We start from the raw sequence: 212941 nt of genomic DNA on the forward strand, positions 1-212941 counted from the left end.
GTAGAGTTGTGCAGGTCAGCAGGCGCCGCTAGCTCAGTTGGTTAGAGCAGCTGACTCTTAATCAGCGGGTCCGGGGTTCGAGTCCCTGGCGGCGCACAGACGGCCGAAGGCCCCTCGTAGCACACGGGGGGCCTTCCGCGTACCCGGCCTCCGGGCATCTTGCGATCATGGCGAACACCGTAGAACCCTGGTCCGGTTGGGGGCCCGGATGCCGAGGGGGGCATCATGCAACCGGGGGTCGCTGTTCCATGTCTATATAAGGTGTGGATGCCGTGGTGACAGCAACCCACCACAGTTACGTCCGTGACGGTCGAGGGGGACCCGAGTGGGCGATGGAAGCGACGAAACACGCGTGATGCGCGTGTGGGGGGATGACTCATGACGTCGACGCCGACGGGCGCCGGGCAGGACCACGACCCGTCCCAGACCACGCAGCTGAGAGTGCCTGCGCATCGGACCTGGAACACGGGCTCCTTCCGCCGGATAAGGAAGGCGCTGCCGAGGTACGACTACGAGCACTACAGCCGGCTCGCGGGCCCCCTCACCCAGCCGGACCCGCACAAGCCGTACAAGGTGCAGTACCGCTCGCTGATCTCGCAGGAGCCGCACCGCATCCGGGTCGCCCTGATGCTGGCCGCGGCCCCGCTGCTGTCGGTGGTGCTGCTGGTCTGGCTGCTGCAGCCCACGCACTGGACCGAGCGCGACTACGTGGCCTTCGACTGGCTGCCCGCGCTCGACATCGTGATGCTCGTCTCGATCGGCCTGATCGAGCTGTTCCGCTGCCTGAACGTGCTGTCGAACGCGCACGCCACCCTGGTCGCCCGGGACCCGATCCCGGTGGTGCCGGAGACCGGCACCCGGGTCGCCTTCCTCACCTCCTTCGTGCCCGGCAAGGAGCCGCTGGAGATGGTGACGAAGACCCTGGAGGCGGCCGTGAAGATCCGCCACCGCGGTCTGATGCACGTCTGGCTCCTCGACGAGGGCGACGACCCCGAGGTGAAGGCGGTCTGCGAGCGCCTCGGCGTGCACCACTTCTCCCGCAAGGGCGTCGCGAAGTGGAACATGCCCAAGGGCCCGCACCGCGCCAAGACCAAGCACGGCAACTACAACGCCTGGCTGGACGCGCACGGCGGCGACTACGACTTCTTCGCCTCGGTCGACACCGACCACGTGCCGCTGCCCAACTACCTGGAGCGGATGCTCGGCTTCTTCCGCGACCCGGACGTCGGCTTCGTCATCGGCCCGCAGGTCTACGGCAACTACGACAACCCGATCACCAAGGCCGCCGAGTCGCAGCAGTTCCTCTTCCACGCGCTGATCCAGCGCGCGGGCAACCGGTACGGCTCCCCCATGTTCGTGGGCACCTCGAACGCGGTCCGCATCAGCGCGCTCAAGCAGATCGGTGGTCTGTACGACTCGATCACCGAGGACATGGCGACCGGCTTCGAGATCCACCGCCACAAGAACCCGGCCACGGGCCGCAAGTGGCGCTCGGTCTACACCCCGGACGTGCTCGCGGTGGGCGAGGGCCCGAACGCCTGGACGGACTTCTTCACCCAGCAGATGCGCTGGTCGCGAGGGACGTACGAGACGATCCTCAAGCAGTACTGGAAGGGCTGGTACTCGCTCCCGCCGAGCAAGCTCTTCAACTACACGATGATGATCATCTTCTACCCGATGTCGGCCCTGAACTGGATCCTGGCGGCGATGAGCTGCTGCCTGTTCCTGGGCCTGGGCGCCTCGGGCGTCAACATCGACCCCGCCGTCTGGCTGATGCTCTACGGCAACGCCTCCGCGCTCCAGATCGGCCTGTACGTCTGGAACCGCCGCCACAACGTCTCGCCGCACGAGCCGGAGGGCTCCGGCGGTGTGGCCGGCATGGTGATGTCCGCGCTGTCGGCGCCGCTGTACGCGAAGGCGCTCATCGACTCCGTGCTGCGCCGCAAGAGCAAGTTCGTGGTGACGCCCAAGGGCGACTCGGCCAGCCCGGACACGCTGTTCGGCACCTTCCGGTACCACTGGTACTTCATCGTGATCTTCGGCGGCTCGATCGCCGCGGGCTTCGTCTACGGACACGCGCACCCCGCGATGATCATCTGGGCGACGTTCGCGCTGCTGATCACCGCGTCGCCGATGTTCGCCTGGCGCCACGAACTGCGGAAGGCGAAGAAGCAACCGCCGGCCGTGGCGGCGGAGCCCGAGTCACGGGCCCCGTCGCAGCAGCGGTTCGCAGCCGCGGACGCGGCACCCGGGCAGGCGCACGCGCCGCACACACCGCAGCAGAAACCCAGCTGGGCCGCCTCCGACGGAGGCGACGACCAGACCATGCAGATCGCCCTTGGTGGACTTGGGGGACGTAAGGAATGAAAGACCGTGCCGGCCGCCGCCGCGCCCGTCGCTTCGCGATAGGTACGGCGGTGGTAGTCGCGCTGGCCGGGATGAACGGGCCGTGGCTCTACCGCTTCGGAACCGAGAAATACCACCAGTACAAGATCAACAAGCCGGAGTACAAGGCCGCCAACGGCAAGTGGGAGATCATCGAGTTTCCCGAGGAGTACCGGCAGAACACCATCCACGCGGCGCTGCTGCGCACCGGCAAGGTGCTGCTCGTCGCGGGGTCGGGCAACAACCAGGACAACTTCGACGCGAAGCAGTACGACACCCGGATCTGGGACCCGGTCAAGGGGTCCATCAAGAAGGTGCCGACGCCCACCGACCTGTTCTGCACCGGCCACACCCAGCTCGCCAACGGCAACCTGCTGATCGCGGGCGGCACCAAGCGGTACGAGAAGCTCCAGGGCGACGTCACCAAGGCCGGCGGCCTGATGATCGTCCACAACGAGAACCCGGACAAGCCGATCACCCTGCCGGCGGGCACCAAGTTCACCGGCAAGGAGAACGACAAGACCTTCGTCTCCAAGGACCCGGTGCTGGTGCCCCGTGCCGAGAAGGTCTTCGACAAGGCGACCGGCAGGTTCCTGCGCAACGACCCGGGCATCGGCCGGATCTACGTCGAGGCGGAGAAGAGCGGCCAGAAGTACCAGACGGGTACCCAGGACAACTACAGCGTCCAGGGCCTGTCGGGCGCGGACGCGAAGAACACGTACGGCATCGCGGAGAAGCTCGCCCTCGACAAGAAGGACTTCCAGGGCATCCGGGACGCCTTCGAGTTCGACCCGATCGCCGAGAAGTACATCAAGGTCGACCCGATGAACGAGGCCCGCTGGTACCCGACGCTCACCACCCTGAGCGACGGCAGGATCCTCAGCGTCTCCGGCCTCGACGACATCGGCCAGATCGTCCCGGGCAAGAGCGAGGTCTACGACCCGGAGACCAAGGAGTGGGAGTACACCGGCAAGATCCGCCAGTTCCCGACGTACCCGGCGCTGTTCCTGATGCAGAACGGCAAGATCTTCTACTCGGGTGCGAACGCCGGCTACGGCCCCGCCGACGTGGGCCGCGACCCGGGCGTCTGGGACCTGGAGGACAACAAGTTCACCAAGGTCCCCGGCCTGAGCGACCCGGACATGCTGGAGACCGCGAACTCCGTGCTGCTGCCGCCGGCCCAGGACGAGAAGTACATGGTGATCGGCGGCGGCGGGGTCGGCGAGTCCAAGAAGTCCAGCGAGAAGACCCGGATCGTCGACCTGAAGGCCGACGACCCGAAGTTCGTGGACGGGCCGTCGCTGGGCACGGGCACCCGCTATCCGCAGGCGTCGATCCTGCCCGACGACAGCGTGCTGGTCTCCGGCGGCTCGGAGGACTACCGGGGCCGCAGCGACTCCAACATCCTGGAGGCCCGGCTCTACCAGCCGGAGACGAACGAGTTCGAGCAGGTCGCCGACCCGCTGGTCGGCAGGAACTACCACTCCGGTTCGATCCTGCTGCCCGACGGGCGTCTGATGTTCTTCGGGTCGGACTCGCTCTACGCCGACAAGGCCAACACCAAGCCCGGCAAGTTCGAGCAGCGCATCGAGATCTACACGCCGCCGTACCTGTACCGGGACTCGCGGCCCGACCTGTCGAGCGGTCCGGAGACGATCGAGCGCGGTGAGTCCGGCACGTTCACCTCGCGGGCGGCCTCGACGATCAAGAAAGTGCGGCTGATCCGGCCGAGCGCCTCGACGCACGTCACGGACGTCGACCAGCGGTCGATCGCGCTGGACTTCAAGGCGGACGGGGACAAGCTGACGGTGACGGTGCCGGAGAACAAGAACCTGGTCCAGTCGGGGTGGTACATGATGTTCGTGACCGACGGGGAGGGCACGCCGAGCAAGGCGGAGTGGGTGCACGTGCCGTAGCGCCGCGCGGCGTCGCCGCGTACGCCGGAGCCCCGCGCCCCTCCCGGGTGCGGGGCTCCGTGCGCTACTCGGAGGCCGCGGCCAGCTTCTGCGCGTACTCCGGCCACCACTCGCCCGCCTTCGGGCCGCCCTTGCACTCGCCGTCCGACTCTCCCGGCCGCTTGACCCACAGGTAGGCGTCCACCAGCGGGTCGGCCGTCTTCGTCGTCGGGGTCTCGCCGAGGGCCCGGCCCGGCGGGTTGCACCAGCGTTCGCCCGGGTCGCCCTCGGTGTAGGGGCCGTTGCCGTTGCGGCTGGTGTCGATGACGAAGTGCTTGCCGTCGACCTTGGCGGAGAGCTGCTTGCCGTAGGCGATGGAGTCCTCGGTCGTGTAGAAGTTCGAGACGTTGACCGAGAAGCCGTCGGCCTGGTCGATGCCCGCCCACTTCAGCGGCTCGAAGATCTGGTCGGGGTTGCCCCAGCCGGCGTTGCCCGCGTCCAGGTAGACCTTGGTGTTCTTCAACGCGGTGAGCTTGGCGATGGCGCCCTTGAGGAGGTCGTAGCGCTCCTCGTGGAACTGCTCCGGGGTGCAGCCGTCCACCAGGTGGAGCACCGCGTCCGGTTCCAGGATGACGGTGGCGGGGCGGTCGCCGATGCCCTTGGCCACGCCGTCGACGAAGGCACGGTAGGCGTCGCCGTCGGCGGCGCCGCCGCCCGAGTACTGGCCGCAGTCGCGGTGCGGGATGTTGTACAGGACGAGCAGCGCGGTGCGTCCGGCCTCGTCGGCGGCCTCGGTGAAGCCGCGGGCCTGCTCCTCGGGGTTCTCCGGCCGGATCCACTCGCTGGTCGGCTGCTCGGCGATCTTGCGGATCTGCGCGGCCTGGTCCTTCTTGTCGGACTTCTCCAGGGCCGCCAGCTGCTGGGCCGCGTTGCCGTCGGGATTGACCCAGAACGGACCGGCGTCCTTCGGCTGCTGCGTTATCCCGGCACCCGCGTTCTTGTCCTTGTCCTTGTCCTTGTCCTCGCCGTCCGAGGACGAGGAGCAGCCCGCGAGCAGCAGTGCCGCCCCCAGCGCCACCGCGGACGCTCGCCTCGTGGACAAAGCTCCGGCCCCCCTGCTGCCGTACATCCAACCCCCCTGGGTGCACTGTTCCAAGGGTCAATCGTGACATACGCCTGTGGCACCCACGAGGGCCCCGGGTACCGGTCCGCGGGTTACCGGGAGCCGGTGCCCGTGAGGTACGCCGAGACGACGACGTTGGCCGTGTAGCCGCCGGTGGCGCGGTCGAAGGTGCCGCCGCAGGTGATCAGGCGGAGTTCGGCGCGGCCCGTGCGGTGCGGCCCGTAGGCCTGCTGGGCGTCGAAGCCGTCGCGGGTGTGGACCTGGACGTCGTCGACGGTGAACTCGGCGACTTCGGTGTCGTCGCGGGCCACCCGGATCGTCTCGCCGGGTTCCAGGGTGCTGAGCTCGTGGAAGACGGCGGGCCGGGTCTCGGTGTCGACGTGGCCGACCATCAGCGCGGTCCCCGCCGCGCCCGGGGTCACCCCGGCCGCGTACCAGCCGACGGAGCCGGGCCGGTCGAAGGGCGGTGGTTCGATGGCGCCCTTGGCGTCGAGGCCGCGGGCCACGACCGGGGCGCGGACGCCGAGTGCGGGGATGTCGAGCCGCTGCGGCAGGGCGTCGCCGAGGGGGTCGTGGGCAGGGGGCAGCGGTACGTCGGGCGGGCGGCCGGCCGCCGCCATGTCGCCGGTGGCCGGCCGGGACACGCCCTCGCGGACGTCGGTGGCCTCGCGGCCCCACAGCCACAGTCCGAGGAGCAGCACCACCCAGGCGATGCCGGTCACCAGGCGGGGGGCGCCGACGGCGTGTCGGGGGTCCTGTCCGGACATGGTCGGTCAGTCCGTCCCACGGCTCCGGCCGCGGACGCCGCGCAGCGCGACGGCGACGGCTGCGATGCCCGCGAGGACCAGACCGGTCACGGTGTGCGCCGTGCCGGGAGGCTCCGGGCGGGCCTCGTCCCGGGAGTCGGCGGCGGCCAGGTGCCGCGCTGTGCCGCCGCCGCCCGCGTCGACGGGGGCGACGGGCGAGGCGGGGGCGGTGGGGGCGGTGCGTGCGGTGGGGGCGGTGCGTGCGGTGGGGCTGTCCGGGTGCCGTCGGTCGACGTCGCCGCCGGGCGTGGGCGTGGACGGCGCGGACGGTGCGGGCGGTGCGGGCGTGGGCGGTGCCTCCGAGGTGCCCGGGCCGTCCACCTCGTACGCGGCCGGCGTGCTCGTCCCGGCCGCCCCCACCACGGCCGCCTCGGCCGCCCCGACCGGTGCGAGCGCCGCGGTGAGCGCGGCCGCGGCACAGAGAGTGACCTTCATCGAGCCCATCGTGTACCTCCAGTTACCTGGAGACTCCCCCGCGAACCGGGCCCCCGCATCCCGCGCGGGGCCCGGCTGCTCCGAACGGGTGACACCGCGGGAGCGCGGGTTTACGTGGGCCTACCTGTTTCACACGGTGCTGTCACGCGCTGCTTTCACGCGGCTGCACGGCCTTCAGATCCGCTCGACGAGGTCGGCGATGGAGTCGACTACCTTGGACGGGCGGTACGGGAAGTCCTCGACCTGCTCCGGCCGGGTCAGGCCGGTGAGGACGAGGAAGGTCTGCATCCCGGCCTCCATCCCGGCCAGCACGTCGGTGTCCATGCGGTCACCGATCATCGCGCTGGTCTCGGAGTGGGCGCCGATCGCGTTGAGCCCGGTGCGCATCATCAGCGGGTTGGGCTTGCCGGCGAAGTACGGCTGCTTGCCGGTCGCCTTGGTGATCAGCGCGGCCACCGCGCCGGTCGCCGGCAGCGGCCCCTCGGTGGAGGGGCCGGTCTCGTCGGGGTTGGTGCAGATGAACCGGGCGCCCGCGTTGATCAGCCGTACCGCCTTCGTCATGGCCTCGAAGGAGTACGTGCGGGTCTCGCCCAGGACCACGTAGTCGGGTTCGTGGTCGGTGAGGATGTAGCCGATGTCGTGCAGGGCGGTGGTCAGGCCGGCCTCGCCGATGACGTACGCCGAGCCGCCGGGCCGCTGGTCGTCCAGGAACTTGGCGGTGGCCAGCGCCGAGGTCCAGATGGACTCGATCGGCACCTCCAGCCCCATGCGGCGCAGCCGGGCGTGCAGGTCGCGCGGGGTGTAGATCGAGTTGTTGGTGAGGACCAGGAAGGGCTTGCCGGATTCGCGGAGCCTCTTGATGAAGGAGTCGGCGCCGGGGATCGGCACGCCCTCGTGGATGAGGACCCCGTCCATGTCGGTGAGCCACGACTCGATGGGCCTGCGTTCTGCCATGTGCGGGATCTCCTGCCGTACGCGGTCCTGCGTGCGCCCCAGCCTAAACGGCGGCCCGATCACGGGGAACGGTCAGTCCACAGGTCGGTTCCCGGGCCCGTGCGCGGGTCGGTTCCCGGGCCCGTGCGCGGGTCGGTTCCCGGGCCCGTGCGCGGGTCAGTTCCCGGTCGCCTCCTTCCAGGCGTCCACGTACGACGTGAGGTTCTCCTCGATGTCGTCCCAGTCGGGCTCGAAGACGTCGACGCCGTCCATCAGCCGGGTGAGCGCGATGGCGTTGGCGTCGGTGGCCTTGACGTCCTGGCGGGCCGCGAAGCCGCCGCCGATCTCGCTGACCTGCTGCTGCGCCTTCTGGCTCAGCATGTGGTCGAGGAGCTTCTTCCCGTTCTCGCTGTGCGGGGCCTTGGTGACCAGGCCGGCCGCGTAGGGCAGGGCGAAGGTGGTGGGCTTTCCGCCCTCGCGGGCCGGGAACCAGATGCCGAGGTTCGGCATGGACTTCGACTGGGCGTAGTTCATCTGGACGTCGCCGTTGGCGACGAGGAGTTCGCCCTTGTCGACCTTGGGGGCGAGTTTCCCGGTGGAGGCGGACGGGCCGACGTTGTTGGCCTGGAGCTTCTTCAGGTACTCCATGGCCTGCTTCTCGCCGCCGAAGTCGTGCATGGCCTTGATGAGGACGGCGGTGCCGTCGCCGGCGACGCCGGGGGTGGAGTACTGGAGCTTGTTCTCGTACGAGCCGTCGAGCAGTTCCTCCCACGTGGTGGGGGCCTGCTTCAGTTCCTTCTTGTTGTGGATGAAGCCGAAGTAGTTGTTGACGACGGCGGTCCAGGTGCCGTTCGCGGCCTTGTCGGCGCCGCTGACCTGCTCGACGCCCTTGGGGGCGTACTTCTGGAGCAGGCCCTTGGTGTCGGCCTGCTGGATGAACGGCGGGAGGGTGACGAGGACGTCGGCCTGCGGGTTGCGCTTCTCGCGGACGGCGCGCTGCACCATCTCTCCGGAGCCGCCCTCGACGTACTCGACCTTGATGCCGGTCTCCTTCTCGAAGTCGTCGAAGACCTGGTCGTACCAGCCGTCGCCGTTCTCGCCCTTGAGGCCGTCGGCGCTGTAGACGGTGACGACGTTCTCGTCGGAGGCGGCGGTGCCGGTGCCGCAGGCGGTGAGCGGGAGGGCGAGGACGCAGAGGGCGGCGAGCGGCTTGACGGCGTTCTGGGGCATGGCGAGGTGGACTCCTTGCGCGCGGGTGGGGAAGGGGGTCAGCGGTACGAGGCTCTGGTGCGGATCCGGGAGACCGCGAGGAGGACCAGCACGGTGGCCGCCATGAGGACCACGGCGATCGCCGAGCCGGTGAACAGGGCACCCCGGTCGGTGGACGCGTAGATCAGGACGGGCAGCGGGGTCCAGTCGGGCGGGTAGAGCATCATCGTGGCGCTCAGCTCGCCCATGGACAGGGCGAAGCAGAGTCCGGCGGCGGCGGTCAGGGACGGCAGCAGCAGCGGCAGTCTCACCCGCCACAGGACGTACGCCGGGGAAGCGCCGAGGGAGGCGGCGGCCTGCTCGTAGGCCGGGTCGAGGCGGGTGATCGCGGCGGAGACGGACTGGTGGGCGAAGGCGGTGACCAGGACCGTGTGGGCGATGATCACGATCCACCGGGTGCCGTTGAGCAGCATCGGCGGCTGGGAGAAGGCGACGAGGGTCGCGAGGCCGACGACGACGGAGGGCACGGCGAGGGGCAGCACGAACAGGGCGTCGAGCACCTTGCGGTGCCGCTTCTTCAGCGCCGCCGCGGCGAGGGCGGCCCAGGTGCCGGTGGCGAGGGCGAGCAGGCTGGCGGTGACGGCGGTGACCAGGCTGGTGGTGAGCGCCTGGAGGGCCTCGCCGCGGGTGGCCGCCTGGTAGTTGGCGGTCGTCATCCCGGAGGGCAGGACGCTGGACCAGTTGGTGGCGAAGGAGGCGCCGAGGACCACGAGCAGCGGCAGGGCGAACAGGGGCAGGAAGAGGAGGAGGAAGACCGCCCACACGGCCCACCTCGCCCCGCGGCTATGCACCAGCACGGCGGCTCACCACCCGGTAGAGGCTGTAGAGGCCCACGGAGATCAGGACGTTGACGACGGCGACCACGCAGGCGCCCGGGTAGTCGGACTCCAGGATCGCCTTGCCGTAGACGAGCGTCGGCAGGGTCGTGACGCCCTTGGCGCCGGTGAAGAGCACGATGCCGAACTCGTTGAGGCACAGGACGAGGACCAGGCTGCCGCCGGCCGCGAGGGCGGGCAGCGCCTCGGGCAGGATGATCCGCCGGATGATGCGCGGCGCGCGGGCGCCCAGCGAACTGGCGGCCTCCAGCTGGCCGGTGTCCAGCTGCGAGAAGGCGGCGAGCAGCGGGCGCATCACGAACGGCGTGAAGTACGTGATCTCCGCGAGCAGCACACCCCACGGCGTGGTCAGGAACTGGAACGGCCCCTCCGCGGCGCCCGTGGCGTCGGTCCACGCGCCGTTGGCCATGCCGACCGTGCCGTAGATGAAGAGCAGGGCGAGCGTGATCAGGAAGGACGGGAAGGAAAGGAAGACGTCGATGAACCGCGCCACCGCCTTCGCCCCGGGGAACGGCACGAACGCGATGACCAGCGCGAGGACGAACCCGAGCACCAGGCACCCGACGGTGGCGGCCACCGCCAGCCACACGGTGGTCCACAGAGCTTCCCGGAACGCCCCCGAGGCGAAGACGTCGGCGTAGGGCTGGAGCGAGGTGCCGCCTGCGTCGGGCTGGAAGGACTGCTGGACGACGAGGGCGAGGGGGTAGAGGAAGAAGAGGGCGAGGAGGGCGACGGGGGGCAGGGCCCAGACCCAGGCCGGGACCGCGGCACGGGTCCGTTCCTTCGTGACCGGTGTGCTGATCGTCGTACTAGCCATGGCCGCCCACCTCGGCCGGAAGCAGCACCGCGTCGTCGGGGGCGAAGTGCAGGGTGACCTTGTCCCCGTGCGCGGGCGGGTCCCGCAGTTCACGGAGGTCGGCCATGACCCGGTGCCCGGCGACGTCGACGTAGAGGCGGTGTGTCGCACCCCGCCACTGGATCTCCGCCACCGTCCCGGTGAGCCGGTTGGGGCCGCCGTCCTCGCCGAGTCCGACGAGGTGGGGGCGTACGCACAGGGTGGCCGACGCGCCCCGCGCGACACCGCCCGTGTCCACCTCGATGTCGGTGCCGGCAAAGGACACTCCGCCCGCGCCCACCGTCACCGGCAGCAGGTTCGCGTTGCCCACGAAGGACGCCGTGAACTCGTTGGCGGGCGCCCGGTACAGCTCCCGGGGGGTGCCGCAGGCCTGGAGGCGGGCCCTGTCCATCACGGCGATCCGGTCGGCGAGGGTGAGGGCCTCCACCTGGTCGTGGGTGACGTAGAGGATCGACACGTCGGGCAGCTCGCGGTGCAGGCGGGCCAGTTCGGCGAGCATGCCGGAGCGCAGCTGGGCGTCGAGCGCGGACAGCGGTTCGTCGAGGAGCAGGACGTCGGGCCGGATGGCGAGCGCGCGGGCGATGGCGACGCGCTGCTGCTGGCCGCCGGACAGCTCGCGGGGGTAGCGGCGGGCGTAGGCGCCCATGCCGGTCATGTCCAGCGCCTCGGAGACACGGGTGCGGATCTCGGCCCTGGCGACCTTGCGGGCCTTCAGGCCGAAGGCGACGTTGTCCTCCACCCGCATGTGCGGGAACAGGGCGTACTGCTGGACGACCATGCCGATGCCGCGCCGGTGCGGGGGCAGGTCGGTGACGTCGCGGTCGCCGAGCAGGACCCGCCCCGAGGCGGGCCGTACGAACCCGGCGACCGCTCGCAGCGCGGTGGTCTTGCCGGATCCGGACGGCCCGAGGAGCGCCATGACCTCGCCGGGTTCGACGGTGAGGTCCAGGGCGTCGAGCACGACGTTGCCGTCGTAGGCGACGGTCACCTTGTCGAAGCGGATGCCGCTGGTAGTGACGGTGCGGGCGGCGCTGGCGTTGGTGGCGGCGGCGGTGGTGGTGGCGCCCATCAGCCGGCTCCCCGCAGGAGGGCGGGCAGGTCGGCGACGGAGTCGAGGACGTGGCTCGCGCCCGCCTCGCGGAAGGCGTCGTCGCCGTGGGCTCCGGTGCGCACACCGGCGACGAGTCCCGCGCCGGCCCGTACGCCGCTGATCACGTCGTACGAGGTGTCGCCGACGACGGCGACCTGGCGTACGGCGTCGGCGGCCCCGGTGCGCAGGAAGGCCGCCAGCACCATGTCCGGGTACGGCCGTCCGCGCCCGCCCGCGTCGGCCGGGCACAGGGTGAGCGGCACCAGGTCGCGCCAGCCCAGGGCGCCGAGGATGGCGTCCTGGGTGACCCGGGCGAAGCCGGTGGTCAGGACGACGGTGCGGCCGTCGGCCGTCAGCTCCTCGACGGCCTCGCGGGCGCCGGGGACGGGCGCGATCAGGCCGCCGTCGACGAGTTCGCCGTACGCCTTCTCGAAGGCCGCGTTGGCGTGCTGGGCGCGGTCCTCGTCGCCGAACAGGTGCCGGAAGACGGAGATCTTGGACTCGCCCATGGTGGCGCGGACGTAGTCGAGCTTCTCGGTGTGGTCGGGGGTGCCGGGCTCGACGCCCAGCTCGCGGGCGGCGGCGTCGAAGGCGCGCTCGACGAGGCCGCCGTCGGCGACGGTGGTGCCGGCCATGTCGAGGACGACGAGGCGGATGTCCGTCGTGGTCGCGGCCCCGGTCGTGGTCGTGGTCATAGGGGTGTTCACCAGCCCAGTTCGTTCGCGGTGGTCTCGGCTATCGCGGGTGAGCAGGTCATGCCGCGCCCGCCGGGCCCGGTGACCAGCCACACCCCGTCGCGGACCTGCTGCCGGTGCACGACCCGGCTCTTGTCGGTGCACTGCGCGTACACCCCGGCCCAGCGGCGGCGGACCTTCGGCAGCGGACGGCCGAGGAGGGACTCGACGACACCGGTGAGGTGCTCGTAGGGGTCCTCGACGGTGTCGAAGGCGAAGGGGTGCTCGTACTCGTGGGTGTCGCCGATGGTCAGACCGCCGTCCGCGCGCTGCACCATCAGCAGCTGCATCTTGTGCTCCGCGGCCGTGGCCGGCTGCGGAGCGCGCGCGTTCAGCTCGTCCAGGGCGGGCGAGCCGTAGGCGGGGTAGTAGCGGAAGCTGTCGGCGTCGGCGACCGAGGTGGTCAGCGGTTCGCCGAGGGGGTCGGTCTGCATCATCTGGAGGCGGACCCGGCGCACGGGCAGGTCGGGCCCGGCCAGCTCGCGGACCAGGCCCCCGAGCCAGGCGCCGGTGCACAGGACGACGACGTCGCCGGTGTGCGTGTCGCCGTGGTCGTCGCGGACGGCGTTCTCGCCGATGACGTCGCGGACCTCGCGGCCGGGCAGGAAGGTGTACTTCGGTGACTTGAGCAGTTCGGCGCGCAGGGCGAGCTGGGCGGTGCGCGGTTCGACCGCCGCGTCGCGCTCGCAGTACAGCGCGGCGTCGAAGTCACCGCGCAGGGCGGGGTTCAGGGCGCGGGCCTCACCTGGGGTGAGGAGCTTGTGGCCGCGGGCGGCGGCGTCCGGGCGGGCGACGGCCGCCTCGGCGACCGCGCGTTCCAGGTCGCCGCGGACGGGGGTCAGGGAGCCGTTCGGGCGGAAGCCCAGCGCCGGGACGCGGCCGCCGATCTCCTCCCACAGCTCCCGCGCCCGCAGCGCGGTCTCCAGCTCCTCTCCACCCGCGCGGCCACTGACCCAGATCTGGCCGAAATTGCGCAGTGAGGCGCCGCGGGCCTCGGTCTCGCGCTCGATCTGTACGACCTCGTGGCCGCGGTTCACTGCGTGCCAGGCGTGCATGGTGCCCACCACGCCGGCTCCGACGACTATCACTCTCACGACCGCAACGCTCCTCGCCATCAGGGAACCGGAGGAATCCGGCTGACAACGAGAGCGTGAACTGGTCGCCACGTTTGGGCTAGACCCGTTATCTTTCCGTTATGTGAATTCGGGGTGCGGTGGTGTGGCGAGGGGCGGTTTTCAGCCGCGCAGATGGGCCGTGAAGGAGAAGCGGTCGCCCCGGTACAGCGTCCGTACGCGTTCCAGCGGGCGGCCCTCCGTGTCCCGCGAGACCCGGTGGATGAGCAGCATCGGGAGGGCCGGCGGGGTGCCGATGAGCAGGGCCTCGCGCGGGGTGGCGAGCACGGTCTCGATGCGTTCGTCGGCGTCACCGAAGGCGATGCCCTGCTCGGCGAGGTGGGCGTAGAAGGAGGAGTCGGGGTCGAACGCGGTGTCCAGGTCGGGGATGCGGGCCACGGCGACGTAGGTGCTCTCCAGGCCGACCCGCTCGTCGTCCGCGAGCAGCACGCGCTCCAGGTGCCAGACGGGCTCCCCGCGCCTGAGGCCGGTCTCGGCGGCGAGCGCCTCGGGGCAGGGGAAACGGTCGAGGGTGACGAGCGCGCGGCCGGGGGTGCGGCCCTGGCGCCGGACGCCCTCGGTGTAGCTGGCCAGCGACAGCGGCTGCGCCAGTTTGGGGCCCGCGACCACCGTGCCGCGTCCCTGCCGGCGCAGCTTGCCCTCCAGCACGAGTTCACGCAGCGCCTGCCGGACGGTCTCGCGGGCGACCTCGTACCGCTCGGAGAGGTCCCGTTCGGTGGGGATGGCGCTGCCCTCCCCCAGTTCGCCGACCAGACGGTCGATCCGCGCCTTGACGGCGTAGTACTTCGGCACGCGGCCGTGTTCCGGGATTCCGGAGCGTACGGGGGCGCCCGGGGCCTGGTCGTTCGGGTAGTCCACGCAGGGATGGTCGCAGACGGGGTGGCGGGGGTCGCGGGGTGTCCCGGCTTCAGCGTCCTCGCCCGCCCCTGCGTCCGGTGCGCGGCTGCGGCGTCGTGACGTCAGGGGCGTCTCTGCGGCTGCGGCGGCGCGGCGGCTGCGGCGTCAGCGGCGGCTGCGGCGTCAGCGGCGTCTGCGGGCCAGCAGTACGGCCGCGCCGCCGGCGGCGACGAGCAGGACGGTGGCGCCCAGGGCCGCGTCCGCCCGTCCCAGACCGGTGCCGGCGAGTTCGTCGGCGAACGGGAGGCCGGTGCCCTGGTCGTCCGGGGTTGCGGCGGCGGAGGGCGCGGCGGGGTCGGTGGGGGCGGCGGAATCGGTGGGACGGGCGGGGTCGGTGGGACGGGCGGGGCCGGTGGGACGGGCGGGGCCGGTGCTCGTCGCGGCGGCCGACTCGCCGGTCCCGACCCGGAAGCGGTAGTCGTTCGACTGGCCGATCCACTCGCCGTCGCCGCCACGGCGCTGGACCACGGCCGCGTTGGCGGTGACCTGGTTGGGGGCGGTGTCCGAGGTGAGCGCGAGCCGCACCTTGACGGTGAGGGTCTCGCCGGGGCCGACGGTGAAGCCGGGGAACCCGTCGGCACCTTCACCCTCGGCACCTTCACCCTCGACGCCGTCGCCGTCGCCCTCGCCCTCGACGCCGTCGCCCTCACCGAACGCGCCGATCAGCTCGTCCCGGTCGGTCGTCTCGAAGTCGACGGGGTGCGGGCGGGAGCCGTCGTAGAACTCCAGGCGGGGCTGCGACGGCTCCAGTGCCCGCTTCTCGTCGACGAGGACGACGACCGGGTGGATGCCCTCGCAGGTGCGGGAGGTGGTGTTGGTGAGGTCCAGATACCAGGTGCCGTGGCCACCGCCCGCCTCGTAGCCGGCGGGGCCGCCGTGGATGCGGGTGGTGAGGGGGAAGGTGTGGTCGTCCGGGGCCGTGCAGGCGGGAAGCGGCTCATCGGGGCCCGCGTGCGCGGGGACGGCGGGCGCGAGGGCGGCGGACGCGGAGGCGGCGAGGAGGGCGGCTGCCGCCGCCGGGCGGGGGGACGCGGGCGTGAACAGTCGCATAAACACATGAGCGTGCCGGTGGATCGCGGTTTCGGGCACCGCCAATCGGGCCACGACACCCGGACGGAGCACGAGCGCCCCTCGATCGGCACTGTTTCTCGCCAGACGGCGTGAAAGTGGCGCGATCACGCGTTGCCGCTCCGCCCCGTGAGCCGCAGCCTGAATGCGGGAGCGCTCCCAAACACCTTCCACCCCACTCCTGACGGCATGCGGAAAGAAGGACTCATGGACACAGTTGGTTGTCATATACATGCCCACCACTTATGGCGTCGCCTGTCGCTTGCCCTGACCGCTCTCGCCGCTGCTCTCCTGCTGATCACCCTGATCCCCGCGCCCCCCGCCACAGCCGCAGCCGCAGCCGAGGCCGCAGCCGGGGCCGGGGCCGGGGCCGCAGCCGGGGAGTCCTCCCCCGTCCCCCTCCCGTCGCTCAGCGCCACCACCACCCAGGTCGCCTCCGGGCTGAGACGGCCCACCGCCATCGCCGCCCCCGACGACGGCACGGACCGGCTGTTCATCACCGAGAAGAGCGGCACCGTCCGCGTCTACCACCCGGACACCGGCCTGGCCGGGACCCCGCTGATCGACATCACCTCGTCCGTGGACGAGTCGGGCAACGAGCGCGGCCTGCTCGGCCTCGCCCTGCCGCCGGACTTCGCCGAAAGCCAGGACCTGTACCTGGCGTACACGGCGCTGCCCGACGGCGCGGTCACCCTCGCCCGTTACCGGCTCGACGAGTCCCGCCTGGAGGTCCTGCTCTCCCAGGAGCACGCCGAGTACAGCAACCACAACGGCGGCCAGCTCGCGTTCGGCCCCGACGGCCACCTGTACTGGAGCATCGGCGACGGCGGCGGCTCCGGCGACCCCTTCGACTCCGGGCAGCGGCTCGACACCCTGCTGGGCAAGATCATGCGCGTCGACGTGAGCCGCGCCTGCGCCCCGCTCGCGTACTGCGTCCCCGCCGACAACCCCTTCGTGGGCACCCCCGGCGCCCGTGCGGAGATCTGGCTGTACGGGCTGCGCAACCCGTGGCGGTTCTCCTTCGACGCCGTCGACGGCTCGCTGTGGATCGGCGACGTCGGCCAGGGCCACTGGGAGGAGATCGACCACATCGCCGCCGGACAGGGCGGACTGAACCTCGGCTGGTCCTGCTACGAGGGGCTGGAGAAGTTCGCCGACGGGGACTGCGTGCCCGGCGAGGAGTACACCGAGCCGGTCTTCACCTACTCCCCCTACACCGGCGGCTGCTCGGTCATCGGCGGCCACGTCTACCGGGGCGAGCGGTACGCCGACCTGGTGGGCGGCACCTACATCGCCACCGACTACTGCTCGTCCACCGTCTGGGCGCTGCGCCCCGACGGCCGGGGCGGCTACGAGGAGGCCGAGATCGGCCGGATGCCCACCCAGGTGACGAACATCGGCACGACGGTGGACGGCGAGTTCTACGTGGTGAACGACCTGCCCGGCGGCCTGCACCGGGTGTCGTTCGCACAGGAGGAGCCCACCTGCCGGGTGGACCGCACGGTGACGTCCTGGGGCACCGGCTCGACGGTGGACCTCACCATCACCAACACCGGTGACGCCCCGGTGAACGGCTGGACGCTCGAGTTCACGCTGGCCCCGGGGCAGACCGTCGTCTCCGACTGGAACACGGATCTGACCCAGTTGAGCAACACGGTCGAGGCGCGCGGCGCCACGCACAACGCCACGATCGCGCCGGGCGCGAGCGTCACGATGGGCTACCTCATCAGCCACACCGGTGACGCGTCGCCGCCGCCGCGGTTCATGCTCAACCAGGACGCGTGCGCGATGGGCAGCTGAGCGACGGTACGCGGTGCCGGTGCCCGGCTCCGGTAGCGGTGCCCGGCTCGGTGGCGGTGCCCGGCTCGGTGGCGGTGGCGGTATGCCGTCCGCGCGCCGGGAGTACGGTCCCGAAGGCTCTCGGCGGGAGAACCGGGCCGGGTCCGGGGGGCGCCCTCGTCAGGCGTCCCCCCGCCCGAACAGCGGGGCGAGCAGCAGCTGCGCGGCGCCCTCCGCGACCCCGCGCGTCCCGCCGGGCGCGATCCGCACCGGTACGGCGCCGTCGTGTCCGCCCTCGCGCCGGGCGCGGGCGTCGAGGACGGCGCCGACGCCGTGGACGAAGGCCTCGGGCGCGGCGGCGACGGTACGGCCGCCGAGCAGCACCAGGTCGATGTCCAGCAGTCCTACGAGGTTCGCGGCGCCCGCGCCCAGCACCCGCGCCGCCTCCGCGAGGTCGCCGCGGGCGACGGCCCCGAGGCACAGCGCCTCTATGCAGCCGCGGGCGCCGCAGGTACAGGGCGGCCCGTCCAGCTGGACGACCTGGTGCCCGAACTCACCGGCGCCGGTCCGGGCGCCCCGGTGCACGCCGCCGCCGAAGACGAGGCCGGCGCCGAGCCCCGTACCGAGGTGCAGGTAGGCGAAGGAGCCACCCGAGCCACCACCCTCTTCGCGACCGCCCTCTTCGCGGCCTTCGCCACCTCCGCGACCGCCCTCACCGCCGACCGCGAGGCCGAGCGCTGCCGCGTTGGTGTCCTTGTCGACGACGACCGGCACCCCGAGCCGCCTCGCCAACGCGTCCCGCAACGGAAACCCGTCCCACTCCGGGAACCCGGTGACCCGGTGCAGCACCCCCCGGACATGGTCGAGCGGCCCCGGCAGGGCGACGCCGAGGCCGAGGAGGGTGGGCGCGGTGGAGAGGGCACTCCCCGGCGGGGTCAGAGTGCCGGCGACCAGCTCCCGGGCCGCCCGCGCCACCGCCTCCAGCACGGCCTCCGCGCCCGCGCCCAGGTCCAGCGGGGAGCGCCGCTCCGCCACCACGGCGCCGTCGAGGTCGACCAGCACCGCCCGCAACTCGTCCCGGTCCAGGTGGACGCCGACCGCGTGGCCCGCACCCGGCTTCAGGCGCAGTACCGTGCGTGGCTTGCCGCCCGTGGACGCGCGGCGTCCCGCCTCGGCGGCGAGGCCCTCGTCCCGGAGCCGGGCGGTGATCTTGCTGACCGCCTGCGGGGTGAGCCCGGTCCGCTCGGCGAGTTCGAGCCGGCTGATGCCCCGGGCACCGGCGGTGCGCAGCAGGTCGAGTACCAGGGCGGTGTTGTGGCTGCGCAGGGCGAGCAGGTTGGCGCCACCCGCCGCACCCCGCATACCGCCGCCCCTCACAGAGCCCGCACCGGTACCGGCCCCCGCATCCGTACCCGTACCCGGTCCTCCGCCGTTCGTCCTGTTCACACCCCCATTGTCTCCGGCGCTTGCACTTTGGCAACACCGTTGCGAAAGTAGGGCGTATGACTGCTACTCCCCCCGGCAACGCCCCTGGTAACGCCCCGGGCGGCCCGCTGCGCGTCGGCCTCGTCGGCTACGGCCTCGCGGGCTCCGTCTTCCACGCCCCGCTGATCGCCGCCACCGAGGGCCTGACCCTGGACACGGTGGTCACCTCGAACCCGGAGCGGCAGCAGCAGGCCCGCGCCGAGTTCCCGGACGTCCGGACCGTCGCCGGCCCGGACGAGCTCTTCGACCGGGCCGCCGAGCTGGACCTGATCGTCATCGCGTCCCCGAACAAGACGCACGTACCGCTCGCGACGAGGGCCCTGCGGGCCGGTCTGCCGGTCGTGGTGGACAAGCCGGTCGCGGGCACGGCGGCCGAGGCGCGGGAGCTGGCGGCACTGGCGGAGGAGCGCGGCCTGCTGCTCTCCGTCTTCCAGAACCGCCGCTGGGACAACGACTTCCTCACTCTCCGCAAGCTGCTCGCCGAGGGCGCGCTGGGCGACGTATGGCGCTTCGAGTCGCGCTTCGAGCGCTGGCGGCCGAAGCCGAAGGGCGGCTGGCGCGAGTCCGGCGACCCGGCAGAGATCGGAGGTCTCCTCTACGACCTCGGGAGCCACGTCGTCGACCAGGCGCTCGTCCTCTTCGGCCCGGCCACGCGGGTGTACGCCGAGTCGGTCGTCCGGCGCGCGGGCGCGGAGGCGGACGACGACACGTTCATCGCGATCACGCACGCGAACGGCGTCCGCTCCCACCTCTACGTCTCCTCCACCGCCGCCCAGCTCGGCCCCCGTTTCCGGGTCCTGGGCTCGAAGGCCGGGTACGTCAAGCACGGCCTGGACCCGCAGGAGGCGGCGCTGCGCGAGGGCAAGCGGCCCGGCCCCGGCTGGGGCGAGGAGGACGAGTCGCTGTGGGGCCGCGTGGGTTCCGGGGAGTCCCCGCTGACCGGCGGCGGACACGTGGAGGCGACCGTGGCGGGCGACTACCCCGCCTACTACGCGGCGGTGGCGAAGGCCCTGCTGGAGGGCGGCCCGAACCCGGTCGGCGCCCGGGAGGCGGCCGACGCCCTGGACGTACTGGAGGCGGCCCGCCGGTCCGCCCACGACGGAATGGTGGTCACCCTGTGAGCCCCTCTCCCGACTCCCCCGGCACAGCCGTCCCGACCGTGGAGGAACTGGAGGCGCAGGAACGCCGCCTGGTCTTCCGCCGGTTCACGAACGACGACGCGTGGGCGCTCGGCTCCCTCCTGGTCGAGCTGGCCCGGGAGCGCCGGGCGCCGGTCGCCATCGACATCCACCGCGCCGGCCAGCAGCTCTTCCACGCGGCCCTGCCCGGCTCGACCCCGGACAACGACGCCTGGATCGCCCGCAAACGCCGGGTCGTGGAGCGGTACGGCTCCGCGTCGTACCTGGTGGGCTCCCGTTTCCGGGCGAAGGGCACGACGTTCGAGGAGTCCTCGCGGCTCGACGCCGACATGTACGCGGCGCACGGCGGTTCGTTCCCGGTCACCGTCGCGGACGTCGGTGTGATCGGCTCGGTGACGGTGTCCGGGCTGCCGCAGGTGGAGGACCACCGGCTCGTGGTGGAGGCCCTGGAGCGGTTCCTGGGCGAGTAGCCCGACTGGCCCCGGACGGCGTGATCGGGGAATCACCGGTGGGTACCCGTGGTTGGCAGGCAGGTACGCAGGATGATCACGGCGCCCACCGGAGGGATCACAACCGATGAACGACGCGACGGCTTCTCTGAAGGAATCGGTCGGACGGTACGGCGTCTGGAGCGCGCAGCTGCGCTCCGTGGACCGGGACGGCGCCGACGAGCGGGCCGAGGCCGTCGCCGAGTTGGAGCGGCTCGGTTTCGGCGCCGTGTGGCTGGGCGGCAACACCTCCGCCCAGCACGCCGCCCCGCTGATCGAGGCGACCTCGCGCATCGTGGTCGGCACCAGCATCCAGAGCATCTGGGAGCACGAGGCCTCCGCCACCGCCGCGGCCTTCGCCGAGCTGGAGGTGGCCCACCCCGGCCGCTTCGTGCTCGGCCTCGGCGTGAGCCACGGCCCGATGGTGGGAGGGTACGAGCGCCCGTACTCGACGATGGTCGGCTACCTCGACGACCTCGACAAGGCGGGGATGCGGGCCGACCACCGGGTTCTGGCCGCGCTCGGCCCGAAGATGCTGGAGCTGTCCCGGGACCGGGCGGCGGGCGCGATCCCGTACCTGGTCACCCCGGAGCACACCGCCGAGGCCCGTGAGAGGCTCGGCGAGGGCTCGCTGCTGGCCCCGGAGTTCAAGGTCGTCCTCGACTCCGACCCGGCCCGCGCCCGCGCGACGGCCCGCGCCTACCTCGCCGGGTATCTGGAGCTCCCGAACTACACCAAGAACTTCCTCAACATCGGCTTCACCGACGCCGATGTCGCCGACGGCGGCAGCGACCGCCTGATCGACGCGGTCTTCGCCTGGGGCGACGACGACACGATCCGCACCCGCGTCGACGCCTTCCACGACGCGGGCGCGGACCACGTGGCCCTCCAACTGGTGGAGGACGACATGGCCCCCCTGCCCAGGGACGGCTGGCGCCGCCTCGCTTCACTACTGGCGTGAGCTGAGGCGCCCCCGAAGGGGCGCGGGGCTGTGACATGTGCGGCTCCGCCGCGTGGGCGCGACCAGCCACGACCCACCCGCGGCCAACAACGCACCGCGGTCCCCCGCCCCCCAGCGGAGCGCCTACGCGTCCTTGAGTTCCTGCCGCTGCCGTCCGAGCCCCTCGATCTCCAGCTCCACGACATCCCCGGCCCGCAGGTACGGCTTCGGCTCGGGCTGCCCCATCGCCACCCCCGCCGGCGTCCCGGTGTTGATGACGTCACCGGGGCGCAGCACCATGAACTGACTGACGTACCGCACGACCTCCCCCACGGAGAAGATCTGCTCCGCGGTCGTCCCGTCCTGCTTCAGCTCGCCGTTCACCCACAGCCGCAGCGACAGCCGCTGCGGGTCGGGGACCTCGTCGGCGGTCACCAGCCACGGCCCCAGCGGGTTGAACGTCTCGCAGTTCTTGCCCTTGTCCCAGGTCCCGCCCCGCTCGATCTGGAACTCCCGCTCGGACACGTCGTGCGCGACCGCGTACCCGGCGACGCAGGCGAGGCCTTCCTCGGCCGACTCCAGGTAGCGGGCCGTACGCCCGATCACGACCGCCAGCTCCACCTCCCAGTCGGTCTTGGCGGAGCCGCGCGGTACGAGCACCGTGTCGTCCGGCCCGACGACCGTGTCCGGCGCCTTGAAGAAGACGACGGGCTCGGCGGGCGGCTCGGCCCCGGTCTCCCGGGCGTGGTCGTGGTAGTTCAGCCCGATGCACACGATCTTGCCGATGCGCCCCACGGGCGGTCCGACGCGCAGCCCGGTGCCGTCCAGGGCGGGCAGTTCAGCGGCCTCGGCGGCGGCCCGTATCCGGCCGAGCGCGGTCTCGTCGGCGAGCAGCGCCCCGTCGATGTCCGGCACGACGCTCGACAGGTCTCGCAGGGTCCCGTCGGCGTCGAGCAGTGCGGGTCGCTCCGACCCCGCCGTACCGACTCGCAACAGCTTCATGATCCCCAACTCCTCGGTCTCGGGCAGCCCGCCCGATGAGGTGCGACCTGGATGCGGCAGTGCGCAGCCATCGGAGGACTGGTCGATCGTCCAAGGTCGGGGTCCACTCCGCAATACCCCGTTCACGTACTGGACCGTAGCCAGGGGCTCGTCCCTCCCTGCTGCAGCCGGCGATACCCGCACGTTGTGACCGGCTCGCGCACCTGAGCCGGTCGCCTTCGGCAGAGCCTCTGGCCTGCGGGGACCTCACCTCCGTCACCTCTCGGCAGTACGGTGTCACCCATGCGCCCCGACACGCCTGCCGAAAACGTCGACCACGCCGCCGAGGCGGCACGCCTGGAGCGGACCGCCGGCCTCTACCCCGAGGACGCCGAGGCCCTGCTCCTGCGCGCCGCGGCCCACCTGGAACTGTCCGGCGACCGCCCTGCCGCGACGAAGCTCTACGACCGCCTGCTGTCGCCCTCCGAGACCGGCCCCTCCGGTCTGGAGAACCCGTCCCTGGTCCGTGCCCTCAAGGCCTCGAACCTGTGGGAGTACGACCACGAGGCGGAGGCCAGGGCGATCATCGACGGCGTCCGTGCGGCGGCGCCGCGCGACCCGGCCCCGTGGGTGATCGTGGCGGAGGCCCTGGAGGCCCACGACGAGCTGGAGGCGGCGCACGAGTCGTTCACGGAGGGCGCCCGCCTGCTCCTGACGGACGTGGCGGAACCCCCGTACTCGACGCATCCCCTCCTCTACGGCCGTCACCGTGTCCGCAGGATGCTGGGCCTGCCCCACGACGACTGGGACGCCCTCGCCGACACCCTGCACTCCATGCCGGTCACCCTGGACGAGCTGCACGATCCGAAGCGCGTCTGGTCCCTGGGCTCGGACAATCCGGCGGACCTGGAGGCGGAGATCTCCCGCCTGCGCGCCGAACTGGGCGCCTACCGCGAGGCCCTGTCCCGCCCCTTCCCGGTGGCCATGCTCCACTGGCCGGCCGGCGAACTGACGGAACTCCTCGAGGCGTATCCGCCCCTCGCCGCCGAGTACCCGTCCTACGAGGAGCACCTGGCGACGATAGAGGCGGCCCTGCGGGAGCTGGCGTCGTCCGGCACCCCGAATCTGGGCGTGGTCCGGGGCACGGTCCCGTCGTACGAGGCGTTCGCGGCCTCGGAGAGCGCGTCCCCGGCCGATCCGGCCCTGCTCCCCCAGTACGCGACGACGCTCGCGGCACGGGGGCGCGCGGTGGCGTGGCCGCCGCAGCGGGGCGCGGCCTGCTGGTGCGGCTCGGGCCGGCCGTACGGGGAGTGCCACGGAACCGGGGCGTGACGGGGCGCGTCTTCCCGCTCACCTGACGCGGGTGCCGAACCCGGACGATGCTCGGGGATGACTGTCGTGCGCTTCGGGGGAGCCTGCCGTGTCACAGCCCTGGTTGACCGTCGCCCTGCTTTTCGCCGCCGGCTGGACGGCCTTCGGTATCCGCGTCGTCCATCGCGCCCTTCGCGGCCGGCGAGGCCTGCGTCTCCTCGGCGTCCGGGGCGTCCGCACGGAGGGCGACGTCGCCCGCGGCCCCCGCCGCGAGGGCGCGGACCTCCACCCGGCCCAGGTCCGCTACCAGGCGGGCCCGCACCACCAGACGTACCGCCGCGCTCCTCTCAACTCCGGCCTCCACACGCTCCGTACCGGTCACACGGTCGTGGTGCGCTACGACCCGGCGGACCCGCGCCGCGTGGTCGTGGTCCGGACGCGGACGACGTTCACTCCGATGACGAACCTGGTGTGGGGGGTGCTGTTGTGTCTGTTCGGGGTGGGGCTGGGGGTTTGGGCGGTCGTCTGAGGCGGCCCGCCGAGAACTCCTCGGCGCGCGTCCTAGCCCTGCGTCGGGTTGCCGTGCAGTTTGCGCCGTTCCCGGCGGTTGGGGTGGCGGATGACCACTCCCGCGAGGCCTCCGGATCCGGTGAGCCGGATCAACGGGGTTCCCGGGAGCCGGTCGGGAGTGGTCTTGTCCCTCAGGCCGCCGAGTGCGGGATCCATGCCGCTGGTGTCCGCGGCCCAGCCGTCGGGGATGATGATCGTGACACCGGATGTCTCTCCGTACGCCTCCACCGCGACCTCCGGGAGGCGGCACTCGACCCGGGTGAAGTCGATGCTCACCCCTCCCACGCCCCCGTGAGCGATCACGTGCCCGGGAACCTCCCAGCGCCCGGGGCCTCGAGACGCGCCGTACATGCCGCCTTTGAGTACCAGCGGCGGCCGGCTCTCGGAGGAACGCGGCCTCGGCAGGTCGGCGGTCAGGACGGCCAGCTCCGCGTGGGTCTTCGACGTCAGCGCCTGCTCCAGGCGCGAGTCCAGCTCGTCGAAATCGATGCGCCCCTCGGCTGCCGCGTCGCGCAGCTGCTCCACCACTGCTTCCCGGTCGTCGTGAGAGGCGCGAAGTTCTCCTGATGAGGCAGGGCGCGGAGACGACTCCGGAGGCTGGGTGGTCATGGCCGCAAGGATAAGCCGCCGGTGAGTCGAGCGGACTGCGAGGGCTGGGACCGCACATCCCAAAAGCGCTGCTCGGAACAGCAGTTGGCGAGCTCTCCGCCGATGCCGCGCCAGCCGTCCGCATTCCACCCGCCGCTGCCGTCGGGCGAGAGCTGCCGCCCGCATCGATTCCCCGGTCCCCAGCGCGGGCGTGGAGACCGAGCCGGACCTGGCGACGCCGGAGGCGGCCCTGCGGGAGCCGACGCCATCCGGCACCTCGAACCGGGGTGGTCCGTGGGACTGCCCCGTCGTAGGAGGCCTTCGCGGCCTCGGAGAGCACGTCCCCGTCCGCCCCGGCCCTCCTCGCCCAGTGTGCGACGACGCTCGCGGCGCGGGGACCCGCGGTGCCACGGCCCGGAAAGACCCGCCGCGACGGACCGATGAGTTTCCGCGCCGACGGCCGTCTACAAATGCGACGGTCTTACGGAGAACGCAAGGCGTCGAGCCAAGTCAACCGACTCAAGGAGACAGGACGACATGAGCACCGAGCAGACCACCGAGGCGGCGAACGGCTTCTCCTACACCCTGACCCGCACCCTGGACGCCTCCGCGGCCCGGGTCTGGCAGGCCTGGACCACCCCCGACGAGTACGCCCAGTGGGCCCACGCCGCCCCCGGATCCGTCGAACTGGACGTACGCCCGGGCGGCGCCTGGAAGGCCACCATGCTCACCCCCGACGGCGCCGCGTTCCCCCTGACCGGCACCTACCAGCAGGTCACCGAGAACCGCCACCTGACCCTGGGCATGGACATCCCCGGCCGCCCCGACCCCACGACGATGACCATGGAACTCACCGAAGAAGGCCCTCGCAACACCGTGATCACCCTCCGCCAGACCTGCGACACGGCGGAGGAACGCGACATGGCGGAACAGGGCAGCGGCATGCTCCTGGACGGCCTGACGGCGTTCCTGGCGGACGGAGCGAAGGCCTGAGCCCTCGCGACGGGACCGGGCCCGTGGTCATGAAGAGCGTGAACTCTGCCGCCAGATCGTTCACGCCCTGCTCAGATGAGCGCGATTGCGGGAGAGCCCGCGAGCGGATCACCCGTCATCCCCTCTCGCCGAACCCATCGGCGGCGAGGAGGACCTCCGCACGACCGGCGGCGCCCGTGGACTGGGTGCGGACGTTCGCGTACGAGTGATGCGTCCGCGTGACGCACGGCGCCGTCGCGTCGTCAGGCCTGCGGGTACAGATCCCTGACCTCTTCGACGAAGAGCTGGAACAGCATCTGCGTCGCCTCGGACTTTCCCACGCTCAGGCTGAAGGGCCCCTTCTTTTCCTGCTTCACGCCGATGTACCCGGCGAGCCCCCCTTCACCGCCGGCTGACGTCGGGAGCTCTTTGCCCTGCTTCTTGAAATATCCGCGCATGTCGCCGACAGCGCCGCTGTCCCCGCGCGCGGCCGCGTGAGCCGGGCTGAACAGGTGCGTGTGGGCGCCTTCCTTGAGCGTGAACTCAAGCGTCGTCTTCGGTTTCAAGCTCTTCTTCTTGTAGTAGATGTCGGCCTGCTCCCAGTCGCCGACGTGATTCTTCACGGGCATGGTGCCGACGGTCGCGTCGTCCTTCCCCGTCTCGGCGTGGTACTCCTTCGACACGTCCGGGTCCGGCGACCCGTCCGATTTCTTACGGTCTCGCTGCTGCTCCACCCACTTCTCCGTCGCTTCTCTCTTGCCACGCCAGGCGAGAATCGCGTCGGCTTCGTCTCTGTCCATGGTCCGGTAGAGCTTCAGCCGCCCGGTCTCCTCCGTCTTGGCTAGTTCCTCCAGGAGTTCGGGACCTATTTTCACCAGGATTTCATCGAGGCTTCTCTCAGCTCCGGTGGACGGGTTGTCTCCCTTCATCGCGGTGGGTCCCACTCCGGCTTTCTGTGCTTTCTCTCGCCAGTGACTGGCGCCCAGGACGGCCTGTGTCTCCTGGTCGCGCTGGGGCGCCGCTGCCTCCAGCTCCGCCTTCTCGGCCGCTTCACGCTCCCTCTTCTGCTTCTGCGTGAGCTTCTTCGCGCGTTGCAGCACCAGGGTCGACGCCGCGTTGCCGGCGCTGCGTTGCAGGGTCAGCAACTGCTGCGGGGCCATCGCCTCGTGGTCGAGGTCGCCGGAGGACGGGACGTGCGCGGCGTGCGGCACGTGCGGCGAGCGAGGTGTCGGGCGCTGAACCGGAACCTGACGTCCGCGAAGCTCGGGCTTCCTGCCGATGTCTTGGGCGGGCATGGAGCGGCACCTTTCGCCTACGGTCACGATGGTCCTGCGTTACGGATATCCACCGCTCGGTGCGGCGGACAAGGGACGACAGGGCAGTCCCCGCTGCCCTTTCGCGCCGCAGACGCGCCTTTGACGCATGACACGGCCCAACGCGCCCGAACCGCTCGCACGATCTTCCCCATGAACACCGACCGCCGCCCAGCTCCCGGACACGGGGGCGTAAGCGTAGGTACACGGCCACCCGCGCTCCGGATCCACAGATCCGCTGCCCCTCGGCCTCCTACGCCCACGCAGACGCAGGCACCGACACGGCCACCGGATCCAGGACCACGTCCCCGGCCGCCCTGACCCCACGACGATGACCATGGAACTCACCGAGGAGGGCCCCCGCAACACCATGATCACCCTCCGCCAGACCTGCGACACGGCGGAGGAACGCGACATGGCGGAACAGGGCAGCGGCATGCTCCTGGACGGCCTGACGGCGTTCCTGGCGGACGGAGCGAAGGCCTGAGCCCTCGCGACGGGACCGGGCCATCGTGGGCCGGAGCCTTCCGCCGGGGGTGCAGTGCTGGAAGGCGTGAACGTTCCGACCGAACTGTTCACGCGCCGCTCAGATGAGCGCGAGAACAGGCCTGAAAAGCAGCCAGCTCCTCCGGGGCGGGCAGCCGTCCCGCATGGCGCACAGGAAAACGCGACTACGGCTACACGCCGATCCGTCCGGCTCCATCCCCGGCGGCTCGCTCAGGGTCTGCGACACCACCTCCGACGGCTTCGGCGTCGAAGCGGAGGTGCTGAACTCGAACTACGACACCGTCGCACGACATCGGCAGCGGGCGTCAACGCCCGGTACAGCGTCTCGTGGAAGAGCGGCAACCTGACCGAGAGGGAAGTGTCTCTACAGGGTCCTGCCCCGGGTTCCGCACCGTGACTCGCCCCCGGCGGGACGGTGGGTCCCAGTGAGTCGTCACGGCTGGCCCCCTTGTCGCGCAAGCGTCGTCCGTGGCGACTGGTCGCCGGCCGGTCCGTTTCCCCGCGGTCGACTCGAGCCGGCAGGATGCGGTGCTCACCGACCGATACGACACAGTCCTGAGGCGCGACAGTATTGGACAACGTGAGGCCCTCCTCTCCTACCGTCTCGGCACGCATGTCCCGCCAAGCGAGCAAGGACACGGGTGCCGAGCTCGCCGTTCGGCGTCTTCTGCACGCGGCAGGACTGCGCTACCGCGTGGAGTACCCGGTACCGGGCATGGCGCGGCGGCGCATCGACGTGGCGTTCACGCGCGCCAAGGTGGCCGTTCTGATCGACGGATGTTTCTGGCACGGGTGCCCCCGGCACGCGACGCACCCGAAGTCCAACGCCGAGTGGTGGCGCAACAAGCTGGACCGGAACATGGCCCGCGACCGGGAGACGACGGAGCATCTGACCGCTCTGGGGTGGACGGTGCTGCGCTTCTGGGAGCATGAGGATCCGGCAGAGGTGGCCACTCGAGTGAGAGCGGCTGTGGTGCGGCGCCTGGGGGAACGGGCGGGAAAGAGGGAGACGTGGGGGGACTGACCTTCGTGGACGTGTGCTCGGGGGCGGGCGGGCTCACCCTCGGCTTGGAGCAGGCAGGGTTCGAACCGCGGCTGCTCCTGGACGACGACGATGACGCCGTCGCGACCTTGCGGGCCAATCGGCCGCGCTGGAACGTGCTCAGCACCGACCTGCTCGACTTCGACCCGGCCGAGCACCCCGAGAGCTACGACGTGGATCTTCTCTCGGCGGGCTTGCCGCGGGTGAAGTCGAGCGCGACCGCCCGACGGACCGAATCCGGACTGGAGGAGCGCCTGTTGGAGGCCACGGTCTACCTGGCCCACGCCATCAGGCCGCGCGCCGTGATCATCGAGAACGTCCCCGATCTCGCCCACTCGGACAGGTACCAGCGCTTCCGCGACTTCGCACGCGCCGAACTGGCTCACCTGGGGTACGAGTTCAGCTGGTTCGTCGTGAACGCCGTCGACTTCGGGGTGCCGCAGAACCGCAAGCAGGGCGTGCTGGTGGCGGTCGAGCGGCGCTGGGCCGGGGCTTTCCGGCCGCCGACACCCACGGTGTCGGAACCGCGGACGGTCGGTGCCGTCCTGGCGCGGTCCATGGCGGCACGCGGTTGGCCGGGTGCCGCCCGGTGGGCCGCCCAGGCCGACCAGCCGGCTCCGACGTTGGTCGGAGGCTCGAAGAACCGCGGTGGCGCCGACCTCGGGCCGACCGGAGCAAAACGGAAGTGGGCGACGATGGGCGTCAACGCCCACACGGTGGGCAACGAGGTTCCCGGCCCCGACTTCGTGTGGGACCCCGAACTCGGCAGGGACAACATGGTGAAAATCACAGTGGAGCAGGCGGCGCTCCTCCAGGGGTTCCCCGGGTCGTGGGAGGTCACGGGCCTGAAGACCGCCCGGTACCGCCAGATCGGGCACGCGACGCCACCGCCCGTCGGCCGGGCGCTGGGTCGGGCCGTTGCCGATGCTCTGCGCGGGGAGCCAGATACCCCCGCTGCCGGCTAGACTTCCGCCACATGACCAGCACGCCGCCCCACCAGTCCATCCTCGACAAGCCCTTTGTCCTGGACCTCTTCGCAGGGCCCGGTGGGCTGGACGTCGCTGGTCACCGGCTGGGTGTCCCGAGTCTCGGGATCGAGTGGGACAAGAGCGCGTGCCTGACCCGTTACGCGGCCGGCCTGGACACCCTCCACGCCGACGTGAGCGCGGTCCGCAGGGAGTCTTTCGAGTCGCTCCCACCGGAGATCAACGTGCTCGCCGGCGGGCCTCCGTGCCAGACGTACTCGGTGGCCGGCAAGGGCGCAGGGCGGAAGGCTCTGGAGGAGGTCAAGGAGTTCATCGCGCGGCTCATGGCGGGCGTGCCCGACAAGAAGATCGACGAGGACCTGGAGAACCTCAGCGATCCGCGTACCGCCTTGGTGCTCGAACCCCTCCGGTACGCGATCCAGGCGACCCGGAGTCCGAACCGGGGGCATCGACCGTACGACGTCATCGTCCTGGAACAGGTCCCGGCGGTGCGGGCGCTCTGGGACCGTTACGCAGAGGTGCTGCAGGAGATCGGTCTCCCCGACGGCACCAAGTACAAGGTCGTCGTCGACGTGCTGGCCACCGAGACCTACGGCGTGCCGCAGACCAGGTCCCGCGCCGTGCTGATCGCCCGTCGTGAAGGACTCGGCGCTCCCTCGCTGCCCGAGGCCACCCACCGCGCCTACGAGGCAAGGGGGTGGAATCGCAGGAACGGCGACGTCGCGGCCCCGACGATTCAGCCGACCCTCTACGACGCGGAGGTCCCCGAACCGGTAGAGGGCCCCACGGAGGACGACGGTCTGGAGCACTGGACTTCGATGGGCGACGCCCTCGCCGATCCGGTCGGCACGCACCCGGGGCGCAGGACGCCCTTCCTGGTCCGGTCGAACTACGGTAGCTCCGGGATTTCGGGACGCCGCGGAGTGCGGACCGACGTGCAGCCCGCCACCACCGTCACCGGACGTATCTCGCGTTTCGTGGTCTTCGAACCCGTCGGCGACCACCACCCCCACGTCGTGTGTGAGGGTCCGAGGTTCAGCATGAACGAGGCGGGGATGCTGCAGAGTTTCCCTCCGGACTACCCGTGGTCAGGGACGGCCCAGGCCCAGCAGGTGGGCAACGCCGTACCGCCACTCTTCGGGGCCCACCTCCTGAGCGCCGCGCTCGGCCTTCCCGCACCGACCCCCGCGACGATGCGGAAACCGTGGGAGCCGGCCACCGAGGAACAGCGGGCCAAGCTGCGGAGCCACGGCTGCGGAACAGCGGACGACTGCACCGCCCGCTGCCCGCGTCCCGAGTAGCTCGACGCCGCTATCAGTCCTCGATCTTCCGTCCCCTGACCGGTGCGGTCTCGAACAGCTCGGTGAAGTAGTCGGTGAGCGCTGTCACGGCCTCCTCCGGAGCGGGATCCTCGTCGGGCCCCTCCGGGAGGACGTGACGCGAGACCGGTGGCGCCGTCTGCGCCTCCTCGATCCAGTCCCGCAGACGGGCGGGGTCCCGGGGCTCGTCCGGTGCGAGAACGTCGTAGATCAAGGTCGCTCCGGCCGCGTTGATGGCGACGCTCAGGCCGTTGATCTCACGCCCCTTGGTGACCTTCCCACTCTTCAGAAGACGGACCAGCGCCTGGGCAGTGGGGCGGTGGTCGATCAAGTCGTTCCGGAGAACGGTGTGGATGAGGTCCTGATTGCCGCAGGCGACCTCGACCGGCCCGTAGTCCGGCCCGTTCCGGAAGAGTTCGGCCGCCCACCACAGGCGGGAGAAACACTGCCGGTCCGCGGGGCCCCGGAAGCGCTCGGCGGCCACGCGTCGAGACGGCTCCGACAGGTGACGCCACGCTACATAGTCAGGGGCGACAGCAAGTGCCAGGTGGTTCCACAGCCGCTTGTCCGCCGCTTCCTGCCTCGTCAGACGCAGCGTGGCGTGGAGCCGGGGCGCGAGCCAGGCGTCGGCCCGGGTGTGCTCCTTGTCGAAGGCGAACATGGCGTCGTCCAGCAGGCTGCGGATCGGCTCGACCCACCACCTGGCGTCGTCCTCGGGAAGAGGCTCGACGACCTTGGCGAGGTCGAGGCCGCTGTGCACCTCTTCGCCCCTGAGCAGTCCCTCGGTGAGGAAGGTGTCGACGGCCGAGCCGGAAAGCAACGCCAGGCGCTCCGGTACGTGGTGGGGTTGGGTGATCACGACTCGCTCTCCCTGTTCGTCCGTTCCAGACCGCGGATGACGTAGCCCACCGCCTTGGCGGCGTCGGCACGTCGTACCGCCGCGTAATGGATGCGTGTCTGCAGCTCGCCCCAACCCGACTCGCCGGTGCGTCGGCGGTGCACCTGGCGCAGGGCCTCCTCGACGTGCACGCCGGGGACGATGTCCGGGAGCATCTCCCGCAGCACCTCGCCCTGCCAGTCGGTCGGGAAGACCGGGCCCCCGCCCGGTTCCACCTCCAGGTCGCCGATGGCACCGTGGAAGATCGCCGTCCACACGTCCGTGGCCATCTGGGCGACGAGGAGGTCGCGCACCTTGCTTTCCACGCCGGATCCGTTGCTGTCCAGCAGTCCGACGATGCCGTCGATATCGGTGTTGACGTACACCGTGGGGACCCGTGCCGTGGTGTCCACGAGCCAGGGGGCGTCGGCGTAGGCGCGCAGCCATTCCCTGGAGCTCTTGCTGAACGACGCCTTCCGGACGTCCAGTCGCAGCCCTCTGACCGGCTCGTCGGAGACGGTGTCGACGACCCAGTTCCGGTCGGTCTCGGTGATCGACCGTCCGCGTACTCCGTCGACCGTCCCGACGGCGTACGCGCTGAGGAAGGCTCGTCCCAGGTGGTCGTCGCGGAGCAGCTCCAGGGAGCCCGACCAGTCGTGGCTGTCCTCCGTGTCCCTCCTGAGGGACGCCGAGGTGCGGACGTTGGTCTCCCCGTCGGTCAGCACGGCGAGGACACGCAGGTCGGACCAGGCCACGTCCGGGGCGTCGGCACCGGGCGGCAGCGTGGCCGAGATGCCGATCGTGGCGCTCACCCAGTCCGCGTGGCCCGCGACACCGAGGGCGACAGCCTGCTCCTGAACCGAGTAGGCGCTGGTGTCCAGTGGATCACGAGTGCCGTCGGACAGCTTGAGGGAGACCGACGTCACCCTGAGCCTGATCGGGCGGCTGAGTCGCTTGTACGGATAGATCTTCACGCGTCAGGCCCCCTTGCCGGCACGCAGTTCGACGACGAGGCGGGTGAGCGTGGTCCTCACCGGATGGCTGGAAGCGTCGGTGGCCCCTCGGAACTTCGCGCGGCGCGTACCGGGCGGGAAGCGCAGGGTCCCGTCTTGCACTTCGCACCCCTCCACGGCGACGAGTTCCGCCCAGTCGAGACGCGGTCGTCCTCCGGAGCGGACGTCCAACTGGGCGATCGGCACCATGGGGACGATCTCGTCACCGCGTGGAATCTTCACCTCGGCCGTGATCAGCCACTCTCCCTGGTCGCCGATCGTCGCCTCGAGCGTGTCCAGCTCCGGCACAACCGGGCCGGAGGGCACCTTGGCCTTGGGTCGGCTCTTGACGGTCAGTGCCTTGCGCAGGGCCTCGCCGCCTTCGCCTCTGCCTCGTTTCGGGCGGGCGACGAGTTCCCTGACCGCGCTGTTGATCTCGGTGGTCAGGTTCTGGATCCGCCGGTACGCGGAAGGGGACCAGCGCAGGGTCAGCTCCTCCGTCTGCCCCCAGCGGTCGTGCTCGGGCGGTTCCGCCGCCCGCAGGAACTCCTCGGCCTCCTTCGCGAAGGGGGCGGACTCGCCGGCGGCCTCGCCGATCAGGAGGACGGCCTGGAAGGGGTTGGTGCCGATCGGCAGGTTGGAGACCGGCGCCTTCCGGACCGTCATGCGGTTGCCGCGCAGCGAGTGCACCCGGTTCTTGGGAGTGTCCTTGTCTCCGGCGGCCTCGGTGACCAACAGGACCGCCTGGTGCGTACCGAGCGTTCCGCGGGCGCCTCCGGCCAGCGGCATCTTCAGCGGAACGTTTCTGGACGCCACCTGACCGGCCTCGGTGAGCCGTTCCACCGTGGTGCCCTCGTAGTGGGCCCGCAGAGCGCGAGTACGGGAAGGCTGCTCGACGGACGGGTCCACCTTCTTCTCCGGTACGACCACCTCGCCGTTGCGCAGAGCGCGGACGGAGACCTCGAGGAGGGGGAGTCGGCCGCCTCCACCGATCATGGCGGCCCAGAAGTCGCGGCCGAGCGCCTCGACCAGGCGGGCGTGCATCCTGCTGATGTCGCGGGCGTCCTCGGGGCCCTCCTCGGCGCGGGGCTTCATGTCCTGGTCGTAGGAGTCTTCTTCTTCGAGGCTTGCCACGTCGTGCGCGCCCACGATGAGGAAGGACGTACCGGGCTCGTCACTCTCCCGGCTCAGATGGAGCCGGGCCACGGTCTCCTCTTCCGCCCACCAGGAACGAGTGACTTCGCCGCGCGGCGAATTCGGGTCGGGACGCCCCAACCAAGCAGGCCCCGCGCAGGTCATCCCGTCGACCTCCCGCCAGGGCAGTTCGAGACGGCCGATCATCCGTCGCTCGGTACGCCCCTCGTGCGGCACGGACAGAGTGGAGTTGATGAGCACGAGGCCGAGGGCGCTGGTGGCCCACAGAGTCGCCTTGCCCAGGCCGTACGAACCACCGGCGGCGGTACCGGACTTCAGGCTCTCGAGCTGGCGCCGGACGACGGCGGCGAACTTGCCGTCCTCATAATCGTCACCGGTGAGCCCGGAGGCGTTGTAGTCATCGACCCGCAGAAGGATCAGGCGACCCTTCTCGTACATGTCGCGCACACCGGCGTCGACGACCCTGCCGACCTTCTGAGTACCGGCGAGTTCCGAGACGGCGGAATAGTGCGGGAAGAGTTCGTTCCAGAGGATCGCCTCACGGAAGGCTTCCAGGTGCTCACCGGTCAACTCGTGCAGGGTGTAGCGGACTCGGACGGGGCGGCCGTTCTCCGTCAGCCGCTCGTCGAGGCTGTTCTGGCACGTCTCGCGTGCGAGGACCTGGACGTCGGCGTCGAAGGCGAAGGCCGCGGCGTTGCCCAGGTCACGGCCGCCGTCAGGGTAACCGGGGCGGTGATACCAGGTGACCGGGAGGCCGGCCTGGGTGTCGGTGGTGCGGGTGTGCACCGTGCCGACGTCCGTGCCGAGCGCGTTGGCGATGTCCGTCATGACGGTCGGGCGTGGGGTCGACCGCCCGGCGATCCACGCGGAGACCGCGGCTCGGGTAAGCCCGAGCTCCTTGGCCAGTTCTGCCTGTGTCTTCCCCGCGAGCTTGAGCTGCCGGGCCAGCCACGGCCCGAACTCCTCACCTGTCTCCACGTGTCACCTGTTCTTCCTCGGGTCGTACAAGGGAGGCTAGGTTGACGAACGCGATCATGTCAACCAATAGTTAACCGCTCAGGGGTCACGACTGACTCAACCAGGCTGCCTGATTCATTGCCATTAGCTGCCTCTGTCCGCATTTGCCCGCTCCACACAAACGGAGGTCTCCAACTCCTTTCGTGCGAACGGACATTGGGGCTTGCCGCCATCTCAAAACCTCGCTAGATTCGACACGTTGGAAAAGCCAACTCGCTCGTGAACCGCTTTGCCGGGGAACGGGCGGCATAGGAGGTGGTGTCTCCTCACGCACTCGATGGAGAGACTCGACGAGCGCATGAGGAAACGTTTTTGAAAATCTCTGGCGACCGGGGGGATCCAGTCGCTAACGTGATCGGCGGGAGTGAATCCCGCAGCAAGAAGTGTTCGCTTCATGGGGCGTTACCCGATTGCACCCCTGCGCGAATTCCAGAGAATCGATCGACAGGGGTGGGGGCCCAATGAACGAGGACGACTGTTTTCCGTTGCTGCTCTCTCAGCGGGAGCGCAGCACAAACGAGCTGGGTGTTCAGCGGGTGGTGAGCGAAGTCGAAGTCGCGGACTTCCCGAGCCGTCATGACCCGTCCGAGGACGATGATGCCCTCGCGGGCTCTCCTGACTTTCCCAACACGATACCGGTACTGCCGGACGAGAGCCCTCCTGCTGCCTGACCTCGCGCACTCCACCTGTGCGACCTGCGCACTCGCCCATCGGACAGACGCTCCGACCATCGGTGCGCGATGAATCACGGGCCGGCTCGCACCCAGCCGGCGAGCCGGCCCGTCATCCAGAATCTCACCCACCTCCGACATCAGGAGCGCTGCAACCGTGTCGTCCTCGTCCTCAGCGGTGATCGAAACCGTCCTCGAACAATCCTCTCGCGTTCTGCAGACATATGCGGTGGATCCCGGCCTAGTCGCCGAGCACGCCAATGGCGAGCGTCGTATCACGCAGGGCGGATACGGCGACCGTCAGCTCTTCGAGCTCGTGCAGAACGCGGCCGACGAAATCGCGAACGAACCCGGAGGACGCATTCATGTGGTCCTCACGGAGACCCACCTGTACTGCGCCAACGAAGGAAGTCCGGTCACCCCGGAGGGGGCGGAGACCATCCTTCGAATGAGCATGTCGAAGAAGCGCGGTGGGCAGATCGGACGGTTCGGGGTCGGCGTGAAGTCGGTCCTCGTGGTGACCGACGCGCCGGAATTCTTCAGCCGCACCGGGAGTTTCGGATTCGACCGCGCCTGGACCTACGAGCAGATCAAGGCCGTGCCCGGGGTGACGGAGCGCTACGGCCCGGAGTTCGACGCCCCTGTCCTGCGGATGGCCCGTACGCTCGACATGCCCGCCGAACGCGCCTGTGACCCCGTACTGGACAAGCTGTTGGCCTGGGCGACCACGGTCGTCCGGCTTCCGCTGCTCCCGAAGGCCGACGACCGGCTGGGCAAGGACATGCACGGCAATCGCGGCAAGGACCACGGTGAACCCCGCGAGGAGTTCCCGGTCGGGTTCCAGCTCTTCTCGCCGCACGTCGCCGAGGTCGTACTGGAGGACCACCGGCCCAGGCCCATCCTGCGCCGGACGCTGACCGGGCAGCAGGCCGGTGACCTGCACACCGTGACCGAGGAACGCACGGGGAAGGCTCTCTCCACGGAACATTGGCGCGTGTTCACCACCACGCACGAACCGGGTACGGCGGCCCGCGCGGACGCCGGAGAGCTGCACAACCGGGTCGCGCTCGACCTGTCCTGGGCCGTCCCGGCGCTGGAACGGGACTCCGAGAGCGGCCTGTACGTCAGCCCTCGCTCACGCGGACGCGGCAAGTTCTGGTCCTTCTTCCCCACCAAGTACGAGATGTCGCTCAGCGGCGTCCTCAACGGGGCGTGGAAGACCAACGAGGACCGACAGAACCTGCTCGACTCCTCCCCGTTCAACCAGGAGATGATCAGGGTGTCGGCGAAGCTGGTCGTCGATTCCCTCCCCGGTCTGGCCCCGGCCGAGGACCCCGCCGCCTATCTGTCCCTGCTGCCCGGCCGTGTCAAGGAGTCGATCAGTTGGGCCGACGAGTTCCTGACTCGGGAGATCTGGACCCGCGCCGCCACGAACCCCTCGCTGCCCGACCAGGACGGCGTCCTGCGTGTCCCCGAGCAACTGCATGTCCACCCGCGCCTGGTCAAGGATCCCAAGCAGCTGACGCAGTGGTTGCGGATGTGGCACGAGTGCCCGGGACGCCCGTCGGACTGGTTGCACCCGAGCGTCGAGGCGGACGCCCTGCGTTCCGGCAAGGTCGAACACATCCTCGGCGCTGCACGGCAGGAACGGGCCGGGGTCCGCGACTGGCTGGAGGCCCTCGTCGAGAGCGGCACCGCCGAGGCGTCGTCGGTGGCCGTCCGCATCCTCGCCGACATGGTCAAGAAGGATCTCCCCTTCGCCGACGAGGCCCGCAAGGCACGCGTCGTGCTGACCGAGGAGCACGGGTTGGTCGCCCCCGTGCACGGCAAGGTGTTCCGTCGGGCCGAGCACCAGGACGGGCTGCGCGAGTCCACGGTGTACGTCGTCGACGAGCTCGCCCAGGATCCGTCGCTGGCTCAGGCACTCAACATCCTCGGCATCCGTGAGGCCGACGCCGAGGGTCGGTTCGCCAGCGTCCTCGACCAGGGCTTCGACCACTACGGGGAGTCCGACTGGGAGCGTTTCTGGGAGCTGTTCCGCCAGGCCGGCATCCGTCGACTGGGCCACAAGGTCCTGGAGCGCGTGCCCGACCCGCGCACGACGCTCCGGGTACGGACGGTCGACAAGCGCTTCCGGTCGGTCGCTGACTGCATGCTGCCCGGCGTCGTGGTCGTCGCCGAGCGCGACCCGAGCGTTGCCGTCGACATGACGTTCCACTCCGACGACACGTCCTTCTTCTCCCTGATCGGCCTGCGGGAGCGGCCGGCCGGCGGCGTGCAACCGCGGGCCGACGAGCCCTGGTTCGAGGAGTACCGAGCAGCCGTCCACGCGTCCTACCTGCGCTCTCTGGACAGCCGTGCCCCTCGCCCCGCGCTGAACCGGATGAAGGTCGAGGGTGCCGCCGTCGGTGGTCCTCTCCATCTCTTCCGCGCACTGTCCGAGGAGTCCCGCGCAGCCTTCCTGAAGGCACTGCCCGACGACGCCGTGGTGGACAACTGGACGCGTCAGTTCGGCGCCCAGACCGGCACGCGGCAGGCGGTGACTTCCCCGATCCGCTGGATGCTGCGCAAGTACGGCAGGGTCGCAACCTCCCAGGGGATCAAGCCGCTGACGGAGGCCGTGGGCCCTCAGCTCGCCGCCTACCGCGATGTGCTGCCGGTCGCCGACATCTCTCCCGAGAAGGCCCGCAAGCTGCGGTTGCCGATCACCGTCGACGAGGTTCCCGCCGACCGCTGGGACGCGCTCCTCGACGAGGTGTCCCGCAGCGAGGACGACTCCTTCGTCGGCGCCACCTACGTGATGCTGACCAGGTTCGGGGCGGACTTCCCCGAGGACTCCCTCACCCGCTGCCGGATCGGTGACACCTGGGGCACCCGCCCCGACGACGAGATCACCCTCGCCGTCGGCGCCACCGAGTACCGGGCCCTGCGTGCCGAGCAGCTCCCCGCGCTGCTCGTGCCGAGCGCCGAGGATGCCGAGCTGATGGTCGAGAAGTGGGGCATGCTCCGCTACGCCGACGTGATCAGCAGGGAGACCCGTGAGGTGCCCGAGGGTGACCCCGTCCTCCTCGTCGAGCTGTTCCCCGCCCTGCGGCAGCGTCTGAACAGCGGCAACCGGAACAGCAGGGTGCAGCGGTGCACGGAACTGGAGGAGGTCACACGTACCCCCAACGGCACGCACGCCTCTCCCCTGGACTCCGTACGCCAGGACAACACGGTCAAGGTCCGTGTGCCGCAGGAGCCCGAGCCGATGCTGCGGCTGATCGACCGCGAGCTCGGCCTCGGTCTTGGCGCGGCCGGCTGCCGCGCGGTGCTGGAGCAGCAGGACCGCATGGTCAAGGACAGCGCCCTGAAGGCGGCACAGAAGGCCGTGCGCGATGCCGAGGACGTCGTGGCCCAGCTCGAACTACTGATCGGTGCCGAGGCGCTCAGGGCCGGCCTGCCAGAGGGGCTGATGGACGCCGAGCTGCAGGCCACCGGCGGCGTGGAGCCGTCCGGGCGACGCATCGCGCAGATGGCGTTCAACGCGCACGGCGACGGGGTGCTCCAGCAGCACGCCCGGGACATTCAGGCCCGCTTCCCCAACGCACCTGTGGGGTACGGAGGTTCGTCGTCCGCCATCGCGTTCGTCTCCGATCTGCGCCTGCCTGTGACGTTCGCCGGTTCCAGGACTCCCTCACCGCCTCCCTTCGAGACGGTCGAAGGGCCTCGGGACTTCCCCAGGCTGCACGACTACCAGGAGGACCTGGTACGGAACATCTCCACTCTGCTCGACCGACTCGCCCCGCAGCGCGGCATGCTGTCCCTGCCCACGGGCGCGGGCAAGACACGGGTCACAGCCGAGGCAGTGATCCGGTGGGTGAAGCGGGTCGGCGATCTCAAGGGCCCCCTGCTGTGGATCGCGCAGACCGAGGAACTGTGCGAACAAGCGGTGCAGAGCTGGAAGTTCGTCTGGGGAAAGGTCGGCGCCGAGCGACCGCTGACCATCAGCCGGCTGTGGGGCGGCAACGAGGTCGGCAACGTCGTCGACCACCCCCACCTGGTGGTCGCCACGGACGCGAAACTGGAGCGGTGCCTGAGCACCGACCAGTACGCGTGGCTGCGTGATCCCGCCCTGGTGATCGTGGACGAGGCGCACACCGCGATCTCCAAGCGGTACACGGAGATCCTCGGCCTGATGGGCCTGACCCAGTACGAGACGCAACGGCATCTGCTCGGCCTGACCGCCACCCCGTTCCGCAACACCAACGAGGACGAGACCCGCCGGCTGATCACCCGCTTCGGCAACCGGCGGCTCGACGAGGGCGTGTTCCCCTCCGGCGACCCGTACCGCGACCTGCAGGAGTGGGGCATGCTCGCCCAGGTCGAGCACCGCACGCTCACGGGTGGCCGGATCGAACTGAGCCAGGACGAGAAGACCCACGCCGATCGCATGGCGATGCTGTCCCGCGCCGCCGAGCAACGCCTCGCCGACGACCACGAGCGAAGTCTGCGCATCGTCGAATCGGTGGCCGCACTGCCGCCGGACTGGCCGATCCTGCTCTTCGCGACCTCCGTCGACCACGCCAAGTATCTCGCGGCCATGCTCAACGACCGAGGTGTCCGGTCCGCCGCCGTGGACTCGACGACCAGTGCGCAGGACCGTCGGACGCGGATCGAGAATTTCAGGAACGGCCGCATCCGTGTGCTCACCAACTACGGTGTTCTCACCCAGGGGTTCGACGCACCAGCGACCCGGGCCGTGGTCGTGGCCCGACCGGTCTACAGCACCAACGTGTACCAGCAGATGATCGGTCGCGGCCTGCGTGGCCCCAGGAACGGCGGCAAGGACACCTGCCTGATCCTGAACGTCGACGACAACATCGCCAACTTCGACACCGCGCTGGCCTTCACCCAGTTCGAGCACCTCTGGAGCCGTACGTGACCGACGTCTACCTCGACAGTCCGCCGCTCACCGCAGAGCAGCGGGCCGTCGTCGAGCAGCCCTGGGACGCGCGGGTCCTGGTCACCGCCGGGGCCGGCGCGGGGAAGACGCACACACTGGTGCGTCGGCTCGACGCCCTGTGCGGGCACGAGGACCCGGAGGAGTCCCTGGACGCGGCCGACATCCTGGTACTCACCTTCTCCCGGGCGGCCGCCCGGGAGTTGCGTGAGCGCATCACCCGGCACGGGGACCGGGCGCGCCGAGTGCGCGCCCAGACCTTCGACGCCTGGGCGTACGGCGTCCTGGTCCAGGCGTACCCGGACCGGGAGTGGGCCACGACGTCCTTCGACGAGCGGATCAGAGCCGCCACGGAGGCCGTCGAGGAGGGCGTGCTGGAGTCCGGTGACTCGATCCCGCCGTCCCACGTGGTGATCGACGAGGTGCAGGACCTGCTGGGAGATCGTCGGGAACTGGTGGAGGCGCTGCTCGACCGGTACCAGGACACCTGCGGTTTCACCGTGGTCGGTGACGCGGCCCAGTCCGTGTACGGCTTCCAGATCGAGGACCCTGCCGAACGCAACGACGAGACCGGTCGGTTCTTCGAGTGGTTGCGCAGCTCGTACCCCGACGACCTGGTGGAACTGCACCTCACCGAGAACTTCCGGGCCGTCACACCGGAGGCACGCATCGCGCTGTCGCACGGCCCTCGGCTCCAGCAGGTCCGGGACGCGGACGAGGCCGCCACGCTCTACGAGGAACTGCGCGACCTCCTCGTGGCCCCGGTGAACACACTGGCCGACCTCACCGACGAGTACACGCTGCAGGGTCTGCGGGACCTCGACGACACCTGCGCCATCCTCACCCGCGACAACCGACAGGCCCTGGTGGTCTCCCGACTGCTCCACGAGAACGGCATCGGACACCGGCTGCGCCGCCCTCTCGAGGAGCGGCCGGTGCCCCACTGGGTGGCCGAGCTGCTGCGCCGTACCGAGGCCACCGGTCTGCCCGAGGACCGGTTCCGTTCGCTGCTGGAACAGATCCCGCTGGCCCACGAGCCGAACGCGGGTGCCTTGTGGACGGTGCTGCGACGCGCGACCCGCTCGCCCGGGCGCACCGCACTCGACCTGGACCGGCTGCGCCGCCTGGTCGCCGACGGTCGTTTCCCCGACGAGGCGGCCGACCCGGAGACCGCGCGGATCGTCGTCTCCACCGTGCACCGGGCCAAGGGGCTGGAGTTCGACCGGGTGATCGTCCTGACTCCGCCGACTGTCGCCGAACTCCAGAAGCAGCACGGCACGGAGGCGGACCTTCCCGCTGAGGCCCGCGCCCTGTACGTAGCGATGACCCGTGTCCGACAGGACCTCTATCACGTCCGCTCCCCCGAATTGCCGATCGTCAAGAGGGCGGGGAACCGCAAGACCGGTCGGCGGTTCGTCGGCGGATGGCGGTCGTACGACAGGTTCGGCGTGGTGGCCGAGGCCGGCGACGTGTGCCGGGACAACCCGCCCGGGCACGCGGCGGACGCCGTGGCGACCCAGGCCTACCTTTTGCGCGAGGTCGGTCCCGGCCAGGAAGTGCTGCTGCGCAAGCGTCACGATCTTCCGGCGGGCGAGGCCCAGAGCCCGCCGTACGCCCTGCTGCACCGGGGACGGGAGATAGGCGAGGCGTCGGAGCGGTTCCGGCAGGAGCTGTTCCGGGTGCAGAAGGTGAGCCGGACCTGGGACCCGTGGTGGCCCGACGAGATCCGCGGCCTGCGGATCGACACCTTGGAGACGGTGACGGGCAGTGTCGCGGCCGGTGCCAACGCCGGCCTGGGCGACCGAGGTGTGTGGACCGTGCCTCGGATCACCGGCATCGGCATGTTTCGACGGGCTGACAACGAAGAGGAGCAGGGCGCATGACGCACGTGGCAGGTCGGCACTCCGAGCACTATCGGGTGCGGGACGAGGAACTCCTCGTGGGACTGCGCAGGGAACTCTTCGGCCCCGCCGAGGAAGCGACACCGGAGGACCGGGACGAGGTCCTCGCCGAGGACGCGCCGATCGACCGCTACCTGACGGGCGTGCTGTATCCCCGTGCCTCGCGGGAGCGGAGGTCGGAGAACGCCGCCGAGCAGGACGGCCTGGACGCGGTGCCTGTCCTCGCCCGGGAGGACGCTGAGGAGTCCGGTGCCGCGCAGGAAGCCGGTGTCTCGGGCGACAAGCGTCCGTCCTCCATGGGCCTGACCTTCGCGGTCGACCCGGCCATAAGCGAAGAGATCGTGATCTCGACGCGCGCGGCGGTCTACGAGCCCACCGACGCCGACGGCAACCCGGTCCCGGCCCGCCGCGCCGAGGCCCGGACCGTCGCGGAGCAGCGGGAGCGGTGGCGGCGCAAGGAGCTCCAGCTCCCCGAGAAGACCGTCGACGTGACCGCTCCGACCCCGGGCGAGCTGATCGAGCTGGTGCCGGACAAGGCCGCCCTGCACGTCATCGTCCGCCGACCCGATCCGGTCAGCGGCACGGTCACCGTCACGGTCACGCTGATCAACCGGCAGAAGGTCGGTGAGCGGGATCTCCAGGACGCCTTCGCCCTGTTCCAGTGCGGCTTGGTGGTCTGGGCCGCCGACGGCACGAGCGCCTTCGTCGAGCGCCCCGCCCCGGCCGCCGCACACGACCCGGAGATCGCCACCAGTCGGCTGCTGCACCGCCACGCCCCGACCTTCGCCATCGGCCACGGCTGTGCCGCCGCCTGGGACTGGGTTCCGTCGCCGATCGGCATGACCGACACCCGCAAGGCCGCCGTCCCCGAGGTGCGCAGCGACTTCGTACCCAGCGTGGAGGTGTTGCTGACCGACTCCAACCCGGAGATCGACAGCTCGTCACTCTCGATGCTGGGCCTGGCCGAGAAGTCCGACGCCGAGGTGCTGACCGCCCTGGAGGCACTGGCCACGGGCTATGAGGACTGGATCGCCCGCAAGTCGACGGAAGCCGACGCTCTGGCGGGCGGCCCCCACGAACCGCCCTCGCGGGATCAGGTCGACGCCTGTCGCGAGGCGCTCGGCCGGATCCGCGAGGGCATCGAGCTGCTGCGGACCAAGCCCGACCTTATGCGGGCGTTCCGGCTCGCCAACCGTGCCATGGCCGACCAGCGTGCCCGCAGCACCTGGGTGAAGGGCGGACGCGTCAGCAGCCCCGATCCGTCCGCCGGCCGTTGGCGCCCCTTCCAGATCGCCTTCCTGCTGCTCTGCATGGCCGGCATCGACGACCCCGAGCACGACGACCGGAAGATCTCCGACCTGCTCTGGTTCCCCACCGGTGGTGGCAAGACCGAGGCCTACCTCGGTCTGATCGCCCTGACGTCCTTCCTGCGCCGCATCCGCAAGGGCGCGAACGGCGGCGGTGTCACCGTCCTCATGCGCTACACACTGCGGCTGCTCACCCTTCAGCAGTTCGAGCGTGCGGCGATCCTGCTCTGCGCCATGGAGCACATGAGGCGTCTCACGCCCGAGCTGGGCGACGAGCCGTTCTCCGTCGGCATGTGGGTGGGACGCTCTGCCACCCCGAACACGCTGGCCGAGGCCGCCGGCAGGCTCGACGAGCTGCGCGCCGACCTCGACAAGCGTCTCGCCACCGAGAACCCCGTCCAGCTGCACGCCTGCCCCTGGTGCGGGACCCGGCTCGACGCCCGGGACTACGAGGTCGACGAGGACGCCAAGCGGATGCACGTCCGCTGCCCCGGCGCGGACTGCGCCTTCTCCGGCGGCCTCCCCGTCCATCTGATCGACGAGGCGGTGTACGACGCGCGTCCGACGTTGGTGATCGCCACCGTCGACAAGTTCGCCTCGATGCCGTGGCGTCCCGCTACCTCCGCGCTGTTCAACCGGGACGACCCAAGCGACGGCACCCCTCCCCCGGAGCTGATCGTCCAGGACGAGCTCCACCTGATCTCCGGCCCCCTGGGGACCCTCACCGGCCTTTACGAGACCGCTGTCGACGCGCTGGCGGACCGGCCCAAGGTGATCGCCTCCACAGCGACCATCCGCCGTGCCGCCGACCAAGGCCGCCACCTCTTCGCCCGCGATGTACGGCAGTTCCCGCCCGCCGGCCTGGACTCCCGCGACTCGTGGTTCGCCGTGGAGACCCCGCCCGAGGAAAAGGCCAGCCGCCGATACGTCGGCCTCCTGGCTCCCGGCACCAGTCAGTCGACACTGTTGATCCGCACGTACGCCACGTTGCTGCATCGGGCCCTGCACGCGGACACCGACGACAAGGTGCGCGACGCCTACTGGAGCCTCATCGGCTACTTCAACAGCCTGCGGCTGCTGTCGGCGGCCGAACTCCAGGTCCACGACGACGTGGTGGCCTATCTCGAGCTGCTCGCCGACCGCGAAGGCGTGGCCGTGCGCTCGGTGGCCAACTACTCGGAGCTGACCAGCCGGATCGACGCCAGCGAGATCCCCACGCGCCTCAAGGGCATCGAGAAGAGACTCCCGGACGAGGACACCGTGGACGTCCTGCTCGCCACCAACATGATCGCGGTGGGCGTGGACGTGGACCGGCTCGGGTTGATGGCCGTGATGGGCCAACCGCAGACGACCGCCGAGTACATCCAGGCCACGAGCCGCGTCGGCCGCGCCCATCCCGGCCTGGTCGCCGTCATGCTCAACTCGGCGCGAGCCCGCGACCGTTCGCACTACGAGAACTTCCAGCACTACCACTCGGCCCTCTACCGGGAGGTCGAGTCCACCTCCGTGACCCCGTTCTCCGCCCGCGCGCGTGAACGAGGACTGCACGCGGTGATCGTCGCCCTCGCCCGCATCCTGATCCCGGCCGCCCGCCCGAACGAGGGCGCCGGTCAGGTCGAGTCGTACGAGCACATCCTTCGGGGCGACATCAGGGCCCTTCTCCTGGACCGCGCCCGCGCGGTCACTCCCTCTGAGGCCGAGGCCGTGGAGCAGGGCTTCGACGAGTTCGTCGACTGGTGGTGCAAGGTTGCCGATGCCCAGGGAGGGTTGCTTTTCGAACCGAGGCGGGGCAACCGTGCCCCTTCGATCCTGAAGTCGTACGACGACTCCAAGGACCGCAAGGCGTGGCCCACCCTGTGGAGCCTGCGCGACGTCGACGCCGAGTCTGCTCTTTTCCTGGAAGGAAACCGATGACCCCGCCCACCGCCCGCCGCCGTCGGTCTGCGGCGAACGGCACTACCCCGGCCCTCAGCCTCCCCCGCCGCGGCGAGATCCGCCGGGCCCAGGCGATCAGTACGTACGGCGTCGGGTCGCTCATCGCCGTCGACCACGAGTCCTTCGTCGTCTCGGGCTTGGACGAGGCCGACCAGAGCTGGAGCCAGGACGAGTCACCCGTCGTCTATGAGCAGCGACTGGCCCGACTGCTCGATGTCTACTACTTCCGGCTGTCGCCGGCATCCGACGACACCAGCAAGGACGGCCTTCGGGTCCGCCGCTTCCCCTTGATGCACTCGTGTCCGGAGTGCAACGACCTGCAGCCCCACCGAGACTTTTCTCCGCCCGCCGGTCGAAGCGTCTGTGGCACGTGCGAGGTGGACCTCGTCCCCTCCCGTTTCGTCGTCGCCTGCGAGGACGGGCACCTCGACGAGTTCCCCTACTGGCAGTGGGTGCACCGCTCGCCCGACCGTGATGCCACGAGGATCGGAAAGTGCGGCGGCAAGCTGAGGATGCGCACGACCGGACGCACCTCCTCGCTCCGCTCCATCGTCATCTCCTGCACCTGCGGTCAGGTGCCCGAGGTATCGATGGAAGGTTCCTTCCGTAGGAACGCGCTGAAGGACCTGCGCCTCACCTGCCGAGGCGCCCGCCCGTGGCTCGGCGTCTCCGCCGCGGACCCGGCGGGGTGCGGTCTCCCGTTGCGCACCCTGCAGCGCGGTTCCTCGTCGGTGTGGCAACCGGTGCTGAAGTCGGCGCTCTCCATCCCCCCGTGGAGCAGCGGCCGCGCGGATCCGCTCGCCGAACACTGGGCCAAGCTGAGGAAGTACGACAACCCCGCTCGCATCGAGGGCTATCTCGATGCCGTCTTCGGTGACGAGAAGTGGCCCCTCCCCCTGGAAGAAATCCTGACTCTGCTCGACGCGGAACGCGAGGAGGACCCGGACGGCGAGACGGCACCCACCTTCGACCACCGCTACCGCGCTCTGCGCAACAAGGAGTACGAGCGCCTACGCTCGGGCAACGACGAGAGCGAGCAGTCCCGTGATGACCAGTTCGTTTGCGAAACACCACTCGGTGATCCAAGCGTGCTCCAGCCACTCGGGATCACCGGCCCGATGCTCGTCAAGAAGCTTCGCGAAGTGCGGGCCCTGAAGGCGTTCACCCGTCTCCTCGACGCCGAGTCGACGACCGACCCGAAGGAGATGCCCCTCTCCCAGAAGCCGCTGCACTGGCTACCCGCCATGGAGGTCCGGGGCGAGGGGGTCTTCCTGCGCCTGGACGAGAGCCGCCTGGACGCCTGGGAGAAGGCGCCGGCCGTGGCGGCCCGGGTCGAGCGCATGCGTACCGCTCACCAACGGTTGCTCGAGCAGCGGGCCGACGACCCGAGCCAAGCCGTGGCGTCCCCGGCGACGCCTCGCATGGTGCTGTTGCACACCTTTGCCCACGTGCTCATCAACGAGTGGAGCCTGGAGGCGGGCTACCCGTCCGCCTCCTTGCGCGAGCGCTTGTACGCCGCGGACGACATGGCCGGGGTGCTCGTCTACACGGCGACGAGCGATTCGGCGGGCAGTCTCGGCGGTCTCGTCGCCCAGGGCGAACCGGAGCCCCTCGACCGCGCGGTGCGTTCAGCGATCCGCCGGGCCGAGTGGTGCTCCTCCGACCCACTGTGCATGGAGGCCGAGGCGGCCGGCTCGACCGGCACGAACCTCGCTGCCTGTCACGCCTGCGTGATGCTCCCGGAGACGAGCTGCGAGCACAACAACATCCTGCTCGACCGCGCGCTGCTGGTGGGCACGCCCGACGAACCCGCCCTGGGGTTCTTCGCGCCCCTCGCCGAAGGCTGACGCTTGGCGCCTCGACTCACCGGCGTACCGCGAAGCCCTCGGCCTCGAACCGCACCTGGGCACGGTCCAGCACATCGTCGGCGTCATGGCCGTGGGCGCTCAGCCAGTGGAGGAGGTCGGTGATCACGGAGAGCCGCCTCCTCCCCCTCGGTGATGCCGAGTCTCCCGGACCGTGGTCCGGGCTGGGATCCATGGGCGCCGTAGAACCCGATCACCGCCTCGACCCGGGTCATCCTGAGACAGCCGTCGTGGCCACTCACCGGCGGGAACCCCGTGGCGAGTTCGCACCAGGTGACCTTCCGGTCCGCACCGAGCTGCACGCCCCACCGGTCCGTGACCGCCCCGACCAGCGCCATTCCCCGGCCCCCTTCCGACTCGACGTCCGCGGCCACAAGCGTGGGCAGGGCTCGGATGTCGGGGTCGTGGACCTCGATGCGCAGGAAGGTGCCGTTCAGCCGCACCGCCAGCGTCGTCGGTGTACCGACACCCACGTGAGTGATGACATTGGCCACGAGTTCGCTCACGCAGAGCTGTGCCTCGTCCACGAGGTCCCGCAGCCCCCATGCTCCGAGGTACGCCCGCACGTGGCGTCGTAGGGTCGCCACCTCCTCCTCCAGTGCCGCGAATTCCACAACCCACGACGGCTGCGTCATGCATGCAGTTGGGATCACTCCCGACCTCCCACACTCGTGGGCCCGAGGCAGACGCCAGAGCGCCGCACCGGTCCCGCACCGGTCGTCCTGCTTGCCAGCATGGCCGGCGCGCATCCCGCTATGCAATGTGCACGGAGAGAATCCCACCTTCGGGTGATTGGCGGATGTATCCCTTGGCACAGAGACTGAACGCCGTTCGGACGAAGGGGGCCCATCAGATGGCCGGATCACCGACGGCACGCCGCCGTCGCCTCTCCATCGAGCTGAAGAAGTTGCGGGAGAAGAATGCACTGACCTGCGCCCAGGTGGGAGCGGCTCTCGACTGGAGCGGTTCCAAGGTCAACCGCATGGAGACCGGCAGTGGGCGAGTCCAGCCCTCCGACGTGGAAGCGCTGTGCCGCTTCTACGAGACCACCGACGAGCTGCGGGAGTTCCTCAAGTCACTGGCCAGGCAGGCGAAGACTCGTGGCTGGTGGCAGGTCCACGGGTCGGGGGTGCCCGAGTGGTTCTCCATCTACATCGGCCTCGAGCAGGACGCGTCGACGCTCCGGCAGTACCAGTGCGAAGTCCTGCCCGGGCTCCTGCAGATCGAGTCCTACTCCCGCGAGCTCCACACCTGCGGCTCCTACATGCCCCCAGAGGACATCGACCGCGCTGTACGAGTGCGGATGGAGCGTCAGGCGATACTCAGCGGCCCCGGGTCTCCGGACTGCTGGTTCATCGTGAGCGAGGGCGCCGTGCGCCGAGTCATCGGTGATCAGCAACTGATGCGTGCCCAACTGGAACACATACTGGAGGCCATGGAACAACCCAGCGTGACGCTTCAGATGCTTCCCTTCGATGCCGGTACCTGCCCCACTACGGGGCCGTTCACCATGCTGGGGTTCCCCGATCCGGAAGACCCGGACATCGTGTATCGCGACGGCATCACCGATGCGATGTACTTGGAGGGCGAACCTCATGTCCGGGAGTACAACCGGGCGTTCGACGAGTTGCGGGCCTCGGCCTTGAGTCCGCGGCGGACCATTCAGTTGATCAAGAGCGTTGTGAAGGAACACACACGGTGAACAACAGCCTCGACGGCTCCGAGCCGCCACGCACATGGACCAAGTCCTCCTACAGCAATGGCGCGGGGGGCGAATGCGTGGAGTGTGCCCGTGTCGGCGACGTGGTGTTCGTACGCGACACGAAGGTCGGCGACGCGTTGGTCGCGGGTCTTGGGGTCCAGGCCTGGCTTTCCTTCACACACGCGACAGAGCAGGGGTGGCCAGAGGCTCACTGAGGGAGCGGAGCGCCGACAGAGCCCCCGACGAGCGGCAACCTGCGAGCGGCGGATCTCGGCGCGGAGCAAGCATTGGAAGCCTCACGGCAGGAACTGGAGGTGGCGCCCCGTCTCGGTCTGCCTCTCGGGCCTCGCCGCCAGGACGGTCCAGAGATACGCAGACCAGGATCGAGCCGACGGGCGACGCACCGGGGCTCGCAGTGGCATACGTGTACACCGGCGCCTCCGAGTAGTTCTGTCGACCTAGGTTTCACGGCAGCGCCCGGTGCCGTCCGCACCGACCCGTAGGCGTCATACCTGGCCGTCGGTCTGACCCTCGTTCCCGCCCTCGACGACGGTCAGGCCGGTACGCCCGCCGGCGTACGGGTCGGGGGTGTCGGCAGGGATGTTCTGCATGGCCTGCCCCTGGGCCGAGCCGTTGCCGTTGAAGACGAAGTCCGGCCGGATGCGCCAGTTGCGGCCCTCGCGGTAGATGAAACCGTGGGCGGCGAGCTGCTTGAGGCCGCGCGAGACAGAGGCCTGCGACATGCCCACCTGCTCGGCGAACCTCACCTGGCTCTCGACGAGGACGAGGCCGTGGTCCTTGCGGTTCTGGAGGGCGCACATCTTGTGGAACAGCTTGTACGCGCTGACGCTGAGGTCGGCGTCAGCGAGGGCGTTATGGGCCGCGTATCCCATCGTGGTGAAGCCTCCTCCCCTGAACCAGAGGGCATGAGCGGCTGAGACCGATGTGTGGACGGTGAAGTCGTTCACCTCGCCCGTCCCCTTGTTCACGGTCTCGATCCGGGTCACTCGCCGGGCCGCACGCACAGAGTACTCCCAAGGGTGAATAGAAGGCCTGCAGCACTGACTCACATGTTCCAGTACTGACACGGAAGGCTTCAGTGCTGCCAGCATAAGCCATCTATTCAGAGTTGCATAATTCTATCCAGGTTCGCAATTCCTCTGTCCTGTTCCCGCACGTCAGCGACGTGTCCACCATCACCCGTCTTCATAGGTGAAGTGACCCGCCGTACCTCCGCCCCTGGCCACTCGCCGGGCCGCCGCGTCCGGCCGCCGGGCCGTCGCGGCCACGCGCCGTCATCAAGGAGGCGTGGCTGATACCGGTACGGGGCTGAGCGAGACACACGTGACGGGCGACCGCCCGGCTCTCCCACCGTCGTGGCGCGCTTTCGTCGGCTCAGGTTTTCAGAGGTCCGTGGATACTCGAGCGAGTTGTTCGGCGGGCCGCCACATGGCGGCGAACAGCGCGCGATGGAGTACTCCGGCGCGGGTGGCACGCGGGGGTGGGCCACGCGGCCCACCCCCGCGAAACCGTCCCGCGTCGTCAGACGAGGGCCAGTCGCGCCTCGGCCTTCTTCACTCCGGCGAAGCTGTGGGAGAACTGCTTGCGTACGCCGGAGTTGCAGGCCTTGGCCTGCTTGGTCACGCCGTTGCCACCCACGATGCGGACCACGGCGCACTTGCCGTCCATGCGGGTGTCCTCGACCCAGCCGGACACCGTGACCTTGCCGCCCGAGCAACGCAGCGTCCAGCTGGCCTCCGCTCCGCCGATCTTGGGGGACGCGGACGACGGACAGGTGGCCGCGCTCGCCGGAGCGGCGACGCCGAGAGCGAGTCCACCGGCGAGCAGGACGGCGGACAGCGCGGACGTGATGGTCTTGCGGACTACGGACATGGAGGTACTCCTTCGGAGAAGATCGGCGGGAACGGGACCGACGCGCTGTCTTCCGTTCCCGGGTGTCCCCGTCGATGAGTCGAGGGGGCGAGGCCCGGGAGCGCCGGTCGCGACATCAGCATGGCCAGTGGAATCGGCCGGCGAACGCGATGGGCGAGGCTTTCCCATGTGCATTCATGCACCGTGCATGGCGGGGCAGCGACCTGTGGCTATGCGGTGCGCGGAAAGGTCATGCAAGGGGTACGGGCGAACGGCTCGCGGGGCGTTGGTAATCCGGTGCGCTGACGGGTGGGCGCTGATTGACGAGCAGGGCGAGCCAGGTCGCCCGGTCCGTCTTTCCGGTCACCCGCAGACGATGGGTGCGCTGGAACAGCTGAAGGTCCGCGGCGGTCGCCGCCGTGAACTCCCCCGAGACCGCGGTGGCTCCCAGGCCCACGTTGTTCAGGAGGTCCTGTACGGCCCGCACCGCCGGGCCCGTGGAACCGGGCTCGACCTGCTTCACCAGCTCCGGCCAGGTACGGTTCCCCACCTTGCCGTCGGCCGGGAGATGCTTCTTCTGCTGGAAGTCCATGACCGCCTGGTGGGTCTTCTCCCCGAACAGGCCGTCGGCCCGCAGGTCGTAGCCGTGCGCCTTCAGCAGGTTCTGCAGGGCGCGCCCCCACGAGTACTCGTCCGCGGCCTCCTTCTTCATGTACAGCAGCGGCCACTTCTCCCGTGCCTGGTCCACGGCGCCACCACCCGCCGCGGCCGCCTGCTCCTTGACCTCGGTGGCGTCCCGGCCGGTGGGGGCGGTCCGCTCGTCGGCGTACAGCCCGGCGGCGAAGGACAGGACTGCCGTGACCGCGAGCGCCAGGAAGGGGCGGGCCCGTCGGAACAAGGGGCCGCGGTCGGCCGGTCCGTCAGTGGTGCCGGTGGTCCTGGTGGTGCCGGTGGTGGCGCCGACGGTGGTGACGGCGCCGGGGGCGTACGTGGCGTCGGGGTCGGCCGGGCGTTGCCGGCTGTTCTCCTCCAGGGCGGCCCTGGACAGCGACCTCGCCAGGTCCAGTTCCGTCGCCGGTGCCCGCAGGTGGGTGTGCAGGGCCTCCACGATCCTCGGGGGTGCGGTCGAGCTGTGTTTCGGGTTCAGATAGCGCGAGAGTGTCGTCTGGTCGATGCCGAGGCGCGCGGCCAGTGCCTGCTGTGTGGGACGCCTGCCGTCGGTGGAGCCACCTGCCTCCTCCCACCAGCGCCGGAGCAGTCGCGCCAGCCGCTCCCCCGGTCGTTGCGGATGCCGGCTCTCTCGCTCGTGCGTCATGCGTGCGCGTACCCTCCCGGTCGTCGTACGAACAGACGGGCGTCCACGTCACTGCATGACGGCATAGCAGCAGGTCATGAGCCTGCATTACGGCATACGTGGTTGCCTTGGCCTGCGGAGGCGCAGATCGTAACGACGTGGTCGGCGCGTCGGACCAACCTGTTGCGGGCACCGCCCACGGCACCGGGCGAGCGGCGAAACGTTCAGACCCCGCAGGGAAGCGGCGCCCGCCTCGTCTACGCGGCGCACCGCGGCGAGGACGAAAGGGGCCTGCCTTCATCCGAAGGAGTGGCCGGCGACGGAGCGGTCCGGCACGGATTGTTCACTCCTGGGGGCGTTTCGCCGTGGTCGCTCGGCCGACCAGGACCGTCTGATCCGCTGGACGGACCCACGGCGCTTTCGTCCAAGACAAGGCCCTTGAAGTCGGCGACGGTAGGTGCGTGCGCAGACACGAAGTGGGGGTTGCTCGCATGGATCGCGATGCCGAGGACGGCTGGGAGGTCGCCCGTCCGCTCGGTGGCGCGTCCCTCGACGGGGTCCGGATGGCCGGGTTCCGTGACCGTGCCGCCGCCGGGCTGGACATGCAGGTGCTCCCTCAGCCTGCCGTGGTCGTCGTCATCGGGTTCGGGGGCGACCCGTTGACGGTGGAGAGTGCCGCTGGACGCCGACCCATGGCGAGCCTCGTCGCCGCGTTGTCGCCCGGCCCGGCCCGGCCCGCATCCGCGGTGAGCGCGTCGAGTGCGTCGAAGTGTGCTTGTCACCCCGGGCCGCCCATGCGCTGCTGGGCGTCCCTCCGCGCGAACTGGACGGGTCCGTCACCGGTCTCAAGGACCTGTGGGGGCCGCAGGAACGACGCCTCCGCGAGCGGCTGACCGAAACGCAAAGTGGTCGGAACGCCTCGCGCTGACGGACGAGTTCCTCGCGAAGCGGGCCGCGCAGGCACCGGCGATGTCGCCGGAGGTAGCCGCCGCCTGGGACACCATCGTGGCCCGTCGGGGGCCGGGTACGGGTCGGTGACCTCGCCGCGTCCTGCGGATGGAGCCTCAAGCGGCTGCGGTCCAGGTTCAGTGCCGAGCTCGGCCTCACCCCCAAGCGTGCCGCCATACTGGTCCGCTTCGACCACGCCGCCCGAGCACTTCGCGCGGGTGAGAGCGCCAGCAGTGTCGCCCTGGCGTGCGGATACGTCGACCAGCCCCATCTTCATCGCGACGTACTGGCCCTCGCCGGGTGCACGCCGGGTGCTCTGGCCGACCGGACCACGTCTGCCGATTAGCGGCCCACGCCCCCATCAAGGAGACCGGCCACGCGCACGTGCCCGCGCCGGTTCACGCACGTACCACCACACCAAGGACGGGAAGCACCTGTGACACCTGTGACGAACACCGATGTCCGAGCAGCGGGGACGGCCGACCGCGAACTGATCGTCCGGCTCGCGTTCGGGAGCATGGCCGCGCAGACCCTGCGCGCGGCGGTCCGGTTGAGGGTGATGGATCTGGTCGGCGATACGCCGCGCTGTGCCGCCGAGGTGGCCGCCGAGGCCGGAGCCGAACCTCAGCCCATGACGCGGCTGCTGCGCGCCCTGGCCGGCCTCGGTCCGCTGAAGGAACACACGCCCGGCTTCTTCTCGGTGACCCCCGCGGGCGCGCTCCTCGACCCGGGCGGTCCCGACTCGCTCACGTCGTTCGTGCGGATGTTCACCGAGCCCGCGATAGTACGCGCCTGGGAGCACCTGGACGACAGCGTGCGCACCGGCGAGATCGCGTTCGACACCGTCTTCGGCACCGACTTCTTCAGCCACCTCGCCCGGCAACCCGAGTTGTCCTCGGAGTTCAACGCCGCGATGAGCCGAACCGTCTCGGAGACCGCCGCCGCGCTGCCGTATGCCTTCGACTTCGGCCGGTTCAGTTCTTCGGGTACACCGTGTACGCGTGGCAGTCGGCGCACCCCTTGATCAGGGCCTTCTTGAACTTGCCCCTGGGACTGGTGAGGGTCTTTTCCCTGGAGTCGTGGCGCCAGTCTCCCCAGCTGTCCCCGTACATGCGCACCCAGACGTGCCCCGCGCAGCCGCTGTTGTGCTTGATACCGACGGCCCTCGTCGTGGTGAGTTCGAGCGAGTAGACGGAGCCGCACGACCGGCTGTACATGAACCACCCCCGCTCCCGCTCGTCTTCGAGGATGTTGTCCGCCGCCCATGCGGAGGAGGGGGTGACGGTGGCGAGCATGAAGGATGCTGCGAGAGTGCCGAGGACAGTGGAAACGCGCTTGCCCATGAGAATGATCTCCCTTGATCGGTGCACCAGACGTACACACCGACTGTCGCCCGGAACAGAGGCGTTGGGGTACCTACAACTATGCAGGGTTGCGGCGTCGGCCACCGACCGGAGTCGAGGTCGTCAAGCCGTCCGGGCTGTTCACCCGCAGATGCTGACGGCCTCGGTACGGCGCGAAGAACGTCGTGCAGGCCCGGCACGGTGGGTGGTGTGTCCGGACGCTCGTTTCTTGCTTCCGGTGTGGTGAGCGCTTCGGTCGGCCGGAAGGGCCGACCGAAGCGCTTGCACACGCCTGCCCGAGGGGCTTGCTGCCCTGTTCAGCCGTGCTCGGGCTCCACCGGGAGCCACAGTTCGGCGTCGGCCTCGGTCTTGTCCGGCGACAGTCGGGTGCGCAGGATCTCGGGGCCGGTGCGGGTGCGGGTGCGGGTGCGACGGGAACCACTCGGTGAAGACGTCCCGCCACAGCTCTTGGATGGCCTGCGGTGCCGGCCCGGAGGTGGTGAAGACCGCCCAGGTGCCGGCCGGGACGGCCAACGTGGTCATGCCCTCGGGAGCGGGCGCGGAGGTGATCACACCGTGGTGGTAGTCGAGTTCGGTGCCTTCGGCGCGGCTGGGGTCCAGGTCGTCGCAGACCGGGACGACGCCGTCCGGCTCCTGGTCCGACAGCTTCTCCAGGCGCTCCAGGGTCTGCGGGTCGATCCCGCGGACAAAGTCCATGATCGCCTGGTTCAGGCCCACGTGTACCAGCGGTACCCGGGTCTTGAGCCCGACGACGGCGAAGTCCGCCTTGCCCACGACGCGGTATCGCATGCTGCTGCTCCCTTCGACGGTGAGGCGGAAGGCCATCCGGGGCTGGGAGATGAGTGCGGCGCCGGTACGCCGGGCGTTGCCCGGTCCGATGCCGTGCATGGCACGGAACGCCCGTGCGAACGCCTCTCCGGAGCCGTAGCCGTAGCCGTAGCGCACGGCGATCTCCAGCAGCGTCTCGCGCCCCGCGAGCACTTCGGCGCCCGCGAGGGTGAGCCGACGGCGCCGGACGTACTCCGACAGCGGCATGCCCGCGAGCGCGGAGAACATCCGGCGCAGGTGGTACTCCGAAGTGGCCGCGACGCGTGCCAGCTCCGCCACCTCGAGGTCCTGGTCGAGATGGCCCTCGATGTGCTCCATCGCCTGGTTCAGCCGTTCCAGCACGCCCGGTCCCCTTCCTCTTGACGATCACCACGCTAGGCAGCACCCGCCATGCCGGACCCGACATTCTGTGCCCGGTCGGGTCGGGTGCCCTGGGAACGGTCTCCCTCCTCCGTTCCGGGCCCACGCCGACGTCTGTTCCCGGGCACGCTTCCCGCGTACGGCCCGACGATCACGTCGGTGGCCCGTACGCGGAGCGGTCGGCTCGGTAGGCGTACCTCACCCCGCCTGCCTCCACACAACGCTTCCCACAGCAGCCACGAGGAGTTCCACCACCACACCCCTCCCGTTAGCCCCGCCTGGCTACCTTCGCCTCGCCCGGTCCGGCAGCTGGAGAGGTATGTCCATGAGCGCCCCTGTCCACCGCACCTCCGAACAGCCGTCCGTGGCCGCTCTGACAGCGGCGCGGGAGCGTCGGGAGGGAAGCCGGACGGGGAGTCCTTCCGGGTCCGGGACCTCGACGGAACAGGCCCTCCTCAGGCTCCAGTCCAGCGCCGGCAACCGTGCGGCGGCCGCCACGGTGCAACGCGCCAGGGGCAGGACTCTGGAACGGACCCCGGAGACCGACACCGCGAGACCCAGCTCGGCCCCCGGCGCCCGGCGTGCCCCGGCCGGCCGCGCCCGAGGCGGCTCGGTGTCCGGCGTCCCGGGCACCGTGGAACTCGACCCCTCCGTGTGGGACCGCGCCGAAACGCCCGGGCCGGCCGGCCCGGAACGCGCTGTGACGCCCGAGGCCGTCACGGAAACCCCGGCCGCCCGTACTCGGAAACGCGCCCGACGCGACTCGGACTCCGAAGCCCCGCACACCACCGGCGCCCGCAAACGCGCCCGGCGTGACTCGTACGCCGAGGTCCGGCACACCACCGGCAGCCCGGAACGCGTCGCCACACCCGAGGCCACCGCGGAGACCGTCGCCCCGCCGGAACGCGTCGCGACACCCGAGATCACCGCGGAACCCCGCATCACCCCGACCGGGCGCCCCCGAAGTGGCTCGGCCCCCGGCGCCCGGTCCGCCACGGCCGGCCGCACCCGGCGCGGCTCGGACTCCGGCCTCGGGGGCATGGAAGTCGACCCCCGCTTCCGGGACCACGTCGAAACGTCCAGGACCGAAGCACGCGCCGCCGCGGAAGCACGCGCCTCGGAGGCCGCACGGATCGCCGAAGAGGAAGCGGCGCGCGCCGCGGAAGCCGCACGCGTCGCCCAGGAAGAGGCACGCGCGGCGGAGGAGGCGCGCATCGCCGAAGAAGCGCGTATCGCCGCCGAAGAAGCCGCCCGCGCCGCGGAGGCAGCGCGCATCGCCGAGGAAGAAGCTCGCGCGGCCGAAGAGGCACGCACCGCCGAAGAAGCGCGTATCGCCGCCGAAGAAGCCGCACGCGCCGCGGAAACCGCGCGTATCGCCGCCGAAAGGGAAGCGGCACGCGTCGCCGAAGCCGCACGCGCCGCCCAGGAAGAAGCTCGCGCGGCCGAGGAGGCACGCGCCGCGGAGGAGAGGGCGGAAGCCGCCGCGGAGAAGAGGAGTGAGCGCCTCAAGGCGGTGGCCGAGAACGCGGATCAGGGGAAGAGGCTCCTCGAACCCGGGGACGCTCTGGGCAAGGGTGTCCAGGCCCCCACGGCCGCCGGCCTCGGTCAGGAGGCCACCGCGGCGGCGGAAGCCGCCGCGAAGCCCGGCTCCGCCACCGCGGGGGCTTCCGGCGCGTCGGGAGCCGCCGCCCTGAAGCACGACGCCGCTGCCACGGGCGTGTCCGGCGCATCGCTGAGCGCCCTCACGGAGCTCCTCTCCCTCGGGGCCAGCGTCGCGGATTCGCTCAGGAACATGAAGACGTCCCTGAAGGAGAGGGCCGGAGCCGGGCACCACAACGCGAGGAAGAAGGCCAAGACCAAGGCGACCGACGCGGGCGTCAGCGTCGCCAGTACGGGTGCCAACAGCGGCGCCATCGCCAAGGACGCGGTCAAGCTGCAGGGCGCGGCGAACACCGCGACCGCCGCCGAAGCGAGCGGCATTCTCAGCGCCGTCGCCGGGCTGGCGAAGAGCATCCGTGCCATGGGCAAGGTCGGAAGAGCGTCCAGCAAGTACAGGAATCTGAAGAAGCTCGGGAAGGCCGGCGTCGTCCACGCCGACCTGCTGGCCCGGCTGACGGAGGAGGCGAACGGCGCCTACCACCAGGCCAACAACGCGCTCAACGACGTGGAGAGGATAAGGACGGCCAACGCGGGCCGGCCGGCCGAGCTGTGGGCCGAGGAGGTTCGCGAGCCCCTGGCCGCCTTCACCGCGGCGGAGGAGCGCGCACGCCACACCAGAGAGGCCTACGACCGCGCCCTGCGCGACGTGGGCACGCTGGCCGAGACGCAGAAGTTCGCGAAGAGGAAGCAGGCCTTCAAGATCGGCAAGGAGGCCACGGGCGGCGTCGTGGGCGAGGGCCTCAAGGGCGCGGCCGGCATCGTGACCGCGACCACGATCGCCGCGGGAACTCTCGGGAGCAACCCGGCCGGTTGGATCATCGCCGCGGTGGGGGCGGGCCTCGTCGTCACGGTCGCCGCTTACAAGGGCGGCCGGGCGGCCCACAAGCGATTCCAGCAGGAGCACCACCCCGAGCGTTATACGCCGGAGGGCGAGACGACGCCGGTGGCCAAGCCCACCTGGGAATCGCTGAAGCACGCCATGAAGGTCTGGAAGAAGGTGGAGAGGCACAAGCGCCAGCTGGCGGCGCACAAGATCTACAACATGGCGTCGAGCCCCGACGTGGCGCCCGAACTGCGCCACTCCGCCCTGGAACTCCTCGTAGCGCTCAAGGCCGGCCCCGAGAAGCACAACATGGAACGGGAGGAGTGGGAGGCGAGCCTCCGGGCCCCGGCGGGCAAGGCCAAATGGATCAAGGAGATCACGGACCAGCTGAGCTCCGGATCGTGACGGAGCGGGCCGGGGGCAGAGTGGGGGCCACGCGACGACAGCCCCGCTCCCGGCCCGCGGCACCGGCACCCAGCACACCGGCGTCCGCGGCACCGGCGTTCGCGGCACCGGCGTGACCCGCTGCCGGCCGTCGCGCGGCAGCAGGTCACGGGCCGGGGCCCATCGTCTCGGCGGACGCTCAGTCGAGGCAGAACTCGTTGCCCTCGATGTCCCGCATCACGATGCACGACTCGTTGTACTCGTCGGCGACCATCACTCGCTCGCACGTCGCGCCGAGGGCCACCAGCCGGTCGCACTCGGCCTGAAGCGTGGCGAGGCGCTCCTCGCCCACGAGACCCGTACCGGCTCGCACGTCGAGATGGACCCGGTTCTTGACGACCTTGCCTTCAGGGACGCGCTGGAAGAACAGTCGCGGGCCCGCGCCCGAGGGATCCACGCAGGCGAACGCCGAGCCCTGCTGCTCGGGCGGCAGGGCGCGATCGAAGTCCTCCCACGTGGCGAAGCCCTCCGGGGGCGGCGGTACGACGTAGCCGAGCACCTCGCACCAGAAGCGGGCGAGGCGCTCGGGGTTCGCGCAGTCGAAGGTGATTTGGACCTGCCTGATCGATGACATCGGCGCACGATAGCAAGGGAGGTCCGGTTGCTCATTTCCCTTTTCCGGTGCGCGTGTTGCCGGGTGGGCGGGACCTGTCGATCGTCTCGGCCGAGTGGGTAGTGTGCGTCGTCGTGCCCGTGTTCCGGTTCCGGCTCTCGGGTCGGCCCCGGGGCGGGCAGCGGTTACGGCCTGTGGAGCGCTGAGTGGGGGAGGGCGTGTCGGTGTTCGCACCGCTGGAGGAGGCGGATCCGCGTCGCGTGGGCCGGTTCCGGATCGTGGCCAGGCTCGGGGCGGGAGGCATGGGCCGGGTCTATCTCGGGCGTTCGCCCGGAGGCCGGTCGGTCGCGGTGAAGGTGGTACGTGCGGAGCTCGCCGAAGAGGCCGGGTTCCGGCGGCGGTTCGCCCGGGAGGTGGAGACCGCCCGGCGGGTCACCGGGTTCTTCACCGCCGCGGTGGTGGATGCCGACCCGCAGGGCTCCCCCGCCTGGCTGGCCACCGAGTACGTACCGGGGATGCCCCTGGGCGAGGCGGTCGGACAGCACGGGCCGTGGCCCGAGAAGAGCGTTCTGGTGCTGGGGGCCGGACTGGCCGAGGCGCTGGAGGCCGTCCACGACGCGGGGGTGGTCCACCGGGACCTGAAGCCGTCGAACGTACTGCTCGCCGCGGACGGCCCGCGAGTCATCGACTTCGGGATCTCGGTCCTGGCCGAGGTGAGCGCGCACGCGAGCGTACTGACGCAGACCGGGGCGGTCATCGGCACGCCGGGTTTCATGTCGCCGGAGCAGCTGGCGGGGGGTGAGGTCGGTCCGCCGAGCGATGTGTTCTCCCTCGGGACGGTACTGGCGTTCACCGCCACCGGCTCCGGCCCGTTCGGAGCCGGCGCGGCCCAGGCGCTGAACTACCGCATCGTCCACGAACAACCGGACCTGAGCGGCCTGTCGCCGGTGCTGGCCGATGTGGTGGGGCGCTGTCTGGCCAAGGAGCCGGAACGGCGGCCCTCCGTGGCCACGTTGGTGCGCGAACTCGGCCGGGCCCTGCCGGACGAGGGACAGGAGGCGTCCCGGCCACTGTCGGAAGGCGGCTGGCTGCCGGAGCCGGTGACCCGCGTACTGCGGGAACGGGCACACACCCGCACCGTGGCTCCCCAAAAGCACGGCCAGGCGCACGGCCAGGCGCAGGAACAGGCGCGGGAACAGGGCCAAGGAGAGGGAAAGGGGCAGGAGCGGCGGCAGGGAACGCCGCCGCTCCTGCCCGACGGTGACGAACCCGCGCCCCACCACGCGCCGACCCGGACGGGCCCGCAGTCGCCCCCGGCCGCGCCCCCGGCTCCGGTCCATCCTCCGACCGCGCTGGCGCCACCGGCGCGTGAGGTGAGACCCGAGCGGCCCCGGATACCGGTGACTCCGAGACCGGCGGACATGCGCCCGTCACCGTCACCGTCACCGTCCTCCACGGTCCCGTACCCGCCGGTCGTCACCCGTCGCCGGGTGCTGGGCACTCTGGGCGGTGTGGCGGCCGTGGGCGCCGGTTTCACCCTGATGAAGGTCCGGAGCGACAGGGCCGACGCCGCCGAGAGGCCCCCGGCCGGCGTCAAGCGGCGTTGGGCCCTCGCAGACTTCGCGACGTCCTCCCCGGTGGCGGTCGTCGGCAGCACCCTCTACGTGGGCCGGTCCGACGGCCTGCGTGCCCTCGGCACCGCCGACGGCCGGCAGCGCTGGGCCTTCGACGCCCGCACGGACAGCACCGGTCATCCCCCGGCCGTCGCCGACGGCACGGTCTACTTCGGCAGTAGCGACGGCACCATGTACGCCATCGACGCCGCCACCGGCGGCAAACGCTGGAGCTCCCCGGTGGCGGCCGAGAGCAGGGTGGGCATGTCCGCGACCGTCGCCGACGGCATCGTCTACTTCCTCAGCCGCAGACGCACCGGCGCCGAGCACATCGAAGCGAGGCTGCACGCCGTCGACGAGGCCACCGGCCGGGAACGCTGGGCCTTCACCTATTCCGCGGACTTCGCCCACGTGCCACCCCCGGTGGTCTCGGGCGGCGCCGTCTTCGTCGGCGGCCGCGACGGCACCCTGTACGCCGTGGACGCCGCCACCGGCCAAGAGCGCTGGGCCGTCCCCACGGCCGGGAAGTCCGTCCCCGAGCCGCAGAAGCGTCTCCACCTGGCCCCGCTGGTCCCGGACGGCACCGTCTACGCCGGAGGCGGCGACGGCACCCTGTACGCCGTGGACGCCGCCACCGGCCGAAAGCGCTGGACCTTCGCCACCGGTGAACGGGCGACCGTGCGGCCCGCCGTCTCCGGTGGCACCGTCTGTCTCAACAGCTACGCGGGCAAGCTGTACGCCATCGACGCCGCCACCGGAAAGCAACGCTGGACCATCACCCCCGGCGAACACTCGTCATCGGCTCCGACGGTCGCCGCGGGCACCGTCTACGTCGGAAACCGCAACCACAAGCTCTACGCCGTCGACGTCGCCACGGGCCGCAAGCTATGGGCCTACAAGTCCGAAGGCCCGATATCCGAGACCCCTGTCGTCGCGGACGGCACGCTTTACATCAGCTCCGGCAGCCCGGGCAACGAACTGCAGGCGGTGGCACTCGGCGCACCCACACCCGGCCCGGCCGGGTGAGGGGCGGCGATCGCCCCGTTCGCCCGACCGGACTCACGTCGGCTCAGCGGTCCACCGGGAGGACGGGCAAAGGGGCCGGCCTCACGGCTTGCGCCCCACGCCGCAGTAGGCGTCGACGGCGGCGGTGCTCGGGGCGTCCGGGTCCGGGCGCCAGGAGGGGACCTGGGCGATGCCGGGAGCGACCAGCTCCAGCCCTTCGAAGAAGCCGGCGATCTCCTCGACCTCGCGCACGTAGTACGGAGTCGCTCCGCTGGCGTTGTAGGCGTTCGAGGCGGCGATCATGCCCTCGCTCGTCGCGGTGCTGTCGCTGATCACCAGGTGGCTGCCCGACGGGAGGCCCGCCATCAGCTGCCGTACCAGGTCGCGTGCCTGGTCGTAGTCGGCGACGTGGCCGAGGGTGTTGAGGATGATCAGGGCGATCGGCCGGGAGAAGTCGAGGGTGCCGGCGGCGGCCTCCAGGACGGTGTCGGGCGCGTAGAGGTCGGCGTCCAGGTAGGCGGTCCGGCCCTCGGGGGTGCTGGTGAGCAGCGCGTTGGCGTGGGTCAGCACGATCGGGTCGTTGTCGACGTACACGATCCGGGCGTCGGGAGCCGCGCGCTGCGCCACTTCGTGGGTGTTGTCGGCGGTGGGGAGCCCGGTGCCGATGTCCAGGAACTGCCGGATGCCCTGTTCTCGGACCAGATGGCGGACGGCGCGTCCCAGGAAGAGCCGGCTGGTGAGGGCCACGTCGACGAGGCCGGGGAAGATCTCCTTGATCTGCTCCCCGATCTCCCGGTCGACCTCGTAGTTGTCCTTGCCACCGACGAAGTAGTTCCAGAAGCGGGCCGAGTGCGGTGTGGCGGTGTCGATCCGGGCCCGTATCTCCGCGCTGGCAGCGACCTGGGAGTTGGTGTCCGACACGGCAGGGTCTCCTCGGGGTTGGCGTGGATGATCGCGATCGGGACACCAACCTAGCGCCGCCATCGTTCATGTGGCGTGAAAAAAGGTCCACCGATGGAGGGTTGGCGGCAGATCGTACGGCCCACCCGTGACTCGAGGACGAGCGCGAGGGTGCGAGGACGCGGCACTGGACCGGGGTACGGCTCGACCGGGGTGCGGCCACCTGCTCCTGCCGCGGCCTGCCGTCCGTCTCGGGCCGGCGGGACAGGCCGGCGGTCGGCGCGGTCGGCGGACCCGGACCGGCCCTCCACCGGGGCCTCCCCCGCCGTCACCGACGTCGACGGCGTCAACACCTCAGGCCTCGAACGTCGCGTCGCCCTTCCAGGTGACGTTCATCGCGCCCAGGCGGAGCTGCATGGCAAGGTGGACGCTTCTCTTGAACTCGTTGACCAGCCACTTCACGTAGGCGTGCGAGTAACCCTCCTTCCTCGCCAGGCCCTCGATGAGAACGGTCTCGCCACCCGCGGCGGCGACATCCCCGGCAAGGGACTTGAGGTTGGCCTCTCGGCCCCACTGCGGCGTGGAGGTGTTGATGTGGATGCTGCTCGCCGCCGTGCCCGCCGACGGGCCGTTCTTGTCGATGTTCTTCTGGTTGGCGACCGATCGCGCGGTGAGGTGGAACTGGGAGACGTCGAGGCCGATGGTCCCCTGCTGCAACTGGCTCGCCTTGACCATGCAGTTCAGGTGGACGGCCAGCTTGCCGCCGCCGTCCAGGGGCACCGTGACCCACTGCGAGATCATGTTCAGACCGAGGTTGCCCTGCGGGCCCCGACCGAAGCGGAACTCGTCCACCCGGAGCCCGTTGAAGACCGACTCCAGGAACTGCTCGGGCTGCCGCCGAGCGAGGTCCTCCGCGGAATCGACAAGCGACAGATCCGACATGGGGGTGGCGCGCCGGGGCCCCTGCTGGGTGTCGCTCGGCTGGCGCTGCACCGTGCGCGCGACGGCGGCGTTCCCCGCTCTGCTCTGGAGGTCCAGCACAGCGGCCTCGGGGGTACGGAGCGCGGGAACGGTCGGCCGCTGGGAATCGGCACGACGGCGTGCGGGCTCGTCAGTCCTGCTTGCGTACAAAGGCCCATGCCCTTCCTTGATCGACCACATGCCCCGGAACCGTCACCCGTTCCGGTCAGCAGGGTCCTGCTCCGGTATACCCGGGCCGGCGCCCCGCGGACAAGGAACTCCCGGGCAGTCAATGGCGTGCCGGGGGCCGTCGGGAGGTGCCCCCGACGGCCCCCGGCGATGCCCCGGCGGTGCCCCGGCCGGCGTCAGCCGCACCGGAAGGGCCGGCGGGCGGTCAGCCGAACATGCCCGGCACGTAGTCGCCCGCCGGCTGGCGGGTGATGACGTTCATGCGGTTGTACATGTTGATCATGGCGATCAGGCCGACCAGTCCGGTGAGCTGGTCCTCGTCGTAGTGCTCGGCCGCGTTCGCCCAGGCCTCGTCGGTGACGCCGCCGCCGTCGGCGATACGGGTGCCCTGCTCGGTCAGCTCCAGGGCGGCGCGCTCGGCGTCGGTGAAGACCTTGGCCTCCCGCCACGCCGCGAGCAGGTTCAGGCGCAGAGCGGTCTCCCCCGCCTTCTCGGCGTCCTTGGTGTGCATGTCGAGGCAGAAACCGCAGCCGTTGATCTGGCTGGCGCGGATCTTCACCAGCTCCTGGGTCGTGACCGGCAGCGTCGACTCCAGGGTCTTGGCCGCCGAGTTGATGTGCCGCAGGAACTTACCGGCGAGCGGACTGGCGAACATGTTGAGACGTGCTTCCATGATGATTTCCTCCGGCTCATCCGCAATCGAGTTGCTTATCGGGCGTGGTCGTCGGCTCGGTCGTCGAGCTTTGTCGTCGGGCTTCGTCGTCGGGCTTCGTCGTCGGGCTGGGTGGTCGGGCTCGGTCGTCGGGCGTTCGCGCCCTTGGGTGTACACCGCTACGACGGATCGCGGGGGGCGGGATGTGACAGGCCCGGGCAGATGGCGGGCGTGACCTGCGTCTCATCCGTCCGGGGTGGCTCGTGCCAGCAGCCGGCGCAGGGCCGCCGTCACCTCGGCCGGGCGTTCGTCCATCACCCAGTGGCCGGTGTCGTCCAGCATCGTCAGTTCGGCCCCGGGGATCGCCTCGGCCAGCTCGGTCGCGATCGCGGGGCGCAGGTACGTGTCCTCGCGGCCCCAGACGACCGACGTCGGGCAGACGATGCCGGGGAGGCGTCGGCGCAGTTCGGGACGGGGCGCGGTGCGGTAGTCGCCGAAGAAGTGGAGCAGCTGACGGCGGCCCTCGGGTGTGTCCATCCAGGCGACGTAGCTTTCCAGGACGCCCGCGTCGAGGTGGCCCGCGCGGACCAGTGGCGCGAAGGCCCGGCGGTGGATGGCGGCGTAGGGCAGGCGCATCGCGGCCGGTCGCAGTACGGGCGTTCGTCCGGCGAGGTTGACCAGGCTGAAGACGGCGTACCAGTGGCGGGCGAAGGAAGCGTGCGCGCGGCTGTTGAGGATCGCCAGCCGGCGTACGCGCTCGGGGTGGGTCTCGGTGAAGCCGAGGGAGAGGAAGCCGCCGTAGTCGTGGCCGACCAGGTTCACCCGCTCCAGCTCCAGCGCGTCCAGCAGCCGACCGAGCCGGGCGACCTCGGTGTCGTAGTCGAAGCGCAGGTGCGTCGGGCGGTCGGACTCGCCCCAGCCGAGGAGATCCGGGGCGATGACCCGGTACTGCCGCGCCAGGGGCGGGATCTGGTGACGCCAGCAGTGGTGGTTGGCGGGGTAGCCGTGCAGGAGGAGGACCGGCTCGGCGTCGGGGGGTCCCGACTCCCAGCAGGCCACGCGGGCACCGCCGTCCACCGTGACCGACCGGGCGCGGGGCCCGTCCGTACCGGGGTTCTGCGTACTCATCGGCTGCTCGCTCCCTCGTTCGTCCGCACTCCCCCACTCCCCTCCCCCTCCCTCCCTCCACCCAACTCGGCGGATGCCCGGAAGTGACGCGCCCGGGGCACGGTGTTCGGCCGAAGGGGCGGCGCGCAGCCCCCGACGTGCGGCGGACCGGCGGCCACCCCGGCGCGTGCGGCATGCCCGGCGGGGATTAGGTTCGGTTCCAGTAGTCGGCACAGCAGGAGGCAGACATGGCGAAGGTTCCCAGCGCGGTGGTCGCCGCGGGTGGTCTCGTGGGCGGGTACGGCGTGGCCCGCTGGACGAAGAAACGGCAGCTCGGCGGGGTCGTACTCGCCGTCGCCGGGGCCGCCGCCGCACAGCAGTGGCGGGAACGGGCCGGTGGGCGGGCCGCCGGAGCGCTGACGGCCGCGTACGTCGCCGGCTTCGCCGGGTCCCACCCGCTGGCCAAGAAGGTCGGCGCCTGGCCCGCCGTCCTCGGTGTCGCCGGGGCCGTGGCACTGGCCTCCTGGGCGGTCGCCGACCGGCGGGACTGACGGTCCGGACCGGGATCAGGGCAGGTGCGTCAGTACGTTCACCACCCGCCCGTTCGGGTCCCGTACGAAGAAACGCCGTACGCCCCACTCCTCGTCCCGCGGCTCCCGTACGATCTCCGCGCCCGACGCGGCCACCCGCGCGTACACCGCGTCCACGTCCTCGACCTCCACGCTCAGGTCGGGAACGACCGGCGCGGTGCGTTCCTCGGTGAAGAGGCTGATCTGGGCGGTGGGGTTGGACGGGGAGGCCAGGGTCACCGCCCAGCCCATGTTCATGACCTCCTCGAAGCCCAGCAGGCCGTAGAAGTCACGACTGCTGTGCAGCTCCTCCTCGCGCTCGACCTGGATGTCGGGGACGATCCGGCGGATAGTCATCGGGCGGCTCCTCACGGTCGGACGGTCCGGCGACGGAGCACACGGACCGTACGGACGGCACGACGGTACGGACGGCACGACGGTACGGACGACGATCGAGACCGGACCGACGCTACGCGCCCGTCGTGCCGGAACACATCGGTCCCACCGAGCTTGTCGATCCCGCCGAGCCCGCCGATCACGCCGCGCCCGCAGGTCACGCCGCGCCCGCAGGTCACGAAGAGTCCGCCGACCCCCCGCGCACCACCGACAACGGCTCCGCGATGTCCTCCAGCGAGCGGCGTTCCGCCTTCACCGCCAGGAACGCCGCCACCAGCCCGGCCGCGCACATCAGCCCGGCGCCGATCTGGAAGGCCAGGACCGTGTCGCCGACCACGCCGGACTCGGTGAGGTTGGCGAAGAGCAGCGGGCCGCTGATGCCGCCGGCGGCGGTGCCGATGGCGTAGAAGAAGGCGATGGCCATGGCGCGGGTCTCCATGGGGAAGATCTCGGAGACCGTCAGGTACGCGCTGGAGGCGCCCGCCGACGCGAAGAACAGCACCACGCACCAGCAGACCGTCATCGTCGTGGCCGTCAGCGACCCCCGGTCGAAGAGGTACGCCGTGCCGAAGAGCAGGATGCCGGAGAGCAGATACGTGCTGGAGATCATGATCCGGCGGCCGACCGTGTCGAAGAGCGGGCCGAGGAGCAGCGGGCCGCAGAAGTTGCCGGCGGCGATGACGGCGAAGTAGTAGCCGGTGCTGCCGGTCGGCACGTCGAAGAAGGTGATGAGGATGGTGCCGAAGCCGAAGGTGATGGCGTTGTAGAGGAAGGCCTGGCCGACGAAGAGGGAGAGGCCGAGGACCGCGCGGCGCGGGTAGCCGCGGAAGACGGTCTTGGCGATCAGGCCGAAGCCGATGCTCTTGCGCTGGTGGATGGTGATCTCACCGGCCGGCGGCGGCAGCTTCTCGCCCTTCTCCTTCTCGATCTCCCGTTCGGCGGACGACACGAGGGCGTCGGCCTTCTCCCCCTGGCCGTGGATGAACTGCCAGCGTGGGCTCTCCGGGACGTGCCGGCGCACGAGCAGGATGACCAGGCCCAGGACCACTCCGAGGCCGAAGCTGAGCCGCCAGCCGAGATCCTTGGGGAAGATGTCGGTGTCCAGCATCACGATGGACAGCAGGGCGCCGCCGATCGCGCCGAGCCAGTAGCTGCCGTTGATGATGAGGTCGACCCGGCCCCGGTACTTGGACGGGATCAGCTCGTCGATCGCGGAGTTGATCGCCGCGTACTCGCCGCCGATGCCGAAGCCGGTGAGGAAGCGGAAAAGGAAGAACCACCAGGTCTCGAAGGAGAGCGCGGTCAGCGCCGTCGCCGCCAGATAGACGACCAGCGTCACCATGAACAGCTTCTTGCGGCCGTAACGGTCGGTCAGCCAGCCGAAGAACAGGGCCCCGGAGCAGGCGCCCGCCACATACAGGGCGGCGGCCATACCGGTGATCTGGGCCGAACTGATGTCCAGGCCGCTGCCTTCCTCGGCGATGCGGCCGGCCACGTTGCCGACGATCGTGACTTCCAGGCCGTCCAGGATCCAGACGGTGCCCAGGCCGATCACGATCATCCAGTGCCACCGTGACCAGGGCAGCCGGTCCAGTCGGGCCGGGACGGCCGTGGTGACGGTGCCGGTGGCGGCGGGCGTCGAGCCCGGCGACGACGATTCCGCTGTCATGGCTCCCTCTCCGTCGAGCGAACGCCTCCCGTGTGCCCCGCACCGGGAGGGACACGCCCGCCGCGCCGGGAGGCCGCAGGGCCCGCCCACGCCCTCGGAGGGGCCCTACGCCCCCAGCATGCGGGAGACCGTGTAGATCAGCAGCCCGGCCAGCGAGCCGACCACCGTGCCGTTGATCCGGATGAACTGGAGGTCCCGGCCGATGTTCGCCTCGATCTTCTTCGTGGTGTGCTCGGCGTCCCAGCCCGCCACCGTGTCGGTGATCAGGGAGGTGATCTCCCGGCGGTAGGTGGTGACCACGTACACCGCGGCACCCTCGACCCACGAGTCGACCTTGCCCTGCACCTTGGCGTCGGAGGCCATCCGCGCGCCCAGCGACAGCAGCGAGGCCCGTACCCGCATGCGCAGTTCGCTGCGCTCGTCCTCCGCCGCGGAGACGATCATGGATCGTACGGCCGTCCAGGCGGACGCGATCAGGTCCTGGACCTCCCCGCGGCCCAGCACCTCGGTCTTCAGCCGCTCCACACGCGCGCGGGTCTCCGTGTCGGACTGGAGGTCGGAGGCGAAGTCGGTGAGGAAGCGGTCGAGGGCGCCGCGCGCCGGGTGGGCCGGCATGTCGCGCATCTCGGTGACGAAGCGCAGCAGCTCCTTGTAGACGCGGTCGCCGATCTTCTTGTCCACGAACCGGGGCGTCCATCCGGGTGCCCCGCCCTGTACGGCGTCCATCACGGAGTCGCCGTGCAGGATCAGCCAGTCGTGGGCGCGGGAGACGATCAGGTCGACGGCCCGCCGGTGTCCGCCGTCGGCGACGATCCGGTCCAGCAGCTTGCCGATGCCGGGGGCGATCTCCTGCGCGTCGGCCCGCCGGGTGATCGCCTCCCCCACCACCGCCTGTACGTCGGAGTCGCGCAGCACGGTGAGGGCGCCGCGCAGGGCGGCGGACAGCTCGGCCGTCACCCGGTCGGCGTGTTCCGGGACGGCGAGCCAGGCGCCGAGCCGGCTGCCGATGCCGACGGCGCGCAGCCGCCCGCGTACGACGTCCTCGGAGAGGAAGTTCTCGCCGACGAACTCGCCGAGCGAGACACCCAGCTGGTCCTTCTTCTTCGGGATGATCGCGGTGTGCGGGATGGGGATGCCGAGCGGGTGGCGGAAGAGGGCGGTGACCGCGAACCAGTCGGCGAGCGCGCCGACCATGCCTGCCTCGGCGGCGGCCGACACGTAACCCGCCCAGGCGCCCGCGCCCCGGTGGGAGGCCCACTCGGCCAGGACGTAGACCACGGCGACGAACAGCAGCAGGCCGGTGGCGGTGAGCTTCATGCGGCGCACGCCGCGGCGCTTCTCCTCGTCGGCCGGGCTGAAGGCCGTCATCGCGCGATCGCGTACGGGACCGGGGCCGGGGTCGGGGTCGGAGCCAGTGCCTGAGTCGGCGCCCGTACTGGGGCCGGCACCCGTGCCTGGATCGGCACCCGTACCGGGGCCGGCACCCGTGCCTGGATCGGCACCCGTACCGGGGCCGGTGCCCGTACCTGGACCGGCGCCCGTGCCGGCGCGGGCGCCCGGGGCTGCGCGCCCCTCCCCCTCGACGGCGGATCCCCCGGCATCTCCCGTGCCCGCCCCGGCGTCCCGCCCGGTGCCTCCGGAACCCTCAGGAAGTTCCGCGTTCGCGCGTTCCATGCACTCCACCGTTCGCTGTTCCGTCCCGGACACATTGTCCCTTCCTGACCGACTCCCGGAACGGAACACAAGTTCCCTGCGTCTGTCCCGGAGGGGGAACGCCCGGGGGGTCCTGCGGCCTTTCCCCGGCCCATGACGCATCATGGGTTCATCGGACCGGAGCTTCGGGCTCCCCTCGCCCGAGGAGAACAGCACAGCATGACCCGGGGTCGTGACGGGGGTTCGGGGACACCCCCCACCAAACACCGTGCCCTGCTCGCGGCGATCGTCACCCTGATAGTGGCGATCTCCGCGGCCATATACGCCGGAGCGTCCGCCGACGACGGCACCAAGGACCGCACACCGCTCGCCGGCGGCCGTTTCCCGCGCGGCGACGCCGCTCCCGCCTCCACCGGCACCTGGGTCGGCGCCTGGTCCACCTCACCCGCGGCGGCCGAACCGGGCACCGAGGCGACCGGCATGGCGGGCCGCTCGGTGCGCAACGTCGTGCACACCAGTATCGGCGGCACCAGCGCGCGGATCACCCTGTCCAACCTCTACGGACAGTCCCCGCTGACCGTCACGCACGCCACCATCGCCCTGGCCGACGGCCCCGACACCGCCGCCGCGCTCGCCGACACCATGCGCCGGCTCACCTTCGGCGGCAGCCCCCGGGTCGTCATCCCGGCGGGCGGACAGGTGATGAGCGACATCGCCCGCATCACCGTCCCGTACGGCACGGACGTCCTGGTCACCACGTACTCCCCCGTACCGTCCGGACCGGTCACCTACCACCCGCACGCACGGCAGACCAGCTATGTCGCCGACGGCGAGCGCACCGCGGACGTCACCGCCGTCGCGTACACGACCGAGACTCGCTACTGGCGCTACCTGACCGCGCTGGACGTGCTGAGCCACGAGGCCGACGGCACCGTCGTCGCCCTCGGCGACTCGATCACCGACGGTTTCGGCTCCGAGGTGGACGCCAACAACCGCTGGACCGACGTCCTCGCCGAGCGCCTGCACGACGCGACCGAGGCCGGACGGGACACGCCCCGCTACAGCGTCGTCAACCAGGGCATCAGCGGCAACCGCGTCCTGACCGGCAGGGCCGGCCGGCCCGCCGACAACCCCAGCGCGCTGAGCCGGTTCGAGCGGGACGTACTGGAGCGCACCAACGTCAAGGTCGTCGTCATCGTCCTCGGCGTCAACGACATCCTGCACAGCCCCGAACTCGCCGACCGCGACGGCATCCTCGACGGCCTGCGCACCCTGGTCGACCAGGCCCACGCCCGCGGGCTGAAGGCCGTCGGCGCGACGATCATGCCGTTCGGCGGCTACAGCGGTTACACGCGGGCCCGCGAGACGATGCGGCAGGAGATCAACGAGGAGATCCGCTCGGGCCGCGTGTTCGACGCGGTCGTCGACTTCGACAAGGCGCTGCGCGACCCCTACGACCCGCGCCGACTGCGCTCCGACTACGACAGCGGCGACCACCTGCACCCCAGCGACAAGGGCTACGCGCGGATGGGCCGACTCCTCGACCTGGACGACCTGAAGGGCGCGGCACCGATACAGCTGTGACCGGGGCGGGCCGCCCGGACCGCACGGCACGGCACGGCCCCCGGGCACCGCACGGCACGGCCTCCGGGCACCCCGGCACCGCACAACCAGGCCCCGGGCCACCGGCAGGGCACAGGAGGGCCTGCCGACAACCGCCGCCCCTCCCGCCGCCGACGTCCGCTCACGGGCGATCCGCCCGGCGGCGCCCCGCTCAGTCCTCGCCCCGCCTGCGGCGGTCCCGCTCCTCGCGGCGCAGCTCGCGCTGGTCGCGGCGTTCGTCGCGGTGCTCGCGCAGCATGTCCCGATGGCCTTCGAGCATCCGGTTGTGAGCCCCCTCCACTTCCTCCCGGAAGGAGGAGTGCAGCCCCTTCCTCGCGGCCCGGCGCTCCAGCTTCTCCTGCCGGCGCTCCTCCTTCTGCCGCTGCCGCTCCGCCCGCGTCAGCTTGCGCTCGACACCGACCCCGCCCCACAGGGCGAACCCGGTCACGATGACACGCGGCCCGCCCGGATCCCCGGGGACGCCCTCCTCGCGGTGGTCGAAGCCGCCCATGACGCCGACACCGCGCACGATCACCTCGACACCCGGCGGCACGATCACGTTCATCCCGCCCATGATCGCCACGCAGTTGATCACGACCTCGCGGTCGGCGAAGTTCGCCTCACGCAGGTCGATGTCCCCGCCGCCCCAGAACGCGACCGAGTTGAAGCGCCTCGGCACCGTCCAGCGCCCCTTGCGCTGGAATCCGGACATCACGGCGACCGCCCACGACGACGACCCCTCGCCGCCGGTGATCCGGCCCGCCCAGTCCGCGCTTCCCTCGGGCTCCTTGGTCATCGACACCCGGGGCGCCACGCCCGCCCCGCCGACCGGCAGGTCCTGGGTGATCGGCGCCAGCTCCCCGTACGTCCGCGCGCTGTACGTGGTGTCCAGCCGCTCCTGGAACTCGGTCATGTCCAGACGCCCCTCCGCGAGGGCGTCCCGCAGGACCTCGGCGACTCGTTCGCGGTCGGCGTCGGATGCGCGGAGTTCCGGGGCGTCGTCGGTCATGCGATCAGCCTACGAGGTCACCGCGCCGGACACTACGCGCCCGAGCGTTCCGCGTACATCTTGGCGATCACCGACTCGATGTCCGGCTCCCGCACCGACAGGTCCACCAGCGGATACTCCGCCGCGATCCGCGCCACCAGCCCCGCCGCCGACGCCGACGCCGGGAACGCCAGCCACTGCCGCGGCCCCTCCACCCGCACCACCCGGGCGGGCGCCGGCGCCTCGATCGGCGGCAACTCCCGCTCCAGGTCCACCACCAGCGTCCGCTCGCTCTCCCCCGCCTCGTGCAGCCCGTCCAGCGGACCGTCGTACATCAGCCGCCCGTGGTCGATCACCATCACCCGGGAACACAGCTGCTCGATGTCCTGGAGGTCGTGCGTGGTCAGCAGCACCGTGGTGCCGCTCTCCGCGTTCAAGTCCCGCAGGAAACCCCGCACCTTGGCCTTCGACACCACGTCCAGGCCGATCGTCGGCTCGTCCAGGTACAGCACCTCCGGGTCGTGCAGCAGAGCCGCCGCGATGTCGCCGCGCATCCGCTGCCCCAGCGACAGCTGCCGCACCGGCACGTCCAACAGCTCCCGCAACTGCAGGAGTTCCACGCAACGGTCCAGGTTCTCCCGGTATCGGGCGTCCGGGATGCGGTACATGCGGTGCATCAGCCGGTAGGAGTCGATCAGCGGCAGGTCCCACCACAGCGTCGTCCGCTGCCCGAACACCACCCCGATGCGGTGCGCCAGCCGGATCCGCTCCCGCGCGGGATCGATACCGGCCACCCGCAGCCGGCCCCCGCTCGGCGTCAGAATGCCGGTCAGCATCTTGATCGTCGTCGACTTCCCGGCGCCGTTCGGCCCGATGTAACCGACCATCTCGCCCCGCGCCACGGTGAACGACAGCCCGTCCACGGCGCGGACCCGCCGCCGCTCCCGCTTCAGGAAACCGGTCTTCCTCCGCACGTCGAAGACCTTCTCCACACCGTCCAGCTCGATGAATCCCGCACCGGCCGACGGTCCCGCGACACCCTCCCCGGCCGACACCCCCAGCGCCCCCGGCGCCCTCGACTCCCTCGCTCCCTCCAACGCACTCGCCGCCCCCGGCTCCCCCGGCTCCCCCGGCTCCCCCTGCTCTCCCGGCTTCCTCACATCCCTCAACTCCCTCAACTCCCCGTACTCCGATACGAACGAAGCCCCGCCCGCCAGGCCAGCCCCGCCAGCGCGCAGCACGCCACGGCCGCGAACGGCGGCGTGAACGCCACCCACTCGGGCAGGTCCAGCGGATACGGCCGCCCCAGCACATAACTCGCCGGCAACCAGTTGACGAAGGCCAGCGGCACCACGAACGTCACCCCCCGCACCAGGTCCAGCGCGAACACCGTCGGCGGATACTGCAACATCGTCGTACCGCCGTAGGTGAAGGCGTTGGCCACCTCCGAGGCGTCCTGCGCCACGAACTGGAAGGCCCCCGCCGCCACGAACACCGCGCAGAAGATCCCCGCCCCGCTGAGCAGCATCACCGGCATCAGCAGCAGCTTCGCCGCCGACCAGTCGATGTCGAGGACCACCAGCGCGTACCCCAGCACCAGCACCCCCTGCGTCACCCGCCCGAGCCGCCGCAGCCCGAACCGGTCCGCCGCCACCTGCGCCAGCACCGGCGCCGGGCGCACCAGCAGCGTGTCCAGCGTGCCGTCCCGCACCCGGCGGCCCAGCCGGTCCATCGAGCCGATCGCCAGGTCCGCCAGCCCGAAGGACACACCGGACAGCCCGTACAGGAACGCCACCTCGGCCAGCGAATAGCCGCCCAGCGCGTCGACACGGGAGAACATCAGCAGGATCGCCACGAAGTCCAGCGCGGTCATCGCGAAGTTCCCGAACGTCGTCAGCACGAACGACGTCCGGTACGCCATCGTCGACCGGATCCACATCCCGACGATCAGCCCGTACGCACGCACCCCCTCGGCGACCCGGCCACGCGGCTCCACCCGCTCGAACCCCCCGGCCGTCCCCGTCACCCCGGCCTTCTCGGTCACCCCGCCCGCCTCAGCCACCCTGCACCACCACCCGTCGCGTCGCCGCCGACTGCACCAGCCGCCCCACCGCCAGCAGCGCCACTGCCCAGGACGCCTGGAAGACGAACGTCCCCCACGCGTCCGCCTCCCCCAGCAGCACATCCGCCGGCGCCTGCAACAGCGACGACCACGGCAGCGCCCGCACGACCTCGCCGAGCGCGCCCGGGAACACGTTCAGCGGCAGCAGCATCCCCGAACAGAACAGCCCCGCGAGCCACGCCATCTGCGTCACCCCCGTACCGTCCATCAGCCAGAAGGCCGAGAGCGCCACCAGATAGCGCAGCGCGAAACCCACCACCGCCGCCAGCACCACCGCCACCAGGAACGCCACCCACGTGGACACCTCCCGCGGCAGCGCCACCGGGAAGAACAGCGACCCGAACACGAACGGCACCACCCCGCGCCCCAGCAACTGGAACAGCGCCCGTCCCACATCCGCCGCCAGCCACCACAGCTGGAGATCCGCCGGCCGGTACAGATCGACGGCGATGTCACCCGAACGGATGCGCTCCATCAACTCGTCCTCGAACCCGCCGCCCCCGATCGCCAGCGCCGCCAGCAAGGCCTGCCCCAGCCACACGAAGGTGACGGCCTGCGCCTGGTCGTAGCCCCCGAGCTGCGGCTTCTCGTCCCACAGGGCCAAATACGTGTACACCAGGATCAAACCGAAGACCGTGTTGGTGAACACCCCGGCGGCGGTAGCCGCCCGATACGTCGCGTACCGCCGGAATCCCCCCGCCGCGACGGCCAAGTACAACCGCCCCGAGCCAGCGCCCACAGCCCCCTCCTCCGCCCGACACCAAAGCGCAGGAGCCTAGTGCGACGGCCATCACCCGTGCCACGCAATTTCACGGGTGTGCCAGCGAGCGGGAACGGAACCCCTGATGCGAGAGTCTTCTTGAGAGGCCGCAGAGGACACAGAAGGCACAGAGGCCACATAGGGCACAGAGGACACAGGGGCCCCAAAAGCCGCAGAAGCATACAAGGCCGTACGAGACCAGACCGTACGACGCGAAACAGGAGTCCGTGCACGAGATGAGCGACGAGCCGCAGCCGCAGCCGCAGCAGCCGAACAAGGGCTGGGCGCCGAGAAGGCCCCAGGCGGCCGGCAAGGGGAAACCGGACGCGCCGGACAAGCCGGACCAGGCGGGCGAGCCGAAGAAGGCCAAGCGGACCAAGCGGACCGGATGGCGCCGGCTGATCCCCACCTGGCGCATCGTGCTGAGCACCTGCGTCATCGGCGTCCTGCTGCTGATCGGCGGCTTCTTCCTCGGCTACTCCCTGGTGCACATCCCGGCCGCCAACGCGCTCGCCACCAAGCAGTCCAACGTCTACCTGTACGCCGACGGCAGCGTCCTCGCCCGCGACGGCGAGGTCAACCGGGAGAGCGTCGCCCTCGCCCGCATCTCCAAGGACGCCCAGCACGCCGTCCTGGCCGCCGAGGACCGCGACTTCTACACCGAGTCCGCCATCGACCCCATGGCGATGATCCGCGGCGGCTGGAACACCGCCACCGGCAAGGGCAAACAGTCCGGCTCCACGATCACCCAGCAGTACGTCAAGAACTACTACCTGGCCCAGGACCAGACCATCACCCGCAAGGTGAAGGAGTTCTTCATCTCGATCAAGCTCGACCGCGAGAAGAGCAAGAGCGAGATCCTCGAGGGCTACCTCAACACCAGCTTCTTCGGCCGCGGCGCCTACGGCATCCAGGCCGCCGCCCACGCCTACTACGGCATCGACGCCAAGGACCTCACCGCCGCCCAGGGCGCCTACCTCGCCTCCCTGCTCAACGCACCCAGCCAGTACGACGTCGTCGCCCACCCCGAGAACAAACCCGCCGCCGAGTCCCGCTGGAACTACGTCCTGGACGGCATGGCCGACCAGGGCTGGCTCACCGAGTCCGAACGCGCCGCCGCCGAGTTCCCCATGCCCAAGCAGACCACCATCTCCACCAGCATGTCCGGACAGCGCGGCTACGTCGTCAACATCGTCAAGAACCACCTCGTCCAGAACGGCATCGTCGACGAGGAAGAACTCGACCGGGGCGGCTACCGCATCACCACCACCCTCCAGAAAGACAAACAGGACGCCTTCGTCAAAGCCGTCGACGACAAACTGATGTCCAAACTGGACAAGAAGGACCGCAAGGTCGACACCTACGTCCGCGCGGGCGGCGCCTCCGTCGACCCCAGGACCGGCAAGGTCGTCGCGATGTACAACGGCATCGACTACGTCAAGCAGTACACACCCAACGCCACCCGCCGCGACTTCCAGGTCGGCTCCACCTTCAAGCCCTTCGTCTTCGCCTCCGCCGTCGCCAACGGCTCCAAGACACAGGACGGCCGCCTCATCAAGCCCGGCACCGTCTACGACGGCACCAGCGAACGCCCCGTCCAGGGCTGGAGCGGCGGCCGCTACGCCCCCGAGAACGAGGACCACCGCGACTACGGCGACGTCACCGTCAGCGAGGCCACCGACAAATCCATCAACGCCGTGTACGCCCAGATGGCCGTCGACGTCGGCTCCGACCGGGTCATGCGCACCGCGATCGACCTCGGACTCTCCCCCGACACACCCGAACTGACCCCCTCCCCCTCCATCGCCCTCGGCGTGGCCACCGCCAGCCCCCTCGACATGGCCGAGGCCTACGCCACCCTCGCCAACCACGGCAAGCACGGCACCTACACACTGCTGGAGAAGGTCCTCAAGGACGGCAAACACGAGGTCGAACTGCCCCAGCGGCGCGAGGAGCAGGCCGTCAGCCGCGAGGCCGCCGACACCACCACATCCGTACTCCGCAGCGTCGTCCAGAACGGCACCGCCACCGCCGCCCAGGCCGCCGGCCGCCCCGCCGCCGGCAAGACCGGCACCGCCGAGGAGGACACCGCAGCCTGGTTCGCCGGCTACACCCCCGAACTCTCCACCGTCGTCGCCGTGATGGGCCAGGACCCGAAAACCGCCGCCCACAAGTCGCTCTACGGCGCGATGGGCCTGGCCCGCGTCAACGGCGGCGGCGCACCCGCCGAGATCTGGGGCCAGTACACCCGCGACGCCCTCAAGGGCGAACCGGTCACCGACTTCGACCTCCGCATCCAGTCCGGCGCCAACGTCACCGAGTCCCCGTCCGCCGCGGCCTCCGACGAACCCGGAACCGGCGACGAGAGCGGCAGCGACGAACCGACCGGCGAGGAGGACACCGGCACCGACACCCCCGACCGGACCGGCGGCGGCAGCACCCCGCCCGCCTCCACCGGCGGCGACGACACCGGCGACCCGTCGGCCGGAGGCCCCACCTCGGGCGGCACCACCACCGAGCCGGGCCCCACCGGCGGCGGAGACGACTCGACCAACGGCGGCGACACCGCCGAGGACGGCGAAGGCGACTCGACCGGCGCGGACGGCGGCGATGACGACGACGAAGGGGACACCGGAACCATCGCCGGCATCCCCATCCCACCCCGCCGCCAGTGACCCACCGGGCCACCCCTCAGGTCAGTGCCCGGAGGTCGCCTTCAGACCCACCACCGCGACCAGCAGCAGACAGATGAAGAAGATCCGGGCGGCGGTCACCGGCTCCCCCAGCACCACCATGCCCAGCACCGCCGCACCGGCCGCACCGATCCCCACCCACACGCCGTAGGCCGTACCGATGGGCAGCGTCCGCGCCGCGTACGACAGCAACACCATGCTCGCGACGATCCCGGCACCGGTGAACAGACTGGGCACCAGACGGGTGAAACCGTCCGTGTACTTCATCCCGATCGACCAGCCGACCTCGAGCAGACCCGCGACGAGCAACAGAACCCACGCCATGACAGGCACCTCCGTGAAAAGAACTGAACGGTGGTGCGTCGTCTTTTCCTGGCCCGGTACGGCGCGTCTCGTCGGGTGCTTCCCAAGATAGCAAAGCCGGCACAAAGGGGCTGGTGACACCGGTCACCAGCCCCTTCCACGGCTACTTCCGCCGCTGTCCTACAGGTACAGCCCGGTCGAATCCTCCGACCCCTCGAACCGGTCCGCGGCCACGGCATGCAGATCCCGCTCGCGCATCAGCACGTACGCCGTACCCCGCACCTCGACCTCCGCACGGTCCTCCGGGTCGTACAACACCCGGTCACCCGGCTCCACGGTCCGTACGTTCTGACCCACCGCGACGACCTCGGCCCAGGCCAGCCGCTTACCGACCGCCGCCGTGGCGGGAATCAGGATCCCACCCCCGGAACGCCGCTCACCCTCACCGGCGTCCTGCCGCACGAGTACACGGTCGTGCAGCATCCGGATGGGCAGCTTGTCGTCCAGGGAGCTGTGCTCGTTCTTCTTGGCGCTCACGCCACGAACCTACCTGCCCCCGCTCAGCGCCCACGCCGCCGGGTACTGCCCAGGGCCAGCAGCCCCACGACCCCGACCACGACGAGCGCGGCGGGCACGACCCGCTCCATCCTCGGCGCGCCCTGCTCGTCCACGAACTGCGACTTCACATCGCTGACCACACGATTGACCTGGACGTAGGCCCGTCCGAGTGTGTGGTCGACGCTGGAAGCGACCTTGGCCTTCGCATCGCCCACGATCGTGCTCGGGTGCACCCGCATCCCGATCTCGTCGAGCGTCTCGGCCAGCACCTCGCGGCGGCGCTTGATGTCCGCCTCGATCTGCGCCGGGGTTCTGATGTCCGACGTGTCCGCCACCGTACGCCTCCGAAATCCGCTGAAGCTGTCCCGGACAGTCTGTCAGCTCCGGCGCTCGCCGCACTGTCAGGACCCCCGGTTACGCTGGATCGATGAGCGAGCGACTCCAGCCCGGGGACCCGGCCCCCGCCTTCACCCTCCCGGACGCCGACGGCAACGAGGTGTCCCTGTCCGACCACCGGGGCCGCAAGGTCATCGTGTACTTCTACCCTGCTGCCCTTACCCCCGGCTGCACGAAGCAGGCGTGCGACTTCACCGACAACCTGGAGCTGCTGGCCGACGCCGGGTACGACGTCATCGGCATCTCGCCGGACAAGCCGGAGAAGCTGGCCAAGTTCCGCGACACCGAGTCCCTGAAGGTCACCCTCCTGGCCGACCCGGACAAGAAGGTCCTCGACGCGTACGCGGCCTTCGGCGAGAAGAAGAACTACGGCAAGACCTACATGGGCGTCATCCGCTCCACGATCGTCGTGGACGAGGCGGGCAAGGTCGAACACGCCCTGTACAACGTCCGCGCCACGGGCCACGTAGCCAAGATCATCAAGGACCTGGGCATCTGATCCCCGTCCTCACAGGGGCCGTACCGCACTACCGGTACGGCCCCTTCCGTTTATCGTGCGTGACCGTCCGATAAACGGTTCGTTACTCCGTACGAGACCGCGAACGCGCGGCCGGGGACAGAGGGGCGGACAGGATGCCGGAGACTTCAGAGCCCACGCAATCGGGCACTTACGACAGGGACCGACTGGCACACACTGTCGCCGCGGCCCGCAACTGGACAGACCTGCTGCGACGACTCGGCCTCAAGGCGAGTGGCGGTCAGCGAAAGGTTCTCCAGGAAAAGGTCGCAGGCCACGGGCTGGACACGAGTCACTTCGTCAAGCGCAGCCCATGGCGCAAGTACCCCGACGCGGCCATCGCCGAGGCCACCGCCTCGGCGACATCGCTGCGGGAGGTGGCATTGAAGCTGGGAGCGACCCCGGCCACCGGAACCCTGTCCCACATCCGGCGCCGCATCAGCGCCGCAGGAATCGATGTCAGCCACTTCCCCGGCCTCAACCAGCCCGAGCCCGATCTGCCCTTCACTACAGATGAACTGCGTGCAGCCGCAGCAGCAGCTACCAGCGTGCGCGGCGTCGCACGTGCACTGGGTGTGCCGGACGACAGCCGTTCGCGCGCCACGCTGCGCCGCATGATGAGCACCCAAGAGATCGATACAAGTCACTTCTCGCACCGACGCCTGCACATTTCCGAAGAGCAGCTCCGCGACCTCGTACCGCGCTCCAAGAGCTACGCCGACGTCATGCGTAACCTCGGCCTGGAGGTCAATGACGTCAACCATCGACGCGTCCGACGCGCGGCTGCGCGTCTGGGTCTCGACACGAATCACTTCGAGCGTAGGCCCTGGGGGCGAGCTGAGCCGCCGGCCCCAACACCTACCGCTCACCGGGTACTGATCACCCTCCCCTCTCATGCAGGGCGAACGAACAGGGCTCAACTACACAAAGCCCTGGGTGAGATCGGAGTGCCGTACGCCTGCGAGACCTGCGGCAACACCGGTGCGTGGCTCGGTCAACCCATCACCCTGCAGATCGATCATGTCAATGGGAACTGGCGAGACAATCGTAGAGAGAACCTGCGGTATCTCTGTCCCAACTGCCACGCCCTGACGGAGACCTGGTGTCGCCGGAAGGGTAGGACGCCCCTCGCAGGGTGACCCGTGGCCCCGTACACTGAATGCCGCCGGTCGAGCACGATGACCGTTTTTGAGCGGCCGTGATGGAATTTGGCAGTCATGCTGGGTTTAGGTCCCAGTGGGTTCACACCCGTGTGGGTTCGAGTCCCACCGGCCGCACGCACAGAGGGGCCGCTCAACAGGCGGCCCCTCTGCCGTCACTCACCCCAACAATTCCCGCACCACCGGCACCAGCGCCCTGAACGCCTTCCCCCGGTGGCTGATCGCGTTCTTCTCCGCCGCCGTCAGTTCCGCGCACGTTCTCGTCTCGCCCTCCGGCTGGAGGATCGGGTCGTAGCCGAAGCCGCCCGTGCCGGCGGGGGTGTGGCGCAGGGTGCCCGGCAGTTGGCCCTCGACGACCCGTTCCGTGCCGTCGGGCAGGGCCAGGGCCGCCGCGCAGGCGAAGTACGCGCCCCGGTGCTCGTCCGCGATGTCGGAGAGCTGGGCCAGGAGGAGGTCGAGGTTGGCCTGGTCGTCGCCGTGGGTGCCGGACCAGCGGGCGGAGAAGATGCCGGGGGCGCCGTTCAGGACGTCGACGCAGAGGCCGGAGTCGTCGGCGACGGCGGGGAGGCCGGTGGCCCGGGCCAGGGCGTGGGCCTTGAGGAGGGCGTTCTCGGCGAAGGTGACGCCGGTTTCGCGCACGTCGGGGATCTCCGGGTAGGCGTCCGCGCCGACGAGGTCGTGGGGCAGGCCCGCGTCGGCGAGGATGGCCCTCAGTTCGGTGATCTTTCCGGCGTTGCGCGTGGCGAGGATCAGGCGGGTCATGGGTTCAGTATCCCGGGCGTCCGCCGGTCCCTTCGCACCCGCTCCCCTTACGGCGTGCAGACCTTCGTCAGTTCGCCCGCCGCGTCGGTGACGGGGCTGAGGTCGGGGGTGTTGTCGCCGTTCTCGACGGAGGTGCGGACGTTGTCGACGGCCTTGCCGAGGTCGTCGACCGCCTTGCTGACGTCGGTGTTGTCGGTCTGGTCGCCGATCTTGTCGAGGTTCTTGTCTATGGAGGTGAGGGATTCCTCGAGTTGCGTCGGGTCGTTGGACGCGTTCTCCACGGCCTGCTGGAGCGCGGTGACGCTGTCGGCGATGGCGTCGGCGGTCTGGACGCAGTCGAGGGCCTTGTCGACGGCGTCGCAGCCGGTGGTGAGGCCGGTCGTCAGGGCGAAGGTCGCCACGGCTGCGGCGGTGACGGTGATGCGGCGAAGTCGTCGGTGGCGGCTCGCGGCCATGGGTCTCGGTCCTCCCCTTGGGACAGGGCCGGGCGGCCCGTGTGCGATCGGTGCGGCGTCGGGCGTACGGCGGGTGCGTCGGCCGTACGCCCGTGGAGCTGCTGTAGTACTGCTGTACTGCTGTACTGCTAGTGACGCGGTGGCGGGCGGTGGAGTTGCGTGTCCGGGCCGCCTTTCTTGATGCGTCCTTGGGGTGCTCTTTACCTTTCGAGGGCCGTGCCGAGGGCCTTGCGCTGGAGGTCGGCCAGTTCGGTGCAGCCGGCGGCGGCGAGGTCGAGGAGGGCGTTGAGTTCGTCGCGGTCGAAGGGTGCGGCCTCGGCGGTGCCCTGGACCTCGACGAAGCGGCCGTCGCCGGTGCAGACGACGTTCATGTCGGTGTCGGCGCGTACGTCTTCCTCGTAGGGGAGGTCGAGGAGGGGGGTGCCGTCGACGATGCCGACGGAGACGGCGGAGACGGTGCCGGTGAGGGGCTTGCGGCTGGGCTTGATCAGTTTCTTGGTGGTCTGGGCCCAGGTGATGGCGTCGGCGAGGGCGACGTAGGCGCCGGTGATGGCGGCGGTGCGGGTGCCGCCGTCGGCCTGGAGGACGTCGCAGTCCAGGACGATGGTGTTCTCGCCGAGTGCCTTGTAGTCGATGACGGCGCGCAGGGAGCGGCCGATGAGGCGGCTGATCTCGTGGGTGCGGCCGCCGATGCGGCCCTTGACGGATTCGCGGTCGCCGCGGGTGTTGGTGGCTCGGGGGAGCATGGCGTATTCGGCGGTGACCCAGCCTTCGCCGCTGCCCTTGCGCCAGCGGGGGACGCCTTCGGTGACGGAGGCGTTGCAGAGGACTTTGGTGTCGCCGAAGGAGACGAGGACGGAGCCTTCGGCGTGTTTGGTCCAGCCGCGTTCGATGGTGACGGGGCGGAGTTGTTGGGGGGTGCGGCCGTCGATTCGTGACATGCGGGTGAGCCTAGCGGGCGTGCGTGAGGGGCCCTTCCCGTGGTGGATCCGTGGTGGAATCCGTGGTGGGAGGGGCCCCTCGGTGCGTTGAGCGTGCGCTCGGCGTGTGCCGGGCGTCTTTACATCATGTCTTCGATCTCGGCGGCGATCGGGTCGGCGTCGGTGCCGATGACGACCTGGATGGCGGTGCCCATCTTGACGACGCCGTGGGCGCCGGCGGCCTTGAGGGCGGCTTCGTTGACCAGCGCGGGGTCGTTGACCTCGGTGCGGAGTCGGGTGATGCAGCCTTCGATCTCGTCGATGTTCTCGATGCCGCCGAGGCCGGCGACGATCTTCTCAGCCTTGCTGGCCATGTTCGTTCTCCCTGATCCGAGCCGCTTTGTCGCAGTAACCCACAGTTGGCCCATCTTCGCGAGCCATCGTGCGGTCTGTCGCGAATGATGGCGTCACGACGGCGGAGCCGTCCGTCAACTGGTCTACACCAGTGTACCGGCGACCGGATCGAGACCGGATGGAGACCGGATGAGTGCCGACAGCGCGGCCAGTCCCGCTCGCGCCCGTTGGAACACGGCGTTCCAAGGGTTGCAGAAGATGGGGCGCAGTCTTCAGTTGCCCATCGCGGTTCTGCCCGCCGCCGGCATTCTCAACCGGCTGGGGCAGCCGGACGTGTTCGGGGACGACGGTCTTGGCTGGTCGAACGTCTCGAAGGTGATGACGGGCGCGGGGGGTGCGCTGCTCGACAGTTCGCTGGGGCTGCCGCTGCTGTTCTGTGTGGGTGTGGCCATCGGGATGGCGAAGAAGGCCGATGGTTCGACGGCGTTGGCGGCGGTGGCGGGGTTCCTCGTCTATTTCAACGTGCTGCGGCAGTTTCCGGAGGACTGTCCGGAGGGTTCGGAGGCGGTGCCGCAGGTCGGCTGCCGGGTGACGGACGGTTCGGGTGAGGTGACCGCGTTCGTCTTCCAGAATCCGGGGGTGTTCGGCGGCATCGTGATGGGGTTGCTGACGGCGTACTTCTGGCAGCGGTTCCATCGGACGAAGCTGGTGGACTGGCTCGGGTTCTTCAACGGCCGCCGGCTGGTGCCGATCATCATGGCGTTCGTGGCGATCGCGTTCGCGGCGCTGTGTCTGTGGGTGTGGCCGCCGATCGGTGACGCGCTGGAGAGTTTCAGCGACTGGATGACCGGGATCGGCGCGTGGGGCGCGGGTGTGTTCGGGCTGGCGAACCGGGCGTTGCTGGTGATCGGGCTGCATCAGTTCCTGAACGTGCCGATGTGGTTCCAGTTCGGCAGTTACACGAAGCCGGACGGCACGGTGGTGCACGGGGACATCAACATGTTCCTGGCGGGTGATCCGGACGCGGGTCAGTTCACGTCGGGCTTCTTCCCGATCATGATGTTCGCGTTGCCGGCGGCGGCGTTGGCGATCACGCACTGCGCGAAGCCGCACCGGCGCAAGGAGGTCGGTGGTCTGATGCTGTCGTTGGCGCTGACGTCGTTCGTGACGGGGATCACGGAGCCGTTGGAGTACTCGTTCCTGTTCATCGCTCCGGTGCTGTACGTGGTGCACGCGGTGCTGACGGGTGTGTCGATGGCGGTGACGTGGGGGCTGGGTGTGAAGGACGGGTTCAGTTTCTCGGCGGGTCTGATCGACTACGTCATCAACTGGAACCTGGCGACCCGGCCGTGGCTGATCATTCCGATCGGTCTGTGTTTCGCGGTGGTGTATTACGTGGTCTTCCGGTTCGCGATCACGAGGTTCGATCTGAAGACGCCGGGGCGGGAGCCGGAGGACGAGGTGGAGGACGTCACCAAGGTGTAGACCTCATGGGTCTCTCACGTACGCTTTGACCGTGGTCTTACGAAGGCCCTCGGACCGTTGGTCCGGGGGCCTTCGGCGCGCCTTCGCGCGGGTGCGTGCGTGTACGCGCACGGGCGTGGGCGGGTGCGCGGGGCGCGGGTGTGCGAGCGGGTGCGTGCGTACGGGCGCGGGCGGGTGCGCGGTTTTGATCGGGTACGGGGCGTAGTGTCCCGGTCGCGGAATCACGGGTTCCTTACGCGGCCTTCATCGTGCTACAACAGGTCTACACCACTGAGTGGTGTAGACCACCACCCGATGGAGGAAGTATGAGCACCGCCACCGACAAGGCGGCCCCCGCGAAGAAGCGGGGTTCTGGTCTTTTCCAGGGTTTGCAGAAGGTCGGCCGCAGCCTGCAGCTCCCGATCGCCGTGCTGCCGGCGGCGGGCATCATGGTCCGGCTCGGCCAGGACGACATCTTCGGCAAGGACGGCCTGGGCTGGGACCGGGTCGCCGCCGTCTTCAACAACGCGGGCGGTGCGCTGACCGGCTCGCTGCCGATCCTGTTCTGCATAGGCGTGGCCATCGGCTTCGCCAAGAAGGCGGACGGCTCGACCGCGCTGGCCGCGGTGGTCGGCTTCCTCGTCTACAGCAAGGTCCTGGAGGCCTTCCCGGTCACCGAGGCGGTGGTCAAGCAGGGCGAGGACGTCGCGGCGACGTACAACGACCCGGGTGTCCTGGGCGGCATCATCATGGGTCTGCTCTCCGCCGTGCTGTGGCAGCGGTTCCATCGCACCAAGCTGGTGGACTGGCTCGGCTTCTTCAACGGCCGCCGGCTGGTGCCGATCATCATGGCCTTCGTCGGCATCGTGGTCGGTGTCTTCTTCGGTCTGGTCTGGGAGCCCATCGGTACCGGCATCTCCAACTTCGGTGAGTGGATGACCGGCCTCGGCGCCGGTGGCGCGGCCCTGTTCGGCGGCGTGAACCGGGCGCTGATCCCGGTCGGCATGCACCAGTTCGTCAACACCGTGGCCTGGTTCCAGCTCGGCGACTTCACGAACTCCGCCGGTGAGGTCGTGAACGGTGACATCACCCGCTTCCTGGCCGGTGACCCGTCCGCCGGTATCTTCCAGTCGGGCTTCTTCCCGATCATGATGTTCGGTCTGCCGGCCGCCGCGATCGCCATCGCGCACTGCGCCCGCCCGGAGCGCCGCAAGGCCGTGATGGGCATGATGGTCTCGCTGGCCGCGACCTCGTTCGTCACCGGTGTGACCGAGCCGATCGAGTTCTCGTTCATGTTCATCGCGCCGGTCCTGTACGTGCTGCACGCGGTGCTCACCGCCATCTCGATGGCGCTCACCTGGGGCCTGGGGGTGCACGCCGGCTTCAACTTCTCGGCCGGTGCCATCGACTACGCCCTGAACTGGCATCTGGCCACCAAGCCATGGCTGATCATCCCGATCGGTCTGGTGTTCGCGGCGATCTACTACGTGACGTTCCGCTTCGCGATCATCAAGTTCAACCTGAAGACCCCGGGCCGCGAGCCCGAGGAGGAGGTCGAGGACCTCACGAAGGCGTGAGTCCCCGCCGTACGGCATGACGCAGGCCCCGGAACCGGGAAGGTTCCGGGGCCTGCGTCATGCCCGCGCGGTGCCTGTTCGTCCTGTCCTAGATCTCGTACACCGCGCCCGGTGCGGCGACCTCCGACGGGCCGTCGTAGACCTCGCGCGCGTCGGCGAGGTTGACCTGGGGGTCGGTCCACGGGGGGATGTGGGTGAGGATCAGGCGCCGGGCGCCGGCGCGGGCGGCGCTCTCGCCCGCCTCGCGGCCGTTGAGGTGGAGGTCGGGGATGTTCTCCTTGCCGTGCGTGAAGGCGGCCTCGCACAGGAACAGGTCGGTGTCGCGGGCGAGTTCGTCCAGGGTGGGGGTGACGCCCGTGTCGCCGGAGTAGGTCAGCGACCTGCCGCCGTGCTCGACGCGGATGGCGTAGGCCTCCACGGGGTGGGCGACGCGTTCGGTGTGCACGGTGAAGGGGCCGACCTCGAAGGTGGACGGCTTGACCGTGTGGAAGTCGAAGACCTCGCTCATGGACGAGGCCGAGGGGGTGTCGGCGTAGGCGGTGGTGAGCCGGTGCTCGGTGCCCTCGGGTCCGTAGACCGGGAGGGGGTCGCAGCGGCCGCCGTCGTGCCGGTAGTAGCGCGCCACGAAGTAGGCGCACATGTCGATGCAGTGGTCGGCGTGCAGGTGGCTGAGGAAGATCGCGTCGAGGTCGTAGAGACCGCAGTGGCGCTGCAGCTCGCCGAGGGCTCCGTTGCCCATGTCGAGGAGCAGCCGGAAGCCGTCGGCCTCGACGAGGTAGCTCGAGCAGGCCGATTCCGCGGACGGGAACGACCCCGAGCAGCCGACGACGGTGAGCTTCATGAAGCAGAAACCTCCGCTGGCGCGTGTGGAGAGACGGGGGTCGTGCGGTTTGTCGAGCGTAAGGCGCAAAACCTTTGGTCGCTCCTCCGCCAGGGGCCGTTGTGGGCGAACTCACCTGCGCTGTCACCGGTTCGGCTGGAAGTGGGGCGTGCGGGGCCAGCCAGGGGGCGCGGGGTGGTGGTGTGCGCCGGTACGGTCGTCGGTATGGACACGTCCTGGTGGTGGCTCGCCTTCGCGGCGGTGGTGGTGCTCGCGCTCGTCGCCGCGGTCGTGGACGGCTGGGGGCGGGGTGCCCGGCCTCGCCGGCCGGGTGGCGGGCGGCGTCCGCCGGGGCGGCCGGCGGGTCCGCGAGGGCGGGGGGCGCGGCCGCGGCCGGCGGAGATCTGGTGGGCGAGGGTGCCGTACGAGGACCGCGCGGGGGCGAAGGACCGGCCGTGTCTGGTGGTCTCGGTGCGTGGGCGGCGGGCGCTGGTCGCGAAGATCACCAGTCGGTACCGGGAGGAGCGGGCCGGGGTGATCACGTTGCCGCCGGGCTCGGTCGGGGACGCGCGGGGGCGGACGAGTTTCCTGGAGACCGACGAGTTGCGGGAAGTGCCGGTGCGGGACTTCCGGCGCCGGGTGGGCGAGGTGGACCCGGCCCTGTGGGACCGGGTTCGTCACCTCGCCCGGTGAGGCGTCAGGCCCAGAGCTGGCCCTGGAGGGTCTCGATGGCCTCTTCGGTGGTGGCCGCCGTGTAGACGCCGGTGGAGAGGTACTTCCAGCCGCCGTCGGCGACGACGAAGGCGATGTCCGCGCTCTCGCCGGCCTTCACCGCCTTCTTCCCGACGCCGATCGCGGCGTGCAGGGCGGCGCCGGTGGAGACGCCGGCGAAGATGCCCTCCTGCTGGAGGAGTTCGCGGGTGCGGGTGACGGCGTCCGCCGAGCCGACGGAGAAGCGGGTGGTGAGGACGGAGGCGTCGTACAGCTCGGGTACGAAGCCCTCGTCGAGGTTGCGCAGGCCGTACACGAGGTCGTCGTAGCGCGGTTCGGCGGCGACGATCTTCACGTCCGGCTTGTTCTCGCGCAGGTAGCGGCCGACGCCCATGAGGGTGCCGGTGGTGCCGAGGCCGGCCACGAAGTGGGTGATGGAGGGCAGGTCGGCGAGGATCTCGGGGCCGGTGCCGGCGTAGTGGGCGCCGGCGTTGTCCGGGTTGCCGTACTGGTAGAGCATGACCCAGTCGGGGTGCTCGGCGGAGAGTTCCTTGGCGACCCGTACGGCGGTGTTGGAGCCGCCCGCGGCCGGGGAGGAGATGATCTCCGCGCCCCACATGGCGAGCAGGTCGCGGCGCTCCTGGGAGGTGTTCTCGGGCATCACGCAGACGATGCGGTAGCCCTTGAGTTTGGCGGCCATGGCGAGCGAGATGCCGGTGTTGCCGCTGGTCGGTTCGAGGATCGTGCAGCCCGGGGTGAGGCGGCCGTCCTTCTCGGCCTGCTCGATCATGTGGAGCGCGGGGCGGTCCTTGACCGAGCCGGTCGGGTTGCGGTCCTCCAGCTTGGCCCAGATGCGGACGTCGTCGGACGGCGACAGCCGCGGCAGGCGCACCAGGGGGGTGTTGCCCACCGCGGCCAGCGGGGTGTCGTAGCGCATCGCCGATCAGGCCATACCGCCGGCGACGGCCGGCAGGATCGTGATGCTGTCGCCGTCGGTGAGCTTGGTGTCGATGCCGTCGAGGAAGCGGACGTCCTCGTCGTTCAGGTAGACGTTGACGAAGCGGCGCAGCTGGTCCCCGTCCACGATGCGGGCCTGGATGCCCGTGTGCCGGGTCTCGAGGTCGGCGAAGAGCTGGGCGAGGGTGTCCCCGGTGCCCTCCACGGCCTTCTGGCCGTCGGTGTACTGGCGGAGGATGGTCGGGATGCGGACCTCGATGGCCATGGCTGAGGGCTCCTGTCGGAAGGTGTCGTGGGTTCGGTGAGGCGCGCGGCGGCACGCGGCAGCCCGCCGCGGCTCACGGCCGTACGGCGGCAGCGGAGGATCAACAGATGGCGCTGTTCAGCCTGCACAGGTCGACGTGCAGGCGCGCCACGAGCAGCGTGCCCGGCGCCTTTTCGCTCACGTCGAGAAGAACCATGGGGTCATCGTATCGATTCCCGGTCCGGCATTCGGAGTGTGATCTCATCTGCTGGACGTTCTCCGCCCGCGATGCGATATCAGTACGCCTCCACGACCTTGACCTCCTCCTCCGTCACCTCTCCCTCCAGGATCCGGAACGAGCGGAACTGGAAGTCGCCGGCGCCGTCGGTGTCGGCCGTGGAGACCAGGACGTAGTGGGCGCCGGGTTCGTTGGCGTAGGTGATGTCGGTGCGGGAGGGGTGGGCCTCGGTGGCCGTGTGGGAGTGGTAGATGATCACCGGTTCCTCGTCGCGGTCGTCCATCTCCCGGTAGAGCTTGAGCAGGTCCTGCGAGTCGAACTCGTAGAACGTCGGCGAGCGGGCGGCGTTCAGCATCGGGATGAACCGCTCGGGGCGGCCCTCGCCGACGGGGCCGGCCACCACGCCGCACGCCTCGTCGGGGTGGTCCTCGCGCGCGTGGGCGACGATCTGGTCGTACAGGGCCTGTGTGAGGGTCAGCATGCGGCCCAGGATAAGCAGAAGGGCCGGTCCGTACCGGTGGGTGGTACGGACCGGCCCATATGCCGGACATCCTGAGCGGTGGCCGTGCCGGGTGCCACGAGCACCCGGTGCGGCCGGCTGTCCGCGGTGCGCGCGAACGCGCTGGTCAGCGCCGGTCGGCCGAGGGGCCGGGCGGCGTGGTGGCCGTCAGCCGATCTTCTCCATCTCCGGCTCGCCGGGCCGCTCGGTGATCTCCGGGTTGCGGCTCTTGAGCACGGCCCAGCCGATGCCGAGGGCGGCGGCCCAGCCGGCCATCACGTAGAGGCAGACGCGGGCGTCGGCGTCGTAGGCGATCAGGCAGGTCACGAAGAGCAGGAAGGCGATGGCGATGTAGGAGCACACGGAGCCGCCGGGGGCCGGGAAGGAGGAGGCGGGCAGGCGGCCCGCGACGACCTTGCGGCGGTAGAGGACGTGGCTGATCAGGATCATCAGCCAGGTCCAGATGCCGGCGGCGGTGGCGACGGAGGTGACGTAGCCGAAGGCCTTCTCGGGGACGATGTAGTTCAGGACCACGCCGATGCCCATGAAGACCACCGAGATGCCGATGCCGATGGCCGGGGTCTTGGTCGACGACAGCCGGCTGAAGACCCTGGGTGCCTCGCCGTTGTCCGCGAGGGTGCGCAGCATGCGGCCCGTGGAGTACATGCCGGAGTTGCAGGACGACAGGGCGGCGGTGAGCACGACGAAGTTGACGATGCCGGCGCCGGCCGGGATGCCGATGACGGTGAAGGCCTCCACGAAGGGGCTGACGCCCTCGGCGAACTCGGTCCACTTGACCACGGCCAGGATGACGGTGAGGGCGCCGACGTAGAAGAGGGCGATGCGCCAGGGCAGGGTGTTGATCGCCTTGGGGAGGGTCTTCTCGGGGTTCTCCGACTCGCCGGCGGTGACGCCGACCAGCTCGACGGCGAGGTAGGCGAACATGACGCCCTGGAGGGTCATCAGGGACGAGCCGATGCCCTTGGGGAAGAAGCCGTCGAACTCCCACAGGTTGGAGACGGCGGCGGTGTCGCCGGCCTGGCTGAAGCCGAGGGTGAGTACGCCGACGCCGATCACGATCATGCCGATGATGGCGGTGACCTTGACCATGGAGAACCAGAACTCGATCTCGCCGAAGAGCTTCACGGAGATCAGGTTCGCGGCGAACAGCAGGACCAGGAAGACGAGGGCGGAGACCCATTGCGGGATCTCCGGGAACCAGTAGTGGATGTAGATGGCGGCGGCGGTGAGTTCCGCCATGCCGGTGACCACCCACATCAGCCAGTACGTCCAGCCGGTGAAGTAGCCGAAGAAGGGGCCGAGGAATTCGCGCGAGTACTCGGCGAACGAGCCGGAGACCGGCCGGTAGAGCAGGAGCTCGCCGAGCGCCCGCATGATGAAGAAGATGATCACACCCGCGAGGGCGTACATGAGGATGATGCTGGGGCCGGCCTTGGCGATGTTGGCCCCGGCGCCCAGGAAGAGGCCGACGCCGATGGCGCCGCCGATCGCGATCATCTGGACCTGGCGGCTGCCCAGGCCGCGCTCGTAGCCCTCTTCGGGGGCCTTGTCCGTGTCGACCTGCGCAGAGGTCATGTGTGGTGCGCCTTTCTCCATGCCGATCCGGGCCTTGACTCGGCCGCGGATCGGGTCTCGATCCCCCCGGATGATGGAGTTGAGCGGGTCTCACATCCCGCTCGGTGCCTGGCCGGCGGTCCGCCGGCTCGGTGGCGCACCCGGCCGAACATTCGGGTGGTGTTCGCCGGGCGGTCGTGAAGATTTACCACGACCGCGAGATCGATCACAGGGCCGTCATGTGACGTGGCGCACAGACATAGACGGACATAAGGCGCCCTCGATGGGCGAAAAGGGGCAACTCTTTGACAGGATCATTACCCGGATTTGAGGATCCGCTGAGCGGACACCTCTTCCGGCCTCTCATCCCGCAATCAGGGCATAAGGGTCGCGACGAGTGACTCCTGGAGCCCTCCGAGCCACAGGTACGCCATCACCATCGGCTTGCGCGGGTCCTCGTCCGGGAGCCGGTAGAGCAGGTCGGTGTCGTCCTCGTCGGCGATCTCCAGCCGGGAGCCGATCGCGAGGCGCAGGTCGTTGAGGGCGTTCAGCCACCGCCGGGACTCCTCCACCGACAGCTTCAGCACCGCCGCGCCGCCCTCGCCCCCGGCCCTGCCCCCGCCCTCGGTCCCCGAGGAGAGGGTGTCCAGGGTGCGGATCACCGCGAGCGCGTTCTCGCGCTTGCCGGCGCGCAGGTCGTTCTCGGTGTAGCGGCGGAACTCGGCGGAGTGCGCCCGCTGCTCCTCGGCCTCCCTGGCCTGCGGGGTGCCCTCGGGGTCGCCGTAGGCGTCCGGGAACAGGCGCCGCAGCACCGGGTCGGAGGGCGGCTCGCTCGGGCCGTCCGCGAAGAGCTCGGCGAGCGGGTCGTCGGAGGCGTCCTCGGCGGGGCCGGGGCCGATCAGCTCCAGGAGCTGCACGGCCAGGGACCGGATGATGGAGATCTCGACGTCGTCGAGGGCGACGGCCGCGCCGCCGCCGGGGAGCGGTTCGAATTGTCCGGGCATGAAGGTGATTCAGCTACTTCCGTCCTGCGGGCGGGCGTGGGTCATTTCCGGTCCTGCTGGAGAGTGGCCCACAGGCCGTAGCCGTGCATGGCCTGGACGTCCCGTTCCATCTCCTCGCGCGAGCCGGTGGACACGACCGCCCGGCCCTTGTGATGGACGTCCTTCATGAGCTTGGTGGCCTTCTCCTTCGAGTAGCCGAAGTACGACTGGAAGACGTACGTCACATAGCTCATGAGGTTGACGGGATCGTTGTGCACGATCGTCACCCAGGGCACGTCGGGCTCGGGTACGGCGAAGACCTCCTCCGCCGACTCGGTCTTCTCGATCTCCATGGGTGCGGCTGCCGTCACATGGCCCATGCTGCCACCACAGGGGGGCACTCGCACAAACGGGCCTGTGGGCCACACCACGGAACCACAAATCGTCAGACTGACGAAATGGGGGTACGATCCTCCCAGGCTGCACACACCGGGGGACAACCCCCGGACCCCCGGCCGCACCGGGGGACCCGGCAAGCAGAAGGCGAGGAGAGCTTCGTGAACGTAGCGGACCTAGGGCTGCCGGTGGACGTTCCCTCGACGGCGCTCTTCACCGACCAGTACGAGCTGACCATGCTCCGAGCCGCCCTGAAGGCGGGCACGGCCGGGCGGCGGAGCGTGTTCGAGGTCTTCACGCGCCGACTGCCCGACGGGCGCCGCTACGGCGTCGTGGCGGGCACCGGGCGGGTACTCGACGCGGTGGAGAACTTCCGCTTCGACGCGGACCTCCTGCGCTTCCTGCGCGAGAAGGACATCGTCGACGAGGAGACCCTGGACTGGCTCGCCCGGTACCGCTTCAGCGGCGACATCTGGGGCTACCCCGAGGGCGAGGTGTACTTCCCGGGCTCGCCGATCATGCGGGTCGAGGGGACCTTCGGCGAGTGCGTGCTGCTGGAGACGGTGATCCTCTCCATCCTCAACCACGACTCGGCGATCGCCGCCGCCGCCTCCCGGATGGCCTCGGCCGCCGGGGACCGTCCGCTGATCGAGATGGGCGCCCGTCGCACCCACGAACTGGCCGCGGTGGCCGCCGCCCGCTCCGCCTACGTCGGCGGCTTCGCGACCACCTCCGACCTGGCCGCCGGCTTCCGCTACAACATCCCCACCGTGGGCACCTCCGCCCACGCCTTCACGCTGCTGCACGACAACGAGCGCGACGCGTTCCGGGCCCAGGTGGACGCCCTGGGCCGGGACACCACGCTCCTGGTGGACACCTACGACGTCGGCGAGGCCGTCCGTACGGCCGTGGAGATCGCCGGGCCCGAGCTGGGCGCCGTGCGCATCGACTCGGGCGACCTGCTGCTGGTCGCCCACCGGGTGCGGCAGCAGCTGGACGAGCTGGGTGCCACGGAGACGAAGATCGTCGTCACCTCGGACCTGGACGAGTACGCCATCGCCTCGCTGGCCGCGGCGCCCGTGGACGCGTACGGCGTCGGCACCCAGCTGGTGACCGGGTCGGGCCACCCGACGGCCTCGATGGTCTACAAGCTGGTCGCCCGCGCCGAGTCCGGCGACTCCACGGGCTCGGCGGGCTTCACGGGCTCCGCCGGTGGCGAGGTACCGCTGGTGCCGGTGGCCAAGAAGTCCAGTGGCGGCAAGACCTCGATCGGCGGGCGCAAGTGGGCCGCCCGGCGGCTGGACGCCCACGGCTACGCCGAGGCCGAGGTGGTCGGCACCGGGCCGGTACCCGCCGACCTGGCCGACCGGCAGCTTCTGGTCGAGCTGGTCAAGGGCGGTGAGGTCGTCGCCCGTGAGCCGCTGGACGCCGCCCGGGACCGGCACGCGGCCGCCCGCGCCAACCTGCCGCTGTCCGCCACCCAGCTCTCCCGAGGGGAACCCGTCATTCCGACGGAGTACGCGCACGGGGGCTCGGGTAGCTAAAGCTGGTGCGCCGCGACGCGGACCGCACCCTCCGTCCCCGGCCCCTCCCCCGTCCCTTCCCCTCCCTCCCCGACCCACAGTCGACCCAGTCGAAGGACACCGACCATGCGCCGCGCCTTGATCGTCGTAGACGTGCAGAACGACTTCTGCGAGGGAGGCAGCCTCGCGGTGTCCGGCGGTGCCGACGTGGCCGCCGCCATCACCGAGCTGATCGGGCAGGCGCCCGCCGGCTACCGCCACGTCGTGGCCACCCGCGACCACCACGTCGCACCGGGCGGCCACTTCGCCGACCACCCCGACTACGTCCACTCCTGGCCGGCGCACTGCGTCGCCGGCACGGAAGGCGTCGGCTTCCACCCGAACTTCGCCCCCGCCGTCGCCTCCGGCGCGATAGACGCCGTCTTCGACAAGGGCGCGTACGCGGCGGCCTACAGCGGCTTCGAGGGCGCCGACGAGAACGGCACACCCCTCGCCGACTGGCTGCGGACCCGGGAGATCGACGAGGTCGACGTCGTGGGCATCGCCACCGACCACTGCGTACGGGCCACCGCCCTGGACGCCGCGCGCGAGGGCTTCCGTACGCAGGTGCTGCTCGACCTGACCGCCGGGGTGGCCGCGGAGACCACCGAGCGGGCGCTGGAGGAGCTGCGGGAGGCGGGAGTGGAGCTGATCGGGAAGCCGGTCGTCCAGTAGCGGCCGCCGTCGGGCGACCGCCACCGCGCGCTCCGCTCCCGCCTCCGTCGGTCGGACGGACGTCGCGGGCGGGCGTCTGACGGGTATCAGCCCGTCTTCGCCCGCCTCAGCCCGTCTTCGCCCGTCTCAGCCCGTCTTCGCCCGTCTCAGCCCGTCTTCACCTGTTTTCACCCTTCTCAGCCCGTCTTCGCCCGGTCGAGGGCGGGCGGTGCCAGCCGCGGGTGGGCCGACAGGTAGCGCCACAGCGCGTCGCCGCCCATGTAGGCGCTGCGGTCCTGGTCGCGGGCGCCGACCAGTACGTCGATGCCGGGCGTCGTCCGTCCCTCCATGAAGGCGGTGGCGAGGGTGGCGACGCGGTACTTCCTGCCCTCACCGACGCGGCGGCCGTCGATGCGCACACTCCCCCGGTCGATACGCCGGCCCACGGGCCGCTCCGCGTCGAACCGGTACGAGACGTTCCCGGAGACCGCCACCGGGCGGAAGGTGACCGTGCCGTCGGCAGCGCTCTGCCACTGGGACTCCAGCAGCCGGACCAGTTCCCGCCCGGTCAGGGTGCCGCGTACGACGCCGACCCCGATCCCGCTGTCGTACACGGTGCCGACCGCCGCCTCGGGGAACAGCACCCGCCCGGGGGCGTCGGCGGCGTTGCCCGGTGCGGCGGCGTAGGTCAGGTCGCGGCGCAGGGTGTCGGGCATCGCCAGTCCGAGATCGGCGCGGCCGTCCCGGTCCGCCGCCCAGTGGTAGGCGTCGGCGGCCACGTCGTACAGGGCCGACTCGCCCTCGGCGTCGCGGGCCCGGGTGAGGTCCCCGGTGATCGTGCCGATCGGCTGGGCCGCCCGCTCCCGCAGCTGTGCCCGCCAGTAGGCGGCGATGCGGTCGGCCTCGGGGTCGCGGGGCACGTCCTGGGTGACGGCGTGGTTCACCGAGGCGGTGCGATCACGCAGGACCTCTCCGGTGCGCGGGTCGAGCTTCAGGTTGATCTCGCTGATCAGGTGGCCGTGGTTGCCGGCCTGGACGACCGGGCGCAGGGCGCCCTCGGGGTCGGGCAGCATGCAGTTGACCGTGCCGTGCCAGTGCCCGGTGACGATCGCGTCGACCGCCGGGGAAATGGCCCGGTTGAACTCGACGGCGGGGCCGAAGGGGTCGACGCAGTCGTTGTGCCCGCTGCCGGAGCGCTGCGAGAACCCTTCATGGACCACCGTGACGATCGCCCGGACGCCCCGGGCCCGCAGCCGCTCGACGGAGCGGTTGATCGCCGTCACCTCGTCGGCGTAGCTGTAGCCGCTGGGGGTGTACGACATCGGCTCGGAACCGGTGAGGGTGGTCGTCGCGTGCACGAAGCCGACGGGGAGGGTGCCGCCGTCACCGTCGTCGACCTGCTCGACGTGGTAGGGGCGCAGTGCGGGGCGGCCGGTCCTCCGGTCCAGGAAGTTGGCCGAGTAGTAGGAGAAGTCGGCGCCGGCGAAGCGCTTGCCGGTCGAGTCGGTGAAGCACAGGTCGTCGTCGGGACGGCCCTCGCACGTGCCTTCCTGCATGTGCCGCAGGAAGTCGAACCCGCGGTCCATCTCGTGGTTGCCGACGGTGGAGAACCGCAGGCCGATCGCGTTGAGGTACTCGATGGTGGGTTCGTTCCAGAACCATTCCGTCTCGTCCGGCCAGCCGGAGAAGTCGTCACCGGCCGAGAAGAGGATCGAGTTGTCCTGTCCCTGCCTCAGCTGCTTGAGATGGGTGGCCAGATAGGAGCCGCCGCCCACCCGGACAGGAGGGTCCGACTGGTGCGAACCGACGATCGTCGCGCTGTACTCGCCGAGATAGCCGTGGAAGTCGGTGAGGGACACCAACTGGACGTCCACGGGCTCTGTTCGTTCCTCCGCCGCCGCCGCGGGCGTGATCGCCGCGACGGTGGTCAGGACGGCACCGGCTATCAGTGCCGATAAGCGCCGGGCCACACGCCCGGTGCGTCTGCCGGATCCGAGGGTCTCCATATGCGTCCTCCTGCTGCCGCCAGTGGTCGGACCAGGATCGGTCGCGTGGGCGAGCGGAGGGCGCAGTTGGAGTAATCACCCGGCGCGGGGCTGATGAACAGTCAGTGACCTCGGCCTCACGCCTCAGAATGTGACAGAGATCACATCAGGTCTGGGCGGTCGGCCGTCTGAGCAGGGCCCGGATCGGGTGCCACAGCTCCTGGACGAGGTCCGGTCCGCCCGCGGCGCCGGCCACGGGTGCCGTGCGCCATATGAGGCCGTCGGGATGGTGCAGGACGGCGGTGATCTCGTCCGGGGTCGGCGGGGCGGTGTTGCCCCGCAGGTAGACCGCGCGCAGGCCCAGGTTGCGCAGCCGGGTCAGGGCGCGCGCCCGGTTGTGGGCGTGGACGAGTACGCGCACTCCCCCCAAGGGGGTGCCCGCGCCTCCCGCGGCGGTGGGGCTGGGCAGGTTCAGTGCCACTACCACCGTGCCGTTCGGCAGCTTGCAGAAGCCTCCTGCGGCCATGCGGTCATACCCCCGTGTCAGCCGGTGTCGCACCGGGTGTCAATAAGAGAAGCACAGGAGGCACCTAAACACGGATCGGCGGCGACCCGCCAGGGGGTCGCCGCCGATCATGGTCTGACCTGGGCAGATGCTATTTACCTGCCGGCGGGGCCAACCTCGAGCTCGATCGTCGAGCCGTTCCTGGCCTCCTTGAGGATCTTGATCTTCGTGTTGGTGTCAGTGATCTTGACGCCGCCGGTCGGGTTCGACTCGTCGTAGTAGTCGTTGGTGCGGTCGTTGAAGACCGACACTCCCTTGGAGCCCGGGATCCAGGTCGCCACGTCGTTCTTGTGCAGCGTCATGCCGTCCGTGCGGTAGCGGCTGAACGGCGAGTCGTACGCCTGCACGCGGTTGCGCATCAGGGTGCCGTCGGAGTACTTCAGCGCGGTCGGGTGGGAGTCGACCGGCAGGAGCAGGCCGGTGCCCTCGTGCTGGCTGGTGTTGTTGTCAGCCTGGGAGGTGTCCCACTTCCAGATCAGCAGGCCGTTCTGGTACGCGTAGTGCTCCACCCAGTTCGGGCGCGACGTGAAGCCGAAGTTGTACGGGCCGGTCTTCAGCGTCTTGTCGTACGACACGTACTGCCGGTTCTCGGCGATGTAGTACTGCGCGTAGTCCTTGGTGAAGGAGGCGCCGACCCGGGTGAAGCCGTCGGCGGTCCAGGCGGCGTCCGCGCTCTCGGCGTTGTCGGTGAACAGCGTCTCGCCGTCGGCATACACCTTGATCATGTCGGCCGCGAAGCCCTTCTGGGCCACGCCGCCGTCCGTCTGGTAGCGGAAGCGCAGGTCGATCTTCTGGCCCGCGTAGGCGTCGAGGGAGTACGCGAACTTCGTGTAGTCGTCGATCGTGCCGTGCAGGGCGGGCTTGTCGGCGGCGTCGCGAGGGATCGGGTACCCGTCCACCACACCGTCGACCGCGGTCCAGTTGGCGCCGCCGTCGGTGGAGACCTCGGTGTAGAGGTAGTCGTAGTTCGCCTCGATGTCGTACCAGCCGTCGAAGGTCAGCTCGGCGGTGGTCTTGCCGGTGAGGTCGACCGAACGGCTCATCGTGTTCTTGAGGTTGTCACCGCTGCCGCTCCACCACTGGGTCTCGCCCTCGGCGGGGACGACGATCTCGGTGGTGACCTCCTTCTTCGGCAGCTCGACGACCAGGCCCTGCTTGTGCTTGGTGTTGTACTCGGCGACGCCCAGCTTGTGCCAGGAGTTCACGCCCGCCTTGGCGGTGTCGTAGTTGAGCCAGCCGAGCTGGAGCTTGTCCCAGGCGGTCATGTCGCCGGGCAGGTCACCGATCTCATTGCGTCCGGTGCCGAGCCAGGAGCCGGACGACATCAGCGTCCAGAAGCCGGTGGAGTTCTCGCCGCCGGCGGTGTCGTAGTGGTCCGGCAGGCCGAGGTCGTGGCCGTACTCGTGGGCGTAGACGCCGAGTCCGCCGTTCTCCGGCTGGACGGTGTAGTCGCCGACCCAGATGCCGGTGGAGCCGATCTGGGCGCCGCCCAGCTTGTTCTCGCCGGGGCCGGTGGCGCCGGCGTCGGTGCCGAAGGCGTACCAGCGGTGGGCCCAGATGGCGTCGGTGCCCTGGACGCCGCCGCCCGCGGACTCGTCCTCGCCGGCGTGCACGATCTGGAAGTGGTCGATGTAGCCGTCGGGCTCGTTGAAGTCGCCGTCGCCGTCGAAGTCGTAGCGGTCCCACTCGTCGAACCGGGCGACCTCCGCCTTGATCTGGGCGTCGGTGCGGCCGGCCGCCTTCTGCTGCTCGACCCAGGCGTTCAGGCCGTCGCTGACGACGTTCCACACGCTCGGGCAGTTGGTGTCGCCGCAGTCGTTGTTGCCGTAGCGGGCCTCGTTGTAGGGGACCTTGACCCAGTCGGAGACCTCGCCCTCGACGGAGTAGCGGCCGGAGGACTGCTTCTCGTAGTAGGTCTTGACCGAGTTGACGCCCTTGCCGGAACCGAAGTACAGGTCCTGGAAGTGCTGCTGGTCGTAGTCGGCCTTCCAGGCCGTGGAGTTGTCGGTCCTCCGGTCGGGCTTGGCTATCTGGTTGTGCAGCGGTCCGGCGTCGCCGCCGTACCGGCTGTCGATCTTGTCGCCGAACTCGACCAGGATGGTGAAGATCTTGTCGGTCTTCTCCCGGCCCAGCTCGACGTACTTGGCGTCGCCCTTCTTGCTCTTGAGCTGGACGACGTTGGAGCCGTCCTTCTTCTTCACCGAGGCCTTGCCGGATATGACCTGGTTCAGCGCCTCCTCGCGCTGGGCCGCCCGAGTGTCGCTCATGGGGCCCTTGAGGTCATGCGAGTGCATGCCCTTCGCGGGATGCGGGTCGTGCCGGTCCACGGCTTCCGGCCGGGCCGGCGAGTCCGCCTGCGCCACGCCCGCCGCCGAGAGCGTGGCGGTGGCGGCGGCGAGTGCGACGGTGGTCGCCGCCGTTCTGAACTTCCAGGATCTACTGGTCACTTGAGTTCCTCCCCCGCGTGCACGCGCGCGGATGGGGGGACAAGGACATGGCAAAGTCCGCGCACACGTGTTCAACGCGTGTAGTCAAGTGACGACATTTGACTAGAGGTTCACCGGAAAAGACAGACCTTGACTTGAGCAGAACAAGTGCACTATGCGGAGTCGGCGTTCGCTTTGCGGACACCGAATCGTGACCGTCGTGGCTGCCGTTGCCGCCGTGGCGTCCTCCACGGGCGCGTGGGACCGTCCACTTCCCGGACGCCATGAATCCGTGCGCCCCCCGTGCATCGGCCATGTCGGTTAGGTCATGCTTACTGCTGGTTCCACTCGGGCACACAGCGGGTTAGAGTCGCTTGGCGGAACGCCCGGAAGCCGCCGGAATGCCAGGCCGACAGCACGTCTCACCCCCAGATTGTCTTCACGAGGACACGATGGCCATGCCCCGTCCGACTGCCGCACAGTTCGCCTACGGTTCGTGCACCGTGATCTTCTCGACCCTCGCCATGCTGCTGCTGTCCCGGACGAGTTCGGGCCCCGGCGTCGCCGTCATCGCCGTCGCGGCGCTCGCCCTCGGGCTGCTGGTCGCCATGACGGTCCCGGCGCCCAGGACCCGCGCGGCGACCTCCGTGCCGGCGCCCAGGCCGGCCCCGGCACCCGCGTCGGCCTCCGCATCCGCCTCCGCCGAGGAGCCGGTGGTCGCGGCCCGGATCTCCGCCGGGGCGGGCGAACCGGCCCGCGGCCGCGCCGCCTGACGCATGGCGCCTGCTTCCCGGGGCTCCGGTGGACGTCTGCCTCAACGGGCGCTGACCACCACCGTCTTGGCGGCCTTGTCGTGCAGGCCCTGCTTGTAGGGCCGGTCGAAGAAGCTCCAGCCACCGGCGATGATCGTCCAGACACAGGCACAGCAGAAGGCGAACGGGATCCACAGCACCAGTGCGCGGATCAGCGACGTCTGCACCGAGGGCGTCGCGCCGTTGTCCAGGTTGGCCACCCGCAGGCCGAGCCACTTCTTGCCGAGGGTCTGGCCCGTCTTGGCGGTCATGTACGTGTCGTAGGCGATGTAGAGCACGGCGGCGATCAGGGACTGCCAGAAGGAGTTCCCGACCGAGATCTCCTCGCCGTCCACCTGGTACTCCTGGACGTTGAAGGCCCAGCTGAGCAGCCAGACCACGATGCCCACGAGGATCATGTCGATGATGCGCGCGAGTACGCGCTTTCCGCTGTCGGCGAGCGGAGGCATGCCGGCGAGTGGATCGGTGGGGTAGGAGCCGCCACCGTACGGATCACCGCCGTAGGGACCTCCTCCGCCGGGGGGCGGGGTGCCGTAGGGCCCTCCACCGCCACCGGGGGGCGGGGTGCCGTACGGGCCTCCGCCGCCACCGGGGGGCGGGGTGCCGTACGGGCCTCCGCCGCCGGGAGGCGGGGGCGAGCTGCCGCCGTGCGGGGGCGGGTTGTCGTACGGCGAGCCCGTCCCGCCCGCACCGGGGCCGGGGTCGGGACCCGGCCCGGGGGACGAGGGACGCTTCCTGAACGGGTCGTCTTCCGGCGGCTGCCCGCCGGAGCCGGGAGGCGGTTCGCTGCTCATGGCCCGAGTCGACCGCGAACCCCCGGGCGGCGCATCCGGCGAGCCGCCGTCCGGAGTACGGGGCGCCTCCGGCGGCGGGGCCGAGGGTTATCGCGGTCGGCTGCGGGTGCGTGGGGCCGGTCGCGCAGTTCCCCGCGCCCCTTATCGAGCGCGTCCACCGCGCGAGCAACCACAGCCCACCCGCAGCCGACCGCGAGACAGGCGCCCCGCCTCCCGCCGGGCTAGCCCGCGACAAACGTGCGGGACGCCTTGTCGTGCCAGCACTGGTGCCACGGGCGGTCGAACAGGCACCACGCGACGCCGACCACACCCACGACCAGGAGGCCGGGGACGCTGTACACCAGCCAGCGGCGCAGGGCCGCGCCGAAGGACGGGGGCTCGTGGGCCTCGATGTCCCGCACCTGAAGGCCGAGCAGCTTCTTGCCCAGGGTGCGGCCCCACTTGGCGGTGGGCAGCGCCTCGTAGACGACGCCGAAGAGCAGCAGCACGGCCAGCACGATGCCCAGGTAGGTGGAGGTCGTGCCGTCGAGCAGCCACACCGTGACGGTCTCGCCGGAGAGCTTGGCCTCGTCGATCTTGCCGTTGACGTGGTCGATCCCCTTGATGCCCAGGGGCACGGCGGCCACGCCGGTGACGCACGCGAGGACGACGGTGTCGATCAGCCGGGCGGCCAGCCGCTTGCCGAGCCCGGCGGGGCGGGCCGCCGCCTGGCGCCGGGCGGCGGCCTGGAACACGTCCTCGACCGGCGGCTTCCAGGGCGCTACGGGCTGCTCGTCGCCGCTCGCGCCCGCGAGCCGGTGCACCTGCTGCGCCCAGGAGGCCTGACCACCGCCGGGCCCGGACGCGACCGGGGCGGAGGCGGCGGGCTGCTGCGGCGAGGCGGCCGGCTGCGGGGCGCCGCCCTGGTGGGGAGTGGCTGCCTGCTGGGGGGCTGCTTGCGGGACACCGGCCTGGTGGGCGGCTGCCTGCGGGGCGGCTCCCTGGTGGGGAGCCGCCGCCTGGCGAGGGCCGGCCGGGCCTCCCGTCCGCTGCGGGCCGGAGAGGGCCGTGGGAGTGGCGGCCGCGGGAGCCTGTGCGGCGGCGGCCCGGGCGGCGGCGGCCTTCCCGGCGCCGAAGCCGGGCCCGCCCGTGGCCGCGTCGCGCGGGGGGACCGCGCGGAAGGTCATGGTGCCCTCGTCGTCACCGGGGCCGTCCGTGGCCGGGGCGCTCCGGGCGCCCGCCCCCGGACGCCGGAAGACGAAGGTGTTGCCCGAACCCGCCTCCGCCTCGCCCCCGGACGCGGCTCCCGCGGAGGGCCCCGCCGGGGCGTCCGCCCGCGCGGAACGGGGATCGTCGCCCCGCGCGGACCGTCCCTCGGCGAACCCGGCGTCGCCAGGCCGGCCACCGCCCGCGGCACCCCCGGCGGAACCCGCGGCCGCGGAGCCACCACCGGCAGCCCCGGAGGGGACGCCACCCGCCGCCTGCGCACCGGCACCCGCACCGGCACCGGCGGACCCGCCGGTGGCGTGCCCGCCCCCGCCGGCCCGGGGATCGCCCGGAGCCCCGTCGTCCGCGGCGGCGGGACCGGCCCCGGCGACCGCTTCCCCTGCCGGCCCCGTCCCCCGGGCGTGCGGGAGCCTCGGGTCCGTGCCCGGGGCGGCGCCCGGCCAGGCGACGCGTTGGTCCGGGTCGCCGGCGAAACCCGACTGGTGGGAGCGGTCGGCGCCCCAGGCCGTGGCGGGTTCCGGGCGGCTGCCGTGCTGGGACGCGGTCGCGGGCGGTTCCTCGACCGGATCCTCGTCGAAGAAGTGCGGGCCGGTCTCCTCGACGGAGGGCCGCGCGCCGGGCGGAGGCGCGAGCGGCTCGCCGTCCTTGGGCGCGGGCCGGCTCGTGCCCGGCACCCAGGAGGCACCGTTCCAGTACCGGACGTATCCAGGAATGGACGGGTCCGGGTAATACCCTTCGCGGGGCCTGTCGTCGCCGGGGGCCGGGGTTGGGGCGCTCATGTCCGTCGTCCCGTATCTGCTCGGGGGTTGATATGGGGGCTCAACATCTATCAGACGGGCGCAATCCGCACCGCCGGTCCCGCCGGACCCGCCCCTTTCCGGGCAACCTCGTGCATGGACCTTCACACCCGGGACAGAGGTGGGAAAAAAGTTCCGCGAACCCGCGTAACGCTCACGGCCCTCTCCCCTCTCACTCGTGCAGGGCCCGTTCCAGGCGGCCCGTGCGGACCCGTAAGAGAAAGGATCACCCCGCCATGCACCCCCACCCCACCGTCGTGGAACGCGAACTGGAGCTCACGCTCGTCCTGTCGCCCGAGCACGGCATCCCGGTACCGGCCCTGCTCGGCTACCGCACCGACGACCCGTACGCCGTCCACATCACCTTCCACATCCACTCCGGCCACCCGGTCCACTGGACGTTCGCCCGCGAACTGCTGGTGGAGGGGGTCTTCCGGCCGTGCGGGCACGGGGACGTACGGGTGTGGCCGTCGAAGGCGTACGGCAGGAGCGTCGTACTGATGGCGCTGAGCAGCCCCGCCGGGGACGCCGTCCTGGAGGCTCCCACGGCACAGGTGTCGGCCTGGCTGGAGCGGACCCTGCGCGTGGTGCCGCCGGGCACCGAGGGCGGGCAGCTCGGCATCGACGACGGGCTGGCCGAGCTGCTCGCCCGGTGAGGGGAGGGCGGGTCAGAAGAGCTTGCCCGGGTTGAGAATGTCCAGCGGGTCGAAGGCCTGCTTGATCGCCCGCTGCATCTCCAGGCCCACCGGGCCGATCTCCCGCGCCAGCCACTCCTTCTTCAGTACGCCCACGCCGTGCTCGCCGGTGATGGTGCCGCCGAGTTCCAGGCCGAGGGCCATGATCTCGTCGAAGGACTCGCGGGCGCGCCGGGACTCGTCGGGGTCGGCGGCGTCGAAGCAGACGGTGGGGTGGGTGTTGCCGTCGCCCGCGTGGGCGCAGACCCCGATGGTGAGGTCGTGCTTCGCCGCGATCCGCTCGATGCCCTCCAGCATGTCGCCGAGCCGGGACCGGGGCACGCACACGTCGTCGATCATCGTCGTGCCCTTGACGGCCTCGAGGGCGGTGAGGGACAGGCGGCGGGCCTGGAGCAGGAGCTCCGACTCGGCCGCGTCGTCCGCCGGGACCACCTGTGTGGCGCCCGCGGCCTCGCACAGCGCGCCCACGGCGGCGAGGTCGGCGGCCGGGTCGGCGGTGTCGAAGGCGGCCAGCAGCAAGGCTTCCGTGGTCTCCGGCAGGCCCATGTGCGCGAGGTCGTTGACCGCCTTGACGGTCGTACGGTCCATCAGTTCGAGGAGGGACGGGACGTGCCCGCCCTCCATGATCCGGCAGATCGCGTCGCAGGCGGCGGTCGCGGAGGCGAACTCGGCGGCCAGCACGAGCTGCTCGGGCGGCTTGGGACGCAGGGCGAGGACGGCGCGTACGACGATGCCGAGGGAGCCCTCGGAGCCGACGAAGAGGCGGGTGAGGTCGTATCCGGCGACGCCCTTGGCGGTGCGGCGGCCGGTGGACATCAGGCGGCCGTCGGCGAGGACGACGTCCAGGCCGAGGACGTACTCGGCGGTCACCCCGTACTTGACGCAGCACAGCCCGCCGGAGGCGGTGCCGATGTTGCCGCCGATGGTGCACATCTCCCAGCTGGAGGGGTCGGGCGGGTAGTACAGGCCCTGGTCGTTCACCGCGCGGGAGAACGTGGCGTTGATGACGCCCGGTTCGACGACGGCGACGCGGTCGACCGGGTTGATCTCCAGGATGCGGTCCATCCTGGTCAGGGACAGCACGACGCAGCCGTCGGTGGCGTTGGCCGCGCCGGACAGGCCGGTGCGGGCGCCCTGCGGGACGACGGGGACGCGCAGCGCGGTGGCGGTGCGCATGACGTGCTGGACCTCCTCCACGGTGCGCGGCAGGACGACCGCGGCGGGGGCGCCGGCCGGGCAGAAGCTCGCCATGTCGTTGGCGTAGGAGGTGGTGACGTCGGGGTCGGTGAGGACGGCCTCGGGCGGCAGGCCGGTCAGCAGCCGGTCGACGAGGGTTCCGGAGGCCGCCGTGACCGCTCCGGCTTCGAGGGCTGCGTCGTCTTTGTCGCGAGGCGCTTCGATACGGCTCATGATCGGAGGTTCGCACCCGGGGGCCATCGGTGTGAACCCCGGCGACGGCACCCGGCGCACATCCCGGTGTGATCGTCGTATTGGCGCACAGTAAGCGCCATGGAGGTCATGGAGGTCATGAAGAGGGAGACGCAGCGCGGGTGGCGTTCACGCCGCCGGAGCCGGGCGCTGATCGCCTCCGCCGCCGGGGCCGTCGTCCTGGGTGGGGTCCTGGTGCTACCGCCCTGGGACGGTGGCGACGCTCCCCCGCCCGCGCCGGGGCCGGCCGCGCTGGCACGGAGCGCGGTCACCACGGGGGTGCCGGCCGCGCTGGGGGACCTGACCGTGCTGATCGGCGACCGGGAGACCCATTTGCGGGCGCATCCGCTGGACGGGGTGTCGTGGGCGGTGCTGGGGGCGGCGTACGTGGAACGGGGCCGTCGTACGGCGGACACCGCGAACTGGCCGAAGGCCGAGAAGGCGCTGCGCACCTCGCTGAAGGTCGGGGCAGAGCGCGCTCCGCAGGCCCTGGAGGGGATGGCGGCGCTGGCGGTGGCGCGGCGGGACTTCCCCGCGGCGAAGAAGTGGGGCGAGGGCGCGGTGAAGGCGGCGCCGAAGCGGTGGACGGCGCACGCGGTGCTGATCGACGCGTACACCGGGCTCGGCGACCACGAGGGTGTGGGGCGGGCTCTGGACAAGCTGATGGAGCTGCGTCCGGACGCGCCGGCCGTCGGGGCGCGGGCGGCGGCCGTCTACCGGGACCGGGGCTGGCGGGCGGACGCGGAGGCCCGGATCCTCGACGCGGCGGCGGCGGCCGAGGCGCCGGCCGAACGGGCGGCGTATCTGGAGCAGGCCGGACGGCTGGCGTTCGAGCGCGGGGACCGTCAGGAGGCGCTGCGGTTCTTCCAGGAGGCGCTGCGCACCGATCCCGACCAGCGGGCCGCGCAGGCCGGGCAGGGGCGGGTGCTGGCGGCGCTGGGCCGGACGACGGACGCGCTGTCCGCGTACCAGGCGGCGCTCGCCAAGCGGCCGGTCCCCGAGTACGCCCTGGAACTGGGCGAGTTGTACGAGTCGCTGGGGCTGGCGCAGGCCGCGCGGGTGCAGTACGACCTGCTGCGGGAGCGGGTGCGGGTCGCCGGGGCGGCCGGGGGCGACGAGGAGCTGGTGCTGGGGCGGTTCGAGGCGGACCACGGGGATCCCGCGTCGGCGGTACGGCGGCTGCGGGCCGAGTGGGGGCGGCAGCCGGGGATCGCGGTGGCCGACGCGCTGGGCTGGGCGCTGCACCGGACCGGGGAGCACGAGGAGGCGCTGGAGTTCGCGACGATCGCGACGGACGGCGAGCAGGGCGGCGGGGTGCGCAGCGCGCTGTACGTGTTCCACCGGGGCGTGATCGAGAAGGAGCTGGGACGGTACGGGCCGGCGCGGCGGCATCTGCGGGAGGCGCTGATGATCAACCCGTACTTCTCCCCGCTGCGGGCGCCGGAGGCTCAGCGGGGGCTGGCGGAGCTGGGCGAGCCCTCCGTGGAGGACCCGCCTCGGTAGCCCCTCGCGGTGCCCCGCCTCAGTAGCCCCCGGCGGTTCTCAGAGGTTGCCGCGCTTCTCCTGCTCGCGCTCGATCGCCTCGAACAGGGCCTTGAAGTTGCCCTTGCCGAAGCCCATCGAGCCGTGCCGTTCGATGAGCTCGAAGAAGACGGTCGGGCGGTCCTGGACCGGCTTGGTGAAGATCTGCAGCAGGTAGCCGTCCTCGTCGCGGTCGACGAGGATCTTCAGCTCGCGCAGCGTCTCGACGGGCACCCGGGTCTCGCCGGCCCACTCGCCGAGCGTGTCGTAGTACGAGTCGGGCGTGCTCAGGAACTGGACGCCGGCCGCCTTCATCGTGCGTACGGTCTGGACGATGTCGTTGGTGTTCAGCGCGATGTGCTGGACGCCGGCGCCGCCGTAGAACTCCAGGTACTCGTCGATCTGGGACTTCTTCTTGGCGACCGCGGGCTCGTTGATCGGGAACTTGACCTTGAGGGTGCCGTCGGCGACGACCTTGGACATCAGCGCGGAGTACTCGGTGGCGATGTCGTCGCCCACGAACTCCTTCATGTTCGTGAAGCCCATGACCTTGTTGTAGAAGCCGACCCACTCGTTCATGCGGCCGAGTTCGACGTTGCCGACGCAGTGGTCGACGGCCTGGAAGGTGCGGTGCGCGGGCGGCTCGACCATCGGCTCGGCGGCGGCGTAGCCGGGCAGGTAGGGGCCGTCGTAGCCGGTGCGCTCGACGAGGGTGTGGCGGGTCTCGCCGTACGTGGCGATGGCGGCGAGGACGACGGTGCCGTGCTCGTCCTTGACCTCGTACGGCTCGGCGATCGAGCGGGCGCCGTGCTCGACGGCGTAGGCGTGGGCGGCGCGCGCGTCCGGGACCTCGATGGCGAGGTCGACGACGCCGTCGCCGTGCTCGGCCACGTGCTGGGTGAGGAAGGCGCCCCACTCGGTGGCGGGCTTGATCACCGAGGTGAACACGAAGCGGGCGGAGCCGTTCTCCAGGACGTAGCTCGCGGTCTCGCGGCTGCCGTTCTCCGGTCCGGAGTAGGCGACCAGCCGCATGCCGAAGGCGGTGGAGTAGTAGTGCGCCGCCTGCTTGGCGTTGCCCACGGCGAAGACGACCGCGTCCATTCCCTTGACCGGGAAGGGATCGGCCTGCCGGGCGGTGTCGGGAGTGTGGTGTGTGGTCTGCGTCATAGCCGCAGCGTCTCCCGCGTCTGCAAGGTGCGCAATAGTTCGCGCGTTCACTGGGCAACCTGGCCAGTGACACGCCGACGGGGGCGGGCGATCTGTACAGGATGACCAGCCGAGGGGGACGGGAATGGCGATCGATCGACTGGACGGACGGATCATCGGACTGCTGGCGCGGGAGCCGCGGATCGGGGTGCTGGAGATGTCCCGGCGGCTGGGGGTGGCGCGGGGCACCGCCCAGGCGCGCCTCGACCGGCTTCAGTCGAATGGAGTCATCCGCGGCTTCGGCCCCGAGGTGGACCCGGCGGCGCTCGGCTACCCGGTGACCGCGTTCGCGACGCTGGAGATCCGGCAGGGCCAAGGAGCGGACGTACGGGCGCATTTGGCGACCGTTCCGGAGGTGCTGGAGCTGCACACCACCACCGGCACCGGGGACATGCTGTGCCGGCTGGTGGCCCGCTCGAACGCCGATCTCCAGCGGGTGATCGACCGGGTTGTCGGTTTTGATGGCATCGTCCGGGCCGCCACGGCGATCGTCATGGAGAACCCCGTTCCGCTGCGGATCATCCCGCTGGTGGAGCAGGCGGCCGAGGACAGCGGCAGAGGCGACTGAGACCGGTCCGAGGGGGCCGGCCCGACCCCCGGAGGTGAGCGGACGTGAACTTCTGGGAGTTCCTGGGCAGCCGCCACCAGCAGCTGCTCACCGACGCCTACCAGCACGCGAGCGCGGTCTTCCAGTGCATGGTGGTGGCGACTCTGCTCGGGGTGCTGATCGGCGTCGTCACCTACCGCAGCTCCTGGGCGGGGAACCTGGCGACCCTGACCACGTCGACCATCCTGACCATCCCGTCGCTGGCCATGATCGGTCTGCTCATCCCGATCGTGGGCCTCGGCGTGCCGCCGACGGTGACCGCGCTGACCCTCTACGGGCTGCTGCCGATCGTGCGCAACGCGATCGTCGGACTGCGCGGGGTGGACCCGGCGCTGGTGGACGCCGCGACAGGCATCGGGATGTCGCGCGTGGCCCGGCTGCTGAAGGTGGAGCTGCCGCTGGCCTGGCCGCCGATCCTCACCGGTATCCGCGTCTCGACGCAGATGCTGATGGGCATCGCCGCGATCGCCGCCTACGCCTCCGGTCCGGGGCTCGGCAACGAGATCTTCCGCGGGATCGCCTCGCTGGGCAGCAAGAACGCGCTCAACCAGGTCCTCGCGGGCACGCTCGGGATCATCGTCCTGGCGCTGCTGTTCGACGCCGCGTACGTCCTGCTGGGACGGCTGACCATCCCCAGGGGGATCCGTGTCTGAGACAGGGGGGCCGGTGCCCGAGGCAGGGGGATCCGTGTCCGAGGCAGAGGGATCCGTATCCGACAACGGTCACAGTGCCACCACCGGGGCGACCATCGAGCTGGACTGCCTCACCAAGCGCTACCACGGCAACCCGCAGCCGGCCGTCGACAACGTGTCGATGGAGATCAAGGCGGGCGAGACGGTGATCCTCGTCGGCCCCTCGGGCTGCGGGAAGTCCACCACCCTGAAGATGATCAACCGGCTGATCGAGCCCAGTGGCGGACGCATCCGTATCAACGGCGAGGACGTCACCGACATCGACCCGGTGAAGCTGCGCCGCAAGGTCGGCTACGCGATCCAGTCCTCCGGCCTCTTCCCGCACATGACCGTCGCCCAGAACATCGCGCTGGTGCCGAGGATGACCGGCTGGTCGAAGACGCGGATCCGCTCGCGGGTGGAGGAGATGCTCGACCTGGTCGGACTGGACGCCGGGGAGTTCCACGGCCGCTATCCGCGCCAGCTGTCCGGCGGCCAGCAGCAGCGGGTGGGCGTGGCACGGGCGCTGGCGGCCGATCCGCCGGTGCTGCTGATGGACGAGCCGTTCGGCGCGGTGGACCCGATCACCCGCGACCACCTCCAGGACGAGCTGATCCGGCTCCAGCGCGAACTGCACAAGACGATCGTCTTCGTCACCCACGACTTCGACGAGGCGATCAAGCTGGGCGACCGGATCGCGGTGCTGCGCGAACGCTCGCACATCGCTCAGTTCGACACCCCGGAGGCCATCCTCACCAATCCGGCGGACGACTTCGTCTCCGGTTTCGTGGGCGCCGGGGCGGCGCTGAAGCGGTTGAACCTGACCCGCGTACGGGACGTGGGGATCACGGACTACCCGACGGTGACCGTGGAGGATCCCCTCCAGCACATCTTCAACGCGCTGCGGGCGGCCGGCACCAACGAGATCCTTCTCCTCGACCGGCGCGGCCGGCCGTACAAATGGCTCCGGCGCGGTGACCTGATGCGGGCCAAGGGTTCACTGGCGCGGGCCGGGACGCTGGTGCACGACACGGTGACCCGGGACGCGACGCTGCGGGACGCGCTGGAGGCGGTGCTCACCGACAACGCGGGGCGGGTCGCGGTCACCGGGCGGCGCGGCGAGTACGAGGGCGTCGTCGACATGGAGACGCTGATGAACTCCGTGCACGAGCTGCTGGAGGCCGACCGGCTGGACGCGCTGGAGCACCAGCACGACCTGGAGGAGACCCGGGCCGAGCAGACCCATGCCGAGCAGGAGGGCTTCGGAGGGGAGGGGACCAAGGCGTGAGCAGCACTTCCGGTCCTTCATCCGGCCGGCGGTCCGGAGGCGAGGACGAGATCGGGGGGATCGCCCACCAGGACGACGACGAGGTGGAGCGGGAGCCGCGCCCGCCGTCTCCGGCCGGGACGCGGCGGCGGGTCGGCTGGCGGAAGCTGACCTTCCTGCCCGCGGTCCTGATCGCCGTCCTGCTGGCCACCTGGCTGTGGTTCCGGCAGGCCGACCTGGACGCGCTGAGCCGGAACGCCCTGTCGGACGGCCAGGTCACCAAGGCCCTGTGGCAGCACGTCCAGCTGACCGTGATCTCCACCTTCTTCGTACTGATCATCGCGATCCCGCTGGGCGTCCTGCTCACCCGGCGGGCGTTCCGGAAGGCCACGCCGGTGGCGATGGCGTTCGCCAACATGGGGCAGGCGACCCCGGCGATCGGCCTGCTGGCGCTGCTGGTGATCTGGCTGGGCATCGGCCGCCGGGCCGCCCTGATCGGCATCATCATCTACGCCGTCCTGCCGGTCCTCTCCAACACCATCGCGGGTCTGAAGGCGAACGACCCGACGCTGCTGGAGGCGGCCCGCGGTATCGGCATGTCGCCGATGGGCGTGCTCACCCGCGTGGAGCTGCCGCTGGCCGTCCCGCTGATCCTGGCCGGCGTCCGTACGGCCCTCGTGCTCAACGTCGGTACGGCGACCCTGGCGACGTTCGGCGGAGGCGGCGGCCTCGGCGTGCTGATCACCACGGGCATCACCAGCCAGCGCATGCCGGTGCTGGTGCTGGGCTCGATCCTCACCGTCGCCCTCGCCCTGCTGGTGGACTGGCTGGCCTCGCTCGCCGAACTGCTGCTGCGCCCGCGCGGTCTGGAGGCGGGCACATGAGACGGCGTACGGGCGTGACGCTGGCCGCCTCGGTCCTGATGGTGGCGGCGGGCTGCGGTCTGACCAGCGGCTCCCCCATGGTCGACGACGTCGTGCCCGGCACCATCGGGAAGGGACGGCCACTGGAGGGCGCGGACCTCACCATCACCTCCAAGGAGTTCACCGAGCAGCTGATCCTGGGCGCGATCATGGGCATCGCCTTCCAGGCGGCCGGCGCGGAGGTGCTCGACCGCACCGGCATCCAGGGCTCCGTCGGCACCCGCGCGGCGGTCGAGAACGGCGACGCCGACGCCACGTACGAGTACACGGGCACCGCCTGGATCACGTACCTGGGCAACACCAAGCCGATTCCCGACCCGCGGCAGCAGTGGGAGGCGGTGCGCGACGCCGACGTGCGGAACGACATCACGTGGCTGCCGCCGGCGCCCATGAACAACACCTACGCGCTGGCGATGAACCAGGCCAACCACAAGAAGTACGGCACGAACACGCTGTCGGAGGTCGCCGAGCTGTCGAAGTCGGACCCCGGCGCGGTGACGCTGTGCGTGGAGGGCGAGTTCGCCAACCGCGCGGACGGGCTGCCAGGGCTCGAGAAGGCGTACGGGATGGACATCCCGGCCGGGAACATCACCCAGATGGACACCGGCATCATCTACACCCAGACCGCGAAGGGCGCCTGCGCCTACGGCGAGGTGTACACCACCGACGGGCGGATCAAGTCCATGAACCTGGTGGTGATGGAGGACGACAAGAAGTTCTTCCCGAACTACAACGCGGCGCCCATGGTCAGGACCGCCACCCTGGACGAGTGGCCGGCGATCGCCTCCGTCCTCGCGCCGGTCACCAAGGCCCTGACCAACGACGTCGCGCGGAGCCTGAACGCGAAGGTCGACGTGGACGGCGAGGACCCGCACCAGGTGGCGCTGGACTGGATGGTGGAGAAGGGCTTCGTGCGGGAGGGCTGAGCGGCACGGGCGTGCTCAGCAGGCGGGGACGGTCCCCTTGCCCGACTCCAGGGCCTCGAGCGAGTCGATCGCGCCCTCGAGGGTGGTGACCGGGATCAGCCGGAGCCCCTCGGGCAGCTCGGCCCGCGCGTCGGAGCACTCCGCCTTCGGCACCAGGAAGACGGTGGCGCCGTCCCGCCGCGCGGCCTGCGTCTTCAGCGGCACACCGCCCACGGCGCCGACCTTGCCGCCGGTGGTGATGGTGCCGGTCCCGGCGACGACCCTGCCACCGGTGAGATCGCCGGCGCCGAGCTTGTCGACGATGCCGAGGGAGAACAGCAGGCCGGCACTGGGTCCGCCGACATCCTCGAGCCGGAGCTGGACGTCGACGTTCTTCTCGTCGAGCCTCAGGTAGTCGAGTGCGGCAGCGGTCGCCGAGTCCTGCGACTCCTTCATCTGCTCCTGGTTGTACTCCTCGATCTCGCTCACGTCGTCGCCGCTCGGGTAGACGGCGTCGCGCGGCATCACGGCCCGGTCGGTGTCGAACCAGCTGCCGAGCACGTCACCGAGCTGGACATCCGCGTCCGGACCGGTCGCTTCGATCGTGGTCATCCGCAGCTGACCGCTCGTCTCGTGCGTCGGCGCGCCCTTGATCGTGATCACCGGGGCGCCCTGACTCTTCCCCAGCACATCGGCCGTCAGTCCCGGCTGCGCCACGGAGAACGGCAACGGCGCGAACACGGCGGTCGCGAGCAGCGCCACGACGGGAAGGCCGCAGACGGCGAGGAACTGGGGACGCGTGAGACGAGAGAGCACGGGGTCAATCTAACGTGAGAGCGCCGCCGCGCAGGGTGGCGGGCAGCCGCGGTGACCGCGCCGCGAGCCGCCGCACTGCGGGAACCCCGCGTCGGCGCGGGCCGCGGGGGCGTCGCGCGGACCGGCACCGCGGGGAGCCTCCCAGGCCGTTCGGGCACTCGGGGAGGCACGACCGCCCGCAGCCGGCGCGGCCAGGGGGTGTCGTTTGGGTCTTGCCGGGGTCGCGGGGCCGACCGCGAGGCGCCGTTGCCTGGAGCCGACCTGATCCGAACGGCACCCCCTAGCGCAGCGCCTCCGCCACCTCCCGGGCCGCGTCCATCACACGTGTCCCCACCCGTTCCGGCACCACCTCGGACAGCATCACCACGCCGACGCTGCCCTCCACCCCCGTCACCCCGAGCAGCGGCGCGGCCGCGCCGCAGGCGCCGGCCTCCAGCTCCCCGTGGGTCAGGGTGTAGCCGGGCCCGTCCAGCACCTCACCGGCGGGCTGCGGCTGCGGCTGCTGTCGGGCGGAGAGGATCGCCTTGCCCGCGGCACCCCGTTCCAGCGGGTGCCGGAACCCCGCCCGATAGGCCACGTGGTAGTCCGTCCAGGTCGGTTCGACGACGGCCACGGCCAGCGCCTCCGCCCCGTCCACCAGCGTCAGATGGGCGGTCGCCCCGATGTCCTCGGCCAGCGAGCGCAGCGCCGGCATCGCCGCCTCGCGCACCAGCGGATGCACCTGGCGGCCGAGTCCCAGCACCCCGAGCCCGACCCGGGCACGGCCGCCCAGGTCGCGGCGTACGAGTGCGTGCTGCTCCAGCGTGGCGAGCAACCGGTACACGACGGTCCGGTTCACGCCCAGTTTGTGGGACAGCTCGGTGACGGTCAGCCCGTGGTCCGTGTCGGCCAGCAGTTTGAGGACGCGCAGTCCCCGGTCGAGCGTCTGAGAGGTCTCCGCGGTCACGACGCCCACTCCTTAGTGGTGAGGTCGGCGGCCCTTCACGATGCGTGCGTCAAAGAGTCCCGTCCAAGACGCGCTCAGAGGCCGCCGATCGGCTGACGGGCCGGTGTGCCCGGGCCCAGTCGCTTCACGGCTGCGCTCCGCGGCGGCGCTGCCACGGGGCGTGTGCGTAGCGGGACAGTAGCGACCTGGTTCGCTCAGCGGAAGGCTCCGTCCAGAATCCGGGCGGCGACCGGTATGGACTACCTGTGTTTGTCCCGATACGTACAGCGCACGCGCCTACCGTCCGCGCCCCGCCCGTCACTTCATGCGGGTGGCCCACTCCTGCATCTTGGCGACGCGCTGGCGCAGTTGCCCGGCGGTGGCCTCGGCGCTGGGCGGGCCGCCGCACACCCGGCGCAGCTCGGTGTGGATCACGCCGTGCGGCTTGCCGCTCTGGTGGACGTAGGCGGAGACCATGGTGTTGAGCTGCTTGCGCAGCTCCATCAGCTCCTTGTGCGAGACCACCGGCCGCCGCTCGGCGGGCAGTTCGACCAGGTCGGCCTCATCGTCGGGCTTCTTGCGGCTGTGCGCGATCTGCCGGGCCTGCCGCTTCTGGAGCAGGAGTTGCACCTGGTCGGGCTCCAACAGGCCCGGGATGCCGAGGTAGTCCTGCTCCTCCTCGCTGCCCGGGTGGGCCTGCATGCCGAACTCGGCACCGTTGTACATGACCCGGTCGAAGGTGGCCTCGGACTCCAGCGCCTCGAAGGAGAACTGCTCCTGTTCGCCGGTGTCCTCGTCCTGCTCCCGGTTGGCCTCGTCCATCTCCTTCTCGGACTCGGCGTAGGGGTCCTCCTCGCCCTCCTTCTTGGGCTTGTCGAGGACGTGGTCGCGCTCCCGCTCCATCTCGTTGGCGAAGGTGAGCAGGTCGGGCACGGTGGGCAGGAAGACGGAGGCGGTCTCGCCACGCCGCCTGGACCGTACGAAACGGCCGACGGCCTGGGCGAAGAAGAGCGGGGTGGAGATGGTGGTGGCGTAGACGCCGACCGCGAGGCGGGGCACGTCGACGCCCTCGGACACCATGCGGACGGCGACCATCCACCGGTCGGTGCCCTGACTGAACGTGTCGATGTTCTTGGAGGCGCCGGTGTCGTCGGAGAGCACGACGGTGGCCTTGTTGCCGGTGATCTCGCGGATCAGCTTGGCGTAGGCGCGGGCGGAGTCCTGGTCGGCGGCGATGACGAGGGCGCCGGCGTCCGGGATGGCCTTCCTGACCTCGGTGAGCCGCTGGTCGGCGGCGCGCAGCACGGCGGGCATCCACTCGCCGCGCGGGTCGAGGGCGGTGCGCCAGGCCTGGCTGACGGCGTCCTTGGTCATGGGTTCGCCGAGCCGGGCGGCGATCTCGTCGCCGGCCTTGGTGCGCCAGCGCATGTTGCCGCTGTAGCTCATGAAGATGACCGGGCGCACGACGTTGTCGGCGAGCGCCGAGCCGTAGCCGTAGGTGTAGTCGGCGGCGGAGCGGCGGATGCCGTCGTTGCCCTCCTCGTACGCGACGAAGGGAATCGGGTTGGTGTCCGACCGGAAGGGCGTACCGGTCAGCGCGAGGCGTCGCGTGGCCGGCTCGAACGCCTCCAGGCAGGCCTCGCCCCAGGACTTCGAGTCGCCGGCGTGGTGGATCTCGTCGAGGATGACGAGGGTCTTGCGCTGCTCGACGCGGTTGCGGTGCAGCATGGGGCGGACGCCGACGCCCGCATAGGTGATGGCGATGCCGTGGTACTCGCGGCTGAGCGGCCCCGCGCTGTACTCGGGGTCGAGCTTGATCCCTATCCGGGCCGCCGCCTCCGCCCACTGCTTCTTCAGGTGCTCGGTCGGCGCGACGACGGTCACCTGCTGCACGACGTGGTGGTGCAGCAGCCAGGACGCGAGTGTCAGGGCGAACGTCGTCTTGCCGGCGCCCGGGGTGGCGACCGCCAGGAAGTCCCGGGGCTGCTCCTGGAGGTACTTCTCCATCGCCCCTTCCTGCCAGGCCCGCAGCTTGCTGGCGGTGCCCCACGGGGCACGGCCGGGGAAGGCCGGGGACAGGTGGTGCGAGGTGCTGGGGCTGGCGGTGGTAGTCACGGTCTCCGAAGGGGGTAGAGCGGCTCGGCCACGTATGACAACCGGGCCACCCTACCGGCGTCCCGACGCGATCGACGCGCCCGCCGGGGCGGGTCACCCCCGGGTGGGACGGACGTCACAGCCGCCCCGGACGCCCCGCGATCCTCACGGCGGCCACGGTTCGCGGGCCGGGGTCGACCGCTCCGCTTCCGCTACCGCTCCCGTATCCGCGTGGCCACCCACGCCCCCACCAGCGCCACCGCCGCCATCGGCAGGAAGACCGCCGCGAAGGCCGCCGGGTGCGAACCGCCGGCGGCGTCCGTGGCCGCGTGGCTGACCGTGCCGCCGCCGAGGGCGGCGAAGGCCGCGCCACCGGCGGACAGCAGGATGACGTTGGAGAGGCCGTCGGATATCTGGAGCGCGGCGGAGTTGGTGCCGGCCTCCTCGGGGGCGGAGAGCTTGAGCAGGAGCACGCTGGTGGAGGAGATCACCAGGCCCATCCCGAAGCAGCCGAAGGCCCAGGCCACGGCCACGGTCCAGGCGGGCACGGCGTCGATCAGCACGCTGGGCGCCGTGGCGATGGCCGCCGCCACCAGGGTCATGCCGAGGGCCATCAGGCGCTCGCGGTGGGGTTCCAGGCCCGGCCGGGACTGGAGCCAGGAGCCCGCCGCCCAGGTCGCGCCGCCCGCCGCCAGCGAGAGACCGGCCAGCGTGGGGCTGAGCCCGCGCTGTGTGACCAGCATCAGCGGTACGAAGGACTCGGCCGCGATGAAGGAGCCCGCGGCGACGCCGCGCAGCAGGACGACGGAGGGCAGTCCGCGCACCGCCCGGTAGGTGCCGCGCGGCAGCAGCCCGAGGACGGCCGGGACGAGCAACGACACTCCCACCGCGCCGGGCAGCAGCGAGGCCGGGCGCAGGTCCTGGGCGGCGTACTGGAGCAGGCCGGCGCCCAGGGAGATGGCGAGGGCGAGGCGGATGCGGCGGCCGTCGAAGGAGGCGGGCGCCGCGTCCGCCCCTCCCACGGCGCCGGACGCGCGGCTGCGTATCTGCGGCAGCGCGAGTGCCAGCGGGAAGACGACCAGCACCGGGATGCCGACGAACACCCAGCGCCAGCCGAGGTGCTCGGTCACCGCGCCGGACGCCAGGGGACCGACGATCGACGGGACGACCCAGCCCGCCGCGAACGCCGCCATGATCGCGGGCCGCAGCCGCTCGGGGTAGGCCCGCCCGACGACGACGTACAGGGCGACGATCACCAGTCCGCCGCCGAGCCCCTGCACGGCCCGCCCGAGGATGAACAGCCACATCGTCCCGGCCGTCCCGGACAGCACCAGCCCGACCGCGAAGGACGCGATGCCGCAGGTCAGCGGCGCCAGCGGGCCCCGCCGGTCCGACCATTGGCCGGAGAGCACCATCCCGAACAGGCTCGTCGTGAAGTACCCCGAGAACGCGAACGCGTACAGCGACACCCCGTCCAACTCCCGCGCCGCGACCGGCATGGCCGTGCCGACCGCCGTCGCCTCGAAGGCGATCAGCACGACGACGGAGACGATGCCGATGCTCAGCGCCCGGTAGGCACGGCTCAGCACGGTCTCGGCGGGGGCGGCGGGGGCGGTGGACGCGGCGGGAGTGGTGGGAGAGGTGGGAGAGGTGGGGCCGGCGGCGGTCGCAGCGGGGTCGGCGACATCGGTGTCGCGGGGCTCAGGGGCGGTCATGGTCGTCAGAGTAAGGGGCGAAGTCGGCGTTGGCCCCTGTCGGGAGGGGGTACGGGACCGGGACCTTGGTCGTACGACCACCGGTCCCCGGCCCCCCTCCACGGTGCCCCCCTCCACGGTGCGCTCCGCTCGCGGCTCGCGGGAGTCACGCCGGTGCGGTCCCCGCCCCGGTCTCCGGCGGCGCCGTGCGGCGCAGGGCCCAGAGGGTGAGGGCGAGGGCGGAGACGTCCGACACCAGGGGGCGGAGGGTGCCGTCGGGCGCGCTCCAGGTCAGGACGGCGCCCGTCGTACCGTCGACGACCACGTGGTCGTCGTCCGCCAGCCGGCCCAGGCGTACGAGGGCGTCGGCGCGGTCGGGGAGCCGGTGCTCGGGGAACTCCTCGCACCACTCGGCCACCGTCGGCAGCGCCTGCGGCAGGTCGGCCTGGTCCAGCCGGAAGGGGTGGGCGTCCTCGGGCAGGCCGGTCTCGCGCAGGAAGCGGCGGGTGGGCTCGTGCCCGAGGGTGCCCGGGAAGTCGAGGTCCTCGAAGCGCGTCACCCCGCCCCGGCCGAACTCCCGGTCCAGGAACCGGGCCGGGAAAGCCGGGGCCCGTCCCGGCACCGTGGGGCGGCCCGCCGTCAGGAAAAGACACCACAGCAGCGCGGACGTCCTCCACAGGGACGGTCTCTCGCACACCCCACGCGACCACCGGGAGGCGCCGCGCGTCCACGACGGGTCCTCCCCCGACGTGGTGAGACGCACCCACGTCACCAGCGACGGCACCGCCTGGGCGGCCGTCGCCGGAGCCGTCCCCGCCGAGCACACCATGGTCGTCGTCCCGCTCGTGGCCACGCGCATCGTCTCCCCCGAGAGTGTGTGTCCGCCCGTACGCGGACGGCCGCCGTTCGCACTCCTGCGGAGACTACGCGCCACCACTGACAACGCCCCTGCGTGCGGAACCCGTTCGCCCGGTAGGACGCACCGGCCCCCTCGCACGTTGCCTCACGCGCGCGGGAGGCTCAGTTGCCGGTCACCACCGCGGCCTGCGGCCGGATCGGGAGCCGGTTCACCGGGCGTCCCGTGGCCGCGCGCACGGCCGAGGCGACGGCCGCCGGGGAGGCCACCACGGGCACCGCGCTGACCGCCTTCGCGCCGAACGGGGCGACCACGTCGCGTTCCTCGACGAGCTTCACGATCCGGATGTCCGGGGTGTCCAGCGCGGTGGGCAGGGCGTAGCCGGTCAGGTCGGGATGGCGGATCAGGCCGCGCGGGGTGCGCAGGTTCTCCGTGAGCGCGATGCCGACGCCCTGGGTCACGCCCGCCTCGATCCGGGCGGTCAGCTGCGCCGGGTTCAGCACCCGGCCCACGTCCTGCGCGACGGCCAGTTCCACGACCCGTACCGAGCCGATCTCGACGTCGACGTCCACCACCGCGCGGATCGCGCAGAAGGCCATGCCGACGAAGGCGTCGCCCTGGCCGGCCTCGTCCAGCGGCTCGGTCGGGTGCGGGCGGCACTGGGCGGTGGCCCACAGCTCCTTGCCGTCCAGCGCCTCGGCGACCGTGGTCGACAGCACGCCGTCGTACGAGGTGATCTTGCCGTCGGCGATCTGGAGCAGCTCGGTCGACATCCCGAACTGGTGCGCCAGCGGCTGGAGGAGCTGGGTGCGGACCATCTTGGCCGCCCGTTCCACCGCGCCGCCCGAGACCCAGGTGTGACGGCCCCGGCAGCCCGCGCCGGCCGGCGGCTGGTCGGTGTCGACGGGCGCCACCTGCACCTCGTCGACGCCGAGGGTGTCCTGGACGATCTGCCGGGCCAGGGTGGAGAAGCCCTGCCCGGTCTCGACCGCCGCGCACAGCACCGTCGCCACACCGTCCTGGACCTTCACGGTGGCCGTGGAGACCTCGTCCGCGCCCTCCGCGCCGAGCATGTGCACCATGCCGATGCCGTAGCCCACGCCCCGGCGCACCGCGCCCGGTTCGCCCGCGCCCTCGGGACCGCCGGGCAGCAGCCATTCGTCCTCGGGCGTGTCCTTGGGCAGGGCGGGGAGGGGGAAGTCGCGTACGGCCTGGAGGAGTTCGGCGACCGGCGCCGGGCAGGTGACCGTCTGGCCGGTGGGGAGCACGTCGCCGGTGGCCAGTACGTTGCGCAGCCGGACCTCGGCCGGGTCCAGACCGAGCTTCTTGGCGACCTTGTCCATCTGCGCCTCGTACGCGGCGCAGACCTGCATGGCGCCCTCGCCGCGCACGTGGCCGGAGGGTGGGTTGTTGGTGCGCACGGCCCAGCCCTCGATGAAGGCGTTGGGGACGACGTACGGGCCGCAGGCGAAGGCCACCGCGGCGGCCAGGGCCTCCGAGGAGGTGTCGGCGTAGGCGCCCGCGTCGAGCAGGATCTGCGCCTCGACCTTCACCACCCGGCCCTCGGCGTCCGCGTGGTGGCGGTAGCGGAGCAGGGTGGGGTGCCGGTGGACGTGGCCGAGGAAGGACTCCTCGCGCGTGGCGGTCAGTTTCACCGGGCAGCCGGTCCTCAGGGCCAGCAGGCCGAGCGGCAGCTGGAAGCCCTGGTCCTCGCGGTCGGCGGTGGCGCCGGGCACCCCGGTGACGACGATCTTCACCTGTTCGGGTGTCAGGCCGTAGCAGGACGCGGCCGTGTCGCGGTCGGCGTGCGGGTCGGTGGAGGCCAGGTACAGCTCCACGCCCCCGTCGGGGCGCGGTACGGCCAGGCCCGCCTCGGCTCCTATGGGCGCCGGGTCCTGGCGGCCGATGCGGTACAGGCCCTCGACGACGACCTCGCCGACCGCCTCGGGGTCGCCGTGCCGCAGCGGGATGTGCCGGATCAGGTTGCCGTCGGGGTGCAGCGGTTCGGCCTCGAAGGCCTGCTCCGGGTCGGTCACCGGGTCGAGCGCCTCGTACTCCACGATGACGGCGGCGGCGGCCATCCGCGCGGTGTCCGGGTGGTCGGCGGCGACGGCGGCGATGGGCTCGCCGTGGTGGCGGACCACCTCGGAGGCGAACACCGGGCGGTCGGCCCGGGCGCCGCGCCCGTGCAGCGGGGCGCCGGGTACGTCCTCGTGCGTGACGACCGCCCGTACGCCGGGCATCTCGCGCGCGTGGGTGGTGTCGATGGACACGATGCGCGCGTGCGGGTGCGGCGAGCGCAGGACGGCCGCCCACAGCAGGCCCTCGGCCCACAGGTCGGCGGCGTACGGGAAGGTGCCCTCCGTCTTCGCGCGGGCGTCGGCGGGCGGCAGGGACGCGCCCAGGCCGTGCGGGATCGGCTCGGGGGCGGGAGCCGCCTCAGTGGTTCCCGCGGCCTCCGCGGTCGCGGCGTCGTTGCTCACGCGTGGCCTCCGTCCTGGCCGTGCGGGCCATGGCCGTGGGCGCCCTGGCCGTGCGGCCGGTCGTCGTAGGACTGGTCGTCGTAGGGCTGGTCGTCGTAGGACTCGTCGCCGTAGGACTCGTCGTCGTAGGGCTGGTCGTGCGGTCCCCGGGGGTGGGGTCCCGATGTGTCCGGGTTGCCGGGCGGTGCCCCGGGCGGGCCGTGGGACTCGAAGGCCGACGGGTTGACGCCGCCCGCGCCCGGGCCCGCCTGGTGCGGGATCCGGGGCTCGTCGGCGTCCGTGGCGTTCGCGTCGGCGGCGGCGTGTGCCTCGCGCTCGGCGACGACCTCCTGGACGGCGTCCAGGACACCCCGGTAGCCGGAGCAGCGGCACAGGTTGCCGCACAGGGCCTGCCGGGCCTCCAGTTCGGTCGGCGCCGGGTTGCCCTCCAGGAGGTTGTGCACGGTCATCGCCATGCCGGGCACGCAGAAGCCGCACTGGACCGCGCCGCGCCGGGCGAGCGCCCGCTGCACGTCCGACGGCCGTCCGTCGGCGGCGAGGCCCTCGACCGTACGCACCTCGCTGCCGGCGCTGGTCACGGCCGGGACCAGGCAGGAGGCGACCAGCCGTCCGTCGACCTGCACGTTGCAGGCACCGCACTCGCCCTGCGAGCAGCCGTCCTTGGCGCCCGCGAGGCCGAGCCGCTCACGCAGCACGTACAGCAGCGACTCACCGATCCAGGCGTCGGTGACGGGCCGGTCTGCGCCGTTGACGCGCAGCACGTACGAGGCGAGGGGGTGCTCCTCGTGCGGACCGGAGGGGGCGTGCTCCTGAGAGGCGGCCGGGCCGGCCGCGGAGGCGGCGGCCGGGTCGGGGTCGGTCTCGGTGCGGAGCTCCGGGTCACCGTCCCGGTCCCGGTCGCTGTCGGGGTCCCCGTCCTGCCGGGGTTCCCGCGTCCGCTCCCCCGTGGCGGCGACCGGCGTCGGGCCCGTCACGGGCTCCTCGGCGGCCCGCGGGCCGGATTCCGCATCCTCGTTCTCGACGGCGTCCGCGGAGGGCTCAGAGTGGCCGTCAGGGGCCTCCTCGGCCCCCTGGGGCTCGTCGGTCACCGCACCGTCGGCCGCCGGGGCCTCGGGGTCGGTCTCCACGACGGGCTCGGCGGCGGATTCCGCGGGCGCTTCCGCGGGCGCTTCCGCGTACGCACCGGCGGCCGGATCGGGCGCCTCGGAAACGGACCGGTCATCGGCCGGACGCTCCTGGCCGACAGGCCGCTCCTGAGCGGCCTGCCCGGCCTGCGCCGTGCGGTCGCCCCACGGCTGCCCGGCCTGCTGGGTCGCCCAGGGGGCGGGGGCGCCGCCGGGCAGGGTGGCCGGCGCGGTGCCGCCCCACTGCTCGGCCAGGGAGGACTGGGTGAACTCGCCCGACTCGTCCGGAAGGTCACCGTCGGCGACGGGGATGGACCACTGGCCGGTCACGTCCTGGCCGGTCACGTCATGGCCGGTGACGTCCTGCCCGGACGCGGCATCGGCCCCGGCCCCGGCCCCGGCCTCGGAGAAGTCCCACTGGCCGGTGGCCCCGGGCCGGTACGTGAACCCGTCGGCCTGCCCGGCGTTCGTGTCGTACGGCGCGTTCGTGGCATACGGCGCGTTCGCGTCGTACGGCACGCTCCCGCCGTACGGATCCTGCTGCTGGTACTCGGCGTACCCCTGGTGAGCGGCGGACCCCTGTCCCGCGTCGGGGACCTGCCACTGCGTGCCGTCCACGGGTGCGGACGGCATCGCCCAGGAGCCGGTGGCCGCCGGGTCGGTACCGGCGGTCGTGGCGGGCGCGACCGTGATCTGCGGCGGCACGTAGCCGTGCCCGGGCGCGGCGAGCGGGCTGTCGGCGGAGGCCAGGAGCGCGTCCACGCCGCCCTCGGGGAGCTTCACGAAGGCGGTGGCGCCGTCGTCGTAGTCGCCCTGGGGCAGCGGGTCCCAGCGTCCGCCGCTCGGGGGCGTGCCCGCTCCGGGCTGATCGCTGTGCCGGTCTCCGTGCTGGTCGTCGGTCACGACAGCGCCCTCCCCAGTGCTCGTCGGGCCAGCGCGGCGACGGTGCGCCGCAGGTGCAGTACGGCCGGCGGGAGCTGCGGTACGGAGCCGTCCTCGGCCGGGGCCGCGTCGGGGATGCAGGCGGCGGCGACGTACTCGCCGAAGGCGCTCAGGGCCTCCGGGACGATCGCGCGGCCGTTGTCCCAGTCGATGAGGGAGGCCACCCACTGCTCGGCCTCCAGGGGCCGCAGCGGCATCGGCGCGATGGCGCCGACGGCGCACCGCACCCCGCGCCGGGCGGGGTCGAGGACCAGCGCCACGGAGGCCGTCGCGCGGCCCGGGCCGGTCCGGCCGGTCGCCTTCAGGAAGACCTGCGGGGCGTGCAGCAGCGGCACGCGCACGTAGCCGATCAGCTCGCCCGCGCGGAGCATCTCCATGCCGGCCAGCAGGTGCGAGACCGGCATCTCCCGGCGGGCCCCGTCCGCACCCGCGATGATCAGGGTCGCCTCCAGCGCGGCCAGCACCGGCAGCGCGTCGCCGGTGGCGGCGGCCGAGGCGATGTTGCCGCCCAGGGTGCCCGCGTTGCGGATCTGCGGCGGTCCGGCGGCGCGCGCGGCGGCGGCGAGCGCCGGGATGAGCGCGGCGAAGTCGGGACGGCCCATGCGGGCGTGCGTGAGCCCGGCGCCGAGCAGTGCGTGTCCGTCCTGGTACTGCCAGCCGCGGATCTCGCTGATCCGGCCGAGGCCCACCAGCGCGGCGGGCCTGAGCTGGCCGGAGTTGACCGCGGCCATCAGATCGGTGCCGCCCGCGACCGGCACGGCGGCGGGCATCGCGGCGAGCGCCGCCACCGCCTCGTCCAGTGTCGTGGGCAGCGTGACGGCCTGCGCCGCCTGCGGTGCGTGCGTGGTCAACCCGACTGCCCCTTCCCGCTGTCCCACCTGGTCCCGCCCATGTGGCCGTACGGTACGACCTGACAGGGCGGACGTGGCAACTCTGGCACATCTTCGCAGCACCCGAACGCGGGGGTCCGCTAGGAGTCATTCACCCACCTCGTCGACGAGATGGACCGTTTTCGTACGGGATCTCCTTCGATGGGCCGACGGCCGGAGGTGCGCACGATGAACGAGAGTTGCCACTCTTCAGTGACGTTTCGGGGCGTTTTCCGTACTTACACGCCTCACTTGTTCGGCGGCGGCCCGTCGATCGGCCGGCCGAGCACGCCGGGCCGCCGCTGCCAGGGCAGTGGGCCGCCGGGCGGCCGGTAGGCGACGCCCAGGGCGTCGAGCCGCCGGTAGTGGGCGGCCATCCGCCGCTCGAATCCGGCGAAGTCGCGCTCGCCCGGCGCGGGCAGAGCACTCCAGGCCACCTCGGCGAAGGCGGCGAGCCTCGGGAACGTCTGGTAGTCCACCCGCCCCTGGTTCTCCAACACCTCGCTCCACACGTTCGCCTGGGTGCCGAGCACATGTCCGGTCTCCGCCGGGGTCAGCTCCGCCGGAACCGGCTCGAAGCGGTACACGTCCTCCAGGGTGCGCACGAAGCCGATCGGCACGGGCTCGTCCTCGTCCGCGTGCTGCCGGTGGTCCAGGTACACCTGCTGCTCCGGGCACATGACGACGTCGTGCCCCGCGCGCGCGGCGGCGACCCCGCCCGCGTACCCGCGCCAGGAGGACACGGCCGCACCCTTGGCCAGCCCGCCCTCCAGGATCTCGTCCCAGCCGATGAGCCGGCGTCCGCGCTCGGCGAGCCAGGTGTCGAAGTGCTGGATGAACCAGGCCTGGAGCCCGTCCTCGTCGTCGACTCCGAGTTCCCGGATGCGCGCCTGCGCGGTCGCCGAGCGCCGCCACTGGTCCTTGGGGCATTCGTCGCCCCCGACGTGGATGAACTCCGAAGGGAAGAGCTCCAGCAGTTCCTCGAACACGCCTTCGTAGAAGCGCAGTGTGTTCTCGGTGGGGGCGAGTACGTTCTCGCAGACACCCCAGGTGTCCCAGACGGTGAGGGAGGCGGTGTCGACGACGTCGGTGTTGCCGAGTTCCGGATACGCGGCGATGGCGGCCTGCGAGTGCCCGGGCACGTCGATCTCGGGGACGACGGTGATGTGCCGTTCGGCGGCGTAGGCGACGATCTCCCGGATGTCGTCCTGGGTGTAGTAGCCGCCGTGCGGTTTGTCCTCCCAGAGCGGCGAGGCCCGGTGGCCGTATTTGGTGCGCGCCCGCCAGGACCCGGTCTCGGTGAGCTTCGGGTGGCGCCGGATCTCGACGCGCCAGCCCTGGTCGTCCGTCAGGTGGAAGTGCAGGACGTTGAGTTTGTGGGCCGCCATCAGGTCCAGGTAGCGCAGGACGCCTTCCTTCGGCATGAAGTGCCGGGCCACGTCCAGCATCAGCCCGCGCCAGGGGAAGCGTGGCGCGTCCTCGACGCGGACGAGCGGAAGCCGCCACGAGCGGCCGGGAAGCGGCGCGCGCCGGAAGGCGTCGGGGCCGAGCAGTTGCCGAAGGGTCTGAGCGCCCCAGAAGAGGCCGGCCGGACCGCCGCCCGCGAGGTCCACTCCTGCCGGTGTGACACCGAGGCGGTAGCCCTCGGCGTCCAGCTCACCGTCGAGGGACAGGCGGACGACGTTCTCGTCGCCCTCCCCCGGCGCGAGCGGCAGGCCGGTGGCCGCGCCCAGCGTGGCGCGCAGCCAGCGTTCGGTGCGCTCCGTGCCGTCGCCCGCCACCACCCTGGTGTCCGGGCCGAGCTCGAAGAAGCCGCCGTCGTGGGGGGCCATTTGCCGCGGCTGGGGAATCACGCCGGTCACCTCGGCCCCCTCAGTAGTCATCTCAGTCACGTCAGGCACGTCACATCAGTCCTTCACCGCTCCGCCGAGGCCGGAGACGAGTCGTCGTTGCACGAGTACGAAGAAGACCAGCACCGGAATCGTCATCACCGTGGAGGCGGCCATCACCCCGCCCCAGTCGGGGTCGTCCGGCTTGTAGAAGACCAGCAGCGCCATGGGCAGGGTCGACTGGGAGGTGTCGCTGATGATGAACGACTTGGCGAACAGGAAGTCGTTCCAGGTCGAGATGAAGGAGAAGACACTGGTGGCGACCAGCCCCGGGAAGACCAGCGGGAAAAGGATCTGCCACAGAAAGCGCCTCCGGCTCGCCCCGTCGATGTAGGCGGCCTCTTCCAGGGCCTCCGGCACCGCTTTCACGAAGCCCCGCAGCATCCAGATCGCGAAGGGCAGCGAGAAGGCGATGTGCGGCAGGATCAGCGAACCCAGGGTGTTCAGCTGGCCGAAGTCCCGCATGAGGAAGAACAGCGGGATCGTGAGCGCCTCCACGGGCACCATCTGGGCCACCAGGAACATGATGAGCAGGGTGGTCCGGAATCGGAACCGGAAACGCGTCACCGCGGTAGCCGCGAGGAACGCGATGAGCGCCGAGGCGATCACGACAGTGCCCGCCACGAGCAGGCTGTTGAGGAAATAACGGCCGAATTCCTGCTGCCCGAAGACCCGCCGGAAGGAGTCGAGCGACGGCGCCAGGGTCCACGGCCGCGGCTCGGTCGACTCGACCTCCCCGGCCGGTTTGAAGGCGCTCAGCACCATCCAGTACAGCGGGAAGGCCACCACGACCGAGATCAGCAGCGCCGACGCCTCGGCCGCCAGCCGCCACGGACGGCGCACCCGCACGCGCGGAAGATTCACAGCTCCTCCCCCTGGCGGCGCAGCAGCCGCAGGTAGACCAGCGTCACGGCGAGCAGGATCAGCAGCATCACGACGCCGATCGCGGAGCCGAGGCTGTACTGCGAGGACGCGAAGGCCTTCTGATAGGCGTAGACGTTGAGTACGAGGTTCTGCCCGGCGATGCCGCCGCCGCCCGTCATGACGTAGATCTGGGTGAAGACCTTGAAGTCCCAGATGACCGACTGGATGGTGACGACCACCAGGATCGGCCGGAGCATCGGGGCGAGCACCGACCGCCAGATGCGCCACTGGGAGGCGCCGTCGAGCGCGGCGGCCTCCAGGACCTCCGAGGGGACGGCCCGGATACCGGCGTAGACGGTGACCATGACGAACGGGAAGGAGCACCAGACCACTTCGAGCAGGACGAGGGCGAAGGCGCTGTAGCGGCCGTACGTCCAGGAGTGGTCGCCGATTCCCAGCATCCGGTTGACGGGCCCGAAGTCCGGGTCGAACAGCAGCAGCCACACCGTCGAACCGGTGACCGCCGGGGTCGCCCAGGCCCCGAGGGCGGCCAGCATCAGCGCGAGCCGGGGCAGGGCACGCACGCGCGTGAGCAGCACGGCGAGCGCGCACCCGACGGCCAGTGTCGACACCACGCAGGCCGCCGCGAACACGACGGTGGCGAGCAGCACCCGCCAGAACTCACCGTCCCCGAACAGCTCGGCGTAGTTCCCGAACCCCTTGAAGGTGGTCGGCTCCCCACCGGACACCTGCGCCTGCGTGTACTCCAGAAAGGCGATCAGCCCGAGCTGATAAACGGGGTAGACCAGCAACCCACCGAGGACCACAAGAGCCGGCGCGAGGTAGATCCAGGGAGTGCCGGCAGCGCCCCGAAAGGGGCGCGGGGCTGTGCTGGATTTGCGGCTACCGCCGCGTGGGCGCGACCAGCCACGAACGGCCCGCGGCCGCGATCGCACCGCACCCCCCGAGCCACTAGGCACCCCCGTCACCCGGCGGAGCCGAACGCGTCGTCCATCTTCCGAGCCGCGTCCCCGGCGGCGGCGCCGACGTCCTTCTTGCCGCTGACCACCTCCTGGAACATGGTCGGCAGCACCTGCGACGAGTCGATCGTCGCCCACGCGGCCGAGGCCGGCACGAACTCCGTGCCCGCGGCGAGGGTGTCGACGAACGGCTTCACGAACGGCTCCTCGGCCGCGACCCGCTGCCGCACGTCCGTGAAGGTCGGCAGGAAGCCCATCGCGCCGAACATCTCGCTCTGCGCCTCCTTCGAGGAGAGCCGCTTCATCAGGTCGACGGCGAGGGTGCGGTGCGAGGTGCTCTTCAGGACGCCGATGTTGTTGCCGCCCGCGAAGGCGGGGGCGATCGATCCGGACTTCACGCCCGGCAGCGGAACGACCGCGTACGTGCCCTTCGCCTTCCCGGCGTCCACGGCCTGGCGGCTGAAGTCGCCGCCGATCGCCATGGCCGCCTTGCCGGAGGCGAACGCGGTGACGGTGTCGTTGCCGCCCATGCCGGCGCACTTGGCGGCGGGGCAGTTGTCGTCGCCGAAGAGGGACGTGTACGCCTCGATGCCCTTCTGGGCGGCGGCGCTGTCGATCGCCGAGGCGTACGAGCCGCCCTTGCCGGTGGCGAGTTCGCCGCCGTTCGCCCAGATGAAGGGCATCGCGCCGTAGGTGTAGGCGCCGCCGACCGCGATGCCGTAGAGGTCGGGCTTCGCGTCGCGGATCTTCTTGGCGGTGGACGCCAGTTCGTCCAGCGACTTGGGGGCCGCGAGGCCGAGTTCGTCGAAGACGTCGGTCCGGTAGTACAGGGCGCGGACGCCGACGAAGTAGGGGGCGCCGTAGACCTTGCCGTCCACGGTGACGGACTGCCGGGCGGTGGGGTCGGTGTCCTTGGCCTCGTCCCAGGCCTCGAACTCCTCGGTGATGTCCAGGAGTCCGCCGTCCTTGACGTAGCCGGCGGTGTCGGTGTTGCCGTACTCGATGACGTCGGGGGCGCTGTCGGGGTCGTTGAAGGCGGCCTTGATGCGCTGGGCGCGGGTCTCGACGGGGATGTACTCGACGTCGACCTTCGTGTCCTCGTGCGCCTTCTCGAAGTCGGCCAGGACGGCGTCGACGACCTTTTCCTTCGGCTTGGTGTTGACCTCCTGGAAGAGCCAGACGCGTAGCGTGCCGCTCTTCTCGTCCTCGCCGGAGGAGGAGTTGTCGGTCGTCTGGGGGGCGCAGGCGGTCGCGGTGACGACGGCGGCGGCCAGCAGTACGGCGAGGCGGGGGGCGAGCTTCATGGAGTGTTTCCTCCGGGCGTGCGTTGCAACATATGCAATGACGGTTTCGCTCTGCACAACACCCAGGAGGTTATGGAGTACATGAACATGTCCACAAGAGGTCTCAACCACTTCGTGACAACACGAAGGCCCCCGGAGTGCGCGCGGGCACACTCCGGGGGCCTTGGGGACCTCGGCCGGGGGGGGGCTGCTACTTCTTCTTGTCGCCGCCCTTGCCCTCGTCGCCGCCGCCGGTCATGGACTCGTAGATCTCCTTGCACATGGGGCAGACCGGGTACTTCTTCGGGTCGCGGCCCGGTACCCAGACCTTGCCGCACAGCGCGACGACGGGGGTGCCGTCGAGGGCGCTCGCCATGATCTTGTCCTTCTGGACGTAATGGGCGAAGCGCTCGTGGTCACCGTCACCGTGGGAGGTCTGCGGCGTCGGCTCTACGAGGGTCCCCGTACCAGTCCCGCGCTCGGGCTCGAGAGTGCTCATGCATGCCAGGGTACTTAAAGCCGGGGTATTGCAGCTCACACCGGCCGGCGCCGTCCGCCGGGTCGGGACTCAGTTGAGCGAGGGGTCGTCCGGATACGTCGCCACCATCGCCAGGTCGCCCCGCTGGCGGCGCAGGACCTCCCGCCAGAGTCTGGCGGGGACCGGGCAGGACACGTCGCCGGGCTCGGACTCGACCACGTACCAGGCGCCGTCCGTCAGCTCGTCCTCCAGCTGGCCGGGGCCCCAGCCCGCGTAACCGGCGAAGATCCGCAGCGCGCCCAGGGCGGGGGCGAGCAGCTCCGGCGGTGCCTCCAGGTCCACCAGGCCGATCGCGCCGTGCACCCGGCGCCAGCCCAGCGGGGCCCGCTCACCGGCCGCCCCGCCGGGGACGACGGCGACGCCCAGGGCGGAGTCGAGCGACACCGGGCCGCCCTGGAAGACGACGCCCGGTTCGCCGGTCAGGTCCGCCCAGTCCTCCAGGATGTCGCCCACGTCGACCGGCGTGGGACGGTTGAGGACGACACCGAGGGAGCCCTCCTCGTCGTGGTCGAGAAGGAGCACCACCGCGCGCTCGAAGTTCGGGTCCGCCAGGGCGGGCGTTGCCACGAGCAGCCGCCCCGTGAGCGAGGACACCTCGGTCATGCCTGACATGATCCCGCATGTTCCCCTCCCGTGGGGAGGCAATCGGGGGCACGGGGGTGAACACGCGCGCCGCGCACGCGCTGCGGCCGTGACCCCCCGTGCGCGCCGGGGAACGCCGCGTGTTGTGACGAACCTATGACGTTCTCCGACCCCGCACGGGCTTACTGAAGGGGGGTACAAGGCGATTACCCTTTCCCTTTCGGCCCCTGCCCAACCCCCACGGAACGCGAGATTCATGACCGTCAACGGCGCTGATGACGTACTGCTTGTCCACGGCGGAACCCCGCTGGAGGGCGAGCTCCGGGTCCGGGGTGCGAAGAACCTCGTGCCGAAGGCGATGGTGGCCGCCCTGCTGGGCAGTGCGCCGAGCCGGCTGCGCAATGTGCCGGACATCCGCGACGTGCGGGTCGTACGCGGACTGCTGCAGCTGCACGGGGTGACCGTCCGTCCGGGTGAGGAGCCCGGCGAGCTGGTGATGGACCCGACCCACGTGGAGAGCGCGAACGTCGCCGACATCGATGCCCACGCGGGCTCGTCGCGCATCCCGATCCTGTTCTGCGGCCCGCTGCTGCACCGCCTCGGGCACGCGTTCATCCCGGGTCTGGGCGGCTGTGACATCGGCGGCCGGCCCATCGACTTCCACTTCGACGTGCTGCGGCAGTTCGGCGCGACGATCGAGAAGCGCGCGGACGGCCAGTACCTGGAGGCCCCGCAGCGGCTGCGCGGTACGAAGATCAACCTGCCGTACCCGTCCGTCGGCGCGACCGAGCAGGTGCTGCTCACGGCCGTGCTGGCGGAGGGCGTCACGGAGCTGTCCAACGCGGCCGTGGAGCCGGAGATCGAGGACCTGATCTGCGTTCTGCAGAAAATGGGCGCGATCATCGCGATGGACACCGACCGCACGATCCGCATCACCGGTGTGGACGAGCTCGGCGGCTACACCCACCGTGCCCTCTCGGACCGCCTGGAAGCCGCCTCCTGGGCCTCCGCGGCGCTGGCGACCGAGGGGAACGTCTACGTCCGGGGCGCCCAGCAGCGCTCGATGATGACGTTCCTGAACACCTTCCGGAAGGTGGGCGGTGCCTTCGAGATCGACGACGAGGGCATCCGCTTCTGGCACCCGGGCGGTCAGCTGAAGTCCATCGCCCTGGAGACGGACGTGCACCCCGGCTTCCAGACGGACTGGCAGCAGCCCCTGGTGGTCGCCCTGACGCAGGCGACGGGCCTGTCCATCGTCCACGAGACGGTCTACGAGTCCCGGCTCGGCTTCACCTCCGCGCTCAACCAGATGGGCGCCCACATCCAGCTCTACCGCGAGTGCCTGGGCGGCTCGCACTGCCGCTTCGGCCAGCGCAACTTCCTGCACTCGGCCGTCGTGTCCGGGCCGACCAAGCTGGAGGGCGCCGACCTGGTCATCCCCGACCTGCGCGGCGGCTTCTCGTACCTCATCGCCGCCCTCGCGGCCCAGGGCACCTCCCGGGTCCACGGCATCGACCTGATCAACCGGGGCTACGAGAACTTCATGGAGAAGCTCGTGGAGCTGGGTGCGAAGGTCGAGCTGCCGGGCAAGGCACTCGGCTGACGCCGACCGCACCAACGCCGATGGGGCGGCCACCCGGACTCGGGTGGCCGCCCCATCGGCGTTGGTGAAGCGCCCCTGAAAGGGGCGCGGGGAACTGCGCGACCAGTCACGAACGACCCGCGGCCGCGCACGGCCGCGACGCGAACGAACGGTCCGCGCAGTCCCCGGCACTCCGAGCGGAGCGCTTACTTGCCCTTCGCGGCTTCCTTGAGCTTGGAGCCCGCGGAGACCTTGACGCTGTAGCCGGCCGGGATCTGGATCGGCTCGCCGGTCTGCGGGTTGCGGGCGGTGCGAGCGGCACGGTGGGTGCGCTCGAAGGTCAGGAAACCGGGGATGGTGACCTTCTCGTCGCCCTTGGAGACGATGTCGCCGACAACCTCGGCGAAGGCGGCCAGCACGGCGTCGGCGTCCTTGCGAGTCACCTCGGCGCGGTCGGCCAGCGCGGCCACCAGCTCACTGCGGTTCATGTTGTTACTCCCGTGTTCTTCTTGCCGTTGAGGCGTGCCACGCGGCGGAGCCGCATGTTGGGCACAGCGATGCCGATGCTGCCAGGGCCCTCGGACATTCCCCGGACCCGGGTCGGTCGTCAGACCCTCGCGCCCAGGGAGGCATCCTGCCTCCACCTGCGGCGGTAAAGCCAATCCGGCACCCCCAGGAGTCGTGAGAACACCCTTGGGAGTCACACGAAGAGAGGGCCTGAGCCTTGCGCAACCCTAGAGGGCGATCCGAGGCCCGACATCCCGCGACGCGCCGGAGAGGCGGCCCGCCGTGGTGATCCTCACCACCACGTCACAGACCGCCCACACTACGCCCGGGAACCCGTCCGGCCGCGCGGGGCCGCCGCGCCACCGGACCGGAGGGGCGGTCCTACGCCGCTCCAGGGTTCCCACGCCATGCGCCGCGGGTGTCCTACGCCACCACTCCGGCGGCCTTCGCCGCGTCCCGCACGGCGCCCGCGACGGCGCCCGCGACCTTGTCGTTGAAGACGCTGGGGATGATGTAGTTCGGGTTGATCTCGTCCTCGGTCACCACGTCCGCGAGGGCGTGCGCGGCGGCGAGCATCATCTCGGTGTTGACGGTGCGGGACTGGGCGTCCAGCAGGCCGCGGAAGACGCCCGGGAAGACCAGCACGTTGTTGATCTGGTTCGGGAAGTCGGAGCGGCCGGTGGCGACGACCGCGGCCGTCTGGCGGGCGATCGCCGGGTCGACCTCCGGGTCCGGGTTCGCGAGCGCGAACACGATCGCGCCGTCCGCCATGGCGGCCACGTCGTCCCCGTCCAGGACGTTGGGGGCCGAGACGCCGATGAAGACGTCCGCGCCGTGCACGGCCTCCTTGAGGGTGCCGGTGAGGCCCTCGGGGTTGGTGTTGTCGGCGATCCAGCGCAGCGCCGACTCGGGCGCGGCGTCGACCAGGTCGGTGCGGCCGGCGTGCACGACGCCGTGGATGTCGGCGACGACGGCGTTCTTCACGCCCGCGGCGAGCAGCAGCTTCAGGATGGCCGTACCGGCCGCGCCGGCACCGGACATGACGACCCGTACGTTGTCGATGGGCTTGTCGACGACGCGCAAGGCGTTGGTCAGCGCGGCGAGGACGACGATCGCGGTGCCGTGCTGGTCGTCGTGGAAGACGGGGATGTCCAGGGCCTCGCGCAGCCGGGCCTCGATCTCGAAGCAGCGCGGCGCGGAGATGTCCTCCAGGTTGATACCGGCGAAGCCCGGGGCGATGGCCTTGACGATCTCGACGATCGCGTCGGTGTCCTGGGTGTCGAGGCAGAGCGGCCAGGCGTCGATGCCGGCGAACCGCTTGAACAGGGCCGCCTTGCCCTCCATGACCGGCAGCGCGGCCTTCGGGCCGATGTTGCCGAGGCCCAGCACCGCCGAACCGTCCGTCACGACCGCAACGGAGTTGCGCTTGATGGTGAGGCGGCGGGCGTCCTCGGGGTTCTCGGCGATCGCCATGCACACGCGGGCGACACCGGGCGTGTAGATCATGGACAGGTCGTCACGGTTGCGGATGGGGTGCTTCGACGCCATCTCGATCTTGCCGCCGAGGTGCATCAGGAAGGTACGGTCGGAGACCTTGCCCAGGCTGACGCCCTCGATGCCGCGCAGCTGTTCGACGATCTCGTCCGCGTGGGAGGTCGAGCCGGCCGCGATGGTGACGTCGATACGGAGCTTGTCGTGGCCGGAGGCCGTGACGTCGAGGCCGGTGACGGAGCCGCCCGCGGACTCCACCGCGGTGGTGAGCTGCGAGACCGCTGTGCCGCCCGCGGGCACCTCCAGTCGGACCGTCATCGAGTAGGAGACGCTGGGCGCCGTTGCCATGGCCGACTTCCTCTGCTTTCACCGTGTAACTGCGTTGTGCCGTCCGATCGTCGCACCTACCACCGAGTACGTGGTAGCCACCCCGGATTGCGAACTTTGAGTTCGCGCGCCGTCCACCACCAGTGATGGCACTTTCGGAAAACGATTTCCACCATACGAGAAGTGCTGTGCCGACGGAAGAGGGGGACCGGCCCGGGAAAGAACCCGCGGGACGGGAATTGTCTTGCGGGGATCGTTTGTTACCTTGGACGTGGCACCGGCTCGATCCAAGCCCCCGGGCCCAACCTTCGTCGCTACGAGCGACCACTTGCCGCGAGGCGAGCATGGCGGGTCGGTGCCACCTAAACGAAGAGACGGACGAGAGGCCCGCGCCGTGTGTCACGGCGCGGGCCTCTCGTCATGCCCCGGGACAGCACCGGTGCTGCCGACGCGGCCCCTGCCCCACGCGGCCCCGGTGCTGTCCCGGCGCCTCAGTCGCGCAGCAGGTCCGGCACCCCGGCCGCGTCCGGCTCGTCCCGCTCGCACGAGACGACCGTCAGCTGCTGGGTGGCCCGGGTCAGGGCGACGTACAGCACGCGCAGCCCGGCGGGCGACTCGTCGGCGATCTCCGCGGGCGAGACGACGACCGTGGCGTCGTACTCCAGGCCCTTCGCCTCCAGGCTGCCCAGCGCCACCACACGCTTCCCGAGCCCGGCCAGCCAGCGCCGGGCCTCCTCACGCCGGTTCATGGCGACCACGACGCCGACGGTGCCGTCGACGAGCTCCAGCAGCCGGGCCGCCTCCGCCCGGACCGACTCGGCGAGGGAGTCCCGTACCACCGCGAAGCGCGGCTCCACGCCCGTCGAGCGGACGGCCGTCGGGGACTGGGAGCCCGGCATGGCGAGGGCGAGCACCCTGGCGGCCAGCTCGGCGATCTCGGCCGGGTTGCGGTAGTTCACGGTCAGCTCGAAACGGCGCCGCGGGCGGGTGCCCAGGGCCTCGTCGCGGGCCGCCGCCGCCTCGTCGGGGTCGGACCAGGAGGACTGCGCCGGGTCACCGACGACCGTCCACGTGGCGTGCCTGCCCCGACGGCCCACCATCCGCCACTGCATGGGGGTGAGGTCCTGGGCCTCGTCGACGATGACGTGCGCGTACTCGGTGCGCTCCTGGGCGAGGCGCTCGGCACGCTCCCACTGGGTCTCCTCGCGCTGCGGCATCAGCTCTTCCAGGCCGGTGAGCTGGTCCAGCGGGTCCAGCTCGCGCCGCTTGCGGGGGCGGGCCGGGGTGCCGACGATCGCCTGGAGCTCGTCGAGCAGGGCGACGTCGTGCACCGAGTGGCCCTCGCGCCGCAGCGAACGAGCCACCTTGCGGACCTCGCCGGGGTTGAGGACGCGCCGGGCCCAGCGGCCCAGCCTCCGCTCGTCCGCCATGGCCGCGAGCACGGCGCCGGGGGTCAGCTCCGGCCACCAGGCGTCCAGGAAGGCGGTGAAGGAGTCCTCGGAGCTGACGTCCTCGTCGAAGGATGAGCGCAGCTCGGCGGCCAGCTCGGGGTCGCTGTGCCGGGTTCCGGCGCCCGACCTGGCCCACAGGGCGTCCAGGAGGAGCCGGCGGGCGCGGGGGCGCAGCAGGTTGACGGGCGCGGTGCCGCCGAGGACGGTACGGCGGATGCCGGCCAGCTCCTCGGCCTCCAGTTCGAGCCGCCGTCCGAAGGCGACGACCCGCAGCAGGGTCGGCTGGCCGTCCGGCTCCAGCGCCCCGCGCGCGGCCCGGCGTAGCACCCTGAGCATGCGGGAGGAGCCCTTGGCGCGGGCGGTGGCCGGGGAGTCGTACAGCGTGGCCTCGGCGCCGTCGACCAGCGAGCCGATCGCGCGGATGGCGACCTGTCCCTCCTCGCCGAGGGAGGGCAGGACGCCCTCGGTGTACGCCACCAGCAGCGGGGTCGGCGAGACGATCAGGATGCCGCCCGCGTACCGGCGCCGGTCCTGGTAGAGCAGGTACGCCGCCCGGTGCAGGGCGACGGCGGTCTTGCCGGTGCCGGGGCCGCCCTCGACGTAGGTCACGGAGGCGGCGGGGGCGCGGATCACCAGGTCCTGCTCGGCCTGGATGGAGGCCACGATGTCCCGCATGGAGTGCGTACGGGCCTGGCCGAGGGCGGCCATCAGGGCGCCGTCGCCGACCACGGCCAGCTTCTCGCCGTCCAGGCGGGCCGTGATCTCGGGCCGCATGAGGTCGTCCTCGACGCCGAGGACGCGCCGCCCCTTGGAGCGGATCACCCGGCGGCGCACGACCCGGCCCGGGTCGACCGGTGTGGACCGGTAGAAGGGGGCCGCGGCGGGCGCCCGCCAGTCGATGACCAGCGGGGCGTAGTCCTCGTCCAGGACGCCGATACGGCCGATGTGCAGGGTCTCGGCGATGTCGGCGGTGTTGTCGGGCCGAAGGGCACCCTCGGCGGGTTCGACCGCCGTGTACGCGCCGTCCGGGCCCTTCTTGCCGTCCTTGCCGAGGAGCAGGTCGATCCGGCCGAAGAGGAAGTCCTCGAACTCGTTGTTCAGACGGTTGAGGTGGATGCCGGCCCGGAAGACCTGCGCGTCGCGCTCGGCCAGCGCGCCGGGCGTGCCGACGTGGCCGCGCTGCGCGGCGTCGTGCATGAGGAACTCGGCCTCGTGGATCTTCTCCTCCAGGCGGCGGTACACCCGGTCCAGGTGTGCCTGTTCCACGCTGATCTCTCGGTCCCGTACGGAGTCCTCCCGTACGGAGTCGGGTACGGCTTCCGCCGCGGCACCGTGAACCGAGTCGACCGCTGAGTCCTGCTGAGCCTGTGCGGCCACCGGGCCCCCTTCTGACGTGCTGGGCAGCCGTCAAAGGTACGCCAAAGGGGGCCCCGGAAGCTACGGCCGTGCTGTCGGCGGGCCTACGCGTCCACCTCCACCAGCCGCTCGCCGTCGAAGGTCATGACCTCGAAGTGGTCGATCTCGTTGGGGTCGAAGGCGGCACCGCCCTGCACGTAGAGGGGCTCCTTGCCCTTGCCGGCGGTGGCGTCCGGGATGCCGTACCCCCAGTCCGGGACCGACCAGGAGGTGACCGTCTCGCGTTCGCCGTTCTTGCCGACGGCGATCAGGGAGCACTTCTCGGGGCCCTTGAGGTTCTTGAGCTCCAGGACCGCGTCGGTGCCCCAGGCCTTCTTCCGCAGGGCCACGGTGGCGCTGACCCGGGTGGCCGGGTCGGTCGCCGTGACGCGGTCGGGCATGGCGGCGAAGGCGGACTCGGCGGGGCCGGCGGTCGGCTGCGCCGCCTCGGTCCTGCGGCCGCCGTCGTCGTCACCGCCGTCACCGCCCGTGGTCGCCACGGCGGCGAACGGGCCGCCGATGATCAGCGCGGCCGCGGTGCCCACCAGGTAGAAGTTGCGGCGGCGTTTGCCCGCCCGGCGCTCGGCGACCTCGTCGACGAGCTTCTCGACCAGCCGCGGGCTCGGCTTCGCCGTCAGCGACTCGGCGATCGCGGGCGTACCCGCGCCCGTGCCCGGCAGGTCGGCGAGGGCCGCCATCATCGGCTCCATCCCGGCCAGTTCGTCGAGCTGCTGGGCGCACCATTCGCAGGTGGCGAGGTGTGCCTCGAAGGCGGTCGCCTCCGCGTCGTCGAGGATGCCGAGGGCGTAGGCGCCGACGGTCTCGTGCTCGTTCGGCGGCGGTGATCCCTGCATGGGGACAGAATTACCCGTGTCCCCCGGGCCGAATCCCTCGCCGAATCCCCGAACTCCCCCGTACCCGCTCATCACGCCGTCACCCCCCGCTCCTCCAGTGCCAGCTTCATCGAACGCAGGGCGTAGAACACCCGGGAGCGAACGGTGCCGCTGGGTATGCCCAGTGTCTGCGCCGCCTCATTGACGGTACGCCCCTTGAAGTACGTCTCGACGAGGACCTCCCGGTGAGCCGGGGTCAGGTCGTCGAGCGCGTCCGACAGCGTCATCAGCCACAGCGCCTTGTCGATCTCGTCCTCCGCGGGGATGACCTCCAGCGGCGACGGATCGACCTCCTGCGGCCGGGCCTGCCGGCTGCGGTGGCCGTCGATGACGATGCGCCGGGCGACCGTCACCAGCCAGGGGCGTACCGATCCGGTCGCCCGGTTGAGCTGACCGGCGTTCTTCCAGGCACGGATGAGCGTCTCCTGGACGACGTCCTCGGCGCGCTGCCGGTCCCCCGCGACCAGCCGCAGCACATAGGCCAGCAAGGGGCCGGCGTGCTCCCGGTACAGGGCGCGCATCAGCTCCTCGTCGGGTTCCGAGGACGCCTGGGACATGCGATGTCGGGCCCTCGCACCACGTTCACCGGCCACGACGGAATCCTTGCGCACGCCCACCTCCGATGTCCGGGGGTTCCCCCGAGTCGGTCGCTCGCCCATTCGGTACGGACGCGAAGTGCGGGGTGTTCAAAGGGGGATGAGAGTTTTCCCGGGACGGCGTGACGAAGGGGGACGCCGCCGCACTTATCGGGCGAGACCCACGGGACTACGGGGCTACGGGACTATCGGGCGAGGGCGGCCCGGCGGCGGTGCCGGGCGACACGCTCCCGGTTGCCGCAGATCTCACTGGAGCACCAGCGCCGGCGGCGCCCTCGGGAGGTGTCCACGTACACGATCGGGCAGTTGTCGCCCTCACACTGCCTGAGGCTCGCCCGCGCGACGGGGTCGGTGAGCAGTTCCACGGTGTCCCGGGCGAGGGCGCCGAGCAGCGCCGGGCACTCCGGCGGACCGGTCAACTCCCGCACCAGCGCGCCGTCCTCGCCGTGGACCGCGCGCGGGGCCGGGGGCGCGGCGACGGCGAGGCCGTTGACGCGGGCGAGCGCGAGGTCGTACGGGATGCTGCCGGGCGCGGACCGGGAGCGGATCAGGCGGGCGGTCTGGCCGCGCAGTTCGCGGAAGGCGGCCAGCCAGGAGACGTCGGCGTGGGCCAGCGGGGTGCGGGGCGGGACGAGCCCGGACCCGGTGATCCAGGCACGCAGCACCTCGACGGATGCGAGCCGCTCCATGGGGTGGGTGGTGGCGATGAGGTCCAGGCAGATCCGCCCGGTGTCGAACCGCAGCTCGTACGGATCGGTGGCCGTACCCAGTGCCATGTTCCTGTCACCGCCTAGGGGTTGCCCGTCGGGGTGCGGGCTGGGGAGGGGAGCAGGTGGACCGCTCCCTCTACAGTGCCTGCCCGCTCCCGCGCCCGGAACCCCTCGTACCGCCCTACGGCCGGAACCCCACGTGTGCGCCCGCGCGCTCGGGGAGTGGCTCCGCCCGTCCTCGCCGAGGCGGTCCGGTCGTCCGGTCCGGCCGTGCGCCCGCGCGCCCCGGGAGTGGCTTTCCGGCGCCGCGCGTCATCCGTCCGTGTACTTGGCGTCCGTCGCCGGGTCCAGGGCCAGGCGGTAGCCGCGTTTCACCACCGTCTGGATCAGCTTCGGGGCGCCGAGGGACGTGCGCAGGCGGGCCATCGCCGTTTCGACGGCGTGTTCGTCGCGGCCGGTGCCCGGCAGGGCGCGCAGCAGTTCGGCGCGGGCGACGACCCAGCCCGGCCGCCGGGCGAGGGCCCGCAGCAGGGACATACCGGCGGGCGGCACGGCCTTGAGCTCCCCGTCCACCAGCACCGCGTGCCCGCGGATCTCCAGCCGGTGCCCGGCGACCGGCAGCGCGCGGGCGCGGCCCGGCAGTTCCTGGCACAGCAGCTGGACGAGGGGGCCGAGCCGGAAGCGTTCGGGCTGGACCGTGTCGACGCCGTGCGCCTGGAGCGGCACCGCGGTCACCGGGCCGACGCAGGCAGGCAGCACGCCGTGGCCGAACGCGGCGAGCAGCTCGGGCAGCATGCCGCGCTCCTCGGCGCGGGAGAGGAGGGACGCGGCGGCGGGCGCGCTGGTGAACGTCACGGCGTCCACGCCACGCGATACGGCGGCGTCCAGCAGCCGGTCCACGGGCCCGAGGTCCACCGGCGGCAGCCACCGGTAGACGGGCACGCCGACCACTTCGGCGCCGCCCGCCCGCAGCGCCTCCACGAAGCCCGGCAGCGGCTCACCGTGCAGCTGCAGGGCGATCCGCCGGCCGTCGACGCCCTCCTCCAGCAGCCGGTCCAGCACCTCGGCCATGGACTCGGAGGCCGGCGACCACTCCTCCGTCAGCCCGGCGGCCCGGACCGCGCCCTTGACCTTGGGGCCGCGCGCGAGCAGCCGCACCGCGCGCAGCCGCTCCAGCAGGGCGTCACCCAGCCCCCAGCCGTCGGCGGCCTCGACCCAGCCCCGGAAACCGATGGCGGTGGTGGCCACGACGACGTCCGGCGCCTGGTCGATGAGCTGCTTGGTCGCGGCCAGCAGCTCGCTGTCGTCGGCGAGCGGCACGATCCTGAGCGCCGGGGCGTGCAGGACGGCTGCTCCGCGCCGCTGGAGCAGCGCGCCCAGTTCGTCGGCCCGGCGGGCGGCGGTCACGCCCACGGTGAATCCGGCGAGGGGACCGTGGGCACCCTTGTCCGGCTGCTGTTCGTCGTCCATCACTCTCGTCCCGATCGTCCCGGTCGTCGTACTGGCTGCACGGCGACCGAGCCTGTCAACGGTGCGTGACGGGCTCGGTTCCGCTTCATGTCACCAGTGTTACGTCATACCTCGGCGTAACCGAGCCGCGCGTTCGTCCGCGCTCGGCCCGCCGGGCCGTCCGGCGTCCTGGCGGCCGGACGGCGAAGGTATACCGCCCACGTGACGGCGAAGCAGACGGCGTAGTAGGCGAGGAAGGCGACGAAGGCGCCGGTGCCCGAGCCGACGGAGAGGAAGGACTGCCGGAAGGCGAGGTTGATGGCGACGCCGCCGAGCGCGCCGACCGCGCCGATCAGCCCCATGGAGGCACCGGAGAGCCGCCGCCCGTACGCCACGGCGTTCTCCCCCGCCAGCCCCTTGGCGAGCGCCCTGTTCTGGAAGATTCCCGGGATCATCTTGAACGTCGAGCCGTTGCCGAGCCCGCTGAGCACGAACAGCACCACGAACGCGGTCACGAACAGCCCGAGCGACTCCGCCATGCCGGCCGCGACGAGCACGGCGGTGGCGGCGGCCATGGCGACGAAGTTCCACAGCGTGATCCGCGCGCCGCCGTACCGGTCGGCGAGCCTGCCGCCCAGCGGCCGGATCAGGGAGCCGAGCAGCGGCCCGATGAAGGTCAGGTACGCCGCCTGCAGCGGACTCCGCCCGAACTGGGTCTGCAGCACCTGCCCGAAGGCGAAGCTGTACCCGATGAACGACCCGAACGTGCCGACGTACAGCACGGCCATGATCCAGGTGTGGGCGTCCCGGGCGGCGTCCTTGGCGGCACCGGTGTCGTTCTTCACGGAGGCGAGGTTGTCCATGAAGCGGGCGGCGAGGACGGCGGCCACCAGGATCAGCGGGATGTAGATGCCGAGCAGCACCCGCGGCCCGCCACTCGCTCCGATGATCGCGAGCGCGGCCAGCTGGATGACCGGCACACCGATGTTCCCGCCCCCGGCGTTGAGGCCGAGCGCCCAGCCCTTCTTCCGGAGCGGGAAGAAGGCGTTGATGTTGGTCATGGAGGAGGCGAAGTTGCCGCCGCCGATGCCGGCCAGCAGACCGACCAGCAGGAAGGTCGAGAAGGACGTTCCCGGCTCCATGACCATGAACGCCGCCGTGGTCGGCACGAGCAGCAGCCCGGCGGAGACGATCGTCCAGTTCCGCCCGCCGAAGACCGCGACGGCGAAGGTGTACGGCACCCGCACGACCGCCCCGACCAGCGTCACCACGGACGTCAGCAGGAACTTGTCGGCCGGCGTCAGCCCGTACTCCGGCCCCATGAAGAGCACCAGCACGGACCACAGCGTCCAGACCGAGAACCCGATGTGCTCGGAGAGGACGGAGAAGAACAGGTTCCGCCGCGCGACCCGCTCCCCCGTCTCCTTCCAGAAGGTCTCGTCCTCCGGATCCCAGTGCTGGATCCAGCGGCCGCCAGGGACTGTCATGACGCCTCCACGGTGCTCCGTAGCTCGGTTGCACCGACGGTAGGCAGGACGCGTTTCGGCCCGGTGGGGCTGTGGATGACCGCGAGGGAACGTCCCTCTCACCCGGCACCGGGTCGGAGTGAGAGGACGTCGCCGCCAGCCCCGGCGGGCCGCCCTCCCACCTCGAACCACAGCAACTTGCCCGCGCCCCGCCCCAGCAGCTCGTCGCCGAGGGACCACCCTCCCCAGGAGTCCACGTACTCCTGAACGAGGCGCAGCCCGCGCCCGGACCCGGCGTCGGCCGAGGCGAGCGGGACCAGTTCTTCGGGAGACCCGTGCAAACCTGAAGCGTCACGAGACTTGGTTCACCGCATCGCCCGGAACACTTGAGGGAGCCGCATATGTCTGATCTCCACTGGCGCAAGCCCACTTACAGCCCGGATGCGTCCAACTGCGTGGAAATCGTCACGACCTCGACCACCGTCCTCGTACGCGACTCGAAGGCCATAACCGGCCCCCGGCTAGGCCTGTCCCCCACCGCCTGGGACGCCTTCCTCGCGCACATCACAAGGTGACGTGCGCGAGGAGGTGAGCGAGAGGACGGGGCGGGTGACGGAGGTCAGTTCCGGCCCGCCCCGGACCTGGAACGACGCCGGCTCCCGGTTCCCCCCGCTCCCTTGGCCGCGTCGCCGCGCTTCGTGCCGTTCGGCCACAGGCGTGGTTTCCGCTTCGCCGCGAGGTCCTCGACCCAGCCGACCGCGAGGACCATCAGGCCGATGAGCGGCCAGACGAGGGCCAGCATCCAGATCGTGTACGCGTCGGTGAGCGCGTTCATCGCCCGCTCGTTCTGCATGAACGGGAGCCGGTAGGCCAGGTCGATGATCGGGACCGTCGCCATGATCAGCAGGTTGTGCCACAGGTAGATGGTGACCGCGCGGTTGTTGGAGAGGGTGATCAGCTTGTCCCACTTCGCCAGCCGGCCGGGGAGTTCCTGCCACGACGGGGAGTACTGGAGCAGGATCACGACGAACCCGAACGACCAGGTGGCCTGGGCCAGCGGGATGTCGTTGAGGTCCCAGCCGTCGGGGCCCAGGTGGTTCGAGGCCCACCACAGGCCGAAGGCCATCACCAGGGACGCGCAGGAGACGGAGACGTAGCGCGGGATCTGCTTCAGCAGACCCTCGTGGTGGGCGAAGCCCAGGACCCAGCAGCCGCCGTAGACCGCGAAGTCGGTGATCGCGAGGCCCGTCTCGCCGGGGATGGTCACCACTCCCGTGCCGACGATCGCCGTCAGGCCGAGCGGGGCGAGCAGCGTCGGCCAGGGGGCCTTGCGGAACAGCCACAGCAGCAGCGGGGAGGCGATGACGAACCACAGGTAGGCGCGCAGGTACCAGAGCGGCCCCGCGGCCTGTACCGCCCAGGTGTCCTCCAGCAGGCCGGACGGGGAGCCGACGTGCCAGGGGTAGGGCGGGGCGCCGATCGGGACGATGTAGTTGAACAGCTCGATCAGGCCCCAGGCGCCGCCCTCCGGGTCCTTGGTGGGATTCCAGCCGTTCACGAACATCATCGTCAGCACGACCGCGGCGAACGCCCACATCGGCGGCAGGAGGCGGCGCACGCGGCCGCGGATCACGCCCATCGCCGGGCGCTTGAGCGAACGCGCCATCAGCGAGCCCGCCAGCGCGAACATCACGCCCATCGACGGGAACAGCACCGTCAGCCAGGCCCAGCCGAAGATGTGGTACACCACGACGCGGACCAGGGCGACGGAGCGCAGCAGGTCGAGGTAGCGGTCGCGGCCGGGCTTCTTGGCCGCCGGGGGTGCCTGGGGTGCCGGGGCGGGAGCGGGTTCGGAGTCGAACCCGGGCGCGAACTCCGTCGTGCGCTGCCGCGGAACGTCGTACGGCATCCCCGCGGCGCCGTTCGGGTCCCCCGCGTACGGGGAGCCGTACGGGCCGGCCGGCTCCGGGTTCGTACCCGTACCGGTCGTGTATCCGTGGGTCATGCCACGGGCCTCCGATCATCGCCGCTCTGCGCACGCTGGTTCGGCACGGAGCCGCCGGGCGCGCCGACCACGCCGGTGCGCCGGAGCTTCTGCCAGCGCAGCCGGCCGCCGGTGAGGGCGGTGATCCAGGACTGGAGCAGCACTACGTACATGAGCTGGCGGTAGAGGATCTGCTGCAGCGGCAGCGAGATCAGGTGGGTCATGCGTTCACGGTCCAGGCGGAAGGCGTACGCCGCGCAGACCGCTTGGAGGGCCAGGACGCCCAGCCACGCCATGATCGTCTTCTGGGTCGGGCCGAAGACGATGCCGTAGAGCAGGAAGACGTCGATCAGCGGGGCCAGCAGCGGGGCCAGGACCATGAACAGGGAGACGAAGGGCAGGCCCACGCGGCCGAAGCGGCCCGAGGGGCCCTTCTCGATCACGGACCTGCGGTGCTTCCAGATGGCCTGCATGGTGCCGTAGGACCAGCGGTAGCGCTGGGACCACAGCTGCTGGACGGTCTCGGGCGCCTCGGTCCAGGCCCGGGCGTTCTCGGCGTAGACCACGCGCCAGCCGGCGCGGTGCAGCGCCATGGTGACGTCGGTGTCCTCGGCGAGGGTGTCGTCGCTCATGCCGCCGATCGGCGCCAGCGCCGAGCGCCGGAAGGCGCCCACGGCGCCCGGGATGGTCGGCATGCAGCCCAGGACGTCGTACATGCGGCGGTCCAGGTTGAAGCCCATCACGTACTCGATGTGCTGCCAGGCGCCGATCAGACTGTCCTTGTTGCCGACCTTCGCGTTGCCCGCCACGGCGCCGACCCTCTGGTCGCCGAAGGGCTGGACGAGTTCGCGGACGGTGGACGGTTCGAAGACCGTGTCGCCGTCCATCATGACGACGATGTCGTGACTGGCGTTGGCGAGGCCGCGGTTGAGCGCGGCCGGCTTGCCCGCGTTGAGCTGGCGGATCACCCGGACGCCCGGCAGACCCATCGCCTCGACGATCCGGGCGGTGCCGTCGCTGGAGCCGTCGTCGATGACGATGACCTCGACCGGGTGGTCGCTGGACATCAGCGAGAGGACGGTGTTCTCGATGCACTTGGCCTCGTTGTACGCCGGGACCAGCACCGTCACCGGTTCGGTCACCGGCGGGCCCCAGCGGAAGTCCTTGCGTCTGACCCGGCGGGCGTGGAAGCCGGAGAGGAGCAGCATCAGCACGAAACGGCCGATGACGAGCGTGCCGATGATCGCCAGTCCCACGACCAGGGCGTCGGTGAGCTTCTCCGAGGCCTGGACGAGGAAGACCCAGGCCTTGCCCTTCCACAGTTCGGCGCCGGTCACCGGGCTCATCGCGCTGGGCGCGTCCAGGGCCTCGGTGAGGTTGTCGAACTCGTAGCCCTTCTTCTGCAGGTCGGGCAGGAATCTGTCCAGCGCCTCGACCGTCTGGCTGCGGTCACCGCCGGAGTCGTGCATCAGGACGATGGCGCCCTTGCCGTCCTTGGGCGTGGCGCGGCGGATGATCTCGTCGACGCCGGGACGCTTCCAGTCCTCGCTGTCGGTGTTGTTGACGACGGTGATGTAGCCGCGGCTGCCGATGTACTCGGTGACGGGCCAGGACTTGTTGTCCATGGCGTCGGCGTAGGAGGAGTACGGCGGGCGGAAGAGCGAGGTACGGATGCCGGCCGCGCCGGTGATCGCCAGCTGGTTCTGCGACAGCTCCCAGTCGATGCGCTTCTTGGACTGGAAGGAGAGGTCGGGGTGGTTGAACGTGTGCAGGCCGACCTCGTGGCCCTCGTCGACCATGCGCTTGACGAGGTCGGGGTAGCGGGAGGCCATGGTGCCGGTGACGAAGAAGACGCCGTGCGCGTCGTGCTTCTTCAGCACGTCCAGGACCTTCGGCGTCCAGGTCGGGTCCGGGCCGTCGTCGAACGTGAGGACCAGGCGGTGGTCGGGCACGCTCAGGCTCTCGGTGCGGCCGCCACGGGCGTCGATGACCGGGCCGCCCTCGAGGATCTTCTCCGGCACCTGGTCGGTGGCGGCGGGCGGCTGGACGCGGTGGTCGGCGAGGATCTCACTGTGCACGTAGCCGCGCAGCATGAGCATCGCCGCCAGGGCGACCAGGACGAGCAGCGGAAGCAGCAGGCGCAGGGGCAGGCGGCGGCGCCGGGCGCCCTCACGGGCGCCGTCACGGGCCGGCCCGTGACGGCGGATGCGGGATGCCATCAGAGGGTGTTCTCCGGGGACAGGGAAGGGGACGTGAGGGGGTTGTCCGAACCGGCGGCGGGTCCCGCGGCGGGTCCGGCGGCGGCCAGTGGGGCGGCCAGCGGGGCGCTCACGCCGTTGACGGCCGTACCGCCGTCACCGGGATCGGTGCCCGTAGGGGGGTCGGTGGGGTTCGTGGGGCCGGTGGGGTCGACCGGGGTTTCGTCGTCGTCCTCCGAGGTCGTCGGGTCCGGGCTCCCGGGGGGCGGCACCTGCGTCGACTGCGTCGGGTCCGGGTCGGTCGCGTCCTCGTCGCCGGTGTCCGGGGCGGTCTCGGACTGTGAGGGCCCGGGGTCGGCGCTGGTGCCGGGCTGCAGGGCGGTACCGGACGTGCCGGGCACGGGGACGCCGGCATCCGGTGCCGTGGTCACGCCGGCGCCGGCGGAAGGGCTGGTCTGCGGGACGGCGCTGCCGGTGCCGGAGGGCCGCGTCGACTGCGACGGCGCCGGCGTGGTGTCGACCTGGCCGGCCGGCTTGCCCTCCTGCTGGCCCTCCACGGGCAGCCAGGGCGCGTTGGAGTTGCCGGACAGCAGCGTGGAGACGATGACGACGGCGTAGACCGCGCAGGCGACGCCGACCGCGATGCCGAGGCGGCGGTACAGACGGCTGCGGCGTCCCGACGCGTCGACGAAGACCGGTCCGTCGGAGCCCTCGGGGCCGCTCTCGGGGCGCCCGCTGTCGACTCGGCGGATCACGCCGTCACCGAGCTGGACGGCGTCGAGCTGGACCGTCACCTCGTGCGGGTCGTGCGTCTGATCGCCGGTCCTGGCGCCGGCGCCCGCGTCGGCACCTGCGTCGGCATCGACGCCCGGGGTGTCCTGCCAGGGGTCGCGCAGGGCGGAGGTGGCGGGGCCGGACGCGGTCGTGGGGAAGACACGGGTCGGCGCGGCCGAAGGAGCCGAAGGAGCCGAAGGAGCCGAAGGAGCCGAAGGAGCCGAAGGGAGGATGTCCGTCTTGTCGGCTTCAGGGCTCGTGTCGTTGCGGCGGGTTCCGGACGGATCACTTCCGGTCGGCTTCGTGCCGCCCCAGGTTATCCGTCCCCGGGTCAACGGGTCGCGGCTCGGATCCCGGTCCGTACGGTCTCCAGCCACCGGGGTGCCGCCGACCGGGTCGCCGCCCGCCGGCTTGCCGGCTATTCGGTCCCTGCCTATTCGGGGACCGAGAACCTCCGTCTCGTCGGCACCGGCGCCCCCGAACCATCCGGCCCCGGAAGCGGGAGAACCAGGAGATCCGGCGGAGCCGCCGGACGGGGCGGGCCTGGCGGACTCGGCAGACTGGCCGGACTCGGCGAACTGGCCGGATCGGCCGGACGACTTTCCGGTCGTCGAAGGCTCCCCGGTCACCGGGAGGGCCCTGGTCGCCGGAAATACCTCGGTGACGTCAGCATCCTGTTTCGCCTCTGGGAGATCACGCATCCCGGACACGGCCTCGGGCCCCTCCGGTTGGGCGTTATTTTGCCATTTCTTCACGCGCGCACACTTCCCCCCACGGGACAGTTCCGGGTGCGCATACGACTCCGAGCACCCGTCGGCCGAACCGGCCCCCACCTGGTTCGAGCGCCCCCTGTACCACACCGTGCTCAGGCAAAGAATGTAGCGCACGCGGAGGACAGGTGGTTGCCCCGTGTCAGTTGTGGACGGACATCACAGCGGCGTCGACGGCCGGAATCCAGCCTCCCGAGGGCCTGTGGAGCCAGCCCTTTTCGGCCGCGACCAGGGCCGCCGCCCGGCGCAGCGCGTCGAACGCGGGGTGCACCAGTCCCTTTCGCCAGACCAGTGACACGGGCGAGAGCGGCACGGGGTCGACGAGCGGGCGTACGACGGTCGGCCCGATGGCCACAAAGCCCGCCACGGCGAGGATCGGATTGCGCGTCTTGTCCATGACCCGCTGGAACTCCTCCTCCCCGACGGCCACCGGAGCGGGTGCCGCCACCTCGATGCCGCGTCCCTCGAACAGGCGGTGCGCGAGGTCGGTCCACTCCGGCGTCCGCGGATTGCCGGCTCCGGCGTACAGGGTCTCGCCCTTCAGCGCGGCGAGCGGCACCTCCGGCAGCCGGGCCAACGGGTGGTCCCCGGGCAGCAGCACCGCCATGGGTTCGTAGCGGACCGGTTGGTGGCCGAGTCCCGCCCGCAGCGCCGGGGCGAGGCCGGCGAACCGGCCGAACGACGCGTCGACGCGGCCGGCGAGCAGTTCGGCCGCGGCGCCCGTCAGTCCGCTCTCGTAACGCGCCATCAGCTCCTGTTCGGGCGCGAGTCCACGGGCCCGTTCCAGGACCAGGCGGCCGGTGTCGAGTTGCGGTGAGTTGAGGTCGACCAGCAGCGGGCGGGCCTGTCCGAAGGCGGCGAGGAGGTCGTCCTGCGCCCGGAGGACGCGGCGGGCGTACGGCAGCAGCCGCTCGCCGTCGGCCGTCAGGGTCACCTGCCGGGTGGTCCGGACGAACAACTCGGCGCCCAGTTCCCCCTCCAGGCGCCGCACGTCCCTGCTGAGCGCCTGCTGGGCGACGTACAGGCGGGTGGCGGCGCGGGTGAAGTGCAGTTCCTCCGCGACGGTGACGAAGGCGCGCAGGAGGCGGGGGTCGAGGTGGGCGGGTGCGGGCATCCGGCGAATCTACAACGGCGACCGCGCCGCGATGATGGCACACAAAGACCCCCTGAGGCCCGGCGCTCGGCCGGTGCCCCAAGGGGTCACCATGGAAATGTGGAGATGGCGGGAATCGAACCCGCGTCCAACGGTGCGGAACCAGGGCTTCTCCGTGTGCAGTCCGCTTCGATTTTCTCAGCCCCGGAGATCACGCGGACAAGTCTCCGACGGGCTCAGTCACTGTTTGGTTTCCCTCTTCACCCCGTGACCGGGATCAAGGTTTAGTCCCCTAGCTGATGCCAGGATCCGGGTCGGGAACAGCCCCGGGCTGACACTCCCTTAGTAGGAGGCTCGCTTCGCTACCTGAGATCAGGCAGCGAGGGCGAAGGCCTGCTGGGAGGAATCGCGCTTGGAATTGGCGATTATTTTTTTCGGCCTGTGGTTAACGAGATCATGGCCGCTTCCTCGACACGCTTCCCCTGCTTCGACATCCGCTGTCGAAACCGATCATCCCCATGTTGATTTTTCAATCCTCCGAAGAGGTCCCTCCGAGGAGGGCGCGCACCCGCTGTGGGGTGCAAGTGCCATCGTACGTGACCAACGCACGCGGGTGCCAGCCTATTCCTCCTGTGGGGCAGGCCCGCTGTCCCTGGGGGTGTCAGGCCCGCTGCTTGCGCCTGATCGCCGAGATCGTCCGCTCCGCCTCGCGGCGGTCCTGCTTCTCCCGCAGGGTCTGGCGCTTGTCGTACTCCTTCTTGCCGCGCGCCAGCGCGATCTCGACCTTGGCCCGGCCGTCCTTGAAGTACAGCGCCAGGGGCACGATCGTGTGACCGGTCTCCTGGGACTTCGACTCCAGCTTGTCGATCTCCACCCGGTGCAGCAGCAGCTTCCGCTTGCGGCGGGCGCTGTGGTTGGTCCAGGTGCCCTGGCTGTACTCCGGCACGTGCACGTTGTGCAGCCACGCCTCGTGTCCGTCCAGCTGCACGAAGCCGTCGGCCAGCGATGCCCGCCCCTGGCGCAGCGACTTCACCTCGGTCCCGGACAGGACCAGGCCGGCCTCGTACGTGTCGAGGATCTGGTAGTCGTGCCGCGCCTTCTTGTTCTGCGCGATCAGCTTGCGCCCTTTTTCCTTAGCCATAGTGCAGCCCATTTTGGCACTACGGAGGGGGTCCGCGGGAAGCCGATTTACGCGGGGGCGCTCCTAGCGTCCCAGTCCGCTCAGCACCGTCCGTGCCCGGTCCAGGGCGGCCGGGTCCGTCGGGTCGACCTCCAGGTCGGGCGTGATGCCGGTGCCGTCGACGCCGCGGCCGGAGGGGGTGCGGTAGTGCCCGACGGTCAGCTCGGCCACCGCGCCGCCGGGCAGCCGGCCCGGCATCTGCACCGAGCCCTTGCCGAAGGTGCGGGAGCCCAGGACGACCGCCCGGCCGCGGTCCTGGAGGGCACCGGTGAGGAGCTCGGCCGCGCTCATCGTGCCGCCGTCGACGAGCGCGACCAGGGGTCTGGTGGTGTCGCCGCCGGGCTCGGCGTGCAGGGCCCGCTGGTCGCCGTCGACGTCGTACGTGGCGACCAGGCCGCCGTCGAGGAAGGCGGAGGCGGCGGTGACGGCCTCGGCGACCAGCCCGCCGGAGTTGCCGCGCAGGTCGAGGACGACCCCGGCGCCGGACGGCAGCCGCTCCACGGCTCCGCGCACCTGTTCGCCGACGCCCTTGGTGAACGACACGACCCTGACCACGGTGACGCCGTCGGCGAGGGTGCGCACGGTCACCGGGTCCGTGGACAGCCGCGCCCGGCGGACGGTCTCCGTCCACGCGCGCGTGCCGCGTTCCAGGCCGAGCCGGACGGCGGTGCCGGCGGGCTCGGCCTCGGTGTCGCCGCGCAGTATGGAGACGACCTCGGTGACGGGGCGCCCGTCCACCCGCTCTCCGTCGACGCTGCGCAGCCGGTCGCCCTGGCGGATTCCGGCGTCGGCGGCGGGCGAGCCGGAGCGCACCTCGCTCACCTCGATGCGGCCGTCGCGCTCGCGGCGGGCGGAGAGCCCGACGCCGGTGTACCGGCCGTCGAGGGCGTCCTCCAACTCCTCGTACTCGCCCCGGGAGTAGACGGCGCCCCAGCGGTCCCCGCTGCGGCTGACGGCGCGTTCGGCGGCCTCCTCGGGGGACTTGCCGTCGGCCATCGCCTCGGACGCCGCCCGCGCGACCTCCTCGTGCCGGCCGGCCGGGACGGCGGCGTCGGCCGTGTCGGGCGGGGGCTTCCGGTCGGTCTCGGGGAACGAGCCGGTGGCCGCGCCCGCGACGAGCACGCTCGCGAACACCAAGGTCAGGGCGGCCCCGCGGCGTGTGCGGCGGGGCTGACAGAACAGGTCACGACCTGACATGCCGGTGAGTCTAGGACAACGCGAGAGGGCCGCACGGTCGCTTCACCGTGCGGCCCTCTTGGTATGTGTCACACCTTCAGGTACTTGCGCAGCGCGAAGAACGCGGCCAACGCGGGCATCAGCAGGCTCGTGGCCAGGATGAGCGGAAGCTTCGTCAGCACGGCGTCCCAGCCGATGAAGTTGATCAGGTTCAGCTTCTCGGACAGGGCGAGTCCGTTGTCGATGATGAAGTACCTGGCGGCCACCAGGAAGCCGCAGGCGACACCACCGCCGATGAGCCCGGCGACCGCCGCCTCCATGATGAACGGCGCCTGGATGTAGAAGCCGGAGGCGCCGACCAGTCGCATGATGCCGGTCTCACGCCGACGGCTGAACGCCGAGACGCGCACGGTGTTGACGATCAGCATCAGCGCGACGACGAGCATCAGCGCCATCACCGCGCGGGCGGCCCAGTTCATGCCGTTGAGGAGGCCGAAGAGGTTGTCCAGGATGCCCTTCTGGTCCTGCACGGACTGCACGCCGTCCCGGCCGTCGAAGGCGGTGGCGATGACCTGGTACTTCTCCGGGTCCTTCAGCTTGATCCGGTACGACTCCTGCATCTGGTCCGGCGTGAGGGAGCTGGCCAGCGGCGAGTCGCCGAACTGCTCCTTGTAGTGCTTGTACGCCTCGTCCTGCGACTCGTACGTCACCTTGTCGACGACGGTCATCTCGTCGAGGTCGGACATGATCTGTTTCTTCTGGTCCTCGGTCACCGCGCCCTTGGCGCAGTTGGGGTCGGACTCGGCGTCGCTCTTGTTGCAGAGGAAGACCGAGACGTTGACCTTGTCGTACCAGTAGCCCTTCATGGTGGTCACCTGGTCGCTCATCAGCAGCGAACCGCCGAACAGGGCCAGGGACAGGGCGACGGAGACGATGACGGCGAAGGTCATCGTCAGATTGCGGCGAAGACCGACACCGATCTCCGAGAGCACGAACTGGGCGCGCATGGCGTCTCGTTAAGCCTTTCCGTTCCTCGTCAGTGCTGGTAGCCGTAGACGCCGCGTGCCTGGTCGCGGACGAGACGGCCCTTCTCCAGCTCGATGACGCGCTTGCGCATCTGGTCCACGATGTTCTGGTCGTGGGTCGCCATGATCACGGTGGTGCCCGTCCGGTTGATGCGGTCGAGCAGCTTCATGATGCCGACGGAGGTCTGCGGGTCGAGGTTGCCGGTGGGCTCGTCCGCGATGAGCAGCTTGGGCCGGTTGACGAAGGCGCGCGCGATGGCGACGCGCTGCTGCTCACCGCCGGACAGCTCGCCCGGCCTGCGGTCCTCCTTGCCGCCGAGCCCGACGAGGTCGAGCACCTGCGGCACGGACTTGCGGATCTCGCCGCGTGACTTGCCGATGACCTCCTGCGCGAAGGCGACGTTCTCGCCGACCGTCTTGTTCGGCAGCAGGCGGAAGTCCTGGAACACCGTCCCCAGCTGGCGCCGCATCTGCGGCACCTTCCAGTTGGACAGGCGGGCGAGATCCTTGCCCAGAACGTGCACCTGTCCGTGGCTGCACCGCTCCTCGCGGAGGACCAGCCGCAGGAAGGTGGACTTTCCGGAGCCGGAGGACCCCACGAGGAAGACGAACTCGCCCTTCTCGACCTCCAGGGAGACGTCCCTGAGGGCTGGGTGGTTCTGTTTGGGGTAGACCTTGGACACGTTGTCGAATCGGATCACGGATGCACCACGGGTCGCCGGGGGTAGATGTGCGTGACCATACGCGAATCGGGGAGCGGACCGCAGTCACCGGTCGGGGTTGCGCATCAGTTGCGCGTTTTGTCCTCGGCTCGCGCCGGCCCCGGCCCGGGCCCCGGAGGGAAGGCGCGCGGGGCCCCACGGAACCTGGCACAGTGGAAGGGGGAACGTTCGCGTCGGTGCGGGCGTTGTCCTGACGGAGCCGGTGGGCAAGGAGGGTGAGCGCATGACGTACGACCGGTTGGTGTGCGCGAACTGCGCGGCGCCCGTGAACGAGGGCAGATGCCCGGTGTGCCGGGCGAACCGCGAGCGGCTGCAGCAGGGGAACTTCCTCGCGGGGCTGAATCCGATGACGCTGGTCGCGCTGCTGACGGTGCTGGTCGCGGCGGTGGCCCTGCTGGCCCACCAGACCGCCTGACGCACGCGGAGGGTCCACGGGGCCCCCGGGACACGGTCACGCAAGCGGACGGAGAAGGGGCCCGGAGCGTTGTGCGCTCCGGGCCCCTTCTCGTGCGTGCGCTGTGCGTACGCGGACGGCTACCGTCAGGCGGCAGCGCCGCCGCGGCCGTTCATCAGACGCGGCAGGAAGCGGAAGCCGATGCCTCCGGCGATCATCGTGGCGGCGCCGACCAGCAGGAACGTGGTCTGCGCGGCGCCCGTCTCGGCGAGCTCCTCGCCGCTGCCCTGGGCGGTGGTGTCGGAGGCCTGGGCCTCCTCACCGGTGTCGGTCAGGGCCGAGGAACCCTCGTTCTGGCTGACGTTGTCGTTGCTGCCGCCGTCGGGGTTGGTGTTGTCGCCCCCGCCGCCGTTGCCGCCACCGTTGCCGCCGCCGTTACCCGGGTCCGTGGGGTCCGTGGGGTCGGTCGGGTCCGTCGGGTCCGTGGGGTCGGTCGGGTCCGTGGGATCCGTGGGATCCGTCGGGTCCGTGGGGTCGGTCGGGTCCGTCGGGTCCGTGGGATCCGTCGGGTCCGTGGGGTCCGTCGGGTCCGTCGGGTCCGTGGGATCCGTCGGGTCCGTGGGATCCGTCGGGTCCGTGGGATCCGTCGGGTCCGTCGGCTCGTTCGGGTCCGTCGGAATGTCGGTGGGCGGGGTCGTCGGCTCCTCGTCGTCGCCGTCGAGGCTCACGCCGACGTCGACGCTGGTGTCGCCGACGCCCGCGCTCACACCGAGGTCGAGCGCCGAGGCGGCACCCGCGGCGGTCAGCGAGGCTCCGGCCGCGATCACGGCACCGGCCGCTATGCGTGCGACACGGATCCGCGTCTTCTTGGTCATATGGTTGCTACCCCCAGTAGCCGAATCGTCAGAGAGGCCGCGCTCGGGGCCGTGATCGACGGAGGTAGCTCTGCTGATGCCCCCGGTTCACATGCGCCCCAGAAATACGCATGCCGCGCCTCACCCTTACGAATGTTCAAAGCAACGTCAAGGCCATTGCGTACGCGATGTCCAGGTACGGGACGTATGCCGGACACAATGGGTGTGAGTGTGATGTAAAACCCAGACATCACCGGCGGAGAGGGGGCCAGACAAAAGGCAACCGCCGCCGGAAGGGCGGCAGTTGCCTTGTCGACAAAGCGGCGTCAGCGCCTCGCGCTACTTCTCCTGCTGCTTGCGCCAGCGAATGCCGGCCTCCAGGAAACCGTCGATCTCACCGTTGAAAACCGACTCGGGGTTGCCCACTTCGTGCTCCGTGCGCAGGTCCTTGACCATCTGGTACGGGTGCAGCACGTACGAACGCATCTGGTTGCCCCAGGAGTTGCCGCCGTCGCCCTTGAGGGCGTTCATCTTGGCCTGCTCCTCCTGGCGGCGCCGCTCCAGCAGCTTGGCCTGGAGGACGTTCATGGCGGTGGCCTTGTTCTGGATCTGGGAGCGCTCGTTCTGGCAGGAGACCACGATGCCGGTGGGGAGGTGGGTGAGCCGCACCGCGGAGTCGGTGGTGTTCACGCCCTGGCCGCCGGGACCGGACGAGCGGTACACGTCCACCCGCAGCTCGGACTCGTCGATCTCGATGTGGTCGGTCTGCTCGACCACGGGGAGGATCTCGACGCCCGCGAAGGAGGTCTGCCGGCGCCCCTGGTTGTCGAAGGGCGAGATGCGCACCAGCCGGTGCGTGCCCTGCTCGACGGAGAGGGTGCCGTAGGCGTACGGCGACTGCACGGCGAAGGTGGTCGACTTGATGCCGGCCTCCTCCGCGTACGACGTCTCGTAGATCTCGGTCTTGTAGCCGCGCTGCTCGGCCCACCGCAGGTACATGCGCTGGAGCTTCTCGGCGAAGTCGGCGGCGTCCACGCCGCCGGCCTCGGCGCGGATGTTGACGAGCGCCTCACGGGCGTCGTACTCACCCGAGAGCAGCGTGCGGACCTCCATCTCGTCCAGCGCCTTCTTGACGGCCGTGAGCTCGGACTCGGCCTCGGCGCGGGTGTCCGGGTCGTCCTCCTCCTCGGCCATCTCGAAGAGCACCCCGAGATCGTCGATCCGGCCGCGCAGGGTCTCGGCCTTCCTGACCTCGGCCTGGAGGTGCGAGAGCTTGCTGGTGATCTTCTGCGCCGCCTCCGGGTCGTCCCACAGGGAGGGCGCGGCCGCCTGCTCCTCGAGCACGGCGATGTCTGCCCTCAGCTTGTCGAGGTCCAGGACGGCCTCGATCGACTCCATGGTCGAGGAGAGGGACTTCAGCTCTTCGGATACATCGACGACTGCCACGCATCCAGCGTAACGGCTCCGCCAACCGGCCTTCGCCGGGTCGTCACCGGATGGCGGTGGGGCGGCGTGCCCGGACTCACGGGGAGGCCGGTGCCGAGTTCCGCGTGTCCTGGGGCCCCGCGCCGCTCTCGTCGCCGCTCGTGGCCAGCCACGTACCGACGCCGATCGCCGCGACCAGGGCCACCGCGCCCGCTCCCACGGCCAGCCGGCGGCGCCGCGCGGCGGCGCGGTTGCGGGCCGATCCGGGGCGCGGGGCGCCGGACGCGCGAGGGGCCCGGGCGGTGCCGCGGGCGCCGCCGGCCAGTTCGTCGGGGGCCGGTACGCGCATGGAGGTGTGCGTGTCGCGGTTGGAGTCGGCCGGCTTCGGCCCCGGCACCAGCGGCACCGCTCCCCGGCGCCGTACCGGCTCCCCGGCGGGCGCGGGGGACGCCGGGGGCTCCTCGGGCGTGTCCTCCTCCTGCTCCGCGTCGGGCTCGTCCACGTCCAGCGGCCCCATCCCGGCCAGCATCGGCAGCAGCTCGCGCAGCCGGGCGCCCAGCTCGGAGGCGCGCAGCCGGGAGGCCGGCGCCTTGGCGAGGCACTGCACGAGCAGCTGCCACAGCTCGTCCGGGATGCCGGGGAGGGGGACGACCGACTCGGTCACATGGCGGCGCAGCACCGCGCCGGGGTGGCCGCCGCCGAACGGCGTGAAGCCGGCAAGGAGCTCGTACAGGACCGTGGCCAGCGCGTAGATGTCCACGGCCGCGCGCGGGGGCAGGCCCTCGACGATCTCCGGGGCCAGGTAGTCCGGCGTGCCGATGATCTTCGTGGCGCGGGTGCGCCGCGGGGTGTCGATGAGTTTGGCCACACCGAAGTCCGTCAGCAGGGCCGGGTGCGAGCCGCCGGGGCCGAGCGGGCCCCGCATGTCGAGCAGCACGTTCTCCGGCTTGACGTCGCGGTGCACGACCCCGGCGGCGTGCGCGGCGGCCAGGCCGTCGGCGACGTCGGCGACGATGGCCACCGCGGCCTCGGGTGCCAGACGCCGCTCCCGGTCGAGGCGGGTGCGCAGATCCGTACCGCGGATCAGGTCCATGACCAGCGCGAGGTCGTTGCCGTCGACCACCAGGTCGCGCACGGAGACGACGTGCGGGTGCTCCAGGCCGAGCAGGGCGGTGCGCTCCTGCACGAAGCGTGAGACGAGTTCCTGGTCGGACGCCAGATCCTCGCGCAGCAGCTTGATCGCGACGGGTCCCTCGGGACCCTCGCCCAGCCACACCGTGCCGGCGCTGCCCCGCCCGAGGATCTGGTGGGCGGTGTACCGGCTGCCGATCTTCCGTGCCAAGACTGCTCCTACCGACGCGTGTTGCGCTTAAAAGTACGCGTCCGAGGAGCCAACCTTCACAGCGGAGGCCGAAATCACCCGCTGGGTGTCGACAAATCTCCAGACTCAGTTACCGGTGGACGTCCCGCCGCCGCCCGAGCCGCTGTCGCCGCCCAGGTCCCCGATCCAGTCGGTCGCGGTGGTGAACCAGTCGCTGAGCTGCGCCCAGTAGCCCTGGCCCGTGCCGATCCACTCCTGCAGCGGGCTCAGCTCCCAGATCAGCCAGCCGGCCACGAACAGGACGACGATCGTGACCAGGCATCCCTTGAGACAGCCGAGACCGGGGATGCGCATGGGGTTGGCGCCGCGCTGCCGCGGCGGCCGGGGCTCACGCCGGGGCGGCTGCGGCTCGGGCGTGGGCGGCGGGGCGTAGCGCTGCGGCTGGGGCCGGTGCGGCTGCTGGGGCTGTTGCGGCTGCGGGGTGGCGTACCGCTGCGGTTGCGGCTGTTGCTGCTGCGGATATCCGTAGCCGGGCTGCTGGGGCGGCGGGCCCTGCGGGGCCTGCCGGGGCGGCTGCTGCGGGCGGGCCACCTGCCGCTGGGGGCGGCGGCGCAGCGGGTCGTCGTTCGGGTCGATGTACTGGACCTGCGTCTGCTCGTTGCGGTCGCGAGCGGCGCGCAGCTGGTTCTGCCAGGGGTGCGGGTCCTCGGGGCCGCCGGACTGCCCGCCCTGTCCCTGCCCCGGGCCGCCCGGCTGTCCCGGCGGCACCGGCGGCATGACGGCGGTCGGGTCGGCCGCGCCGCGGTTCGGGAGTACGGCGGTGGGGTCGGCGGCGCCCGCCGTGCCGCCGGTGTGCGGCAGGACGCTGGTCGCGCCGTTCGGGTCGTGGGCGCCGGGCGGGTTCTGCGGCAGGACCTGCGTCGGGTCGGCGGCCCCGGGGTCGCCCGGGACCTGCGCGGGCGCCGGGTCGGGGGCGAGGAGTACGCCGACGCTCTCGGCGGCGCCGATCTGCGCGCTGTTCGCGTGCACGCCGATGCCCTCGGCGACGACCCGCAGGCCGCGGGCGAGGTTCTCGGCGCTGGGGCGGTCGTCGGGGTTCTTGCGCAGGCAGCGCTCGATGACCGTCCACAGCGGGTCGGGGACGGTGGAGGGGCGGCGCGGTTCGGCGCTCAGGTGCTGGTGCAGCACCTCCAGGGCGGAGCCCCCGCCGAACGGGGGCCGGCCGGTGACCAGCTCGTACAGCAGGATGCCGGCGCCGTAGACGTCGACGGCGGAGGTCTGCGGGCGGCCCTCGGCGGACTCCGGCGCGACGTACGCGGGCGTGCCGACGAACTCGTGGGTGCGGGTGAGGCCGGGAGAGTCCGCGAGACGGGCGATGCCGAAGTCGGTGAGCATCGGGTGCATCTCGCCGCCGGTCTGCTTCAGCAGGACGTTGGCCGGCTTCAGGTCACGGTGGACGACGCCGTCGGCGTGGCTGGCGGCGAGCGCGTCGGCGACCTGCGCGGTGAGCAGGGCGGCGGCAACCGGGGTGAGCGGCCCGTTTTCGCGCAGGTAGCGGTGCAGGTCCGGACCGTCGATGAGATCCATGACGAGGGCCAGCAGCTCGCCCTCGACGACCAGGTCGCGGACCCGGACGATGTTGGGGTGGGTCAGCCGGAGCAGGACGGAGCGCTCCCGCAGGAAGCGCATCACGATGTCGGGGTCGCTCGCGAGCTCCTCCTTGAGGACCTTGATCGCGACGGTCTCGCCGGGCTGACCGGCCACGGCCGCCTCGGCGCCCGCGGTCTCCCGCTGGCGGGCCCGCCAGACGGTGCCCGTGGCGCCGCGACCGAGGGGCTCCTCGAGGAGGTACTTGCTGCCTACCGGCCGCACGTCATGCGCTCCCTGTTGCTTGCCGACTGTTCCGCCCCACTGTAGTGCCGTGCTCCCGGCACCGGGCTGTCGTCGTCCTGTGCTTCCCATTGGTCCACCGGTGCGTCTTACGTTCCGCTTCCGGCGCGTGTTCGAAGGAAAGACGCTCGACCCGGTCCCTTGGTTGCCGGGCCCGAACGTGACCGATCTCAAGCGGACGCCGTTCGATCATCGACGCGACACCTGTCAGGCATTTTTGCGGGCAGAGCCGACCAATCAAGATCATTTGATGGCGGGCGACGGGCACATTGTCAGTGGCAGGTGCGAGGATGCGTGCAGTACTGGCCGACGTGCTCGTGTGGCGGTGGGGGAAGTCCGCGGTGGGGGACCGCGGTAGACGGCTTCTGTCCCCGGCGCGCGGGCGCCCGCGCGAAGGGACCGCTGACGGCGATGCAGATCCGGCTGACCGTCGTAGACCCGCTGGGCCCGCATGCTTCGGTGGGGGGCCACGCCGCGAGCTGCGACGTGCTGGTCACCGCGCCGCCCGGCACGGCCCTGGCCGCGATCGCCTCCGCGCTGGCCGCGGCGCTGCCCGGCGGTGAGAGTCCGGGCTCCGGCCAGGTGGTGCTCTACGCCGGGGCGCAGCGGCTCGACGCCCAGCGCAGCACCCTGGGCGAGCCCCCGCTGACCGACGGCGCGGTGCTCTGCCTGGGCGCCCCGGGCGAGCCCGACCCGCACTCCGAACCGGCCGACGTGCCGGCCCAGCTCCATGTGGTCGCCGGCCCCGACGCGGGTGGCGTCCATCTGCTGCACGGCGGCCAGATCCAGCTCGGCCGCTCCGCCGACGCCGACATCGCGCTCGACGACCCGGACGTCTCCCGGACGCACTGCGCCGTGACCGTCGCCCCCGACGGCCGCGTCTCGGTCGCGGACCTCGGTTCCACCAACGGCACCACGCTGGACGGCACCCGCGTGGGCGACCGCCCGGTCCGCTTCGCGCCGGGGGCGCTGCTGCGGATCGGCGAGTCCGCCCTGCGCCTCGTGCCGGTCCCCCAGGGCGCGGTCGCGCGCGTGGCGACGACCCCGGACGGGGAGGGGCACGTACGGCTTTCCGGCCCGGAGGGGTCCCCGTCTCGGGGGGCCGGGCCGGGCCCGGGGGCGGACGCCGGGGGCCGGGTGGCGCACGCGCGCGTGGCCGACGGGGCGGAGGGCCAGGCCCGTGTGGGGGGCGAGACGGGCGGTCCCTCCGGCACGACCAGCAGCACGGACGGCACGGCGCACCCGTACGGCAGCAGGGACGACTCCGCCCAGGCGGGCCTGGGGACGGACGGCGCCGCGCGCCCGGCCGGGGCGGCGGACGGCTCCTCGCGCGGGGCCGGAAAAGGGGAAGGGGACGGTTCCCGGCGGGGGGCCGGTGCCGGGAGCACCAGTGCCGCCGGGTCCGCGGCCCGGGACCGCCCCGCCGGGCGAACGCACCACGCCTACGGCCCCGCGGGGCCCGGCATCGGCGCGGCATCGACCGAGCCCCGTCAGGTCCCCGGGCAGGGCGGTGCACCGCGACTCGAGAGCCACGGCACCGGCCACGCGGCGGGCACGCGGCGGCCGTCCCCGGCGGGGGACGAGACCCACGGCGGCGCTACCGGCGTGGGCGCGGGCCATGGTGCGGGCGGGCACGGGCCCGAGACCTACGGAACAGGCGCATCCGGCACGGGCGGCTACGGCTCGGACCCGTACGGCGCGGACGTGAGCGGCTCGAACCCGTACGGCGCGGACGCGCACGGCGCGGGACCGTCCGGTGCGGGCGCCCACGGTGCGGGTGCCCATGGCGCGCACGTCCTCGGGACCGCCCGGAGCGCCCCCTTCGGTGAGGCCTCCGGTCCCGCCGACGCCCCCGGCCCGGACGCCGGCACCCGGCGCAAGGGCACGCCCCTGCGCGGGACCGACGTCCCCCCGGGCGTGCGCAGGCGCGGCGGGCTCGGCGCGTGGGCACGGCGGCTCGCCGGAGGCCGCGGCGGCACGCAGGACGCCACCGAGGCCGGGACCCACGCCTACGACCGGGAGCCGGCCGGACCGGCACCGACGGCCCCGGCCGGCACGGCCCGCGCACCGGAGACCTGGCCGGACCCCGCCTCGTTGCTGCTGACGGCGCTCGGACCGGGACCACGACTGTGGGAGCGCGGCCCGGGTCACCCGGAGGCGCTCACCGTGCGGCTCGGCACGGCCGACCGGGTGGCGCCCGGCGGCGACGCGCCGCTGCCCGCGGTTCCGGTGACCGCCGGGTTCCGCGAGGTCGGGGCGCTCGGGCTGGCGGGCCCGCGCGCGCGGCTGGCCGGGCTGGCCCGCTCGGTCCTGGCCCAGCTCGCCGCGCTGCACTCCGCCGACGTCCTGGAGATCGTCCTGATCAGCGCGGACCGCTCCCGTCCGCTCGCCGAACGGGCCGCCGAGTGGTCCTGGGTGGGCTGGCTGCCGCACCTGCGCCCGGGACACGGTCAGGACTGCCGTCTGCTGCTCGCCTACGACCGGGAACAGGCCACGGCCCGCGCCCACGAGCTCCTCCGCCGCCTGGAGGACCACCTGACGGACACCCGGGCCGGAGCACGGCCACCGGCTCCCGCCGGCACCATCCCGGCCCAGCCGACGGCTCCCGCACGGGACACACCACAGAGCCCGGCCACGGCCACGGACTCGGACACGACCCCGGACACGGCCGGCACCCGCCGGCCCTCCTGGGCGCGGGCCGGTGACGGAACCGATCCGGCCGGCGGCCTCGCCGGGCCGTACACGGTGGTCGTCGTGGACGGGGACCCCGGCGGAGCCGACGTGCGCGACGCGGTGGCGCGGCTGGCCCTGGAGGGCCCACGGGCCGGTATCCACGTCCTGAGCCTCGCCGAGACGGCCGCCGCCTCCCCGACGTCCCCGGTGACGGAGACGTACGAGGCGGCCTGCGCGGTGTCCCCGGTGTTCCGGGAGTGCGGCGCCGTGGCGCTGCTCAGCGGCGACGTGGCGACGGCCCTGCGACTGCTGCGCGTCGCGCGCACGGGCGCCTCCCAGGGCGCACCGGCCACCGGCCCGACCGCCCCCAACGGCCCGGCCACCGGCTCGGCCACCGGTCCGATCGCTCCCGTCGGCCCGATCGCCCCCGCCGGCCCGGTCGGGCACGGCACCCTCGGTACGGTCGACGCCGTCTCCCTCGCCTGGGCGGAGCGGTTCGCGCGCGCCCTGGCCCCGCTGCGTACCGACGGCGCGGTCGGCGACCGGCACACGCGCGTGTCCGCGCCGCTGCCCCAGGCGGCCCGGCTCCTCGACGAGCTGGGCCTCGCCCGGGCCACCCCGGCCTCCCTGATGGCCCGATGGGCCGACGCGGCCGACGACACGGAGGCCCTCGGCGGACGGGCGCACGCCGTACTGGGCGCCGGACCGCGCGGCCCGGTCACGGCCGACCTCGCCGCGGAGGGGCCCCACCTGCTGATCGAGGGCCCGCCCGGCAGCGGCCGTACCGAGCTGCTGCGGGCGTTCGTCGCCTCGCTCGCCTCCGCCGAACGCCCCGACCGCCTCGGCATCGTCCTGATGGACGGCCGGGACAGCGTGGGCTCGGGCGGCGGCGGGCACGGGGAAGGGCTGCGCGTCTGTACGGACGTACCGCACGTCACCACCCACCTCACCGCCAACGACCCGGTGCGCATGCGGGAGTTCGCGCAGTCCCTGAGCGCCGAGCTGAAGCGGCGTGCCGAGCTGCTCGGACGGTCGGACTTCGCCGAGTGGCACACCGGACGCGAGGTGTCGGGCCGGCTGGTCGCACAGCGCACGCCGTCGGGTGGCGGCGCCGGCACCCCCGGCCCCGCGGCGATATCGGACACCGGGGACGTCGACTCCCCGCCCAGCTCCACGCTGCGGCTGCGACCGGGCGCGGCCCGGCGCCGGGCGGGGGCGGCGCCTCCGCTCCCCCGCCTCGTCGTGGTCGTGGACGATCTCGACGCCCTGGTCACTCCCCCGCTCGGCTCCCCCGGGCGGCCCGCGGCGGGGTCGGTGATGCGGGCGCTGGAGGCCGTCGCGCGGGAGGGCGAGCGGCTCGGCGTGCACCTGGTGGCCGCCACCGCGCCCGGCGGCCGTACGGCCCAGACGGAGCCCGCGCTCCGCGCCACCCTGCGCGTCACCCTCGACGCCCCGGCACCCGGTCCGGACGAACCGATGCCGGGGCGTGGGCGGTTGTCCTGTCCGGACGGACGGGACGTGGTGTTCCAGGGCGGCCGGGTGACGGGCCGCATCCCGCGGACGGCGACCCTGCGGCCCACGGTGGTCCCGCTGGAGTGGCACCGCATGGGCGACCCGCCCACCCGGCGCCCCGTCCGCGAACTGGGCAACGGGCCGACGGATCTGGCGCTGCTCGCCAGCGCGTTGGAGCGTGCGGCGCGGGAGGTGTCGGCGGCTCAGGTGCCGTCACTGCTGTAAGGCCGGGCAGGTTGCCGCTGGTTGGGAGCGCCTCGCTCCGGGAAGGCTCCCGGAGCTCTCCCGGACGCGGCCGCTCGGGCCGGAGCGGGGGGTTCGGGGGCCGCCGCTCCCGACCGCGCCCGCACCGGCGCCGGTTGCCTGGTCACGACGCGGTCACGATCTTCCTCTGGACGCCGGACGCGCTCTTGCCGCCCCCACCCCCCTGGCGTACACCAGAGCCCACGGGACAGCGCCGGACGTTCGACGAGGAACGAAGAACGGGGCAGTGATGCGCACAAGCAGAACCTTCCGATCCCACAGGACCGTCAAGAGGACCACCCGGGCCGCCGCCACCCTCGCCGCGGGGGCTCTCGCGCTCTCGCTCACCGCGTGCGGCGGTGACGACGACAACGGCGGTGAGGACAAGGGCGGTCAGGGCAGCGGCGACAAGAAGACGGCCGCCACCGTCACCCTTCCCAGGCTGGACGGCGAGAGCCTGGAGGTCGCCGCCGTCTGGACCGGCGCCGAGCAGGAGAACTTCAAGAAGGTCCTCGCCGAGTTCGAGAAGCGCACCGGCGCCAAGGTGACCTTCGTGCCCGCCCAGGACCCGATCATCAACTTCCTCGGCTCGAAGATCGCGGGCGGCGCCCCGCCGGACGTGGCGATGCTCCCGCAGCCCGGTGCCATCAAGCAGGCCGTGGAGAAGAGCTGGGCCAAGCCGCTGGGCGCGGAGGCCACCAAGGAGCTGCGGGAGAACTACTCGCAGGGCTGGCAGGACATCGGCAAGGTCTCCGGCAAGCAGTTCGGCGTCTACTACAAGGCCGCCAACAAGTCCCTGATCTGGTACAACGCCCAGGTCTTCGAGAACGCGGGCGCGGCCGAGCCCAAGACCTGGGACGAGCTGCTCACCGCCGCCCAGACGGTCTACGACTCCGGCGTCACGCCGTTCTCCGTGGGCGGCGCGGATGGCTGGACCCTCACCGACTGGTTCGAGAACGTCTACCTCTCGCAGGCGGGCCCGGAGAAGTACGACCAGCTGGCCAAGCACGAGATCAAGTGGACCGACCCGTCCGTGAAGGAGGCGCTGACCACCCTCGCCGAGATCTGGGGCAAGAAGGACTACGTCGCGGGCGGCGCGACCGGCGCGCTGCAGACCGAGTTCCCGGCCTCGGTGACGCAGACCTTCACCGGCGGCGACCAGCCCAAGGCGGGCATGGTCTACGAGGGCGACTTCGTGCAGGTCAACATCGCCGAGACGGACGCGAAGGTCGGCACGGACGCGAAGGTCTTCCCGTTCCCGGCGGTCGGCGACACCGCGCCGGTGGTCTCCGGCGGTGACGCGGCGGTGATCCTGGAGGACTCGAAGGCGTCGCAGGCGCTCGTCACCTGGCTGGCCTCCCCGGACGCGGCGGCGATCCACGCGAAGCTCGGCGGCTACCTCTCGCCGAACAAGAGCTTCGACACGTCGGCGTACCCGAACGAGGTGCAGAAGAAGATCGCCGATGCGCTGATCGCGGCGGGCGACGACTTCCGCTTCGACATGTCGGACCAGGCCCCGCAGGCCTTCGGCGGCACGCCCGGCAAGGGCGAGTGGAAGGCGCTGCAGGACTTCCTGAAGAACCCGAAGGACGTCGCGGGCGCCCAGCGGCAGTTGGAGGCGGACGCGGCCGCCGCCTACGGAGGCTGACGCGATGGCGGCGGCACCGGCGGCGGGGGCCTCACCGGCCCCGGCCGCCCCCAAGTCACCCCAGTCCCCCACCTCACCCAAGCGGCGCAGGAGCGTGACCGGCACCCGCAAAACCGTGGTGGTCCTGTTCCTGCTGCCCGCACTGGTACTGCTCGGCGCGCTCGTGGTGTACCCGATCGGGTACTCGCTGATCCGCAGCTTCTACGACCAGTCCGGCGACGGCTTCGCCGGATTCGACAACTACCAGGCGCTGTTCACCGACGACGGCATCCGCACCGCGCTGAAGAACAACATCATCTGGGTGGTGTTCGCGCCGACGGTCGCCACCGCGCTGGGTCTGATCTTCGCGGTGCTGACCGAACGGGTGCGCTGGGGCACGGCGTTCAAACTGGTCGTCTTCATGCCGATGGCGATCTCCATGCTGGCGGCCGGCATCATCTTCCGCCTGGTGTACGACCAGGACCCGGACAAGGGCGTCGCGAACGCGGTGTGGGTCGGGGTGCACGACACGTTCGCCGAGTCGTCGGCGTTCCCGAAGGCGCACCCGGGCCGCGAGTCGCCGCTGGAGCCGGCCGGCGGCGGCGCGTTCATCACCAAGGAACCGGTCACCGCGGGCGAGACGGTCGTCCTCCCCCTCGTCGGCGTCGCCCCCGACGTGATGCCGGACGGCGCGAAGAAGGCCGTGTCCGCCGACCCCGAGGACGGGAGGATCACCGGCACCACCTGGCAGGACTTCACCCGCGGCAAGGGCGTCGGGAAGCTCAACGGCGTCGACGCCGCCGAGCTGGGCTACGCCGGGATGAGGATCGAGGCGGTGAAGGACGGCAAGGTCGTCGCGAAGACGACGGCGGCCGGCGACGGCACCTTCACGCTCCCCGCCGTGGCCGAGGGAGCACAGCTCAGACTCCCCGCCGACAACTTCAAGGAGCCGTACAACGGCCTGAACTGGCTCGGCCCCTCGCTCGTCACCCCGGCCGTCATCGGGTCGTACGTGTGGATGTGGGCGGGCTTCGCGATGGTGCTGATCGCGGCCGGGCTGGCGGGCGTCCCCCGGGAACTCCTCGAAGCCGCCCGGGTCGACGGCGCGGGCGAGTGGCAGGTCTTCAGACGGGTCACGGTCCCGCTCCTGGCGCCGGTCCTCGCGGTCGTCGTCGTCACCCTGATGATCAACGTGCTGAAGGTCTTCGACCTGGTCTTCATCATCGCCCCGGGCTCCTCCCAGGACGACGCGAACGTGCTCGCCCTGGAGCTGTACCGCAAGGGCTTCGCCACCGACCAGCCGGGCATCGCCAGCGCCATCGCGGTGTTCCTGCTGCTCCTGGTCATCCCGGTGATGTGGTTCAACGTACGGCGGCTGCGGCGGGAGGTGCGGCGATGACCACGGACGCGGGCTCCCTCACGAAGACGGCGTCGACGCCGCCCGGGACGGCCGTCAGGGCGAAGCGGTCGCTGGGGTCCCGGCTCGCCGAGGGCGTCAGCGGCGGACTGGTCCAGGTGTTCCTGATCGTCGTGGGCCTGTTCTGGCTGGTCCCGACGATCGGCCTGCTGCTGTCCTCGTTGCGCACGCCCCGGGACATGGCGGCGAGCGGCTGGTGGGAGGTCTTCACCAAGCCGTCCCAGCTCACCTTCCAGAGCTACGAGGAGCTGCTGAGGAACGGCGACATCACCTCCTCGCTCCTCAACACCGCGATGATCACGATCCCGGCGACCGTCCTGGTCGTGGTCATCGGGTCGCTCGCCGGATACGCGTTCGCGTGGATGGACTTCCCGGGCCGCGACTGGTGGTTCCTGGCCGTGGTGGGACTGCTCGTCGTGCCCGTCCAGGTCGCCCTGATCCCGATCGCCGAACTCTTCGGCAAGATCGGGCTGTTCGGCTCGGTCGTCGGCGTGATCCTGTTCCACGTCGGCTTCGGGCTGCCGTTCGCGGTGTTCCTGCTGCGGAACTTCTTCGCGGAGATCCCGAGAGAGCTGCTGGAGGCCGCCCGGCTGGACGGCGCCGGTGAACTGCGCCTGTTCGTCCGGGTGGTGATGCCGCTGGGCGGGCCCGCGATCGCGAGCCTGGGCATCTTCCAGTTCCTGTGGGTGTGGAACGACATGCTGGTCGCGCTGATCTTCTCGGACTCCGGGAGCCAGCCGATCACGGTCGCCCTGCAGACGCAGGTACGGCAGTTCGGCAACAACATCGACGTACTGGCGCCGGGAGCGTTCATCTCCATGGTGATCCCGCTGGCCGTGTTCTTCGCGTTCCAGCGGCAGTTCGTGTCCGGTGTCATGGCGGGCGCCGTCAAGTAGGCGCGACAGCAACCCGAGGGGGCGGGCCGAACACCGGCTCGCCCCCTCCTTCGTACGAGCGTTTTCCGGGTGCGCGAAATCCCCCGAATGCCGCAGGGGCCGTAACCAAGTCACTCCACCGGCCGTTCCCGGGCCGAACGCCCGCGCCGACTCCGCCGGCCCCGCCGACCCATGGATGCCCCGTGCCCCGGTTCAGTGTCATCGTCCCCGCGTACCAGGTCCAGGCGTATCTGCACGCGTGCCTGGAGTCGGTGCTGTCCCAGTCGTACCCGGATCTCGAACTGATCGTCGTCGACGACTGCTCGCCGGACGCCTGCGGCGCGATCGCCGACGAGTTCGCGGCCCGCGACCCGCGCGTACAGGCCGTGCACCTGACCCGGAACCAGGGCCTGGGTCCCGCGCGCAACGCCGGGATGGAACGGGCGAGCGGCGACTACCTGGTCTTCCTCGACGGCGACGACACCCTCACCCCGGGCGCGCTGCGGGCCGTCGCCGACCGGATCAAGGAGACCGGGGATCCCGACGTCCTGGTCTACGACTACGCGCGTACCCGGTGGTCGGGCGAGGCGGTCCGCAACCAGGCCGCCGCGCACCTCACCGAAGAGGGCCCGGCGCCCTTCCGGCTCCCCGACCGGCCGGGGCTGCTGAAGCTGCTGATGGTGGCCTGGAACAAGGCGGTGCGACGGGAGTTCGCCGAGCGCGAGGGCTTCACCTTCCCGCCCGGCTACTACGAGGACACCCCGTGGACGTACCCGGTCCTGATGACGGCTCAGTCCATCGCCACCCTGGACCGGGTCTGCGTCCACTACCGGCAGCGCCGGCGGGGCAGCATCCTGGGCACGCCGAGCGAGCGGCACCTCGACGTGTTCGCGCAGTACGACCGCGTCTTCGCGTTCCTGGAGTCGCACCCGGAGCCGGGCCGCTGGCGGCCGGTGCTCTACCGCCGCATGGCCGACCACCTGACGACGGTGTTCACCCGCCCCGACCGCCTCCCGCGCTCCCTGCGCGGCGAGTTCCTGCGCCGGGCCCGCGTCCACTGCCGCCGCTACCGGGTCCCCGGCGCCCCCGCCCCGCTGCCCGTCCGCCTGCGCCACGCCCTGCTCCGCCTCGGCCTGCGCCGCACCTACGAGGCCCTGCGGCTGACGTCCGCCCTGCACCGCCGGACGGTGAAGGGCAGCGCCAAGCTGCTGCGCGCCGCACGGGCCGCCACCCTCCGCCTGCACTACCGCGTCCAGCGCCGCCTCCCCCTGCGCGCCGACCGCGCCCTCTTCGCCGCCGACGGGGGCCGGGGGCACGGTTGCGACCCGGGCGCGCTGGAGGAGGCGTTCCGCGAGGTCGTCCCGCACGTGCGCACCGCGTGGGCCGCCGACCCCGCGCACCACCACACGATCCCGACCGGCACGCGCCGCCTCACCCCGGGCACGGCGGCCTACTGGACGGCGCTGGCCCGCTCCCGCTACCTGGTGCACAACACCGCCTTCGACGCCGGCCTGCTCAAGCGGAAGGGACAGGTCCTGATCCAGACGCAGGCCGGGACCCCCCTCAAGCACATGGGCCTGGACCTCCAGGAACGCCCGGCCGCCGCGGCCGGCACCGACTTCGCCCGGCTGCTGCGCGACGTCGACTCCTGGGACTACGTCGTCTCCGCCAACCGCCACTCCACCCTGACCTGGGAGCGCGTCCACCCCGGCGGCTACACCACGCTGGAGTACGGCCAGCCCCGCACCGACGTCCTCCAGCGGGCGACGCCGGCGGACGTGGCCCGGCTGCGCGAGAGCCTCGGCATCCCCGAGGGCACGGTCGCGATCCTCTACGCGCCCACCCACCGCGACTACCGGCGCACCCAGCGCGCGGCCCTGGACCTGGAGCGCGTCCTCACCCGCCTCGGTCCCCGCTTCATGGTGCTGGCCCGCGCCCACCCCCAACGCGGCGGTCCGCTCGCCGAGTCCGGGGGCCGGATCCTCGACGTCAGCGATCACCCGAGCGTTCAGTCGCTGTGCCTGGCCTCGGACGCCCTCGTCACCGACTACTCGTCGCTGATGTTCGACTACGCGGGCCTGGACCGGCCGATCGTGATCCACGCGGACGAGCCGGAGGCGTACGAGGCGGCCCGCGGCACCTACTTCGACCTGAGCGCCGTCCCGCCGGGCGCGATCGCGCGGGACGAGGACGAGCTGATCGACATCTTCGCCGACGGGCACTGGCGCGGAGCCCGCTCCGACCGGCTCAGGGCCGACTTCCGCGAGCGGTTCTGCCCGTACGACGACGGCCGCGCCGCCGAGCGCGTCGTACGCCGCGTGGTGCTGGGCGAGACGGCCCTGGCTCCGGTCGTGCCGCTCGCCGAACGGCACCCCGCGCCCTCCGCCGCCTCGGCCCTCGCGCGCACCCCGCTGGCCACGGTGCCGAAACCCGCCGGGCCCCGCACCGTCACCGACAGCCTCTGACCGCCGTTTGCCCACTGGGAGTTCGCATGCCCCGCAGTTCGTCGCGGCCCACTCCGACCCGGCCGCCCACCTGGCGTCCGACAGGACGGCCGGGCCGCCGGACGGCAGGACCGGCGGGTGCGGCGGACGCGGCAGTCGGCAGCCACGGCAGACGCGGCAACCGAGGAGGCGCCCGCCGGACAGGAGGCTCCCACCGGGCAGGCGACTGACGCCGGACAGGCGGCTCCCGTGCGACCAGGAGAACGAGAGAAAGAGCAGTATGCCCCGCTTCAGCATCATCGTCCCGTCCCATGGGGTCGCGGGGCGGTTGTCCCTGGCGCTGGACTCGGTCCTCGCCCAGTCCTTCGGTGACTTCGAGCTGATCCCCGTCCACGACGCCCCGGACCGCGCCGAGGCGGAGGTCGTCCAGGAGCGCGCCGAGCGGGACTCCCGGGTGGCGCCCACGCACTCGCCGCCGTCGGCCGGGCTGGCCGGGGCCCGCAACACCGGGATGCGGGCGGCGACCGGCGCGTACCTGCTGTTCCTGGACGGCGACGACATCCTCGTCCCGGGCGCGCTGGCGGCGCTGGACGCGCGGCTGGCGGACACCGGCGGCGTCGACGTGCTGTACACCGAGCACGAGCGGGTGCCCTGGTGGGAGGGCGAGACGACCAACCCGGCCGCCCCGCTGCTGGCGAAGGCCCCGGACGGCGCCTTCGCCCCCGACCGCGCCCCGCACCTCACCGGCGTGCGGCTGCCCGCGTGGAGCGCGGTCTACCGCCGTACCTTCCTCACCGAACGGCGACTGGCCTTCCCCGACGGGCACTTCACGGACGTCGGCTTCGGCGCCCTGGTCGCGGCGCGCGCCGAACGCGTGGCCGTGCTGCGCTCCGTGGTCGTACGGCATCTGGTGCGGCGCCAGGGCAACCGGCTGAACCTGCCCGGCGAGCACCACGCGGACCTCCTCGACCAGGCCGAACTGGCGCTCGCGGACGCGGCCGCGCGAAGGCTGCCGCCCGAGCGGCGCGGCCCGCTGTTCGAGCAGCTCTTCGCCGCGGTCCTGAAGACCGCCACGCACCCCCGGCGCCTGACGCGCCAGGGGCGCCGCGCCTTCTTCCGCCGGGCGAGCGGCCTGTACCGGCGCCACCGCCCCGCCGGTTTCCGGCCCCCGGGCGGCCGGCTCGGGGTGCAGCACCGGCTGCTGGCGTCCGGGTCGTACGCCGCCTTCCGTGCCCTGCGCGCCGCCAACCGCGCGGCGACCGGGGTGCTGGGCCGCCTGCCCTGCCCGCACGGTCTGCGCACCCGCCTGCGCTACCGCCTCCGGCTGCGCCGCCCGCTGGATCCCGACCTCGTCGTGTACTGCGCCTACTGGGGCCGCGGTTACGCCTGCAACCCGGCCGCGATCCACGCCAGGGCCCGCGAACTCGCCCCGCACCTGCGGTCGGTGTTCCTGGTCGAGCCCGGCCAGGCGCACACGGTCCCCGAGGACGTCGACCACGCCGTGATCGGCAGCCGCCGCTACTGGGACGTGCTGGCCCGCGCCAAGTACCTGGTCAACAACGCCAACTTCGCCGAGGACGTCGTCAAGCGCCCCGGCAGCGTGCACGTGCAGACGCAGCACGGCACCCCGCTGAAGACGATGGGCGTCGACCAGTCGACGTACCCCGTGGTGGCGGCGGCCAGCGGCAGCTTCGCCAAGCTGCTGGGCCGCGTGGACCGCTGGGACTACAACCTCTCCGCCAACCGCCACTCCACCCAGATGTGGGAGCGCGCCTTCCCCGGCTCCTACGAGAACCTGGAGTACGGCTATCCGCGCAACGACGTCTACTGCACGGCGACCGCCGACGACGTCGCCCGCGTCCGGCGCGAACTGGGCGTACCGGAAGGAAAGACGGCCGTCCTCTACGCGCCCACCCACCGGGACTACGCGACCGGTCCCGACACCGGGCCGGGCACCGGCGGCCTGGACCTGGAGGCGTTCTGCGAGGCGGCCGGCGAGGACGTGGTGGTGCTGCTGCGCGCCCACTACTTCCACGACCGGGGCGGCGCGCGGAGCACCGGACGGATCATCGACGTCACCGCGCACCGCTCCTCCGAGGACGTGTGCCTGGCCGCCGACGCGCTGGTCACCGACTACTCGTCGATCATGTTCGACTACGCCAACCTGGACCGGCCGATCGTCGTGTACGCCGACGACTGGGACGTCTACCGGGAGACGCGCGGCGTCTACTTCGACCTGATGACAACGCCGCCCGGCCCGGTGGTGCGCACGCCCGAGGAGCTGGCCCGCGTCTTCCACGACGGCACCTACGCCGGCCCCGCCTCGGCGGCGTCGCGGGCGGCGTTCCGGGAGCGGTTCTGCGAGTTCGACGACGGCCGGGCCGCCGAGCGCGTCGTACGCCGGGTGCTGCTGGGCGAGCCGCCCGAGGCGCTGCCGCCCGTGATCCCGCTCGCGGAGCGCGTCCCGGCCCCCGCCGCCGCCACCTTCGTAAGGAGCTGATCCCGCAGTGCCCCGCTTCAGCGTCATCATCCCCTGCTTCAAGGTGCAGGGCTTCCTGCGCGAGTGCCTCGACTCGGTGCTGGACCAGTCCTACCGGGACATCGAGGTCGTCGCCGTGGACGACTGCTCGCCGGACGGCTCGGGCGCGATCCTCGACGAGTACGCCGCCCGTGACGAGCGGGTGCGCGTACTGCACCTGGAGGAGAACGTGGGCCTCGGCCGGGCCCGCAACGCCGGGCTGCCGCTCGCCACCGGCGACTACCTCCTCTTCCTCGACAGCGACGACACGCTCACCCCGGGCGCCCTGCGCGCGATGGCCGACCGGCTCGCGGAGACGGCCGACCCGGACGTCCTGGTCTTCGACTACGCGCGCACGTACTGGTGGGGCGGCACCCGGCGCAACGTCTTGGCCCACGTCCTGGCCGAGGCGGGGGCCGGCACCGCCGACGGGACCTTCACCGCCGCCGGGCACCCCGAGATCCTCGACCTGCTGATGGTGGTCTGGAACAAGGCCCACCGGCGCGACTTCGTCGAGCGTGAGGGCTTCACCTTCCCGCCGGGCTACTACGAGGACACGCCGTGGACGTTCCCGGTCATGTTCTCCGCCGGGCGGATCGCCACGCTGGACCGCGTCTGCCTGAACTACCGGCAGCGCCGCCAGGGCAACATCCTGTCCACCACCAGCCGCAGGCACTTCGACGTCCACGCGCAGTACGAGCGGGTCTTCGCGTTCCTCGACGCCCGCCCGCACCTGGCCCGGTGGCGGCCGTTCCTGCACGCCAAGATGGGTGAGCACTGCCTGGACATCCTGTCCAAGCCGGACCGGCTGCCCCCGCGCGACAAGGCCGAGTTCTTCCGGCGCACCGCCGAGATGTTCCGCGCGTACCGGCCCGAGGGCGCCGAGATCCCGGACGGGCTGCGGGTCCTGGACGGCGGCGCCCTCGGGTACGCGGCCTACCGGCTGCGGCACCGGTCCAAACGGGCGGGCCGGGAGCTGGAGCGGCGGGCGCGGCAGGCGCACGGGGCGGTCGGCGGGCGGCTGGGGCGGGTGCGGACCGCGGTGAACACCCGCCGTCCGCTGGATCCCGGCCTGGCCGTCTACTCGGCCTTCTCCCACCGGGGCGTGCTCGGCGACCCCGCGGCGATCCACCGCAAGGCCCGCGAGATCGCCCCGCACCTGCGCGGGGTGTGGGTGGTGCGCGACGAGGAGTACGCGGCGGACACGGCCGCGCTGCCGCCGGACACGGAGCACGTGATCCTCGGCAGTCCCGCCTGGCGCCGGGTGACCGAGCGGGCCACGTTCTTCGTCAACAACGTCAACTGGCCCGGTGCCGTGGCCAAGCGTCCCGGCAGCGTCCACATCCACACCCACCAGGGCACCCCGCTCAAGTACATGGGCGCCGACCTGCTGGGCCGGCCCGGCGCCCGGCACGGCCTGGACGTGCCGCAGATGCTGCGCCGGGCCGACCGCTGGGACTACAGCCTGGTCGCCGGCCGGTACGCCGAGCGGGTGTGGGAGCGGGCGTACCCGTGCCACTTCACGTCGGCGCGCACCGGCAGTCCGCGCAACGACGTGCTGGTGGGCGCCGGGCCACAGGACGGCCGCCGGGTCCGCGAGCGGCTCGGCGTCCCCGACGGCCACACCGTCGTGCTGTACGCGCCGACCCGCCGCGACTACCGGCGGGGCGGGCACGTGGAGCGGATCGACCTGGCCCGGCTCGCCGCCGACCTCGGCGACGGACACACCCTCGTGGTCCGGCTGCACCCGTCCCTCGCCACCGGGCCGGCGCGCGGCATGGGCCTGTCCGAGCTGCACCGGCGGGGCGTCCTGGTCGACGCGACCGGCGAACCGCACGTCGAGGAGCTGATGCTCGCCTCCGACCTGCTGATCACCGACTACTCCGCCCTGATGTTCGACTACGTCCTCCTGGACCGGCCGATCGTGATCCACGCCGACGACTGGGCCGCGTACGCGGCGAGCCGCGGCGCCTACTTCGACATCACCGCCGACGCGCCGGGCCATGTCTCGCGCTCCTACCGGGAGCTGGCCTGGCTGCTGGCCTCCGGGGCGTGGCGGGACGAGGAGGCTACGCGGCTGCGGTCCGCCTTCCGGGCGCGGTTTTGCGAGTACGACGACGGGCGGGCCGCCGAGCGAGTGGTCCGGACGCTGATGCTGGGCGAGGCGATGCCCGGCCCGGAGCCCCGGGGCGTCCCCGGCGCCCGCACCGCCGGGGCCGGCCACGACGCGCTGACCTCCTCGTGAGGCCGCGTACCTGGGTGCTGGCCCTGGCCGCGGTGTTCGCCCTGCTCCAGCTCGCGAACGTCACCGGCCGGGACACGCCCGACACCAAGAACTACCTGTCGTACGCCCTGAGCCTCGGTGGCGGGACCAAACGCGAGGTGGCGGCGGCGACCATCGACTACGCGTGCGCGAGCGAGGCGGCGAAGGCCCGCCGCGACCAGAGCGTGCACGTCGTCCGCTTCCACCGCCCCGACCCCACCGGACCGGTGACGTCCGAGTGCCGGGAGCGGGAGTGGCGGGCGGTGGAGCCGCGGCTGGCGGCCGGGCAGACCGGCGGGCACACCGTGCCGTACATGCCGGAGCGCTTCATGCGGATCTTCGAGGCGCGGCCCGGCTACCCGGTGTTCCTGGTGCCGTTCGTCATGGCCTTCGGGGCGACGTGGGGTCTGTGGGCGGCGGGCGTCGTCATCGCGTCCGCGGGCGGTGTCCTGGCCTTCCTGATCCTGCGCACGCTGTCCGTGCCGGTGCCGCTCGCGCTGACCGGACAGGCGCTGTACTACGTACTGCCGTGCGGGACGACCGCCATGCGCCCGATGACCGAGGGGCTGCTGATGGCGCTGACCCTGGCGGCGGTGTGGGGCTGTGCGCTGGTGGTGCGGGCGGGGCGCACCCGGGCCGGGCTCGCGCTGGTCGCCGGGTCGCTGCTCGCGCTGTTCACGGTCAAGCACTCGCAGGCGCTGTTCCTCGGGTTCTGTCTGGCGGCGGCCGGCGCGCTGATCGCCCTGCGACGGCACCGGCGGGGCCGGCCGCCGGGCCGGGAGGTGCTGTCGCTCGCGGCGGTCGGCCTGGCCGGCGTCGTCGTGACGCTGGCCCTGGCGCGGCTGCTGCACCACCCCACGGTGACCGACAGTCTGCAGGACCTGCTCACCGGCCACTTCGCCCGGCCCGACCGGGAACGGCCGTGGGCGGAGTTCTGGCAGTTGCAGGGCAACTTCTGGGTGGAGTGGCTGCGCCGGCAGGCGTGGGAGCCGCTGTTCATCGCGGCCCTGGCCGCCGGGGCGTGGGGCGCGCTGCGGCGCGGGGGCGCGGCCGGTGTCTTCCTGGTCGCGGCGGCGTTCACCGGGATCCTCACCCAGGCCGGGCATCCGGACATCAACATCTGGGGCGGGCGGCTGATCGTGCTGGCGTGGCTGCTGCCGGTGGTGGGGGTGCCGCTGCTGCTGGAGCCGGTGGTGCGGGAGCGGGTGTCGCTGCCCGCGCAGGGGCACACCGAGCGGGCCCGCGCGACCGGCTGAACATCACGGTGGGCGTCACTCGATGAGGTGATGTGAGGGCAGGCCATTGACCTCGGTGGGATCACCGGGAACATACGGCAAATGCCCCGAATGTCCCACCTTTCGACCATCCCGTGAGCGCCGGTGTCCTCGTCCGGCGGTCCGTGCGCGGCTCGACGGCGCTGCGCGGCGGCCGCTCCTGGCGCCCCACCCCGTACCAGGCCGCCGGCTTCCTCTTCTTCCTGCTGATGACGCTGGCGTACTGGGCGGTGCCGCTGTGCTGCGACGCCGGCCAGCACGCGGCCGTCGTGGAGCGCCTGAAGGCAGACCTCCTGCACCCCCGCCACCCGATGGCCGACCTCCCCGGCGCCGGGAGCGCCTACTACTCGCCGTACGCGGTGGCCCAGGGCCTGTTCGCCCGGCTGACCGGGCTGGGCGGCTGGGAGGTGGTGCGGCTCGCCGGGCCGGTGAACCTGCTGGTGCTGCTGACCGGGCTGGGCCGCTTCGTACGGGTACTGACCCCGCGGCCGTGGGCGCCGGTGCTGGCCCTGGGCGCGATGACGCTCCTGTGGGGTACCGAGCGGGCCTGGTGGAGCGGCTATCTCGGGCTGATGTCGATGACGGGCAACCTCGGCTACCCGTCGGCGTTCGCGATCGGGCTCACCTTCTGGGCCTGGGCGCTGACCGGGGCGCGGGCGCGGGACGCGCGCCGGGTGCGGTACGTGGGACCGAGCGGCCTGCGAGGGCTGCCCGGGTACGCGGGTCTGGGCGCCCTGTACGGCCTGATCCTCCTCGTCCACCCGATCACGGCGGTGGCGGCGGCACTGGGCGCGGTCGCGCTGGTGGCCGGATGGCAGCACGGGTGGCGGCACGGACCGCGCGGGGCGATCGCCGGGCGGTGGGCACTGACGGGCGCCGTGGCGGTGGCGACGGCGGCGGTGTGGCCGTACTTCGACGTGTTCGCGCTGGCCGGCGACGACAGCGTGGACGGCATGCACCGGGTCCTGTACCTGCACCTGCCCGGGGAGTTCTGGCTGGCGCTGCTCGGGCTGCCGGCGCTGTGGCTGCGCGGACGCCGGTCGGCGCGCGACCCGCTGGTGCTGATGTTCGCGCTGGACTGCGCGGTGGTGGCGTACGGCTGGTTCAGCGGCCACTACACCTACGGCCGGATCCTCGGGCTCACGCTCGTGCCGCTCCAGTTCGCCCTGGCGGTGGAGCTGGCGGCGCCCCGGCCGTGGGGGCGGTGGCGCGGGGCACTGGGCCGGGCGGCGGCCGCGGGGGCCCTGCTGGGCTTCCTCACGGTCCACGCCGGGGCGGTGGTGCCGCGCGCGCTGGACCCGGTCGGCTTCGAGCAGCCGCCGAGCTGGCCGGCGTACGAGTGGGCGGCCCGGCACATCGGCCCCGGCGAGGTCGTGATCACCGACGGCTACTACGCCGGGCACGCCATCGCCGGGTACGGACCGAACCTGGCGGCGCCCGCCTGGCCGGACCCGTCGCTGGACGAGCGGGAGCGCGCCCGGCGGGTGGCCGACGTCGAGGCGTACCTCGCGCCCGGCTCGACCCGCGCCGAGCGCGCCGGCGTCGTCCGCCGCTACCACGTCCGCTGGCTGCTGCTGACCCGCTGGCAGCGGGTGCCCGAGGAGGCGGTGGTGGTGGCGTGGAGCGGACGGACGGGAGAGGTGCTGGCGCGGGTCGGGTGAGCGCCTGCCGGGTGGCGCGCCGACGGCTACTCGATGACGAGGTCGACCGGGATGTTGCCGCGGGTGGCGTTGGAGTACGGGCAGACCTGGTGGGCCTGCTCGACCAGCTTGCGGCCGGTCTCCTCGTCCAGGCCCTCGGGCAGCTCGACCCGGAGGGTGACGGCGAGCGCGAAGCCCTCGCCCTGCTTGCCGATGCCGACCTCGGCGGTCACCGCGGCGTCGCTGACGTCGACCTTCGCCTGCCGGCCGACGAGGCCGAGGGCGCTGCCGAAACAGGCGGCGTACCCGGCGGCGAACAGCTGCTCGGGGTTGGTGCCCTGCCCGTTGCCGCCCATCTCGGCGGGGACGCCGAGCGCGAGATCGAGCGTGCCGTCGGAGCTGACGGTGCGGCCGTCGCGGCCGTGGGTGGCGGTGGCGGCGGCGGTGTAGAGCGCGTCCATGGGAGACCGTCCCTCTCGATTCGGGGAGAAGCGTCGTGGCGACGCCTGACGACGACAAGTAGAGCACGCAATTCAATTGCGCACAACTAAATCGCGGACAAGGCTGTCGGCTACCCTGGAAGGCATGACCACGCCCGCAACGGACTGGCTCCGCCTGGACCAGCAGATCTGCTTCTCCCTGAACGCCGCCTCGCGCGCCTTCAACGGCGTCTACCGCGTGGTCCTCAAGGACCTCGGCCTCACCTACCCGCAGTACCTGGTCATGCTGGTGCTGTGGGAGCACGGGGAACTGCCGGTCAAGAAGCTCGGCGAGCATCTGCGGCTCGACTCCGGCACGCTCTCGCCGCTGCTCAAGCGGCTGGAGACGGCAGGCCTGGTCGGGCGGGAGCGCAGCGCGCGCGACGAGCGGTCGGTGGAGGTACGGCTGACCGCGCGGGGCGTGGCGCTGCGCGAGCGGGCCGTCGAGGTCCCGCGCCGGATCGCCGCGGCGACCGGCCTGGACCTCGCCGAGGTACAGGACCTGCGCGCCCGCCTCGACCGGCTCACGGCGGCCATCGACGCGTACGGCACCGAGTCGGCCCCCGACCCGTCCTGAGGGGTGCGGTGCCCACCCGGGTGCCGGGATGACGGATCATGACTACCGAGGACCACTGACGAGGGGACGGCCGCAATGACCTGGCTGATCACCGGCGGCGCCGGATACATCGGGGCGCACGTCGTACGGGCGATGACCGAGGCGGGCGAGAAGGCGGTCGTGTACGACGACCTGTCCACCGGGATCGCCGAGCGCGTGCCCGACGGTGTCCCCCTGGTGGTGGGCTCGGTCCTGGACGGCGAGCGGGTCGCGCGCGCCCTGACCGATCACGCCGTCACCGGGGTGGTGCACCTGGCCGCCAAGAAGCAGGTCGGCGAGTCGGTGGACCAGCCGCTGCGCTACTACCGGGAGAACGTCGAGGGCCTGCGCGTCCTGCTGGAGGCGGTCACGTCGGCCGGCGTCCGGTCCTTCGTCTTCTCCTCCTCCGCGGCCGTGTACGGCATGCCCGACGTCGACCTGGTGACGGAGGAGACGCCCTGCCTGCCCATGTCCCCGTACGGCGAGACCAAGCTGGCCGGTGAGTGGCTGGTCCGCGCGACCGGCCGGGCGACGGGACTGTCCACGGCCTGCCTCCGGTACTTCAACGTGGCGGGCGCCGCGAGCCCGGAGCTGGCCGACACCGGCGTCTACAACCTCGTCCCGATGGTCTTCGAGAAGCTGACGGAGGGCGCCGCCCCGCGCGTCTTCGGCGACGACTACGCGACGCCGGACGGCACCTGCGTCCGCGACTACATTCACGTGGCCGACCTGGCCGAGGCCCACGTCGCCGCGGCCCGCGGCCTGGCGGCCTCCCCCGGACGCTCCCTCACCCTCAACATCGGCCGGGGCGAGGGCGTCTCCGTCCGCGAGATGATCGACCGCGTCAACACCCTCACCGGTCACGACCACCCCCCGACGGTCACTCCCCGCCGCCCCGGCGACCCGGCCCGCGTGGTCGCCTCGGCCGACCGCGCCGCCGTGGAACTGGGCTGGAAGGCCAAGTACGACGTCGAGGACATGATCACGTCGGCCTGGGCAGGCTGGGTACGGCTGCATCCGGGGGCGGCGCGGGACTGACACCACCCGGCGATGAACCCTTCCCGCTCCGAGCGCGCCCTCGGCGCCGTCATCGGGTCGGCCGTCGGCGACGCCCTGGGCGCGCCCTTCGAGTTCGGGCCGGAAGGAGCCTTCTCCGCCCGCTTCCCCCGCCCCGGACAGGGCGGCGAGATGTGCGGGGGCGGCGGCTGGGACCCGGGCGAGGCCACGGACGACACCCAGATGGCGGTCCTGGTCGCCGAGTCCCTGCTGGAGCGCGGCCGGCTCGACCTGCCGGACGTCTTTTGGCGGTTCCGGCGCTGGGCCGCCGCCGACCCGAAGGACATCGGCCTCCAGACAGAAGCGGTACTCAGCTCCGGCGACCCCTGGGACACGGCCGCCGCCCTGCACTTCCGGGCCAACGGGCGGGGCGCGGGCAACGGCGCCCTGATGCGGGCCGCACCGTCCGCCGTGCACTTCGCGCCCCTGGGCCGGGACACCACCATGGACGCCGCCCGCCGCCTCGCCGCGCTCACCCACGGGGACCGCGCGGCGTGGGAGGGCACGGCGGTCTTCCACGAGCTGGTGCGGGTCGCCCTGGCGGGCGACGACCCGCTCACCGCCCTGCCCGGCACCCTGCACGCGGTCCACCCCGACCACCGCGCCCGCTACGCCACCGTCCTCGCCGCCGACTGGCACCCCGGCCTGGCGACCGAGTTCAACGGCGCCGTCTGGCCCTGCCTCGGCTCCGCCCTGTGGGCGCTGCGTACGACCTCCTCCTACGAGGACGCCGTGCGCGCCGCGATCGACCTCGGCGGCGACACCGACACCGTGGCCGCCGTCACCGGCGCACTGGCCGGGGCCGTGCACGGCATCGCGGCCGTCCCCACCCGCTGGACCGATGCCCTGCGCGTACCGCTGCCGGGGTTCGGCGGGCGGGTGCTGCGCACGTCGGAACTGGCCGTCCTCACCCGGGGGCTGGGCGGCTGACCCAGAGCAGCGGACCCGTTCACCCGCGGGAGAGGACCTGTTCGCGCACCCAGTCGGGATCGGGGTTGACATGCGGCCGGCCCGCCACCATGAGCGTGGGCACGGTCTCGTTGCCGTCGTTGGCCGCTCTCACCACCGCCGCCCCCTCCGGGTCACGCCATATGTCGACCCAGTGCAGCCGGCGGGCGCCCCGGCCCAGCCGGAAGCGCAGTCGCAGACAGTACGCGCACCCCGGCCGCCAGTAGACGATCGGCCGGCCGTCGGCGGCGCTGCGGCGTCGCGCCTCCAGCGCGCCGATCGACCTCGGAAAGACCAGAGGCGAGTGCACGACCGCCAGCAGCACGAACAGCAGCAGGAGTGCGACGGCTGTGCCGAGTCTCCCCTGGGCGATCAGCCCGGTCGCAGCACCCGAGCCAGAGACCACCAGCAGCCCCGGCACCATCCACGCACGCCTCATAGCGCCACAGGCTATCGACTGAGCCGAAGCCCGGACAGGCCGTGCGCCGCACGCCCGCCTCCGAGCTCGGGCCCGGACGTGCGGGATTCGCGGTCGTCAGCCCCCGGTCCGCCTCACAGCGCCTTCAGCCCCTCGGCCGTGGCCGTGCATCCGCCTCACAGCGCCTTCAGGCCCTCGGCCGTGGCCCGTGCCAGCGCCCCCAGGTACCCCTTCGGCGGCTTCGGGCCGCGGATGACCACCGAGCGCCAGTACAGCGGGCCCGAGATCAGGTCCAGGGCCAGGTCGGTGTCGAGGCCGGCGGCGATCTCACCCCGCTGTTCGGCCGCCGCCAGGATCTTGCTGGCGACGCCGTCCTGGCCCTCCCGCAGGGTCTTCTGCATGGCTTCCGCGATGTCGGGGTTGCGGGCCGCCTCCGCCTGGAGGTCGGGGATGATCTGCGAGGCCACCGGGTGGCGCAGGGCACGGGACGTCACCTCGTACAGCAGCCGCAGGTCGCCCTCCAGGGACCCGGTGTCGGGCGCGGGCAGGCCCTGCACGGCGAGCGCGGAGACGATGTCGAGCACCAGGTGCAGCTTGGAACGCCAGCGCCGGTAGACGGCCGTCTTGCCGACGCCCGCGCGGCGCGCGATGCCCTCGATGGACATCCGTGCGTAGCCGACCGCCGCGAGTTCCCCGAAGACCGCCGCCCGGATGGCCTCCGTCACGTCCTCGCGGAGCACCGCCGCCCCGGCGGGGGCCCGGCGGCGCGGTCGCGGCTGCGGCTCGTCGGCGTTGGTCGTCATACGAGCCAAGCATAGGGGCGTTACGACGAAACGGTTGCGTTCCGACGCCACCACGCCCTACGCTCACGTTACGACGATACGGTCCCGTCCCGACGTAAATGAACGCGCCGGATCACCCAGGTGAACGACGGGCGCCGCCCCTCCTCCCCCTCCCCCCTCCGAGCTGAAAGCAGCGGATGTGAGCCAGGTCCTCCACACACCGCCCCCGACTGCGGCCCCGGCCGCCCACGCCGCCGACCACGACCTCGCGGACCTCGCCGCCCGCCACGGTCTGTCGGTCAGCGGCGCCCGCCCCTCCCTGCCCGAGTACGTCCGACAGCTGTGGGCGCGCCGGCACTTCATCACCGCCTTCTCCACCGCCAAGCTCACCGCCCAGTACAGCCAGGCCAAGCTGGGCCAGGTCTGGCAGGTGATGACGCCCCTGCTCAACGCGGCGGTGTACTACTTCATCTTCGGCGTGCTGATGAACACCAGCCGGGGCGTGGAGGACTTCGTCCCGTTCCTGGTCACCGGCGTGTTCGTGTGGACGTTCACGCAGAGCTCGATCATGGCGGGCACCAAGGCCATCTCCGGCAACCTCGGACTCGTACGCGCCCTGCACTTCCCGCGGGCCGCGCTGCCGGTCTCCTTCTGCCTCCAGCAGCTCCAGCAGCTGCTGTTCTCGATGGCCGCGCTGCTCGTCATCCTGCTCGCCTTCGGCGTACCGCCCGCCGCGTCCTGGGTGCTGGCGGTCCCGGCCCTGGTCCTGCAGTTCACGTTCAACACCGGCGTCTCGCTGCTCATGGCCCGGGTCGGGTCCAAGATCCCCGACGCCGCCCAGCTGATGCCGTTCCTGCTGCGCACCTGGATGTACGGCTCGGGCGTCATGTTCAGCATCGACCACATGACCGGCCCGGACAGCGGCCTGCCGTCCTGGGTCGGCACCGTGCTCCAGCTCAACCCCGCCGTCGTCTACATCGACCTGATGCGCTTCGCCCTGATCGACACCTTCGACGGGAGCGCCCTGCCGCCCCACGTGTGGGCGCTCGCGACGGGCTGGGCGCTGCTCGCCGGGATCGGCGGCTTCATCTACTTCTGGAAGGCCGAGGAGACGTACGGTCGTGGCTGAGAACACCCACAGCAAGCAGGAGGGCGAGCGCGTCCCCACCGTCGTCGCCGACGGCGTCGACATCGTCTACCGGGTCAACGGCACCGGCGCCGGCCGGGGCTCGGCGACCGCCGCCCTCAACCGCATCGTGCGCCGGAAGAAGGCCGAGAAGGCGGCGGGCGTACGCCGGGTGCACGCCGTGAAGAACGTGTCGTTCGTGGCGTACCGGGGCGAGGCCATCGGGCTGATCGGCACCAACGGCTCCGGCAAGTCCACCCTGCTCAAGGCGGTCGCCGGCCTGCTCCCGGTGGAGAACGGCCGCATCTACACGGACGGCCAGCCCTCCCTCCTCGGCGTCAACGCCGCCCTGATGAACGACCTCACCGGCGAGCGCAACGTGCACCTCGGCGGCCTGGCGATGGGCATGTCCCGCGCGCAGATCAAGGAGCGCTACCAGGAGATCGTCGACTTCTCCGGGATCAACGACAAGGGCGACTTCATCACCCTGCCGATGCGCACGTACTCCTCCGGCATGGCAGCCCGGCTGCGCTTCTCCATCGCCGCCGCCAAGGACCACGACGTCCTCCTCGTCGACGAGGCCCTGGCCACCGGCGACCGCTCCTTCCAGAAGCGCTCCGAGGAACGCATCCGGGAGCTGCGCAAGCACGCCGGCACGGTGTTCCTGGTCAGCCACAGCAACAAGTCCATCCGCGACACCTGCGACCGGGTGCTGTGGCTGGAGCGCGGTGAGCTGCGCATGGACGGGCCGACGGAGGAGGTCCTGAGGGAGTACGAGAAGTTCACGGGCGGTCCGGACCGGCCGGCGAAGCCCAAGGCGAAGGCGGCCGCGTGAACGGCGCGCCCGCCTGACGCGGAGGCGCCCCGGGCCGCACGGCCCGGGGCGCCCGACACGGTGACGCCGTCAGGGCGTCACCCCGTCACGCGTGCGTGCGCAGCAGTGTCCGGATCGTCCGCATCGCCACCGACAGGTTGGACAGGTCGAACTCGTCCGAGCCGTGGATCTCCTCCAGCGTGGTGCGGGCCCGGCCGAGGATCGCCGCGTTCTTCCGCTCCCACGCCTGGAACCGCTGCTCGGGCGTCGACGTGCCGTTCCCCGCCGCCAGGACGTCGGCGGTCAGCGACGCGTGCGCCGCGTACAGGTCCTCGCGGATCGCCGCGCGGGCCATGGACTGCCAGCGGTCGATGCGGGGCAGGTCGCTGATCCGGTCCATGAGCTGGGTGACGCTCAGCCGGTCGGCGAGGTCGTAGTACACCTCGGCGACGTCCAGCGGCTCCTTGCCCGTGCGGTCGGCCACCGACACGATGTCCAGCGTCGGGAAGGCCGAGGAGAACCCGGCCACCCGCGTGGCCGGCTCGTCCGGGACCCCGGCGGCGGTCAGCTCGTCGTAGATGTGCTGGTACCACTCCGCGTCCGCGCCGCGCAGCAGCTTGGGCAGCTGCGACCAGACCTGCTCGACGCGCTCGGCGAAGAAGTCCACCGTCTCGGCGAGCTCCAGCGGCTGCGGCCGGTTGTTGAGCAGCCAGCGCGTGCCGCGCTCGACCAGGCGGCGCGAGTGCAGCCGGATACGGGTCTGCACACCGGCCTCGACCCTGGTGTCCAGGGCCTCCACCGCGTCCCACACCGGGGAGGAGCGGAAGATCGCCCGGGCCGCGGTCTGCGCCCGCACGATCTCCTCCAGCGACGCGCCGGTCTCCTCGCGCATCCGGTGCAGATACGTCGTACCGCCCGTGTTGACCGTGTCGTTGACCAGGACGGTCGTGGTGATCTCGCGGCGCAGCGGGTGGCCGTCGATCCGGTCGCCGAACCGCTCGCGCAGCGCCGTCGGGAAGTAGGCGTGCAGCAGGCCCTTGAGGTACGGGTCGTCGGGCAGCGAGGTGTGCAGCAGCTCCTCGGCGACCGTGATCTTCGTGTACGCCAGCAGCACGGCCGTCTCCGGGCCGGTCAGGCCGTGTCCGGTGTTGAGGCGCTCGCGGATCTGGCGGTCCGTGGGCAGGAACTCCAGGGCCCTGTTGAGGTGGCCCTCCCGCACCAGGTGGCGCATGAAGCGCTGCTGGGCGTGGAGCATGTCCTTGGACTGGGCCAGCGCGTTGGCGATCGCCGTGTTCTGCGCGTAGTTGTTGCGCAGGACCAGCGCGCCGACCTCGTCGGTCATCTCGGCGAGCAGCTTGTTGCGCTGCTTGACGGTCATGTCGCCGTCCTTGACGAGACCGTTGAGCAGGATCTTGATGTTCACCTCGTGGTCGGAGGTGTCCACGCCCGCGCTGTTGTCGATGGCGTCGGTGTTGATCCTGCCGCCGTGCAGCGCGAACTCGATCCGCCCCAGCTGGGTCATGCCCAGGTTGCCGCCCTCGCCGACGACCTGGACCCGCAGGTCCTTGCCGTCGACGCGGATGGCGTCGTTGGCCTTGTCGCCGACGTCGCCGTTGGACTCGGTGGACGCCTTGACGTACGTACCGATGCCGCCGTTCCACAGCAGGTCCACCGGGGAGGTGAGGATCGCCTTCATCAGCTCGGCCGGGGTCATCTTGGTGATGCCGGGCTCGATGCCGAGGGCCTCGCGCAGGTGGCCGTTGACCGGGATCGACTTGGCCGAGCGCGGGAAGACGCCGCCGCCCGCCGAGAGCAGCGCGGTGTCGTAGTCCGCCCACGACGAGCGCGGCAGCTCGAACAGGCGGCGCCGCTCGGCGTACGAGGTGGCCGCGTCCGGGGTCGGGTCGACGAAGATGTGCCGGTGGTCGAAGGCGGCGACCAGGCGGATGTGCTCGCTGAGCAGCATGCCGTTGCCGAAGACGTCACCGGACATGTCGCCGACGCCGACGACGGTGAAGTCCTGGGTCTGGGTGTCCACGCCCAGCTCCCGGAAGTGCCGCTTGACGGACTCCCAGGCGCCGCGGGCGGTGATGCCCATGCCCTTGTGGTCGTAGCCCGCGCTGCCGCCGGAGGCGAAGGCGTCGCCGAGCCAGAAGTTGTAGGACTCGGCGACCTCGTTGGCGATGTCGGAGAACTTCGCGGTGCCCTTGTCGGCGGCGACGACGAGGTAGGTGTCGTCCTCGTCGTGGCGGACGACGTCCGCCGGGTGCACGACCTCGCCGGCCACCATGTTGTCGGTGATGTCGAGCAGCGCCGAGATGAAGGTCCGGTAGCTGGCGATGCCCTCGGCCATCCAGGCGTCGCGGTCGACGCTCGGGTCGGGCAGCTGCTTGGCGACGAAGCCGCCCTTGGCGCCGACCGGCACGATGACGGTGTTCTTCACCATCTGCGCCTTGACCAGGCCGAGGATCTCGGTGCGGAAGTCCTCCCGGCGGTCCGACCAGCGCAGACCACCGCGCGCGACCTTGCCGAAGCGCAGGTGCACGCCCTCGACACGCGGCGAGTACACCCAGATCTCGAACGCCGGACGCGGTGCGGGCAGGTCGGGGATGGCCTGCGGGTCGAACTTCATGGAGACGTAGTCGTGCGGCTCGCCGCCGCTCGTCTCCTGGAAGAAGTTCGTCCGCAGCGTCGCCTTGATGACGGTGAGGAAGGAGCGCAGGATGCGGTCCTCGTCGAGGCTCGCGACCTGGTCGAGGGCCGCGTCGACCTCCTCGAGCAGGGCGTCGACGATCTCGTGCCCCGCGCGCTGCCGCTCCGGGGCCATCCGCGCCTCGAACAGGGAGACGAGCAGCCGCGTGGTGTGGACGTTGTTGCGGAGGGTGTCCTCCATGTAGTCCTGGCTGAACGTCGAGCCGGCCTGCCGCAGGTACTTGGCGTACGCGCGCAGCACCATCGCCTGCCGCCAGGTCAGTCCGGCGCTGAGCACGAGGGCGTTGAAGCCGTCGTTCTCCGCCTGGCCGGTCCAGGTGGCGGCGAAGGCGTCCTGGACGCGCTCGCGCGCGTCGTCGCCGAGGTACTCGGCGCCGCCCGCCACCGACTTGGGCATGCGCAGCCCGAAGTCGTAGATCCAGGCGGTCGTGCGGTCCGCGCGGCGCAGCTCGTACGGCCGCTCGTCGGTGACCTCGACGCCGAGGCGGCTGAGCACCGGCAGGACGGCCGACAGGGAGACCTGGCCGCCCTTCTGGTAGATCTTGAAACGCCGTTCCTCGGGCGCGGCACCGACCGGCTCGTACAGGCTCAGCGCGAACGTCCGCTCCGCGTCGAGCCGCTCCAGGTGACCGAGGTCGGCGACCGCGGAGCGCGGGCCGTGGTCGGCCTTGTAGCCCTCGGGGAAGGCGCTCCCGTAGTGGCGCAGCAGTTCCGCGGACCGCTCCTCGCCGACCTCGGCGGTCAGCGCCTCGGCGAACCCGTCGGCCCAGGAGCGGGCGGCCTCGACGAGGCGGGCCTCGATGCGCTCCTTGTCGGCGTCGGACAGCTGCGGCAGCTCGGTGCCCTGCGGGACGCGGACCACGAAGTGCAGCCGGGACAGGATCGACTCGGTGTTCCAGGCGGTGAAGTCGACGCTGGTGCCGCCGAGTTCCTCCTTGAGGATGTCGATGATCCGCAGCCGGACACCGGTGGTGTAGCGGTCGCGGGGGAGGTAGACGAGGGCCGAGTAGTAGCGGCCGTAGTCGTCCTGGCGCAGGTAGAGGCGCAGGCGGCGCCGCTCCTGGAGGTAGAGCACGGAGGTGACGATGGCCTGCAGCTCGTCCGGCGGGGTCTGGAACAGCTCGTCGCGCGGGTACGTCTCCAGGATCTGCAGCAGGTCCCGCCCGTCGTGGCTGTGGGGCGAGAAGCCGGCCCGCTCCAGCACCTCCTCCACCTTGCGCCGGATGACCGGGACGCGGCGGACGGACTCGGTGTAGGCGGCGGAGGAGAACAGGCCGAGGAAGCGGCGCTCGCCGACCACGTTGCCGTTCTCGTCGAACTTCTTGACGCCGATGTAGTCCAGGTACGACGGCCGGTGCACGGTGGCCCGGCTGTTCGCCTTGGTCAGCACCAGCAGCCGGTGCTCGCGGGCCTTGGCCCGGGCGTCGGCGGGCAGCCGCTCGAAGGACGGGCTGACCGGGTGGCTCTCGTCGGCCGCGTGGTGCGGGTCGGAGCGCAGGATGCCGAGGCCGGTACCGGCGACGGCGGCGAGGGAGTCGTCGCCGCGCAGCTGGTACTCGCGGTAGCCGAGGAAGGTGAAGTGGTCGTCGGCCAGCCAGCGCAGCAGCTCGCGGGCCTCCTCCAGTTCACGCGGGGGGAGGTCGCCGGGCGAGGGCTCCGTCGGCAGCTGGTCCGCGATGCGGACGGCCGCGTCGCGCATCTTGCCCCAGTCCTCGACGGTCTCCCGGACGTCGTTCAGGACACGCAGCAGGTCGGCGGTGATCTGCTTCAGGTCGCCGCGCTCGGTCTCGCGGTCGAACTCGACGTGGATCCAGGACTCGACGTGCGCGTCGTGCGGCAGGTCGGCGGTGGGCGGACCGGCGAGCACCTCGACGAGCCTGCCGGTGACGTCGCGCCGCACCACGATCTGCGGGTGGACGACGACGTGGATGCCGCGGCCCTGCCGGGTCAGCTCGTTGGTCACGGAGTCGACGAGGAAGGGCATGTCGTCCGTGACCACCTCGACGACGGAGTGGCTGCACGTCCAGCCGTTCTCCTCGACCGTCGGGGTGTGCACCCGCACGTTCGCCGTGCCCTGCGGGCGGTGCTCCGCCAGCCGGTAGTGCGAGACGGCGGCTCCGAAGATGTCGACCGGGTCGCGGTCGGCCAGGTCCTCCGGGGCGGTATGCCGGTAGTAGCGCTGGAGGAACGCGGACACGGATGCGTGGTCCGGGGTCCCGGGAGTGTCCGGTGTGCCCTCGCCCGTCGTCCCAGTCGGTAGGTTCACCCCGACCGGGCTGTTCTCAGCTACCCGCGCAGCCCTTTCGAGCAGCTCGGCCTTGGCTTCGTCCAGCTTGGTCTGCATTGTCCTCTGACTCCTGTCGCGCGCCGTTGCGTGACGTAGAAGGAAGTACGGTCTCCTGCCTTCCGGCATGACGTCGGGACACGGGGTGTCCGGTCCGTTCCGACGCTATGCCGCAGGGCGAGGAGAGCGGGGGCATATCAGCCAATGTCGCCACGCACGCCGGATGTGACATCGCTCTCGCCGTCACCGTCCGGGGAGTGCGCGGCGCCGTACCGGGGGCCTTCGATGCCCCGTCCCGCCCGCGAGGATCAGCGACCGCCGCCCGGACACGGATGTCGTCCGTGCGCACCGGGCGCGGGGCGGGGGCACCAGTGCCCCCGCGAGCTATCGCGCTGATCACGCCACAAGGCTATCGCTCCTTGCCGGGCCCCCGTCACGAGCCGTATGTGTACAAAACCGGGGTCGAAACTTTGACGTTTTGCACAGAACCCCGCCGGGCACACCGCCGGGAGCACCATCGGCTGCGCACACCCCCGGCCGACGCCCGCACCGGGCACCGCACCGCATCGACCCCGCACCGCACCCCACCGCGCGGTCGACGGCGCCACAGCACCCGCGCCACCCTCACGCCGCCAGCCGCGCCGCCTCCGCCACGGCCTCCCCCAGCGTGTCCACCACCGGCACCCCGACCACCTCGAGGCTGGCCCGGCTGTGCGACCCCCCGGTGTACAGCACCGCTCCCGCCCCCACATGCCGCGCGGCCACCGCGTCATCGGCGGCGTCCCCGATGACCACCGTGCGAGCGGGCTCCACCCCGGCCAGCGCCAGCTCCGCGAGGTGCCGCACCATGTGCTCGGCCTTGCTGCCCCCGGACGGCCCGGTCCGCCCGTCGACGCGTATGAAGTGCGTCTCGATCCCGAGCCCCTTGACCAGCGGCACAAGCTCGTCGTGCCCGTACATGCTGAGAATCGACTGGCTGCGCCCCGCCGACCGCCAGCCCGCGAGCAGCTCCACCGCACCGTCGGTGAGCCCGCACCGCACCCGGTGCTCGGTGTAGTGGCGTTGGAAGGTCGCGTCCATGACCTCCCACTCGGCTTCGGTGGGCAGCCGCCCCATCAGCCGCTCGTAGAACTTCGGCACCGGCACGCAGTACAGCGCCCGGTACTGCTCCAGCGTGATCGCCGCCAGACCCAGCTCGGCGAACGCGGCGTTCGTCGCCCTGATGATCGCGTCGTTGTCGTGGAACAGCGTCCCGTTCCAGTCCCAGACGATGTGCGCCCCTGTCTGCATCCCCATGCCCGAAAACGTACCCGCCGCCACTGACAATCAAGAAGGGTGCCGAGGCGGGGGCCACGACGGCAGGACGTCAGTGACCGGGGCCCACCAGGTTCGGGATCTCCTGCGTCGCGTACCACAGCAGCTCGTGGTCCTCCGCCCCGTCCACGACGGACTGGGCGTCGTCGTCCCCGCCGTCCGCCGCGGCGAGGGCCTCCACCGCCGCGCTCACGTCCGCCTCCGCGTCGGCGGAGTCGACGTGCACCGCGGCCGCCTTGGCCAGCCGCAGTGGCCCGGCGAGCAGCACCTCGCCCAGCGACGCCGCGTCGTCCTCGGTCCCCCGCTCCGCGTCGCCCTCGAGCCTCCGGCCCGGGCCGGCCGAGGCCGCGCCGTCGGCCACGTCTGCGGCGACCACGACCCGGCGCCGCGTCGCACCCGCACCCGCACCCGCACGGTCCGCCAGCAACCGCAGCGAGGCCAGGGCGGCGCGGCTCAGGGCGGCGTACTCCAGCTCCTCTAGGTCGTCCGAGCGGTACCACTCGCGCAGCGCCGGTGTGACGGCGTAGGCGACGAGCGGCCCGGTCCCCAGCTCTCCCGTCCTGTGCGCCTCGGCGAGGCCGGCGAGGGTCAGGGGGACGTAGACGCGCATGAGACTTCCGCTTTCGTGGTCGGGAGCTCCACCGAAGGCCACCGATGGCCTCGGATGACTCTGCAAGAGCCTTCAGGATACGTGCGGGTGTCCTCTTTCGGGTTCCCACCCATGACGCCCGACGCGTCCACTCCCGGCCCCGGAAGTCACCCGGTGCACCCCATCCACCCCGGGCTCTCCGACCGTCCCGGCCACTCTGATAGGTGAACCTTCCAGCCCGCTCGACGCGCCCCCTTCCTCCTTGCCGTCCTGCCCCACCACCCCGTACAAGATCCCCGAACACGAAGTTACTGCCCGGTATCATCCGGGCCGCCGAACGGGGAGCCCCCAATGCGCAAGGTCATGACCCGGACCCAGCTCCGCCCGAGCAGCAGCCCCCTCCGCGCGCCGGACGGCTCACCCGTCCCCGCTCCGCCCCGCGGGCCCGGCGGCGACCCCACCCGCCCGCCGGGCGTACCACCGCTGTACGTCCCCGCCGACGCCCCGTCCCTCGCGGTCGGCGGTGCGCCTCCCCGCAGGCCCGGCGGAAGCGCCGTACGGTCCGGGGCGCCCGGTGGCCGGCCGCCGGGTGCCCCGGGCAGGGGCCCGCGGGCCCGTACGAGGCCGACGGACACCCGCCCGTCCACGGCCGGCCCGGGCAGGGCGACCAGGACCGCTCCTCGCACGGCGGCGGGGGCCCCGGTGACCGTCCCGGCCGCACCGGCCGCACACGGGGCCGCTCCCGCCCCGGCAGCGCCTCTCGTCCCCGCCCAGACCCCTCGCCACCCCGTTCCCCAGCTCCGCCCCACCGACCGCTTCGCCGAGCTGCTCCTGAACGTGCTCAGCGGCCGGCGCCCCGTCCACTCGATGCTCCGCCACACCGTCGGACGTGCCTACGACGATCTGGCCCACCTCGCCGATCACGGCCCCCTGCGCCTCCGCGGCGCCCACCCCGTCGTCCGCGACATCGGCTACTTCGAGCCCCGGCCGGGTGCCCTGGAGGTCTTCGCCCGCATCGGCGCGGGTGACCGGCTGCGCGCCATGGCCTTCCGGCTGGAGCAGGGCCGCGACCTGCGCTGGCGCTGCACGGCGGTGGAACTGGGCGGCCCCCGCCGCCCGCACACCGACGACGACTGACACCGCCGACGACTGACACCGCCGACGGCCGAAACCCAGCCGGAGATAGCCGGACGTCTCGCCTGAAGCAGACAGCCTGTGGCCGGTCACCTCGGGGTGGCCGACCACAGGCCGAAGGGCCGGCCACCCTGAGGCGACCGGCCCTTCCCACCGCTACGCCGCCCGCGGGCACCGCAGCGTCACTCCCGCTCCGTCACTTCTTACGACGTCGTCCACCCTTGGCCTGCTTGCGGCGCTCCGCGCGCGTGAGCCCGTCGGACGGGGACTGCGCGGACTCGCCGTCGGTGGTGAACTCACCCTCGACGACACCGCCCTCGCCGTCCACGGTCGGCGCGGAGAAGTGCAGGTCCCGGCGCTGCGGGGCGTCGAGCCCCTTGGCGCGGATCTCGGGACGAGCGCCCGCCTGGGCCGGGACCGCGTCCTGCGCGCCCTTCTCCAGGGACGGCGCCGCGTCCGCGACCGGAACCTCCTCGACCTGCTGCTCGACCTGGACCTCCAGGTTGAACAGGTAGCCGACGGACTCCTCCTTGATGCCCTCCATCATGGCCTGGAACATGTCGAAGCCCTCGCGCTGGTACTCGACCAGCGGGTCCTTCTGGGCCATCGCGCGCAGGCCGATGCCCTCCTGGAGGTAGTCCATCTCGTAGAGGTGCTCGCGCCACTTGCGGTCCAGGACCGAGAGCACGACCCGGCGCTCCAGCTCACGCATGATCTCGGAGCCGAGCTGCGCCTCACGCGCCTCGTACTGCTCCTGGACGTCGTCCTTGATGGACTCCGCGATGTAGTCGGCGGTCAGCCCGGCCCGGTCGCCGGCCGCCTCCTCCAGCTCCTCGACGGTGACCTTCACCGGGTAGAGCTGCTTGAAGGCGCCCCACAGACGGTCGAGGTCCCAGTCCTCCGGGAAGCCCTCGGCGGTCTCGGCCTGCACGTAGGCGTCGATCGTGTCGTTCGTGAAGTGCTGGATCTGCTCCTGCAGGTCCTCGCCCTCCAGGACACGGCGCCGCTCGCCGTAGATGACCTCGCGCTGCCGGTTGAGGACCTCGTCGTACTTCAGGACGTTCTTACGGGTCTCGAAGTTCTGCGTCTCGACCTGCGACTGGGCGGACGCGATCGCGCGCGTGACCATCTTGTTCTCGATCGGCACGTCGTCCGGCACGTTCGCCATCGACATGACGCGCTCGACCATCTGGGCCTTGAACAGCCGCATCAGGTCGTCGCCCAGGGAGAGGTAGAAGCGGGACTCGCCGGGGTCGCCCTGACGGCCGGAACGACCGCGCAGCTGGTTGTCGATACGGCGCGACTCGTGCCGTTCGGTACCCAGCACGTAGAGACCGCCGAGCTCCTTGACCTCGTCGAACTCCGCCTGGACCGCCTGCTCGGCCCGCTCCAGCGCGGCGGGCAGGGCCGCGGCCCACTCCTCGATGTGCTCCTCGGGCTCGAGGCCGCGCTGGCGCAGCTCCGCCTCGGCGAGGTCCTCGGGGTTGCCGCCGAGCTTGATGTCCGTACCACGGCCGGCCATGTTCGTGGCCACCGTCACCGAGCCCTTGCGGCCCGCCTGGGCGACGATCGTCGCCTCCCGGTCGTGCTGCTTGGCGTTCAGCACCTCGTGCTGGACACCGCGCTTGCTGAGCTGCTGCGAGAGGTACTCGGACTTCTCGACCGAGGTGGTGCCGACGAGGATCGGCTGGCCCTTGCGGTGCTTCTCCTCGATGTCGTCGACGACCGCCTCGAACTTCGCGACCTCGGTGCGGTAGATCAGGTCCGACTGGTCCTTGCGGACCATCGGCCGGTTGGTCGGGATGGGCACCACGCCGAGCTTGTAGATCTGGTGGAACTCGGCGGCCTCGGTCATCGCCGTACCGGTCATGCCGGACAGGCCGGGCTGTTCCTTGCCGTTGTGGTCGTGGCGCTTGTAGAGGCGGAAGAAGTTCTGGAGGGTGATCGTGGCGAGCGTCTGGTTCTCGTCCTTGATGTCCACCCCTTCCTTCGCCTCGATCGCCTGGTGCATGCCCTCGTTGTAGCGGCGGCCGGCGAGGATACGGCCGGTGTGCTCGTCGACGATCATGACTTCGCCGTCGATGACGACGTAGTCCTTGTCCTTCTTGAAGAGCTCCTTGGCCTTGATGGCGTTGTTCAGGTAGCCGACCAGCGGGGTGTTCACCGACTCGTAGAGATTGTCGATGCCCAGCCAGTCCTCGACCTTGGCGACGCCGGCCTCGTGGATGGCGACGGTGCGCTTCTTCTCGTCGACCTCGTAGTCGCCGGTCTCCTCGATGCCCTTGAGGGTGTTGCCGGCCTCGCCCTTCTTCAGGCGCGTGACCAGCTTGGCGAAGTCGCCGTACCACTTGGTGGCCTGGTCGGCGGGGCCGGAGATGATCAGCGGCGTACGGGCCTCGTCGACGAGGATGGAGTCGACCTCGTCGACGATGGCGAAGTTGTGGCCGCGCTGGACGAGTTCGTCCTTGGACCACGCCATGTTGTCGCGCAGGTAGTCGAACCCGAACTCGTTGTTCGTGCCGTAGGTGATGTCGCAGCCGTACATCTCACGGCGCTGGGCCGGTGTCTGGTTGGCGAGAATGCAGCCGACGTTCAGACCGAGGAACTTGTGGACGCGGCCCATCATCTCGGAGTCGCGCTCGGCCAGGTAGTCGTTGACCGTGACGATGTGCACGCCGTCGCCGGACAGGGCGTTGAGGTAGGCGGGCAGCGTGCCGACGAGGGTCTTGCCCTCACCCGTCTTCATCTCGGCCACATAGCCCATGTGCAGGGCCGCGCCGCCCATCATCTGCACGTCGTAGTGCCGCTGTCCCAGGACGCGCTTGGCGGCCTCCCGGACGGTGGCGAAGGCTTCCGGAAGCAGGTCGTCCAGGCTCTCACCATCGGCGTAGCGCTGCTTGTACTCATCGGTGAGGGCCCGCAGCTCGGCGTCGGAGAGGTCGACGAAGTCCTCTTCGATGGAGTTGACCTGGTCCGCGATGCGGTGCAGCTTGCGCAGGATCTTGCCTTCGCCTGCACGCATGATCTTCGAGAGGACGGACACGGGGGTTGGTCTCCTTGCCGGTCGGGCCTGGGACGGTCGTTTTCCTGTGACGGACTGAGCAACGGCCATCGTATGCGAGGACCCCGCCGCCCCGGGAGCCTGCTGTAACGGGGACCGTGTGCTCCTTCATCCAGCTTCCGGTCCGCTGTCATCGGGTTCAACGTCCGGGCTTCGCGGATGGTGCCGCGCCCGCCGCCGAATTGCGCGAAAAGTGACCGTCTGTTCACGCACGGCAAAACGATGGCGTCCACCGCGACCGCCGCGCAGAATCGGCCGATGGAACCCCTCGCCCTCACCACCGGCCGCCTCGTCCTGCGCACGGTCGGCCCCCGGGACACCGATTCCGTGTACGCCGCCTGCCAGGATCCCGACATCCAGCGCTGGACCACGATCCCCTCGCCCTATCTTCCTGAGCACGCGCGGGGCTTCACGGAGCAGGTGGTCCCCGACGGCTGGGCGAACGGCTCGATGTTCACCTTCGGCGTCTTCCTCCCCTCCGGCGCACTGGCGGGCATGCTCGGCGTCACGATGGTCTCCCCGGGCGTCGGCGAGATCGGTTTCTGGGGGGCCAAGGAGCACCGCGGGCACGGTTACGTCACCGAAGCCGCCGTCGCCGTCTCCCGCTGGTCCTTCACCGACCGGGCGATCGACCGCCTGGAGTGGCGCGCCGAGGTCGGCAACACGGCCTCCCGCGCGGTGGCCCGACGCGCGGGCTTCACCATGGAGGGCACGTTGCGTTCCGCGATCAACAACAACGGCATACGCCGCGACTGCTGGATCGGCTCCCTCCTTCCCTCGGACCTCTCCCTCCCCTCGACGTCCCCGTATCTGCCGGCGCCCTGACCGCGGACAGCCGCGCCATGCAGCCGCGGGGACTCGGCGCGCCGCCGTAGCCGCGGGCAGTCGTGCCTCCCCCAGTGCCTGAACGGCCTGGGAGGTACCCCCAGGGCGGCACGGGTGGGCGCTGGGGGTACCCCCTCTGGGGGAGGCACCCCGCACCGCCGGGCCGCGCACCCGCCCCCGGGCCACACCCACGCCGGGCACCCTGTGAACGCCGCCCCCCTGTCAGACCCACCCCCTATCGTGCGGACGTATGACGACCCTCCCGCCCCCCGTCACGGAACTGTCCGCAGACGAGGCCCGCCGCCTCGCCCTCCGCGCGCAGGGCTTCCTCGGCGCCCCCGACCGCCGCGCGGGCGTCCGCGGCGTCCTCCGGCACCTGGGCGCGGTGCAACTCGACACCATCTCGGTCCTCGCCCGCTCCCACGAACTCATCCCGTACGCCCGCCTCGGCGCGGTCGGCCGCGGAACCGTCGAAGCCGCCTACTGGGAAGACACCCACGCCTTCGAGTACTGGTCCCACGCCGCCTGCATCCTCCCCATCGAGGAGTGGCCCCACTTCGCCTTCCGCCGCCGCGCCTACCGCAACCGCCCGCACTGGAACCACCACCTCCCCGACGGCACCTACGACCAGGTCGTCAAGCAGCTCCGCACCGAGGGCCCCCTCACCGCCACGGAACTGGGCGGCGCGAAGAGGACCAGCGAGTGGTGGGACTGGTCCGGCACGAAGGTCGCCGTCGAGCGCGCTCTCATGTACGGCGAGGTGGTGTGCGTCGAGCGGCGCGGCTGGAAGAGGGTGTACGACCTGGCCGAGCGCGCGGTCCCGGCCGAGCTGCTCCACGACGAGCTGGACGACGCCGAGTGCCTGCGCCGCCTGGTCCGCCTGGCCGGCCAGTCCCTGGGCGTCGGCACCCGCGCGGACATCGCGGACTACCACCGGCTCAGGGGCGAGCAGGTCGACGCCGTGATCGCCGACTCGGGCCTGGTCCCGGTCACCGTGGAGGGCTGGTCCAAGCCCGCCTGGGCGGACCCCGCGGCCCTGCAGGCGCCCCCGCGCGGCCGTCACCGCACGACGCTGCTCTCGCCCTTCGACTCCCTGGTCTGGGAGCGTGCGCGCACGGAGCGGATCTTCGGCTTCACCCACCGCCTGGAGGCCTACGTGCCCAAGCAGAAGCGGGTGCACGGCTACTTCGCGATGCCGGTCCTGGCCGGCGGCCGGCTCGTCGGTCGCGTGGACCCGGCGCGCGAGGGACTCACTCTGGTCGCCAGGCAGGTCACACTGGACGGCCCGAAGGCGGCCCCGGCGGTGGCCCAGGCCCTGGTCGAGGCGGCGGGCTGGGTGGGCTGCACCGACGTACGCGTGGAACGGGTCGACGCGCCCGACCTGCGCGAGCCCCTCACGAGAGAGCTGGCCCGTCTGCTCACCTGACGGGAGCCGGCGCCACAGGCGTCGTGGAAGGTGTCACCGAATCTCGAGGATCTTCTCCCGCATCGCGTACACCACGGCCTCCATCCTGGAGTGCAGCTGCAGTTTCTCCAGGATGTTGCGCACGTGGTTCTTCACGGTGTTCTCGGAAATGAACAGTTCCTTGGCGATGTCCCGGTTGTTCATTCCCGTGGCGACGAGCTTGAGGACCTCCAGCTCACGGTCCGTGAGCCGGGGCGCGGGTACCAGTCGGCGTTCGTCGGTCCGCTGGATCATCGACTTGAACTCGGTGAGCAGTTTCGACGCCATGGACGGACTGATCTGCGACTGTCCGTCGGCCACGGCGCGAATGGCGGTGGCCACCTCGTCCGTCGAGATCTCTTTGAGAAGATATCCGGTGGCACCCGCCTTGATCGCCTCGTAGAGGTCGGCCTCCTCGTCGCTGATCGTCAACATGATGATCTTGGCGCTGGGAGCCACCTCCTTGATGGAGGTGCAGGCCTCGATGCCGCCCCGCTTGGGCATCCGCACATCCATCAGGACGATGTCCGGCAACAGGTCGGCGGCCTTCTCCACGGCCTCGGCGCCGTCACCGGCCTCCCCGACGACCTGGATGTCCTCCTCGGCCGCGAGCACGATCTCCAGGCCGCGGCGGAACAGGGCGTGGTCGTCCACGACCAGGACCCTGATCGGCTCCTTGCGCACAGAGCCCGCGTCCGGGCCCATGCCGGCAGCGCCGTCGTCGATCCCCTCGTCGACGCCCTCGCTCCGCATCGGTCCGAAACTGTCCGCCATCATTCCTCCCCCTGAAGGCTGTGGCCTGTGGTCCTGAGCCATCGCCAACCCAGAGCAACGACCCACCGGTTGGGCCGTTGCCGCCATGATTCCATGTCCGGCCGACGCCGGGGTGACGCGCGGGCCACGAAGGGGTCGCACACCCTCGCGCACCGTCGCACACCGGTGCCCCTGGGGGCGCACAAGCGCTCCAGGGGCACCGGTCCACTGTCACCGGGCGTCGTCAGCCGCCGAGCGCGTCGCCCGCCTCGGGAGCGTTCGCCTGGGTGACCATCGTGTCCGTGGTGAGGTGGATGACGCCGTAGTCGTAGGCGTGCCGACGGTAGACGACACTGGGCTCCTTCGTCTCGGAGTCGACGAACAGGTAGAAGTCGTGCCCGACCAGTTCCATCTCGTAGAGCGCCTGGTCGAGGGACATCGGTGCGGCCACGTGGGTCTTCTCGCGGACGACGAGCGGGCCGTCGCCCTGGACCTCGAGCGAGCCGATCTTCTTGGTGGGTACGCCGTCCTGCTTCTCCTGCGGGACGACCTCACCGCTCCCGTTGAGCGTCGCCGCGCCGGGGACGTGGTCGGCGACCTCGGCTGCCGAGATCCTGCGCGCACCGCGGCGCGAGAAGCGCTTGTCGTGCTGCTTGCGCAGTCGGGCACCGAGCTTCTCCGCCGCCAGGTCGAGCGCCGCGTACGGGTCGCTCGCCGCTGCCTCCGCCCGGATCACCGGACCGCGGGAGCGGAGCGTGATCTCCACTCGGTCACAGCGGTCGGCCTGCCGGGGGTTCGGCTCCTTGGACACCTCGACGTCGAGGCTGATCACCTTGCCATCGAGCTTCTGGATCTTCTCCAGCTTCAGCTTCTCGGCCACGTGCTTCCGGAACCGCTCGGGCACCTCGGTCTTGCGGCCCTTGACGACGATGTCCACGCAGAACTCCGTTCCCGGATCGCTCCGCTTCTATGGCGGAGCATCTCCCTTTCGCACCAGGTTCCGGTCTGTCCCAGAACCTCGGACTCGGTGACTTCCACCTCCTCCCCCGCGGGCGAGAACTCCACTCCACCAGTGCGGGTGATGACGGTGAAACCCGCAGCACGGCATTCGGATTTGGGAGGTGTGGCCTGCGGCTTTGCCTCACAACCGAACATATCTCGCCCGGACGGATGTCGTCACCCTCTACCGCGACCTACCTCCGTTCCGGTGAATTGAACCTCTCATTACCTGCAACGACGCAAGTCCTCAGTCAGTTCCGGTTTATTTCGAAAGAATCTGGTGAAGCCGCGACCACTGCCGCGCAGATCGCTTCACTGATCACGCCACCGCCTCCGTTCGGGCCCGCCATTCGGGGCCCGGTCTTCCGTTCCTCTCTGCCTTCCCCTGCCGCCGACGGATACACAGCCGATCTCACCGTCCGGTACGTGGCCGGCCCCGTCCCCCACTCAGCCGAGTCGGTCCTCTCCGCGCGCACGGCACGCGCCGCCTCCGTCAAGGACGCCCCCGTCGTCATCAGGTCGTCGACGAGGACGACCGGCCCACCCCCGCCCAGCAGCCGGCCACCGCCGGGGACCACTGCCAGCGCGCCGGCGAGATTGTCCAGCCGCTGCCGGGCGCCGAGTCCCGACTGATCGGCCACGGCGTGCCGCTGACGCAGCACGGCCAGCACCCGGGCGGACCCACCGGTCCGCCGCAACTCCCGCGCCGCCGCGAGGGCGATCCGCCGCGCCGGGTCGTGCCCGCGCGTGCGCACCGCCCGGCGCGCGGAGGGCACGGGCACGAGCAGCACCGGCCTCCGCCGACCTACGGGCCCCGTGTCGCCGACACCCGCCCCCGCCTCCCGGAGTGCTGCCCGCACGGCTCCCGCCAGAGCCGCGCCGAGCGGTGCCGTGAGAGCCAGTACGCCGCGCTCCTTGTGGGCCAGCAGGGCGGCCCGCACCTCGTCCGCGTACCGGGCGGCCGCGTGCACCACCGGCAGCCCGGGCGGCTCCGGCACCGGCCGGACCCGGCGCGGCGCGCCCCCGTTCAGGGCCGTACGGCACCGGGGGCACAGCACCGAGCGCGCCGTGCCGCAGCCTCCGCACTCGGCCGGCAGCACCAGGTCCGTGAGGTCCTGCCACCATCCCCGCATGGCCACCACTGTGCCAACACCCGCGGGACTCGACCAGGCCTGTGGACAACCCTGGAGGGCTCCCTGTGGAAAACTCCGGACCCCGATCGCCACACATCACCCACACGAGTGAACGCCCGCGTCGGAACAGCCTGACGCCCCAGGCCTCACCCGGGGTAGACCGGCGCCGTCCCCTCCGTCACCTTCTGCCACTGCAGCCCGGACGGCAGCCGCACGATCACGTCCTCCGAGTACGCCACCAGCGGCAGCCCCTCGTCCTCGGTCGCGGCGATCTCCTTCACCCCGGTCAGGGCCGCGGGCACCGACGCCTCCGGCGTGGAGCCGTCGACCTGGACGTATCCGATCTGCTGGACGCCCCCGCGCTCGCGCCCGACCACCACGAGCCGGCTGTCACCGGCCCAGGACATGGCCGTGACCTCCTCCAGTTCCGGAGACGCGGAGCGCAGTTCGACGACGGTGACCGCGGAGGGCTCGCCGGCCTTCCCGTCCCGTTCGGTCTTCCCGTCCCGTTCGGTCTTCCCGTCCCGTTCGATCCGTCCGATGAGCAGCGACCGCTTGCCGTCCTTCTCCACGATGAGCGCGATCCGCACGCCGTCGGCCGCCACCCGCACGGCCTGGACCCGCCCGTCCAGCCCCGGGGTCCGCACCTCCAACGGCTCGCCCGCGCCCTCCTTCAGCAGCAGCAGCCGGGGGGCGCCCGGGTCGCGGTCGGCGATCCACAGGTCGCCCTGCGCGTCCCAGCTGGGCGGCGTCAGCCGGTTCTCCTCCGTCTTGCCCTTGCTGACCAGCACCGGGTCGCCGAGCGAACCACCCGGGACCAGCGAGCCGACGTACAACGACTTGTTGTCGAGACCGATCGCGGCCGCACTGTGTTCGTCCCGCGACACCGCCACCGACCGCAGGCCCACCGAGCCCTCGCCCAGCGCCCCGGGCACGGGTTCCGGCCGGGTCCCATTACTGCCCGCGGCGATGCGTACCAGGCGGTTCTTCTCGTCGACGAAGTACAGGTAGTCGGGCCGCTGGGCCGAGCCGCGCGTCGCGACCGCATCGGCCCGGTCCTCGGTGAGCGAGCACAGTCGCTCACCGCCCGAGCGCAGCTCGACCTCGTCCACCACCGGGGTGAGGTTCTGCAGCGTGAAGAGGAGCTGGGCCGCCATCTCGTCGCACTTGTCCTCGCCGGCCCGGGCAGCCCTGTCGTTGAGCCGCACCGTCAGCTTGTTGTGATCGTCGGGCGTCAGCGAGCCGGCGTCCTTCGCCAGCGCCGTCCCGGGCGGGAAGCTCGACCTGACCACGGGGCCGAGCAGCCCCGTCGGCCCGCTGATCAGGGAACGCACCACCTGGGTCATGGGGTCCACGAGCCGGCGCACGTAGACGGGGTCGGCGACGGCCGCCGGCTGCGCGCTCGTACCGGCCTGTGTGGTGGGAGCGGTGTTCGAGGCGAAGTAGTACTTGTTGACGGACATGTAGGTGCGCTGGAAGTCCGACTTGCCCATGATGACGCCCTGCGGCAGGTCGTCGATGCGCCACTGGCCGCTCTTGTTGTCCCGGGTGAGGTGCACCGGTTCGCGGTACTGGCCGTCCGCCGGCGAGTACGACTGCTGCCCGTCCACCGTGGCGACCCTGGTACCGGTCAGCGTGACCGAGTAGTCGTCGGCGTCGTCGCGGCTTCCGGAGTGGTCGGACTCGGTGCCCGGGCCACCCGTCAGCACCGTCGTGGACCGCTCCGGCCGCCAGGTCTTCGCCGCCTCGCCCGTCAGGTACTTGCGCGCCGTCTCGTACTGCGGCTCGTTGCTGGTCAGTGCCTCCAGGAAGCCCTGCACGATCTCCGTGGGCGAGTCGTCCTCCCGCGGCGGCATCGCGAACACCCGCACCTGCGGGTCCTGCCGCGGCGTCGACTCCACGCCCCGCAGGTCACCGCTGTCGGGCATGGACGCACACCCCGCCAGCAGTACGACGCCACAGACGGCGTACGTCACCGCGCGTGCCGGCCCCCGCCGACCGCTCCCCTCGCGGTCAGCGCCCACGAGATGCCTCCCCTTGCCTGCTCGAGTCCTCCGGACCGGCGTCCGGACGGCTCGACGCCTCCGGCTCGGATCCGCCGTCCTGCCTCCGGGCTCCCGACACGGGCCGCGGCACCACGCGCGCGCCGTTGCCGGGCAGTGCCGTCGGATCGGCCGTGGGGGCCGCGGTCGCCGACCGCGGCGGAATCGGTCCTCGGGCGGACACCGGGGGCGCCTGCCCGACCGACGCCTGCGCCGGGACGGTGGCCGCCTTGTCCGCGCCGTGCGGCGGGCCGGCGCCGTCGGGGCCGGCGTCGCCCAGTCCGCGGTTGCTCCGCGAGTCCGTCGGCTCCAGCGGTATCGGCGAGCCCCGCAGCGGCTCGTCCGCCGTCCTGGGCAGCGTCAGCCGGAACTGCGAGCCGCCACCGGGCTCACCCCAGGCCTGCAGCCAGCCGCCGTGCAGCCGCGCGTCCTCCAGGGCGATCGACAACCCCAGCCCCGTACCGCCGGTGGTACGCGCGCGTGCCGGGTCGGCCCGCCAGAAGCGGCTGAAGACCCGGGCGCCCTCGCCCGGCTTGAGGCCGACGCCGTAGTCGCGCACCGCCACGGCGACCGCGCCCCCGGCCGCGGCGAGCTTGACGACGACGTCGTTGCCCTCGCCGTGCTCGACGGCGTTGACGACGAGGTTGCGCAGTACCCGCTCCACCCGCCGGGCGTCCGCCTCGGCGACGACGGGCTGCTGGTCGCCGACGACGCGTATCCGCGTGCCCTTGCGCTCGGCGAGCGGTTCGGCGCCGCCGACGACCCGCCGTACGACCTCCCTGAGGTCTATCGGCTCCGCCTCCAGGGCCGCCGCGCCCGCGTCGAAGCGGCTGATCTCCAGCAGGTCCGCGAGGAGCGTCTCGAACCGGTCCAGCTGGTCGGCGAGCAACTCCGCCGACCGCGCGGTCACCGGATCGAAGTCCACGCGCGCGTCATGAATGACGTCGGCGGCCATCCGCACGGTCGTCAGCGGCGTCCGCAGCTCGTGCGACACGTCGGAGACGAACCGCCGCTGCATCCGCGACAGGTCCTCCAGCTGGGAGATCTTCAGCTGCAGGTTCTGCGCCATCTTGTTGAAGGCCTCGCCGAGCCGCGCGATGTCGTCCTCGCCGGTGACCTTCATCCGTTCCTGCAGCCGCCCGGCGGACAGCCGCTCCGCGATGCTCGCCGCCATCCGTACGGGCGTGACGACCTGGCGCACCACGAGCCAGGCGATGGCCCCGAGCAGAACGACGACGAAGAGCCCGGCCGTCGCCAGCGTGCCTCTGACCAGGCTGAGCGACTCCTCCTCCTGCGTGAGCGGGAAGAGGTAGTAGAGCTGGTACGGCTCACCGTTCGGGTCGTTGACCTGCTTGCCGATGACCAGGCCGGGCTGCGACGCCTCGCCGGAGTCGTAGACGATCCGGGTGTAGCTCTGCGCCGCCGCCGTGCTGCCGTCGATCCGCTCCCGCAGGTCCTCGGGCACGCTGCCCGACCAGTTGACGAAGCCGGAGGCGCGCGGGCCGCGCCCGCTGCCGCTCTCCCCGCCCATGGGGAGGGTGACCACGTCGAAGGCGCCCTGGCCGCCGCTGGAGAGCGACTTCACCAGTTCACTCATCCACTGGATGACGTTCTGCGGGGGGCGGCCGTCCACGGGCACCACGGGCACGCCGTCGTCTCCGGTCACGCTGGCCGCCTCTTCGGCCTTCTGCTTGGCCACCGCGAACCCGCCGGTGGCCTGGCTCTGGGACGCCTTCACCTTCGCGTCCAGCAGCCCGTTGCGGACCTGCCCGATCACCACGAAGCCGAGCAGCAGCACCACGCCCAGCGACATCAGCAGCGTGGTGACGACGACCTTGAGCTGGATGTTGCGCCGCCACAGCCGCATGACGGGCAGCAGCGGGCGGCGCACCCAGCGCATGAGCAGACGGAGCACCGGGCTGCCCTGCACCCCGCCGTGCAGCAGCCCGCCCTCCAGCAGCCGGCTCCAGCGGGAGCCGGCGGGTGTGTGGCCGACAGGCCGTCCGGCGTGGGCCCCGGACCGGCCGGGCGCCGAAGCGGCACTGTCCCTGGTCATGTCAGCTCGGTCCGGCCTTGTAACCGACACCACGGACGGTCACCACGATCTCCGGCTTCTCCGGGTCCTTCTCGACCTTGGAGCGCAGCCGCTGCACATGCACGTTGACCAGCCGGGTGTCGGCCGCGTGCCGGTAACCCCAGACCTGCTCGAGGAGCACCTCACGCGTGAACACCTGCCACGGCTTGCGGGCCAGCGCCACCAGCAGGTCGAACTCCAGCGGCGTCAGCGCGATCGACTGACCCTCCCGCTTCACGGAGTGACCGGCCACGTCGATGACCAGGTCGCCTATGGCGAGCTGTTCCGGTGCCGGTTCCTCGGACCTCCTCAGGCGCGCCCTGATACGGGCCACCAACTCCTTCGGCTTGAACGGCTTCACGATGTAGTCGTCGGCGCCCGACTCCAGACCCACCACGACATCGACGGTGTCACTCTTCGCCGTCAGCATCACGATCGGCACCCCCGACTCCGCCCTGATCAGGCGGCACACCTCGATGCCGTCCCGACCGGGCAGCATCAGGTCGAGCAGCACCAGGTCCGGCTTGGTCTCCCGGAAGGCGGCCAGCGCCTTGTCGCCGTCGGCTACGAAAGATGGCTCAAAACCCTCACCACGCAGCACAATGCCGAGCATCTCGGCCAGTGCGGTGTCGTCGTCGACGACAAGGACTCGTCCCTTCATAAACGACATCATCCCATTAGCTAATCGTTACCTGGCGTGACCTGGCACACAGCTCCGCGAGAGCCTCGGTCGTCACGGGCGAAACCGCGCCCTCCTCGGTGACGATCGCCGTCACCAGTTCGGGCGGGGTCACATCGAACGCCGGGTTGTACGCCTGGGTCCCCAGGGGTGCCACCGGAATCCCGCCTCCCGCTCCGGCCACCGGCACCTGAGGTGCTGTGACCTCGGTCACTTCGTATCCGGGGCGTTGCTCCACTTCGATGGACGCCCCGTCCGGTGTGTCCGGATCCACCGTCGTGACCGGTGCCACCACGATGAACGGCACGTGGTGGTACCTCGCGAGCACGGCGAGCGGATAGCTCCCCACCTTGTTCGCCACCGAACCGTCGGCCGCGATGCGGTCCGCGCCGATGAGCACCGCGTCCACCTCACCCGCCGCGAACAGCGAACCGGCCGCGTTGTCGGTGAGCAAGGTGTACGCCATGTCGTGGCGGGCCGCCTCGTATGCCGTCAGGCGAGCACCTTGCAGCAAGGGACGCGTTTCGTCCACCCACAGCCGTCGCAGCCGTCCCGACCGGTGCGCCGCGAGGGCCACCGCGAAGGCGGTTCCCTCGCCGCCCGACACCAGCGAACCGGTGTTGCAGTGCGTGAGGACACGGTGCCCGCCGGCGGGCAGCAGCTCGTCCAGCAGCGCCAGTCCGTGCGCGGCCATCCGGGCGCTGGCCTCGGCGTCCTCCCGGTGCAGCGCCCGCGCCGCGGCCAGCGCGGCCGCGGCGGCCTGCCGGGTGTCACCGGTCCTGGCGAGCACCGCCTGGTGAGCGGCCCGCGCCCGGCCCACCCCGACGGCGAGGTTCACCGCGGTGGGGCGGGCCCCCGCCAGCGCGGCCGCGGCCTCCTCCACCTCGAAGCCCCTGGCGGCGGCGAGCGCGACACCGTAGGCGCCCGCGATGCCGAGCAGCGGTGCCCCGCGCACGGCGAGCGAGCGGATCGCCTCCACGAGCACGGACGCGTCCGTGCAGACCAGCTCGACCTCCTCGGCCGGCAGCCTGGTCTGGTCCAGCAGGACCAGCACCGGACCCTCGGGAGGTTCCTCCCAGCGAAGAGCCGGTATGCCGGCCGGCCGCTTGCCGTCGCCGCTTTGCGCGTACTGATCAGCCATGCGGCCAGTCTGCCCCCTACCCGACGGACTATTGAAGGTGCGCAGCCGATACCGCGCCCGGTCCGCGGCCGACCGCCCCATGGCACGATGGCTGCCAACCTGCCGCCGCGACCGCGGACGGGCACCGTGAAGGAGCGACGATGAACGACACTCCGGGCTGGGCCTCGCCCGGATCCGCCCCGTCCGACGGGCGGGAGCCCGGCGCGTCCGGCCCCGCCGAACCCGCCGACCGCCCCGGCGACCCCGATCAGCCCGCGCAGCCCGCGGACCGGCCGGGCGCGGAATCGACGGGCCCCGGCACGAAGTGGTCCAAGGAGCAGCCGCCCCCCGGCCAGTGGTCCGCGCCCACCGGCCCCGGCCAGGCCCCGCCTCCCCCACCGCCGAACCAGGGCTGGGGCGCACCGCCCCCCGGAGGCGGGTACGGCGGTCCGGGCGGGTACGGCGGTCAGGGCGGGTACGGCGGCCAGGGCGGCGGCCACGGCGGCTACGGACCCCCTGGTGGGCACGGCGGCTGGGGAGGCGGCTGGGGCGGTCCCCCGCCCGCGGCCAAGCCCGGCGTGATCCCGCTCCGCCCGCTCGGCGTCGGCGAGATCCTCGACGGCGCGGTCTCCACCATGCGCACCTACTGGCGCACGGTCCTCGGCATCTCGCTGACCGTCGCGGTCTTCACGGAGATCCTCGTCGTGCTGCTCCAGGGCCTGGTCCTGGACGACATCAGCAGCGAGGCCCTCAACGACCCCGACGCCACCCTGAGCGAACTCGGTGACGCCCTCGCCGACACCACGATCAGCTCGGGTGTCATCTTCCTGATCTCCCTGATCGGCACCGTCCTGGCCACCGCCCTGCTGACGACCGTCACCAGCCGCGCCGTCCTGGGCAGGCCGGTGGCCATCGGCGAGGCCTGGCGGGACGCCCGCCCCCAGGTACCGAAGCTGTTCGGCCTGATCGTCCTGCTGCTGCTCATCGTCGCCGGCATCGTCACGGTCGGCATGGCACCCGGTCTCCTCGTCGCGGTCGCGGGAGGCGGCGACGCGGGCGTGGCCCTGACCGTCCTCGGGGTTCTGGCGGCCGGCGTCGTCGCGGTGTGGCTCATGGTCCGCTTCTCGCTGGCGTCCGCCGCGCTGATGCTGGAGAAGCAGGGCGTCAAGAAGGCGATGAGCCGCTCCGGAAAGCTGGTGCGCGGCTCCTGGTGGCGGGTCTTCGGCATCCAGCTGCTCGCGACGATCATCGCGTACGTCATCACGTCGATCATCATCATCCCCTTCACCTTCCTCGCGGCGGCCCTCGGCGGCGACGGCGTCGGCGGCTTCCTGGAGGGCACCGGGGGCCTCGGCTGGACGTTCCTCATCGTCAGCGGCATCGGCTCGGTGATCGGCTCCATGATCACCTTCCCGATCACGGCGGGCGTCACCGTGCTGCTCTACATCGACCAGCGAATCCGCCGCGAGGCCCTCGACCTCGAACTGGCCCGTGCCGCCGGTCTCCGGGACACCGGCGCGCCCGGCACCACCCCGGGGAGCTGATGCGGTGAGCCCGGCGGGGGGAGTTCTCACCGAGGTGCTGTCACGCGCCGCCGTACGGACACCGGCGTGGGCCGGCGACAGCTCCGTGCTGTCGTTGTCACGCTCAGGCGACGAACCGCCGGTGACGATCCCGCGCGACCCCGCGCGGGAGGCCGCGCGGCGTGAGTTGTCCAAGCGGATGTACCACGAGAACGACCCCGGCTGGTTCCAGCGCGCCCTGAACGCCTTCTGGGACTGGATCGACGACCTGTTCAGCAGCGCCGCCACCGCGACCCCCGGCGGGACGCTCGGCCTGGTCATCGTCATCCTGGCCGTCGTGGCGGTGCTGGGCGCCCTCTGGTGGCGCCTGGGCACCCCGCGCCGCCGGGCGGCCTCCGGGCCCGCCCTGTTCGACGACCGCCCTCGCAGCGCCGCCGACCACCGCGCCGCCGCCGACGCGCACGCCGCCCAGGGCCACTGGAACCAGGCCGTCCAGGAACGCATGCGGGCCGTCGTCCGTGCCCTGGAGGAACGCGCCCTCCTCGACATCCGCCCCGGCCGCACCGCCGACGAGGCGGCCACCGAAGCCGGCCGTGTCCTGCCCGCCCACGGCGCCGGGCTGCGCGCCGCCGCCCGGGACTTCGACGACGTCACATACGGCGGCCGTCCCGGTACCGAGCAGTCGTACCGGCGCCTCACCGAACTCGACCTCGCGCTGGAACGCGGCAAGCCGCAGCCGGCGGACAGCACGACCACGAGTAACGCCGACAGCACGGACTCGAACGCCCGCCAGGGAGCCGCCGGATGACCACCGAGGCCACGCTCCCCACCACCTCGGTCTCGCCCACCGCCCGCCAGGTGTGGACACGCACGCGGGGCATCGCGCTCGCCCTCGTCGTGCTGCTCGTCGGCGCCGTCGCGATCGCCGTCGTCCGCTCCGACGCCCGGCACGGCGAACTCGACCCGCGCTCCGCCGACCCGTACGGCAGCCGGGCCGTCGCGGAACTCCTCGCCGACCGGGGCGTTTCCACGCGCGTGGTCACCACCCTGGACGAGGCCGGCGTCGCGGCCGGCCCCGACACCACCCTCCTGGTCGCCGTCCCCGACCTCCTGACCGAACACCAGCAGACACGGCTGCGCTCCGCGACCGAAGGCTCGGGCGGCCGTACCGTGCTCGTGGCTCCGGGCGGTCCCGCCGTCGAACGCCTCGCCCCCGGCGTCACCGCCGATCCCGCGCTCAGCCTCGACTCGACGCTGGCCCCCGACTGCGACCTGCCCGCCGCCCGGCGGGCGGGCAGCGCCGACACCGGCGGCATCCGCTACAGCAGCGCCCACATCGAAGCCGACGCCTGCTACCCCAGTCGGCGCCTGGCCACCCTGCTGCGCATCCCCGAGGCATCCGCAGAGGGCGCCCAGGAGGGCACCCCGGGCGACACCGTCGTCCTCGGCGCACCCGACATCCTCTACAACAACCACCTCGACGAGCACGGCAACGCCTCGCTCGCCCTCCAACTCCTCGGCTCCCGCGACCACCTGGTCTGGTACCTCCCCTCGGTCTCCGACACCACCGCCCCGGACGACGAGCGCGGCTTCTTCGACCTGCTCCCCTCCGGCTGGCTCTGGGGCACCCTGCAGCTCTTCGTCGCCGCCGCCCTCGCGGCCCTGTGGCGGGCACGCCGACTCGGCCCCCTGGTGCCCGAAAAACTCCCCGTGGCGATCCGCGCCTCCGAAACCGCCGAGGGCCGCGCCCGCCTCTACCGCAAGGCGGACGCCCGCGACCGCGCGGCCACCGCTCTTCGCTCCGCCACCCGCACCCGCCTCGCCCCCCTCGTAGGCGTCCCCGCCACCCAGGCGCACACGCCCGAGGCCCTGCTCCCCGCGCTGTCCGCCCACCTCCACGGCGAACACGGCGAACGCCACGACGGGCAGTCCCCGCACACCCTTCTCTTCGGCCCGCCGCCCGGCGACGACGCGGCCCTCATCGCCCTCGCCGACCAACTCGACGCCCTCGAAAGAGAGGTACGCCGTCCATGATGGACCCGACCACTGACAACGCCGGGCAGACCGGGGACCAGGGCGACGCCCGCGCCGCCCTGGAGGCCCTGCGCGCCGAGATCGCCAAGGCCGTGGTCGGCCAGGACGCCGCCGTCACCGGTCTCGTCGTGGCGCTTCTCTGCCGCGGCCACGTCCTCCTCGAAGGCGTCCCAGGAGTCGCCAAGACCCTCCTCGTGCGCGCCCTGGCGGCCGCCACCGAGCTCGACACCAAGCGCGTCCAGTTCACGCCCGACCTGATGCCGAGCGATGTCACCGGCTCGCTGGTGTACGACGCACGCACCGCCGAGTTCTCCTTCCAGCCCGGTCCGGCCTTCACCAATCTGCTCCTCGCCGACGAGATCAACCGCACGCCCCCGAAGACCCAGTCGTCCCTCCTCGAAGCCATGGAGGAGCGCCAGGTCACGGTCGACGGCACGCCCCGCCCGCTCCCCGAGCCGTTCCTGGTCGCGGCGACCCAGAACCCGGTGGAGTACGAGGGCACCTACCCCCTCCCGGAAGCCCAGCTGGACCGCTTCCTCCTCAAGCTCACCGTCCCGCTCCCCTCCCGGCAGGACGAGATCGACGTCCTCACCCGCCACGCCTCGGGCTTCGACCCGCGCGACCTGCGCGCCGCCGGCGTACGCCCCGTGGCGAACGCCGCCGACCTGGAGGCAGCCCGCGCCGAGGTGGCCAGCACAACGATCTCCCCCGAGATCACGGCCTACGTCGTCGACATCTGCCGCGCCACCCGCGATTCGCCGTCCCTCACTCTCGGGGTCTCGCCCCGCGGTGCCACGGCGCTGCTCTCCACGGCCCGCGCGTGGGCCTGGCTGACGGGCCGCGACTACGTCACTCCGGACGACGTGAAGGCCCTGGCTCTCCCCACTCTCCGGCACCGCGTCCAGCTCCGCCCGGAGGCCGAGATGGAGGGCGTGACCACGGACTCCGTGATCAACGCGATCCTCGCCCACGTCCCCGTGCCCCGCTGATGGCGCTCACCGGACGCGCCGCTCTCCTCGCGGCCATCGGCTCCGTCCCGATCGGTATCTGGGACCCCAGCTGGACGGGTTTCCTCGCGGTCAATGCCCCGCTGGCCGCGGCCTGCGCCTGCGACTTCGCCCTGGCCGCCCCGGTACGACGCCTGCTCCTGACCCGCTCCGGTGACACCTCCACGCGCCTGGGCGACACCGCCGACGTCACCCTGACGGTCAGCAACCCGTCCAGCCGCCCGCTCCGGGCTCACCTCCGCGACGCCTGGCCGCCCAGCAGTTGGCAGCCCGGCACGGAGACGACGGCCTCCCGCCACCGCGTGTCGGTTCCCGCCGGCGAACGCCGTCGCGTCACCACCCGGCTACGCCCCACCCGCCGCGGCGACCGTCAGGCGGACCGCGTCACGATCCGCTCGTACGGACCCCTGGGGCTCTTCGCCCGCCAGGCCGCCCACAGGGTCCCCTGGGCGGTGCGTGTCCTGCCTCCGTTCACCAGCCGCAAGCACCTCCCCTCGAAGCTGTCCCGCCTGCGTGAACTCGACGGCCGCACCAGCGTGCTCATCCGCGGGCAGGGCACGGAGTTCGACAGTCTGCGCGAGTACGTTCCCGGCGACGACACCCGTTCCATCGACTGGCGCGCGACAGCCCGCCAGTCCACCGTCGCCGTACGCACGTGGCGGCCCGAACGAGACCGCCACATCCTGCTCGTTCTCGACACCGGCCGCACGTCGGCCGGCCGTGTGGGCGACGCGCCCCGCCTTGACGCGTCCATGGACGCCGCCCTGCTTCTGGCCGCCCTCGCCTCCCGCGCCGGAGACCGCGTCGATCTCCTCGCGTACGACCGTCGGGTGCGGGCCCTCGTCCAGGGCCGCACGGCCGGCAACGTGCTGCCTTCTCTTGTCAACGCGATGGCGCCCCTGGAACCGGAGTTGGTGGAGACAGACGCACGTGGCCTTACCGCCACCGCCCTCCGGTCGGCCCCTCGCCGTTCCCTGATCGTGCTGCTCACAACGCTCGACGCCGCTCCGATCGAGGAGGGGTTGCTCCCCGTCCTTCCGCGACTGACTCAGCGCCACACCGTCGTCCTGGCGTCGGTGGCGGATCCGCACATCTCCCGGATGGCCCGGGCCCGCGGAAACACGGACGCGGTCTACGAGGCCGCAGCGGCAGCGCGGGCCCAGTCGGAACGTCACCGCACCGCGGACCAGCTCCGCCGGCACGGCGTGGTGATCGTCGACGCGACTCCTGACGAGCTGGCCCCGGCACTGGCCGACACCTACCTGGAGCTGAAGGCGGCGGGACGCTTGTAACCGGTCGGCAGGCCGCATGGGGGACGCGGGGCCGACCGGTCTCGTTGCGACCCTCATTGGCCCCAAACGCAGAAAACCCCGCACCGTTCCCGGTGCGGGGTTTTCTCGCAATGATTGTTCGGCGGCGTCCTACTCTCCCACAGGGTCCCCCCTGCAGTACCATCGGCGCTGTAAGGCTTAGCTTCCGGGTTCGAAATGTAACCGGGCGTTTCCCCTACGCTATGACCACCGAAACACTATGAAACAGACAACCAGCCACCCCGTGACCATGGGATGGGATTGTTCGTGGTTTCAGAACCAACACAGTGGACGCGAGCAACTGAGGACAAGCCCTCGGCCTATTAGTACCGGTCACCTCCACACCTTGCGGTGCTTCCAGATCCGGCCTATCAACCCAGTCGTCTACTGGGAGCCTTAACCCCTCAA

170 protein-coding genes, 2 tRNA genes, 2 rRNA genes, 1 other RNA gene, 5 pseudogenes and 1 riboswitch are annotated in these 212941 nt (G+C 71.4%); of the genes and pseudogenes, 69 read left to right on the top strand and 111 right to left on the bottom strand.

Annotated features, from left to right (window positions below):
• The first annotated feature begins 22 nt into the window (after window positions 1-22).
• The 3 genes from QC283_RS02270 (at window position 23) to QC283_RS02280 (ending at window position 4301) form a co-directional block, all read left to right on the top strand.
• Window positions 23-96 (top strand) — tRNA-Lys (locus QC283_RS02270).
• A 282-nt stretch (window positions 97-378) separates the two neighbouring features.
• A complete protein-coding gene (locus QC283_RS02275) occupies window positions 379-2367 on the top strand; it encodes a glycosyltransferase family 2 protein (RefSeq protein ID WP_279559588.1) in 1989 nt (662 codons plus the stop codon).
• Entirely contained in the window at window positions 2364-4301 is a 1938-nt protein-coding gene (locus QC283_RS02280) for a kelch motif-containing protein (protein ID WP_279559589.1), read from the top strand. The genes QC283_RS02275 and QC283_RS02280 overlap by 4 nt, the downstream gene beginning before the upstream one ends.
• 64 nt (window positions 4302-4365) lie before the next feature.
• Here QC283_RS02280 and QC283_RS02285 read toward each other — a convergent pair whose 3' ends face one another.
• The 12 genes from QC283_RS02285 to QC283_RS02340 all read right to left on the bottom strand — a co-directional run bounded on the left by QC283_RS02285 (window position 4366) and on the right by QC283_RS02340 (window position 15442).
• Window positions 4366-5409, bottom strand: a complete 1044-nt coding sequence (locus QC283_RS02285) for a glycoside hydrolase family 6 protein (protein WP_279559590.1) — start codon at window positions 5407-5409, stop codon at window positions 4366-4368.
• A gap of 86 nt (window positions 5410-5495) precedes the next feature.
• Window positions 5496-6170, bottom strand: coding sequence for a class F sortase (locus QC283_RS02290; RefSeq protein WP_279559591.1), 675 nt, complete (start codon window positions 6168-6170; stop codon window positions 5496-5498).
• 6 nt (window positions 6171-6176) lie between these two features.
• Complete coding sequence (locus QC283_RS02295) at window positions 6177-6653, bottom strand: hypothetical protein (RefSeq protein WP_279559592.1); 477 nt, start codon at window positions 6651-6653, stop codon at window positions 6177-6179.
• Between the two features lie 165 nt (window positions 6654-6818).
• Window positions 6819-7598, bottom strand: a complete 780-nt coding sequence (locus QC283_RS02300; RefSeq protein ID WP_279559593.1) for an HAD-IIA family hydrolase — start codon at window positions 7596-7598, stop codon at window positions 6819-6821.
• 156 nt (window positions 7599-7754) lie between these two features.
• Window positions 7755-8807 carry a 2-aminoethylphosphonate ABC transporter substrate-binding protein gene (locus QC283_RS02305; protein ID WP_279559594.1) on the bottom strand — a complete coding sequence of 351 codons (1053 nt, stop codon included), beginning with the start codon at window positions 8805-8807 and terminating at the stop codon, window positions 7755-7757.
• A 38-nt stretch (window positions 8808-8845) separates the two neighbouring features.
• The gene (locus tag QC283_RS02310) at window positions 8846-9643 is read right to left on the bottom strand and encodes an ABC transporter permease (RefSeq protein ID WP_279559595.1); all 798 of its coding nucleotides are present in this window, start codon (window positions 9641-9643) and stop codon (window positions 8846-8848) included.
• Window positions 9630-10499, bottom strand: coding sequence for a 2-aminoethylphosphonate ABC transporter permease subunit (locus QC283_RS02315; RefSeq protein WP_279559596.1), 870 nt, complete (start codon window positions 10497-10499; stop codon window positions 9630-9632). The genes QC283_RS02310 and QC283_RS02315 overlap by 14 nt, the downstream gene beginning before the upstream one ends.
• Entirely contained in the window at window positions 10492-11607 is a 1116-nt protein-coding gene (locus QC283_RS02320; RefSeq protein WP_279559597.1) for an ABC transporter ATP-binding protein, read from the bottom strand. Before QC283_RS02320 ends, QC283_RS02315 begins: the two co-directional genes overlap by 8 nt.
• The gene (locus tag QC283_RS02325; protein ID WP_279559598.1) at window positions 11607-12323 is read right to left on the bottom strand and encodes a phosphonatase-like hydrolase; all 717 of its coding nucleotides are present in this window, start codon (window positions 12321-12323) and stop codon (window positions 11607-11609) included. The genes QC283_RS02320 and QC283_RS02325 overlap by 1 nt, the downstream gene beginning before the upstream one ends.
• A gap of 8 nt (window positions 12324-12331) precedes the next feature.
• On the bottom strand, window positions 12332-13456 hold the full coding sequence (locus tag QC283_RS02330; protein ID WP_279559599.1) for a TIGR03364 family FAD-dependent oxidoreductase: 1125 nt from the start codon (window positions 13454-13456) through the stop codon (window positions 12332-12334).
• Between the two features lie 141 nt (window positions 13457-13597).
• Window positions 13598-14353, bottom strand: a complete 756-nt coding sequence (locus QC283_RS02335) for a GntR family transcriptional regulator (protein ID WP_279559600.1) — start codon at window positions 14351-14353, stop codon at window positions 13598-13600.
• Window positions 14354-14515: 162 nt separating this feature from the next.
• On the bottom strand, window positions 14516-15442 hold the full coding sequence (locus tag QC283_RS02340) for a hypothetical protein (protein ID WP_279559601.1): 927 nt from the start codon (window positions 15440-15442) through the stop codon (window positions 14516-14518).
• Window positions 15443-15667: 225 nt separating this feature from the next.
• Here QC283_RS02340 and QC283_RS02345 point away from each other — a divergent pair, with 225 nt between their 5' ends.
• Entirely contained in the window at window positions 15668-17260 is a 1593-nt protein-coding gene (locus QC283_RS02345; protein ID WP_279559602.1) for a PQQ-dependent sugar dehydrogenase, read from the top strand.
• Window positions 17261-17419: 159 nt separating this feature from the next.
• On the opposite strand, the gene QC283_RS02350 is transcribed toward QC283_RS02345, so the two are convergent.
• The gene (locus QC283_RS02350) at window positions 17420-18601 is read right to left on the bottom strand and encodes an ROK family transcriptional regulator (protein ID WP_279559603.1); all 1182 of its coding nucleotides are present in this window, start codon (window positions 18599-18601) and stop codon (window positions 17420-17422) included.
• A gap of 140 nt (window positions 18602-18741) precedes the next feature.
• On the opposite strand from QC283_RS02350, the gene QC283_RS02355 reads away from it, so the two are divergent.
• From QC283_RS02355 to QC283_RS02365, 3 genes are all read left to right on the top strand, one after another.
• The gene (locus QC283_RS02355) at window positions 18742-19845 is read left to right on the top strand and encodes a Gfo/Idh/MocA family oxidoreductase (RefSeq protein ID WP_279559604.1); all 1104 of its coding nucleotides are present in this window, start codon (window positions 18742-18744) and stop codon (window positions 19843-19845) included.
• A complete protein-coding gene (locus tag QC283_RS02360) occupies window positions 19842-20333 on the top strand; it encodes a heme-degrading domain-containing protein (protein ID WP_279559605.1) in 492 nt (163 codons plus the stop codon). The genes QC283_RS02355 and QC283_RS02360 overlap by 4 nt, the downstream gene beginning before the upstream one ends.
• Window positions 20334-20439: 106 nt before the next feature.
• Window positions 20440-21312 (top strand): LLM class F420-dependent oxidoreductase, encoded by an 873-nt coding sequence (locus tag QC283_RS02365; RefSeq protein WP_279559606.1) that lies wholly within the window; start codon window positions 20440-20442, stop codon window positions 21310-21312.
• A 123-nt stretch (window positions 21313-21435) separates the two neighbouring features.
• On the opposite strand, the gene QC283_RS02370 is transcribed toward QC283_RS02365, so the two are convergent.
• On the bottom strand, window positions 21436-22293 hold the full coding sequence (locus tag QC283_RS02370; protein ID WP_279559607.1) for a fumarylacetoacetate hydrolase family protein: 858 nt from the start codon (window positions 22291-22293) through the stop codon (window positions 21436-21438).
• A 282-nt stretch (window positions 22294-22575) separates the two neighbouring features.
• On the opposite strand from QC283_RS02370, the gene QC283_RS02375 reads away from it, so the two are divergent.
• Window positions 22576-23604, top strand: coding sequence for an SEC-C domain-containing protein (locus QC283_RS02375; protein ID WP_279559608.1), 1029 nt, complete (start codon window positions 22576-22578; stop codon window positions 23602-23604).
• An 88-nt stretch (window positions 23605-23692) separates the two neighbouring features.
• Window positions 23693-24112 (top strand): DUF3592 domain-containing protein, encoded by a 420-nt coding sequence (locus tag QC283_RS02380; protein WP_279559609.1) that lies wholly within the window; start codon window positions 23693-23695, stop codon window positions 24110-24112.
• A gap of 32 nt (window positions 24113-24144) precedes the next feature.
• Here the strand turns inward: QC283_RS02380 and QC283_RS02385 are convergent, their stop codons facing one another.
• Window positions 24145-24762, bottom strand: coding sequence for a DUF1707 SHOCT-like domain-containing protein (locus QC283_RS02385; RefSeq protein WP_279559610.1), 618 nt, complete (start codon window positions 24760-24762; stop codon window positions 24145-24147).
• A gap of 516 nt (window positions 24763-25278) precedes the next feature.
• On the opposite strand from QC283_RS02385, the gene QC283_RS02390 reads away from it, so the two are divergent.
• On the top strand, window positions 25279-25734 hold the full coding sequence (locus QC283_RS02390; RefSeq protein ID WP_279559611.1) for an SRPBCC family protein: 456 nt from the start codon (window positions 25279-25281) through the stop codon (window positions 25732-25734).
• A 242-nt stretch (window positions 25735-25976) separates the two neighbouring features.
• Here the strand turns inward: QC283_RS02390 and QC283_RS02395 are convergent, their stop codons facing one another.
• Window positions 25977-27008: a hypothetical protein gene (locus QC283_RS02395; RefSeq protein ID WP_279559612.1), complete on the bottom strand. Its 1032-nt coding sequence runs from the start codon at window positions 27006-27008 to the stop codon at window positions 25977-25979.
• A gap of 322 nt (window positions 27009-27330) precedes the next feature.
• Here QC283_RS02395 and QC283_RS02400 point away from each other — a divergent pair.
• From QC283_RS02400 to QC283_RS02415, 4 genes and pseudogenes are all read left to right on the top strand, one after another.
• Window positions 27331-27513, top strand: a pseudogene (locus tag QC283_RS02400) (SRPBCC family protein); the annotation flags it as partial.
• Between the two features lie 633 nt (window positions 27514-28146).
• Window positions 28147-28557 carry a very short patch repair endonuclease gene (locus tag QC283_RS02405; RefSeq protein WP_279559613.1) on the top strand — a complete coding sequence of 137 codons (411 nt, stop codon included), beginning with the start codon at window positions 28147-28149 and terminating at the stop codon, window positions 28555-28557.
• Window positions 28545-29540 carry a DNA cytosine methyltransferase gene (locus QC283_RS02410; protein ID WP_279559614.1) on the top strand — a complete coding sequence of 332 codons (996 nt, stop codon included), beginning with the start codon at window positions 28545-28547 and terminating at the stop codon, window positions 29538-29540. The genes QC283_RS02405 and QC283_RS02410 overlap by 13 nt, the downstream gene beginning before the upstream one ends.
• An 11-nt stretch (window positions 29541-29551) precedes the next feature.
• Entirely contained in the window at window positions 29552-30862 is a 1311-nt protein-coding gene (locus QC283_RS02415) for a DNA cytosine methyltransferase (protein WP_279559615.1), read from the top strand.
• 13 nt (window positions 30863-30875) lie between these two features.
• Here the strand turns inward: QC283_RS02415 and QC283_RS02420 are convergent, their stop codons facing one another.
• From QC283_RS02420 to QC283_RS02430, 3 genes are read right to left on the bottom strand one after another with little or no spacing between them, the layout of a single operon-like run.
• Window positions 30876-31739: a DUF6339 family protein gene (locus QC283_RS02420; RefSeq protein ID WP_279559616.1), complete on the bottom strand. Its 864-nt coding sequence runs from the start codon at window positions 31737-31739 to the stop codon at window positions 30876-30878.
• Complete coding sequence (locus QC283_RS02425; protein WP_279559617.1) at window positions 31736-32731, bottom strand: hypothetical protein; 996 nt, start codon at window positions 32729-32731, stop codon at window positions 31736-31738. The genes QC283_RS02420 and QC283_RS02425 overlap by 4 nt, the downstream gene beginning before the upstream one ends.
• 3 nt (window positions 32732-32734) lie before the next feature.
• Window positions 32735-34882, bottom strand: coding sequence for a helix-turn-helix domain-containing protein (locus tag QC283_RS02430; protein ID WP_279559618.1), 2148 nt, complete (start codon window positions 34880-34882; stop codon window positions 32735-32737).
• 500 nt (window positions 34883-35382) lie between these two features.
• Between QC283_RS02430 and QC283_RS02435 the strand changes: the two genes are divergently transcribed.
• The 5 genes from QC283_RS02435 to QC283_RS02455 all read left to right on the top strand — a co-directional run bounded on the left by QC283_RS02435 (window position 35383) and on the right by QC283_RS02455 (window position 47524).
• Window positions 35383-35592, top strand: a complete 210-nt coding sequence (locus tag QC283_RS02435) for a hypothetical protein (RefSeq protein ID WP_279559619.1) — start codon at window positions 35383-35385, stop codon at window positions 35590-35592.
• Window positions 35593-35749: 157 nt separating this feature from the next.
• A complete protein-coding gene (locus tag QC283_RS02440; RefSeq protein ID WP_279559620.1) occupies window positions 35750-40516 on the top strand; it encodes a DEAD/DEAH box helicase in 4767 nt (1588 codons plus the stop codon).
• Complete coding sequence (locus QC283_RS02445) at window positions 40513-42417, top strand: UvrD-helicase domain-containing protein (RefSeq protein ID WP_279559621.1); 1905 nt, start codon at window positions 40513-40515, stop codon at window positions 42415-42417. Before QC283_RS02440 ends, QC283_RS02445 begins: the two co-directional genes overlap by 4 nt.
• Window positions 42414-45656 (top strand): helicase-related protein, encoded by a 3243-nt coding sequence (locus QC283_RS02450; RefSeq protein WP_279559622.1) that lies wholly within the window; start codon window positions 42414-42416, stop codon window positions 45654-45656. Before QC283_RS02445 ends, QC283_RS02450 begins: the two co-directional genes overlap by 4 nt.
• Window positions 45653-47524: a DUF1998 domain-containing protein gene (locus tag QC283_RS02455; RefSeq protein WP_279559623.1), complete on the top strand. Its 1872-nt coding sequence runs from the start codon at window positions 45653-45655 to the stop codon at window positions 47522-47524. The genes QC283_RS02450 and QC283_RS02455 overlap by 4 nt, the downstream gene beginning before the upstream one ends.
• Window positions 47525-47540: 16 nt before the next feature.
• Here QC283_RS02455 and QC283_RS02460 read toward each other — a convergent pair.
• Window positions 47541-48177 (bottom strand): annotated as a pseudogene (locus tag QC283_RS02460) (ATP-binding protein).
• A gap of 218 nt (window positions 48178-48395) precedes the next feature.
• On the opposite strand from QC283_RS02460, the gene QC283_RS02465 reads away from it, so the two are divergent.
• Window positions 48396-49244 (top strand): helix-turn-helix domain-containing protein, encoded by an 849-nt coding sequence (locus QC283_RS02465; RefSeq protein ID WP_279559624.1) that lies wholly within the window; start codon window positions 48396-48398, stop codon window positions 49242-49244.
• Window positions 49241-49459, top strand: coding sequence for a DUF397 domain-containing protein (locus QC283_RS02470; RefSeq protein WP_279559625.1), 219 nt, complete (start codon window positions 49241-49243; stop codon window positions 49457-49459). Before QC283_RS02465 ends, QC283_RS02470 begins: the two co-directional genes overlap by 4 nt.
• 291 nt (window positions 49460-49750) lie before the next feature.
• On the opposite strand, the gene QC283_RS02475 is transcribed toward QC283_RS02470, so the two are convergent.
• From QC283_RS02475 to QC283_RS02485, 3 genes are all read right to left on the bottom strand, one after another.
• Window positions 49751-50233, bottom strand: coding sequence for a hypothetical protein (locus QC283_RS02475; protein ID WP_279559626.1), 483 nt, complete (start codon window positions 50231-50233; stop codon window positions 49751-49753).
• Window positions 50234-50786: 553 nt separating this feature from the next.
• The gene (locus tag QC283_RS02480; RefSeq protein ID WP_279559627.1) at window positions 50787-51137 is read right to left on the bottom strand and encodes a hypothetical protein; all 351 of its coding nucleotides are present in this window, start codon (window positions 51135-51137) and stop codon (window positions 50787-50789) included.
• Window positions 51138-51366: 229 nt separating this feature from the next.
• Window positions 51367-52431, bottom strand: a complete 1065-nt coding sequence (locus QC283_RS02485; RefSeq protein ID WP_279559628.1) for a peptidoglycan-binding protein — start codon at window positions 52429-52431, stop codon at window positions 51367-51369.
• 470 nt (window positions 52432-52901) lie between these two features.
• On the opposite strand from QC283_RS02485, the pseudogene QC283_RS02490 reads away from it, so the two are divergent.
• Window positions 52902-53704: pseudogene (locus QC283_RS02490) on the top strand (helix-turn-helix domain-containing protein).
• 99 nt (window positions 53705-53803) lie between these two features.
• Window positions 53804-54334 (top strand): annotated as a pseudogene (locus QC283_RS02495) (methyltransferase family protein); the annotation flags it as partial.
• On the opposite strand, the gene QC283_RS02500 reads toward QC283_RS02495, so the two are convergent.
• Both QC283_RS02500 and QC283_RS02505 read right to left on the bottom strand, forming a co-directional pair.
• Window positions 54333-54701, bottom strand: coding sequence for a hypothetical protein (locus QC283_RS02500; RefSeq protein ID WP_279559629.1), 369 nt, complete (start codon window positions 54699-54701; stop codon window positions 54333-54335). The pseudogene QC283_RS02495 and the gene QC283_RS02500 sit on opposite strands and share 2 nt — an antisense overlap.
• A gap of 317 nt (window positions 54702-55018) precedes the next feature.
• Window positions 55019-55892 (bottom strand): annotated as a pseudogene (locus QC283_RS02505) (AraC family transcriptional regulator).
• Window positions 55893-56235: 343 nt separating this feature from the next.
• Here QC283_RS02505 and QC283_RS02510 point away from each other — a divergent pair.
• A complete protein-coding gene (locus QC283_RS02510) occupies window positions 56236-58797 on the top strand; it encodes a hypothetical protein (RefSeq protein WP_279559630.1) in 2562 nt (853 codons plus the stop codon).
• A 178-nt stretch (window positions 58798-58975) separates the two neighbouring features.
• On the opposite strand, the gene QC283_RS02515 is transcribed toward QC283_RS02510, so the two are convergent.
• The gene (locus QC283_RS02515; protein WP_279559631.1) at window positions 58976-59410 is read right to left on the bottom strand and encodes a VOC family protein; all 435 of its coding nucleotides are present in this window, start codon (window positions 59408-59410) and stop codon (window positions 58976-58978) included.
• Window positions 59411-59607: 197 nt separating this feature from the next.
• Between QC283_RS02515 and QC283_RS02520 the strand changes: the two genes are divergently transcribed.
• The gene (locus tag QC283_RS02520; RefSeq protein WP_279559632.1) at window positions 59608-62028 is read left to right on the top strand and encodes a serine/threonine-protein kinase; all 2421 of its coding nucleotides are present in this window, start codon (window positions 59608-59610) and stop codon (window positions 62026-62028) included.
• Between the two features lie 81 nt (window positions 62029-62109).
• Here the strand turns inward: QC283_RS02520 and QC283_RS02525 are convergent, their stop codons facing one another.
• From QC283_RS02525 to QC283_RS02540, 4 genes are all read right to left on the bottom strand, one after another.
• Window positions 62110-62928 carry an SAM-dependent methyltransferase gene (locus QC283_RS02525; RefSeq protein WP_279559633.1) on the bottom strand — a complete coding sequence of 273 codons (819 nt, stop codon included), beginning with the start codon at window positions 62926-62928 and terminating at the stop codon, window positions 62110-62112.
• Between the two features lie 333 nt (window positions 62929-63261).
• Window positions 63262-64038, bottom strand: coding sequence for a hypothetical protein (locus QC283_RS02530; RefSeq protein WP_279559634.1), 777 nt, complete (start codon window positions 64036-64038; stop codon window positions 63262-63264).
• 223 nt (window positions 64039-64261) lie between these two features.
• On the bottom strand, window positions 64262-64729 hold the full coding sequence (locus QC283_RS02535; protein ID WP_279559635.1) for a carboxymuconolactone decarboxylase family protein: 468 nt from the start codon (window positions 64727-64729) through the stop codon (window positions 64262-64264).
• Between the two features lie 222 nt (window positions 64730-64951).
• A complete protein-coding gene (locus tag QC283_RS02540) occupies window positions 64952-65836 on the bottom strand; it encodes an alpha/beta fold hydrolase (RefSeq protein ID WP_279559636.1) in 885 nt (294 codons plus the stop codon).
• Window positions 65837-66063: 227 nt separating this feature from the next.
• On the opposite strand from QC283_RS02540, the gene QC283_RS02545 reads away from it, so the two are divergent.
• Window positions 66064-66366 (top strand): hypothetical protein, encoded by a 303-nt coding sequence (locus QC283_RS02545; RefSeq protein WP_279559637.1) that lies wholly within the window; start codon window positions 66064-66066, stop codon window positions 66364-66366.
• Between the two features lie 15 nt (window positions 66367-66381).
• On the opposite strand, the gene QC283_RS02550 is transcribed toward QC283_RS02545, so the two are convergent.
• The 3 genes from QC283_RS02550 to QC283_RS02560 all read right to left on the bottom strand — a co-directional run bounded on the left by QC283_RS02550 (window position 66382) and on the right by QC283_RS02560 (window position 69817).
• A complete protein-coding gene (locus QC283_RS02550; RefSeq protein ID WP_279559638.1) occupies window positions 66382-66741 on the bottom strand; it encodes a VOC family protein in 360 nt (119 codons plus the stop codon).
• Between the two features lie 214 nt (window positions 66742-66955).
• Window positions 66956-68449: an MFS transporter gene (locus QC283_RS02555; RefSeq protein WP_279559639.1), complete on the bottom strand. Its 1494-nt coding sequence runs from the start codon at window positions 68447-68449 to the stop codon at window positions 66956-66958.
• Window positions 68450-68554: 105 nt separating this feature from the next.
• The gene (locus QC283_RS02560; RefSeq protein ID WP_279559640.1) at window positions 68555-69817 is read right to left on the bottom strand and encodes a DUF445 domain-containing protein; all 1263 of its coding nucleotides are present in this window, start codon (window positions 69815-69817) and stop codon (window positions 68555-68557) included.
• 504 nt (window positions 69818-70321) lie between these two features.
• On the opposite strand from QC283_RS02560, the gene QC283_RS02565 reads away from it, so the two are divergent.
• On the top strand, window positions 70322-71686 hold the full coding sequence (locus QC283_RS02565; protein ID WP_279559641.1) for an SGNH/GDSL hydrolase family protein: 1365 nt from the start codon (window positions 70322-70324) through the stop codon (window positions 71684-71686).
• Between the two features lie 190 nt (window positions 71687-71876).
• Here QC283_RS02565 and QC283_RS02570 read toward each other — a convergent pair whose 3' ends face one another.
• The 4 genes from QC283_RS02570 to QC283_RS02585 all read right to left on the bottom strand — a co-directional run bounded on the left by QC283_RS02570 (window position 71877) and on the right by QC283_RS02585 (window position 75553).
• Entirely contained in the window at window positions 71877-72713 is an 837-nt protein-coding gene (locus QC283_RS02570; RefSeq protein ID WP_279559642.1) for a DUF1707 SHOCT-like domain-containing protein, read from the bottom strand.
• Between the two features lie 32 nt (window positions 72714-72745).
• Window positions 72746-73753, bottom strand: coding sequence for an ABC transporter ATP-binding protein (locus QC283_RS02575; RefSeq protein WP_383529134.1), 1008 nt, complete (start codon window positions 73751-73753; stop codon window positions 72746-72748).
• Window positions 73754-73866: 113 nt separating this feature from the next.
• Entirely contained in the window at window positions 73867-74718 is an 852-nt protein-coding gene (locus tag QC283_RS02580; protein ID WP_279559769.1) for an ABC transporter permease, read from the bottom strand.
• Window positions 74719-74746: 28 nt separating this feature from the next.
• A complete protein-coding gene (locus tag QC283_RS02585; protein ID WP_279559643.1) occupies window positions 74747-75553 on the bottom strand; it encodes an ABC transporter permease in 807 nt (268 codons plus the stop codon).
• Between the two features lie 257 nt (window positions 75554-75810).
• Here QC283_RS02585 and QC283_RS02590 point away from each other — a divergent pair, with 257 nt between their 5' ends.
• Complete coding sequence (locus QC283_RS02590) at window positions 75811-78249, top strand: transglycosylase domain-containing protein (RefSeq protein WP_279559644.1); 2439 nt, start codon at window positions 75811-75813, stop codon at window positions 78247-78249.
• Window positions 78250-78270: 21 nt separating this feature from the next.
• Here QC283_RS02590 and QC283_RS02595 read toward each other — a convergent pair whose 3' ends face one another.
• The 3 genes from QC283_RS02595 to QC283_RS02605 form a co-directional block, all read right to left on the bottom strand.
• Window positions 78271-78591 carry a DMT family transporter gene (locus QC283_RS02595; protein ID WP_055417143.1) on the bottom strand — a complete coding sequence of 107 codons (321 nt, stop codon included), beginning with the start codon at window positions 78589-78591 and terminating at the stop codon, window positions 78271-78273.
• Between the two features lie 32 nt (window positions 78592-78623).
• Window positions 78624-78688: riboswitch (guanidine-III (ykkC-III) riboswitch) on the bottom strand.
• A 62-nt stretch (window positions 78689-78750) separates the two neighbouring features.
• On the bottom strand, window positions 78751-79053 hold the full coding sequence (locus QC283_RS02600; RefSeq protein WP_202550399.1) for a GroES family chaperonin: 303 nt from the start codon (window positions 79051-79053) through the stop codon (window positions 78751-78753).
• 77 nt (window positions 79054-79130) lie between these two features.
• A complete protein-coding gene (locus QC283_RS02605) occupies window positions 79131-79463 on the bottom strand; it encodes a DUF3618 domain-containing protein (RefSeq protein ID WP_279559646.1) in 333 nt (110 codons plus the stop codon).
• A gap of 92 nt (window positions 79464-79555) precedes the next feature.
• Here QC283_RS02605 and bcp point away from each other — a divergent pair, with 92 nt between their 5' ends.
• The 3 genes from bcp (at window position 79556) to QC283_RS02620 (ending at window position 81318) form a co-directional block, all read left to right on the top strand.
• Window positions 79556-80023 carry a thioredoxin-dependent thiol peroxidase gene (gene bcp, locus QC283_RS02610; RefSeq protein ID WP_279559647.1) on the top strand — a complete coding sequence of 156 codons (468 nt, stop codon included), beginning with the start codon at window positions 79556-79558 and terminating at the stop codon, window positions 80021-80023.
• A 134-nt stretch (window positions 80024-80157) separates the two neighbouring features.
• On the top strand, window positions 80158-81180 hold the full coding sequence (locus QC283_RS02615) for an HNH endonuclease (protein WP_279559648.1): 1023 nt from the start codon (window positions 80158-80160) through the stop codon (window positions 81178-81180).
• Window positions 81181-81233: 53 nt separating this feature from the next.
• Window positions 81234-81318 (top strand) — tRNA-Leu (locus QC283_RS02620).
• A gap of 42 nt (window positions 81319-81360) precedes the next feature.
• On the opposite strand, the gene rdgB is transcribed toward QC283_RS02620, so the two are convergent.
• The 4 genes from rdgB to QC283_RS02640 all read right to left on the bottom strand — a co-directional run bounded on the left by rdgB (window position 81361) and on the right by QC283_RS02640 (window position 83712).
• Window positions 81361-81963 carry an RdgB/HAM1 family non-canonical purine NTP pyrophosphatase gene (gene rdgB, locus QC283_RS02625; RefSeq protein ID WP_279559649.1) on the bottom strand — a complete coding sequence of 201 codons (603 nt, stop codon included), beginning with the start codon at window positions 81961-81963 and terminating at the stop codon, window positions 81361-81363.
• Between the two features lie 47 nt (window positions 81964-82010).
• Window positions 82011-82418 carry a hypothetical protein gene (locus QC283_RS02630; protein WP_279559650.1) on the bottom strand — a complete coding sequence of 136 codons (408 nt, stop codon included), beginning with the start codon at window positions 82416-82418 and terminating at the stop codon, window positions 82011-82013.
• A gap of 200 nt (window positions 82419-82618) precedes the next feature.
• Window positions 82619-83359, bottom strand: a complete 741-nt coding sequence (gene rph / locus QC283_RS02635) for a ribonuclease PH (protein ID WP_279559651.1) — start codon at window positions 83357-83359, stop codon at window positions 82619-82621.
• Between the two features lie 119 nt (window positions 83360-83478).
• Complete coding sequence (locus QC283_RS02640) at window positions 83479-83712, bottom strand: glucose PTS transporter subunit EIIB (RefSeq protein WP_064728108.1); 234 nt, start codon at window positions 83710-83712, stop codon at window positions 83479-83481.
• A 169-nt stretch (window positions 83713-83881) separates the two neighbouring features.
• On the opposite strand from QC283_RS02640, the gene QC283_RS02645 reads away from it, so the two are divergent.
• Complete coding sequence (locus QC283_RS02645; RefSeq protein ID WP_279559652.1) at window positions 83882-85177, top strand: PTS transporter subunit EIIC; 1296 nt, start codon at window positions 83882-83884, stop codon at window positions 85175-85177.
• Between the two features lie 305 nt (window positions 85178-85482).
• Complete coding sequence (locus QC283_RS02650) at window positions 85483-86733, top strand: PTS transporter subunit EIIC (RefSeq protein ID WP_279559653.1); 1251 nt, start codon at window positions 85483-85485, stop codon at window positions 86731-86733.
• An 88-nt stretch (window positions 86734-86821) separates the two neighbouring features.
• Here the strand turns inward: QC283_RS02650 and QC283_RS02655 are convergent, their stop codons facing one another.
• Window positions 86822-87574 carry an MBL fold metallo-hydrolase gene (locus QC283_RS02655; RefSeq protein WP_279559654.1) on the bottom strand — a complete coding sequence of 251 codons (753 nt, stop codon included), beginning with the start codon at window positions 87572-87574 and terminating at the stop codon, window positions 86822-86824.
• Between the two features lie 204 nt (window positions 87575-87778).
• Here QC283_RS02655 and QC283_RS02660 point away from each other — a divergent pair, with 204 nt between their 5' ends.
• Window positions 87779-88246: a type II toxin-antitoxin system PemK/MazF family toxin gene (locus tag QC283_RS02660; RefSeq protein ID WP_279559655.1), complete on the top strand. Its 468-nt coding sequence runs from the start codon at window positions 87779-87781 to the stop codon at window positions 88244-88246.
• Window positions 88247-88250: 4 nt separating this feature from the next.
• Here QC283_RS02660 and QC283_RS02665 read toward each other — a convergent pair whose 3' ends face one another.
• From QC283_RS02665 to clpS, 7 genes are all read right to left on the bottom strand, one after another.
• Window positions 88251-89201: a PLP-dependent cysteine synthase family protein gene (locus QC283_RS02665; RefSeq protein ID WP_279559656.1), complete on the bottom strand. Its 951-nt coding sequence runs from the start codon at window positions 89199-89201 to the stop codon at window positions 88251-88253.
• A gap of 6 nt (window positions 89202-89207) precedes the next feature.
• The gene (locus QC283_RS02670) at window positions 89208-89486 is read right to left on the bottom strand and encodes a MoaD/ThiS family protein (protein WP_279559657.1); all 279 of its coding nucleotides are present in this window, start codon (window positions 89484-89486) and stop codon (window positions 89208-89210) included.
• Between the two features lie 100 nt (window positions 89487-89586).
• A complete protein-coding gene (locus tag QC283_RS39435; RefSeq protein ID WP_310873142.1) occupies window positions 89587-89682 on the bottom strand; it encodes a putative leader peptide in 96 nt (31 codons plus the stop codon).
• A gap of 79 nt (window positions 89683-89761) precedes the next feature.
• Complete coding sequence (locus QC283_RS02675; protein WP_279559658.1) at window positions 89762-90184, bottom strand: M67 family metallopeptidase; 423 nt, start codon at window positions 90182-90184, stop codon at window positions 89762-89764.
• A gap of 186 nt (window positions 90185-90370) precedes the next feature.
• Window positions 90371-91798 carry an amino acid permease gene (locus QC283_RS02680; protein ID WP_279559659.1) on the bottom strand — a complete coding sequence of 476 codons (1428 nt, stop codon included), beginning with the start codon at window positions 91796-91798 and terminating at the stop codon, window positions 90371-90373.
• Window positions 91799-92151: 353 nt separating this feature from the next.
• A complete protein-coding gene (locus QC283_RS02685) occupies window positions 92152-92781 on the bottom strand; it encodes a DUF2017 domain-containing protein (protein ID WP_279559660.1) in 630 nt (209 codons plus the stop codon).
• Window positions 92782-92822: 41 nt separating this feature from the next.
• Window positions 92823-93140: an ATP-dependent Clp protease adapter ClpS gene (clpS, locus tag QC283_RS02690; protein WP_279559661.1), complete on the bottom strand. Its 318-nt coding sequence runs from the start codon at window positions 93138-93140 to the stop codon at window positions 92823-92825.
• Window positions 93141-93317: 177 nt separating this feature from the next.
• On the opposite strand from clpS, the gene QC283_RS02695 reads away from it, so the two are divergent.
• Together QC283_RS02695 and QC283_RS02700 are read left to right on the top strand one after the other, a co-directional pair.
• Window positions 93318-94700: a nicotinate phosphoribosyltransferase gene (locus QC283_RS02695; RefSeq protein WP_279559662.1), complete on the top strand. Its 1383-nt coding sequence runs from the start codon at window positions 93318-93320 to the stop codon at window positions 94698-94700.
• 105 nt (window positions 94701-94805) lie between these two features.
• Complete coding sequence (locus QC283_RS02700; protein ID WP_279559663.1) at window positions 94806-95393, top strand: nicotinamidase; 588 nt, start codon at window positions 94806-94808, stop codon at window positions 95391-95393.
• A 176-nt stretch (window positions 95394-95569) separates the two neighbouring features.
• Here QC283_RS02700 and QC283_RS02705 read toward each other — a convergent pair whose 3' ends face one another.
• The 3 genes from QC283_RS02705 to QC283_RS02715 all read right to left on the bottom strand — a co-directional run bounded on the left by QC283_RS02705 (window position 95570) and on the right by QC283_RS02715 (window position 100369).
• Window positions 95570-97378, bottom strand: a complete 1809-nt coding sequence (locus QC283_RS02705; protein ID WP_279559664.1) for a bifunctional metallophosphatase/5'-nucleotidase — start codon at window positions 97376-97378, stop codon at window positions 95570-95572.
• Between the two features lie 145 nt (window positions 97379-97523).
• The gene (locus QC283_RS02710; RefSeq protein WP_279559665.1) at window positions 97524-97883 is read right to left on the bottom strand and encodes a hypothetical protein; all 360 of its coding nucleotides are present in this window, start codon (window positions 97881-97883) and stop codon (window positions 97524-97526) included.
• A gap of 134 nt (window positions 97884-98017) precedes the next feature.
• On the bottom strand, window positions 98018-100369 hold the full coding sequence (locus QC283_RS02715) for an immune inhibitor A domain-containing protein (protein ID WP_279559666.1): 2352 nt from the start codon (window positions 100367-100369) through the stop codon (window positions 98018-98020).
• Between the two features lie 437 nt (window positions 100370-100806).
• Here QC283_RS02715 and QC283_RS02720 point away from each other — a divergent pair, with 437 nt between their 5' ends.
• Window positions 100807-101121, top strand: a complete 315-nt coding sequence (locus tag QC283_RS02720) for a hypothetical protein (protein WP_279559667.1) — start codon at window positions 100807-100809, stop codon at window positions 101119-101121.
• A 41-nt stretch (window positions 101122-101162) separates the two neighbouring features.
• Here QC283_RS02720 and QC283_RS02725 read toward each other — a convergent pair whose 3' ends face one another.
• Both QC283_RS02725 and QC283_RS02730 read right to left on the bottom strand, forming a co-directional pair.
• Window positions 101163-101954, bottom strand: coding sequence for an RDD family protein (locus tag QC283_RS02725; protein ID WP_279559668.1), 792 nt, complete (start codon window positions 101952-101954; stop codon window positions 101163-101165).
• 221 nt (window positions 101955-102175) lie between these two features.
• Window positions 102176-103939: an RDD family protein gene (locus QC283_RS02730; protein WP_279559669.1), complete on the bottom strand. Its 1764-nt coding sequence runs from the start codon at window positions 103937-103939 to the stop codon at window positions 102176-102178.
• 254 nt (window positions 103940-104193) lie between these two features.
• Between QC283_RS02730 and QC283_RS02735 the strand changes: the two genes are divergently transcribed.
• Window positions 104194-104613 (top strand): SsgA family sporulation/cell division regulator, encoded by a 420-nt coding sequence (locus QC283_RS02735; protein WP_279559670.1) that lies wholly within the window; start codon window positions 104194-104196, stop codon window positions 104611-104613.
• A 12-nt stretch (window positions 104614-104625) separates the two neighbouring features.
• Here QC283_RS02735 and QC283_RS02740 read toward each other — a convergent pair whose 3' ends face one another.
• Entirely contained in the window at window positions 104626-106062 is a 1437-nt protein-coding gene (locus tag QC283_RS02740) for an FAD-binding oxidoreductase (protein ID WP_279559671.1), read from the bottom strand.
• A gap of 108 nt (window positions 106063-106170) precedes the next feature.
• Here QC283_RS02740 and QC283_RS02745 point away from each other — a divergent pair, with 108 nt between their 5' ends.
• A complete protein-coding gene (locus tag QC283_RS02745; RefSeq protein ID WP_279559770.1) occupies window positions 106171-107583 on the top strand; it encodes a tetratricopeptide repeat protein in 1413 nt (470 codons plus the stop codon).
• Window positions 107584-107622: 39 nt separating this feature from the next.
• On the opposite strand, the gene hppD is transcribed toward QC283_RS02745, so the two are convergent.
• A complete protein-coding gene (hppD, locus tag QC283_RS02750; protein WP_279559672.1) occupies window positions 107623-108768 on the bottom strand; it encodes a 4-hydroxyphenylpyruvate dioxygenase in 1146 nt (381 codons plus the stop codon).
• Window positions 108769-108892: 124 nt separating this feature from the next.
• Between hppD and QC283_RS02755 the strand changes: the two genes are divergently transcribed.
• The 5 genes from QC283_RS02755 to QC283_RS02775 are packed head-to-tail and all read left to right on the top strand — an operon-like array spanning window position 108893 to window position 113201.
• A complete protein-coding gene (locus QC283_RS02755; protein WP_279559673.1) occupies window positions 108893-109375 on the top strand; it encodes an Lrp/AsnC family transcriptional regulator in 483 nt (160 codons plus the stop codon).
• 44 nt (window positions 109376-109419) lie between these two features.
• Window positions 109420-110067 carry an ABC transporter permease gene (locus QC283_RS02760; RefSeq protein WP_279559674.1) on the top strand — a complete coding sequence of 216 codons (648 nt, stop codon included), beginning with the start codon at window positions 109420-109422 and terminating at the stop codon, window positions 110065-110067.
• A gap of 34 nt (window positions 110068-110101) precedes the next feature.
• Window positions 110102-111373 carry a betaine/proline/choline family ABC transporter ATP-binding protein gene (locus tag QC283_RS02765; RefSeq protein WP_279559675.1) on the top strand — a complete coding sequence of 424 codons (1272 nt, stop codon included), beginning with the start codon at window positions 110102-110104 and terminating at the stop codon, window positions 111371-111373.
• The gene (locus tag QC283_RS02770; protein ID WP_279559676.1) at window positions 111370-112236 is read left to right on the top strand and encodes an ABC transporter permease; all 867 of its coding nucleotides are present in this window, start codon (window positions 111370-111372) and stop codon (window positions 112234-112236) included. The genes QC283_RS02765 and QC283_RS02770 overlap by 4 nt, the downstream gene beginning before the upstream one ends.
• A complete protein-coding gene (locus QC283_RS02775) occupies window positions 112233-113201 on the top strand; it encodes a glycine betaine ABC transporter substrate-binding protein (protein ID WP_279559677.1) in 969 nt (322 codons plus the stop codon). Before QC283_RS02770 ends, QC283_RS02775 begins: the two co-directional genes overlap by 4 nt.
• A gap of 15 nt (window positions 113202-113216) precedes the next feature.
• Here the strand turns inward: QC283_RS02775 and QC283_RS02780 are convergent, their stop codons facing one another.
• The 14 genes from QC283_RS02780 to QC283_RS02845 all read right to left on the bottom strand — a co-directional run bounded on the left by QC283_RS02780 (window position 113217) and on the right by QC283_RS02845 (window position 131140).
• Window positions 113217-113996 (bottom strand): S16 family serine protease, encoded by a 780-nt coding sequence (locus QC283_RS02780; RefSeq protein ID WP_279559678.1) that lies wholly within the window; start codon window positions 113994-113996, stop codon window positions 113217-113219.
• A 280-nt stretch (window positions 113997-114276) separates the two neighbouring features.
• Entirely contained in the window at window positions 114277-114942 is a 666-nt protein-coding gene (locus tag QC283_RS02785; RefSeq protein WP_279559679.1) for an IclR family transcriptional regulator, read from the bottom strand.
• Between the two features lie 297 nt (window positions 114943-115239).
• Window positions 115240-117036 carry a DEAD/DEAH box helicase gene (locus QC283_RS02790; protein WP_279559680.1) on the bottom strand — a complete coding sequence of 599 codons (1797 nt, stop codon included), beginning with the start codon at window positions 117034-117036 and terminating at the stop codon, window positions 115240-115242.
• Window positions 117037-117227: 191 nt separating this feature from the next.
• Window positions 117228-118730 carry an MFS transporter gene (locus QC283_RS02795; protein WP_279559681.1) on the bottom strand — a complete coding sequence of 501 codons (1503 nt, stop codon included), beginning with the start codon at window positions 118728-118730 and terminating at the stop codon, window positions 117228-117230.
• 145 nt (window positions 118731-118875) lie between these two features.
• The gene (locus QC283_RS02800) at window positions 118876-119568 is read right to left on the bottom strand and encodes an SUKH-4 family immunity protein (RefSeq protein ID WP_279559682.1); all 693 of its coding nucleotides are present in this window, start codon (window positions 119566-119568) and stop codon (window positions 118876-118878) included.
• Window positions 119569-119729: 161 nt separating this feature from the next.
• Window positions 119730-122048 (bottom strand): xanthine dehydrogenase family protein molybdopterin-binding subunit, encoded by a 2319-nt coding sequence (locus QC283_RS02805; protein WP_279559683.1) that lies wholly within the window; start codon window positions 122046-122048, stop codon window positions 119730-119732.
• A complete protein-coding gene (locus QC283_RS02810; RefSeq protein WP_279559684.1) occupies window positions 122045-124075 on the bottom strand; it encodes a 2Fe-2S iron-sulfur cluster-binding protein in 2031 nt (676 codons plus the stop codon). Before QC283_RS02810 ends, QC283_RS02805 begins: the two co-directional genes overlap by 4 nt.
• Window positions 124072-124965 carry an FAD binding domain-containing protein gene (locus QC283_RS02815; RefSeq protein WP_279559685.1) on the bottom strand — a complete coding sequence of 298 codons (894 nt, stop codon included), beginning with the start codon at window positions 124963-124965 and terminating at the stop codon, window positions 124072-124074. The genes QC283_RS02810 and QC283_RS02815 overlap by 4 nt, the downstream gene beginning before the upstream one ends.
• A 266-nt stretch (window positions 124966-125231) precedes the next feature.
• Window positions 125232-126866 carry a beta-N-acetylhexosaminidase gene (locus QC283_RS02820; protein WP_279559686.1) on the bottom strand — a complete coding sequence of 545 codons (1635 nt, stop codon included), beginning with the start codon at window positions 126864-126866 and terminating at the stop codon, window positions 125232-125234.
• Between the two features lie 24 nt (window positions 126867-126890).
• A complete protein-coding gene (locus tag QC283_RS02825) occupies window positions 126891-127736 on the bottom strand; it encodes a carbohydrate ABC transporter permease (RefSeq protein WP_279559687.1) in 846 nt (281 codons plus the stop codon).
• Window positions 127733-128725 (bottom strand): carbohydrate ABC transporter permease, encoded by a 993-nt coding sequence (locus QC283_RS02830; protein ID WP_279559688.1) that lies wholly within the window; start codon window positions 128723-128725, stop codon window positions 127733-127735. The genes QC283_RS02825 and QC283_RS02830 overlap by 4 nt, the downstream gene beginning before the upstream one ends.
• Window positions 128722-130020 carry an extracellular solute-binding protein gene (locus QC283_RS02835; RefSeq protein WP_279559689.1) on the bottom strand — a complete coding sequence of 433 codons (1299 nt, stop codon included), beginning with the start codon at window positions 130018-130020 and terminating at the stop codon, window positions 128722-128724. The genes QC283_RS02830 and QC283_RS02835 overlap by 4 nt, the downstream gene beginning before the upstream one ends.
• A 190-nt stretch (window positions 130021-130210) precedes the next feature.
• Complete coding sequence (locus QC283_RS02840) at window positions 130211-130498, bottom strand: DUF3039 domain-containing protein (protein WP_279559690.1); 288 nt, start codon at window positions 130496-130498, stop codon at window positions 130211-130213.
• Between the two features lie 69 nt (window positions 130499-130567).
• Complete coding sequence (locus QC283_RS02845) at window positions 130568-131140, bottom strand: YqgE/AlgH family protein (protein WP_279559691.1); 573 nt, start codon at window positions 131138-131140, stop codon at window positions 130568-130570.
• A 235-nt stretch (window positions 131141-131375) separates the two neighbouring features.
• Here QC283_RS02845 and murA point away from each other — a divergent pair, with 235 nt between their 5' ends.
• Window positions 131376-132722, top strand: a complete 1347-nt coding sequence (gene murA / locus QC283_RS02850; protein WP_279559692.1) for a UDP-N-acetylglucosamine 1-carboxyvinyltransferase — start codon at window positions 131376-131378, stop codon at window positions 132720-132722.
• 185 nt (window positions 132723-132907) lie between these two features.
• On the opposite strand, the gene QC283_RS02855 is transcribed toward murA, so the two are convergent.
• The 9 genes from QC283_RS02855 to QC283_RS02895 form a co-directional block, all read right to left on the bottom strand.
• Window positions 132908-133189: an HU family DNA-binding protein gene (locus QC283_RS02855; protein ID WP_003950507.1), complete on the bottom strand. Its 282-nt coding sequence runs from the start codon at window positions 133187-133189 to the stop codon at window positions 132908-132910.
• Between the two features lie 442 nt (window positions 133190-133631).
• Window positions 133632-135047: an NAD-dependent malic enzyme gene (locus tag QC283_RS02860; RefSeq protein WP_279559693.1), complete on the bottom strand. Its 1416-nt coding sequence runs from the start codon at window positions 135045-135047 to the stop codon at window positions 133632-133634.
• Window positions 135048-135517: 470 nt separating this feature from the next.
• A complete protein-coding gene (locus QC283_RS02865) occupies window positions 135518-137854 on the bottom strand; it encodes a HelD family protein (protein WP_279559694.1) in 2337 nt (778 codons plus the stop codon).
• A gap of 83 nt (window positions 137855-137937) precedes the next feature.
• Complete coding sequence (locus QC283_RS02870; RefSeq protein ID WP_279559695.1) at window positions 137938-138726, bottom strand: zf-HC2 domain-containing protein; 789 nt, start codon at window positions 138724-138726, stop codon at window positions 137938-137940.
• A gap of 71 nt (window positions 138727-138797) precedes the next feature.
• Window positions 138798-139322 (bottom strand): sigma-70 family RNA polymerase sigma factor, encoded by a 525-nt coding sequence (locus QC283_RS02875; RefSeq protein ID WP_279559696.1) that lies wholly within the window; start codon window positions 139320-139322, stop codon window positions 138798-138800.
• Window positions 139323-139546: 224 nt separating this feature from the next.
• Entirely contained in the window at window positions 139547-140137 is a 591-nt protein-coding gene (locus QC283_RS02880) for a CGNR zinc finger domain-containing protein (RefSeq protein ID WP_279559697.1), read from the bottom strand.
• Between the two features lie 246 nt (window positions 140138-140383).
• A complete protein-coding gene (locus tag QC283_RS02885) occupies window positions 140384-141541 on the bottom strand; it encodes a uroporphyrinogen-III synthase (RefSeq protein ID WP_279559698.1) in 1158 nt (385 codons plus the stop codon).
• Window positions 141542-141645: 104 nt separating this feature from the next.
• Window positions 141646-143007, bottom strand: coding sequence for a nitrate/nitrite transporter (locus tag QC283_RS02890; RefSeq protein ID WP_279559699.1), 1362 nt, complete (start codon window positions 143005-143007; stop codon window positions 141646-141648).
• Between the two features lie 98 nt (window positions 143008-143105).
• Window positions 143106-143327 carry a hypothetical protein gene (locus tag QC283_RS02895; RefSeq protein WP_279559700.1) on the bottom strand — a complete coding sequence of 74 codons (222 nt, stop codon included), beginning with the start codon at window positions 143325-143327 and terminating at the stop codon, window positions 143106-143108.
• A gap of 60 nt (window positions 143328-143387) precedes the next feature.
• On the opposite strand from QC283_RS02895, the gene QC283_RS02900 reads away from it, so the two are divergent.
• Window positions 143388-143561 (top strand): DUF397 domain-containing protein, encoded by a 174-nt coding sequence (locus QC283_RS02900; protein WP_279559701.1) that lies wholly within the window; start codon window positions 143388-143390, stop codon window positions 143559-143561.
• A gap of 44 nt (window positions 143562-143605) precedes the next feature.
• Here the strand turns inward: QC283_RS02900 and QC283_RS02905 are convergent, their stop codons facing one another.
• The 9 genes from QC283_RS02905 to ftsE all read right to left on the bottom strand — a co-directional run bounded on the left by QC283_RS02905 (window position 143606) and on the right by ftsE (window position 153887).
• Window positions 143606-144991, bottom strand: coding sequence for an acyltransferase family protein (locus tag QC283_RS02905; RefSeq protein ID WP_279559702.1), 1386 nt, complete (start codon window positions 144989-144991; stop codon window positions 143606-143608).
• Window positions 144988-147189 carry a polysaccharide deacetylase family protein gene (locus QC283_RS02910; RefSeq protein ID WP_279559703.1) on the bottom strand — a complete coding sequence of 734 codons (2202 nt, stop codon included), beginning with the start codon at window positions 147187-147189 and terminating at the stop codon, window positions 144988-144990. Before QC283_RS02910 ends, QC283_RS02905 begins: the two co-directional genes overlap by 4 nt.
• Complete coding sequence (locus QC283_RS02915; protein ID WP_279559704.1) at window positions 147189-147962, bottom strand: hypothetical protein; 774 nt, start codon at window positions 147960-147962, stop codon at window positions 147189-147191. Before QC283_RS02915 ends, QC283_RS02910 begins: the two co-directional genes overlap by 1 nt.
• A gap of 892 nt (window positions 147963-148854) precedes the next feature.
• Window positions 148855-149826, bottom strand: a complete 972-nt coding sequence (locus QC283_RS02920) for a LysR family transcriptional regulator (protein ID WP_279559705.1) — start codon at window positions 149824-149826, stop codon at window positions 148855-148857.
• 97 nt (window positions 149827-149923) lie between these two features.
• Window positions 149924-150323: a transfer-messenger RNA gene (gene ssrA, locus QC283_RS02925) on the bottom strand.
• A 143-nt stretch (window positions 150324-150466) separates the two neighbouring features.
• Complete coding sequence (gene smpB, locus QC283_RS02930) at window positions 150467-150946, bottom strand: SsrA-binding protein SmpB (protein ID WP_052841735.1); 480 nt, start codon at window positions 150944-150946, stop codon at window positions 150467-150469.
• A 63-nt stretch (window positions 150947-151009) separates the two neighbouring features.
• On the bottom strand, window positions 151010-152182 hold the full coding sequence (locus QC283_RS02935) for a S41 family peptidase (protein WP_279559706.1): 1173 nt from the start codon (window positions 152180-152182) through the stop codon (window positions 151010-151012).
• Window positions 152183-152250: 68 nt separating this feature from the next.
• A complete protein-coding gene (gene ftsX / locus QC283_RS02940; protein WP_279559707.1) occupies window positions 152251-153168 on the bottom strand; it encodes a permease-like cell division protein FtsX in 918 nt (305 codons plus the stop codon).
• Window positions 153169-153197: 29 nt separating this feature from the next.
• The gene (ftsE, locus tag QC283_RS02945; protein WP_053131878.1) at window positions 153198-153887 is read right to left on the bottom strand and encodes a cell division ATP-binding protein FtsE; all 690 of its coding nucleotides are present in this window, start codon (window positions 153885-153887) and stop codon (window positions 153198-153200) included.
• Window positions 153888-154131: 244 nt separating this feature from the next.
• Here ftsE and QC283_RS02950 point away from each other — a divergent pair, with 244 nt between their 5' ends.
• Window positions 154132-154323 carry a hypothetical protein gene (locus QC283_RS02950; protein ID WP_279559708.1) on the top strand — a complete coding sequence of 64 codons (192 nt, stop codon included), beginning with the start codon at window positions 154132-154134 and terminating at the stop codon, window positions 154321-154323.
• Between the two features lie 125 nt (window positions 154324-154448).
• Here the strand turns inward: QC283_RS02950 and QC283_RS02955 are convergent, their stop codons facing one another.
• The 4 genes from QC283_RS02955 to QC283_RS02970 form a co-directional block, all read right to left on the bottom strand.
• Entirely contained in the window at window positions 154449-155177 is a 729-nt protein-coding gene (locus QC283_RS02955; protein WP_279559709.1) for a hypothetical protein, read from the bottom strand.
• 318 nt (window positions 155178-155495) lie between these two features.
• Window positions 155496-156602 (bottom strand): peptide chain release factor 2, encoded by a 1107-nt coding sequence (prfB, locus tag QC283_RS02960; protein WP_279559710.1) that lies wholly within the window; start codon window positions 156600-156602, stop codon window positions 155496-155498.
• A gap of 76 nt (window positions 156603-156678) precedes the next feature.
• Window positions 156679-157923, bottom strand: a complete 1245-nt coding sequence (locus QC283_RS02965) for a serine/threonine-protein kinase (protein WP_279559711.1) — start codon at window positions 157921-157923, stop codon at window positions 156679-156681.
• 105 nt (window positions 157924-158028) lie between these two features.
• Window positions 158029-159774 carry a serine/threonine-protein kinase gene (locus QC283_RS02970; protein ID WP_279559712.1) on the bottom strand — a complete coding sequence of 582 codons (1746 nt, stop codon included), beginning with the start codon at window positions 159772-159774 and terminating at the stop codon, window positions 158029-158031.
• A gap of 429 nt (window positions 159775-160203) precedes the next feature.
• Here QC283_RS02970 and QC283_RS02975 point away from each other — a divergent pair, with 429 nt between their 5' ends.
• From QC283_RS02975 to QC283_RS03015, 9 genes are all read left to right on the top strand, one after another.
• On the top strand, window positions 160204-164202 hold the full coding sequence (locus QC283_RS02975; protein WP_279559713.1) for an FHA domain-containing protein: 3999 nt from the start codon (window positions 160204-160206) through the stop codon (window positions 164200-164202).
• A gap of 268 nt (window positions 164203-164470) precedes the next feature.
• A complete protein-coding gene (locus QC283_RS02980; RefSeq protein WP_279559714.1) occupies window positions 164471-165868 on the top strand; it encodes an ABC transporter substrate-binding protein in 1398 nt (465 codons plus the stop codon).
• Between the two features lie 4 nt (window positions 165869-165872).
• Window positions 165873-167246, top strand: coding sequence for a carbohydrate ABC transporter permease (locus QC283_RS02985; RefSeq protein WP_279559715.1), 1374 nt, complete (start codon window positions 165873-165875; stop codon window positions 167244-167246).
• A complete protein-coding gene (locus QC283_RS02990) occupies window positions 167243-168160 on the top strand; it encodes a carbohydrate ABC transporter permease (RefSeq protein ID WP_279559716.1) in 918 nt (305 codons plus the stop codon). The genes QC283_RS02985 and QC283_RS02990 overlap by 4 nt, the downstream gene beginning before the upstream one ends.
• A gap of 182 nt (window positions 168161-168342) precedes the next feature.
• Window positions 168343-170604: a bifunctional glycosyltransferase/CDP-glycerol:glycerophosphate glycerophosphotransferase gene (locus QC283_RS02995; RefSeq protein ID WP_279559717.1), complete on the top strand. Its 2262-nt coding sequence runs from the start codon at window positions 168343-168345 to the stop codon at window positions 170602-170604.
• 259 nt (window positions 170605-170863) lie between these two features.
• On the top strand, window positions 170864-173083 hold the full coding sequence (locus QC283_RS03000) for a bifunctional glycosyltransferase/CDP-glycerol:glycerophosphate glycerophosphotransferase (protein WP_279559718.1): 2220 nt from the start codon (window positions 170864-170866) through the stop codon (window positions 173081-173083).
• 7 nt (window positions 173084-173090) lie between these two features.
• Complete coding sequence (locus tag QC283_RS03005; protein WP_279559719.1) at window positions 173091-175346, top strand: bifunctional glycosyltransferase/CDP-glycerol:glycerophosphate glycerophosphotransferase; 2256 nt, start codon at window positions 173091-173093, stop codon at window positions 175344-175346.
• Window positions 175343-176620, top strand: coding sequence for a hypothetical protein (locus QC283_RS03010; RefSeq protein WP_279559720.1), 1278 nt, complete (start codon window positions 175343-175345; stop codon window positions 176618-176620). The genes QC283_RS03005 and QC283_RS03010 overlap by 4 nt, the downstream gene beginning before the upstream one ends.
• Before the next feature lie 113 nt (window positions 176621-176733).
• Window positions 176734-178299, top strand: coding sequence for a hypothetical protein (locus QC283_RS03015; RefSeq protein WP_279559721.1), 1566 nt, complete (start codon window positions 176734-176736; stop codon window positions 178297-178299).
• Window positions 178300-178325: 26 nt separating this feature from the next.
• Here QC283_RS03015 and QC283_RS03020 read toward each other — a convergent pair whose 3' ends face one another.
• Window positions 178326-178739, bottom strand: coding sequence for an organic hydroperoxide resistance protein (locus QC283_RS03020; protein WP_279559722.1), 414 nt, complete (start codon window positions 178737-178739; stop codon window positions 178326-178328).
• Between the two features lie 124 nt (window positions 178740-178863).
• On the opposite strand from QC283_RS03020, the gene QC283_RS03025 reads away from it, so the two are divergent.
• The 3 genes from QC283_RS03025 (at window position 178864) to QC283_RS03035 (ending at window position 181338) form a co-directional block, all read left to right on the top strand.
• Complete coding sequence (locus QC283_RS03025; RefSeq protein ID WP_279559723.1) at window positions 178864-179334, top strand: MarR family winged helix-turn-helix transcriptional regulator; 471 nt, start codon at window positions 178864-178866, stop codon at window positions 179332-179334.
• Between the two features lie 75 nt (window positions 179335-179409).
• Window positions 179410-180390 carry a UDP-glucose 4-epimerase GalE gene (gene galE, locus QC283_RS03030; RefSeq protein ID WP_279559724.1) on the top strand — a complete coding sequence of 327 codons (981 nt, stop codon included), beginning with the start codon at window positions 179410-179412 and terminating at the stop codon, window positions 180388-180390.
• Window positions 180391-180402: 12 nt separating this feature from the next.
• Window positions 180403-181338 carry an ADP-ribosylglycohydrolase family protein gene (locus QC283_RS03035; protein ID WP_279559725.1) on the top strand — a complete coding sequence of 312 codons (936 nt, stop codon included), beginning with the start codon at window positions 180403-180405 and terminating at the stop codon, window positions 181336-181338.
• Between the two features lie 19 nt (window positions 181339-181357).
• On the opposite strand, the gene QC283_RS03040 is transcribed toward QC283_RS03035, so the two are convergent.
• Both QC283_RS03040 and QC283_RS03045 read right to left on the bottom strand, forming a co-directional pair.
• Window positions 181358-181795 (bottom strand): glutaredoxin domain-containing protein, encoded by a 438-nt coding sequence (locus QC283_RS03040; RefSeq protein ID WP_279559726.1) that lies wholly within the window; start codon window positions 181793-181795, stop codon window positions 181358-181360.
• A 155-nt stretch (window positions 181796-181950) separates the two neighbouring features.
• Window positions 181951-182577 (bottom strand): TetR/AcrR family transcriptional regulator, encoded by a 627-nt coding sequence (locus QC283_RS03045; RefSeq protein WP_279559727.1) that lies wholly within the window; start codon window positions 182575-182577, stop codon window positions 181951-181953.
• 178 nt (window positions 182578-182755) lie between these two features.
• Between QC283_RS03045 and QC283_RS03050 the strand changes: the two genes are divergently transcribed.
• Both QC283_RS03050 and QC283_RS03055 read left to right on the top strand, forming a co-directional pair.
• The gene (locus tag QC283_RS03050) at window positions 182756-183685 is read left to right on the top strand and encodes an ABC transporter permease (protein WP_279559728.1); all 930 of its coding nucleotides are present in this window, start codon (window positions 182756-182758) and stop codon (window positions 183683-183685) included.
• Window positions 183678-184517: an ABC transporter ATP-binding protein gene (locus QC283_RS03055; RefSeq protein ID WP_279559729.1), complete on the top strand. Its 840-nt coding sequence runs from the start codon at window positions 183678-183680 to the stop codon at window positions 184515-184517. Before QC283_RS03050 ends, QC283_RS03055 begins: the two co-directional genes overlap by 8 nt.
• Before the next feature lie 85 nt (window positions 184518-184602).
• On the opposite strand, the gene QC283_RS03060 is transcribed toward QC283_RS03055, so the two are convergent.
• The 3 genes from QC283_RS03060 to QC283_RS03070 all read right to left on the bottom strand — a co-directional run bounded on the left by QC283_RS03060 (window position 184603) and on the right by QC283_RS03070 (window position 191416).
• The gene (locus QC283_RS03060) at window positions 184603-189552 is read right to left on the bottom strand and encodes an NAD-glutamate dehydrogenase (protein WP_279559730.1); all 4950 of its coding nucleotides are present in this window, start codon (window positions 189550-189552) and stop codon (window positions 184603-184605) included.
• Between the two features lie 564 nt (window positions 189553-190116).
• Entirely contained in the window at window positions 190117-190788 is a 672-nt protein-coding gene (locus tag QC283_RS03065; protein WP_279559731.1) for an HAD family hydrolase, read from the bottom strand.
• Between the two features lie 70 nt (window positions 190789-190858).
• On the bottom strand, window positions 190859-191416 hold the full coding sequence (locus QC283_RS03070) for a DUF6912 family protein (RefSeq protein ID WP_279559732.1): 558 nt from the start codon (window positions 191414-191416) through the stop codon (window positions 190859-190861).
• Window positions 191417-191746: 330 nt separating this feature from the next.
• Here QC283_RS03070 and QC283_RS03075 point away from each other — a divergent pair, with 330 nt between their 5' ends.
• Window positions 191747-192532, top strand: coding sequence for an Rv3235 family protein (locus QC283_RS03075; protein ID WP_279559733.1), 786 nt, complete (start codon window positions 191747-191749; stop codon window positions 192530-192532).
• Between the two features lie 193 nt (window positions 192533-192725).
• Here the strand turns inward: QC283_RS03075 and secA are convergent, their stop codons facing one another.
• The gene (gene secA, locus QC283_RS03080; RefSeq protein ID WP_279559734.1) at window positions 192726-195572 is read right to left on the bottom strand and encodes a preprotein translocase subunit SecA; all 2847 of its coding nucleotides are present in this window, start codon (window positions 195570-195572) and stop codon (window positions 192726-192728) included.
• A gap of 276 nt (window positions 195573-195848) precedes the next feature.
• Between secA and QC283_RS03085 the strand changes: the two genes are divergently transcribed.
• Window positions 195849-196415: a GNAT family N-acetyltransferase gene (locus QC283_RS03085; RefSeq protein ID WP_279559735.1), complete on the top strand. Its 567-nt coding sequence runs from the start codon at window positions 195849-195851 to the stop codon at window positions 196413-196415.
• A gap of 250 nt (window positions 196416-196665) precedes the next feature.
• Complete coding sequence (locus QC283_RS03090) at window positions 196666-197841, top strand: winged helix-turn-helix domain-containing protein (protein ID WP_279559736.1); 1176 nt, start codon at window positions 196666-196668, stop codon at window positions 197839-197841.
• Between the two features lie 33 nt (window positions 197842-197874).
• Here the strand turns inward: QC283_RS03090 and QC283_RS03095 are convergent, their stop codons facing one another.
• From QC283_RS03095 to mtnA, 7 genes are all read right to left on the bottom strand, one after another.
• On the bottom strand, window positions 197875-198633 hold the full coding sequence (locus tag QC283_RS03095) for a response regulator transcription factor (RefSeq protein ID WP_279559737.1): 759 nt from the start codon (window positions 198631-198633) through the stop codon (window positions 197875-197877).
• 223 nt (window positions 198634-198856) lie between these two features.
• On the bottom strand, window positions 198857-199549 hold the full coding sequence (gene hpf / locus QC283_RS03100; RefSeq protein ID WP_279559738.1) for a ribosome hibernation-promoting factor, HPF/YfiA family: 693 nt from the start codon (window positions 199547-199549) through the stop codon (window positions 198857-198859).
• Window positions 199550-199862: 313 nt separating this feature from the next.
• Window positions 199863-200744, bottom strand: coding sequence for a ComF family protein (locus QC283_RS03105; RefSeq protein WP_279559739.1), 882 nt, complete (start codon window positions 200742-200744; stop codon window positions 199863-199865).
• A gap of 146 nt (window positions 200745-200890) precedes the next feature.
• Complete coding sequence (locus QC283_RS03110; RefSeq protein WP_279559740.1) at window positions 200891-202768, bottom strand: LpqB family beta-propeller domain-containing protein; 1878 nt, start codon at window positions 202766-202768, stop codon at window positions 200891-200893.
• On the bottom strand, window positions 202758-204842 hold the full coding sequence (mtrB, locus tag QC283_RS03115) for an MtrAB system histidine kinase MtrB (RefSeq protein WP_279559741.1): 2085 nt from the start codon (window positions 204840-204842) through the stop codon (window positions 202758-202760). The genes QC283_RS03110 and mtrB overlap by 11 nt, the downstream gene beginning before the upstream one ends.
• A 1-nt stretch (window position 204843) precedes the next feature.
• The gene (gene mtrA / locus QC283_RS03120; protein WP_193776289.1) at window positions 204844-205533 is read right to left on the bottom strand and encodes a two-component system response regulator MtrA; all 690 of its coding nucleotides are present in this window, start codon (window positions 205531-205533) and stop codon (window positions 204844-204846) included.
• A gap of 4 nt (window positions 205534-205537) precedes the next feature.
• The gene (gene mtnA / locus QC283_RS03125) at window positions 205538-206680 is read right to left on the bottom strand and encodes an S-methyl-5-thioribose-1-phosphate isomerase (protein WP_279559742.1); all 1143 of its coding nucleotides are present in this window, start codon (window positions 206678-206680) and stop codon (window positions 205538-205540) included.
• 140 nt (window positions 206681-206820) lie between these two features.
• On the opposite strand from mtnA, the gene QC283_RS03130 reads away from it, so the two are divergent.
• The 5 genes from QC283_RS03130 to QC283_RS03150 are packed head-to-tail and all read left to right on the top strand — an operon-like array spanning window position 206821 to window position 212515.
• Window positions 206821-208203, top strand: coding sequence for a glycerophosphoryl diester phosphodiesterase membrane domain-containing protein (locus QC283_RS03130; protein ID WP_279559743.1), 1383 nt, complete (start codon window positions 206821-206823; stop codon window positions 208201-208203).
• 4 nt (window positions 208204-208207) lie between these two features.
• The gene (locus QC283_RS03135; RefSeq protein WP_383528598.1) at window positions 208208-208990 is read left to right on the top strand and encodes a DUF4129 domain-containing protein; all 783 of its coding nucleotides are present in this window, start codon (window positions 208208-208210) and stop codon (window positions 208988-208990) included.
• Complete coding sequence (locus QC283_RS03140) at window positions 208987-210216, top strand: DUF4350 domain-containing protein (RefSeq protein WP_279559744.1); 1230 nt, start codon at window positions 208987-208989, stop codon at window positions 210214-210216. Before QC283_RS03135 ends, QC283_RS03140 begins: the two co-directional genes overlap by 4 nt.
• The gene (locus tag QC283_RS03145; protein ID WP_279559772.1) at window positions 210216-211205 is read left to right on the top strand and encodes an AAA family ATPase; all 990 of its coding nucleotides are present in this window, start codon (window positions 210216-210218) and stop codon (window positions 211203-211205) included. The genes QC283_RS03140 and QC283_RS03145 overlap by 1 nt, the downstream gene beginning before the upstream one ends.
• The gene (locus QC283_RS03150) at window positions 211205-212515 is read left to right on the top strand and encodes a DUF58 domain-containing protein (RefSeq protein WP_279559745.1); all 1311 of its coding nucleotides are present in this window, start codon (window positions 211205-211207) and stop codon (window positions 212513-212515) included. The genes QC283_RS03145 and QC283_RS03150 overlap by 1 nt, the downstream gene beginning before the upstream one ends.
• Window positions 212516-212631: 116 nt before the next feature.
• Here QC283_RS03150 and rrf read toward each other — a convergent pair.
• Both rrf and QC283_RS03160 read right to left on the bottom strand, forming a co-directional pair.
• A 5S ribosomal RNA gene (rrf, locus tag QC283_RS03155) occupies window positions 212632-212748 on the bottom strand.
• Window positions 212749-212836: 88 nt separating this feature from the next.
• Window positions 212837-212941, bottom strand: a 23S ribosomal RNA gene (locus tag QC283_RS03160); the annotation flags it as partial.

The organism is Streptomyces sp. DH41 (assembly GCF_029813785.1).
In the GTDB taxonomy this organism is placed as follows: Bacteria; Actinomycetota; Actinomycetes; order Streptomycetales; family Streptomycetaceae; genus Streptomyces.

What these genes read in the sequence shown, in the direction of transcription:
- QC283_RS02275 (WP_279559588.1), top strand. Translation starts at nt 379, where the DNA reads ATGACGTCGACGCCGACGGGCGCCGGGCAGGACCACGACCCGTCCCAG.
- QC283_RS02280 (WP_279559589.1), top strand. Translation starts at nt 2,364, where the DNA reads ATGAAAGACCGTGCCGGCCGCCGCCGCGCCCGTCGCTTCGCGATAGGT.
- QC283_RS02285 (WP_279559590.1), bottom strand. Translation starts at nt 5,409, where the DNA reads ATGTACGGCAGCAGGGGGGCCGGAGCTTTGTCCACGAGGCGAGCGTCC.
- QC283_RS02290 (WP_279559591.1), bottom strand. Translation starts at nt 6,170, where the DNA reads ATGTCCGGACAGGACCCCCGACACGCCGTCGGCGCCCCCCGCCTGGTG.
- QC283_RS02295 (WP_279559592.1), bottom strand. Translation starts at nt 6,653, where the DNA reads ATGGGCTCGATGAAGGTCACTCTCTGTGCCGCGGCCGCGCTCACCGCG.
- QC283_RS02300 (WP_279559593.1), bottom strand. Translation starts at nt 7,598, where the DNA reads ATGGCAGAACGCAGGCCCATCGAGTCGTGGCTCACCGACATGGACGGG.
- QC283_RS02305 (WP_279559594.1), bottom strand. Translation starts at nt 8,807, where the DNA reads ATGCCCCAGAACGCCGTCAAGCCGCTCGCCGCCCTCTGCGTCCTCGCC.
- QC283_RS02315 (WP_279559596.1), bottom strand. Translation starts at nt 10,499, where the DNA reads ATGGCTAGTACGACGATCAGCACACCGGTCACGAAGGAACGGACCCGT.
- QC283_RS02320 (WP_279559597.1), bottom strand. Translation starts at nt 11,607, where the DNA reads ATGGGCGCCACCACCACCGCCGCCGCCACCAACGCCAGCGCCGCCCGC.
- QC283_RS02325 (WP_279559598.1), bottom strand. Translation starts at nt 12,323, where the DNA reads ATGACCACGACCACGACCGGGGCCGCGACCACGACGGACATCCGCCTC.
- QC283_RS02340 (WP_279559601.1), bottom strand. Translation starts at nt 15,442, where the DNA reads ATGCGACTGTTCACGCCCGCGTCCCCCCGCCCGGCGGCGGCAGCCGCC.
- QC283_RS02345 (WP_279559602.1), top strand. Translation starts at nt 15,668, where the DNA reads ATGGACACAGTTGGTTGTCATATACATGCCCACCACTTATGGCGTCGC.
- QC283_RS02350 (WP_279559603.1), bottom strand. Translation starts at nt 18,601, where the DNA reads ATGCGGGGTGCGGCGGGTGGCGCCAACCTGCTCGCCCTGCGCAGCCAC.
- QC283_RS02355 (WP_279559604.1), top strand. Translation starts at nt 18,742, where the DNA reads ATGACTGCTACTCCCCCCGGCAACGCCCCTGGTAACGCCCCGGGCGGC.
- QC283_RS02365 (WP_279559606.1), top strand. Translation starts at nt 20,440, where the DNA reads ATGAACGACGCGACGGCTTCTCTGAAGGAATCGGTCGGACGGTACGGC.
- QC283_RS02370 (WP_279559607.1), bottom strand. Translation starts at nt 22,293, where the DNA reads ATGAAGCTGTTGCGAGTCGGTACGGCGGGGTCGGAGCGACCCGCACTG.
- QC283_RS02375 (WP_279559608.1), top strand. Translation starts at nt 22,576, where the DNA reads ATGCGCCCCGACACGCCTGCCGAAAACGTCGACCACGCCGCCGAGGCG.
- QC283_RS02385 (WP_279559610.1), bottom strand. Translation starts at nt 24,762, where the DNA reads ATGACCACCCAGCCTCCGGAGTCGTCTCCGCGCCCTGCCTCATCAGGA.
- QC283_RS02390 (WP_279559611.1), top strand. Translation starts at nt 25,279, where the DNA reads ATGAGCACCGAGCAGACCACCGAGGCGGCGAACGGCTTCTCCTACACC.
- QC283_RS02395 (WP_279559612.1), bottom strand. Translation starts at nt 27,008, where the DNA reads ATGCCCGCCCAAGACATCGGCAGGAAGCCCGAGCTTCGCGGACGTCAG.
- QC283_RS02405 (WP_279559613.1), top strand. Translation starts at nt 28,147, where the DNA reads ATGTCCCGCCAAGCGAGCAAGGACACGGGTGCCGAGCTCGCCGTTCGG.
- QC283_RS02415 (WP_279559615.1), top strand. Translation starts at nt 29,552, where the DNA reads ATGACCAGCACGCCGCCCCACCAGTCCATCCTCGACAAGCCCTTTGTC.
- QC283_RS02435 (WP_279559619.1), top strand. Translation starts at nt 35,383, where the DNA reads ATGAACGAGGACGACTGTTTTCCGTTGCTGCTCTCTCAGCGGGAGCGC.
- QC283_RS02450 (WP_279559622.1), top strand. Translation starts at nt 42,414, where the DNA reads ATGACGCACGTGGCAGGTCGGCACTCCGAGCACTATCGGGTGCGGGAC.
- QC283_RS02455 (WP_279559623.1), top strand. Translation starts at nt 45,653, where the DNA reads ATGACCCCGCCCACCGCCCGCCGCCGTCGGTCTGCGGCGAACGGCACT.
- QC283_RS02465 (WP_279559624.1), top strand. Translation starts at nt 48,396, where the DNA reads ATGGCCGGATCACCGACGGCACGCCGCCGTCGCCTCTCCATCGAGCTG.
- QC283_RS02480 (WP_279559627.1), bottom strand. Translation starts at nt 51,137, where the DNA reads ATGTCCGTAGTCCGCAAGACCATCACGTCCGCGCTGTCCGCCGTCCTG.
- QC283_RS02485 (WP_279559628.1), bottom strand. Translation starts at nt 52,431, where the DNA reads ATGACGCACGAGCGAGAGAGCCGGCATCCGCAACGACCGGGGGAGCGG.
- QC283_RS02500 (WP_279559629.1), bottom strand. Translation starts at nt 54,701, where the DNA reads ATGGGCAAGCGCGTTTCCACTGTCCTCGGCACTCTCGCAGCATCCTTC.
- QC283_RS02510 (WP_279559630.1), top strand. Translation starts at nt 56,236, where the DNA reads ATGAGCGCCCCTGTCCACCGCACCTCCGAACAGCCGTCCGTGGCCGCT.
- QC283_RS02515 (WP_279559631.1), bottom strand. Translation starts at nt 59,410, where the DNA reads ATGTCATCGATCAGGCAGGTCCAAATCACCTTCGACTGCGCGAACCCC.
- QC283_RS02535 (WP_279559635.1), bottom strand. Translation starts at nt 64,729, where the DNA reads ATGGAAGCACGTCTCAACATGTTCGCCAGTCCGCTCGCCGGTAAGTTC.
- QC283_RS02540 (WP_279559636.1), bottom strand. Translation starts at nt 65,836, where the DNA reads ATGAGTACGCAGAACCCCGGTACGGACGGGCCCCGCGCCCGGTCGGTC.
- QC283_RS02545 (WP_279559637.1), top strand. Translation starts at nt 66,064, where the DNA reads ATGGCGAAGGTTCCCAGCGCGGTGGTCGCCGCGGGTGGTCTCGTGGGC.
- QC283_RS02550 (WP_279559638.1), bottom strand. Translation starts at nt 66,741, where the DNA reads ATGACTATCCGCCGGATCGTCCCCGACATCCAGGTCGAGCGCGAGGAG.
- QC283_RS02555 (WP_279559639.1), bottom strand. Translation starts at nt 68,449, where the DNA reads ATGACAGCGGAATCGTCGTCGCCGGGCTCGACGCCCGCCGCCACCGGC.
- QC283_RS02560 (WP_279559640.1), bottom strand. Translation starts at nt 69,817, where the DNA reads ATGACGGCCTTCAGCCCGGCCGACGAGGAGAAGCGCCGCGGCGTGCGC.
- QC283_RS02565 (WP_279559641.1), top strand. Translation starts at nt 70,322, where the DNA reads ATGACCCGGGGTCGTGACGGGGGTTCGGGGACACCCCCCACCAAACAC.
- QC283_RS02570 (WP_279559642.1), bottom strand. Translation starts at nt 72,713, where the DNA reads ATGACCGACGACGCCCCGGAACTCCGCGCATCCGACGCCGACCGCGAA.
- QC283_RS02590 (WP_279559644.1), top strand. Translation starts at nt 75,811, where the DNA reads ATGAGCGACGAGCCGCAGCCGCAGCCGCAGCAGCCGAACAAGGGCTGG.
- QC283_RS02595 (WP_055417143.1), bottom strand. Translation starts at nt 78,591, where the DNA reads ATGGCGTGGGTTCTGTTGCTCGTCGCGGGTCTGCTCGAGGTCGGCTGG.
- QC283_RS02600 (WP_202550399.1), bottom strand. Translation starts at nt 79,053, where the DNA reads ATGCTGCACGACCGTGTACTCGTGCGGCAGGACGCCGGTGAGGGTGAG.
- bcp (WP_279559647.1), top strand. Translation starts at nt 79,556, where the DNA reads ATGAGCGAGCGACTCCAGCCCGGGGACCCGGCCCCCGCCTTCACCCTC.
- QC283_RS02615 (WP_279559648.1), top strand. Translation starts at nt 80,158, where the DNA reads ATGCCGGAGACTTCAGAGCCCACGCAATCGGGCACTTACGACAGGGAC.
- rdgB (WP_279559649.1), bottom strand. Translation starts at nt 81,963, where the DNA reads ATGACCCGCCTGATCCTCGCCACGCGCAACGCCGGAAAGATCACCGAA.
- QC283_RS02630 (WP_279559650.1), bottom strand. Translation starts at nt 82,418, where the DNA reads ATGGCCGCGAGCCGCCACCGACGACTTCGCCGCATCACCGTCACCGCC.
- rph (WP_279559651.1), bottom strand. Translation starts at nt 83,359, where the DNA reads ATGTCACGAATCGACGGCCGCACCCCCCAACAACTCCGCCCCGTCACC.
- QC283_RS02640 (WP_064728108.1), bottom strand. Translation starts at nt 83,712, where the DNA reads ATGGCCAGCAAGGCTGAGAAGATCGTCGCCGGCCTCGGCGGCATCGAG.
- QC283_RS02645 (WP_279559652.1), top strand. Translation starts at nt 83,882, where the DNA reads ATGAGTGCCGACAGCGCGGCCAGTCCCGCTCGCGCCCGTTGGAACACG.
- QC283_RS02650 (WP_279559653.1), top strand. Translation starts at nt 85,483, where the DNA reads ATGAGCACCGCCACCGACAAGGCGGCCCCCGCGAAGAAGCGGGGTTCT.
- QC283_RS02655 (WP_279559654.1), bottom strand. Translation starts at nt 87,574, where the DNA reads ATGAAGCTCACCGTCGTCGGCTGCTCGGGGTCGTTCCCGTCCGCGGAA.
- QC283_RS02660 (WP_279559655.1), top strand. Translation starts at nt 87,779, where the DNA reads ATGGACACGTCCTGGTGGTGGCTCGCCTTCGCGGCGGTGGTGGTGCTC.
- QC283_RS02665 (WP_279559656.1), bottom strand. Translation starts at nt 89,201, where the DNA reads ATGCGCTACGACACCCCGCTGGCCGCGGTGGGCAACACCCCCCTGGTG.
- QC283_RS02670 (WP_279559657.1), bottom strand. Translation starts at nt 89,486, where the DNA reads ATGGCCATCGAGGTCCGCATCCCGACCATCCTCCGCCAGTACACCGAC.
- QC283_RS39435 (WP_310873142.1), bottom strand. Translation starts at nt 89,682, where the DNA reads ATGGTTCTTCTCGACGTGAGCGAAAAGGCGCCGGGCACGCTGCTCGTG.
- QC283_RS02675 (WP_279559658.1), bottom strand. Translation starts at nt 90,184, where the DNA reads ATGCTGACCCTCACACAGGCCCTGTACGACCAGATCGTCGCCCACGCG.
- QC283_RS02680 (WP_279559659.1), bottom strand. Translation starts at nt 91,798, where the DNA reads ATGACCTCTGCGCAGGTCGACACGGACAAGGCCCCCGAAGAGGGCTAC.
- QC283_RS02685 (WP_279559660.1), bottom strand. Translation starts at nt 92,781, where the DNA reads ATGCCCGGACAATTCGAACCGCTCCCCGGCGGCGGCGCGGCCGTCGCC.
- clpS (WP_279559661.1), bottom strand. Translation starts at nt 93,140, where the DNA reads ATGGGCCATGTGACGGCAGCCGCACCCATGGAGATCGAGAAGACCGAG.
- QC283_RS02700 (WP_279559663.1), top strand. Translation starts at nt 94,806, where the DNA reads ATGCGCCGCGCCTTGATCGTCGTAGACGTGCAGAACGACTTCTGCGAG.
- QC283_RS02705 (WP_279559664.1), bottom strand. Translation starts at nt 97,378, where the DNA reads ATGGAGACCCTCGGATCCGGCAGACGCACCGGGCGTGTGGCCCGGCGC.
- QC283_RS02710 (WP_279559665.1), bottom strand. Translation starts at nt 97,883, where the DNA reads ATGGCCGCAGGAGGCTTCTGCAAGCTGCCGAACGGCACGGTGGTAGTG.
- QC283_RS02720 (WP_279559667.1), top strand. Translation starts at nt 100,807, where the DNA reads ATGCCCCGTCCGACTGCCGCACAGTTCGCCTACGGTTCGTGCACCGTG.
- QC283_RS02725 (WP_279559668.1), bottom strand. Translation starts at nt 101,954, where the DNA reads ATGAGCAGCGAACCGCCTCCCGGCTCCGGCGGGCAGCCGCCGGAAGAC.
- QC283_RS02730 (WP_279559669.1), bottom strand. Translation starts at nt 103,939, where the DNA reads ATGAGCGCCCCAACCCCGGCCCCCGGCGACGACAGGCCCCGCGAAGGG.
- QC283_RS02735 (WP_279559670.1), top strand. Translation starts at nt 104,194, where the DNA reads ATGCACCCCCACCCCACCGTCGTGGAACGCGAACTGGAGCTCACGCTC.
- QC283_RS02740 (WP_279559671.1), bottom strand. Translation starts at nt 106,062, where the DNA reads ATGAGCCGTATCGAAGCGCCTCGCGACAAAGACGACGCAGCCCTCGAA.
- QC283_RS02745 (WP_279559770.1), top strand. Translation starts at nt 106,171, where the DNA reads ATGGAGGTCATGAAGAGGGAGACGCAGCGCGGGTGGCGTTCACGCCGC.
- hppD (WP_279559672.1), bottom strand. Translation starts at nt 108,768, where the DNA reads ATGACGCAGACCACACACCACACTCCCGACACCGCCCGGCAGGCCGAT.
- QC283_RS02755 (WP_279559673.1), top strand. Translation starts at nt 108,893, where the DNA reads ATGGCGATCGATCGACTGGACGGACGGATCATCGGACTGCTGGCGCGG.
- QC283_RS02775 (WP_279559677.1), top strand. Translation starts at nt 112,233, where the DNA reads ATGAGACGGCGTACGGGCGTGACGCTGGCCGCCTCGGTCCTGATGGTG.
- QC283_RS02795 (WP_279559681.1), bottom strand. Translation starts at nt 118,730, where the DNA reads ATGACCGCCCCTGAGCCCCGCGACACCGATGTCGCCGACCCCGCTGCG.
- QC283_RS02800 (WP_279559682.1), bottom strand. Translation starts at nt 119,568, where the DNA reads ATGCGCGTGGCCACGAGCGGGACGACGACCATGGTGTGCTCGGCGGGG.
- QC283_RS02820 (WP_279559686.1), bottom strand. Translation starts at nt 126,866, where the DNA reads ATGACTACTGAGGGGGCCGAGGTGACCGGCGTGATTCCCCAGCCGCGG.
- QC283_RS02835 (WP_279559689.1), bottom strand. Translation starts at nt 130,020, where the DNA reads ATGAAGCTCGCCCCCCGCCTCGCCGTACTGCTGGCCGCCGCCGTCGTC.
- QC283_RS02840 (WP_279559690.1), bottom strand. Translation starts at nt 130,498, where the DNA reads ATGAGCACTCTCGAGCCCGAGCGCGGGACTGGTACGGGGACCCTCGTA.
- QC283_RS02845 (WP_279559691.1), bottom strand. Translation starts at nt 131,140, where the DNA reads ATGACCGAGGTGTCCTCGCTCACGGGGCGGCTGCTCGTGGCAACGCCC.
- murA (WP_279559692.1), top strand. Translation starts at nt 131,376, where the DNA reads ATGACCGTCAACGGCGCTGATGACGTACTGCTTGTCCACGGCGGAACC.
- QC283_RS02855 (WP_003950507.1), bottom strand. Translation starts at nt 133,189, where the DNA reads ATGAACCGCAGTGAGCTGGTGGCCGCGCTGGCCGACCGCGCCGAGGTG.
- QC283_RS02860 (WP_279559693.1), bottom strand. Translation starts at nt 135,047, where the DNA reads ATGGCAACGGCGCCCAGCGTCTCCTACTCGATGACGGTCCGACTGGAG.
- QC283_RS02870 (WP_279559695.1), bottom strand. Translation starts at nt 138,726, where the DNA reads ATGCAGGGATCACCGCCGCCGAACGAGCACGAGACCGTCGGCGCCTAC.
- QC283_RS02875 (WP_279559696.1), bottom strand. Translation starts at nt 139,322, where the DNA reads ATGTCCCAGGCGTCCTCGGAACCCGACGAGGAGCTGATGCGCGCCCTG.
- QC283_RS02880 (WP_279559697.1), bottom strand. Translation starts at nt 140,137, where the DNA reads ATGGCACTGGGTACGGCCACCGATCCGTACGAGCTGCGGTTCGACACC.
- QC283_RS02885 (WP_279559698.1), bottom strand. Translation starts at nt 141,541, where the DNA reads ATGGACGACGAACAGCAGCCGGACAAGGGTGCCCACGGTCCCCTCGCC.
- QC283_RS02890 (WP_279559699.1), bottom strand. Translation starts at nt 143,007, where the DNA reads ATGACAGTCCCTGGCGGCCGCTGGATCCAGCACTGGGATCCGGAGGAC.
- QC283_RS02900 (WP_279559701.1), top strand. Translation starts at nt 143,388, where the DNA reads ATGTCTGATCTCCACTGGCGCAAGCCCACTTACAGCCCGGATGCGTCC.
- QC283_RS02905 (WP_279559702.1), bottom strand. Translation starts at nt 144,991, where the DNA reads ATGACCCACGGATACACGACCGGTACGGGTACGAACCCGGAGCCGGCC.
- QC283_RS02910 (WP_279559703.1), bottom strand. Translation starts at nt 147,189, where the DNA reads ATGGCATCCCGCATCCGCCGTCACGGGCCGGCCCGTGACGGCGCCCGT.
- QC283_RS02920 (WP_279559705.1), bottom strand. Translation starts at nt 149,826, where the DNA reads ATGCCCGCACCCGCCCACCTCGACCCCCGCCTCCTGCGCGCCTTCGTC.
- smpB (WP_052841735.1), bottom strand. Translation starts at nt 150,946, where the DNA reads ATGGCTAAGGAAAAAGGGCGCAAGCTGATCGCGCAGAACAAGAAGGCG.
- QC283_RS02935 (WP_279559706.1), bottom strand. Translation starts at nt 152,182, where the DNA reads ATGTCAGGTCGTGACCTGTTCTGTCAGCCCCGCCGCACACGCCGCGGG.
- ftsX (WP_279559707.1), bottom strand. Translation starts at nt 153,168, where the DNA reads ATGCGCGCCCAGTTCGTGCTCTCGGAGATCGGTGTCGGTCTTCGCCGC.
- QC283_RS02950 (WP_279559708.1), top strand. Translation starts at nt 154,132, where the DNA reads ATGACGTACGACCGGTTGGTGTGCGCGAACTGCGCGGCGCCCGTGAAC.
- QC283_RS02955 (WP_279559709.1), bottom strand. Translation starts at nt 155,177, where the DNA reads ATGACCAAGAAGACGCGGATCCGTGTCGCACGCATAGCGGCCGGTGCC.
- QC283_RS02975 (WP_279559713.1), top strand. Translation starts at nt 160,204, where the DNA reads ATGCAGATCCGGCTGACCGTCGTAGACCCGCTGGGCCCGCATGCTTCG.
- QC283_RS02980 (WP_279559714.1), top strand. Translation starts at nt 164,471, where the DNA reads ATGCGCACAAGCAGAACCTTCCGATCCCACAGGACCGTCAAGAGGACC.
- QC283_RS02985 (WP_279559715.1), top strand. Translation starts at nt 165,873, where the DNA reads ATGGCGGCGGCACCGGCGGCGGGGGCCTCACCGGCCCCGGCCGCCCCC.
- QC283_RS02990 (WP_279559716.1), top strand. Translation starts at nt 167,243, where the DNA reads ATGACCACGGACGCGGGCTCCCTCACGAAGACGGCGTCGACGCCGCCC.
- QC283_RS03000 (WP_279559718.1), top strand. Translation starts at nt 170,864, where the DNA reads ATGCCCCGCTTCAGCATCATCGTCCCGTCCCATGGGGTCGCGGGGCGG.
- QC283_RS03020 (WP_279559722.1), bottom strand. Translation starts at nt 178,739, where the DNA reads ATGGACGCGCTCTACACCGCCGCCGCCACCGCCACCCACGGCCGCGAC.
- QC283_RS03025 (WP_279559723.1), top strand. Translation starts at nt 178,864, where the DNA reads ATGACCACGCCCGCAACGGACTGGCTCCGCCTGGACCAGCAGATCTGC.
- galE (WP_279559724.1), top strand. Translation starts at nt 179,410, where the DNA reads ATGACCTGGCTGATCACCGGCGGCGCCGGATACATCGGGGCGCACGTC.
- QC283_RS03035 (WP_279559725.1), top strand. Translation starts at nt 180,403, where the DNA reads ATGAACCCTTCCCGCTCCGAGCGCGCCCTCGGCGCCGTCATCGGGTCG.
- QC283_RS03040 (WP_279559726.1), bottom strand. Translation starts at nt 181,795, where the DNA reads ATGAGGCGTGCGTGGATGGTGCCGGGGCTGCTGGTGGTCTCTGGCTCG.
- QC283_RS03045 (WP_279559727.1), bottom strand. Translation starts at nt 182,577, where the DNA reads ATGACGACCAACGCCGACGAGCCGCAGCCGCGACCGCGCCGCCGGGCC.
- QC283_RS03060 (WP_279559730.1), bottom strand. Translation starts at nt 189,552, where the DNA reads ATGCAGACCAAGCTGGACGAAGCCAAGGCCGAGCTGCTCGAAAGGGCT.
- QC283_RS03065 (WP_279559731.1), bottom strand. Translation starts at nt 190,788, where the DNA reads ATGGGGATGCAGACAGGGGCGCACATCGTCTGGGACTGGAACGGGACG.
- QC283_RS03070 (WP_279559732.1), bottom strand. Translation starts at nt 191,416, where the DNA reads ATGCGCGTCTACGTCCCCCTGACCCTCGCCGGCCTCGCCGAGGCGCAC.
- QC283_RS03075 (WP_279559733.1), top strand. Translation starts at nt 191,747, where the DNA reads ATGCGCAAGGTCATGACCCGGACCCAGCTCCGCCCGAGCAGCAGCCCC.
- QC283_RS03085 (WP_279559735.1), top strand. Translation starts at nt 195,849, where the DNA reads ATGGAACCCCTCGCCCTCACCACCGGCCGCCTCGTCCTGCGCACGGTC.
- QC283_RS03090 (WP_279559736.1), top strand. Translation starts at nt 196,666, where the DNA reads ATGACGACCCTCCCGCCCCCCGTCACGGAACTGTCCGCAGACGAGGCC.
- QC283_RS03095 (WP_279559737.1), bottom strand. Translation starts at nt 198,633, where the DNA reads ATGGCGGACAGTTTCGGACCGATGCGGAGCGAGGGCGTCGACGAGGGG.
- QC283_RS03105 (WP_279559739.1), bottom strand. Translation starts at nt 200,744, where the DNA reads ATGCGGGGATGGTGGCAGGACCTCACGGACCTGGTGCTGCCGGCCGAG.
- mtrB (WP_279559741.1), bottom strand. Translation starts at nt 204,842, where the DNA reads ATGACCAGGGACAGTGCCGCTTCGGCGCCCGGCCGGTCCGGGGCCCAC.
- mtrA (WP_193776289.1), bottom strand. Translation starts at nt 205,533, where the DNA reads ATGATGTCGTTTATGAAGGGACGAGTCCTTGTCGTCGACGACGACACC.
- mtnA (WP_279559742.1), bottom strand. Translation starts at nt 206,680, where the DNA reads ATGGCTGATCAGTACGCGCAAAGCGGCGACGGCAAGCGGCCGGCCGGC.
- QC283_RS03130 (WP_279559743.1), top strand. Translation starts at nt 206,821, where the DNA reads ATGAACGACACTCCGGGCTGGGCCTCGCCCGGATCCGCCCCGTCCGAC.
- QC283_RS03140 (WP_279559744.1), top strand. Translation starts at nt 208,987, where the DNA reads ATGACCACCGAGGCCACGCTCCCCACCACCTCGGTCTCGCCCACCGCC.
- QC283_RS03145 (WP_279559772.1), top strand. Translation starts at nt 210,216, where the DNA reads ATGGACCCGACCACTGACAACGCCGGGCAGACCGGGGACCAGGGCGAC.
- QC283_RS03150 (WP_279559745.1), top strand. Translation starts at nt 211,205, where the DNA reads ATGGCGCTCACCGGACGCGCCGCTCTCCTCGCGGCCATCGGCTCCGTC.